The 222,925-nt window shown below is 62.1% G+C and carries 208 protein-coding genes, 9 tRNA genes, 2 rRNA genes, 1 other RNA gene, 1 pseudogene and 1 riboswitch (2 of these 222 only partly in view); of the genes and pseudogenes, 99 read left to right on the top strand and 122 right to left on the bottom strand.

The window, feature by feature from the left end; genetic code table 11:
* Positions 1-594 carry the 5' portion of an acetylglutamate kinase gene (gene argB / locus Aeroheme_RS03095; RefSeq protein WP_106885778.1) on the bottom strand. The gene continues 186 nt to the left of window position 1, outside the view, so only the first 594 of its 780 coding nucleotides appear in the window; the start codon lies at positions 592-594; its stop codon lies off the left edge, out of view.
* Between the two features lie 23 nt (positions 595-617).
* Positions 618-1,625 (bottom strand): N-acetyl-gamma-glutamyl-phosphate reductase, encoded by a 1,008-nt coding sequence (gene argC / locus Aeroheme_RS03090; protein ID WP_205642482.1) that lies wholly within the window; start codon positions 1,623-1,625, stop codon positions 618-620.
* Positions 1,626-1,886: 261 nt separating this feature from the next.
* Here argC and argE point away from each other — a divergent pair, with 261 nt between their 5' ends.
* A complete protein-coding gene (gene argE / locus Aeroheme_RS03085; RefSeq protein ID WP_411166666.1) occupies positions 1,887-3,032 on the top strand; it encodes an acetylornithine deacetylase in 1,146 nt (381 codons plus the stop codon).
* 216 nt (positions 3,033-3,248) lie between these two features.
* Entirely contained in the window at positions 3,249-5,882 is a 2,634-nt protein-coding gene (gene ppc, locus Aeroheme_RS03080) for a phosphoenolpyruvate carboxylase (protein ID WP_111910512.1), read from the top strand.
* 71 nt (positions 5,883-5,953) lie between these two features.
* Here ppc and Aeroheme_RS03075 read toward each other — a convergent pair whose 3' ends face one another.
* Positions 5,954-7,435: a diguanylate cyclase gene (locus Aeroheme_RS03075; protein ID WP_411166665.1), complete on the bottom strand. Its 1,482-nt coding sequence runs from the start codon at positions 7,433-7,435 to the stop codon at positions 5,954-5,956.
* A gap of 200 nt (positions 7,436-7,635) precedes the next feature.
* On the opposite strand from Aeroheme_RS03075, the gene ybaK reads away from it, so the two are divergent.
* Positions 7,636-8,100 (top strand): Cys-tRNA(Pro) deacylase, encoded by a 465-nt coding sequence (gene ybaK / locus Aeroheme_RS03070; RefSeq protein WP_106885775.1) that lies wholly within the window; start codon positions 7,636-7,638, stop codon positions 8,098-8,100.
* Between the two features lie 109 nt (positions 8,101-8,209).
* Here ybaK and Aeroheme_RS03065 read toward each other — a convergent pair whose 3' ends face one another.
* The 3 genes from Aeroheme_RS03065 to Aeroheme_RS03055 are packed head-to-tail and all read right to left on the bottom strand — an operon-like array spanning position 8,210 to position 9,859.
* On the bottom strand, positions 8,210-8,935 hold the full coding sequence (locus tag Aeroheme_RS03065; protein ID WP_411166664.1) for a GNAT family N-acetyltransferase: 726 nt from the start codon (positions 8,933-8,935) through the stop codon (positions 8,210-8,212).
* Positions 8,925-9,374: a rhodanese-like domain-containing protein gene (locus Aeroheme_RS03060; protein WP_408818007.1), complete on the bottom strand. Its 450-nt coding sequence runs from the start codon at positions 9,372-9,374 to the stop codon at positions 8,925-8,927. The genes Aeroheme_RS03065 and Aeroheme_RS03060 overlap by 11 nt, the downstream gene beginning before the upstream one ends.
* Positions 9,375-9,391: 17 nt before the next feature.
* A complete protein-coding gene (locus tag Aeroheme_RS03055; RefSeq protein ID WP_411166663.1) occupies positions 9,392-9,859 on the bottom strand; it encodes an OsmC family protein in 468 nt (155 codons plus the stop codon).
* Between the two features lie 276 nt (positions 9,860-10,135).
* Between Aeroheme_RS03055 and Aeroheme_RS03050 the strand changes: the two genes are divergently transcribed.
* The 3 genes from Aeroheme_RS03050 (at position 10,136) to Aeroheme_RS03040 (ending at position 12,711) form a co-directional block, all read left to right on the top strand.
* Entirely contained in the window at positions 10,136-10,273 is a 138-nt protein-coding gene (locus Aeroheme_RS03050; RefSeq protein ID WP_395949443.1) for a hypothetical protein, read from the top strand.
* Positions 10,270-11,697, top strand: a complete 1,428-nt coding sequence (locus tag Aeroheme_RS03045; RefSeq protein ID WP_411166662.1) for a PLP-dependent aminotransferase family protein — start codon at positions 10,270-10,272, stop codon at positions 11,695-11,697. Before Aeroheme_RS03050 ends, Aeroheme_RS03045 begins: the two co-directional genes overlap by 4 nt.
* A gap of 102 nt (positions 11,698-11,799) precedes the next feature.
* A complete protein-coding gene (locus tag Aeroheme_RS03040) occupies positions 11,800-12,711 on the top strand; it encodes a hypothetical protein (RefSeq protein ID WP_411166661.1) in 912 nt (303 codons plus the stop codon).
* A 3-nt stretch (positions 12,712-12,714) separates the two neighbouring features.
* Here Aeroheme_RS03040 and Aeroheme_RS03035 read toward each other — a convergent pair whose 3' ends face one another.
* Complete coding sequence (locus tag Aeroheme_RS03035) at positions 12,715-13,599, bottom strand: LysR family transcriptional regulator (protein WP_394293951.1); 885 nt, start codon at positions 13,597-13,599, stop codon at positions 12,715-12,717.
* 125 nt (positions 13,600-13,724) lie between these two features.
* On the opposite strand from Aeroheme_RS03035, the gene Aeroheme_RS03030 reads away from it, so the two are divergent.
* A complete protein-coding gene (locus tag Aeroheme_RS03030; RefSeq protein WP_262111920.1) occupies positions 13,725-14,126 on the top strand; it encodes a CidA/LrgA family protein in 402 nt (133 codons plus the stop codon).
* Positions 14,119-14,808, top strand: coding sequence for an LrgB family protein (locus Aeroheme_RS03025; protein WP_394293952.1), 690 nt, complete (start codon positions 14,119-14,121; stop codon positions 14,806-14,808). The genes Aeroheme_RS03030 and Aeroheme_RS03025 overlap by 8 nt, the downstream gene beginning before the upstream one ends.
* 67 nt (positions 14,809-14,875) lie before the next feature.
* Here Aeroheme_RS03025 and Aeroheme_RS03020 read toward each other — a convergent pair whose 3' ends face one another.
* Positions 14,876-17,344 (bottom strand): bifunctional aspartate kinase/homoserine dehydrogenase II, encoded by a 2,469-nt coding sequence (locus tag Aeroheme_RS03020; protein ID WP_163137615.1) that lies wholly within the window; start codon positions 17,342-17,344, stop codon positions 14,876-14,878.
* Positions 17,344-18,522: a cystathionine gamma-synthase gene (metB, locus tag Aeroheme_RS03015; RefSeq protein ID WP_411166660.1), complete on the bottom strand. Its 1,179-nt coding sequence runs from the start codon at positions 18,520-18,522 to the stop codon at positions 17,344-17,346. The genes Aeroheme_RS03020 and metB overlap by 1 nt, the downstream gene beginning before the upstream one ends.
* A 294-nt stretch (positions 18,523-18,816) precedes the next feature.
* On the opposite strand from metB, the gene metJ reads away from it, so the two are divergent.
* The 3 genes from metJ (at position 18,817) to Aeroheme_RS03000 (ending at position 20,345) form a co-directional block, all read left to right on the top strand.
* Entirely contained in the window at positions 18,817-19,140 is a 324-nt protein-coding gene (gene metJ, locus Aeroheme_RS03010) for a met regulon transcriptional regulator MetJ (protein WP_005327165.1), read from the top strand.
* 35 nt (positions 19,141-19,175) lie between these two features.
* Entirely contained in the window at positions 19,176-19,922 is a 747-nt protein-coding gene (locus tag Aeroheme_RS03005) for a helix-turn-helix domain-containing protein (RefSeq protein WP_411167213.1), read from the top strand.
* An 84-nt stretch (positions 19,923-20,006) separates the two neighbouring features.
* Positions 20,007-20,345, top strand: a complete 339-nt coding sequence (locus Aeroheme_RS03000) for a tRNA-binding protein (protein WP_234676754.1) — start codon at positions 20,007-20,009, stop codon at positions 20,343-20,345.
* 73 nt (positions 20,346-20,418) lie between these two features.
* Here the strand turns inward: Aeroheme_RS03000 and Aeroheme_RS02995 are convergent, their stop codons facing one another.
* From Aeroheme_RS02995 to nudE, 3 genes are all read right to left on the bottom strand, one after another.
* A complete protein-coding gene (locus Aeroheme_RS02995) occupies positions 20,419-21,687 on the bottom strand; it encodes an aromatic amino acid transport family protein (RefSeq protein ID WP_411166659.1) in 1,269 nt (422 codons plus the stop codon).
* Between the two features lie 412 nt (positions 21,688-22,099).
* A complete protein-coding gene (gene cysQ, locus Aeroheme_RS02990) occupies positions 22,100-22,912 on the bottom strand; it encodes a 3'(2'),5'-bisphosphate nucleotidase CysQ (protein ID WP_106885762.1) in 813 nt (270 codons plus the stop codon).
* A gap of 41 nt (positions 22,913-22,953) precedes the next feature.
* A complete protein-coding gene (nudE, locus tag Aeroheme_RS02985) occupies positions 22,954-23,562 on the bottom strand; it encodes an ADP compounds hydrolase NudE (protein ID WP_162520147.1) in 609 nt (202 codons plus the stop codon).
* A gap of 146 nt (positions 23,563-23,708) precedes the next feature.
* Here nudE and yrfG point away from each other — a divergent pair, with 146 nt between their 5' ends.
* The gene (yrfG, locus tag Aeroheme_RS02980) at positions 23,709-24,377 is read left to right on the top strand and encodes a GMP/IMP nucleotidase (RefSeq protein WP_411166658.1); all 669 of its coding nucleotides are present in this window, start codon (positions 23,709-23,711) and stop codon (positions 24,375-24,377) included.
* Between the two features lie 216 nt (positions 24,378-24,593).
* Here the strand turns inward: yrfG and tyrS are convergent, their stop codons facing one another.
* Complete coding sequence (tyrS, locus tag Aeroheme_RS02975; RefSeq protein WP_411166657.1) at positions 24,594-25,862, bottom strand: tyrosine--tRNA ligase; 1,269 nt, start codon at positions 25,860-25,862, stop codon at positions 24,594-24,596.
* 145 nt (positions 25,863-26,007) lie between these two features.
* On the opposite strand from tyrS, the gene Aeroheme_RS02970 reads away from it, so the two are divergent.
* Positions 26,008-26,913: a helix-turn-helix transcriptional regulator gene (locus tag Aeroheme_RS02970; protein WP_411166656.1), complete on the top strand. Its 906-nt coding sequence runs from the start codon at positions 26,008-26,010 to the stop codon at positions 26,911-26,913.
* 48 nt (positions 26,914-26,961) lie between these two features.
* Here Aeroheme_RS02970 and exeN read toward each other — a convergent pair whose 3' ends face one another.
* The 12 genes from exeN to exeC all read right to left on the bottom strand — a co-directional run bounded on the left by exeN (position 26,962) and on the right by exeC (position 38,856).
* A complete protein-coding gene (gene exeN / locus Aeroheme_RS02965; protein ID WP_168235852.1) occupies positions 26,962-27,720 on the bottom strand; it encodes a GspN family type II secretion system protein ExeN in 759 nt (252 codons plus the stop codon).
* A 97-nt stretch (positions 27,721-27,817) separates the two neighbouring features.
* The gene (exeM, locus tag Aeroheme_RS02960; protein ID WP_106885752.1) at positions 27,818-28,309 is read right to left on the bottom strand and encodes a GspM family type II secretion system protein ExeM; all 492 of its coding nucleotides are present in this window, start codon (positions 28,307-28,309) and stop codon (positions 27,818-27,820) included.
* Positions 28,306-29,490: a GspL family type II secretion system protein ExeL gene (gene exeL / locus Aeroheme_RS02955; protein WP_411166655.1), complete on the bottom strand. Its 1,185-nt coding sequence runs from the start codon at positions 29,488-29,490 to the stop codon at positions 28,306-28,308. Before exeL ends, exeM begins: the two co-directional genes overlap by 4 nt.
* Before the next feature lie 118 nt (positions 29,491-29,608).
* Entirely contained in the window at positions 29,609-30,619 is a 1,011-nt protein-coding gene (gene exeK, locus Aeroheme_RS02950) for a GspK family T2SS minor pseudopilin variant ExeK (protein ID WP_106885750.1), read from the bottom strand.
* Between the two features lie 189 nt (positions 30,620-30,808).
* A complete protein-coding gene (gene exeJ, locus Aeroheme_RS02945; protein ID WP_393938092.1) occupies positions 30,809-31,453 on the bottom strand; it encodes a GspJ family T2SS minor pseudopilin variant ExeJ in 645 nt (214 codons plus the stop codon).
* Between the two features lie 71 nt (positions 31,454-31,524).
* Positions 31,525-31,905 carry a GspI family T2SS minor pseudopilin variant ExeI gene (exeI, locus tag Aeroheme_RS02940; protein ID WP_276309246.1) on the bottom strand — a complete coding sequence of 127 codons (381 nt, stop codon included), beginning with the start codon at positions 31,903-31,905 and terminating at the stop codon, positions 31,525-31,527.
* A 35-nt stretch (positions 31,906-31,940) separates the two neighbouring features.
* Positions 31,941-32,492 carry a GspH family T2SS minor pseudopilin variant ExeH gene (gene exeH / locus Aeroheme_RS02935; RefSeq protein ID WP_393937944.1) on the bottom strand — a complete coding sequence of 184 codons (552 nt, stop codon included), beginning with the start codon at positions 32,490-32,492 and terminating at the stop codon, positions 31,941-31,943.
* Between the two features lie 35 nt (positions 32,493-32,527).
* Positions 32,528-32,959 (bottom strand): GspG family T2SS major pseudopilin variant ExeG, encoded by a 432-nt coding sequence (gene exeG / locus Aeroheme_RS02930; protein ID WP_106885747.1) that lies wholly within the window; start codon positions 32,957-32,959, stop codon positions 32,528-32,530.
* Between the two features lie 239 nt (positions 32,960-33,198).
* Entirely contained in the window at positions 33,199-34,419 is a 1,221-nt protein-coding gene (gene exeF, locus Aeroheme_RS02925; protein WP_106885746.1) for a GspF family T2SS innner membrane protein variant ExeF, read from the bottom strand.
* 1 nt (position 34,420) lies between these two features.
* Entirely contained in the window at positions 34,421-35,926 is a 1,506-nt protein-coding gene (gene exeE / locus Aeroheme_RS02920) for a GspE family T2SS ATPase variant ExeE (RefSeq protein WP_025328344.1), read from the bottom strand.
* Positions 35,926-37,983, bottom strand: coding sequence for a GspD family T2SS secretin variant ExeD (gene exeD, locus Aeroheme_RS02915; RefSeq protein WP_168235855.1), 2,058 nt, complete (start codon positions 37,981-37,983; stop codon positions 35,926-35,928). Before exeD ends, exeE begins: the two co-directional genes overlap by 1 nt.
* 21 nt (positions 37,984-38,004) lie before the next feature.
* Positions 38,005-38,856: a GspC family type II secretion system variant ExeC gene (gene exeC, locus Aeroheme_RS02910; protein ID WP_326490439.1), complete on the bottom strand. Its 852-nt coding sequence runs from the start codon at positions 38,854-38,856 to the stop codon at positions 38,005-38,007.
* Between the two features lie 217 nt (positions 38,857-39,073).
* On the opposite strand from exeC, the gene hslR reads away from it, so the two are divergent.
* From hslR to Aeroheme_RS02875, 7 genes are all read left to right on the top strand, one after another.
* Positions 39,074-39,472, top strand: coding sequence for a ribosome-associated heat shock protein Hsp15 (gene hslR / locus Aeroheme_RS02905; RefSeq protein ID WP_106885742.1), 399 nt, complete (start codon positions 39,074-39,076; stop codon positions 39,470-39,472).
* A 105-nt stretch (positions 39,473-39,577) separates the two neighbouring features.
* Positions 39,578-40,462, top strand: coding sequence for an Hsp33 family molecular chaperone HslO (gene hslO / locus Aeroheme_RS02900; protein ID WP_162520149.1), 885 nt, complete (start codon positions 39,578-39,580; stop codon positions 40,460-40,462).
* Positions 40,463-40,611: 149 nt separating this feature from the next.
* A complete protein-coding gene (pckA, locus tag Aeroheme_RS02895) occupies positions 40,612-42,237 on the top strand; it encodes a phosphoenolpyruvate carboxykinase (ATP) (protein WP_163147135.1) in 1,626 nt (541 codons plus the stop codon).
* Positions 42,238-42,410: 173 nt separating this feature from the next.
* A complete protein-coding gene (locus tag Aeroheme_RS02890) occupies positions 42,411-43,076 on the top strand; it encodes a GntR family transcriptional regulator (protein WP_411166654.1) in 666 nt (221 codons plus the stop codon).
* A 33-nt stretch (positions 43,077-43,109) separates the two neighbouring features.
* The gene (locus Aeroheme_RS02885; RefSeq protein ID WP_411166653.1) at positions 43,110-44,912 is read left to right on the top strand and encodes an aminopeptidase P family protein; all 1,803 of its coding nucleotides are present in this window, start codon (positions 43,110-43,112) and stop codon (positions 44,910-44,912) included.
* Between the two features lie 210 nt (positions 44,913-45,122).
* The gene (locus tag Aeroheme_RS02880; protein WP_289985470.1) at positions 45,123-45,575 is read left to right on the top strand and encodes a GNAT family N-acetyltransferase; all 453 of its coding nucleotides are present in this window, start codon (positions 45,123-45,125) and stop codon (positions 45,573-45,575) included.
* 131 nt (positions 45,576-45,706) lie between these two features.
* Positions 45,707-46,177, top strand: a complete 471-nt coding sequence (locus Aeroheme_RS02875; protein WP_106885736.1) for a glycine zipper 2TM domain-containing protein — start codon at positions 45,707-45,709, stop codon at positions 46,175-46,177.
* Between the two features lie 80 nt (positions 46,178-46,257).
* Here Aeroheme_RS02875 and Aeroheme_RS02870 read toward each other — a convergent pair whose 3' ends face one another.
* A complete protein-coding gene (locus tag Aeroheme_RS02870) occupies positions 46,258-47,202 on the bottom strand; it encodes an inorganic triphosphatase (RefSeq protein WP_411166652.1) in 945 nt (314 codons plus the stop codon).
* 169 nt (positions 47,203-47,371) lie between these two features.
* Here Aeroheme_RS02870 and Aeroheme_RS02865 point away from each other — a divergent pair, with 169 nt between their 5' ends.
* Both Aeroheme_RS02865 and Aeroheme_RS02860 read left to right on the top strand, forming a co-directional pair.
* Positions 47,372-48,052 (top strand): TIGR00153 family protein, encoded by a 681-nt coding sequence (locus Aeroheme_RS02865; protein ID WP_025328355.1) that lies wholly within the window; start codon positions 47,372-47,374, stop codon positions 48,050-48,052.
* Between the two features lie 25 nt (positions 48,053-48,077).
* Positions 48,078-49,343 (top strand): inorganic phosphate transporter, encoded by a 1,266-nt coding sequence (locus Aeroheme_RS02860; RefSeq protein WP_106885734.1) that lies wholly within the window; start codon positions 48,078-48,080, stop codon positions 49,341-49,343.
* 101 nt (positions 49,344-49,444) lie between these two features.
* Here the strand turns inward: Aeroheme_RS02860 and Aeroheme_RS02855 are convergent, their stop codons facing one another.
* On the bottom strand, positions 49,445-50,683 hold the full coding sequence (locus Aeroheme_RS02855; protein ID WP_411166651.1) for a multifunctional CCA addition/repair protein: 1,239 nt from the start codon (positions 50,681-50,683) through the stop codon (positions 49,445-49,447).
* Positions 50,684-50,933: 250 nt separating this feature from the next.
* On the opposite strand from Aeroheme_RS02855, the gene Aeroheme_RS02850 reads away from it, so the two are divergent.
* The 5 genes from Aeroheme_RS02850 to mltC all read left to right on the top strand — a co-directional run bounded on the left by Aeroheme_RS02850 (position 50,934) and on the right by mltC (position 55,979).
* Entirely contained in the window at positions 50,934-52,577 is a 1,644-nt protein-coding gene (locus tag Aeroheme_RS02850; RefSeq protein WP_411166650.1) for an ExeA family protein, read from the top strand.
* On the top strand, positions 52,577-53,263 hold the full coding sequence (exeB, locus tag Aeroheme_RS02845) for a GspB family T2SS assembly factor variant ExeB (RefSeq protein WP_411166649.1): 687 nt from the start codon (positions 52,577-52,579) through the stop codon (positions 53,261-53,263). The genes Aeroheme_RS02850 and exeB overlap by 1 nt, the downstream gene beginning before the upstream one ends.
* A gap of 94 nt (positions 53,264-53,357) precedes the next feature.
* Complete coding sequence (mutY, locus tag Aeroheme_RS02840; protein WP_411166648.1) at positions 53,358-54,431, top strand: A/G-specific adenine glycosylase; 1,074 nt, start codon at positions 53,358-53,360, stop codon at positions 54,429-54,431.
* The gene (locus Aeroheme_RS02835) at positions 54,428-54,700 is read left to right on the top strand and encodes an oxidative damage protection protein (RefSeq protein ID WP_025328361.1); all 273 of its coding nucleotides are present in this window, start codon (positions 54,428-54,430) and stop codon (positions 54,698-54,700) included. Before mutY ends, Aeroheme_RS02835 begins: the two co-directional genes overlap by 4 nt.
* Before the next feature lie 178 nt (positions 54,701-54,878).
* The gene (gene mltC / locus Aeroheme_RS02830; protein WP_106885730.1) at positions 54,879-55,979 is read left to right on the top strand and encodes a membrane-bound lytic murein transglycosylase MltC; all 1,101 of its coding nucleotides are present in this window, start codon (positions 54,879-54,881) and stop codon (positions 55,977-55,979) included.
* A gap of 64 nt (positions 55,980-56,043) precedes the next feature.
* Here the strand turns inward: mltC and Aeroheme_RS02825 are convergent, their stop codons facing one another.
* Positions 56,044-56,424: a YgiW/YdeI family stress tolerance OB fold protein gene (locus Aeroheme_RS02825; RefSeq protein WP_106885729.1), complete on the bottom strand. Its 381-nt coding sequence runs from the start codon at positions 56,422-56,424 to the stop codon at positions 56,044-56,046.
* Between the two features lie 237 nt (positions 56,425-56,661).
* On the opposite strand from Aeroheme_RS02825, the gene Aeroheme_RS02820 reads away from it, so the two are divergent.
* A complete protein-coding gene (locus tag Aeroheme_RS02820) occupies positions 56,662-57,669 on the top strand; it encodes an SGNH/GDSL hydrolase family protein (RefSeq protein ID WP_368170517.1) in 1,008 nt (335 codons plus the stop codon).
* A gap of 299 nt (positions 57,670-57,968) precedes the next feature.
* The gene (ompA, locus tag Aeroheme_RS02815) at positions 57,969-59,000 is read left to right on the top strand and encodes a porin OmpA (protein WP_368170516.1); all 1,032 of its coding nucleotides are present in this window, start codon (positions 57,969-57,971) and stop codon (positions 58,998-59,000) included.
* Between the two features lie 57 nt (positions 59,001-59,057).
* On the opposite strand, the gene Aeroheme_RS02810 is transcribed toward ompA, so the two are convergent.
* The 3 genes from Aeroheme_RS02810 to Aeroheme_RS02800 form a co-directional block, all read right to left on the bottom strand.
* The gene (locus tag Aeroheme_RS02810; protein ID WP_411166647.1) at positions 59,058-59,627 is read right to left on the bottom strand and encodes a membrane integrity-associated transporter subunit PqiC; all 570 of its coding nucleotides are present in this window, start codon (positions 59,625-59,627) and stop codon (positions 59,058-59,060) included.
* Positions 59,628-59,727: 100 nt separating this feature from the next.
* Positions 59,728-61,374 (bottom strand): intermembrane transport protein PqiB, encoded by a 1,647-nt coding sequence (pqiB, locus tag Aeroheme_RS02805; RefSeq protein WP_106885725.1) that lies wholly within the window; start codon positions 61,372-61,374, stop codon positions 59,728-59,730.
* Positions 61,367-62,638: a PqiA/YebS family transporter subunit gene (locus Aeroheme_RS02800; protein WP_395949421.1), complete on the bottom strand. Its 1,272-nt coding sequence runs from the start codon at positions 62,636-62,638 to the stop codon at positions 61,367-61,369. Before Aeroheme_RS02800 ends, pqiB begins: the two co-directional genes overlap by 8 nt.
* A gap of 323 nt (positions 62,639-62,961) precedes the next feature.
* On the opposite strand from Aeroheme_RS02800, the gene hfq reads away from it, so the two are divergent.
* On the top strand, positions 62,962-63,321 hold the full coding sequence (gene hfq / locus Aeroheme_RS02795) for an RNA chaperone Hfq (RefSeq protein ID WP_106885723.1): 360 nt from the start codon (positions 62,962-62,964) through the stop codon (positions 63,319-63,321).
* Between the two features lie 135 nt (positions 63,322-63,456).
* Here the strand turns inward: hfq and Aeroheme_RS02790 are convergent, their stop codons facing one another.
* The 3 genes from Aeroheme_RS02790 to dapA form a co-directional block, all read right to left on the bottom strand.
* On the bottom strand, positions 63,457-64,047 hold the full coding sequence (locus Aeroheme_RS02790; protein WP_106885722.1) for an HAD family hydrolase: 591 nt from the start codon (positions 64,045-64,047) through the stop codon (positions 63,457-63,459).
* A gap of 153 nt (positions 64,048-64,200) precedes the next feature.
* On the bottom strand, positions 64,201-65,841 hold the full coding sequence (locus Aeroheme_RS02785; RefSeq protein WP_289976400.1) for a GGDEF domain-containing protein: 1,641 nt from the start codon (positions 65,839-65,841) through the stop codon (positions 64,201-64,203).
* A 95-nt stretch (positions 65,842-65,936) separates the two neighbouring features.
* On the bottom strand, positions 65,937-66,809 hold the full coding sequence (gene dapA / locus Aeroheme_RS02780) for a 4-hydroxy-tetrahydrodipicolinate synthase (RefSeq protein WP_042648184.1): 873 nt from the start codon (positions 66,807-66,809) through the stop codon (positions 65,937-65,939).
* 278 nt (positions 66,810-67,087) lie between these two features.
* On the opposite strand from dapA, the gene rsmC reads away from it, so the two are divergent.
* From rsmC to Aeroheme_RS02735, 9 genes are all read left to right on the top strand, one after another.
* Entirely contained in the window at positions 67,088-68,116 is a 1,029-nt protein-coding gene (gene rsmC, locus Aeroheme_RS02775) for a 16S rRNA (guanine(1207)-N(2))-methyltransferase RsmC (RefSeq protein ID WP_290070041.1), read from the top strand.
* Positions 68,117-68,264: 148 nt separating this feature from the next.
* Positions 68,265-69,482, top strand: a complete 1,218-nt coding sequence (gene glgC, locus Aeroheme_RS02770) for a glucose-1-phosphate adenylyltransferase (protein ID WP_411166646.1) — start codon at positions 68,265-68,267, stop codon at positions 69,480-69,482.
* Entirely contained in the window at positions 69,472-70,932 is a 1,461-nt protein-coding gene (gene glgA / locus Aeroheme_RS02765) for a glycogen synthase GlgA (protein ID WP_411166645.1), read from the top strand. The genes glgC and glgA overlap by 11 nt, the downstream gene beginning before the upstream one ends.
* Positions 70,933-71,048: 116 nt before the next feature.
* Positions 71,049-71,134, top strand: a tRNA-Leu gene (locus Aeroheme_RS02760).
* Positions 71,135-71,185: 51 nt separating this feature from the next.
* Positions 71,186-71,271 (top strand) — tRNA-Leu (locus Aeroheme_RS02755).
* Between the two features lie 46 nt (positions 71,272-71,317).
* Positions 71,318-71,403 (top strand) — tRNA-Leu (locus Aeroheme_RS02750).
* A gap of 46 nt (positions 71,404-71,449) precedes the next feature.
* Positions 71,450-71,535, top strand: a tRNA-Leu gene (locus Aeroheme_RS02745).
* 70 nt (positions 71,536-71,605) lie between these two features.
* A tRNA-Leu gene (locus tag Aeroheme_RS02740) sits at positions 71,606-71,691 on the top strand.
* Between the two features lie 102 nt (positions 71,692-71,793).
* The gene (locus Aeroheme_RS02735) at positions 71,794-72,060 is read left to right on the top strand and encodes a late competence development ComFB family protein (RefSeq protein ID WP_106885716.1); all 267 of its coding nucleotides are present in this window, start codon (positions 71,794-71,796) and stop codon (positions 72,058-72,060) included.
* Between the two features lie 7 nt (positions 72,061-72,067).
* Here the strand turns inward: Aeroheme_RS02735 and Aeroheme_RS02730 are convergent, their stop codons facing one another.
* Positions 72,068-72,277, bottom strand: a complete 210-nt coding sequence (locus Aeroheme_RS02730) for a hypothetical protein (protein WP_041206801.1) — start codon at positions 72,275-72,277, stop codon at positions 72,068-72,070.
* A 304-nt stretch (positions 72,278-72,581) separates the two neighbouring features.
* Here Aeroheme_RS02730 and nhaC point away from each other — a divergent pair, with 304 nt between their 5' ends.
* The 7 genes from nhaC to Aeroheme_RS02695 all read left to right on the top strand — a co-directional run bounded on the left by nhaC (position 72,582) and on the right by Aeroheme_RS02695 (position 80,691).
* Complete coding sequence (nhaC, locus tag Aeroheme_RS02725) at positions 72,582-73,991, top strand: Na+/H+ antiporter NhaC (RefSeq protein ID WP_411166644.1); 1,410 nt, start codon at positions 72,582-72,584, stop codon at positions 73,989-73,991.
* A gap of 105 nt (positions 73,992-74,096) precedes the next feature.
* Positions 74,097-75,020 carry a LysR family transcriptional regulator gene (locus Aeroheme_RS02720; protein ID WP_106885714.1) on the top strand — a complete coding sequence of 308 codons (924 nt, stop codon included), beginning with the start codon at positions 74,097-74,099 and terminating at the stop codon, positions 75,018-75,020.
* A 198-nt stretch (positions 75,021-75,218) separates the two neighbouring features.
* Positions 75,219-76,364 carry an ABC transporter substrate-binding protein gene (locus Aeroheme_RS02715; protein WP_139433915.1) on the top strand — a complete coding sequence of 382 codons (1,146 nt, stop codon included), beginning with the start codon at positions 75,219-75,221 and terminating at the stop codon, positions 76,362-76,364.
* An 80-nt stretch (positions 76,365-76,444) separates the two neighbouring features.
* The gene (locus Aeroheme_RS02710; protein ID WP_408837128.1) at positions 76,445-77,458 is read left to right on the top strand and encodes an ABC transporter ATP-binding protein; all 1,014 of its coding nucleotides are present in this window, start codon (positions 76,445-76,447) and stop codon (positions 77,456-77,458) included.
* On the top strand, positions 77,455-78,423 hold the full coding sequence (locus tag Aeroheme_RS02705; protein ID WP_368169005.1) for an ABC transporter permease: 969 nt from the start codon (positions 77,455-77,457) through the stop codon (positions 78,421-78,423). Before Aeroheme_RS02710 ends, Aeroheme_RS02705 begins: the two co-directional genes overlap by 4 nt.
* Positions 78,413-79,231 carry an ABC transporter permease gene (locus tag Aeroheme_RS02700; RefSeq protein WP_106885710.1) on the top strand — a complete coding sequence of 273 codons (819 nt, stop codon included), beginning with the start codon at positions 78,413-78,415 and terminating at the stop codon, positions 79,229-79,231. The genes Aeroheme_RS02705 and Aeroheme_RS02700 overlap by 11 nt, the downstream gene beginning before the upstream one ends.
* A gap of 29 nt (positions 79,232-79,260) precedes the next feature.
* On the top strand, positions 79,261-80,691 hold the full coding sequence (locus Aeroheme_RS02695) for a gamma-aminobutyraldehyde dehydrogenase (protein ID WP_168235873.1): 1,431 nt from the start codon (positions 79,261-79,263) through the stop codon (positions 80,689-80,691).
* Positions 80,692-80,766: 75 nt separating this feature from the next.
* Here Aeroheme_RS02695 and cyoE read toward each other — a convergent pair whose 3' ends face one another.
* The 4 genes from cyoE to Aeroheme_RS02675 all read right to left on the bottom strand — a co-directional run bounded on the left by cyoE (position 80,767) and on the right by Aeroheme_RS02675 (position 83,903).
* Positions 80,767-81,672 (bottom strand): heme o synthase, encoded by a 906-nt coding sequence (cyoE, locus tag Aeroheme_RS02690; RefSeq protein WP_411166643.1) that lies wholly within the window; start codon positions 81,670-81,672, stop codon positions 80,767-80,769.
* Positions 81,669-82,685: a heme A synthase gene (locus tag Aeroheme_RS02685; RefSeq protein ID WP_368169002.1), complete on the bottom strand. Its 1,017-nt coding sequence runs from the start codon at positions 82,683-82,685 to the stop codon at positions 81,669-81,671. Before Aeroheme_RS02685 ends, cyoE begins: the two co-directional genes overlap by 4 nt.
* 70 nt (positions 82,686-82,755) lie before the next feature.
* Positions 82,756-83,244: a hypothetical protein gene (locus Aeroheme_RS02680; RefSeq protein WP_368169001.1), complete on the bottom strand. Its 489-nt coding sequence runs from the start codon at positions 83,242-83,244 to the stop codon at positions 82,756-82,758.
* A complete protein-coding gene (locus Aeroheme_RS02675; protein WP_411166642.1) occupies positions 83,241-83,903 on the bottom strand; it encodes an SURF1 family protein in 663 nt (220 codons plus the stop codon). Before Aeroheme_RS02675 ends, Aeroheme_RS02680 begins: the two co-directional genes overlap by 4 nt.
* 81 nt (positions 83,904-83,984) lie before the next feature.
* Between Aeroheme_RS02675 and Aeroheme_RS02670 the strand changes: the two genes are divergently transcribed.
* A complete protein-coding gene (locus Aeroheme_RS02670) occupies positions 83,985-84,191 on the top strand; it encodes a DUF2909 family protein (RefSeq protein ID WP_111911044.1) in 207 nt (68 codons plus the stop codon).
* Positions 84,192-84,199: 8 nt separating this feature from the next.
* Here Aeroheme_RS02670 and Aeroheme_RS02665 read toward each other — a convergent pair whose 3' ends face one another.
* The 6 genes from Aeroheme_RS02665 to Aeroheme_RS02640 all read right to left on the bottom strand — a co-directional run bounded on the left by Aeroheme_RS02665 (position 84,200) and on the right by Aeroheme_RS02640 (position 91,156).
* Positions 84,200-85,081 carry a cytochrome c oxidase subunit 3 gene (locus Aeroheme_RS02665; RefSeq protein WP_408793160.1) on the bottom strand — a complete coding sequence of 294 codons (882 nt, stop codon included), beginning with the start codon at positions 85,079-85,081 and terminating at the stop codon, positions 84,200-84,202.
* 2 nt (positions 85,082-85,083) lie between these two features.
* A complete protein-coding gene (locus Aeroheme_RS02660) occupies positions 85,084-85,638 on the bottom strand; it encodes a cytochrome c oxidase assembly protein (protein WP_025328389.1) in 555 nt (184 codons plus the stop codon).
* Positions 85,639-85,647: 9 nt separating this feature from the next.
* Positions 85,648-87,234, bottom strand: a complete 1,587-nt coding sequence (ctaD, locus tag Aeroheme_RS02655) for a cytochrome c oxidase subunit I (protein WP_139745644.1) — start codon at positions 87,232-87,234, stop codon at positions 85,648-85,650.
* A 9-nt stretch (positions 87,235-87,243) separates the two neighbouring features.
* The gene (coxB, locus tag Aeroheme_RS02650; RefSeq protein ID WP_411167212.1) at positions 87,244-88,371 is read right to left on the bottom strand and encodes a cytochrome c oxidase subunit II; all 1,128 of its coding nucleotides are present in this window, start codon (positions 88,369-88,371) and stop codon (positions 87,244-87,246) included.
* 401 nt (positions 88,372-88,772) lie between these two features.
* Positions 88,773-90,845: a tRNA(Met) cytidine acetyltransferase TmcA gene (locus Aeroheme_RS02645; RefSeq protein WP_411166641.1), complete on the bottom strand. Its 2,073-nt coding sequence runs from the start codon at positions 90,843-90,845 to the stop codon at positions 88,773-88,775.
* On the bottom strand, positions 90,842-91,156 hold the full coding sequence (locus tag Aeroheme_RS02640) for an HlyU family transcriptional regulator (RefSeq protein WP_408837118.1): 315 nt from the start codon (positions 91,154-91,156) through the stop codon (positions 90,842-90,844). The genes Aeroheme_RS02645 and Aeroheme_RS02640 overlap by 4 nt, the downstream gene beginning before the upstream one ends.
* Before the next feature lie 139 nt (positions 91,157-91,295).
* Between Aeroheme_RS02640 and Aeroheme_RS02635 the strand changes: the two genes are divergently transcribed.
* From Aeroheme_RS02635 to Aeroheme_RS02625, 3 genes are all read left to right on the top strand, one after another.
* On the top strand, positions 91,296-91,502 hold the full coding sequence (locus Aeroheme_RS02635) for a bacterioferritin-associated ferredoxin (protein ID WP_411166640.1): 207 nt from the start codon (positions 91,296-91,298) through the stop codon (positions 91,500-91,502).
* Between the two features lie 140 nt (positions 91,503-91,642).
* The gene (bfr, locus tag Aeroheme_RS02630) at positions 91,643-92,122 is read left to right on the top strand and encodes a bacterioferritin (protein WP_411166639.1); all 480 of its coding nucleotides are present in this window, start codon (positions 91,643-91,645) and stop codon (positions 92,120-92,122) included.
* A 315-nt stretch (positions 92,123-92,437) separates the two neighbouring features.
* Entirely contained in the window at positions 92,438-92,896 is a 459-nt protein-coding gene (locus Aeroheme_RS02625; RefSeq protein WP_162520173.1) for a methylglyoxal synthase, read from the top strand.
* Between the two features lie 64 nt (positions 92,897-92,960).
* On the opposite strand, the gene Aeroheme_RS02620 is transcribed toward Aeroheme_RS02625, so the two are convergent.
* A complete protein-coding gene (locus Aeroheme_RS02620; protein WP_025328396.1) occupies positions 92,961-93,548 on the bottom strand; it encodes a superinfection exclusion B family protein in 588 nt (195 codons plus the stop codon).
* A gap of 204 nt (positions 93,549-93,752) precedes the next feature.
* Positions 93,753-93,859: riboswitch (yybP-ykoY riboswitch) on the top strand.
* Positions 93,860-93,948: 89 nt separating this feature from the next.
* Here Aeroheme_RS02620 and Aeroheme_RS02615 point away from each other — a divergent pair.
* The gene (locus Aeroheme_RS02615) at positions 93,949-94,935 is read left to right on the top strand and encodes a sodium:calcium antiporter (RefSeq protein ID WP_411166638.1); all 987 of its coding nucleotides are present in this window, start codon (positions 93,949-93,951) and stop codon (positions 94,933-94,935) included.
* Positions 94,936-95,036: 101 nt separating this feature from the next.
* Here Aeroheme_RS02615 and ansB read toward each other — a convergent pair whose 3' ends face one another.
* From ansB to Aeroheme_RS02570, 9 genes are all read right to left on the bottom strand, one after another.
* Positions 95,037-96,095 carry an L-asparaginase 2 gene (gene ansB, locus Aeroheme_RS02610; protein ID WP_163137572.1) on the bottom strand — a complete coding sequence of 353 codons (1,059 nt, stop codon included), beginning with the start codon at positions 96,093-96,095 and terminating at the stop codon, positions 95,037-95,039.
* Positions 96,096-96,224: 129 nt separating this feature from the next.
* Entirely contained in the window at positions 96,225-96,419 is a 195-nt protein-coding gene (locus Aeroheme_RS02605; protein ID WP_234690662.1) for a heavy-metal-associated domain-containing protein, read from the bottom strand.
* 62 nt (positions 96,420-96,481) lie between these two features.
* Positions 96,482-97,444, bottom strand: coding sequence for a LacI family DNA-binding transcriptional regulator (locus Aeroheme_RS02600; RefSeq protein WP_106885695.1), 963 nt, complete (start codon positions 97,442-97,444; stop codon positions 96,482-96,484).
* A gap of 128 nt (positions 97,445-97,572) precedes the next feature.
* On the bottom strand, positions 97,573-98,712 hold the full coding sequence (locus Aeroheme_RS02595; protein WP_168235880.1) for a carbohydrate porin: 1,140 nt from the start codon (positions 98,710-98,712) through the stop codon (positions 97,573-97,575).
* A 226-nt stretch (positions 98,713-98,938) separates the two neighbouring features.
* Positions 98,939-99,868, bottom strand: coding sequence for an ROK family protein (locus tag Aeroheme_RS02590; protein ID WP_411166637.1), 930 nt, complete (start codon positions 99,866-99,868; stop codon positions 98,939-98,941).
* An 11-nt stretch (positions 99,869-99,879) separates the two neighbouring features.
* Positions 99,880-100,191 (bottom strand): PTS N,N'-diacetylchitobiose transporter subunit IIA, encoded by a 312-nt coding sequence (gene chbA, locus Aeroheme_RS02585; RefSeq protein ID WP_106885692.1) that lies wholly within the window; start codon positions 100,189-100,191, stop codon positions 99,880-99,882.
* Between the two features lie 69 nt (positions 100,192-100,260).
* Complete coding sequence (locus Aeroheme_RS02580) at positions 100,261-101,646, bottom strand: glycoside hydrolase family 1 protein (protein ID WP_411166636.1); 1,386 nt, start codon at positions 101,644-101,646, stop codon at positions 100,261-100,263.
* A 54-nt stretch (positions 101,647-101,700) separates the two neighbouring features.
* The gene (locus Aeroheme_RS02575) at positions 101,701-103,026 is read right to left on the bottom strand and encodes a PTS sugar transporter subunit IIC (RefSeq protein ID WP_163137568.1); all 1,326 of its coding nucleotides are present in this window, start codon (positions 103,024-103,026) and stop codon (positions 101,701-101,703) included.
* A 40-nt stretch (positions 103,027-103,066) separates the two neighbouring features.
* Positions 103,067-103,372, bottom strand: coding sequence for a PTS sugar transporter subunit IIB (locus tag Aeroheme_RS02570; protein WP_041204936.1), 306 nt, complete (start codon positions 103,370-103,372; stop codon positions 103,067-103,069).
* Positions 103,373-103,635: 263 nt separating this feature from the next.
* Between Aeroheme_RS02570 and Aeroheme_RS02565 the strand changes: the two genes are divergently transcribed.
* Positions 103,636-104,928: a PTS sugar transporter subunit IIC gene (locus Aeroheme_RS02565; protein ID WP_163148444.1), complete on the top strand. Its 1,293-nt coding sequence runs from the start codon at positions 103,636-103,638 to the stop codon at positions 104,926-104,928.
* 132 nt (positions 104,929-105,060) lie between these two features.
* Here Aeroheme_RS02565 and Aeroheme_RS02560 read toward each other — a convergent pair whose 3' ends face one another.
* Positions 105,061-106,011: an AEC family transporter gene (locus Aeroheme_RS02560; protein ID WP_408837117.1), complete on the bottom strand. Its 951-nt coding sequence runs from the start codon at positions 106,009-106,011 to the stop codon at positions 105,061-105,063.
* Between the two features lie 135 nt (positions 106,012-106,146).
* Between Aeroheme_RS02560 and treR the strand changes: the two genes are divergently transcribed.
* The 4 genes from treR (at position 106,147) to Aeroheme_RS02540 (ending at position 111,071) form a co-directional block, all read left to right on the top strand.
* Positions 106,147-107,094: a trehalose operon repressor TreR gene (gene treR, locus Aeroheme_RS02555; RefSeq protein WP_289976351.1), complete on the top strand. Its 948-nt coding sequence runs from the start codon at positions 106,147-106,149 to the stop codon at positions 107,092-107,094.
* A 187-nt stretch (positions 107,095-107,281) separates the two neighbouring features.
* The gene (treB, locus tag Aeroheme_RS02550; RefSeq protein ID WP_005323487.1) at positions 107,282-108,712 is read left to right on the top strand and encodes a PTS trehalose transporter subunit IIBC; all 1,431 of its coding nucleotides are present in this window, start codon (positions 107,282-107,284) and stop codon (positions 108,710-108,712) included.
* Positions 108,713-108,795: 83 nt separating this feature from the next.
* A complete protein-coding gene (treC, locus tag Aeroheme_RS02545; protein ID WP_411166635.1) occupies positions 108,796-110,460 on the top strand; it encodes an alpha,alpha-phosphotrehalase in 1,665 nt (554 codons plus the stop codon).
* Positions 110,460-111,071, top strand: a complete 612-nt coding sequence (locus Aeroheme_RS02540; RefSeq protein ID WP_408863630.1) for a sugar O-acetyltransferase — start codon at positions 110,460-110,462, stop codon at positions 111,069-111,071. The genes treC and Aeroheme_RS02540 overlap by 1 nt, the downstream gene beginning before the upstream one ends.
* A gap of 126 nt (positions 111,072-111,197) precedes the next feature.
* Here the strand turns inward: Aeroheme_RS02540 and Aeroheme_RS02535 are convergent, their stop codons facing one another.
* Positions 111,198-111,656, bottom strand: a complete 459-nt coding sequence (locus Aeroheme_RS02535) for an Lrp/AsnC family transcriptional regulator (RefSeq protein WP_411166634.1) — start codon at positions 111,654-111,656, stop codon at positions 111,198-111,200.
* 106 nt (positions 111,657-111,762) lie between these two features.
* On the opposite strand from Aeroheme_RS02535, the gene Aeroheme_RS02530 reads away from it, so the two are divergent.
* The gene (locus tag Aeroheme_RS02530; RefSeq protein ID WP_163137561.1) at positions 111,763-112,629 is read left to right on the top strand and encodes an EamA family transporter; all 867 of its coding nucleotides are present in this window, start codon (positions 111,763-111,765) and stop codon (positions 112,627-112,629) included.
* A 284-nt stretch (positions 112,630-112,913) separates the two neighbouring features.
* Positions 112,914-113,246, top strand: a complete 333-nt coding sequence (locus Aeroheme_RS02525; protein WP_411166633.1) for a hypothetical protein — start codon at positions 112,914-112,916, stop codon at positions 113,244-113,246.
* Positions 113,247-113,371: 125 nt separating this feature from the next.
* Here Aeroheme_RS02525 and Aeroheme_RS02520 read toward each other — a convergent pair whose 3' ends face one another.
* The 8 genes from Aeroheme_RS02520 to plsY all read right to left on the bottom strand — a co-directional run bounded on the left by Aeroheme_RS02520 (position 113,372) and on the right by plsY (position 118,246).
* Complete coding sequence (locus Aeroheme_RS02520; RefSeq protein WP_106885681.1) at positions 113,372-113,971, bottom strand: Yip1 family protein; 600 nt, start codon at positions 113,969-113,971, stop codon at positions 113,372-113,374.
* Positions 113,972-114,209: 238 nt separating this feature from the next.
* A complete protein-coding gene (locus Aeroheme_RS02515) occupies positions 114,210-115,553 on the bottom strand; it encodes a potassium channel family protein (protein WP_234677363.1) in 1,344 nt (447 codons plus the stop codon).
* 326 nt (positions 115,554-115,879) lie between these two features.
* Positions 115,880-116,899 (bottom strand): OmpA family protein, encoded by a 1,020-nt coding sequence (locus tag Aeroheme_RS02510; protein WP_106885679.1) that lies wholly within the window; start codon positions 116,897-116,899, stop codon positions 115,880-115,882.
* Positions 116,900-117,171: 272 nt separating this feature from the next.
* Positions 117,172-117,247: transfer RNA gene (locus tag Aeroheme_RS02505), tRNA-Asn, on the bottom strand.
* A gap of 8 nt (positions 117,248-117,255) precedes the next feature.
* Positions 117,256-117,331: transfer RNA gene (locus Aeroheme_RS02500), tRNA-Phe, on the bottom strand.
* Between the two features lie 3 nt (positions 117,332-117,334).
* Positions 117,335-117,410: transfer RNA gene (locus Aeroheme_RS02495), tRNA-Thr, on the bottom strand.
* Positions 117,411-117,460: 50 nt separating this feature from the next.
* Positions 117,461-117,536: transfer RNA gene (locus Aeroheme_RS02490), tRNA-Phe, on the bottom strand.
* A 47-nt stretch (positions 117,537-117,583) separates the two neighbouring features.
* Entirely contained in the window at positions 117,584-118,246 is a 663-nt protein-coding gene (gene plsY, locus Aeroheme_RS02485) for a glycerol-3-phosphate 1-O-acyltransferase PlsY (protein ID WP_159392282.1), read from the bottom strand.
* A gap of 171 nt (positions 118,247-118,417) precedes the next feature.
* On the opposite strand from plsY, the gene folB reads away from it, so the two are divergent.
* From folB to Aeroheme_RS02470, 3 genes are all read left to right on the top strand, one after another.
* Positions 118,418-118,789, top strand: a complete 372-nt coding sequence (folB, locus tag Aeroheme_RS02480) for a dihydroneopterin aldolase (RefSeq protein ID WP_106885677.1) — start codon at positions 118,418-118,420, stop codon at positions 118,787-118,789.
* A gap of 52 nt (positions 118,790-118,841) precedes the next feature.
* Positions 118,842-119,360 carry a 2-amino-4-hydroxy-6-hydroxymethyldihydropteridine diphosphokinase gene (gene folK, locus Aeroheme_RS02475; RefSeq protein WP_111911080.1) on the top strand — a complete coding sequence of 173 codons (519 nt, stop codon included), beginning with the start codon at positions 118,842-118,844 and terminating at the stop codon, positions 119,358-119,360.
* A gap of 297 nt (positions 119,361-119,657) precedes the next feature.
* On the top strand, positions 119,658-121,430 hold the full coding sequence (locus Aeroheme_RS02470) for a methyl-accepting chemotaxis protein (protein ID WP_411167211.1): 1,773 nt from the start codon (positions 119,658-119,660) through the stop codon (positions 121,428-121,430).
* 223 nt (positions 121,431-121,653) lie between these two features.
* Here the strand turns inward: Aeroheme_RS02470 and mdtD are convergent, their stop codons facing one another.
* The 4 genes from mdtD to Aeroheme_RS02450 form a co-directional block, all read right to left on the bottom strand.
* Positions 121,654-123,072, bottom strand: coding sequence for a multidrug transporter subunit MdtD (mdtD, locus tag Aeroheme_RS02465; protein ID WP_163154554.1), 1,419 nt, complete (start codon positions 123,070-123,072; stop codon positions 121,654-121,656).
* 61 nt (positions 123,073-123,133) lie between these two features.
* A complete protein-coding gene (locus Aeroheme_RS02460) occupies positions 123,134-124,261 on the bottom strand; it encodes a CobW family GTP-binding protein (protein WP_408848194.1) in 1,128 nt (375 codons plus the stop codon).
* Between the two features lie 123 nt (positions 124,262-124,384).
* Positions 124,385-125,791 carry a D-arabinono-1,4-lactone oxidase gene (locus Aeroheme_RS02455; RefSeq protein ID WP_411166632.1) on the bottom strand — a complete coding sequence of 469 codons (1,407 nt, stop codon included), beginning with the start codon at positions 125,789-125,791 and terminating at the stop codon, positions 124,385-124,387.
* 116 nt (positions 125,792-125,907) lie between these two features.
* Positions 125,908-126,525, bottom strand: a complete 618-nt coding sequence (locus Aeroheme_RS02450; protein WP_408777434.1) for a LysE family transporter — start codon at positions 126,523-126,525, stop codon at positions 125,908-125,910.
* Between the two features lie 76 nt (positions 126,526-126,601).
* Here Aeroheme_RS02450 and Aeroheme_RS02445 point away from each other — a divergent pair, with 76 nt between their 5' ends.
* Positions 126,602-127,510 (top strand): LysR family transcriptional regulator, encoded by a 909-nt coding sequence (locus tag Aeroheme_RS02445; RefSeq protein WP_411166631.1) that lies wholly within the window; start codon positions 126,602-126,604, stop codon positions 127,508-127,510.
* Positions 127,511-127,579: 69 nt separating this feature from the next.
* On the opposite strand, the gene Aeroheme_RS02440 is transcribed toward Aeroheme_RS02445, so the two are convergent.
* Complete coding sequence (locus Aeroheme_RS02440) at positions 127,580-128,503, bottom strand: LysR family transcriptional regulator (RefSeq protein WP_163148431.1); 924 nt, start codon at positions 128,501-128,503, stop codon at positions 127,580-127,582.
* Positions 128,504-128,679: 176 nt separating this feature from the next.
* Between Aeroheme_RS02440 and Aeroheme_RS02435 the strand changes: the two genes are divergently transcribed.
* Positions 128,680-129,429 (top strand): 3-oxoacyl-ACP reductase family protein, encoded by a 750-nt coding sequence (locus tag Aeroheme_RS02435; RefSeq protein WP_411166630.1) that lies wholly within the window; start codon positions 128,680-128,682, stop codon positions 129,427-129,429.
* Positions 129,430-129,536: 107 nt separating this feature from the next.
* Here Aeroheme_RS02435 and Aeroheme_RS02430 read toward each other — a convergent pair whose 3' ends face one another.
* From Aeroheme_RS02430 to Aeroheme_RS02415, 4 genes are all read right to left on the bottom strand, one after another.
* Positions 129,537-131,120, bottom strand: coding sequence for an EAL domain-containing protein (locus tag Aeroheme_RS02430; RefSeq protein ID WP_411166629.1), 1,584 nt, complete (start codon positions 131,118-131,120; stop codon positions 129,537-129,539).
* A 92-nt stretch (positions 131,121-131,212) separates the two neighbouring features.
* Positions 131,213-132,790, bottom strand: coding sequence for an EAL domain-containing protein (locus Aeroheme_RS02425; protein ID WP_411167210.1), 1,578 nt, complete (start codon positions 132,788-132,790; stop codon positions 131,213-131,215).
* 238 nt (positions 132,791-133,028) lie between these two features.
* A complete protein-coding gene (gene acnB, locus Aeroheme_RS02420) occupies positions 133,029-135,626 on the bottom strand; it encodes a bifunctional aconitate hydratase 2/2-methylisocitrate dehydratase (RefSeq protein WP_139745619.1) in 2,598 nt (865 codons plus the stop codon).
* A gap of 229 nt (positions 135,627-135,855) precedes the next feature.
* Positions 135,856-138,162: a patatin-like phospholipase family protein gene (locus tag Aeroheme_RS02415; protein WP_171276934.1), complete on the bottom strand. Its 2,307-nt coding sequence runs from the start codon at positions 138,160-138,162 to the stop codon at positions 135,856-135,858.
* A gap of 275 nt (positions 138,163-138,437) precedes the next feature.
* Here Aeroheme_RS02415 and Aeroheme_RS02410 point away from each other — a divergent pair, with 275 nt between their 5' ends.
* Positions 138,438-140,348, top strand: coding sequence for a methyl-accepting chemotaxis protein (locus tag Aeroheme_RS02410; protein WP_411166628.1), 1,911 nt, complete (start codon positions 138,438-138,440; stop codon positions 140,346-140,348).
* A 124-nt stretch (positions 140,349-140,472) separates the two neighbouring features.
* Positions 140,473-142,119 carry a methyl-accepting chemotaxis protein gene (locus tag Aeroheme_RS02405; protein WP_411166627.1) on the top strand — a complete coding sequence of 549 codons (1,647 nt, stop codon included), beginning with the start codon at positions 140,473-140,475 and terminating at the stop codon, positions 142,117-142,119.
* 221 nt (positions 142,120-142,340) lie between these two features.
* On the opposite strand, the gene lpdA is transcribed toward Aeroheme_RS02405, so the two are convergent.
* The 5 genes from lpdA to ampD all read right to left on the bottom strand — a co-directional run bounded on the left by lpdA (position 142,341) and on the right by ampD (position 150,329).
* Positions 142,341-143,768: a dihydrolipoyl dehydrogenase gene (gene lpdA, locus Aeroheme_RS02400; protein ID WP_106885664.1), complete on the bottom strand. Its 1,428-nt coding sequence runs from the start codon at positions 143,766-143,768 to the stop codon at positions 142,341-142,343.
* A gap of 153 nt (positions 143,769-143,921) precedes the next feature.
* Complete coding sequence (gene aceF / locus Aeroheme_RS02395; protein WP_411166626.1) at positions 143,922-145,811, bottom strand: pyruvate dehydrogenase complex dihydrolipoyllysine-residue acetyltransferase; 1,890 nt, start codon at positions 145,809-145,811, stop codon at positions 143,922-143,924.
* A 165-nt stretch (positions 145,812-145,976) separates the two neighbouring features.
* Positions 145,977-148,637, bottom strand: coding sequence for a pyruvate dehydrogenase (acetyl-transferring), homodimeric type (gene aceE, locus Aeroheme_RS02390; RefSeq protein ID WP_163138001.1), 2,661 nt, complete (start codon positions 148,635-148,637; stop codon positions 145,977-145,979).
* 79 nt (positions 148,638-148,716) lie between these two features.
* On the bottom strand, positions 148,717-149,481 hold the full coding sequence (gene pdhR / locus Aeroheme_RS02385; protein WP_106885661.1) for a pyruvate dehydrogenase complex transcriptional repressor PdhR: 765 nt from the start codon (positions 149,479-149,481) through the stop codon (positions 148,717-148,719).
* Positions 149,482-149,756: 275 nt separating this feature from the next.
* Positions 149,757-150,329: a 1,6-anhydro-N-acetylmuramyl-L-alanine amidase AmpD gene (gene ampD, locus Aeroheme_RS02380; protein ID WP_111911110.1), complete on the bottom strand. Its 573-nt coding sequence runs from the start codon at positions 150,327-150,329 to the stop codon at positions 149,757-149,759.
* Positions 150,330-150,465: 136 nt separating this feature from the next.
* Between ampD and Aeroheme_RS02375 the strand changes: the two genes are divergently transcribed.
* From Aeroheme_RS02375 to yacG, 9 genes are all read left to right on the top strand, one after another.
* Entirely contained in the window at positions 150,466-150,936 is a 471-nt protein-coding gene (locus Aeroheme_RS02375) for a TIGR02281 family clan AA aspartic protease (RefSeq protein WP_171276940.1), read from the top strand.
* Positions 150,937-150,939: 3 nt separating this feature from the next.
* Positions 150,940-151,803 carry a carboxylating nicotinate-nucleotide diphosphorylase gene (gene nadC, locus Aeroheme_RS02370; RefSeq protein ID WP_411166625.1) on the top strand — a complete coding sequence of 288 codons (864 nt, stop codon included), beginning with the start codon at positions 150,940-150,942 and terminating at the stop codon, positions 151,801-151,803.
* Positions 151,804-152,115: 312 nt separating this feature from the next.
* On the top strand, positions 152,116-152,550 hold the full coding sequence (locus Aeroheme_RS02365) for a prepilin-type N-terminal cleavage/methylation domain-containing protein (RefSeq protein ID WP_395949385.1): 435 nt from the start codon (positions 152,116-152,118) through the stop codon (positions 152,548-152,550).
* 3 nt (positions 152,551-152,553) lie between these two features.
* Positions 152,554-154,260, top strand: a complete 1,707-nt coding sequence (tapB, locus tag Aeroheme_RS02360; RefSeq protein ID WP_411166624.1) for a PilB family type IVa pilus assembly ATPase TapB — start codon at positions 152,554-152,556, stop codon at positions 154,258-154,260.
* Positions 154,261-154,390: 130 nt separating this feature from the next.
* Positions 154,391-155,632 (top strand): type II secretion system F family protein, encoded by a 1,242-nt coding sequence (locus tag Aeroheme_RS02355; protein ID WP_106885656.1) that lies wholly within the window; start codon positions 154,391-154,393, stop codon positions 155,630-155,632.
* An 80-nt stretch (positions 155,633-155,712) separates the two neighbouring features.
* Positions 155,713-156,585: a prepilin peptidase gene (locus Aeroheme_RS02350; protein ID WP_411166623.1), complete on the top strand. Its 873-nt coding sequence runs from the start codon at positions 155,713-155,715 to the stop codon at positions 156,583-156,585.
* An 18-nt stretch (positions 156,586-156,603) separates the two neighbouring features.
* Positions 156,604-157,218 carry a dephospho-CoA kinase gene (gene coaE, locus Aeroheme_RS02345; RefSeq protein ID WP_411166622.1) on the top strand — a complete coding sequence of 205 codons (615 nt, stop codon included), beginning with the start codon at positions 156,604-156,606 and terminating at the stop codon, positions 157,216-157,218.
* A 37-nt stretch (positions 157,219-157,255) separates the two neighbouring features.
* Entirely contained in the window at positions 157,256-157,978 is a 723-nt protein-coding gene (gene zapD / locus Aeroheme_RS02340; RefSeq protein WP_168235912.1) for a cell division protein ZapD, read from the top strand.
* Positions 157,979-157,987: 9 nt separating this feature from the next.
* On the top strand, positions 157,988-158,182 hold the full coding sequence (gene yacG, locus Aeroheme_RS02335; protein WP_025328449.1) for a DNA gyrase inhibitor YacG: 195 nt from the start codon (positions 157,988-157,990) through the stop codon (positions 158,180-158,182).
* 74 nt (positions 158,183-158,256) lie between these two features.
* Here yacG and mutT read toward each other — a convergent pair whose 3' ends face one another.
* From mutT to rsmI, 20 genes are all read right to left on the bottom strand, one after another.
* Positions 158,257-158,661 (bottom strand): 8-oxo-dGTP diphosphatase MutT, encoded by a 405-nt coding sequence (gene mutT / locus Aeroheme_RS02330; RefSeq protein ID WP_111911126.1) that lies wholly within the window; start codon positions 158,659-158,661, stop codon positions 158,257-158,259.
* Positions 158,662-158,816: 155 nt separating this feature from the next.
* Positions 158,817-161,537, bottom strand: a complete 2,721-nt coding sequence (gene secA, locus Aeroheme_RS02325) for a preprotein translocase subunit SecA (RefSeq protein WP_111911128.1) — start codon at positions 161,535-161,537, stop codon at positions 158,817-158,819.
* 57 nt (positions 161,538-161,594) lie between these two features.
* Complete coding sequence (locus Aeroheme_RS02320) at positions 161,595-162,500, bottom strand: M23 family metallopeptidase (RefSeq protein ID WP_025328452.1); 906 nt, start codon at positions 162,498-162,500, stop codon at positions 161,595-161,597.
* 140 nt (positions 162,501-162,640) lie between these two features.
* Entirely contained in the window at positions 162,641-163,564 is a 924-nt protein-coding gene (gene lpxC, locus Aeroheme_RS02315) for a UDP-3-O-acyl-N-acetylglucosamine deacetylase (protein ID WP_042649033.1), read from the bottom strand.
* A gap of 101 nt (positions 163,565-163,665) precedes the next feature.
* On the bottom strand, positions 163,666-164,817 hold the full coding sequence (gene ftsZ / locus Aeroheme_RS02310) for a cell division protein FtsZ (RefSeq protein WP_005305686.1): 1,152 nt from the start codon (positions 164,815-164,817) through the stop codon (positions 163,666-163,668).
* Positions 164,818-164,856: 39 nt separating this feature from the next.
* Positions 164,857-166,116 carry a cell division protein FtsA gene (gene ftsA / locus Aeroheme_RS02305; protein WP_025328454.1) on the bottom strand — a complete coding sequence of 420 codons (1,260 nt, stop codon included), beginning with the start codon at positions 166,114-166,116 and terminating at the stop codon, positions 164,857-164,859.
* On the bottom strand, positions 166,097-166,849 hold the full coding sequence (locus Aeroheme_RS02300) for a cell division protein FtsQ/DivIB (RefSeq protein WP_025328455.1): 753 nt from the start codon (positions 166,847-166,849) through the stop codon (positions 166,097-166,099). The genes ftsA and Aeroheme_RS02300 overlap by 20 nt, the downstream gene beginning before the upstream one ends.
* Before the next feature lie 97 nt (positions 166,850-166,946).
* Positions 166,947-168,401, bottom strand: a complete 1,455-nt coding sequence (gene murC, locus Aeroheme_RS02295) for a UDP-N-acetylmuramate--L-alanine ligase (protein WP_171276948.1) — start codon at positions 168,399-168,401, stop codon at positions 166,947-166,949.
* A 94-nt stretch (positions 168,402-168,495) separates the two neighbouring features.
* Positions 168,496-169,581 (bottom strand): undecaprenyldiphospho-muramoylpentapeptide beta-N-acetylglucosaminyltransferase, encoded by a 1,086-nt coding sequence (murG, locus tag Aeroheme_RS02290; RefSeq protein WP_411166621.1) that lies wholly within the window; start codon positions 169,579-169,581, stop codon positions 168,496-168,498.
* A complete protein-coding gene (ftsW, locus tag Aeroheme_RS02285) occupies positions 169,578-170,762 on the bottom strand; it encodes a cell division protein FtsW (protein ID WP_162627267.1) in 1,185 nt (394 codons plus the stop codon). The genes murG and ftsW overlap by 4 nt, the downstream gene beginning before the upstream one ends.
* 79 nt (positions 170,763-170,841) lie before the next feature.
* Positions 170,842-172,125 (bottom strand): UDP-N-acetylmuramoyl-L-alanine--D-glutamate ligase, encoded by a 1,284-nt coding sequence (murD, locus tag Aeroheme_RS02280; protein ID WP_408753166.1) that lies wholly within the window; start codon positions 172,123-172,125, stop codon positions 170,842-170,844.
* A 3-nt stretch (positions 172,126-172,128) separates the two neighbouring features.
* Positions 172,129-173,211, bottom strand: coding sequence for a phospho-N-acetylmuramoyl-pentapeptide-transferase (mraY, locus tag Aeroheme_RS02275; RefSeq protein ID WP_005332102.1), 1,083 nt, complete (start codon positions 173,209-173,211; stop codon positions 172,129-172,131).
* Positions 173,205-174,560, bottom strand: a complete 1,356-nt coding sequence (gene murF, locus Aeroheme_RS02270) for a UDP-N-acetylmuramoyl-tripeptide--D-alanyl-D-alanine ligase (RefSeq protein ID WP_411166620.1) — start codon at positions 174,558-174,560, stop codon at positions 173,205-173,207. Before murF ends, mraY begins: the two co-directional genes overlap by 7 nt.
* A complete protein-coding gene (murE, locus tag Aeroheme_RS02265; protein WP_411166619.1) occupies positions 174,557-176,044 on the bottom strand; it encodes a UDP-N-acetylmuramoyl-L-alanyl-D-glutamate--2,6-diaminopimelate ligase in 1,488 nt (495 codons plus the stop codon). Before murE ends, murF begins: the two co-directional genes overlap by 4 nt.
* Before the next feature lie 101 nt (positions 176,045-176,145).
* A complete protein-coding gene (locus tag Aeroheme_RS02260) occupies positions 176,146-177,912 on the bottom strand; it encodes a penicillin-binding transpeptidase domain-containing protein (protein ID WP_106885645.1) in 1,767 nt (588 codons plus the stop codon).
* On the bottom strand, positions 177,909-178,223 hold the full coding sequence (gene ftsL, locus Aeroheme_RS02255; protein WP_025328463.1) for a cell division protein FtsL: 315 nt from the start codon (positions 178,221-178,223) through the stop codon (positions 177,909-177,911). Before ftsL ends, Aeroheme_RS02260 begins: the two co-directional genes overlap by 4 nt.
* 3 nt (positions 178,224-178,226) lie before the next feature.
* Positions 178,227-179,165 (bottom strand): 16S rRNA (cytosine(1402)-N(4))-methyltransferase RsmH, encoded by a 939-nt coding sequence (gene rsmH, locus Aeroheme_RS02250; RefSeq protein ID WP_163148909.1) that lies wholly within the window; start codon positions 179,163-179,165, stop codon positions 178,227-178,229.
* Entirely contained in the window at positions 179,166-179,624 is a 459-nt protein-coding gene (gene mraZ, locus Aeroheme_RS02245) for a division/cell wall cluster transcriptional repressor MraZ (RefSeq protein ID WP_411166618.1), read from the bottom strand.
* Between the two features lie 440 nt (positions 179,625-180,064).
* Positions 180,065-180,451: RNase P RNA component class A (gene rnpB / locus Aeroheme_RS02240), an RNA gene on the bottom strand.
* Between the two features lie 187 nt (positions 180,452-180,638).
* Entirely contained in the window at positions 180,639-181,472 is an 834-nt protein-coding gene (gene rsmI / locus Aeroheme_RS02235) for a 16S rRNA (cytidine(1402)-2'-O)-methyltransferase (protein WP_139745541.1), read from the bottom strand.
* A 199-nt stretch (positions 181,473-181,671) separates the two neighbouring features.
* Between rsmI and Aeroheme_RS02230 the strand changes: the two genes are divergently transcribed.
* The 4 genes from Aeroheme_RS02230 to dolP are packed head-to-tail and all read left to right on the top strand — an operon-like array spanning position 181,672 to position 184,961.
* The gene (locus tag Aeroheme_RS02230) at positions 181,672-183,465 is read left to right on the top strand and encodes a penicillin-binding protein activator (RefSeq protein ID WP_411166617.1); all 1,794 of its coding nucleotides are present in this window, start codon (positions 181,672-181,674) and stop codon (positions 183,463-183,465) included.
* Positions 183,383-183,778, top strand: coding sequence for a YraN family protein (locus Aeroheme_RS02225; RefSeq protein WP_411166616.1), 396 nt, complete (start codon positions 183,383-183,385; stop codon positions 183,776-183,778). Before Aeroheme_RS02230 ends, Aeroheme_RS02225 begins: the two co-directional genes overlap by 83 nt.
* A 9-nt stretch (positions 183,779-183,787) precedes the next feature.
* The gene (locus Aeroheme_RS02220; protein WP_005331389.1) at positions 183,788-184,378 is read left to right on the top strand and encodes an SIS domain-containing protein; all 591 of its coding nucleotides are present in this window, start codon (positions 183,788-183,790) and stop codon (positions 184,376-184,378) included.
* Between the two features lie 4 nt (positions 184,379-184,382).
* Positions 184,383-184,961 (top strand): division/outer membrane stress-associated lipid-binding lipoprotein, encoded by a 579-nt coding sequence (gene dolP / locus Aeroheme_RS02215; RefSeq protein ID WP_290029276.1) that lies wholly within the window; start codon positions 184,383-184,385, stop codon positions 184,959-184,961.
* A gap of 46 nt (positions 184,962-185,007) precedes the next feature.
* Here dolP and Aeroheme_RS02210 read toward each other — a convergent pair whose 3' ends face one another.
* The 8 genes from Aeroheme_RS02210 to zapE form a co-directional block, all read right to left on the bottom strand.
* Entirely contained in the window at positions 185,008-185,415 is a 408-nt protein-coding gene (locus Aeroheme_RS02210) for a ClpXP protease specificity-enhancing factor (protein ID WP_025328512.1), read from the bottom strand.
* A 17-nt stretch (positions 185,416-185,432) separates the two neighbouring features.
* Positions 185,433-186,062, bottom strand: coding sequence for a stringent starvation protein SspA (sspA, locus tag Aeroheme_RS02205; RefSeq protein WP_025328513.1), 630 nt, complete (start codon positions 186,060-186,062; stop codon positions 185,433-185,435).
* Positions 186,063-186,149: 87 nt separating this feature from the next.
* Positions 186,150-186,884 (bottom strand): cytochrome c1, encoded by a 735-nt coding sequence (locus Aeroheme_RS02200; protein ID WP_025328514.1) that lies wholly within the window; start codon positions 186,882-186,884, stop codon positions 186,150-186,152.
* Positions 186,881-188,098, bottom strand: a complete 1,218-nt coding sequence (locus tag Aeroheme_RS02195) for a cytochrome bc complex cytochrome b subunit (protein ID WP_408793096.1) — start codon at positions 188,096-188,098, stop codon at positions 186,881-186,883. The genes Aeroheme_RS02200 and Aeroheme_RS02195 overlap by 4 nt, the downstream gene beginning before the upstream one ends.
* Before the next feature lie 2 nt (positions 188,099-188,100).
* On the bottom strand, positions 188,101-188,691 hold the full coding sequence (petA, locus tag Aeroheme_RS02190) for a ubiquinol-cytochrome c reductase iron-sulfur subunit (protein WP_025328515.1): 591 nt from the start codon (positions 188,689-188,691) through the stop codon (positions 188,101-188,103).
* 300 nt (positions 188,692-188,991) lie between these two features.
* Positions 188,992-189,384: a 30S ribosomal protein S9 gene (gene rpsI / locus Aeroheme_RS02185; protein WP_005891084.1), complete on the bottom strand. Its 393-nt coding sequence runs from the start codon at positions 189,382-189,384 to the stop codon at positions 188,992-188,994.
* 14 nt (positions 189,385-189,398) lie between these two features.
* Complete coding sequence (gene rplM, locus Aeroheme_RS02180; RefSeq protein ID WP_033132308.1) at positions 189,399-189,827, bottom strand: 50S ribosomal protein L13; 429 nt, start codon at positions 189,825-189,827, stop codon at positions 189,399-189,401.
* 266 nt (positions 189,828-190,093) lie between these two features.
* Positions 190,094-191,188: a cell division protein ZapE gene (gene zapE / locus Aeroheme_RS02175; RefSeq protein ID WP_408846676.1), complete on the bottom strand. Its 1,095-nt coding sequence runs from the start codon at positions 191,186-191,188 to the stop codon at positions 190,094-190,096.
* 139 nt (positions 191,189-191,327) lie between these two features.
* Here zapE and Aeroheme_RS02170 point away from each other — a divergent pair, with 139 nt between their 5' ends.
* The 12 genes from Aeroheme_RS02170 to Aeroheme_RS02115 all read left to right on the top strand — a co-directional run bounded on the left by Aeroheme_RS02170 (position 191,328) and on the right by Aeroheme_RS02115 (position 202,193).
* Positions 191,328-191,708, top strand: a complete 381-nt coding sequence (locus tag Aeroheme_RS02170; protein ID WP_163148904.1) for a YhcB family protein — start codon at positions 191,328-191,330, stop codon at positions 191,706-191,708.
* Between the two features lie 81 nt (positions 191,709-191,789).
* On the top strand, positions 191,790-193,148 hold the full coding sequence (locus Aeroheme_RS02165; protein ID WP_106885637.1) for a Do family serine endopeptidase: 1,359 nt from the start codon (positions 191,790-191,792) through the stop codon (positions 193,146-193,148).
* 89 nt (positions 193,149-193,237) lie between these two features.
* Positions 193,238-194,359 carry an outer membrane-stress sensor serine endopeptidase DegS gene (degS, locus tag Aeroheme_RS02160; protein ID WP_106885636.1) on the top strand — a complete coding sequence of 374 codons (1,122 nt, stop codon included), beginning with the start codon at positions 193,238-193,240 and terminating at the stop codon, positions 194,357-194,359.
* A gap of 313 nt (positions 194,360-194,672) precedes the next feature.
* Positions 194,673-195,035, top strand: coding sequence for a transcriptional regulator (locus Aeroheme_RS02155; RefSeq protein WP_234566765.1), 363 nt, complete (start codon positions 194,673-194,675; stop codon positions 195,033-195,035).
* Entirely contained in the window at positions 195,036-195,401 is a 366-nt protein-coding gene (locus Aeroheme_RS02150; protein WP_289980665.1) for an SFCGS family glycine-rich protein, read from the top strand. It begins immediately after the preceding gene.
* Positions 195,401-195,697, top strand: a complete 297-nt coding sequence (locus Aeroheme_RS02145; protein ID WP_106885633.1) for a DUF4312 family protein — start codon at positions 195,401-195,403, stop codon at positions 195,695-195,697. Before Aeroheme_RS02150 ends, Aeroheme_RS02145 begins: the two co-directional genes overlap by 1 nt.
* 25 nt (positions 195,698-195,722) lie before the next feature.
* Positions 195,723-196,499, top strand: coding sequence for a DUF4311 domain-containing protein (locus Aeroheme_RS02140; RefSeq protein WP_106885632.1), 777 nt, complete (start codon positions 195,723-195,725; stop codon positions 196,497-196,499).
* An 11-nt stretch (positions 196,500-196,510) separates the two neighbouring features.
* Positions 196,511-197,161: a DUF4310 family protein gene (locus Aeroheme_RS02135; RefSeq protein WP_025328524.1), complete on the top strand. Its 651-nt coding sequence runs from the start codon at positions 196,511-196,513 to the stop codon at positions 197,159-197,161.
* A 42-nt stretch (positions 197,162-197,203) separates the two neighbouring features.
* On the top strand, positions 197,204-198,343 hold the full coding sequence (locus Aeroheme_RS02130) for an amidohydrolase/deacetylase family metallohydrolase (RefSeq protein ID WP_411166615.1): 1,140 nt from the start codon (positions 197,204-197,206) through the stop codon (positions 198,341-198,343).
* Positions 198,327-199,442 carry a DgaE family pyridoxal phosphate-dependent ammonia lyase gene (locus tag Aeroheme_RS02125; RefSeq protein WP_411166614.1) on the top strand — a complete coding sequence of 372 codons (1,116 nt, stop codon included), beginning with the start codon at positions 198,327-198,329 and terminating at the stop codon, positions 199,440-199,442. Before Aeroheme_RS02130 ends, Aeroheme_RS02125 begins: the two co-directional genes overlap by 17 nt.
* Positions 199,442-200,182 (top strand): 2-dehydro-3-deoxy-phosphogluconate aldolase, encoded by a 741-nt coding sequence (gene dagF / locus Aeroheme_RS02120; RefSeq protein WP_411166613.1) that lies wholly within the window; start codon positions 199,442-199,444, stop codon positions 200,180-200,182. The genes Aeroheme_RS02125 and dagF overlap by 1 nt, the downstream gene beginning before the upstream one ends.
* A gap of 106 nt (positions 200,183-200,288) precedes the next feature.
* Positions 200,289-202,193, top strand: coding sequence for a BglG family transcription antiterminator (locus tag Aeroheme_RS02115; RefSeq protein WP_289980654.1), 1,905 nt, complete (start codon positions 200,289-200,291; stop codon positions 202,191-202,193).
* 18 nt (positions 202,194-202,211) lie between these two features.
* Here Aeroheme_RS02115 and npr read toward each other — a convergent pair whose 3' ends face one another.
* The 10 genes from npr to Aeroheme_RS02065 all read right to left on the bottom strand — a co-directional run bounded on the left by npr (position 202,212) and on the right by Aeroheme_RS02065 (position 209,023).
* Positions 202,212-202,484 (bottom strand): PTS phosphocarrier protein NPr, encoded by a 273-nt coding sequence (gene npr / locus Aeroheme_RS02110; protein ID WP_005331359.1) that lies wholly within the window; start codon positions 202,482-202,484, stop codon positions 202,212-202,214.
* A gap of 20 nt (positions 202,485-202,504) precedes the next feature.
* Positions 202,505-203,371: an RNase adapter RapZ gene (gene rapZ / locus Aeroheme_RS02105; protein WP_139438909.1), complete on the bottom strand. Its 867-nt coding sequence runs from the start codon at positions 203,369-203,371 to the stop codon at positions 202,505-202,507.
* A 40-nt stretch (positions 203,372-203,411) separates the two neighbouring features.
* The gene (ptsN, locus tag Aeroheme_RS02100; RefSeq protein WP_010675870.1) at positions 203,412-203,858 is read right to left on the bottom strand and encodes a PTS IIA-like nitrogen regulatory protein PtsN; all 447 of its coding nucleotides are present in this window, start codon (positions 203,856-203,858) and stop codon (positions 203,412-203,414) included.
* Positions 203,859-203,860: 2 nt separating this feature from the next.
* The gene (gene hpf, locus Aeroheme_RS02095; protein WP_005305957.1) at positions 203,861-204,148 is read right to left on the bottom strand and encodes a ribosome hibernation promoting factor; all 288 of its coding nucleotides are present in this window, start codon (positions 204,146-204,148) and stop codon (positions 203,861-203,863) included.
* A 20-nt stretch (positions 204,149-204,168) separates the two neighbouring features.
* The gene (locus Aeroheme_RS02090) at positions 204,169-205,608 is read right to left on the bottom strand and encodes an RNA polymerase factor sigma-54 (RefSeq protein ID WP_106885626.1); all 1,440 of its coding nucleotides are present in this window, start codon (positions 205,606-205,608) and stop codon (positions 204,169-204,171) included.
* 65 nt (positions 205,609-205,673) lie between these two features.
* On the bottom strand, positions 205,674-206,399 hold the full coding sequence (gene lptB / locus Aeroheme_RS02085) for an LPS export ABC transporter ATP-binding protein (protein WP_010675872.1): 726 nt from the start codon (positions 206,397-206,399) through the stop codon (positions 205,674-205,676).
* Between the two features lie 12 nt (positions 206,400-206,411).
* The gene (gene lptA / locus Aeroheme_RS02080) at positions 206,412-206,930 is read right to left on the bottom strand and encodes a lipopolysaccharide transport periplasmic protein LptA (RefSeq protein ID WP_042649049.1); all 519 of its coding nucleotides are present in this window, start codon (positions 206,928-206,930) and stop codon (positions 206,412-206,414) included.
* Complete coding sequence (gene lptC, locus Aeroheme_RS02075) at positions 206,917-207,477, bottom strand: LPS export ABC transporter periplasmic protein LptC (protein WP_042649050.1); 561 nt, start codon at positions 207,475-207,477, stop codon at positions 206,917-206,919. The genes lptA and lptC overlap by 14 nt, the downstream gene beginning before the upstream one ends.
* Positions 207,474-208,028 carry a 3-deoxy-manno-octulosonate-8-phosphatase KdsC gene (kdsC, locus tag Aeroheme_RS02070; protein ID WP_205642598.1) on the bottom strand — a complete coding sequence of 185 codons (555 nt, stop codon included), beginning with the start codon at positions 208,026-208,028 and terminating at the stop codon, positions 207,474-207,476. Before kdsC ends, lptC begins: the two co-directional genes overlap by 4 nt.
* On the bottom strand, positions 208,028-209,023 hold the full coding sequence (locus Aeroheme_RS02065) for a KpsF/GutQ family sugar-phosphate isomerase (RefSeq protein ID WP_025328534.1): 996 nt from the start codon (positions 209,021-209,023) through the stop codon (positions 208,028-208,030). Before Aeroheme_RS02065 ends, kdsC begins: the two co-directional genes overlap by 1 nt.
* 206 nt (positions 209,024-209,229) lie before the next feature.
* Between Aeroheme_RS02065 and mlaF the strand changes: the two genes are divergently transcribed.
* From mlaF to Aeroheme_RS02025, 8 genes and pseudogenes are all read left to right on the top strand, one after another.
* Complete coding sequence (mlaF, locus tag Aeroheme_RS02060; protein WP_025328535.1) at positions 209,230-210,030, top strand: phospholipid ABC transporter ATP-binding protein MlaF; 801 nt, start codon at positions 209,230-209,232, stop codon at positions 210,028-210,030.
* Entirely contained in the window at positions 210,030-210,809 is a 780-nt protein-coding gene (mlaE, locus tag Aeroheme_RS02055) for a lipid asymmetry maintenance ABC transporter permease subunit MlaE (RefSeq protein ID WP_025328536.1), read from the top strand. The genes mlaF and mlaE overlap by 1 nt, the downstream gene beginning before the upstream one ends.
* Positions 210,810-210,816: 7 nt before the next feature.
* Positions 210,817-211,317 (top strand): outer membrane lipid asymmetry maintenance protein MlaD, encoded by a 501-nt coding sequence (gene mlaD, locus Aeroheme_RS02050; RefSeq protein ID WP_106885624.1) that lies wholly within the window; start codon positions 210,817-210,819, stop codon positions 211,315-211,317.
* Positions 211,318-211,319: 2 nt separating this feature from the next.
* Positions 211,320-211,955 (top strand): phospholipid-binding protein MlaC, encoded by a 636-nt coding sequence (mlaC, locus tag Aeroheme_RS02045; RefSeq protein WP_042649053.1) that lies wholly within the window; start codon positions 211,320-211,322, stop codon positions 211,953-211,955.
* Entirely contained in the window at positions 211,952-212,224 is a 273-nt protein-coding gene (locus tag Aeroheme_RS02040) for a lipid asymmetry maintenance protein MlaB (RefSeq protein ID WP_042649054.1), read from the top strand. The genes mlaC and Aeroheme_RS02040 overlap by 4 nt, the downstream gene beginning before the upstream one ends.
* Positions 212,224-212,481 (top strand): BolA family iron metabolism protein IbaG, encoded by a 258-nt coding sequence (gene ibaG, locus Aeroheme_RS02035; protein WP_033115468.1) that lies wholly within the window; start codon positions 212,224-212,226, stop codon positions 212,479-212,481. Before Aeroheme_RS02040 ends, ibaG begins: the two co-directional genes overlap by 1 nt.
* A gap of 16 nt (positions 212,482-212,497) precedes the next feature.
* Entirely contained in the window at positions 212,498-213,754 is a 1,257-nt protein-coding gene (murA, locus tag Aeroheme_RS02030; protein WP_025328540.1) for a UDP-N-acetylglucosamine 1-carboxyvinyltransferase, read from the top strand.
* 121 nt (positions 213,755-213,875) lie between these two features.
* Positions 213,876-215,117 (top strand): annotated as a pseudogene (locus tag Aeroheme_RS02025) (IS3 family transposase).
* 18 nt (positions 215,118-215,135) lie between these two features.
* Here Aeroheme_RS02025 and pmbA read toward each other — a convergent pair.
* Entirely contained in the window at positions 215,136-216,479 is a 1,344-nt protein-coding gene (gene pmbA, locus Aeroheme_RS02020) for a metalloprotease PmbA (protein WP_234690677.1), read from the bottom strand.
* A gap of 111 nt (positions 216,480-216,590) precedes the next feature.
* Between pmbA and yjgA the strand changes: the two genes are divergently transcribed.
* Positions 216,591-217,115, top strand: a complete 525-nt coding sequence (gene yjgA, locus Aeroheme_RS02015) for a ribosome biogenesis factor YjgA (protein WP_106885621.1) — start codon at positions 216,591-216,593, stop codon at positions 217,113-217,115.
* A gap of 78 nt (positions 217,116-217,193) precedes the next feature.
* Here yjgA and Aeroheme_RS02010 read toward each other — a convergent pair whose 3' ends face one another.
* The 4 genes from Aeroheme_RS02010 to Aeroheme_RS01995 form a co-directional block, all read right to left on the bottom strand.
* Positions 217,194-220,277 carry a transglycosylase domain-containing protein gene (locus Aeroheme_RS02010; protein ID WP_289985698.1) on the bottom strand — a complete coding sequence of 1,028 codons (3,084 nt, stop codon included), beginning with the start codon at positions 220,275-220,277 and terminating at the stop codon, positions 217,194-217,196.
* Between the two features lie 214 nt (positions 220,278-220,491).
* The gene (gene tmaR, locus Aeroheme_RS02005) at positions 220,492-220,809 is read right to left on the bottom strand and encodes a PTS system regulator TmaR (RefSeq protein WP_025328544.1); all 318 of its coding nucleotides are present in this window, start codon (positions 220,807-220,809) and stop codon (positions 220,492-220,494) included.
* A gap of 383 nt (positions 220,810-221,192) precedes the next feature.
* A 5S ribosomal RNA gene (rrf, locus tag Aeroheme_RS02000) occupies positions 221,193-221,307 on the bottom strand.
* Positions 221,308-221,432: 125 nt separating this feature from the next.
* A 23S ribosomal RNA gene (locus tag Aeroheme_RS01995) occupies positions 221,433-222,925 on the bottom strand; it runs 1,397 nt beyond the window's last position.

Below are 222,925 nucleotides of genomic sequence, written 5' to 3'. Positions count from 1 at the left end.
GTCCAGCTTGGCAACCAGCTTGCCCTTGCCATCCAGGATGCCACTCACATCCGACAGCATCACCAGATCGGCACCGAGCGCCTCGGCAATGGCGGTGGCCGCCTGATCCGCGTTGACGTTCATCAGCTGACCGTCAGCGGTGATGCCGATGGAGCTCACCACCGGCAGGAAGCCCTGCCCCAGGATGCCGGCCACCAGCGCCGGGTTGCCCGGCTGGCAGTCACCTACGGCGCCGAGATCCGGGTCGAGCTGGGTCACCTGGCAGAGGCCGCCGTCGGCGAGGCAGAGCCCCACCGCCGGGATGCCGGTGGCGATGGCCTTGGCCATCATCATCTTGTTCGCCGTGCCCGCCAGGGCCCCGGCGATGAAGGGGATCTGCTCGAACGGGGTGACCCGCAGGCCGTTCTTCTTGGTGGAGGTCATCCCCAGCCCCTTGAGCAGGTCATCCACCAGGCAGCCACCACCGTGTACCAGCACCAGGGGACGGTGCTGATCGTCCAGGAAGGTTTTCAGGGTAGCGAACAGGGCGGTCAGGGCCTCGTCGTTCTCGATCAGGGCACCACCCAACTTGATTACCAGCGTCTGCTTGTCCATCTTCTCGATCCTTCCTTAAAGCGTTAAATCAGGCCGGTGGCCGGTTCAAAACCAAACTTGATATTTATGCACTGCATCGCCTGGGAGGCGGCGCCCTTGAGCAGGTTGTCGATGGCGGACACCACCACCAGCATGTTGCCCTGCTGCTGCCAGGCGAGGTCGCAGTAAGGGGTATTGGCCACGCCACGGATGGAGGGCATCTGGCCGGTGAGGCGCACCAGGGGCTTGCCTTCATAGGCCTTGAGATAGGCTTGATCCACCTGGGTCTGCGTCACGCCATCCGCCAGTTGCACATAGATGGTGGCCAGTATGCCCCGCACATAGTTGCCGAGGTGGGGCTGGAACAGCACCCCCTTGCCGAGGTGGTGGCTGATCTCTGGCTGGTGTCTGTGATTGAAGGTGCCGTAGGGGCTCAGGCTCACTTCGCAGAAGCTGGTGTTGATGGCGGCCTTGCGACCAGCCCCGGAGACGCCGGAGACGGCGTTGATGATGGGCTGCCATCCCTCGGCAATCAGACCGGCCTGCTGCAGCGGCTTGAGGGCGCAGAGCGACGCGGTCGGGTAGCAGCCGGGCACCGCAATCAGCTGGGCGGCGGCAATGGCATCGGCATTCCACTCCGCCAGACCGTAGACGGCCTGTTCCAGCCACTGCTCGCTGTCGTGGGTGAAGCCGTAGAAGGAGGCGTAGAACCCCTGATCCTTGACCCGGAAGGCACCGGAGAGATCGAACACCGGCAGTCCCTTGGCCAGGAACTTGGGGGCAAGCTCGGCGCTCACCTCGTGGGCGGTGGCCAGCAGCACCAGATCGGCCTGGGTCAGGATCCGGGTCATGCCGTCCTCGTCCAGCGGCAGCAGCGGCTGATCCAGCTCACCGACCCACTGGGGATGCAGAGAAGAGAAACGCTTGTGGGCGTCCTGGCTGCCGGCCGACACATAGAGGCCGAACAGCTTGAGCTCTGGATGGTTCTGGACCAGTGCGGCCAGTTCGGCCCCCGCGTAGCCACTGGCACCGACGATAACGGTATTGAGCATGTTTGAGTATTCCAAGTCTGGGTTCGAAATTCACAGCGTGGTGCTGCGGTGCAAGGGGTCGGCTATCGCCCCTTAGATGCAACGAGTGCGGAGGGGCAATTCAGGCGGATATGCGTCGTCGGTTACAGATCAGGTGACAGAACATTAACTTTCCCTTACAACTAGAAGCCTTGTTGATGAGCGCTCGAACAGAATATTCATGCACTCACTTTGCATTTGTATTTTCTAACAGAAACACTCCGGGGACGCAAGGAGCAGCTGATGGCCAATCTGGATTTTTTTTCACTTTATAAGAATATTATTGCGATTCCCTCTATCAGCAGCACGGATCCCCGCTGGGATCAGAGCAATGAGGCGGTGATCCGGCTGCTGGCCGACTGGTTCGGCCAGCTGGGTTTCCAGTGCGAGGTGACGGCGCTGCCCGACCTGCCGGGCAAATTCAACCTGGTGGCGACCTATGGCCAGGGGGAAGGGGGCCTGCTGCTGGCGGGCCATACCGATACTGTGCCCTTCGACGAGGGAGGCTGGAGCAAGGATCCCTTCAAGGTAACCGAGGAGGGCAACCGCCTGTACGGGCTCGGCACCATCGACATGAAGGGCTTCTTCGCCTTCATCGTGGAGGCGCTCAAGGAGGTCGATCTCAGCAAGCTCCGCAAGCCGCTGCGCATCCTGGCCACCGCCGACGAAGAGACCACAATGGCGGGCGCCCGTGCCATCGCCGCGGCCGCCGAGATCAAACCCGACTATGCGGTGATAGGCGAGCCCACCGGCCTGGTGCCCGTGGTGGCCCACAAGGGCCACATGTCGGAAGCCATTCGCATCACGGGCAAGAGCGGCCACAGCTCGGATCCCGCCAACGGGGTCAACGCCATGGAGATCATGCACAAAGCCATGGGCCAGGTGCTCAAACTGCAGCGGGATCTCAAGGAACGCTACGCCGACCACAGGTTCGCAGTGCCGCAACCCACCCTGAACCTGGGCTACATCCAGGGGGGCGACAGCCCGAACCGCATCTGCGGCTGCTGCGAGCTGCACATCGATATGCGCCCCACCCCGCAAGTTGGGCCGGATGAGCTGATGGGCATGCTCAAAGAGGCGCTCTCCCCCATCGAAATCCACCAGCCGGGTTGCCTGCACCTGCAGCACCTGCACGAACCCATCCCGGCCTATGCCTGCGAGGATGGCTCAGATCTGGTACGTGAAGCCGAGAAGGCGAGTGGCCGCGCCGCCGAATCCGTGAACTATTGCACCGAGGCCCCCTTTATCCAGCAGTTGGGATGCCAGACAATAGTGATGGGCCCGGGCCATATCACCCAGGCCCATCAGCCGGACGAGTACCTGGACCTGTCGTTCGTCAAACCGACCACGGCGGTGCTGCAGCACCTGATCCGGCGTTTCTGCGTCTAGCTCGACGGGAATGTAAGTAAGTTACATGACATGCCACCCAGGGACAGGTGAGGGAAATACATGTTCTGAATCGGCTTGTTATTTGACCTTGCGCAGACAATCTGGGTAGATTGTCCCCCTAAGATGACGGAGCATATGTTGTAATCGCACAACAATAAGTGAGGCTGCCTCTCCCCCCGGAAGGTCAAGGGGCACCAACAAAAATAAGGATGTGGAATGAACGAAAAGTACGCCGCACTACGGGCCAACGTAGGCATGTTGGGCCAACTGCTGGGTAAATCCATCAAGGACCATCAGGGTCAAGCCTTCCTCGACAAGATTGAGACCATTCGTCAACTGGCCAAGTCCTCCCGCAAGGGCAACGAGACAGACCGGGAACGCCTGCTCGAGACCCTGCGTACCCTCTCCGATGACGAGCTGCTGCCGGTGGCCCGCGCCTTCAGCCAGTTCCTCAATCTGGCCAACGTGGCGGAGCAGTTCCACACCATCTCCCGCCGCTGCGAAGAGCAGGAGTGCACGCCGGACCCGCTTGAGCAGATGTTCGCCAAGCTGAAAGCATCCAACCTCTCCCAGGAGGCCATCATCCAGGCGGTGCGCGAGCTGGACATCGATCTGGTGCTGACCGCCCACCCCACAGAGGTGACCCGTCGCACCCTGATCCACAAGCACGTCCAGCTCAACGACTGCCTGGAAGCGCTGGAGCTCTCCGATCTGCTGCCCCGCGAGCGGGACAAGATCCTCAATCGCATCGAACAGCTGGTCAATCAGGCCTGGCACACCAACGAGATCCGCGAACAGCGCCCGACCCCGGTAGACGAAGCCAAGTGGGGCTTCGCCGTGGTGGAGAACAGCCTGTGGCCGGCCATTCCCGAATTCATGCGCAACCTGGACGAGCGTCTGCAACACCACCTGGGTGTGCGCCTGCCGCTGGATGCCGCGCCGGTCAAGTTCACCTCCTGGATGGGCGGTGACCGCGACGGCAACCCCTTCGTCACCGCCAAGGTGACCGCCGAGGTACTGGAGCTGGGCCGCTGGATGGCGGTCAACCTCTTCTACAAGGACATCAAGGAGCTCACCTCTGAGCTCTCCATGGCCGACTGTACCGAGGCCCTGCGCGCCCGGGTCGGTGACAATCCCGAGCCCTATCGCGCCCTGGTGCGCGAGCTGCGCGAAGCGCTGCGCGAGACCCAGGAATTTCTCACCGCCAAGGTGCAGGGTCAGGCGAGCGAGAGCCGCGATCTCATCAAGACCACGGCCCAGCTGCGCGAGCCGCTGGAGCTCTGCTATCACTCCCTGCACGCCTGCGGCATGGGCAACATAGCCGACGGCATGCTGCTGGACGTGCTGCGCAAGCTGGCCTGCTTCGGCATCCATCTGGTCAAGCTGGACATCCGCCAGGACGGCGAGCGTCACGGTCAGGTCTTCTCCGAGCTGACCCGCTACCTCGGCATGGGGGACTACGCCGAGTGGAGCGAGGACGACAAGCAGGCCTTCCTGCTCAACGAACTGAACTCCCGCCGCCCGCTGATCCCCACCGACTGGGCGCCGAGCGACGAGACCCGCGAGACCATAGATACCTGCCGGGTGATCGCCGGTCACGACCCGGATGCGTTCGGCATCTACATCATCTCCATGGCGGGCGCCCCCTCGGACGTACTGGCGGTGCAGCTGTTGCTGAAGGAAGCCGGCTGCAAGTTCCGCATGCCGGTCGCACCGCTGTTCGAGACCCAGGAAGACCTGATGGCGGGCACCGCCGTGATGGATCGCCTGCTGTCGGTGGACTGGTATCGCGGTTACATCCAGGGTCGCCAGTACGTGATGATCGGCTACTCGGATTCCGCCAAGGATGCGGGCATGATGGCCGCAGGCTGGGCCCAGTACGCCGCCATGGAATCCCTGGTGGGGCTGGCTGAGGCCAACAACATCCGCCTCACCCTGTTCCATGGCCGTGGTGGCACCGTCGGTCGTGGCGGCGCCCCCGCCCATCAGGCGATCCTGTCCCAACCGCCGGGCTCCCTGCGCGGTGGCCTGCGGGTCACCGAACAGGGGGAGATGATCCGCTTCAAGTTCGGTCTGCCCAAGGTCGCCATCCACAGCCTGAACCTCTACACCAGCGCCGTGCTGGAGGGGAACCTGCTGCCGCCGCCCAAGCCCAAGGAGTGCTGGCGCGCCGTGATGGAGCAGCTGGCCACCGTCTCCTGCGATCACTACCGCAGCATAGTGCGCGGCCACCCGGACTTCGTGCCCTACTTCCGCGCCGCCACCCCGGAGATGGAGCTCGGCAAGCTGCCGCTAGGTTCCCGTCCCGCCAAGCGCAAGCCCAACGGCGGCGTCGAGAGCCTGCGCGCCATCCCCTGGATCTTCGCCTGGACCCAGAACCGGCTGATGCTGCCGGCCTGGCTCGGTGCCCACAAGGGGCTGCAGCAGGCCATAGATGACGGCCAGAAGAGCGTGCTGGACGAGATGAGCCGCCAGTGGCCCTTCTTCCGCACCCGCCTCGAGATGCTGGAGATGGTGTTCCTCAAGGCCGACCTCTGGCTGGCGGAGTACTACGACACCCGCCTGGTGCCGCAAGAGCTGTGGGCCCTCGGCAAGCAGCTGCGTCAGGAGCTTGCCGACTCCATCCAGGTGGTGCTGGAGCTGCGCCCGCAGGGTGACCTGCTGGACGACCAGCCCTGGATCAAGGAGTCCATCAAGCTGCGCAACCCCTACACAGACCCGCTCAACGTGCTGCAGGTCGAGCTGCTTGGTCGCTCGCGCAAGAACCCGGAGACCCTGCACCCCGAGCTGGATCAGGCGCTGATGGTCACCATAGCCGGCATAGCCGCAGGCATGCGCAACACGGGTTGATGGCCGGGCTATCCATCTGACGTAAAAGGGCGCCTATATGGCGCCCTTTCTATTTTGGCTATCCAACCCCCCTAGGCAATACGGTTGCGTCCCTGGCGCTTGGCCTCGTAGAGGCGCTGATCCACGCACAGCAGCCAGTCATCCATGCAGCGGTAGCCCATCTGATAGGGGGTGAGGCCCACGCTGATGGTGACGGCTATTGGCTGGTGCTGATGCAAGAAGGGGTGCTGCTCTATCTGCTGGCGGGTGCGATCCATGATGGCGCGGGCCTCCTCCTGGGTGGTACCACGCAGCAGCATGATGAACTCCTCCCCGCCGAACCTCGCCACCAGATCCTGGCTGCGCACCGCCTGCATCAGCAGACGGGCCAGCTCCTCGAGCACGGCATCACCGGCAAGGTGGCCATGCTCATCGTTGATCTGCTTGAAGAAATCGATGTCGATCAGGGCCAGGCAACAGGCTTCCCCCTCGGCCGGATAGCGCTGGATGTGCTCGAGCAGCACATTGGCCTGACTGAAGAAGCTGCTGCGGTTGGGCAGTTTGGTGAGAAAGTCGTGTTCGGCGTTGAAGCGCAGCACCCGCTCCATGTGGCTGCGTTCGTCCTCCAGATTGCGGGCGTGGATCAGGGTGCCCAGGGCAGTGGTGAGCGGCTCCAGCAAGCTCACCAGGGTTTCGTCGAAGCCGCCCGGGCGGTTGGCCAGGGCTATCATGCCGATGGCTTCCCCCTTGTGGCGTATGGGAATGCCGAGAAAGCTGTCCAGATGGGGATGACCCCGGGGAGAGACGCCGCGACTCGCCGGATGACTCGGCAGATCGTTGCAGCACACCAGGGTGTTGTGAGTGACCACGTGGCCGAACAGGTTGTCGAGCTTGTTGAAGATGAGCCCCCCTCTGCTCTGGCGTTGCTGCTCGTACCAGGCGTGGGTGGCCTGATCCCAGGAGATGTTGGAGATGGAGGGGATGTAGAGGCTGGGACGCTCCTCTTCGTACTGGATGATGCCGATGAAGCCATAGGCGCTCTGGCTCACGCTCAGCAGCCGCTCGAAGACGGTGTCGCAGGCGGAGCCGAGATTGCGATCGAGCAGAAAGCTCTGGTGGGCGGCCACCACTATGTCGAACAACTGGCTCTGCTGCTCGACGCGCTGCTCCGCCAGCACTTCGGGGGTGATGTCGTGGGCCAGCTTGATCACCCCGAGCAGGGTCCCCGCCTCGTTGGTGATGGGCATGTAGGTGGCGTGGATCCAGACACTGCCGCCCCCGCGCATGATGCGGCGAAAGGACCCCGAGCGGATCTCGCCGCTGAGCACCCCCTGCCAGAAGCTATCGTGCTCCTCCTGCTGCTCGGGGGGAAGCAGCAACAGGTGGGACTGGCCTATCAGCTCCTCGGAGGCATAGCCGATGAGGTCGCAGAACAGTCCATTGACCGACACCATGCGGCCATCGAGATCGAACTCGGCTATGCCATAGGCTCGGTCCAGGGCGGTCAGCCGGGCAAGGGCGTCATAACGCCCCAGGGTGCCCATGTCGATGAAGCTGTTTACCGGGGTATTCATGGCCAGGATTCCTTTCGATCGCCAACACCTGCTCACAGCCAGTATAGGCAGGGGGAGAGACAGCCCCAGATCATAGGTGTGAGGCGGCCGTTTCGCGAATATGGGTCACCCCCAAGATGAGCGCCATCGAGGACGGCCACTTGCCATGCCCGCCGCCCGGGCGCAGACTGTCTGACCTTGTTTAGGCCCGAGGAGACCCCATGACACCCGCCATCAACCTGCTGAAGAAGCTCAAGATCCCTCACAAGCTCTACCCCTACGAGTGCGAGGCCCACGACGATTTCGGCAAGCATGCCGCGACCCAGCTCGGCCTGCCCCAGGCTCAGGTGTTCAAGACCCTGCTGGCCCACCACGACAAGCAGGCGGTGGTCGCCATAGTCCCCTCCTCCGGCATGTGCAGCCTCAAGCAGCTCGCCAAGGCCACCGGGCTCAAGAAGGTGGAGATGATGAAACCGGCCGAGGCCGAGAAGCTGACCGGCTACAAGGTGGGGGGCATAAGCCCGCTGGCCCAGAAGAAGCTGCTGCCGACCGTGCTGGACGACTCCGCCATGGCGTTTGACGAGATACTGGTGAGCGGCGGCAAACGCGGCCTCTCGGTCGGGGTGGCGCCGCAGGACATGCTGACCCTGCTGAAGTGGATCGCCGCCCCCATCGGTGAACACTAAGGGACGAGCACCATGAATAAGGCCACTCGTTAAGCAAGATCCAGCATGAGAGAGGCCCCGCAATCGGGGCCTCTCTCGTTTTGCCAGTCAGGCCCAAGGGAGCACAGGCTTATGGCGTCATCCGGCAGGCGGCGGTCAGCTCGGAGAGCCGCAGCCGCTGGCGCCCCTGTTCGTCGAAGTTGGCATCCGCCAGCCAGCGCTCGAAACAGCCCTTCAGGGCGGGCCACTCGCCGTTTATCACAGAGAACCAGGCGGTATCCCGGCTGTGCCCCTTGTCCACCCGGGCCTGGCGGAAAGTCCCCTCATAACAAAAGCCAAGGCGCAGCGCCGCCTGCCAGGAGGGCCGATTCAGGGCATTGCACTTCCACTCGTAGCGGCGATAGCCCAGGGCGAAGGCATTGGCCATCATCAGCGCCATGGCCGCCGTCGCCAGCCGCGACTGCTGCAGGGCTGGCGAGAAGTGCAGCCAGCCCACCTCCACGCAGCCCGCGGTGGGATCGATGCGCAGGTAGCTGGCAAGCCCCAGCGCCCGGCCACTCCCCTCATCGACAATGGCATAGAACTGGGGATCGACCCTGGCGGCGACTCCTCGCAGCCAGCCCAGCATGGCCGCCTCATCCTCGAAGGGGCCGCTGGTGAGATAGGTCCACATGGCCCCACTGTCGGCACTGAAGGCCTGCCACAGGCTGCCGCCGTGGTGCTCGGGATCGAGCGGTTCCAGACGACAGCCCCAGCCCCTCAGCACCCGATGGGGGGGAAACTCGGCGCCACGCCAGTCGGGCAGAGACTCGCCCAGGGGCTGGCCATGGCCGTTGAAGACGGGGTCAGCAGGCACAGGCGATCCCCCCTTCCAGCAGCACGCCGGCCTCACTGCCGGTGGCGACGGCGAAGCCGTCCTGGCGCCACCAGTGCAGACCGCCCATCAGCTCCTTGACCCTGAAGCCCAGGGCCGCCAGCTTGTAGGCCCCCTGGGTCGAGCCGTTGCAGCCGATGCCATCGCAGTAGCAGACATAGACCTTGTCCCGCGACAGCCCCTGCGTGGTCGTCGGGCTCATGGTGCTATGGGGGAAGGAGATGGCACCGGGAATATGACCCTCGGCGTAGTGCGCGGGGGAGCGGGTGTCGATGACCACTATGCTGCCCCCCTCAGCCGCCTCCCCGGCCAGCAGATCGGCGGCGAGATCCGCCGGATCGGTACGAAACTTCAACTGGGCCTCGAAGAAGGCGCTGGCCTCCAGCGGGCTCGCGACCCCGGTACTCAATACATGACTCATCCTGAACCTCCTTGTGATTACAGCGTTATTTCTGTGGTGACGACTGTGTTGACCGAGTTGGCGATGAAGCACTCCTCGTGGGCCTGGTGGTGCAGCCGCTCCAGCGCGGCGAGATCGGGCTGGCGCTCGCCGCCAAACCGCACCCTGGGGCGCAGGGTGACCCGGGTGATGGACTGGCGGCCCCGCTCATTCTTCTCCATGATGCCGACGGCCTCATCCCGGTAGCTCTCCACCAGATAACCCGCCCTGGCGACCAGCCAGAGGAAGGTCAGCATGTGGCAGCTGGAGAGGGCCGCGACGAAAGCCTCCTCCGGATCGACATTCTCCGCCACCGAAAAGGGCAAGGGCACCACATGGTGGGAGGAGGAGGCGGGCACCCTGACTCCGCCGTCAAACGCCCACTCATGGGCCCGGCTATAGCGCTGATCGACAAAGGGCTCGCTGACCCCTCGCTGCCAACTGATGGTGGCGCTGTATTCCGACATGCAGACTCCTTCTGTGACCAATGTGTGTTGCCAATGGGATTGCTTCACTTCCTTGTCCACCAATGTAGCGACAAAATGGCCTTGCCACGCCGACCAATTTTGCCAATATGGGCAGACCAATTTATCCGCAACGGGAAGTGCCATGACAGTCCTGCCAACCCTCTTTGCCGACCAGCAGCAAAACGATCTTCCCCTGCACGAACAGCTGGTGCACACCCTGCGGGAGGCGATACCCGGATGGGGGGGCCACCTGCCCCCACCCAGCGGAGGCCAATCATGACTGTCCTGCCAACCCTCTTTGCCGACCAGCAACAAAACGATCTTCCCCTGCACGAACAGCTGGTGCGCACCCTGCGGGAGGCCATGTCCGGATGGGGGGGCCACCTGCCCCGGCCCCGCGGAGGCCAGTCATGACAGTCCTGCCGACCCTCTTTGCCGACCAGCAACAAAACGATCTTCCCCTGCACGAACAGCTGGTGCGCACCCTGCGTGAAGCCATACTGGCGGGCCATCTGCCGCTGCACGGCAGGCTGCCGGCCAGCCGCATGCTGGCCCGGGATCTCGCCGTCTCCCGCAGCACGGTGGAGCTGGCCTATGGCCGGCTGGAGGCGGAGGGGTATCTGGTGCGCAAGGTGGGGGCCGGCAGCTTCGTCGCCCTGGCGGCGGTGCGCCCCGCGCCTCGCCCGCCCCAGTCGGCGGCGGGGCTCTCTCTCCGTGGTCAGGAGATGGCGCAAGGGGGGGCCTGCCACGAGGTGCCCGAGGTGGGCAGCTCCTTTGCCTCCAGCCAGCCGGATCCCCGCCTCTTTCCCCAGGCGCTCTGGGGTCGCCTGATGCAGCAGCAGTGGCGCCAGGGTGCCAGCGACTGGATGAATTACGGGGATCCCCAGGGGTTGGGGGAGCTTCGCGCCGCCATCAGCAGCTACCTGGTGCAGTCGCGGGGCGTGGTGTGCGAACCGGAGCAGATCCTGATCCTCACCAGCTCCCAGCAGGGCATATTGCTGGCGACCCAGCTGCTCATCGATGCCGGTGACACCGTCTGGGTGGAGGATCCGGGTTATCCCGGCGCCCGTACCGCCATGGAGAGCGCCGGCGCCCGCATCCATCCGGTGCCGGTGGACGAGGAGGGGCTCAACCCTGCCGGTGAACACCCCAGCCCAAGGCTCATCTACTGCACCCCGGCCCACCAGTACCCCCTGGGCGTGCCCATGAGCCTGCCGCGCCGCATGGCACTGCTGGCCGAGGCCGAGCGGCGCGGGGCCTGGATCCTGGAGGACGACTACGACGGGGAGTACCAGTACGATCAGCGGCCGCTCCCCGCCCTGCAGGGGCTGGATGGCCAGGGGCGCGTCCTCTATGTGGGGACCTTCAGCAAGGTGCTGTTTGGTTCCTTGCGCCTCGCCTACCTGGTCTTGCCACGCCCCCTGATGGAGGCCTTCAGCCGGGCCCGCGCCGCCGTCGATGGCCACAGCAACCAGTTGCAGCAGGCGGTCACCGCGGACTTCATCCGCGCCGGGCACTTCGCCACCCACCTGCGCCAGAGCCGCCTCGTCTACCAGAGCCGGCGGGATCTGCTGCTGGCCGAGCTGGCCGAGCACTGCCCCAGGCTCACCCCCATCCACAGCGGCGCCGGGCTGCAGTGCGCCGTGCTGCTTCCCGCCGGGGGCGAGGCCCGCTGGACCGAGGCGGCCAACGCCCGGGGGTTGGGGCTGCGCCCCCTGCACCAGTATCACCTCACCCCTCCTACCCGGGAGGGCTGGCTGCTCGGCTTCGGCTGCCTCGACAACCAGACCCTGCGCCAGCTGTGTCGCCAGCTGGGCGCGCTGATGGAAACCGTCTGAGACCAGGCCCAGAGGTCAGAGGAGCCGGGGGCCATTAGCGCTGTGTCGCCGGTGAGGCACCGAACTATAATGGGCACAATCCCGTTGTAGAACCCGGCCAAGATGTATCGACTCCTGCTCCTGCTACTCACGCTCTCCCTCTCATCCTGCCCGATGGCGGCCACCCGATTTACCCTGCTCAGCCCGGAAAACGAACAGGATGCCCGCATGGACTACTACCGGGAGGCGATGCGGCTGGCGCTGGAGAAGACCCGCCAGCTATATGGCGACTACGAGCTGCGTGACTCCCTCAAGATGAACAAGGCGCGGATGCGGCTCGAGGTGCAAAAACCGGGCAAGAGTGCCCTCTTCATCGTCGACAGCTGGCCCCAGAAGACGCCTCACCCCGAGGTCAGTCTGATCCCCTTCCCCATCGATCTCGGCATTCTCGGTTACCGGGTCTGCTTCGTCGGTACCGACCGTGCGGATGCCCTGGCCGGAGTCCGTACCCTGGCCCAGCTTCAGGCGTTCAGTCAGGGGACAGGCAAGGAGTGGCAGGATGCCGACATCCTGCGCCACAACGGCTTCCAGGTGCAGGAGGTGGACAACTACGAGTCGCTGTTTCGCATGGTGGCCCGTGGCAGGGTCGATCTATTCTGTCGCGGCGCCAACGAGATACTGGCGGAGTGGGAGACCCACCACCCCAGGCTGCCGACCCTCACCGTCGATCCCCATGTGGCCCTCTTCTACCCGCTGATCCACGCCTTCTACAGCCATGCCACCTACCACAAGGAGCGCGAGCGCATCCAGCTCGGCCTGCGGCTGGCCTGGCAGGACGGTTCCCTCAAGCGGCTCTGGCGCCAGCACTTCCAACCCTCCCTGGCGTTCACCCAACTGGCCTCGCGCCAGCTGTTCAGGCTGAGCAACCCCCAGCTGCCCGGCGAGGGAAGCGACTACAGCTCCTATCTCTATGATCCGGCCCGGGATGCCTTCGGCATGCCTCCCCACGACAAGGCGGACAGGGTCGGCAAGTAGCGCCTAGCCCCGCGCCCCCTGCTCGCGACACAGGGCGAGCCAGGCCTCGGCGGTGCGGGAGAGGTAGCGCCGACTCGGCCAGATCACTCCGAGACGCCAGCTCAGCTCCGGCAGCAGGGGGCGCAGCACCAGGCCGTCCGGGGTCAGCCGCCGGCAGATGGGCTCGGGCAGGAAGGCGACCCCCATGCCGCTGCGCACCATGGCGGTGAGAAAGTCCCACTGGCTGCTGCGCGCCGCCACCTGGGGGGTGAAGCCCGCCTGCTGGCAGGCCTGCTCCAGCCGCTCGCTCAGGGTGAAGGCCTGGGTGTAGAGCAGGAAGGGCTCCTCCTGCAGCTCCGCCAGCCGGATCTCGGCGCGCTCGCGCCAGCGCGGCAGGTCCGGCAGCACCACCTGGATCGGGTAGCAATCCAGCTCCAGCGCACTCAGCGCGCCCCCCTCCCTGGTCGGCAACATGGTGATGGCGAGATCCAGCTCCCCCTCCAGCACCGCCTGCTCGATGCGGCGCCCGCCGTACTCCACTATGGAGAGCTCCACCTTGGGGTAGCGGCTGCGGTAGGCGCGGATGAGATCCGCATAGACGTGACCCACCATGGGGGGGATGCCGAGCGCCAGGCGCCCGTGCTGCAGGCTCTGCAGATCCGCGAGCTCAGCCTCCAGCTGCTGCATCTGGGCCAGGATCAGCTGGCCACGGGCAAACAGCACCTGGCCGCTGTCGGTCAGGGTGAAGCTGTGCCCCTCCCGATTGAGCAGGGGCTGGCCCAACTCCTCCTCCATGCTGCGGATCATCTTGCTGATGGTGGGCTGGGTAACGAACAGCTTCTCGGAGGCGCGGGTGAAGCTCTTCTCCCGCACCAGTTCGACAAAGTAACGCAGGGCTCGGATATCCATGGGACGCTCGTCTGGGGTGATCGCCAAATAATGCCAATTTGGCATATTTTTCATAATTTAAATTCATTTTTTGCAGGTTTAGCCCCCGCTTATACTGTGACCAGGTTCACAGAAAGACGCCCATCATGAAAGCCTTCTGCCTTCGCTGGTTGCAAACCCCCTTCCAAATCGCCCTGCTGGCCGCCATCTGGCTGCTGGCCGACACAGCGGTACGCACCTTCCACCTGCCCCTGCCCGCCAACCTCACCGGCATGTTGCTGCTGCTCATCTGCATCCTGCTCGGGGTGGTCAAGGCCCAGTGGTTCAGCGCCGGGGCACGCTGGCTGTTGGCGGAGATGCTGCTGTTCTTCGTGCCCGCCGTGGTGGCCGTGGTCAACTATCAGGAGCTGCTGTTGCAGGAGGGGTGGCGCATCATGGTGGTGCTGGTGACAAGCACTGTGCTGGTGCTCGGCACCACGGCCCTGGTGGTGGACAGGGTCTATCGCCTGGAGCTGAAGCTGGCCCGCCGGAGTCGCCGCCATGTCTGACACCCTGCTCGGCCTGCTCTGCTTCGCCCTCACCCTGCTGTTCTACTACGCCAGCAAGTGGCTCTATGGCAAGAAGCGCATCCTGCCCCTGATGCCGCTGCTGCTGGCCCCCGCCCTGCTGGTGGCCGTGGTGGTGCTGTTCCACATCCCCTATCAGGACTACATGGCCGAATCCCACTGGCTGCTCTGGCTGCTGGGCCCGGCCACCGTCGCCTTCGCGGTGCCCGTCTACGAGAACCGCGCGCTGATGCGCCGCCACTGGCTCTCCCTGTCGGTGGGGGTGGTTGCCTCAGTGCTCATGGCGGTGGGCAGCACTGTGCTGCTGGCGCGCTGGCTGAACCTCTCAGAGCTGCTGCAGCGCAGCATGGCCATGAGATCCATCACCACACCCTTCGCGGTGGAGGCGACCCGCTCTGTGGGCGGCAACGCCGATCTCACCGCCCTGTTCGTGGTGCTGACCGGAGTGATCGGCATGGCGGTCGGGGAGAGCGTGCTGACGGTGCTCGCCATCCGCAGCCGCCTCGGCAAGGGGGCGGGTTTTGGCGCCTCGGCCCACGGGGCGGGCACGGCCCGGGCCTATCAGATGGGCAACGAGGAGGGGGTGGTCTCCAGCATGGTGATGATGATTGCCGGCATGGCCACAGTGCTGCTCGCCCCCCTGCTGGGCAAGCTGTTCTGGTAAGGCATTGTGAACACCAACGAGAAGAGGCGCCCAAGGGCGCCTCTTCTTTGTGTCATCCACCAGGCTCTTAGAGGCTGGCGCAGATCTGCCAGAGATCGTACTGAATGGCGGCTGCGGTCACTTCCCGGCCAGCCCCCGGCCCCTGAATGACCAGGGGATTGGTGCGATAGCTGTCACTCTCGATGGCGAACACGTTGTCACAGGGCAGCAAGTTGGCGAACGGGTGGTGAGGCTCCAGGGTCTCCAGTCCGACACGCGCCTTGCCATCGTGCTCGAAGCGGGCGACGTAGCGCAGCACCTTGCCGACCCGACGTGCCCCCTCGAAGGCGGTCTGGATGGGATCATCCAGATCTTTCAGCCTGTCCATGAACTGATCCGTGCTCACCTTGCGCAGGGAGACGGGCACCAGGTTCTCCAGCTCGATGTCGGCGGAGTCGAGCTCGAAACCCGCCTCCCGCGCCAGAATGAGCAGCTTGCGACGCACGTCCTGGCCGGAGAGATCCTCGCGGGGATCCGGCTCGGTCAGGCCGTGCTGCCAGGCCTCGTCCACCAGCTCGGAGAAGGGGCGCGTGCCGTCATACTGCTGGAACAGCCAGGAGAGGGTGCCGGAGAAGATGCCGGAGACTCCCTGGATGCGATCCCCGCTCTGGCGCAGCATCTGGATGCTGGACTGGATGGGCAGCCCGGCCCCCACGGTGGCGTTGTAGCGCCACTGCACCTGGTGATCGCGGCAGCTCTGCTTGATGCGCTGGTAGAACTCGCTGTCGGCGGCACCGGCAAACTTGTTGGCCGCTATGATGTGGATGCCGAGCTGGGCAAAGTCCGGGTAGTAGCGGCTCACCGTCTCGCTGGCGGTCATGTCCAGCGCAATCAGGGCATCGAAGCCGTGCTGCTCCAGCTGACCCAGCAGCTCCGGCCAGATCAGCGGCCTGGGATTGAAGTTGTCGCGCACCTTGAGGGGATCCAGCCCCTCCTCGTCCAGCAGGCCCCCTTCCGAGCTGAACACCCCGTAGAGGGTGAGCGCCATATTGAGCTCGTGCTCGAGCCGCGCCTTCTCGCGGGCGTAGAGCGCCAGCCAGTGACCGCCGATATTGCCCTTGCCGAACACCACCAGACCGACCCGGGTCGGGCGGCTGAACAGGGCGCTGTGCAGGGCGATGAGCAGGGGCTCCAGCACCACCTGGCGCACCACGGCCACCAGACTCAGGCCGTCTCTGGCCACCTGGACGAACTCCAGGGGCTGATCCGCCAACAGCTGATAGAAGCGGTGACACTGCTCGGCGTTGTCGGTCACGCCGGCCCCCACCAGGGCCACCAGACTGAATCCCTCTTTCTGGATGAGACCGGTGAAGCTGCCCTGCAGCTGGAAGTCGCGCAGTATCTCGAAGGCCCCTTCTGCCACTTCCAGGGTGTAGGCCAGGCGCAGTACCCGCCGATCCGGCTGACGCTGCAGGGTGAGCGGGTTGAGGCGATGACGGGCCAGATGGGCCTCGATGGCGGCCACCGTCTGCTCATAACCTGTCTGGGGCAGCACCTTGAGTTCGATGAGGGCTATCTGATCCACCGAGGAGACGATGCGCGCCCCGCCGGAGCGCGGTGCCCGGCGCAGTATGTGGGTGCAGCCCTCGTCCGGGTTGTAGCTGCAGCGCAGGGTGAGGCGCTGGCGGCTGTCGGCCACGGGTTGCAGGGTACGGGAATGGAGCACGGAGGAGCCGAGACGGGCCAGCTCGTTAGCCTCTGCCAGACTCAGGCGCTCCAGCAGGCGCGCCTCCTTCACCCGGCGAGGATCGGCGCTGTAGACACCGGCCACGTCGCTCCAGATGGTGGTGGACTCCCCATCCGCCAAGGCGGCCAAGAGGCTGGCGCTGTAGTCGGAGCCGTTGCGACCGAGCAGCAGGGATCTTCCTTCCATGTCGGCGGCGATGAAGCCGGTCACCACTATGCGGCCAGGGTGCTCCGCCAGACGCGCCTTGAGCAGCTCGCCGGAGATGGCGGCATCCACCTTGACCAGGGCGCCATCCTCGGCGCGCAGGAAGCTGCGGGCGTCGAGCCAGATGGCCTTGTCGCCACGGCTGGTGAGCAGGGCGGCCAGCAGGCGCGCCGACCACACCTCGCCAAAGGCCAGCAGGCCATTGCGCTCGAAGCGATCAAACTGCCCTTCCAGGGTCTTGGCGATCTGCTGCATGTCGTCGGTCAGCTGCTGGCTCAAGTCGAGCAGCAGCTCCCCCTCCAGCAGGCCGTCGATCAGGCTCTGCTGGTAGGCGTGCAGGGCAGTGATGGCTTCGCCCGCGGCCTCGTCACCCGCCTCGGCCAGCTCCACCAGCTGGATCAGCCGGTTGGTGGTCTTGCCGGCGGCGGAGACCACCACCAGCTCTCTGCCCCCGCCCTGCTGCTCGGCCTGCTGTTCGAGAATGCTGGCGACCCGGCGATAGCAGACAGGATCCGCCAGACTGCTGCCGCCAAACTTGTGCACATGACGCCGCTTCAAGGCTCTCTCTGCCGCCACCGCACTCTCTCCTTGTTGTTGCTGTTCCATTACTTCACCTGTTCTGCCTGTTGTGCCAACTGCGCCTGTTCAAAGCCTTGAGCCAGATCGGCCACCAGGTCTTCACCGTGTTCTATGCCCACAGAGAGGCGCAGCAACTGGGCGCTGATGCCCGCCGCCTGCTGTGCCGCCGGAGTCATGGCCCTGTGGGTCATGCTGGCCGGATGGGCCACCAGGCTCTCTACCCCGCCGAGGGACTCCGCCACCGAGAACAGCCGCAGCGCCGCGAGGAAGGCGCGCAGCCCCGTCTCGTTGCAATCGAGTTCAAAACTTAGCATGGCGCCGAAGCCGGACTGTTGACGGCGCGCAATCTCGTGGCCCGGGTGGCTTGGCAGGCTGGGGTGATAGATTTTTTTGACCAGCGGCTGTTGCTGCAGGAAGGCCAGGATCCTGTCAGTGTTCTCCTGATGGGCACGCAGGCGCGGCGCCAGGGTGCGCAGGCCACGCAGGGTGAGGTAGGAATCGAAGGCGCCGGAGGTGAGCCCCAGACAGTTGGCCCACCACACCAGGGACTCGGCCAGTGCCAGGTCCTTGGCGATCGCTACCCCGCCCACCACGTCGGAGTGGCCGTTGATGTACTTGGTGGTGGAGTGGACCACCACATCCGCGCCCAGCGAGAGCGGCTGTTGCAGCAGCGGGGAGAGGAAGGTGTTGTCCACCACCACCTTGGCACCCACCTCATGGGAGGCGGCGGCGATGGCGGCCACGTCCACCACCCGCAGCAGGGGGTTGGAGGGGGTCTCTACCCACACCAGGGCCGGTTGCTGCGCCAGGGCCTCGGCGAGCGCGGCTTCGTCCCCCTGATCGACGAACTGCACCCTGTAGTGGCCCTTGGCCGCCAGATACTCGAACAGGCGCCAGGTACCGCCGTAGCAGTCGTGGGGGGCGATCAGCAGATCCCCCGCCTTGAGCAGGGCCGTGGTCACCAGATGGACGGCGCCCATGCCGGTGCCGGTCACCACGGCGCCGGCGCCCCCTTCCAGGGCCGCCAGCGCGTCCGCCAGATTGGTGCGGGTCGGGTTGCCGGAGCGGGCATAATCGTATTGACGGGGCTCGCCAAAGTCGGCAAAGGTGTAGTTGCTGGAGAGGTAGATGGGGGGCACCACGGCACCGTGCTGTGTGTCTGTCTCAATCCCGGTGCGTACCGCCAGGGTGGCCTTATGACTCATGATGCTCTCCTTGGCGCTGTGACTGTGCAGTTGATCTGTCTCTATGTCCGATACAACGTACCGCCAGGGTGGCCTTGTGGGTCATTTCCGCTCTCCTTGAAGTGTCTCTGGACGATGGCCGCTGTGCCTCTGCCACGGCTATCCTGCCATTGCTGGCCTATGGTGAACCACCTTACGCCACCTCAAAAAAGCCGTCAACACTTCTAGACGTCTAAATGGCTTTGCTGTTGGATTGCCATTGAATTCCTTAAGGGTTAAAATCCGCGCTCACGGCCAAACGAGAACAGGTGGAACATGGGTACAGAGTGGAACGGCGACTACGTCAGCCCCTATGCGGAGCACGGCAAGAAGAGCGAACAGGTCAAGAAGATTACCGTCTCGATCCCGCTCAAGGTGCTGAAGGTGTTGACCGATGAGCGCACCCGTCGCCAGGTGAACAACCTGCGTCATGCGACCAACAGCGAGCTGCTCTGTGAGGCCTTCCTGCACGCATTCACCGGTCAACCGCTGCCCTGTGACGACGATCTGCGCAAGGATCATCCGGACAGCGTCCCCGCCGAGGCGCGCGCCATCATGGAGGCGCTCGGCAAAGAGATCGAAGATTTCGACGCCGAGTAATACGGCGGCCCATGGCACATAATCCCCCCTCTTCGATGACGCGGCCCGGTGCCGCGTCATCCCTATCCGCCCCCTGCCCGTTCAGCCTGCGCCGCTACCAGAGCGACATCAGCAGCCACAGCCACGACTTCGCCCAGCTGGTGATCCCCCTGGACGGCCCCCTCGAGATCGAGGTGCAGGGCCAGGGGCGCCGCCTCGCCCCCGGCTTTGTCTGCGTCATAGCCCCGGGTGAACGTCACGACTACGCCGCCGACCCGGCGCTCTCCTTCCTGGTGCAGGAGAGCCACTGGCTGCCCGAGGCGCTGGGCGAGCGCCCCTTCATCCCCCTGGACGAGCCCCAGCGCCACTATCTCGCCTTCCTGCATCAGATGGTGCGCCAGGGTCGCCATGTGGTCGGCATGGAGCAGATCTGGCTGAACCTCCTGGCCCAGGGTCAGGGTATGGGCCCCGCCCTGGCTCCGCGCATGACAAGAGTGCAGTGCCACATCGAGGCACACCTCGCCAAGCCCCTTGGCAACGAGCGGCTCGCCGCTGTTGCCTGCCTCGGCCAGAGCCAGTTCAAGCACGCCTTTCGCCAGCAGTTCGGCATGAGCGCCTCCCACTACATCCGCGGGCGGCGCATGGCGCTGGCACGCACCCTGCTGGCCCACAGTGCCCTGCCCATAGGGGAAGTGGCCAGCCGCTGTGGCTACCAAGATCAGGGCGCCTTCGCCGAGCGCTTCCTGGCCGAGACGGGGCTGACCCCGTCGCGCTGGCGCCAGCAAAACGGCCGGCAGCCATAACAGTCCGGCCCCTTGCCGAAGACAGGGGCTGCCGTTTCGAGGCATGCTGGGGCCAATGCAAGGTGTGTGAAAGGAGGAGCCAAGATGCAGACCATAAGCTGGCAAGAGTTCGAGATGGTGGAGCTTCGGGTGGGCACCCTGGTACGGGTCGAACCCTTCCCCGAGGCGCGCAAGCCTGCCTACAAGGTGTGGGCGGATTTCGGCCCCGAGCTCGGGGTGCGCAAGAGCAGCGCCCAGATAACGGATCTCTATCAGCCGGAAGAGCTGGTGGGGCGCCAAATCGTCGCCGTGGTGAACTTCCCGGCCAAGCAGATAGGCCCCATACAGTCGGAGTTTCTGCTGACCGGCTTCTACCGGGCCGATGGCGCCGTGGTGATGGCCATCCCGGAGCAGGCGGTGGAGAACGGCGCCAAGCTGGGCTGAGGCCCTGTGCCCCATGAAATGAGAAGAGGCGACCCCGGGGTCGCCTCTTCTTTTTCTGGCCGCAGCGCCGCTGTTACTTCAGCAGGCTGAAGACCAGGGCCGAGACCGCCAGCGAGCCGGTCAGCAGGATAAAGCCGTTCACCCAGCCCTGGCGGAAGCGGGCCAGCGCCTCCACCTTGTAGATCGCAATCACCGGCATGATGAAGAGGATCATGGCGATGACGGGGCCGGAGAGGGTCTCCATCAGACCCAGGATGCCGGGGTTGATGACAGCAGCCCCCCAGATGGCGAAGAACATCAGGGCTATGCCGAGCTTGTCCGCCTTGGCCAGCGACAGCCCTGTGGGCTTGGCGATCAGGCTTTTCAGGCTCTCCCGGGCACCGAGGAAGTGGCCGAGGAAGGAGGAGCTGATGGCGATGAAGGCGATGAGCGGCCCCAGCGTCACTATCACAGGGTTGTCGGTGATGTTGGCGAGATAGGAGAGCACCGAGACGTTCTGGGCCTTGGCCTCGGCCAGCTGGGCCGGGGAGAGGCTCAGCACGCAGGAGAAGACGAAGAAGAGCACGAAGCCCACCAGCATGACGGTGGTGTTGCGCAGGATCAGGCCGCTCTTTGCTTCGGCCTGCTCGCCATATTCCCGGCGCTGCACGTTGGCAAAGCCGGAGATGGCGGCGGCGTGGCTGAAGGCGAACACTGTCACCGGCAGTGCCAGCCAGACGGTGTTGAGGAAGCTGCCACCCTCGAAGGCGGTCGCCTCCGGCCACTGCCACTGGGGGATCAAATAGCAGGAGAGCGCCGCCAGAATGGCCGCCAGGGGGTAGACCATGAAGGCAAAAGCCCGCAGCATCGCCTTCTCCCCCGCCATCATCACGGCGATCATGGCGAACACCAGCAGGCCGGAGAGCATCACCCGATTCGGGGCATCCATGCCGAGCTGGTTGATCATGAAGCTCTCCACAGTGTTGGTCAGCCCGACGCCGTAGATGAGCAGGATAGGGAAGATGGAGAGGAAGTAGAGCGCCGAGATGAGGCGACCGGCCATCTTGCCGAAGTGCTCCTCCGCTACCTCGGTGAAGTCGGCGTGGGGGCGGGAGGAAGAGAGCACGAAGCGCGCCAGCCCGCGGTGGGCCAGGAAGGTCATGGGGCCGGCCAGCACGGCGACGATAACCAGGGGCCAGATGCCCCCCAGACCCAGGTTGATGGGCAGGAAGAGGATGCCGGCGCCAACCGCGGTGCCAAACAGGCTGATGACCCAGTGGGTATCGTGACGACGCCAGCCGGTGCTGGCAGTGGTGGAGTGGGAACCGGATAACTCCCGGGAGACCTCTGCAGATGAACTCATTGATAAACCACTTATATATAGTATTAAAATCTAAGAATATTGTGCTCCTTTAGCATTTAATTCTCAAAAATCGGCATTGGCAGATCTCACTGGCAAAACTCGGCTCAGCCAGTGAGATTGGGCGGAATTTCCAGCCCACCTCGTTCAGTTAAACCTTTAGACAGGCAACTTTACGAAATATAAAACCAAAATATCACTATTGGTCGATTTTTTATTTCGGCCAATTCTAAGTTTTCAGAATTACCTGAAAATAGATGCCAGCGCTTTTGGTTTAGCTGTGATGATCCACTACAGCAATCCATTAAAGTAGCGAATACACCTGAATATGCCGTTGCAAGCCAGCGGATCACACCAGGCAATCAGGCGGCCACGAGGCCGCCTGATTGGATGATTCGGCTACATTTCAACCGGCTCAGTGAGTCAGGATCTTGCCCCAGGCGAGATCCGGGTCCCCCATGACGATGAAGTCAGGGTTCTCCAGCGACTCGGTTTCGTTGTAGCTGAGCGGCTGCAACGCCAGGCTGAGGATGCGCCCCCCCGCCGCCTCGACGATGCACTGGGCGGCGGCGGTGTCCCACTCGCCGGTGGGGCCGAGCCGCACATAACAGTCTGCCGCCCCTTCCGCCACCAGGCAGGACTTGAGGGAGCTGGAGCCAAGCGGGATCAGCTCGTAGTTGATGGCCGGGTTGAGGCGGCGGGTCAGGTTTTCCAGCTTCTGGCGGCGGCTGATGGCCACTACCAGGGAGTCGGGCTGGTCGTGCTCATGGTGCATGGCGCTGATGGGATGCACCTCGCCGTTCACCTCCTTGAAGGCGCCGTGGCCGCGCACCGCCCAGTAGAGCACGTCGGCCTCGGGGGCATAGATGACACCAAGCACGGGGACATTGTCCCGCACCAGGGCGATCAGGGTGGCGAAGTCACCGCTGCCGGCGATGAACTCGCCGGTGCCGTCCAGGGGGTCCACCAGCCAGTATTGCCGCCAGTTGGCACGCTGGCTGAAGGGCACATCGGCCGCCTCTTCGGTCAGCACGGGCACATGGGGGGTGAGCGCCGACAGCGCCTGCTTGAGGTAGGCATCGGCAGCAAGATCGGCACTGGTGACCGGGGTCGCATCCTCCTTCAGCTGACGCTCGAACTGACCGCCGTGATAGATTTCGTGAAGGATACGCCCCGCTTCGCGGGCTATCTCCTTGACCCCAGGTATCCAGGCCAACAACTCCTGCATCTTGTTATCCTCTGTTTTTATTACCTTTGCCCAGGCTTGGGCTAGCTTTCCTGCTCCGCCAGCCATTTGCTGGCCAGCAGCAGGGCACTGATGCTGCGCGACTCGGTGAAGTCGGGTCGCGCCAGCAATTCGTCGATGCGATTGAGGGGCCAGGGGATCACCTCGAGGGGCTCGGGCTCATCGCCGATCCGCTGCTCGGGGTAGAGATCCCGCGCCAGCAGTATGTCCATCCTGCTGGAAAAATAGCCGGGAGCCAGGGAGACCTGCTTGAGGGGAATAAGGTCACGGGCCCCGAAGCCCGCCTCCTCCATCAGCTCCCGGTTGCCCGCCTCGAAGGCATCTTCGCCGGGATCGATCAGCCCCTTGGGAAAGCCCAGCTCGTAGGAGTGAGTGCCCGCCGCGTATTCGCGCACCAGCAGCAGGGTGTGGGCATCGAACAGGGGCACCACCATGACGGCGCCTCTGTTGCCGCCGCGCATCCGCTCGTAGACCCGCTCCTCCCCATTGCTGAATTTCAGATGCAGGGATTCCACCTTGAACAGCCGACTCTCGGCCACCAGCTCGGCCTTGATGATCTCCGGCTTGCGCTTGTCATGGGCCATGGCCTCGACGCGGACGTGTTCGGGTTTGCACTTGTGGGGGTCACTCATCGGGGCTGACTGCTCGTTAAAAAAGAGTACTTCAAGAGTAAACGACTCCCTGAGGGAACACCACGGGGCAAGGGCCGGAAAGGTGCCTGAAAAATCCGTTATAATGCGCCCCGTTTTCCCCACCCAGTCCGACACAAAGAGGCCCCATGCCCACCCCACTGCCCTGGCACCAGATAGACACAGTTCTGCTCGACATGGATGGCACCCTGATCGACCTTCATTTTGACAGCCACCTCTGGCAGCAGCTGGTGCCGGAGCGCTACGCCGCGCGCCTCGGCCTGCCGCTGGCCGACGCCAAGGCGCAGATCGAGGCCCACTATCAGGCCGTCAGCGGCACCCTAGACTGGTACTGCGTCGATTACTGGAGCAAGACCCTCGGGCTCGACATTCGCGCCCTCAAGCAGGAGATCCTGGACAAGATCCAGTGGCGGCCCCATGTCATCCCCTTCCTGGCCGCCCTGCGGGCGGCGGGCAAGCAGCTGGTGCTCTTCACCAATGCCCACCCCGCCAGCCTGTCGGTGAAGGATGCCCGGCTCGGCCTCGCCGAGCATCTGGATCTTATGGTGAGCACCCACGAGCTCGGCTGGTCGAAGGAGAGCCAGAACTGCTGGCAGGCGCTGGCCGAGCGACTGGCGTTCGATCCGGCCCGCACCCTGTTTGTCGATGACAGCGAGCGGATCCTGCGCGCCGCCGCCGACTACGGCATCGGCTATCAGCTCGCCATCCAGAACCCGGACAGCCGCCAGCCGGAGCAGCAGATTACCGCCTTCCCGGCGATCCGCGACTACGCCGAGTTGCTGCCGCTGACTACTTGATACCGATACGGGGACAGGATTCACCGCCCTCCCCGATGTATTCCGTGACTACGCCGAGTTATTGCCGCTGGCCGTGTGAGCCGAAGGAGATACAGGCAACCTGGCACAGCTTCCATTCCTTCCACGATGATGCCGGGTGGCTGCCCGCTGACCCACCGGGCAGCGGACAAACAAAAGGGCTGCCTGGGCAGCCCTTTCTCATTGATGTCGGGCGAGCTAGTCCACCCACTCCACCAGCCGGTACTGTTTCTTGCCCCGGCGCAGCAGCAGGTAGCGGCCAAACAGCCGATCCTCTGCACTTAGCTGCTCATCCTGCCTTGTCTCGCCGTTGAGGCTGATGGCGCCTGCCGCCAGCAGCTCGCGGGCCACCCGCTTCGAGCTCGCCAGGCCGCTCTCGACCAGCAGGGTCACCAGATCTGTGGCTCCCTCGATGCGACTGCAAGGCAGGCCATCCTGGGCCAACTGGGCGAGATCGCTCTCGCCGAGGCGGGCCACGTCGCCGCTAAACAGCAGCTCACTGATACGCTGCACCGCCGCCAGCGCCGCCTTGCCATGCACCAGTTCGGTCAGCTCGTTCGCCAACACCTGCTGGGCCTGCTTGCGCCCCTGCCGCTGGGCATCTTCCGCCTCCAGCGCGGCAATCTCGGTCAGCGACATCAAGCTGTAGTAGCGCAGGAAGCGGTAGACATCCTCATCCGCGGTACCGAGCCAGAACTGGTAGAAGGCGTAAGGGGAGGTGAGCGCAGGATCCAGCCAGACCGCGCCCCCCTCTGTCTTGCCGAACTTGGTGCCGTCCGCCTTGGTGATGAGCGGCAACGTCATGCCGTGGACCTGGGCCTGATGGAGGCGGCGGGTGAGATCCATGCCACTGGTGATATTGCCCCACTGGTCGTTGCCGCCAATCTGCAGGGTGCAGCCGAGCCGCTGGTGCAGCACCGCAAAATCGTGGGATTGCAGCAGGGCGTAGGAGAACTCGGTGAACGAGATGCCCTGATCCGGGCGGGCCAGTCGCTGGCGCACCGATTCCCGCGCCAGCATGGCGTTGACCGAGAAGTGCTTGCCGATATCCCGCAGAAAATCGAGGGCGGACATCTGCCCCATCCAGTCGGCGTTGTTGACCAGCACAGGTGCCGCCAGCCCCTCGCTCGCGGGCAGCAGCGCCCGGATCTGGGCCGACAGGCTGGCCACCCAGCCCTGCACGGTTTCGGCGCTGTTGAGGCTGCGCTCGGTCGCCTTGAAGCTGGGATCGCCGATGAGGCCGGTGGCGCCGCCCACCAGGGCCACCGGGGTGTGACCCGCCAGCTGGAAGCGGCGCAACATCAGGAGCGGCACCAGGTGGCCTATGTGCAGGCTGCCGGCGGTGGGATCGAAGCCGCAGTAGAGGGTGCGCGCCGTGGCGAGGTGGGAGGCCAGGGCCGCCGGGTCGGACATCTGGGCCACCAGGCCACGCTCAGTCAGGTCGGTGAGCAAATGGAGGTCGATCATGGGGTCTCCAACAGCAGGGGAAAGTCGCCATACTCGCCGTTCTGGCCCGTGGCAGATATGTCCCCCAGGGGACTGTTTTGCCACTCTCATGCTAGCATCCCGCCCATATCGGGGAGCCTGTCCCCGCCACCCGGAGCCCGTCGCCATGAGCCAGCCCCTCGCCACAGATTCGCTGACCCCGAGCCTGACCGCCGTCGTCGATGCCCTGCACAGCCCGGCCTTTGCGGCAGCCCTGGTGCGCCTCATCCAGCAGCAGGTAGCGTTCGACTGCGCCCTGCTGCTCGGGGTGGGGCAGCGGCCCGTCTACCTCTACGACAACCTCAACCATCAGCGAGCCCTGCTGTTTGACAGCTACCTCACCAGTCACTTCAGTCAGGATCCCTTTATGCAGGCGCTCAAGGACGGCCTCCCCGCCGGAGTCTGGACCCTGGCGCAGGTGTCAAAGGGGCGTCTGGATCCCGAATACCGCCACCACTTCTATCAGGCCACCGGCTGGCAGGAGGAGGTGGGGCTGATCCTGCCGGTGCGCGGCGGTCTCACCCTGATGCTGTTTCTGGGCCGCCTCGACAAGCGCCAGAGCCTTCGCCGGGAGGAGCGCGCCAGGCTGGAAGCCTTGTTCCCTCTGGTGCATTCCCTGTGCCGCCAGCAGTGGCGGGAGGCGGTACCGCTGCTGGCCCAGAGCGCGGCGACGAGGGCCACTGATAGTACGGCGAAAAGTGCTGCGAAGAGTACGGCCAAAGATAGGGTGCAAGGCGTAGCGGCCAGCCTGGACGGCGCCAGCCTCAAGGCCGCGGTGGAGCAGGCGATGACCAGCGTGGGTGGGGACAGGCTCACCCGCCGGGAGCGGCAGGTGGCGAGCCTGCTGCTGCAGGGGCTGGATACCGAGGCCATTGCCGCCAAACTCGGCATCGGCAGCGGCACCGTTAAGAATCACCGCAAGCACCTCTACGGCAAGCTGCGCCTCGGCTCCCGGGCCGAGCTGTTCAGCCTCTTTCTCAACCACCTCATCACCAGGCCCCTGAGCGGCGCACCAGAGACGCCCGCCCCATAACGACCACACCCCGCCGAAGCGGGGTGTGGTCTGCCAAGAACAGCGCCCTCAGATCCGGCCCTGATAGCGCAGCGGGAAGCGACCCTGACCATCGGGCTGGCCGAGGAAGGGCAGCCCCTGCTTCATCTGGTCTGGCAGTGCCGGGCCCGGCTTGAGAGTGCCCTGGAACAGATATTGGCGATTGGCCTGCAACTCCAGCTTGCCCTGCACCTGCACCGCCTCCGAGCCCTGCTTGAGCTCGGCCACCAGACGGGAATCGAGACAGGTCAGTTTGAGCTCGGGATCCCCCAGCAGCAGCTTGCCCGCCGGGGTGTCGGCCTCGGCGCCGTACCAGTTGAGGTTGCCGTAGAGCTCCTCACACCAGGGCTTGCCCTGGGCGAACTGATCGACCTTGAGTTGCAGCTGACCCGCCGCAGTCAGGGGGAAGGGCAGGCGCGTGGGCACCCGCGCCAGCAGCCAGGGAGCGGGGGCGTTGAGGGTGATGTCACGACCGAAGGCGGCGCCATTCCAGCCGATCACCCCCTGACCGTTGAGGCCGGCGCGATCGCCAAAACGCACCGACACCTCGGGAGCCAGCCGCAGCAGCGACCAGCCGTCGAGCTCCCAGCGCAGTTGGGTCAGGGACTCGCTGGCATATTGCAGCCGGGCAATCTGGCCACTCCAGAGGGTACCGCTCACCCCCTCCAGCTGCACCAGGTTGGGGGGCAGTGGCAGATGGCGAACCACCAGGGTGGCTGGCAACGTCACCAGCAGGAAACCGAGATAGGCCACCAGAAACAGGGCGGCGATCAGGACTTTTTGTTTCATAGAACAGGACTCGACTGCAAGGATCCGGCCCGGGCCAAGCCTGGAGCCAACACGGAACGCCATGCCAAAAACCGGACGGCGCTCAGTACGTTTGGTGTCATTGGGGACGGCTCAGTTGCAAACGCCTGACCTTGACCAGGCCGGGCGCCAGCCCCTCCCGGGCCACCTCTATGATCTGCACCTGGACTCCGTACTGATCAGAGAGGGTTGCGAGCCAAAGCAGCAGATCCTCGAACGGGACTGTGTCTATCCACACCTGCAGCTCCTGCCCCTGGGGTTGCAGCCGGGCTATCTTGATCTTCTGGTTGAAGGCGGTACGGTTCACCACCCCGTCCAGGGTGCCGCTGGTGTCGATCTGGCGGCCTTGGCCCCCCTGCATCGCCAGCACCTCCTGCCCCTTCTCTTTCAACCAGGCGAGCGTCTGCTGCTGGTTGGCCACCTGCCGCTGCCGCTCGTCGATGCGATTGGCGACGGGCTGCCAGATGACCCAGTAGCAGAGCCCGATCAGCAGGGCGCAACCCCCCACCGCCACCAGCCGCTGTTCGCGGGGACTGATGCCACGCCACCAGCCTTGCAGTTTGTCCATCATGATGATTTCCCCTTCAGCACCAGCGCCCCTTCCACCTTGCCCTCATGGCTTCGCACCTCACCCTGCTGCACCTCGAAGCGCTTGCCCGCCAGCTCGCGAAAACGCTCTATCTCGGTGAAACCGGGGGCCGTGACCTGCAACCTGAGCTCGCCCCTGGCCGCGTCGAAACGCATCACTTCGGGCTTGAGACCGGGCACCTCGGCAAACACAGGCGCCAGCTCGGTCAGCAGCAGCAGGACCCCACCCTGCGGGGACTGCCCCAGGGACTTGAGGTGCTGGTTCATCTGGCTGCGAACGTTGACGATCCGGGTCTCCCCCGGGAAGATCCGGGTATAGACCTGCCGGATCTCGGCCTTGAGGGCCTTGTCCTGCTCCGCCAGTTGATAGAGCTGCACCCCGCGCTGGGCCAGGGCCACCAGCAGCAGTATCCCCGCCAGCACCGCCACCTTGCGCCACTGCAACCAGTAACGGCCGTATTCGGTCTGGGGTCGATAGGGCCCCTGCAACAGGTTCGCCTGGCAAGCGATCGCCCCTTTCGCCAGCAGCAGCATGGGCAGTTCGGGATCCGCCGCCTGCCAGTTGGCGGCCGCGATGGCGGGAGCCGGGGTATGGCTATGGATGGTGACGGGTTCGGCCTGGGCCGCCAGCAGCATGGCCAGCAGCGGCTCGTCGGCGACTATCCCCTGGACGGGGCCCTGGCGGATCAGCCACTCGGCGCCGAGTTGCAGGGCAGACCACCCCTCGGCGGCGGGCGGCAGGGCCAGCACGTCCGGCAGCAGTTGCAGGGTCTTGAGCCCCGCCTGCTGCAGCCACGCCAGCCACTCCTGCATCTTCGCCTTGTCCACCGCCATCAGATCCACGTCCTGCCCCTGATGACCCAGCACCACCAGATGCAGCTCATCCACGTCGGAGGCGATCTGCTCCTCGAGCAGATAGGGCAACGCCGCCGCGGCCTGACGACTGTACTTGCCCGGCAGGCTGACCCGCCGGAAGATGAGATCGCTGCCGGGCACCAGGGTCACCACGTGGCGACCACCGGCACGCTCCTGCAGCTCACCCAGGGCATGGGCCGAGGCCAGGGTGCCGGAGGCGATGATCTCCTGCTCCTGCGTCGACCACACCAGCCAGTGCACCGGCTGCTGCGCATTGGTCCCCAGACGGATGACCAGACTCTCGCTCACAAATAATTCTCCTGCCATGCCCGCCAGCATCCTCGTCGATGGGCGGGGCCGCAGCCGTCGGCTGCAGTCCAGATATAAGGGGCGGGACAGAGGGGGCCAGAGGCCTGCCATCTCCCTGTTATTCGGCACCGTCGTTCAGACGGCGCAGCATCACCAGCTTGTTGTCCTTGCCGCGCTGGAAGACAGTCTCCAGCCGGGCCCGCACATCACCCACCTCGGCCAGCAAACGAGCCTCGAAGAAGCTGCTCTTGATGTCCAGCGCACCGTCCAGCCCAGTGATGCTGCCCGGTTGTATCGACAGCTCATCCGTCATCTCCTTCTTCTCCTTCCACCCCTTCTTGGGGCGGTTGGTCAGCACCCGCTTGGCGTCGTCCAGCCCTATCTTGCCCTGGTAGAGCCCCACCAGCAGGGCCGCCTGCTCCGGCTTGATGGTGTTGATGTTCACCACCAGCTTGTCGTTTGGCAGGGTGCACACATAGGGGGCGAGACGGGCGTAGAGCTCGCTGCTCACCCCGCGCACGGCCCGCAATTCGTCCGTGCCCAGCAACCACTGGTTCGCCACCAGATAGGGGGGATTGAGCCCCTCGTAATAGGCATCCTCGGCCCCGTTGCTCGAGACCAGCTGGGTATTCTTGTCGGTCCAGTCGCGGATGGCGTCGGTGAGCTGCACCGCCTCGTACTCATCCACCTCCAGCGCCTCGAGCAGCGCCCGGAACGCCTTGAACTGATAGGGCTGGGCATCGAGGTCATCGCCGCTCTCCCCTTCTTTCAGGGCCAGGCTCAGGCTGTTGAGGTTGAAACAGGATTGCAGATCCCGCACCCGCCCGGACAGGGTGCCGTCATCCACCGGGAAGACCGCATCCTGCCGTGCCCAGTTCTGACCCAGGTTGACCACATCGGGGTCATCCTTGAAGTCCTGGTTGAGCACCTTGATCACCAGCGCCTCCGCCGACATGGCATACCACCAGGCCTGCTTGCCAGCCGTGAGGTTGCTGGTCCGGCGCAGCTCCAGCTGCAACCGGCCGCTCATGTTGCTGGCGATGATCACCATCACCGACAGAATGAGCAGCACCACCAGCAGGGCCATGCCCCCTTGCCGGCCGGGGCGGGAGCGACGCCTAGCTGCCATTGTCAGCTCGCTGGCCGCCGGCCTCGATCAGGAACTGGCGACGACCAAGGGTACCGTTATCCGTTGTGACGAATAGAGGGAAACACTGATCAGTTTTCATTTGTCGCCCTCTGACCGCCGGCCCCGATCAGGAACTGACGACGACTAAGGGTACCGTTATCCCCCATGATGGCCGGAGAAAAATGACGCTTAATTGCCATTGTCCGCCCTCTGGCCGCCGGCTCCGATCAGGAACTGACGACGAATGGTGCCGTAATCCGCCAGATCCAGCTCCACCGCCAGCCCATAGGGCAGCAGGTCGCGCTGGGTCCACTCCTCCTTCCACATGCCCTTGTCGTAGAAATAGAGCCGCAAGGCCGTCACCCCGGTCAGCACGGGCTGAATACGCGGCTCTGTGCCGATCGCGGGATCCGGATAGAGGTAGCTGAGCCGCTCCAGGGTCTGCTCCTTGAGTCGCCAGCCCACCCGCTGCAAGCCGGAGCGCGGCAGCATGCCGTCCGGATTGAGCCAGCCGCCACGGATGAAGGCCATGCCCCAGTCATCGCTCTGCTGGCCGAAGCGGGAGGCCGCCAGCAGCACCTTGTTGTTCTCGCCGTCGATACGGCCGCTGCGCGGCACCATCTGGGTGATGTCCCGCTCCAGCAGGCTGAAGGCGAGCTGCAGCTCGGAGAGGCGAACCTCCTTGCGCTTGGCCACCTCGTCGCTGGTGAGCACCCCCTGCAGCACCTGATAGGCCCCCATGCTGAGGCTGGCGAAGATGGCAATGGCCACCAGCATCTCAAGCAGGGTAAAGCCGGCCTGGCGGACAGAGCGTCGGCCTGAGGTCACCGACATGGGCGATGGCCGCAGCAACATCTCAAGCAGGGTAAAGCCACTATGGCGGGAAAGGCGAGTGTTGCTCGGGATCATCGGCTGATATAGGTCCGCATCATGGCCACAGGGCTCTCTGCCTTGGGCGCGGTGCGCACCTCCACGTCCAGGGCCTTGAAGTTGTTGTCGCTGGTGGCGACGCCACGATAGCGCCAGTACCAGGTCTGCCCGGCCATCTCCTCATCCCCTTCCACCCAGCTGTCTCCCGGCCACTTGCCCTCGAGCTTCTGCTGCACCAGCTGGTTTTCCACCACCCAGGTCGCCAGAGTCTTCTGCTCCAGGTAGTTGAGGCCGGAGAGGTGCTCGCTGGCGGTCTTCATCACCGCAAGGCCGGCGATGGCAAATACCGCCAGCGCCACCATGACCTCCAGCAGCGTCATGCCGCGCGCCCTGGCGGGCCCGCCCGCCGGGGCGATGCTGCGAACTCCCTCGCCGCCTGCGCTGGTGCCCGTCACTCTTCTTCCTCTTCGTCTTGCAACAGGGAGAGGCGACCGAACTCGTCCCCCTTGAGGGTGCGCAGGTAGCTCAGATCCTCGTCCTGCTGGCTCAGGGTCAGCACGAAGGGGGTGAGCTCGCCCCCCGGAAAGATGAAGATCTGGGGCGTGCGCTCCTTCTCGTCGCGGCCCTGTTCGCTCTTCTCGTCCGATTCGGTGCGCCAGCTGAACCCCTCCAGCTCGACGGCCAGGGTGATCCCCTCCGGCAGTTGCACCGGCCCCAGCAGCTTGTCGCCGGTCAGTGCCTGCCACTTGCGATCCTTGGGGTTGCGGGACATAAACTGCCAGCCGCTCTCCTCGACTCTCAATCCCAGCAGCCGGCCATCCATCACCGAATACTCCTGCGCCTGTTGCAGGGTCGCCATGAGACGACGCGCCTGCTTGTCCAGCTCCCTGTCCCCCCTGGCGCCCCCCATGCTGAGGACGACGGCGGTGGCCACCAGCCCCATCAACATGGCGACCAGCAAGACCTCCAGCAGGGTGAAGCCCGCCTGACGATGGCGCCTCATGGGCACAGGATCCGGTTCAGCGGGCGCTCAGACACTTATTGGAAATCCTTCAGGTTCCAGTTGCCTATGTCGTCATCCGTCCCGGCTTCGCCGTCCAGCCCCATGCTGAAGATGTCGAGCTTGCCGAACTGGCCCGGGCTCAGCAGCTGGTACTGGTTGCCCCAGGGATCCTGCGGCAGGCGCTTGATGTAGCCCCCTTCCCGGTAGCTGCGCGGCTCAGGCGACGCGGTCGGCTTGTTGACCAGGGCATCCAGCCCCTGCTCTGTGGTCGGGTAGCGGTTGTTGTCCAGCTTGTACATGTCGAGGGCGTTTTCCAGCGCCACTATGTCGGAGACGGCTTTCTGCTGATCCGCCTTCTCCTTGTTGCCCATCAGATTGGGCACCACCAGACTGGCCAGGATCCCCAGGATCACGATGACCACCATGACTTCCAGCAGGGTGAAACCGGATTGACGACGCTTTTGCATGACTTACTCCCTAACGAAATGAGATGGCGCAGGCCATCAGAGATTGACCATATTGTTGGACCGCGATCGTCCGATTACGCCGCCACTGGGCTAATCGAACCTACGAGGTCGATTGAATTTGCAGGTTCGAATAACGAAGCGTATTCGGACGTCCGAACCTCACTCACAAATTGACCATGTTGTTCAGTTCGAGTGAGTTGACTGCAGGATCGACCGGCTCACGGCACCTGCGGCCAGCATCATAGATTCACCATATTGTTGAGTTCGAGGATCGGCTGCAGGATCGACATTACGATAAAGAGCACCACCCCGGCCATGGAGACCACCAGCATGGGCTCGAACACCCCGAGGGCGATATTCACCTGGGTTTCGAACTCCCTGTCCTGGTTGTCCGCCGCCCGCTCCAGCATGCTGTCGAGCTCGCCGCTCTGCTCGCCGGAGGCGATCATGTGCAGCATCATGGGCGGGAAAATCTTGGTTTCATCCAGCGCCTTGCGCAGGCTGGTCCCCTCCCGCACCCGCTCGGTCGCCTCGCCGATGCGGTGGCGGGCAAAGTCGTTGGAGAGCACCTCCCCCGAGATCTTCATCCCCTCCAGCAGCGGCACCGCGCTGGCGTTGAGGATGCTTAAGGTGCGGGCGAAGCGGGCGGTGTTGAGGCCGCGGCTGACCCGGCCGATGACCGGCAGGCGCAGCACCACCTGATGCCAGTGGCGGCGCCGTCCGGCGTCCGTGAGCCACCAGCGCCAGACCAGGCCACCGATGCCGAGCAGCACCAGGAACCAGAGGCCGTAGTGCTGCATCAGCTCGCTGGTACCGATGAGGAAGCGGGTGGTGGCGGGCAGTTGCTGGCCCATGTGTTCGAACTGGGCAACCACCTTGGGCACCACTGCGGTGAGCAGTATGGAGATGACGCCCACGGCCACCAGGGTGAGGACTATGGGGTAGATCATCGCCTGCAGCAGCTTGGTGCGCATGTGCTGGCGCTGTTCGGTGTAGTCGGCGAGGCGGTTGAGCACTTTCTCCAGGTGACCGGACTTCTCACCGGCCGCCACCATGGAGCGAAACAGCTGATCGAACACATGGGGGAAGGCCCCCAGCGAATCGGCCAGTGAGTAACCTTCCACCACCTTGCTGCGTACCGTGGCCACCAGGCTGCGCAGGTGGGCCTTCTCGCACTGCTCGGCCACTGCCCGCAGCGCCTCTTCTATGGTCAGCCCTGCGCCCACCAGGGTCGCCAGCTGACGGGTGATGAGGGCCAGCTCCGAGGTGGAGGCGCCACGGCGAAACAGCACGAAGCGATTGGCCTCCCGCTTCGCCTTCTCGGTGGTCTCGTTCACCTCGAGGGGGGTCAGCCCCTGCTCGCGCAGCAGCTGGCGCACCTGACGGGCGGAGTCCCCCTCCATCACCCCGGACTTCTGTCTGCCTCTGGGGTCGAGGGCCTTGTATTCGAACGCAGCCATCTTAGTCTTCCCGGGTCACGCGCAGCACCTCTTCGAGGCTGGTCTGCCCCTGGAGCACCTTGTCGATGCCGTCGCGGCGTATGCTGGGGGTATGGCCCCGGATCAGGCGCTCTATGGCCAGCTCGCCGCTGGCACTGTGAATCGCCTCGCGCACCGCCTCGTCGATCACCACCAGCTCGTGGATGCCGGTCCGGCCGCGATAGCCGGTGTGGTTGCACTGCTCGCAGCCCACCGGGCGCCACATCTGTTGATCCGGCGCCAGCTCTATGCCCATGGCGATCCGCTCCTGCTCCGAGATGGGATGCGGGGCACGGCAATCCGGGCAGAGGGTGCGCACCAGCCGTTGGGCCAGCACCGCCAGCAAGGATGAGGAGAGCAGGAAGGGCTCTATCCCCATGTCCCGCATCCGGGTGATGGCGCCGATGGCGGTGTTGGTGTGCAGGGTCGACATCACCAGGTGGCCGGTGAGCGATGCCTGCACCGCGATCTGGGCGGTTTCGAGGTCACGGATTTCCCCCACCATCACCACATCCGGATCCTGGCGCAGTATGGCGCGCAGGCCCCGGGCGAAGGTCATGTCCACCTTGGTGTTGACCTGGGTCTGGCCGACCCCTTCCAGGTCATATTCGATGGGATCTTCCACCGTGAGAATGTTGCGATCCCGGGAGTTGATCTCGGAGAGCGCCGCATAGAGGGTGGTGGACTTGCCCGAACCGGTCGGGCCCGTCACCAATATGATGCCGTGGGGCTTGCGGATGAGCTCGCTGATGATGTTGCGATTGGCCAGCGTCATGCCGAGCTGCTTGAGCTCGAGGCGCACGTTGTTCTTGTCCAGCAGTCGCAGCACCACCCGCTCGCCGTAGCTGGACGGCATGGTGGAGACCCGCACGTCGACGGCGCGGCCGCCGATGCGCAGTGAGATGCGGCCATCCTGGGGCACCCGCTTCTCGGCTATGTCCATGCGGGACATGACCTTGATGCGCGACACCAGCAAAGAGGCGAGCTTGCGATGGGGGCGCAGTATCTCCCGCAGCACACCATCGATACGGAAGCGAATGACCAGGGCCCGCTCGAAGGTCTCGATGTGGATGTCGGACGCCTCTTCCTTGATCGCCTCGCTCAGCATGGCGTTGATGAGGCGGATGATGGGGGCGTCGTCGTCGGCGTCCAGCAGATCCTCGCTCTGGGGCAGCTCTTCGGCCAGGGCGAAGAAATCCATCTCGTTGCCGAGATCCTCCATCAGCTGGCGCGCCTCGGAGGAGTCGCGCTGATAGTGGGCCATCAAGAGCGTCTCGAACTCGTCATGACCCAACTGCTCCACCGCGAAGGCGCAGCCCGCTACCCGGCGCACCTCCAGCAGGGTCTGCGGTGTCACCCCCTGACGGCAGAGCAGCACGGGGGCGCCCTGGCGTTCGGTCAGGATCACCCCGAAGTTACGGGCGAAGGCAAACGGCAGCTCGGGCAGTGCCGCCGGTTGCGCGACCCCGTCCAGTGAGTAGCTCGCCATCAGGGTTGACCCTGCACGAAGGGTTGCCCCTGCACCTGGGTTTTGGCCCCGGTGGCGGTGGACTGCTGCTGGGCCCTCATCAGGTCAATCTGCTTTTGCACCTCGGGGGAGAGCATCACATCCTGACCATAAGCCGGCAGCACCTGGCGGGGGGGCGAGGTGGCATAGCCCTCCTCGGCCGCCAGGTTCAACTGTTCGGCCCTGAACAGGGTGTACTTGTTGCTGGAGACCCCGGAATAGACGTTGGCATCGCGCAATATGGTTGGCCGGATAAAGACCATCAGGTTGCGCTTGGCCGTAGTGTTGGAGGTGGAGCGGAACAGGTAGCCCAGCACGGGGATATCCCCCAATATTGGCACCTTGGAGATCTGCTCCTTGGTCTGCTCGTCCATCAGGCCGCCCAGCACCACGGTTTCGCCGCTCTTGACCAGCACGGCGTTCTTGACGGTACGGGTATCGAAGGTGGGGCCCAGGTTGGCGGTACCCGTCGCCTGGGTCTGGGCCACGCTGGAGACTTCCTGCTCTATGTTGAGCAGCACAGAATCCCCTTCGTTGATCTGGGGCGTCACCACCAGCTTGGTGCCCACCGTCTTGCGCTCTATGGTGTTGAACACCTGGTCGCTGGTGGTGGAGCTCTGGGAGCCGCTCTGCACCGGCACTTCCTGGCCGACGTTGAAGGAGGCTTCCTTGTTGTCCATGGTGACTATGCTCGGGGTCGAGAGGATGTCGTTCTTGGTGTTGGTGGAGAGCGCCGTCACCAGCATGGCCCAATCCCCCTTGTAGAAACCGGCCGCCATGCCGCTGAAATCACCGAGCAGGTTCTCGAGCCCGTCGGTGTTGCCGTTGTCCTTGTAATCCTTGCCCGCGATGATGGCCGGCCCTATGGGCAGACCGGTATTGGTAAACTGGGTGCCGCCGCCGTTGGCGTTGCCCCACTGCACCCCGAGGTTGAGGCCATCGCCATCCTGGATTTCGACGATGATCGCCTCCACCAGCACCTGGGCGCGGCGAATGTCGAGCTTGGCGATGACCTGCTCCAGCTCGGCCATGACGTCCGGCTGGGCGGTGATCACCAGGGCATTGGTGGTCTCGTCGGCGGAGATGGCGAGCTGGCCGCCGCCTATGCTGGCGCCACCACCGGTGGCTGTGGTGGCCGCGCCGCCCTTCTTGTCGGCCGCTATGCTGGAGCTGACCCCCTTGAGCACGTCCACCAGATCCTTGGCCTTGCCATATTTGAGGTAGAAGACCCGGGTGTTACCCTGGCTCTGCAGATCCCGGTCGAGCTGGCGCACCATCTGGATGATGCGGGCACGGGCCTTGGGTTCACCGCTGATCACCACTGAGTTGGTACGCTCGTCGGCCACCACCTTGGGGGAGAGCAGCAGGGAGGCGTTGGTCCCCTGATTGCTGCCATCCTTGTTGAGGTTGGTCACCAGTCGCACCATCTCGCCGGCGGAGGCGAATTTCAGCTTGATGACGTCCATATCCTGATCACCCGCCTTGTCGACTCGGCGCACCACCTCGACCAGACGATTCACCACGGCCGCGCGGCCTGTGATGAGCAGCACGTTGGAGGGCTCGTAATGCACCACGTTGCCGCCACCGGCGTTGTCGTTGAGCTGGCGCAGCAGGGGCGCCAGTTCCCGTACCGAGACGTTGCGCACCGGCACCACCCGGGTCACCATCTCGTCACCCACGCCGGGGTTGCTGTCATCCACCACAGGGATGGCCGAGGTCTTGGCATCCTTGGAGCGCACCACCTTGAGCACGCCGTTGTTCATGGGCACCACGGCAAAGCCATAGACGTCGAGCACGCTCAGGAAGAACTGGTAGTACTGATCCTCATTGAGCAGATCGTAACTGCGGACGTTGATCTTGCCGCGCACCGAGGGCTCTATGATGATGGTCTTGTTCAGGTTCTTGCCGACCGTGTTGATGAACTCTTCGATGTCGGCATTCTTGAAACTGGCGGAATACTCGGTGGCCCAGGCAGAGCCAGCCATCATCAAGGCTGCCGCCACAGTGGCCAGACGCCAGCCCTTCCCTTTATTTATCATTCTTGGTGCTACTCCAATTCATTATTCTGACAAGCCGACATAGACGTCGTAGAGCTGTCCTTGCCGCTCGACGGTGACGGTCATTTCCGTGGCGCCCGCCACTTGCTGCATCGCCTGCATGGCCTGTGCGTTGTCCCGCAGATCCAGACCATTGATGCTGACCGCCAGATCGTTGGCGACCAGTCCGAGTTGATTGAACACTTCAGGATTGCTGCCCGGATTGAGGCGATAGCCGACCATGCGACCATCCACCCGGACCGGAGAAATATTGAGATAATCGGTGATCTTGCCAGGATTGCTCATCAATTCGCTGCGAACGGAAGAGAGCTCGGCCCCCTGTCGCGTCACCTTGGGCAGCGGCTTGCCGTACTCTTCCCCATCCAGCATCAGGGTCTCGTCACGGCCGTCCCGGGCTATGATGACCCTGTCGGCAAACACCTGACGGATCCTGGCCTGGGTGCCGTCGATGTAATCCCCTATGCCATAGGAGTTCTGCAGGCCGTTGTGGGCGATGATGGCGATGGACTTGCTGGGTTCTGTACTGGCCAGCACCCCGTTGAGCTGGGCATTGAGCTGGGTCTTGGGGGCATCGGCTGCGACGGCATCTGCCACCTTGTCGCCCTTGGGCTGCGGCGCCTTGCCAAACAGGGAGAGACGGCTGAGGTTGCCAAGATCGAGGCGGGCAGGTCCGGTGCCCTGGCCCGGAGTGACCGCAGGCTGCCAGGGCAGCGGCCGGGGGGATTGGGTGAGATCGAACAGACGCCAGGTGAGCACGGCGCACTGCTGGGCCAGCAACAGCAGCAGCAGCCAGAACAGAGGCTGGCTGAAACGGGAGAGTGGCACTGACTTGCAACGAGCCAGAAGGGAGCTCAACAAGTCATCCCTGAACGGTAGCGTCATCTTTATCAAAATATTCTGGCATCCAAATCGGTTGGCTATTGTGTACGGCAATGGACCCAGAGACAACCGACCGGATGGGATCAAGCTGTGAAAATTCAGATTCCGTCACACCCCGCCTCCCCCTGTTTCTATCCCGGGCCCTGCCTCTGGTATAATCAGGCTCCCTTTTCAGCCATCCCGGAGCCGATCCATGTCGAATCCAGCACAAAACAGCACTCAGGTCCGCCTCGACAAGTGGCTGTGGGCGGCACGCTTCTACAAGACCCGCAGCCTGGCGCGGGATCAGATCGACGGCGGCAAGGTGCACTACAACGGCCAGCGCAGCAAACCGGGCAAGGCCGTCGAGGTCGGCGCCCTCGTCCGTTTCTGGCAGGGCCAGGACGAACGGGAGGTGCGGGTGCTCGAGGTGAGCGAGCAGCGCAAGGCCGCCCCCCTGGCCCAGCAGCTCTATGAAGAGACCGAGGAGAGCCTGAAGAAACGGGCCCAGAACAGCGAGGCGAGGCGCTTCAACAGCCAGTTCGCCCCAAGCCCGGAGCGCCGCCCCGACAAGCAGGAGCGACGCCAGCTGATCAAGGTCAAGCAATACTGACTCGCCCTTGTGGCCCCTTTATGACGACAGGAGCGGGAATTAGTTCCTAACCACCTGTTTAACAATGTATTTATCTTTTCCCCCAGAAAACCCTAGGAAAGCATGATGAGTAACCAAGATCTCCTGTATCGCTATCTGTTCGAAGAGTACGAAGTCCGGGGGGAGCTGGTCCAACTGGATAGTACCTATCGTCACATCGTCGATGCCCAGAACTACCCGGTCCAGGTACAGAAACTGCTGGGTGAACTGCTGGTCGCCACCAGCCTGCTGACCGCCACCCTCAAGTTCGAAGGCTCCATCACTGTGCAGCTGCAAGGGGACGGTCCGGTGCGTCTGGCGGTGATCAACGGCGATCACAACCAGCAACTGCGCGGCGTGGCCCGCTATGAAGGGGAGCTGCCGACCGACGACAAGCTGCAGAGCCTGGTAGGCAACGGCCAGCTGGTGATCACCATCACCCCTGAAGAGGGCGAGCGCTATCAGGGCATCATAGCCCTCGAGGCCGACACCCTGGCGACCTGCCTCGAGCAGTACTTCGCCCAGTCCGAGCAACTCGCCACCCGGCTCTGGATCCGTACCGGCCATCACCAGGGCCAGCCCCGCGCTGCCGGCATACTGCTGCAGGAGCTGCCCGCCCGGAGCGAGGATCACGGCGCCGACTTCGACCACCTGATCCAGCTCACCAGCACCATCAAGGATGAAGAGTTGTTCGGTCTGGAGGCCGAAGAGATCCTCTACCGCCTCTACCATCAAGACAAGGTACGGGTGTTCGATCCCCAGGCGATCGAGTTCCGCTGCACCTGCTCCCGCGCTCGCTGCGAAGGGGCTCTGCTGCAGATAGAGAAAGAGGAAGCTGTGGCCATGGTGCAGGAGCTCGGCAAGATCGACATGCACTGCGATTACTGCGGCGCTCACTACCAATTTGATGGAATAGACATCGAAACCCTGTTCAGCGGGGCTCCCGGTAATGATGCAAACAAGTTACACTAAATAAAGGCGGGCAAAACCCGCCTTTAACTTAAATAACAAAAAAATACCCTATTTTATAAAGTTTGATGGCGATCGCTAAAAACTACCACCTAGGTAGTAGTATGGACGCCAGATAGAACCCTACACACCTCTGAACCCAGGAGAACATAATGACTATCGTGGTAGAACCCGCCCTGGCACAACAACTGAAACTGGACCAGTACGGTATCAAAAACAGCCAGGAAATCGTTCGCAACCCCTCCTATGAGCAGCTTTTCGCAGAAGAGACCCGCCCAGACCTGGAAGGATTCGAACGTGGCGTCGTTACCGAACTCGGCGCCGTCAATGTCAACACCGGCATCTTCACCGGTCGTTCCCCGAAAGATAAATATATCGTCAAGGACGGCACCACCCAGGATACTGTGTGGTGGTCTGACCAGGGCAAGAACGATAACAAGGCAATCACCCCGGAAGTGTGGTCAGATCTGAAATCCCTGGTGACCAAACAGCTCTCCGGCAAGCGCCTGTTCGTGGTGGATGGTTACTGCGGCGCCAACCCGGACACCCGCCTGGCGGTGCGCATCATCACAGAAGTGGCCTGGCAGGCGCACTTCGTGAAGAACATGTTCATCCGCCCGAGCGAGGAAGAGCTCAAGACCTTCAAGCCGGACTTCGTGGTGATGAACGGTGCCAAGTGCACCAACCCGAACTGGAAGGAGCAGGGTCTCAACTCCGAGAACTTCGTCGCCTTCAACATGACAGAGAAGATGCAGCTCATCGGTGGCACCTGGTACGGTGGCGAGATGAAGAAGGGCATGTTCTCCATGATGAACTACTTCCTGCCCCTGCGCGGCATCGCCTCCATGCACTGCTCCGCCAACGTGGGCAAGGATGGGGACGTGGCCATCTTCTTCGGCCTCTCCGGTACCGGCAAGACTACCCTCTCCACCGATCCCAAGCGCCAGCTCATCGGTGACGACGAGCACGGCTGGGACGACCACGGCGTGTTCAACTTCGAAGGGGGCTGCTACGCCAAGACCATCAAGCTCTCCAAAGAGGCCGAGCCGGATATCTACAACGCCATCCGTCGCGACGCCCTGCTGGAGAACGTGACGGTCGCCGCCGACGGCACCATAGACTTCGATGATGGCTCCAAGACCGAGAACACCCGCGTCTCCTACCCCATCTATCACATCGAGAACATCGTCAAGCCGGTCTCCAAGGCGGGTCACGCCAACAAGGTGATCTTCCTGACCGCCGACGCCTTCGGGGTGCTGCCTCCGGTCGCCAAGCTGACCAAGGAGCAGACCAAGTACCACTTCCTGTCCGGCTTCACCGCCAAGCTAGCCGGTACCGAGCGCGGCATCACAGAGCCGACGCCGACCTTCTCCTCCTGCTTCGGCGCCGCCTTCCTCAGCCTGCACCCGACCAAGTACGGTCAGGAGCTGGTGAAGCGGATGGAAGCCTCAGGGGCCGAAGCCTACCTGGTCAACACCGGCTGGAACGGCACCGGCAAGCGCATCTCCATCAAGGACACCCGCGCCATCATAGATGCCATCCTGGATGGTTCCATCGAGCAGGCGCCGACCAAGGTGCTGCCTATCTTCAACCTGGAAGTGCCGACCGAGCTGCACGATGTGAACCCGGCCATTCTCGACCCGCGCGACACCTATGCCAACCAGGCCGAGTGGGACGCCAAGGCCCAGGATCTGGCCCAGCGCTTCATCAAGAACTTCGAGCGCTTCACCGACAACGACGAAGGCAAACGCCTGGTCGCTGCGGGCCCGCAGCTGTAAGCTGCGCCCCGTCCAGGTGACAACCCCATACCGGTCAGCCCTGCTGGCCGGTATTTTTTTGACCAATACCCGACCTTTGGCCCCTGCCATGCCTTGCCTTGCCGACGGTTGCGCGTTAGATTCAGCCAAACTTTATACAATATACAATTTTGCAACCTGCCCGTGACTCAAGCATGACCCTACCCTACAAGACCCGAACCCAGATGGTGATGGAGAACCTCCGCGGCCGGATATTGCGTGGGGAGTTTCCCGCCGGCGCCCCCTTGCGCCAGGACGCCATCGCCAAGGAGCTGGCGGTGAGCCGCATTCCGGTGCGGGAGGCGCTGATGCAGCTGGAGGCGCAGGGGCTGGTGAAGTTCGAGGCCCATCGCGGCGCCGTGGTCACCATGCTGGACGCCTCGGCCATCGAGGAGCTCTTTTATTTGCGGGCGCTGCTGGAAGCCGATACCCTGTTCCACGCCGTCGACCTGATGACGGAGGAGACCTTCGCCAAGGCGCAAGCCATCCTGGCCCAGTTTGATCTGGCGCTGGAGTCCGGCACCCAGATCGAGCACTGGGCCGAGTTGAACCACCGTTTTCACGCCACCCTCTATCAGGCCGCCAATCGTCCCCAGGCACTGGATCTCATCGCCCAGATCAATCTGAGCTGCGATCGCTACGTGCGCTTCGAACTGCTGTTCGCCCAGGGCGGCGTGGACAAGGCCGAGCGCGAACACGCCCACCTGCTGGAGCTGTGCCGCGCCCGCCGCAAGCACGAGGCCGTGGTCCTGCTCAAGCAACATATCGAGGCGGCAGGCCAGTCGATCCGACAGATCCTGGCAAGCGGCCACAATCAGTGAACACTCACATCATCACAATCTGGCAATAACGACATGAATCATTTCGAGATTATTGAAACCCGCGTCGCCCAGGTCAGGGCCACTCTGGCCACGTTGGAACTGGACGCCTTCATCGTTCCCCACGACGACGAGCACCTGGGGGAGTACATTCCCGCCTATGCCGAACGTCTGGACTGGATCACGGGTTTCAACGGCTCCGCCGGCCTCGCCATCATACTGGCGCAGCGGGCGGCCCTGTTCGTCGACGGTCGTTATACGGTGCAGGCCCGCATGCAGGCACCGGCCGAGCTGTTTGAGTTTCTTCACCTGAACGAAGATCCCCACGTCCAGTGGCTGGCAGAGCAGCTACCGTCCGGCGCCCGGGTCGGCTTCGATCCCCGCCTGCACAGCCTCGCCTGGTACCAGAGTGCCAAGGCGCTACTGAGCGAACGTGGCATAGCGCTGGTTCGGGTCGAAGAGAACCCCATCGATCTGCACTGGAGCGATCGCCCCGCCCCGACCAAGACCCCTGTCATCCTCTACAGCGAGGAGCTGGCGGGCCAGTCCAGCCAGGCCAAGCGCGAGCTGCTGGCGGCAGATCTGCGCAAGCGCGGGCTGGATGCCGTGCTGCTGACCCAGGCAGAGCCCATCAACTGGCTGCTCAACCTGCGCGGCCGCGACGTGGAGCGGCTGCCGGTGGTGCTGGGCTTTGCGGTGCTCTACGCCAACACCAGCATGGATTTCTTCGTCGACACCGACAAGATCGACTGCATCGCCTTCACCCGTCACGTGGGGCAGGATGTCTCCGTCTACCCCATCGACAAGCTGGGTGACGTGCTGCAGCGCATCGGCGAGGATCAGCAGAAGGTGCTGGCCGACCCCAACACCGCCAACGCCTGGACCCAGCTCACCATGGAAGAGGCGGGCGCCATCCTGGTGGCAGGGCAGGATCCGACCATGCTGCCCAAGGCGTGCAAGAACGCCGTGGAGCTGGCCGGCATGCAGCGCGCCCATCTGCGCGACGGCGTCGCCGTTACCCGTTTCCTGGCCTGGCTGGATCGCCTTATCGCCTCCGGTGACTATCAGGATATGGATGAGGGCACCCTGGCCGATCGCCTGGAAGCCTTCCGCCGCGAGCAGGATCACTACGTCGAGCCGAGCTTTGACACCATATCGGCGCTGGGCCCCAACGCCGCCATGTGCCACTACCGTCACACCAACGGCACCCCGCGCCCCTTCGGTCAGGACAGCATCTACCTGGTGGACTCCGGCGCCCAGTATCTGGACGGCACCACCGACATCACCCGTACCGTCAAGGTCGGTGAAGTCACCGACGAGCACAAGGCCATGTTCACCCGGGTGCTGCAGGGCCATATCGCGCTGGATCAGGCCCGCTTCCCCCGTGGCACCGCCGGCATCCAGCTCGACGTGCTGGCCCGCATGCCCCTGTGGCAGGCCGGTTACAACTACGACCATGGCACAGGCCACGGGGTCGGCCACTTCCTCAGCGTGCACGAAGGCCCGCAGCGCATCGCCCCCAAAGGCAGCCTGGTGGCCCTGCAACCGGGCATGGTGCTCTCCAACGAGCCGGGGTACTACCGGGAAAACGGCTTCGGCATCCGCTGCGAGAACCTGGTGGTGGTGACCGAGCTGGAGCAGGTGGGCGAGCTGGCGATGCTGGGCTTCGAACGGCTGACCTATGTTCCGTTCGATACCCGCCTCATCGATCGCAGCCTGCTGAGCCAGGCCGAGTTCCGCTGGATCAACGACTACCATGCCGAGGTCTACCGCCGCCTGAGCCCGCTGCTGGACGGCGAGGATCTCGCCTGGCTGGAGCAGGCGACCCGCCTCATCTGATCGCAGACAACCGAGGTTGTCCGGTGAAACAGGGCCTGCGGGCCCTGTTTTTTTGCCCTCAGAGCAGCCGATATCCCTTACCGGGCGCCGCGATCTGTTCATCTCCCCTGCCCGCCCTCCGAACCAGACCCGCTTGCATCAGCCTGACGGGCCCACTACCCTGTGCCCTCTTTTGACTGCCCCCCGGCAGCCGCCACCACAGGAGCCCAGATGCAGCCGTCCCCCGTTTTGCGCATTGCCACCCACGCCGACATGCACGCCATCTGGCAGATAGACGCCGACGTCTTCGGGGAGGATGTCTACCCCGCCTTCTTCTTCCGTCAGGCCATGGATCTGTGGCCCGCCCTGCTGGTCGTGGCGGAGCTGGAGGGCAGGCTGCTGGGTTATGCCCTGGGGGGCCTGGGTCAGGATCGGTCGCAGGGCTGGCTGCTCTCTCTGGCGGTGCGGCCCGAGGCCCGCGGCTTTGGCCTGGCCGAGCGCATGATGCTGCGAGTGGAGCAGGCACTGGCGGAGCTGCAGGTGGCGCGAGTCAGGCTGACCGTGGATCCGGCCAATCCGGCCCAGCGCCTCTACTTGCGCCTCGGCTACGCCCTGCTGGCCGAGGAGTCCGGCTATTTCGGCCCCGGGGAGGATCGCCTGCTGCTGGAAAAGGCCCTGACCTGACCCGTTTCGTGGGCTGACCGCCGTTCAGGTCACATAATTGGTTACACTTTGCGGGTTTAATGCACAATCCGGTTGGCGTAGAGTGGATTGCATCAAACCGATTAACCCGATGCCCGCCCAGGAGGCCCATCATGTTGAAACGTATCGCTCTCGTCACCCTGCTGGCCGCCACCACCGCCATCACCGGCTGTGCCAACAGCGATGTCTACTCCGGCGATGTCTACACCAAGGATCGCGCCAAGCAGGTCCAGACCGTCAGCTACGGCACCATCATCTCCACCCGTCCGGTGAAGATCCAGGCCGATGAGAACTCCCTGATCGGCACCATAGGCGGCGCCGTGGTCGGTGGCCTGCTCGGCAGTACCATAGGCGGCGGTCGCGGCAGCGACATCGCCGCCGCCGGGGGTGCCATAGCAGGTGCCGCCGCAGGCAAGGCTGCCGGTGACAAGCTCAACCAGGTCGATGGCGTCGAGCTCGAGATCAAGAAAGAGAGCGGTGAATCCATCGTCGTGGTGCAAAAGGCCAGCCCCACCTTCGTGCCCGGCGCCCGGGTCCGCATGACCCAGGGCAATGGCAGCATCAACGTGGCCGTGGTGAACTGAGCCCGACGGGCACTTTCCATCAGCAAACAAAAAGGTGAGCCTGGGCTCACCTTTTTTGCATTCAGTGCAAACCTGAACCCTCAAGAATCCAGGTGCAACCAGGCCGCTATGGCCAGTTGCAGGCCCACGAGATCGGCGCCGTGCAGCAGGGCCGAAAGCCGTTCTTCCCCCGCCCCTGCCAGCAAGCGCTGCTGCACCCTAAGTGCGGGCAACCAGGCAGGGGTCTGCGCCAGGTTCTCGGCGGCCTCGGCCACCAGCTCACAACCCTGCAGCATCCCTTGCAGTGCCAGCGGCCGCTCCTCGTCCCCGCACTCCAGCCAGAGCTGCTCGTGATGCTGCCAGAGCTGCAGGCCGAGCGTGATGCAAGCCTTGCCATCTAGCCCGCCGACATCCGGCAAGGGTTGCGCCGTCAGGGGCTTGCCGAGCCCCGCCAGCCGATAGCCCCGCTGCGCCTTGGATTGGGCCCCCAACCGGACGCCCCCCAGCTCCGCCAACCGCGCGGCCAGCCCGAACAGGGCGCGGGCGTCGCCTGACTTGAGCTCCAGCTCAAGCTCGTCGATCTCGGTGCGCCCCAGGGTGCCAACAATCTCCCCCCGATCCCAGGCCAGCTCTATCTGGGCCCCCTCGAAGGCGATGAGCCAGTGACGGCGCAGGAAGTCGGTGCTGAACTGGGCCACCAGACTGGACTGGATCTCGTCGCGCACGGCCAGACTCGGCCAGATGCCATCAGGGAAGGCGGACAGGGTCGGCAGATCCCCGCTCACCGGGGCATTGTATTCGGGTCTGGCGTGCAGCCCGCCAACCACCTGGCCACGGCATTTAATCGTCTGCTCGGAAAAATGATCGCTGCGGCGGATCCGCAATCCCATGTCGAGCCAGCGTAAATCCAGCTTGGGCGTATCGAAATAGACATTGCCGAGCCTGACCTGCTCAGAGGAGATAATTTCAAGTGAATTCAGAAAGTTGGAGAGAGATTCTTGAATATTGCTGGTGACGAAAAACTTTATCTCGATCTCAGTTTGCATAGTCATTCCGGGCAGGCAGGCAACTTTGGGGGGCATGATCCGGGTCGCGAGGATATAATGCCAGCGATAGATAAGGATTAATTCACGGTTTTATTGATGGCACAGTTCGGTTATCCTGCGCCCCTCATAAAATCGTATCGAGTGTTTTTTCACCGACACAGGTTTGGCCATGCCAGTAAATACTATTTTGGGTCTTTTTGCCAAGTCCCCCATCAAGCCGCTGCAGAAGCATATCGTCAAGGTTCACCAGTGCTCCCAGCAATTGGTTCCCTTCTTTGATGCCGTTGCCGAAGACCGTTGGGAAGATGCCGAGAAAATCCGGCAACAGATAGCCCAGCTGGAAAAAGAAGCGGACATTCTCAAACGCGAAATTCGCCTCAAACTGCCTCGCGGTCTGTTTCTGCCGGTCGCCCGTACCGATCTGCTGGAACTGCTGACGCAACAGGACAAGATTGCCAACCGTGCCAAGGATATTTCCGGCCGCATGCTTGGCCGCAAAATGGAATTCCCCACCGAGATGCGTGCCGATTTCATGGCCTATCTCAAACGTTGTATCGATGCGACCGCCCAAGCCGAAAAAGCCATCGGAGAACTCGATGAGCTGCTCGAAACCGGCTTTAAAGGACGTGAAGTTGAAATGGTTGCCGAGATGATCCATCAGCTGGATCTCATCGAGGACGATACTGACACCATGCAGATCGGGCTGCGCCAACAGCTGCAAGCCGTTGAGCACAAGTACAATCCGATCGACGTTATGTTCCTCTACAAGATCCTCGAATGGGTAGGTGACCTGGCTGATCAGGCCGAGCGCGTTGGCGCCCGTCTGGAACTGATGCTGGCTCGTTCGTAATCGACTGACTGGGTAAACACTACTAATGGACATTATCGCAAATTACGGCACCACCCTGGTGCTCGTGGCGGCCTTGTTCGGCTTTTTGATGGCCTGGGGCATAGGTGCGAACGACGTCGCCAACGCCATGGGCACATCGGTCGGCACCAAGTCTCTGACCATACGTCAGGCGATCATCATCGCCATGATCTTCGAGTTCGCCGGTGCCTATCTGGCCGGTGGCGAAGTCACGGCGACCATCCGCAACGGCATCATAGATACCAATGCCTTCACCGATACCCCGGATCTGCTGGTGCTTGGCATGATCGCCTCCCTGCTGGCGGCCGGCCTCTGGCTGATCCTGGCCTCCTACTTCGGCTGGCCCGTCTCCACCACGCACTCCATCATAGGGGCCATCGTCGGCTTCGCCGTGGTGAGCGTCGGCCCGGAAGCGGTGCAGTGGAGCAAGTTTGGCGGCATAGTCGGCTCCTGGGTGGTCACACCGGCCATCTCGGGCATCATCGCCTACTTCATGTTCATCAGCGTGCAGAAGCTCATCTTCAACACCGACAACCCGCTGGCCAACGCCAAGCGCTATGTCCCCTTCTACATGTTCCTGACCGCGCTGGTCATCTGTCTGGTGACCATCAAGAAGGGGCTGACCCACGTCGGTCTGCACCTGAGCGACGGCGAGGGGATACTGCTCTCAATCGCCATCTCGGTGACCCTCTCCATCGGTGGCTGGTTCTACATTCGCGGTCAGCAGTACAACCCGCAGGATGACAACAAGATGCACTTCGCCAACGTGGAGAAGGTGTTCGGCATCCTGATGGTGATCACCGCCTGTGCCATGGCCTTCGCCCACGGCTCCAACGACGTGGCCAACGCCATAGGTCCGCTCTCCGCCGTGGTATCCACAGTCGAGAGTGCCGGCCAGATCACCGGCAATTCCCACATCGCCTGGTGGATCCTGCCCCTTGGCGGCATAGGTATCGTCATCGGTCTGGCCACCATGGGTGAGAAGGTGATGGCCACCGTCGGCACCGGCATCACCCACCTGACCCCGAGCCGTGGCTTCGCCGCCCAGCTGGCCACCGCCGCCACTGTGGTGATCGCCTCGGGTACAGGTCTGCCCATCTCCACCACCCAGACCCTGGTGGGTGCCGTGATGGGGGTGGGTCTGGCCCGTGGCATAGCCGCCCTGAACCTGGGGGTGCTGCGCAACATCGTGGTCTCCTGGGTCATCACCCTGCCCGCAGGTGCCATCCTGGCCATCGCCATCTTCTACGTGCTGCAGGCCTGCTTCTCTTAAGCAACCTCACAGCAAAAAGCCCGGGTCAGTGACCCGGGCTTTTTTATGCCTCTGACCTCAAACGGTCGCTGACGCTTAGTTCATCGACCCTGCAGAGGCGCTTATTCCTCGATAAAGGTCCACTCGTCGCGCACCCGGCTGATGGCATCGAGCCGGCGCTTGGCGAGTTGCTCGCGGATCCCCTCCCCCTTGAAGCCCGCCGCCACTATCTCCTTGACCGGCACAGCCTGGGCCGCAGCCAGGGCCTGGGCCACATAGTCCGGCTGGCTGTAGACCTTCTCTTCGAAACCGGTGCGGCCGTGGAAGTCGGCGCGGCAGGCATCCAGCAGCTGGGCGAAGCGCTCCGGCCTGCGCCAGGCATCCGCCTTGTCGAACACCTTCAGCAGGGTCGGCGGCTTGAGATCGAAGGCGATGTGGATGTGGGTGTGCAGATCGCTCACCAGCAGGGCCAGATCGCGACAGTCGTTCGGCACCCTGAACCGCTCGCAGAAATCCCGGATGAGCGGCAACCCTTTCTGGCCGTGGCCGTGGTGGCTCGGCCAGAACGCGGGCGGGGTCAGGCCCTTGCCAAAGTCGTGGCAGAGGGCGGCGAAGCGGACCGGCAGATCCGGGGAGCGCTGGCAGGCCTGATCCAGCACCATCAGGGTGTGAATGCCGGTGTCTATCTCAGGGTGCCACTTGGCGGGGGCCGGCACCCCGAACAGGGCATCCAGCTCGGGAAAGAGCGCCTTGAGGGCGCCACAGTCGCGCAATACCTCGAAGAAGACCCTGGGAGTCTGCCCCAGCAGCACCTTCTCCAGCTCCTTCCAGACCCGCTCCGGGGTCAGGTGGGCGAGCTCGCCGGCGTCGGTCATCTCCCGCATCAGGGCCTGGGTCTCGGGGGCCACCACGAAACCCTGCTCATGGAAACGGGCGGCGAAGCGCGCCACCCGCAGGATGCGCAGGGGATCCTCGGCGAAGGCCGGGGAGACGTGGCGCAGCAGCCGCGCCTCCAGATCCCGGAGCCCGCCATAGGGATCGTGCAGTTGCCCGCTCTCGTCTTCGGCAATGGCGTTGATGGTGAGATCCCGGCGCAGCAGATCTTGTTCGAGCGTCACCTCGGGGGCGGCGTGACAGACGAAGCCGGTATAGCCCTGCCCCTGCTTGCGCTCGGTGCGCGCCAGGGCGTACTCCTGCTGGGTGCTGGGGTGGAGAAACACCGGAAAGTCGCGGCCGACCTGGGTGAACCCCAGGTTCAGCATCTGTTCCACTGTGGCACCGACCACCAGATGGTCCCTGTCCCCCTGGGGCAATCCCAACAGGCGATCACGGACCGCCCCCCCAACCAGATAAATCTGCACGCGCACTCTCCCTCGATAAACCTGCCTCGATGATACCGCTTTTGGCCGCCATAGACGATGCGCCCGCAAGAGGCCCGCCCGCTGCCCCGGGAGAAAGCACCGGAAGATGGCCGCTTATTGCCATAATCCGGGCGCGATCACCTCAGGCATTTGGGGCACCGGCTATGATGCCCCTCTTATGGCGTCCGGGTCTTTGACATCCCTCTGGGGAGGCTTTAACCTGCCGCCCATAACAATGGAATGGATCCTTATGTACACACAGTTCTTCGGTCTGTCGGAGCCCCCGTTCTCCATCTCGCCCAACCCCAAATACCTCTATATGAGCGAACGTCACGGGGAGGCCCTCGCCCACCTCAACTACGGGTTGCAGGACGGTGGCGGCTTCGTGCTGCTGACGGGGGAAGTGGGCACGGGCAAGACCACAGTCTCCCGCTGCCTGCTCCAGCAGTTGCCCGCCCAGACCGAGATCGCCTACATCCTCAATCCTTCCCTGACCGAGCGGGATCTGCTGGCGGCCATCTGTGACGAGTTCCAGTTGCCCTATGCCCAGGAGGCCAGCCTCAAGCAGCTGTTCGATCTCATTCGCGATCACCTGCTGGCCAATCTGGCGGCAGGCAAGCGCAGCGTGGTGCTGGTGGATGAAGCCCAGCATCTGCTCCCCGGCGTGCTGGAGCAGTTGCGACTGCTCACCAATCTGGAGACAGACGAGAAGAAGCTGCTGCAGGTGGTGCTCATCGGCCAGCCGGAGCTGCAACAGATGTTGCGCCAGCCCCTGTTGCGCCAGCTGGCCCAGCGCATCACGGCCCGCTATCACCTGCTGCCGCTCTCCCGCCAGGACGTAGATGCCTATGTGCGCTTCCGGCTGCAGGTGGCTGGCTGCGTCCAGCCCATCTTCACCCCCAAGGCGATCCAGACCCTGCATCGCCTCTCCGGCGGCATCCCGCGCCTCATCAACCTCATCTGCGATCGCGCCCTGATCGCCGCCTTCGCCCGCGGCAGCCACAAGATAGTGCACGGTGACATCAGTCAGTCTGCCTATGAGGTGAGCGGCATTCGCGACGAGGGCACCTGGCAGTCAGGTCTGCTGGTCGCGCTGGCCGGCGCCCTGCTGGTCGCCACCGGCTGGTGGGGCTGGCAGTGGTTCGGGGTCTTCCCGACCCGCCCCCTGGTCAAGGTGGAAGTGCCGGTCAAGGTGGATGACACCCCTGAGCAGCAGGAGCAGCTGACCCGCGCCATCAATCAGGCACTGGATCCCGGTGTGGCCATGCAGAATCTCTACAGGGTGTGGGGCTACCAGACCGAGCTGGAGGAGTCGACCTGTGACGACGCCCCCCGCGCCGGGCTGCGCTGCCAGGAGGGGGAAGCCAGCCTGGCACAACTGCAGGCCCTGCAACACCCGGCCCTCATCAGCCTGACCGACGAGACCGGCGGCCTCTACTATGCCACCCTGGTCAGCCTGGGGCCGGACAAGGCCTCCTTGCTCATCGGCAATCAGAGCTGGCAGGTGGACAGGCAGTGGCTGTCCGACGCCTGGGGGGGCAGTTATACCCTGCTGTGGCGCATGCCCAAGGGCGGGGTGACCCTGATCGGCAGCAATGCCGGTGCAACCCAGGTGCAGTGGCTGGACAATGCGCTGAGCCGCGCCATGCAGCAACCGGATCGCAAGGTGAGCCGCTTCGATGCCACCCTCAAGAACAAGCTGCAGCAGTTCCAGCGCGAGCAGGGACTGACCCCGGACGGCATCGCCGGCAGCAATACCCTGCTGCGCCTGAATGTGGTGGCCGGTGAACCCATGCCGAGGCTGGAGGATGAATCCCTGCGTGCCAGCACCCCTGTCGATCTGGATGCCGTGGTGGATGACGCCATGGATCCCCTGGTGGAGGAGGCCTCCTGATGTCTACCCTGCTCAAGGCCTTGCGCCGCGCCGATCAGCCCCAGTTTACCCCCCACATGCCCCTCATGGGCCTGCCCGTGAGCCAGGAGGAGGAGCCTGACCGTCGCTGGATCTGGTGGCTGCTGGCGCCCCTTGCCCTGATCATGGGGGCGGCCGCCAACTACGGCTGGCACCTCTATCATCTCAAGCCCATAGAACAGCAGATCGAGGTGAAGGAGGTGGTGACGCCCCCCTTCGTGCGGGTCGAGCCCAGACCCATGATCACCCGCCCGCTGCCTCCGCCCCTGCCAGAACCCGTGGTGCAGCCCAAAGCCGCTGCCGCACCCACCGCGACGGCGACCGCCAGCAACGGCACCCAGAGTCTGGCAGAGCGCATCATGATGGCCCTCAACAACACCCCCCTGGTGGAAGAGACGGCGCCCCAGGCCCAGCCCCAGTCCGGCGCCATGCCGATCAGCGCCCTGGATCCTGCGCTGAAGCAGCAGGTACCTCCCCTGACCTATGGCGCCCACAACTTCTCCTCCGACCCGGCCAAACGCGCCGTGGTGCTCAACGGGCGGGAGTTGCACGAGGGCAGCGAAGTCGCCCCCGGGGTGCTGCTGGTCGCCATCGCCCAGGATTACATCATCCTGCAGGTCGGCGGTCAGCATGTCAGCCTCAAGGCGCTGCAGGACTGGCGCGGCTGAGCGAGCCACAATGGCAAGCCGGGCCTGCGGGCCTGGCCGGCATTTCAAGAGGGAGCCCGAGAGCTCCCCTTTTTAATCAAAACATGAGAACCCCGTGAGCCATTCAGATAACAGCACTTTCGCGACCCGGATCCTGGATTGGTACCAGATCCACGGCCGCAAGACCCTGCCCTGGCAGGAGGACAAGACCCCCTACCGGGTCTGGGTCTCCGAGATCATGCTGCAGCAGACCCAGGTCGCTACGGTGATCCCCTATTACGAACGCTTTATGGCCCGCTTCCCCAATGTGCTGGCGCTGGCCGACGCCCCCATCGACGAGGTGCTGCACCACTGGACCGGGCTCGGTTACTACGCCCGTGCCCGCAACCTGCACAAGGCGGCCCAGCAGATCCGCGATCTGCACGGCGGCCTGTTTCCGGAGCGGCTGGACGAGGTGATGGCCCTGCCCGGGATAGGCCGTTCCACCGCCGGGGCCGTGCTCTCCCTGTCGCTGGGTCAGCCCCACGCCATTCTGGACGGCAACGTCAAGCGGGTGCTCACCCGCTGGCTGGCGCTGCCGGGCTGGCCAGGCCAGAAGCAGGTGGAAAACGATCTCTGGGAGCTGGCGACCCGCCTCACCCCGCGGCTCGGGGTGGCCCACTACAACCAGGCCATGATGGACATGGGCGCCACCGTCTGCACCCGCAGCAAGCCCGCCTGTGAACGCTGCCCGGTGCAGGCCGATTGCCAGGGGCTGTCGCAGGGCAACCCCACCGCCTACCCCAACAGCAAACCGAAGAAGAGCATTCCGGCCCGCAACGGCATCATGCTGATCATTCGCCACGGCGACCAGCTGTTGCTGGAGAAACGGCCCCCCCAGGGGATCTGGGGCGGCCTCTACTGCTTCCCCCAGGTGGAGTCCCTGGCCGAGATCGAAGGGCGCCTGCAGGGGCTGGGACTCGATGAGACCGGCTACCGGGAGCTCGCTGGATTTCGCCACACTTTCAGTCACTTCCACCTCGATATTCGGCCCTTGCTGATCGAAATGGCTGCCCCGCCGCCGCCCTTGCTCATGGAAGCGGATTCCCGACTCTGGTATAACTTACGCCATCCTGCCGAGGTGGGATTGGCGGCCGCCACGGCCCGCCTGCTCGCCTACCCGGACTTACAACCACAGAGGTCAACATGAGCCGTACCGTATTTTGCCAGCGTCTGAAAAAAGAGGGTCCTGGCCTGGATTTCCAACTCTATCCCGGCGAACTCGGCAAGCGGATCTTCGACAACATCAGCAAGGAAGCCTGGACCGAATGGCAGAAGAAACAGGTGATGCTGATCAACGAGAAGAAGCTGAACATGATGAATCTCGAGCATCGCCAACTGCTGGAAAAAGAGATGGTGAACTACCTGTTTGAAGCGGGTGAAGTGGCCATCGACGGTTACACCCCTCCCAGCCAGTAAACCGAGTCGGCGAGCAGGGCGCAGAGTGCCGAAGCCCGGCATCTGCGGCCATGGGGCTCCCGGCACTGTGCCAATGTGTTGTCCCCGTGATCCAGGTTGAGTGCCCATCGACGGCTGGCCTCTTCTGGTTCAAGGCAAATGAGTGACGGGCGGCCCCACCGCCCAGTTTGAGGATCTTATGGGTCGAATTTTTTGGCTGCTGTGCGCCCTGCTGTTTCTCTCTGCCTGCTCCTCTTCTCCCAAACCCGGGGCAGAAGACGAGGATCTGGTCAACGGCAAGGACATCCGCGGCTTCGAACACATGATCAGTGCGCTCTCCCATAACGTGAACGAGATATGGGGACGCGAGGCACTGTTTGCGGGCAAGTTTGACTACGTCAAATACACGGATCAATACAAGAGCCGGGCCCACGTCGACTTCTCCAGCGGCCACATCATGGTGGAGACTGTCTCGGGCATAGATCCCCGCGCCCACCTGCGCCGCGCCATCATAGAGACGCTGCTGACCCCGGACGATCCCGCGGAAGTGGATCTCTATTCGGATAGAGAGATCATGCCGGGTGGCGAACCCTTCCTCTATGGCCAGGTGCTGGACACCCAGGGTCAGGCCATCCGTTCCGGCTGGCGCGCGGAGCGCTATGCCGACTACCTGCTGGCCAGCGCGATGAAGAAACGCACCCTCGGCATCCGCACCATCTTCTTCGTCGATATCCCCATGGTGGCCAACCATGAGGACAAGCGCGGCTACAAGTACGCCAGCATCATCCGCGAGGCCTCCCGCAAATACGGCGTCGCCGAGAGCCTGATCTATGCGGTGATCAAGACAGAGAGCAGCTTCAACCCCTATGCGGTCAGCCATGCCAATGCCTATGGCCTGATGCAGGTGATCCCGGCCACCGCCGGACGGGACGTCTATGTGCGGGTCAAGGGCAAGAACGGCCAGCCGACCCGGGAGGATCTGTTCAATCCGGCCTACAACATAGACGTGGGGACTGCCTATCTGCACCTGCTGCAGACCGTCTATCTGGCGGATATCCAGGATCCCCAATCCCGTCGCTATGCGGTGATCTCCGCCTACAACGGCGGCGCGGGCGGGGTGCTCAACACCTTCTCCAGCAACCGCAAGGCGGCCCCTGACATGATTAACCGCCTCTCTCCCGAGGCTGTCTATCAGGTGCTGACCGAGCAGCACCCCAAGGCGGAGGCCCGTCGCTACCTCTACAAGGTCAATCAGGCCGAGAAGGGGTTCAAGCGTACCGTCGCCGTCCGGGCGGGCTGACGGCAGACACAAAAACAGCAAGGGCGCTTATGTAGCGCCCTTGCTGTCAGCATGGTCTGCGAACTTACTTGGCGATGAAGCCGCCCTTGCTCTGGGGAGCGGCACCTACCTTCTCCAGGTGCTCGACCTCTACCTCTGTCTTGTTCCAGCTGTGGTCAACCTCGCCGCGGATGCGGATCAGATCGTTCGGGCCCACTTCGACGCCGCGCCACACGTCCCCGTCCACTTCCACTTCCACTTCGCCGCTCTCATCGCGGAAAGTGTAGTTCTCGCCGCCAAGGTGCTTGACCAGCTTGCCTTCCAGGGTCACCCACTGATCATCTGCCACGTCTTTCAACTGCGCGACCGAAACCTTGTTCTGCTCCTGGGGACCGGTATAGGCCGCCATGGCGAAAGAAGAGACGGACATCAGGGCCACCAGGCCGATTACCTTTGCTTTGTTCATTTTCACGCTCCTGTCATTGGGGTATGCAGGCATCTTGCCCGGGCTGGCGTGAAACAAACGTGAAGCCTCCCCCATCCAGGGGAGACCAGTGTGACCGCAATCGATTTAATGCCCATGGCTTGCTGCAAGATTGTATTCGAGTGGATACCGTGCAGCCTGGCAAAGGGGTCCCCAGCCCCTTGCCTTCGAGGAACAGCCCGCAGGCAGCGCCTGCATCCACTCCATGAGAACAGCAAGATGAACAAATGGCTTCTGTGTTTACTGGGGCTCTTAGCCCTGACGGCCCATGCCACCGAGACGCGTCCCCCCTTCTCCCGCATAGTGATGTTCGGCGACAGCCTCTCCGACACCGGCAAGATGTACGGCAAGATGCGCGGTTATCTTCCCTCCAGCCCGCCCTACTACCAGGGCCGCTTCTCCAACGGCCCCGTCTGGCTGGAGCGGCTGACCCAGCCGTTCCCGGGGCTGAAAATAGTCAATGAAGCGGAGGGGGGCGCCACCGCCGTGGCCTACAACAAGATCTCCTGGAACCCCAAGTATCAGGTCATCAACAATCTGGACTATGAGATCACCCAGTTCCTGGAGAAGGACAGCTTCAAGGAGGACGATCTGGTGATCCTCTGGGTCGGCGCCAACGACTATCTGGCCTATGGCTGGAATACCGAACTGGACGCCAGGCGGGTGCGCGACGTCATCAGCGACTCGGCCAACCGCATGGTGCTTCATGGGGCAAAACAGATCCTGCTGTTCAACCTGCCGGATCTGGGCCAGAACCCCTCGGCCCGCAGCCAGAAGGTGGTGGAGGCAGCCAGCCATGTCTCCCGCTATCACAACGAGCTGCTGCTGAACCTGGCACGCCAGCTGGCCCCTACCGGCATGGTGAAGCTGTTCGAGATCGACAAGCAATTCGCCGAGATGCTGCGGGATCCGCAGAATTTCGGCCTGAGTGACACAGAGAACGCCTGCTACGGCGGGGGCTATGTGTGGAAGCCGTTCTCGTCCCGCAGCGCCGCCACCGACAGCCAGCTTGCCCCCTTCAATGCGCAGGAGCGCCTCGCCATCGCCGGCAACCCCTTGCTGGCTCAGGCCGTTGCCAGTCCGATGGCTCGCCGCAGCGCCAGCGAGCTCAACTGTGAAGGCAAGATGTTCTGGGATCAGGTCCACCCGACCACGGCCGTGCACGCCGCCCTGAGCGAGCGCGCCGCCACCTTCATCGAACGGGAGTACGAGTTCATCCCCCAGTGATGGGCAAGCAGATGCAAAAGGCCGACTTCACGTCGGCCTCTTTATTGGAGCCAGTTGTTTCCCACAGCGAACCAACAAAACTCGTATGACACTCATCACAGAATCGGGTCATACCCCCACGGTCATCAGCCGACTCCTCTATGATGCAGATGGTTATCACAATATGTTTTATATCAGTTGCTTGTGGATTTTAAAAAGCGAGCTACGTTTAAACATGTTGTGGCTGGACACAAGCCCAACCCATGAGGCGAGGCGACACAAATTCGATCTCTCCCACAGACAAATTGCAGAGGCTTCATATGAACAAAACACTGATTACCTTGCTGGTTTCAGGCTTGCTTGCGGCCAACGCTCAGGCAGCCGGACAAGACAATACCTGGTATGGCGGTGCCAAACTGGGTTGGTCCAACTTCTACGGCGTCGACGAGAGCAACAGTATCTCCACCGAAGACAAGGATGATGACGAAGTGGGGGCCGGTGTCTTCGCCGGTTACCAGATCAACCAGAACCTGGGGATCGAGCTCGGTTACGACTACCTTGGCAAGCTCAAATACAACGGCACCCGGAATGCGGCCGCCTTCAACGACGATGTCGAGGCGCAGCTGGCGCAGCTGACCCTGAAGCTTGGCTTCCCGGTAGCTGAAAACCTGGATCTCTATGGTCGCGTCGGCGGTGGTTACGGCTGGACCAGCAGTGACAAGCTGGACAACGACAACGACTTCACCTTCGTCGGTGCGCTTGGCGCCGAGTACGCCTTCAACCTGGACTGGGCAGCTCGTCTCGAGTACCAATACAGCACCCCTTACGGCAGTCGTGAAGACACAGGCCTGCGCATGGACAACGGCCTGCTCTCCCTGGCCGCCGTCTATCGCTTCGGCCAGGTCCCGCCGGCCATGCCGGTTGCAGCCCCGGCCCCGGCACCCGAGCCCGTGGTGGTCGACAAGCAGTTCACCCTGAGTTCGGATGTGCTGTTTGACTTCAACAAGGCCACCCTCAAGCCGGAAGCCGGCCAGGCACTGGATACCCTTTACACCCAGATTGAGGAAGCCAGACCCAAGGATGGCTCTGCCACCGTCATCGGCTATACCGACCGTCTCGGCTCCGATGCCTATAACCAGAAGCTGTCCGAGCAGCGCGCACAGACAGTCGCCGACTATCTGGTTGGCAAGGGGCTGCCTGCCGGCAAGGTCAACGTGGAAGGGCACGGCGAGAGCTCTCCTGTCACTGGCGAGAGCTGCACCAACCAGTCCAGACGTGACCTGATCGTCTGCCTGGCCCCGGATCGCCGGGTAGAGGTCAAGGTACAAGGGGTATCGGAAGTTCAGCAATAACCCCAGCGTCAGATAACAAAACGGGAGGCCTAGGCCTCCCGTTTTTCACTGTCCCATTCAGCTGCGGGTGCGCACATCCGCCGCTATCTGATCGAGCAGTTGCTGCCAGCCCTGCCCAAGCTCGTCGACCAGGGCACCATACCCATCGGCCGGCAAGACCCGCTCCTGCTGGAAGGGTACGTCCCGCAGTACCACTCCCTCCTCCGTCAGCAAGCGCCAGCGGCCGCTCAGCAGGGCGCGGCCATCGTGCCGTCCCTGGAAGCGTTCAACCGAGATGGTCAGCACGGGTCCCTTGCGGGCCCCATCCTGCCGTATCACCCAGCTCGGCAGCCTGCTGGAGAGGCCATTGAGGGTAAGCTGGTTCAGCTGGGCATCCAGCGAACCCGCCCAGCGATGGTACTCGGCAAAGTGCAGCTCCTTGCCCTCCAGCTGATAGACCAGACTCATCCGATCCAGCTGGCCAGAGAGGGCGACAGGACGCAGCACCAGTTGGTGCTGGGGCTGCGCCGTGACGCCATTCGACTGCGGGATCTCCGCGTCCAGCGAGTAGTAGTGCAGTGCCGTAGGGGCGGAGCTGCATCCCGCCAGCAGGCCCAGCAAGGCCAGGGTCATCATCCGTTTTTTCATCATTTTCCTCGCTTGGGCTCAGGATCCTGGGGGAATGGATGCGGTCGAAGATCTACGAATTTGGCCTCTCGATTAGGGGTTGGCAAAATCAGGGACATCATCATTTTCCTCGCTTGGGCTCAGGGTCCTGGGGACGGGAGCGGTCGAAGATCAGCGAACTGGGCTGCTCGTTCAGTGAATGGACCAGGGGTTGCAACTCCCCCATCAGCTGATTGAGAGACTGCACCGACTGACGCAGCTCCTGGTTGGTCTGGGAACCGGCATCATAGGTCTGCAGGGTCTCCTGCAACTGCTTGAGACTCTGGTTGAGCGACTCGGGCAACTGCTGGGTCGAACGCTGACCGGTGAACTGCTCCAGATTGGCACTCACGGCCTTGATGTGCTTGAGGGTCTTGTCCAGGGTCGCCAGGGTGGTATTCACCTGCGTCAGGGTGGTGGCCATGTCCATGTCGACAAACTTGTCGAGGATGAGGTTCACCTTGCGCTCTATCTGATCCAGCCCGGCCTGCACCGTCGGGAACACCTGATAGCCTGCCAGCTTGATGGGCTCATAGGCAGGGGCATCCGGATAGAAGTTGAGATCCACCACCTTGCCGCCGGTCAACAGACTGGACGTCTTGAGGCTGGCCCGCAATCCCTCCTTGAACTGCTTGCTGAACAGGGCCCGCCACTGCTCCCGCTCCGCGTTGGCGTAGCGATGGGAGAGGCGTTGTACCTCGATGCGGGCCAGCACGGGGATCTGCCGGCTCTTGAAGATCTGCACTCCCTTGTCGTCGATGAGGTAGGGGGCAGAGATGACGGTGCCGACCCGGATGCCGCGGTACTGCACCGCCGCCCCGGGGTGCAGGCCACCCACGTTGTCCTCGAACAGGAAGACGTAGTCGATGAACTGATCCAGGCTACCGGCCAGCACGCTCGCCTCGTCCTGGAACAGGGTGAAGCTGTCCATCTGCTTGACCGGCTCACCGGGTGTCCAGCCTGGCGGCAGCCCCATGGTGATGCCGCCGTCCAGCAGGCTCTCCAGCGAGTCCATCTTCACCTTCATCCCCTCACTGCTCATGGAGACCTCGAAGCCCGGCGTCAGCCAGAAGCGAGAGTTGCTGCTCACCAGGATGTCGTAGGGGGCATTGATGAAGAGCTGATACTGCATCTCGCTCTTCTCGGGCAGGAACTTGGCCTCCTCTATCTGGCCTATGGTAAAGCCCTGATAGCTGATGGGGGAGCCAATCCCCAGGGCACGCGCATCGCGGCTGCTGAGGGAGAGCCTCAGCCCCTTGGCGTCCACTGAGGCGAGCGGGGGCTTGTCCAGCATGGCGTATTCACCGCGCGCCTTGCCCTTCTTGCCCGGGGCGAGTTCGATGTAGGCCCCGGAGAGCAGGGTGCCAAGACCCGACACCCCTTCCCGCCCGACCCTGGGTTTGACCACCCAGAACTGGCTGTCCTTCTTGAGCATGCCGGCGGCGGCATTGGTCAGACGAGCCTTGAGCACCGCATGGCTGTAGTCATCGCTAAGCTCCACCGCCTCGATGCGACCCACTTCCACCTCGCGGGAGCGGATCACCGTCTTGCCCGCCACTATGCCCTCGGCGGTGGCGACCGTCAGGGTGAAACTGGGGCCCTGTGAATACCAGTGCTGGAACAGCATCCAGGCTCCGATGAACAGCGCCAGCAGTGGCACCATCCAGATAGCGGCGGCCGAGCTCATAAAGTCAGAGCCCGGTTTCCACCTCGTCTTACGCTCACTCACGTTCGCGCTCTCCTTGTTGTAAATCCCAGATCAGGCGGGAATCGAAACTCATGGCGGCCACCATGGTGATCAAAACGACCCCGGCAAAAGCAATGGCCGCGGGGCCCGGGTAGATGGTCATCAGATTATCGAGCCGGATGAGGCCAGCCAATATGGCCACCACGAAGACGTCGATCATCGACCAACGTCCCACAAATTCGGTCATGCGATAGAGCTTGAGCTTGCCAAGGGGAGAACCGACCCGGCCACGCTGCACCATGTAGCAGAGCCACAGCAGTGCCAGTATCTTCACCAGGGGCACCACCACGCTGGCGAAGAAGATCACCGCGGCTATGGGGTAGGAGCCCATGGCCCAGAGCAACACCACACCACCCATGATGGTGGAGGGAGTGTCGTCCCCCAGAAAGACGGTGTCCATGATGGGATAAAGGTTGGCAGGGATATAGAGGATCACTGAGGTGATGAGCAGTGCCCAGGTGCGGTTCAGACCGCCCGGCTTGCGGTGATGGAGATGATCGCCGCAACGGGAACAGCTATGGGCAGCGCCGTCATTGAGCGCGCCGCAGATGTGGCAACCCACCAGCCCGCACGCCAGGGCACTGGCTTCGGGATCCAGTTCCCTCACCTCGGTCGGGCCGAACAGCCGCTGCCACAGCCACATCCGGTCCAGGGACGAGATCATCTTGATCAGCAGCACGGTGTAGCCTACGAAGGCCCAGAACGAGAGCCCCATCTTGACGTCCGCCATGCCCATCAGCTTGACCAGGGAGATGAGCACCCCGATGAGGAAGACATCCACCATCAGCCAGGGCTTGATCCGGCACAGCAGTCGGCCGAGGGAGCGCAGGGCATTGCTGTGCAGATCCTTGTCGAGCCGCCAGAGCACCAGCATGATGGAGCCGATATAGACCAGTGGCAGGCCGATCAGGGTCAGGCTCAGCACGGCCCCCAGAAACAGATAGCCCTGATCCACCAGGGTGGTGATGCACTGCAGGAAGGTCATCTCCTGCCCCACTCCCTTGGCCGAGAAGGACATGAAGGTGAAGGCATTGGAGAGCACGAACATGATCAGCGCCGCAAAGCCGTAGGCGATGGGCCTGCGCTCCTGCTGCGGCAGGTGTGCACTCAGGGTGTGACCGCAACGGGGACAGCTGCTCGTCTCCCCCACGGCCAGCGCGGTGGCCGGCACCAGCAGGTCACACTCTTCGCACGCGGTCGCGTCATGGGTATAGGTAATTGGGTGTTGGTGTGAAACCGGATGCAAGATAAGACCCCAGCATGAGGCCGCGAACGGCCAGAGGCGCCAATTATTGCAGCCACCGCCGCTAACCACCAGCCCTGTTCATGTACAGGGCCTTAAGGGACGCGAGATACATAGGCATAGGCGCGGCCTGGAATGGGGGTCTTGTTGCATCGATCGACTCTGCATCCAGGGAAGAGGGGCATATTTATCTGCAGATTTGCTCAAGCCCCCGCACATCAGCCCCTGTTCACCGATGCTTTGGCGGCGGGGTGAGAATGACTTTGACAAGCCTGTGACCATTTAGCACAATCAAACGCCACTTTTTTTCCGCGGGACAATAATTTATGACAACTGAATCCCCAAGCTACTCCACCATCGAGCAGGCCTTCTCTCTTGGGAACGGGCAAGATTCTGCCCTCAACTGGTTGCGCAAGAACCGCAGTCAGGTCGCCATCTTCCTGGTGAGCGGCATCAAGCTGGAGGGGACCATCAGCGGCTTCGACCAGTACAGCGTGCTGTTGACCGATGCCCATGGCAATCAGCAACTGGTCTACAAGGCCAAGATCTCCACCATCGCCATGCACTCAGGTCGCCCGGCGGTCAGCATCCAGCGCGCCCGCAAGCCACGGGTCTCCATGGCCCCGCGCCCCCACGGCGGCCCGAGCCGTTATGACGACAATCAGGGCGGTAGCAGCGAGCAGTGATGCTCGCCTCCTCCTCGCTCTGAGCTTGCCGCTGCGTCAATCGGTGACGACGCGCATCCCCACTCTCATGTCATGCCTGTCCCGTATGAGAGTGGGTCTTCTCCCCCAGGCGGCCTCGATGGCCAACCCGTTTGCTCAGTAGGTCAATCCGACCGGCTTCCCTTCCTTGACCATGCACACCTGCATGCCCGCGGCCTCACCGGCCTGCGCCCCTATGCCAGTGTCCTCGAACACCAGACAGCCCTCAGGCTCGACTCCGAGTCGCTGTGCCACCAGCAGGAAGGTATCCGGGTGGGGTTTGTGCAGCTCCACATCGTCGGCGGTCACCACCACGGGGAAGTAGCGATCCAGCCCGGTATTGCGCAGCACGGCCTCGGCATTGATGCGGGGTGAACCCGTGCCTATGCCCATGGGGATGAGACCGTGATAGCGCCTGACCAGATCCAGCATGGCCGGGAAGGGGGTCGCCTTGTGCAGGTTGGCAACGTAGTGCTCCGTCTTGCAACGCGTCACCACCAGCGGATCCAGCGCTATCTGCTGCACCTCGGCCACCAGCAAGGCTATCTTGCGACTGGGCATGCCACCCAGCTCATAAAACCAGTCGGCATCGAACTGAAAGCCAAACTCGCGGGCGGTATGCTCCCAGGCGGCCAGGTGCAGGGGCATGGAGTCCACCAGGGTGCCGTCGAGGTCGAAGACCAGGCCTTGAAATCCGGAGAGGGTCATGGTGCAGGATCTGTCTGTGGAAAATGGGCCCCCATTCTAGCCAGACCCGGGAATCATCGCCACGCATCAAGGGGCGAGAAACGCTTGCGACCACATTTATGCCGAGGAAGAGGGCCGCCCCCTGATGCCGCGACAAAGGAGAGAGGGCCGGCGTCAGCGATAGGCCAGGGTACAGGCCCGCCCCTGGGACTTGGCGTGATAGAGCGCCTGATCCGCCTGCTCGGTCAGGGTCTGCCACCCCTTGTCCGAGGAGGGGATCAGATAGCTGAAGCCGATGCTGACGGTGAGCGTCGCCGCCACCCGGGAGGCCGGATGGGGGATCTGCAGGGCTTCCAGTCCCTGGTGGATCTGTTCCGCCAGTCGCTCCGCCTCCCCGTGTTGCGGGGCGCACAGCAGGATCACGAACTCCTCGCCGCCATAGCGGGCCACCAGATTGGTGCGCCGCCGCTCCGTCTCCTGCAGCAGGGCCGCGACCCGTTGCAGGCACTGATCCCCCTTGCCGTGGCCGAAGTGGTCGTTGTAGGACTTGAACTCATCCACGTCTATCATCAGCACCGCCAATACCCCCTGATGGCGACGGGCCCGCTCCCACTCCCGCTCCATGGTGATATCCCATTGACGGCGGTTGGCGATCCCGGTCAGGGGATCCTCCAGCGACAATAAGGAAAGACGCCGGTTGGCCTCCTCCAGCGCCCGGTTGGTGTCGGCCAGCTGCCGGGTCCGCTCCTGCACCCGCAGCTCCAGGTCACGGTTGAAACGCTCGAGCGCCGCCTGGGTGCGCTGGCGGATCAGCAACTGGGAGAGCACGGCGGCATACTGCTTGAAGATCTCGCTCTGATACGCCTTGAGCGGGCGGCGCCAGAGCAGGTTGTCGGCGGCGATCCAGCCGATGGGGGTACCCCCGTCCCAGAGCGACACCATGGCATTCCAGCCGCGCCCCACCTCCTGCTTCTCGTAATAGAGCGGGGTGTCTTCCAGCACCAGCACATAGTCCTTGCGGCGCAGTGCCTCCTGCACCGTGGGGTGCTCCGGAATGGGGCTGATGAAATGGCGCTCGTCGATGAGCTCACCCGCCTCGTTGGTGCCCCAGGTCCCGTGCATGGTCTTGAATTCGCTGTCCGTCAGGAAGATGGCGATGCGATCGAACTGCAACTCCTGGCGCGCCAGCACCACGGCATCGTGCAGCAGGCGATCCTCGCTGTCACAGCGCGACAGCTTGACCCCCACCTGGTGCAGCGCCTGCAGCATGCTGAGGAAGGAGTCCTGCAGGGCCTGGCTGCGGACGAGGTCGGCCTGGGTATGGATCCGCTGATCCCGCTCCAAATCGACCTGACCGGCGAGCCGCCGGCTCTCCAGCTCGGCGGCGAGGTAGTGCATCAGCAGTTGTATGCTCTGCTGCTGGCGCCTTGGCAAGCGATCGAGGCGGCGCCGGGTTTCCAGATAGACCACGGCCTCCAGCCCCTTGTGGCGTTTGAGCGGGAAGCAGGCACGCAGGCGCGGGGCCTCAGGCTCGACGCTCTCCCAGATGGCGCTGGACGGCGCGATTGGCTCTACCAGCAACTGGCCGAGATCGAGGGAGCGCTCTATGAAGAGGAGGGGCAGGTCGAGGGAGCCGAGCAGATCGGCGCTCAGGCAGAGCAAGCCCTGCTCGGGCCTGTAGTGATAGAGCTGGGGCGTCGGTGCCCGCAGCCACAGATAGATCTGCTCGGCCTCGGTCTTTTCTCTGACCGCGGCCAAGGTCACTTCACAGAGATGTTCAAAACTGGTGAAGTGCTCCGGATCCCATTCTTGCATGCCAATTCATCCTTGGTTGTATCCAAGCGAGTATATCGGCAAAGCCTGGCCATTAATTGACCTGGCAGTCAAAAGCGAGATCCAGAGCCCAGTTTTTACAACAGATTCAACGCCTGCATGGCGGCGCGGATCCGCTCGCGGGTAGCGTCAGACAGCGGCATCACCGGCAGACGGCACTCCTCGCTGCACAGACCCAGCAGGGAGACCGCGTATTTGGCACCGGCCGGGCTCGGCTCGGCGAACATGGCCTGATGCAGCGGGATCAGCTTGTCCTGCAGCTCGCGGGCGGCTTGCCACTCGCCGGCCAGGGTCAGGTTCTGGACCTCGGCCACCAGCTTGGGGGCCACGTTGGCCGTCACCGAGATACAACCCTGGCCACCACCGATGTTGTAGGCGACGGCGGTGGCGTCTTCACCGGAGAGCCAGGCAAAGGGCTTCTTGATGAGCTGACGCTCGGTCCAGGGGCGGGCCAGATCACCGGTGGCGTCCTTCACGCCGGCGATGCGCGGCAACTCGGCCAGGCGGGCCAGGGTCGCCGGCTGCACATCGACGATGGCGCGGGGCGGAATGTTGTAGACAATGATGGGCTTGGTGGTGGCGTCATGGACCGCCTTGAAGTGGTGGAACAAGCCTTCCTGATTCGGGCGGTTGTAGTAACCGGCCACATGCAGGGTGGCATCCGCCCCCATCTGCTCGGCGAAACGGGTGTATTCGATGGCTTCGACCGGGTTGTTGGACCCCGCACCGGCGATGACAGGGATCCGTCCCGCCACCTGCTTGACCACCAGCTCCACCACCCGGCAATGCTCGTCGTGGGTCAGGGTCGGGCTCTCCCCCGTGGTACCGACCGGCACTATGCCATGGGTCCCCTGCTCTATGTGCCACTCCACCAGGCGAGCCAGTGCGGCCTCGTCCAGCTGGCCCTGTCGAAATGGAGTGATCAGGGCAACTATCGAACCTTGAAACATGGGATTTCCTTCTCCTAAACAGATGGATTGGTCAATAAAAAGCCCCGGTACGGGGGTCGCTACCGGGGCTTGAATCGTCTCAGGGATGAGAGGTTACGCGCGCACGCCAGCAGGCCCGAATGTCAGGCTGTGTTTATGCTTTCGTTTCGATACGCATGACCGCATTGCATCATCTCTGGATAAATAAGGTGTCTGGGCATATTTCGGGAACACAGCATAAATGTCAAGGCGAAAGCGGCCATGTATAATGGCCGCCCAAAAAAGCGTGGAGAGTCCCAATGAGCCGTCCTGTCAGTGCCGTCAGCCAGATGCTGGAACGTAATCAAGCCCTCTTTGTCGGCAAACGGCTGTTGGTGTGTGGCGCCATGGAAGATGATTACCCTCGTCAGCTTGCCGAGCTGGCCGACACCCTGACGGTCTTCACCACAGACTACTGCTATTTCCTCAGCCAGCAGGCGGCCCTGGGTGAGCGCATCCTGTTCGATCACCAGCTCGGCGGCGCCCCTCGTTTCGATGCCCTGCTGCTGCTGATGCCCAAGGCCAAGGCCGAGGCGCAATATCTGCTGGCCATGATGGCGCCGCTGCTCGAAAGCGGTGCAGACCTGTTCCTCGCCGGCGAGAACCGGGGCGGCATCAACGGGGCCGACAAGCTGCTGGCCCCCTATGGCGAGAAGCCGATAAAACGCGACTCCGCCCGCCGCTGTTCCCTCTATCACGGCGAGCTCGGCAAGCCGGTCGCCCCCTTCGAGCTGGATGCCTGGTTCAGCCGCTATGAGTGCAAGGCCGGGGATACCGAGCTGACCGTCATGGCACTGCCGGGGGTCTTCAGCGCCGACGGGCTGGATCTCGGCAGCCAGATGCTGCTGGCGAGCCTCCCTCCCATGACGGGCAAGCTGCTCGACTTTGGCTGTGGCGCCGGCGTCATCGGCTCCATCTTGGCCAAACGCAACCCGGCACTGACGGTGAACATGGTGGACATCAGCGCCCTGGCGCTCGAGTCCAGCCGCCGCACCCTGGCGGTCAACGGCTTGCAGGGACGAGTCTATGCCTCTGATGTCTATTCCGATATTGCCGAAAGATTCCAACATATCGTCTCGAATCCCCCCTTCCATGCCGGGCTCAAGACCTTCTATGCCGCCACCGAAACTTTCCTGGCAAGGGCCCCCGAGTTTTTGACCGCCGATGGCGCCCTGACCATAGTCGCCAATGCCTTCCTGCGTTACCAACCTATACTGGATACGCACTTCAAACGGACCGAAGTGATAGCCGGCGATGGCAAATTCAAGGTGTATCTGAGCAAAGCCTAAATAAGTGCAACGGTTGTAATAAAACAAGTAGAGAGTGCCAGACGGGATCTGCTAAGGTACCAAGAAAACGTTTACCACCCCTTTAGGGGTGTTTTTTCGCGGCAACATGAAAACCTTTTCAAGGTATGAATTCAGGGAGAGAAATACGATGGCAGGCATACTCACCATGATATTGGCTGGTGGCGAAGGAACCCGACTCCAGCCACTGACCACCACCCGCAGCAAGCCCTCTGTCCCCTTTGGCGGCAGCTACCGCTTGATCGACTTCGTGCTCAACAACTTCGTCAACGCCGACTTCCTGCGCATCTATGTGCTCACCCAGTTCAAGTCCCAGTCCCTCTACCTGCATATGAAGAAGGGCTGGAACATAGTCGGCATCACGGATCGCTTCATCGATCCCATTCCGGCCCAGATGCGGATGGGCAAACGCTGGTATGACGGCACCGCCGACGCCATCTACCAGAACCTGCGCTTCATCGAGATCTCCGACCCCGAGCACGTCTGCATCTTCGGCTCCGACCACATCTACAAGATGGACGTGAGCCAGATGGTGAGCTTCCACAAGCAGAAGGCCGCCGCCCTGACCGTGGCGGCCCTGCGCATGCCCATAGAGGAGGCGAGCGCCTTCGGGGTGATCGAAGTGGATCAGGAGGGGCGCATGATAGGTTTTGAAGAGAAACCCAGGCATCCGAAGCCCATCCCCGGGGATCCCACCCAGGCCCTGGTCTCCATGGGCAACTACATCTTCGAGACAGAGGCGCTCTACCGCGAGCTCAAGCGCGATGCCGCCGAGGAAAACTCCAGCCACGATTTCGGCAAGGACATCATCCCCAGCCTGTTCCCCCGCGCCCCCGTCTATGTCTACGACTACAGCACCAACGTCATCCCCGGTGAGAAGCCCAACGTCTACTGGCGCGATGTGGGAACCCTGGATTCGTATTGGCAGGCGCACATGGACCTGGTGGCCGATGATGCCCCCTTCTCCCTCTACAATCGCAAATGGCCGCTGCACACCCACTACCCGCCCCTGCCCCCCGCCACCTTCATCGACACCGATGAGTGCAAGGTCAAGATTGCCAACTCCTTGATCTCCGGCGGTTGCTTCATCCAGGGCAGCCAGATCCAGCGCTCCATCCTGGGTTTCCGCTGCAACATAGGCCCCTGCAGCCACATCAGCGAATCCGTGCTGCTCGGGGATGTGAAGATAGGTGAAGGCTGCTCAATTCGACGCGCCATCATCGACAAAAACGTTGAAATTGCACCCGGCACCGTGATCGGTGAGAATCTGGACCATGACAGAGAGCGATTTACCGTATCCGAAGGCGGAATCGTCGTGGTACCTAAGGGAGCAAGAGTTGGCTATTAACCCACTGAAAGTCCTGTTTGTAGCCTCTGAGGTTGAGGGGTTGGTGAAGACCGGGGGCCTGGCGGATGTGGCCAAGGCCCTGCCGCAGCATCTCGCCCGGGGGGGTCACGACGTTCGCATCATCCTGCCCTTCTACAAGACGCTCAAGCGCCGGGACGAGGCCGTTCTTCTCGCCTCGCGCTGGTTGCCCACCCCTCAGGGGCGGGACGACATCAGCTATCGCATCTATCAGCTGGAACTGGACGGGATCTGCGTCTATCTGCTCGATTGCCCGCCCTATTTCGAACGGCCCCAGCTCTATGCCGAGAACAATCAGGCCTACCCCGACAACGGCGAGCGTTTCGCCTTCCTGGCGGCGGCGGCCCTGCACGCCTGCGAGCAGCTGAACTTCGCCCCTGACATAGTTCACTGCAACGACTGGCACACCGGCCTGCTGCCGCTGCTGCTCAAGACGCGCCACGCTCACAATCCCTTCTTCCAACGCACCCGGTCGGTCATCAGCATCCACAATGCGGCCTTCCAGGGGGTGTTCGATCGCCAGCAGTTCTGGGCCGTGCCGGAGATCCAGGACTACGAGCAGCGCATCAACTACGACTACGGTCACATCAACCTGCTCAAGTGCGGTGTGCTCTATGCGGACAAGATCAATGCGGTCAGCCCCAACTACGCCAGCGAGCTGCTGACCCACCTGGGTGCTCACGGCATGGCCAGCGTGTTCCAGCAACGGGCGAGCGACCTGCGCGGCATCCTCAATGGCTGCGACTACCAGGATTGGGATCCCGCCTTCGATCCCCTGCTGCCCGCCACCTATGACGCCGACCACCTGGCCGGCAAGCACGCCTGCAAACGGGCCCTGCAGCAGGAAACGGGGCTGCCCGTCGGCAACCTGCCCATCTATGGCATGGTGTGCCGACTGACCGAGCAGAAAGGGGTGCACCTGCTGATCCCGGCCTTGGACAAGTTTTTGCAACATCAAGTGCAGGTGGTGATCGTAGGTTCCGGCGATCCCTCCCTCGCCGCCCAGTTGCAGACCATAGCCCAGCAACATCCCGACAGGTTCGCCTTCATCAATGCCTATGACGACCGTCTGGCCCACCTGGTGGAAGCGGGCGCCGATTTCTTCCTGATGCCCTCCCTGTTCGAGCCCTGCGGCCTCAACCAGATGTACAGCCTGGCCTATGGCACCCTGCCACTGGTAAGAGCCGTCGGCGGACTGAAAGATACAGTGGTGGACTGGGATGCCGAACCGGAGCACGCGACCGGGTTCTGCTTCAACGATCCCACCGCCAGCACCTTGCTCGATGCCATGCGCCGCAGCCTGCTCCACTACCTGCAGGAACCGGAGCGGTTTGCCCGCGTGCAGCAAAATGCCATGCACACCCGCTTCGACTGGGCCGACTCTGTTCCCCTGTACGAGCAGATGTATCAGGATGCACTGGCCCCGGCGTGACCCAGATTGCTGAAGTTTTGTGCCCTTGATACGGCTTTATCCGTCAACAGCGAAAAAAGTCCCCTTTGGCTGTTGACGGCCCCCCAAAACTCTATAGAATCCCCCACCGCAGTGATGCGAAGGTGGCGGAATTGGTAGACGCGCTAGCTTCAGGTGTTAGTGTCCCACGGATGTGAGGGTTCGAGTCCCTCTCTTCGCACCATACTGCAACATGCTCCATCGATGGCATGTAAAACAAGATTGATGACAATGTGCGAAGGTGGCGGAATTGGTAGACGCGCTAGCTTCAGGTGTTAGTGTCCCACGGATGTGAGGGTTCGAGTCCCTCTCTTCGCACCATGCTTTTATCAGACAGCATGTAAATCCAGACTGATAACCCGAATGTGCGAAGGTGGCGGAATTGGTAGACGCGCTAGCTTCAGGTGTTAGTGCCCCCCGGGTGTGAGGGTTCGAGTCCCTCTCTTCGCACCATGCTTTTATCAGACAGCATGTAAATCCAGACTGATAACCCGAATGTGCGAAGGTGGCGGAATTGGTAGACGCGCTAGCTTCAGGTGTTAGTGCCCCCCGGGTGTGAGGGTTCGAGTCCCTCTCTTCGCACCATGATTCTGACATGTAAACACAGAGCAATGCGCTCCAACCGCATTTAAAACCAGCTGGAGAAAATCAGTGTGCGAAGGTGGCGGAATTGGTAGACGCGCTAGCTTCAGGTGTTAGTGTCCCACGGATGTGAGGGTTCGAGTCCCTCTCTTCGCACCATTCATTCTGCAAAAGGCCCATCACGAAAGTGACGGGCCTTTTGTTTTTGCACCTGCCATGGCTATGCTGTTGAGGATGCCATGCCACCACAGGGGTTTTCCCATGATCCTGGATACCGACATTCACAACTTCTATGAGCATCTGGTGCTCAAAGAGATAGAAAAACAGGGACTTAACCAGAGACTGACCCCCTACCAGCTGGCCGATCTCTGCTGCCTTACCCTCAATCAGCTCCCCTCTCACTACATACGTCACAACGTCGACATGATCTACTTCACCACGGATGCCGAACGCACCGAGATGGAGCAGAAGGTCATGACCTCACTGCGCCTGGCCTATGACAAGATCCAGGCCGTTCCTTCCCGCTGAACGGCTCCTATAGCCAGCTTTGCTGCCAGAGCAGGGTGACGACCCCCGTCATGCCCGCGACCGGCAGCAGGATCAGCGCCGGCCTCAGCCTGGGTTCCAGCATGACCCAGGCTGCCAGCAAGAAGCCCAGACTCCACAGGCCGTACGCCTTGTCCTGACCCCAACCCAACACCGCCAGCAAGGCTGCCAGCAAGAGACACCGCACTATCCAGATCATGATGATGCTACCCACAGAATCAAACGATAACGATTATCGTTTGTGATTATGGGGAGTGCAATCGGACTTCTCTATGGGTTTTGGCTATTTGCCCTGCATCCGCCTGATATTCAAAAAAAGCGCCGATGAGATCAACTAATGAGTAGATTTATCAAACATTAATGCATTTTTGCTAAATAAGTTGGGATTTTGCGCCCCGGGTTTGTGGTAGATTGCGGCCTCTTTTTGGGCCGGCCCCTCGGGATACGTGTATCCACAGGACGAGAGGGACCGACCTTGGCGAGCAAGAGTTTAGGAAGTATCTATGCAAAACCAACAAAACCACATCCGATTGCCTGGCATGGCGCAGGTGTTTGCCTGCCTGGCCATTTTTCTGGCCCTGGCCTTTTCGTTCACCAGCGTGCTCGATCTGCCGATCCAGCTGGCGCTGTTCATCGCCTGGTTCGTCATCATGGGGCTCGGCATCCGGCTAGGCCATGATTACAAGTCCCTGGAGCAGGCCGCCGTCGACGGCGTCGCCAAGGGGATGGGCGCCATATTGATACTGGTCTCCGTCGGCGCCCTGGTCGGCACCTGGATCGCCGGGGGCATAGTCCCCAGCATCATCTACTTCGGCCTCAAGGTGATACACCCCTCCATCTTCCTGCTGGCGACCCTGATCATCTGCTCCCTCACCTCCCTGGCCACCGGTACCTCCTGGGGCTCGGCCGCCACGGCGGGGATCGCCATGATGGGCATAGGCCACAGCCTGGGGGTGCCTGCGCCTCTGGTGGCCGGTGCCGTGCTCTCCGGCGTCTACTTCGGTGACAAGCTCTCCCCCCTCTCCGACTCAGTGGTGCTGGCGTCGACCATGTCCAACGTCGACGTGGTGGAGCACATCAAGGGGATGCTGCCCATCAGCCTCTTCTCCTACGTCATCACGGCGGCCCTGTTCACCGTGGTCGGCATGCAATACTCCGGCAACGTCAGCCTGGAGCAGGTCAATCTGGTGATGGAGGCCCTCGACAAGCAGTTCAACATCACCCCGCTGGCCATAGTGCCGGTGATCCTCGTGCTGGGCCTGCTGGCAAACCGCAAACCCGCCTTCCCGGTGATCAGCTTCGGCGCCCTGCTGGGTCTGGTGTGGGCCATCCTGTTCCAGGACATGGACCCGGTCAAGGCGATGCACTCCGCCTACAGCCCCTTCCCCATCACCTCAGGGGTCGGCTTCATCGACAACATCCTGGGTCGCGGCGGCATGGAGTCCATGCTGGGCTCGGTGGCCGTCATCATCTTCGGTTTGGGCTTTGGCGGCCTGCTGGAGAAGGTCGGCATACTGGCGGTGATCGCCAGCGCCTTCGAGAAGCGCATCAACAGCGTCGGCAGCCTGACCAGCCACACCATAGGCACCGCCTTCCTGGCCAACGTGTTCGGCTCCGCCATGTATGTGTCGCTGATCCTGACCCCCAAGATCATGGCCAAGAACTACGACCGGCTGGGGCTGGCGCGCAAGAACCTCTCCCGCAATGCCGAGTTCGGCGGCACCCTCACCTGCGGCATGGTGCCCTGGAGCGACAACGGCATCTTCATGGCCGGGGTGCTGGGGGTGGCCACCCTCGACTACCTGCCCTACATGTGGCTCAGTTTCACCTGCATCATAGTGACCATCACCCTCGCCTACCTGGGCAAGGCGGTGAACCGGGTGCCGGTGATCGAGGCGGCCAGCTCCCGCTAGCAACAGGAAAAATAATGATAAAGGCGCCATCACGGCGCCTTTTGCTTGGAGGAAGTTCGGGGTTAAGCTGGCAGCCAACCTCGTCGCCCGTGGCAGGATGCCCAGATGAATTTTACCTTTCGCCAGATCCGTTACTTCGTGGCCGTGGCCGACAGCTTCTCCGTGAGCCGCGCCGCCGCCGAACTGCACATCTCCCAGTCGGCGGTCACCAGCGCCATCCGCGAGCTGGAGACAGAGCTCGGCGCCGCCCTGTTCGAGCGCAACCCGCGCGGCGTCACCCTGACGGCCCAGGGCCACCAGTTCCTGCTCCATGCCAGGCGCATTCTCGGCGCCATGACCGAAGCCGGCCAGTCCCTCAAGGCGGTAGCCCAGCAGGATCAGGGGCAGCTCACCATAGGGGTGACGACGCTGGTGGCCGGCTACTACCTGTCGGAGGCGATCGGCCGCTTTCGCCGTGCCTTTCCGGCGGTGCGCATCGAGGTGAAGGAGGATGAGCAGCCGTTTCTGGAGCATCAGATTGTCAACGGCGAGGTGGACGTGGGGATACTGATGACCAACCGCACCATACGCCAGGAGGCGTTCGATACCGAGCTGCTGACCCGCTCCCCCCTGCGGCTCTGGCTCGCCGCCAACCACCCCCTCTGCGCGGAATCGACCCTCTCCCTCAAGGCCCTGGGGGACGAGCCCATGATCTCGCTCACCGCCGATCAGCTGGATCAGATCATAGGGGCCGGCCTGCGCCGCTACGGCATTTCCCCTCGCACTGTGCTGCGCACCGCCTCGGTGGAAGCGGTACGCAGCCTGGTGGCGAGCCAGCTCGGGGTCGCCCTGCTGCCGGACTTTGCCTATCGCCCCTGGTCTCTGGAGCAGGAGCGGGTGGAGGCCCGCCCCATCAAGGAGCCCATCCCCGCCATCGACATCGGTCTGGTGTGGCGCCGCGGCTCGCGGCTCGACTGGACCGCCCGCGAGTTCATCGACATAGCGCGGGATCAGAGCCGGCTGCGGGCACGTCAGCCGGTCTCCCGCTAGCCAGCACCCTCAGGGTGATCGCCACACTGCCATCAAAAACAAGATTCATCTGCACTCGATATCGATTTGGCAGATACCTCTGGCGTTAAAAATTGAAATTCTCATTACCACTGCCTTCTCCTACGCTCATGACTGGTTAACAGGATGTTAATTGCTATTGCGGCATCGCATGGCTCCAGATCATGCAAGGAGAGCAAGATGAAACTGACCCCCCTGACCCTGGCCCTGATCCCCGCCCTGCTGGCAGGCCAGACCCAGGCCGCCCCGACCGAGCTCGGCAAAGGTGAAGGCCAGCTCAATATCGTGGCCTGGGCAGGCTACGTGGAGCGTGGCGAGACCGACAAGAACTACGACTGGGTGACCGGCTTCGAGAAGGAGACCGGCTGCAAGGTCAGCGTGAAGACGGCCGCGACCTCGGACGAGATGGTGGCCCTGATGAACGAGGGGGGCTTCGATCTGGTGACCGCCTCCGGCGACGCCAGCCTGCGCCTCATCGCGGGGGGCAAGGTGCAGCCGCTCAACCTGGCGCTCATCCCGAGTTACAGCAAGATAGACCCCCGGCTGCAGAATGCCCCCTGGCACACAGTGGAGGGCAAGCACTACGGCGTCCCCTACCAGTGGGGCGGCAACATACTGATGTACAACACCAAGGTATTCCCCAAGGCGCCGGACTCCTGGTCCGTGGTGTTCGAGGAGCAGACCCTGCCGGACGGCAAGTCCAACAAGGGGCGGGTCCAGGCGTTCGACGGCCCCATCCACATCGCCGATGCCGCCCTCTATCTGATGACCCACCAGCCGGCACTCGGCATCAAGGACCCTTACGAGCTGAACGAGGAGCAGTACAAGGCCTCCCTCGATCTGCTGCGCAAGCAGCGCCAGCTGGTGGGGCGCTACTGGCACGACGCCTTCGTCCAGATAGATGACTTCAAGAACGAGGGGGTGGTGGCCTCCGGCTCCTGGCCCTTCCAGGCCAATGCCCTGATCGCCGACAAGCAACCCATCGCCACCACAGTGCCCAAGGAAGGGGTCACCGGCTGGGCCGACACCAGCATGGTGCACAGCGAGGCCAAGCACCTGACCTGTGCCTACCAGTGGCTGGAGCACTCCCTCAACAACAAGCTGCAGGGGGATCTCGCCTCCTGGTTCGGCTCTGTGCCCGTGGTGCCCGCCGCCTGCGAGGGCAATGCCCTGCTGGGCAAAGAGGGCTGCAAGACCAATGGCATAGACAACTTCGACAAGGTGCACTTCTGGCGTACCCCTGTCTCCCAGTGCAAGAGCCAGGGTACCTGCGTCCCCTACTATCGCTGGGTTTCCGACTATATCGCCATCCTGGGTGGCCGCTGAGTCCAGACAGTCCACACCAGCAAGTCGCCCCACCACGGGCCGGGGGGAGACCCGGCCCTGTTCGATGACAAGGACGTACCATGACAGCCGTACAATTTGACCGGGTCAGCCGCCACTATGGCGAGGTGAAGGCGGTCGACGACATCTCCTTCCAGATCCCCTCCGGAGAATTCTTCACCCTGCTGGGCCCAAGCGGTTCCGGCAAGACCACCTGCCTGCGGATGATCGCGGGCTTCGAGTACCCGAGCGAGGGGGAAATCCGCCTGTTTGGCGAGCCCTGCTCCCGGGTGCCGCCCTATGATCGCAACCTCAACACCGTGTTTCAGGACTACGCCCTCTTCCCCAACATGGATGTGCGGGACAACATCGGCTACGGCCTGATGATCAGGGGAGTGCCCAAGGCGGAGCGCCACCGCAAGGTGGAGGAGATGCTGGAGCTGGTGCGCCTGCCCGGCGTCGGCAGCCGCAAGCCGGGGCAGCTCTCCGGCGGCCAGCGCCAGCGCATCGCCATCGCCCGGGCCCTCATCAACCAGCCGCGTATCCTGCTGCTGGACGAACCCCTGGGGGCGCTGGATCTCAAGCTGCGCGAGCAGATGCAGCTTGAGCTGAAAGCCTTGCAGCGCCAGCTCGGCATCACCTTCATCTTCGTCACCCACGATCAGCAGGAGGCGCTCTCCATGAGCGACCGCATCTGCATCTTCAATCAGGGCAAGATCGAGCAGATAGCCGCGCCCGATACCATCTACGACGCCCCGGCGACGCCGTTTGTGGCCCGTTTCGTTGGCACAGTCAACCTGTTCGAGGGGGAGCAGGCCCGGCGGCTGTGCGGTGACGAGCGCCAGATGATGGTGCGCCCGGAGCGGATCCGGCTCGGCGAGGCCGGCATGCCCGGCTGGTCCGGCGAGATCCGCGAGGTGGAGTATCTGGGCCCCTTCGTGCGCTACCGGGTCAGCCTGGGAGAGCAGCTCGAGATCATCGTCAACCACCCCAACGAGGGACAGGCCCGTCTGGCCCGTGGCGCCCGGGTCAGCCTCAGCTGGCCTGAGCAGGCCATCCACCGCCTGAGTGCCTCAGGATCGGGGGCTCAGCCATGAGCCTCCCCCACTGTGCGAGTCTAGCCATGAGCCACGCCACCGAACCTGCACGCTTGCGGCCGCTGCGGCGCCTCTCCACCCTGCTCTACGGCCGTCCCGGCCTGCTGCTGGGGATACTGCTGGGGCCGCCCCTGCTCTGGCTCGGCATCATCTATGTCGGCTCCCTGCTGATGCTGCTCTCCAACGCCTTCTTCGGGCTGGACGAGTTCAGCGGTCAGGTGCGTCACGAGTTGGGGCTGCAAAATTTCATCGCCCTGCTGCGGCCGGAAAACCTGGACGTCATCGGCCGCACCGTCGGCATGTCGCTGCTGGTGACCCTGGCCTGCGCCCTGCTCGGCTTCCCCATCGCCTACTACATGGCGCGCTACACCAGCGGCAAGACCCGGGCGCTGTTCTACGTGGGCATCATGCTGCCGCTCTGGTCCAGCTATCTGGTGCGGGTCTATGCCTGGAAGCTGATCCTGGCCAAGGAGGGGGTGATCAGCTGGCTGGCGGACAGCCTGGGGCTGGAGTGGCTGCTGGATGGCATCCTCTCCCTGCCGATGATTGGCGGCCCCTCCCTGTCGTTTTCGCGGCTCGGCACCTTCATCGTCTTCGTCTACGTCTGGCTGCCCTTCATGATCCTGCCCATTCAGGCGGCGGTGGAGCGTATTCCGCGCTCCCTGCTGGAGGCGAGCAGCGATCTGGGGGCGACTCCGGCCCAGACCTTCCGCACCCTGATACTGCCGCTGGCACTGCCCGGCGTGGTGGCGGGCTCCATCTTCACTTTTTCCCTGACCCTTGGTGACTACATCATTCCCGGCATCATAGGCAACTCGACCATGTATATAGGCCAGGTGGTCTACATGCAGCAGGGCACGGCGGGCAACCTGCCCTTCGCCGCCGCCTTCTCCCTGGTGCCCATCCTCATCATCGCCATCTACCTGACCATTGCCAAACGTCTGGGGGCCTTCGATGCGCTCTAATCCACCCATGAACCAGGCCTCCGGCCTGCTCAAGTACGCGGCCATCGGCGGTCTGCTGTTCCTGCACTTCCCGATCCTGTTCATCTTCCTCTACGCCTTCACCAGCGAGAGCAAGAGCTACCAGTTCCCGCCCCCCGGGCTCACCCTCAAGTGGTTCGAGGTGACCCTGAACCGCCCCGACGTGTGGCGCGCCATCCAGCTGTCGCTGGAGGTGGCCGGGCTCGCCACCCTGGCAGCCATGGTGCTCGGCACCCTGGCGGCGGGAGCCATAGCCCGCAGCCGCTTCTTCGGCCAGGAGGTGGTCTCGCTCTTGCTGGTGCTGCCCATCGCCCTGCCCGGCATAGTCACAGGCATAGCGCTGCGCTCCGCCTACGGCCTGATGGAGATCCCGTTCAGCTTCTGGACCATAGTCATAGGCCACGCCACCTTCTGCGTGGTGGTGGTCTACAACAATGCCCTGGCCCGTTTTCGCCGCACCAACCAGTCCCTCATAGAGGCGTCCATGGATCTCGGGGCCGACGGCTTCCAGACCCTGCGCTATGTCATCCTGCCCAACCTCGCCACGGCGCTGCTGGCGGGGGGCATGCTGGCCTTTGCCCTGAGCTTTGACGAGGTGATAGTCACCACCTTCACCGCGGGCCAGCAGACCACGCTGCCCATCTGGATGTATCAGGAGCTGATCCGTCCCCGTGACAGACCCGTCACCAACGTGGTGGCCCTCATCATAGTGGCCGTGACCACCATTCCCATTCTGCTTGCCTACTACCTCACCCGCGACGGCCAGGACGTCGCCGGCAGTGGCAAATAATGACTCAACGCCTGCGCAAGGATGCAACCATGAAATTCTCTACCCAACTATTGATCGACGGCCAGTTCGTGACCGGTGACGGCCAGGCCGAGCCCATCCTCAATCCCGCCACCGGGGAGCTGATCGCCTCTGTGCCAGAGGCGTCGTTCGAGCAGGTGAACCGGGCGGTGAACGGCGCCCAGCGCGCCTTCGCCCAGTGGAGCCGCACCACCCCGGCAAGCCGCAGTATCCTTCTGCTGCGCCTGGCGGATGCCATAGAGCGCCATGCCGAGGAGTTCGCGGCGCTCGAATCCCTCAACTGCGGCAAGCCCTATCTGGCGGTGCTCAATGACGAGCTGCCGGCGGTGGTGGACTGCTTTCGCTTCTTCGCCGGGGCGGCCCGCTGCCTGCAGGGACCGTTGGCGGGGGAATACATAGAGGGACACACCAGCATGATCCGCCGCGATCCCATCGGGGTGGTGGGCAGCATAGCCCCCTGGAACTACCCGCTGATGATGGCGGCCTGGAAGATGGCCCCCGTGCTCGCCGCCGGCAATACGGTGGTGCTCAAACCCTCGGAGCAGACCCCGCTCACCGCCCTGCGCCTTGCCGAGCTCGCCAGCGAGCTCTTCCCCCGCGGCGTCATCAACATCGTCTGCGGCCGGGGTGAGAGCGTGGGAGCGCCGCTGGTGGAACACCCGCTGGTGCGCATGGTGTCGCTGACCGGTGACATCGCCACCGGCCAGAAGATACTGCAGAGCGCCGCCCGCACCATGAAGCGCACCCACCTTGAGCTGGGGGGCAAGGCGCCCGTCATCATCTTCGACGATGCGGATCTGGAGGCGGTGGTGGCCGGCATTCGCACCTTCGGCTTCTACAACGCAGGACAAGACTGCACCGCCGCCTGCCGCATCTATGCCCAGGGCAAGATCTATGACAAGTTCGTCGCCGCCATGACGGAGGCCGTGGCCTCCATCAAGGTGGGGGGCCAGCGTGAGGAGGGGGTGGAGATGGGGCCGCTCATCTCTGACCGCCAGCGCAACAGAGTCGCCAGCTTCGTGGAGCGGGCCCAGAGCAGCGGCCACGTGGAGGTGACGACTGGCGGCAAGATCCGCCCCGGCAACGGCTTCTTCTTCGAGCCGACCCTGATAGCCCACGCCCGCCAGGAGGATGAAATAGTGCGCCGGGAGGTGTTCGGCCCCGTGGTGTCGGTGACCCGCTTTGGCGACGCCGAACAGGTGGTGCAGTGGGCCAACGATTCGGACTACGGCCTCGCCTCCTCGGTCTGGACCCGGGATCTGAGTCTGGCCAGCAAGGTAGCCAGCCACCTGCAATATGGCTGCACCTGGATCAACACCCACTTCATGCTCACCTCGGAGATGCCCCACGGCGGCATGAAGATGTCCGGCTATGGCAAGGATCTCTCCCTCTACGCCCTGGAAGATTACACTGTACCGCGCCACATCATGGTCAAGCTCTGAACATGATTCAGGCTGGCCCCGGGGCCAGCCTGAATGCGTAAACAACGACCCAAATCCCCTGCCAGATACTTCCTCCTACGACAGCCGCCACAGCCAGTGGTGATCCAGAATAAGCAGACCAAACAGCAACATCAGGTGATAGATGGAGAAGCGGAAGGTGCGCATCGCCTGACCGGGGCGCTCCGAATACTTCAGCAACCAGCCATGCCAGCAGAACCCGAGGTTCAGCGCCAGACTGCCGATCAGATAGAGCAGCCCGGACATGCCGATCAGGTAGGGCAGCAGGCAGACCAGGGTCAGGATCAGCAGATAAAGCAGTATGGCCGTCTTGGTGAATGCTATGCCGTGGGTGACGGGCAGCATGGGAATGTTCGCACCGGCATACTCGTCACGCCGGTGGATGGCCAGGGACCAGAAGTGGGGCGGCGTCCAGGTAAAGATGATCATCACCAGCAGCCAGGGTTCGGCCGAGAGCCCTCCTGTGATGCTGGTCCAGCCCAGCAACGGTGGCATGGCTCCCGCCAGCCCGCCGATGACTATGTTCTGTGGCGTGGCTCGTTTAAGCAGCAGGGTATAAACGACCGCATAGCCAAACAGGCTGGCCAGGGTCAGCCAGGCGGTCAGGGGATTCACGCCCCAATAGAGCAAGGCGAAGCCCATCAACGCCAGCCAGAGTGCAAACGCCATCGCAGACTTGGGCCCGATCCGCCCCATGGCGACCGGTCGCCAGCGCGTTCTGCGCATCTGGGCATCGATGCCGTGATCCAGAGAGTGGTTCATGGCCGCGGCCGCGGCCGCCAGCAGCCCTATCCCCGCCAGCCCCAGCACCATCTCGTCAAGGGAGGACTGGGACGGCTCGGCCAGCAGCATGCCGACCCAGGCGGTCAGCAACAGCAAGGCCACCACCTTGGGTTTGGTCAGCTGGTAATAATCCCGCAGCAGCCGGAGGTCGATGAGGCCTGTCAAGGGCTTGCTGTTCATGTCTGACTCCTGATCGCCTCGGGCGACAGCAAGGGGGAAATCCGGGGGCGAGAGAGCCGCCCACGGGCCAGCACACAACACACCAGCAGGTGCGCCGCCACCAGGTTGTGCGCGAGTGCATTTGCCAACGGCAGGGCCAGGTGGACATTCGCCAGCCCCAAGGCAATTTGCACCAGCAGCAGGGTCAGCAAGAGCCCCCCCAGTAAACGCAGCGGGGCCCCCTGACGGATCAGGGCGAGGGCAAAGCCCCCCACCAGCAGGGCGGTGGCAAGGGCCCCCAGACGATGGGCAATATGGATGGTCTGGCGCGCCTCCTTGCTCAGCACCCCAAACTCATAGCTGGCGTGGCCAAGTGGCAGATGAAAGGCCTCCTCCCAGTTCAATTGCGCCTGCCAGCTCCCCTGGCAGAGAGGCAACTCGACGCAGGCCATGGCCGCATAGTTCGCCGACGTCCAGCCACCCAGCGCTATCTGCAGCAGCAGCACGCCACAGGCCGCATTGCCGAGCCAGGGCAAGCCCTGATCGCGGCAGACGGGCGCGTTCGCGGGGAAGCGCGCAAGCTCGGCCCGGTAGAGCCAGAGCAGAGTCAGGATGGCGAACCCGCCCAGCAGGTGGGTGGTCACCACCAGAGGGTGCAGCGCCAGCGTCACCGTCCACATGCCCAGGGCAGCCTGCCCAACCACCAGCACCAGCAAGGCCCCCGAGAGGCGACGCAGACGACCGCCAGCACGCCAGCTCAGCACGAACAGCAGCGCAATCACACCGCCCAGCACACCGGCAAAGTAGCGATGCACCATCTCGCTGCGCGCCTTGTGGGGCTCCAGCGGCGTGTCCGGGTAGAGATGGGCCGCCCGCTCTACATGCGCGGACTGGGGGACGGCCAGAGAGCCGTAACAGCCAGGCCAATCGGGGCAGGCCAGCCCGGCATCCGTCAGTCGGGTATAGGCCCCAAGCAGGATCACCAGTACCGCCAGCACGATTGCGATCGATGCCAGCCGCTTCTGTATCTTCATACGGCACCTCGCTGACGCTTGTCTCCGGATAATGGCGACAGAACACACGACACAGTCCTCAGGTGCGCTTTCATTGCACGCCTCGCTGATACTTGAGCAGTTGCTGCAGATCCGACAGCACTGCCTTGCCAAGCTGCGGCCACGCCGCCGTGCTGGCCGGGACCTCGTAGCGCAGGATGGCAAGCCCTTGCGAGTCCACCAGCATCATATCGCCCGCCCGTACAGCTCCGTTCACCCCGCGCGGCGGCGTATCGGTGAGTTGCACCAGATCCAGCTTGTCCAGGTTGCGGCCAAGGGCGCTTTGGATCCGCGACATCAACTCTGGCACCTGCTGGCATTGCGCCTCACAGCGCCGGGCGGCCAGATAGACCAACCGCCATTTGCTCTGATGGGGCGGGAGTGGTTGCAACAGATAGACCTCCTGATCCAACCAGGCCCCCTTGTTGCGGGTGCCGGGTTCATACCAGCCCTGCCTCAGGGTCAGTGCAGCCAGAACCACAGGCAGCAGTATCACCAGCGCAAAGAGGACAGGTACCTTCCATCTTGACCATGAGTTCATGGGGACAACCTCCTTGTCAGCACCAGGCCCCCCACCAGCATCACCAGCGCCAGCCCAAGCCATTGCACTGCATATGCCCTGTGCTTCTCGGGCGGCATGACATTCGGCTGGTAGTGATGGAGGAAGGGTGTGTGCCTTTGATAAAACACGGCATCGGCGAGGGGTGAACCAAGGATCTCGCTCAGGGCATCCACCCTGATGGACTGCAGCCGGTTAGGATAGGGGCCGGATTCGATGTTCTGACCCAGCAGGATGCCGCCGGGGGCCGTGCGCAGCAAGCCATCGAGTGCCAGAGTTGCCGGGATGACGGGCCTTGGCAGTTGCTGCCGGCTGGCTGGCGCAGGCACCCAGCCCAGATTGACCAGCAGCAAGGGACGGGCATCACCGGCGCGTACCGGTATGATGATGTCATAGCCGATCTCGCCCGCCACCGCCTGGTTGTCCAGCAGCCAGACATGAGGGGACACCCATTCGACCTCCCCTCCCAGTGACAAGCCATCCAGTGATTGAAGATTGCGCCAGTCGATCCGGGCAAGCGTCAGTGGCGCCACCTGCTGCGCCACCGCCATCCGTCCCAGCCAGGCCTCTTTCTCCATCCCGCGCTGCCACTGCCAGAGCGACAGCTTGCACAAACCGGCCGTAACAACCAGAGTGAACATCAGTACGATCCAGCGCCTGTGATGCCATGGTCTCTGCTTATCCCATGTTGCCATGTCACGCATATAACGGAGGGCTCCAACATGTTGATCAAGATAGTGCTGGTACTGATGCTGCTGCTCATCATAGGACAGCTGTTTCATGCCCTCTGGTTGATGATGACCACGGGTCACCCCCAGAAGATGTCGGCCCCGCTGGGGCGCCGGGTGCTCTTTTCACTGCTGGTGGTCGTCATCCTGCTGCTCTCCTTGATGATGGGCTGGCTGGAGCCCAACCCGCGCCCTTACTGATCCCGACTTCAGAGCAGGTAGACGAACACGAAGAGGCAGAGCCAGACCACATCGACGAAGTGCCAGTACCAGGCCGCGGCCTGGAAGGCGAAGTGGCGCTCGGCGGAGAAGTGATCCTTCAGCACTATCCGCAGCCATATGATCAGCAGGAATACAGTCCCCAGGGTGACATGCAAGCCATGGAATCCGGTCAGGATGAAGAAGGTATTGCCGTAGATGCCGGAGTCCAGTCGCAGCCCCAGATCCCGGTACGCATGCAGGTATTCATAGCCTTGCAGCCAGAGGAACGCCAACCCGAGCACTACGGTCACAAGCAGCATTCCCTTGAGACGACTGCGTTTTCCATTTTCCAGGCCGGTATGTGCAAACAGCAGGGTGACGGAGGATGCGAGCAGGATCAGGGTATTGATGAGGGGGATACCGTGCCAGGGCATGGCCTGGGTCGTGGTGCCTCCCGGGGTCTTGACCATGGGCCAGTGCGCCGAGAAATCCGGCCACAGCAACTGGGCCGTCATCGCCTTGTTGCCCGCGCCATCCAGCCAGGGCATGGCAAGCTGGCGGGCATAGAACAGCACCCCGAAGAAGGCCAGGAAGAACATCACTTCGGAGAAGATGAACCAGACCATGCCTTGCCGGAAGGAGCGATCCATCTGGGCGCTGTAGAGCCCGGTCATGGACTCCTGGATGATGTGGCGAAACCAGCCAAACAGCATGAAGACCAGCAAGGCAACGCCAGCCATCATCAAATACCGGCCGACCCCGGCCTGCTCGCTCGCCACCTCATTGACCAGATGCCCCGCCCCGAAGGCCAGGAAAAACAAGGCCACCGCCCCTATGATGGGCCAGCGGCTCTGGTCCGGGACATAATACGTCTGGTTCACTTTGGCCATGATTATTTCCTCTGCGCCAACGTCGGGGCTGGGGTGGACTGAGTGATGTCATAGAGTGAATAGGAGAGCGTGATGGTGTTTATGTTGTCGGGCAAATCGGGGTCGACATAAAACTTGAGCGGCATCAGCTTGCTCTCCCCCGCCTGCAACTCCTGACGGTTGAAGCAAAAGCACTCCACTTTCTTCAAGTAGGCGGCGGCGGGACCGGGGGAGACCGACGGCACCGCCTGACCAATCATGGTGCGATCGGTGGGATTGAACACCCGATAATTGACCAGCTTCATCTCACCCGGCCGCACCGACAACCGCGCCGTTTCGCCGCTGAACTGCCACGGCATCTGGGTGTCCGCATGGGCAAGAAACTCGATCTGGATGGTCCGTTTGCTGTCGATCACCGCCCGCTCAGCCGTAGCCGGCTGCACTGCAGTCTTGCCGTTGAGGCCGGTGATCCTGCAGAAGACGTCATACAGCGGCACCAGTGCAAAGGCGAACCCGAACATGACAAGCACCACCAGGGCCAGCTTTCTGAGCAGGGGACCGTGATTGACCTGAGCCATATGATCTCCTTACCGCACCTCTGGCGGAGTCTTGAAGCTGTGGTAGGGCGGGGGGGATGAGAGCGTCCACTCCAGCCCCTCCGCCCCTTCCCACACCTGATTGCTCGCCTGCCGTCCTCCCCTGATGCACTTGATCACCCCCCAGACGAACAGCAACTGCGACAGCCCGAAGGCGAAGCCGCCGAGACTGATCAGCATGTTGAAGTCGGCAAATTGCAGCGCGTAATCCGGAATGCGACGGGGCATGCCTGCCAGACCGACGAAATGCATGGGGAAGAAGAGCACATTGACCGAAATGAGCGAGCACCAGAAATGCCACTGCCCGAGTCGCTCGTCATACATGTGCCCCGTCCATTTGGGCAACCAGTAATAAGCGGCGGCCAGGATCGAGAAGACTGCGCCGGTGACCAGCACATAATGGAAATGGGCCACGACAAAATAGGTATCGTGATATTGGAAATCGGCCGGGATCATGGCCAGCATCAACCCCGAGAAGCCGCCTATGGTGAACAGGGTGATGAAGGCGATGGCAAACAACATGGGGGTCTCGAACGTCAGTGATCCCCGCCACATGGTGGCAACCCAGTTGAATACCTTCACCCCGGTCGGCACCGCTATCAGCATGGTGGCGTACATGAAGAACAGCTCGGCGACCACGGGCAGCCCAGTCGTAAACATGTGGTGAGCCCAGACCATGAATGACAGCAAGGCGATGCTGCTGGTGGCATAGACCATGGAGCGATAGCCAAACAGCTGCTTGCGAGAGAAGGTGGGAATGATGCTGGAGACGATGCCAAAGGCCGGCAGTATCATGATGTACACCTCCGGATGGCCAAAGAACCAGAAGATGTGCTGGAACAGCACAGGATCCCCGCCCCCGGCCGCATCGAAGAAGCTGGTCCCGAAATACTTGTCCGTCAGCACCATGGTTACCGCTGCCGCCAGGACCGGCATGACAGCGATGAGCAGGAAAGCCGTGATAAGCCAGGTCCAGACAAACAGCGGCATCTTCATCCAGCCCATGCCCGGTGCCCGCAGGTTGAAGATGGTGACGATGACGTTGATGGCCCCCATGATGGAGGAGATACCCATGATGTGGATGGCGAAGACGAACAGCGCCGTGCTGTTGCCGCTGTATTTGGTGGACAGGGGGGCATAGAAGGTCCAACCCGAGCTGGGGCCACCGCCCTCCATGAACAGGCTCGACAGCAGGATAAGAAACGCAAACGGCAGGATCCAGAAGCTCCAGTTGTTCATCCGGGGCAGCGCCATGTCCGGGGCCCCGATCATGATGGGGATCAGCCAGTTGGCGAGGCCGGTGAAGGCGGGCATCACGGCGCCAAAGACCATGATGAGACCATGCACTGTGGTCATCTGGTTGAAGAACAGGGGCTCGACCAGTTGCAGCCCGGGTTGGAACAGTTCGGCCCGAATGACCATGGCCATGGCGCCACCGGTGAAGAACATGGTCAGGGCGAACAGCAGATAGAGGGTGCCGATATCTTTGTGATTCGTGGTGTATAGCCAGCGCCTCAGGCCCGATGCAGGTTGGTGGGCGTGCTCGCTGTGCAGGGTATCCGTGATTCCATCACTCATGCTGGCGCCTCACTTATCCTTGTTTGGATCGACTGGGTTCAGAAGGGACTGCACCTCTGCAGCCTGAATGAGATCACCGGTCTTGTTGTCCCAGGCATTGCGCTCGTATGTCACGACGGCGGCGAGTTCCTGGGCCGTCAGCTGCTTGCCGAAGGGCTGCATCGCCGTTCCGCTCTTGCCATGCAGGACTATGTCCAGGTGCTGGGCCCTATGCTCTGGCAGCGTCGCCACCTTGCTGCCCTTGAGGGCCGGGAAGATGCCGGGCAAGCCCGTACCCGCGGGTTGATGGCAGGCGGCGCAATAGCCCAGATAGACCTTCTCCCCCAGCTCCATGGCCTGCGGCAGCGTCATGGTCTGACTGGCCAGGTCTTGCTGCTGGGCCTTGGCTGCCGCCTGATCTGCCGCTGTCTTGGCGATCCAGCCATCAAACTCCCCGGCCGGCTTGGCCACCACCACTATGGGCATGAAGCCGTGGTCTTTGCCGCACAGCTCGGCACACTGCCCCCGGTAGGTGCCAGCCTTGTCGATCCGGGTCCAGGATTCGTTGATGTAACCGGGATTGGCATCTTTCTTCACCGCGAAGGCTGGAACCCACCAGGAGTGGATGACGTCATCCGAGGTCATCAGGAATCGGATCTTCTTGCCGATGGGCAACACCAGAGGCTGATCCACCTCCAGTAAATAGGTGCCACTCTTGGGTTCGTCCCCCGAGATCTGCTTCTTGCTGGTCGCCAGCAAGGAGTAGAACTCCACCGGATGCTCGAGGTATTTGTAATGCCATTTCCATTGCGAGCCCGTGATGAGCACGGTCAGGTCGGCTTTGGAGGTGTCCTCCATCTTCAGCAGCGTCGAGGTCGCCGGGGCCGCCATGGCGACCAGGATCAGCACCGGGATGGCGGTCCATAACAGCTCGATGCGGGTGCTCTCGTGGAATTGGGCGGCCTTGGCGCCGCGAGACTTTCTGTGGTGGACTATGGACCAGAGCATGGCCCCGAAGACGATCAGGCCAATGGCGCAGCAAATATAGAAAATCGTCATATGCAGGTCATACACCTGCTGGCTGATGGCGGTCGCCCCGCGCGTCATGTTGAATGTGATGTCGTTGGCGGAAACACTGCTGCTGGCGAGCCACACCATCCATGCGCCATGGTTGATTGCATTTTTTCCCACATTGCACTCCCTGTGCACGTTAGAAAAGATGGCAAGCATTGACAGTTCAAACGCTAACCATCTGAAAATAATGCATTTATTAAACGTTCAGTCACACTCAAGTATTAGTCCATATTCTGAAAAAACCAAAGTGATGCCAGCCGACGAGGGACTCGTCAGAGCAGTTGGCATCCTATCCGGGGTAAACGAGGGGTGTGCTGGCGGCAGCCATTGCCCCATGGCATAACCCAGAACGGCTCAATCACAGGATCCCTCCGGTAGCGAGCAGCCAAAGCGTTCGACAAAAGAGAAGGGGCCACCCGGGCCCCTTGTTCATCTGTGGTGACCAGCGGTGCCTTCTCGCGCCGCCGCGGCCATGTCGTTCGTCGTCAGGCCATGGGCGCCGGTTTGTCAAACAGCCGGGCCAGCAGGCTGCGCAGCTGCTTGATCAGCGCAGGCTTGCCAGCAACACCCAACGTCTTTGCCAACTCGGCCCAGGGCACATACTGCCAGATGGAGGCGATCAGCAGCCGACGCTCGTCGGGAAGCAGTTCATCCAGCACAGTCAACCGACTGGCCAGCCAGCGTTGCAGGCAGGCTTGGCACAGCTCGAACGGTTTGTGATGATGGGCAAAGCACATCAGCTCCTGATACTGGAACTCATCCAGATCGGGCGCTTCTGCGGCCGCGTTTCCTCTCAGGCATAGCCAGACCAGTTCGGGATCCAGCCCCTTGAGCTCTCCTGCCAGCAGGGTCGGCAGCTGGCTCACGAAGCGCCGTCGCCATTGCGTCAGCTCCGAATCGAGCTCCGCTTTCAGCGGTTTGAGCAACAAGGCCGCATGGCTGCCGCTGGCCGCATCCCGCTGCAGACCGATGCGCAATACCGTCAAGCCCCCCTTGAGCCAGAATGGCAGCAGATCGGGACTCGCAGAAAAGGCTGACCCCAGATAGTCGTATCCCTGCGTGCGGTAGTGTGTTTCCAGCTGCGCCAGCAACAGAGAACCCAGTCCCAGGCGATGCAAAGCGGGATGAATGGCGATGCGCATCACCCTGGCATAGGTGCGCTCCCCTGCCGTGATGAAGCCCGCGTGTGCCAGCAGCGACTGGGGCAAGAGATGACCACGGGGGCGTCTTCGCCCAGCCCAGATGTCGTGAGCCAGCGCCGGCGCTATGTTTCCTTCCCGGGCCACCAGGGCAACACCGAGCAACTCTTTATCCTGCTCCAGCAGGTGGATGTCGAGATCCGGGCTCTCCAGCAAATACCGCAAGTCACTCGGACTGGTCTGATAATGGGCCAGGACGAGCAGACCGAACACCCGATTGAGCAGAGCCTCATCACCGGCCAGCGCCTCCTGTTCCAGCCGTCGCCAGCTTGATGCTTTCGGGGGAGCCGGTGCCACTATGTCGGCATTGAGGCCGAGCAGCCGGAAGATCAGCGGCTCCAGCGGATCATGCCGGCTCCAGCGGATGGGTTCCGCCAGATGCAGCTCCTGCCAATCCGGGGTCTGCCTATCGAGCACCCGCTTGAAGCGCAGATGAAAACCACGCCCCGTCCCCTCATAGCCGTGCTCAGTGGTGGCGAATACGATGCGGCTGTGATGGGCCAGGATGGCTTCCAGCAGCGGGGTCGGAATGGCGGCGGCCTCATCCACCAACAGCAGATCCGCTTGCACATCCCCTTGAGCCGCTCGGTCTGGCGACACATAGGTCAGGCCCGCCAGCCGCTCTGGCGTGTCTGCAAGCGCGGCCGAGGCATGGGCAAAGAGCGTGGCCACAGTCGCCTGGGAAGGAGCCGTCACCACTATCTGCAGGCCGGGATCCTGGCGCAGCAGATCGGCGCTGGCCAGACCCAGCAGCGCACTCTTGCCACGGCCACGATCCGCACTCAGCACCAGCGGACGACGACGATGACCATGCAACACCTTGTGAATGGCTGGCAGCGCACGGGCTTGATCGGTGCTGAGTGGCCGGCTTGCGTCAAGAGGACACCAGGGTTCGCCGCCGACGGGAGGGTTCAAGGAGAGGGCTGGATCCCCTGCCAGCAACCGCACCAAGCGGGCGATAAAACCATGACCCGCCAGCTTGGCATCCTCAGGCTGGGCGACCAGTCGCAGCCTGTCCGGATCCGGGTAGGCTGGCCACGTCTCTCTGGGGGGCGTCAGCAGCAGCAGCAGACCACCGGCGCGCAACGTGCCCGCCAAGGCGCCGAAAGCATCGGGATGAAAGCCGCTGAAGGCGTTGAACACCAGGGTATCGCACTCCTGACCCAGCCGTTGCAGCGCCTTGGCGGCGGGCAGCGGGCCATGGCATGCGGGGCCGTCCCCCAGCCAGAAGACCGCCTCCCCCAGCAAGGGTTCGGCGCGGGTGATGCAATCGGCTTCGAGCCCTTCCAGCCAGATCAGGCGACGCTCACCGGTGCGAGCGAGGGCCTGGCGCAGGAGATCCACCTCGGCTGGGCTCATGAGGCTGAACTGTCGTCCGGCTTCACCCGCGGCTCAAACATGCGCTCCCCCATCTGATCGATGAAGGTATGGGCTTTTTGCACCATGAAACGCTCGGCGTCGGCCGGGTTGGCGAACAGATCGGAGCGGATGAAGCGGTGAGTCTGCAGCACACCATCCACATCCTTGGTGATGCGCCCTGCAAGCCGGAACTGCCCCCCTTCCGCCATGGGTTCGGGATAAATGAGATAGCCGGCGTATTCGGTGGGCGTGACATCGGCTATCTGGGCAGCTTGCCCCTTGAACAGGGCACTGAATAGTTTCTTGAGCATGTTCGTCTCCTCTCTGATGGTTGCATTCTCCTCAAGGGGGGAATCACTGGCAAGCAGGGGATCTTATTACCATTCGTTCTTTGCACTACGAACCATTCTCATTTAGATTTCATCTCATTCCAGCATGAGGTCCACTATTATGTACGTGTGTTTGTGCCGCGGCATCACAGATAACCAGATCCGCAAGGCGGTACAGGTAGGCAAGACCGAGTTCAGACAGCTGAAACAGTCGCTGGAAGTCGGTGCCCAATGTGGCAAGTGCGTGCGCATGGCGATGGAGATCATCGCCACCGAGATCGACAAGATGGAGTCGGAGCAGGTGCCCCTTTATTACGAAGTGGCCTGAAGCACCTCTTCCCGACCCTCACCTCATCGAGCGGATGCTCCCCCTGTCAGGGGAGCCGATTCGCCTTCTTCTTATGGTCATTTTTCTCGACTACGCTCTAGTGATCGGTGCCCTAGGCTCGAACACGAGGAGTAATGTCGATGAAAGGAGATCCCAAAATCATTGCCCACCTCAACAAGGTGCTGGCCAATGAGCTGGTTGCCATCAACCAATATGTCCTGCATGCCCGCATCTACGATGACTGGGGCCTCAAGGGGCTCGGGCACAAGGAATATCATGAGTCCATCGATGAGATGAAGCATGCCGACGAGCTGGTCAAGCGAGTGCTGTTTCTGGAAGGACTGCCCAACTTGCAGGATCTGGGCAAGCTGCGTATCGGTGAGACAGTCGAAGAGATGCTGCGCTGCGATCTGTCACTGGAAATGGATGCCATTCCCGACCTGAAAGTGGCCATCACCTATGCCGAGTCCGTCCATGATTATGTCAGCCGTGACCTGTTCCAGGATATCCTGGAAGACGAGGAGGAACATGTCGACTGGCTGGAAACCCAGCTGGACCTCATCGCTCGCATCGGCCTGGAAAACTATCAGCAATCCCAGCTTCATACCGCATCATCCTGAGTGCGGATGCCATTAAGATCTGTCCCCAACCCGCCAAGGCGGGTTTTTTCTGGGCCACCACCTTGAAGTCCAGGCATGCAATTGAAACATACGGGCATTACTCTCTGCCAGGCAGCTGGCCAACCTGGGTGTTTCCCGAAGTCAGCCAACCCCCTTCACGATACTGGGCGCACCGCCGGATCCGGCGAACGAGGCACAGCCCAAGCCGGATTGAACCATTGCAGTGATCACAGTTACGATGCAGGGCAAAGCAGCGCACGCCGCTTTCGATTAGGATACGGCCCTATTCCCATCACTTTGCTACGGATGATTTCCATGGAACTGATTGCACGTGAGATGGCCCCCCACAAGCGGGTGGCCCTGGTGGCTCACGACAACATGAAGACCCCATTGCTGAACTGGGTGCTGCGCCGCAAGGAGGAGCTCAAGCTCCACCACCTCTATGCGACCGGCACCACGGGCACCCTGCTCGGCAAGAAGGCGCAGCTGCCCATCACCTGCCTCTTCTCTGGCCCCATGGGCGGCGATCAGCAGCTCGGCGCCCTGATTGCCGAGGGCAGGATCGACGTGATGATCTTCTTCTGGGATCCTCTCAATGCCGCGGCGCACGATCCTGACGTGAAGGCGCTGCTGCGCCTCGCGGCGGTCTGGAATATCCCGGTCGCCACCAACGAAGCGACGGCGGACTTCATCATGGACAGCCCGCACATGCAGCAGGCATTCAGCGTACAGGTGCCCGACTACGCCGGTTATCTCAAGGCAAGAACCGAGTAGCTATCAACCAGATAGCAAAGAGCCGGACACAGTCCGGCTATTTTGTCTGAAGGATGGTGACGGCTCAGCGCTGGAAACTCTTCTGGGCGAACTTGGGTCTGGCGTTCATGATCTGCTCCACCTGCTCGTCGCTCATCTTGCCGCGCGACAGCCCCAGCACCTTGTAGGTCAGCAGCGGCCGTGCCGGCAGCGCAATCATCAGGGCGCGGATCTGGTTTTCGTCCTCCTTCTCTCGCACCGGCTTGCCATAGGCATAGGTCAGCACCCCGGCATCCATCAGGTTTTTGACGGCAGGCTCGGTGATCGGCAGGTTTATGACGCTTTTACGTTGCAGCACGAACTCGCGCAGCACCGCCTTCTCGTTGAAGTCGAGGAAGCCTATCATCTGGGCCAACTGATCCTGTTGACGACGGGATTGCCACTCGTCACAGGCCCATTCCCAGGCGATCAGGAAACCCTGGCTGCAGAAGTAGGAGATGGCAATCAGCATGCCGACCCCCAGCCAGGCGGCGTGAGCCGTGGCCCACTGACTGACGGCGCCTTTCATCAGCCCGGCCGGGAACAGCAATATGATGCTGCAGCAGAGCAGCAGCCAGACCATCAGCCAGTTGAGGCGATTCAGCTGGTAAAAATGTTGGATCCACCGTTTCATCGTTCACCCTTCCCAAGTCAATGTGGACAGTAGCCAACTCATAGCAATACCTGTGCCAAGGCGAGGATCCTGTGGGCGGGATCTGGATCCTGGCGGGCAGAACTGATGGGATGAGTCTGTGGCCAGGTTACATCCCCTTACAAGTTGCCGGGGGGACGAGCCGCCATTTTCCTTGTGGGGCGGCCCATCTCTTGGTAAAAAGCCCACACTGTCATTGGGGAGTAGCAACCCGCCCGTGATCCGGGCAGGGCTCATGTCAACATTCTTGGATCATCAGATCCATGGCATGGGCGGCGATAGCATCTATCGCTCTGCAAGACCTTTGGCCTCGATACGCAAGCCAGCCGGGCGAGCCGTATCGGGTCCATCGGTTGTTCTGCTCGCCTGGCGGTTGCCTATTATGTTGATCACCCTGCTGTTATTTCTGCTCTCTGCCGTCACCATCTACCTGGCCTGCGAATATTTCGTCAACGGTATCGAATGGACCGGCCATCACCTCAAGTTCTCCCAGAGCGCCACCGGCTCCCTGCTGGCGGCCCTCGGCACTGCCTTGCCCGAATGCATAGTTACCCTGACCGCCCTGCTGATGGGGGATGCCCCTGCCCAGCAGCAGATTGGGATAGGCGCCGCCCTCGGTGGCCCCCTGGTGCTCTCCACCATAGGTTACGCCGCCGTCGGCCTGACCCTGCTGCTGTGCATGAGCCCTGAACACAGAGTCATAGATGGCGAGGTGCAGCGAGAGACTGGTCGGGATCAGGCCTGGTTTGTCGCTATCTTCCTGGTGGCGGTGGCCCTCGGCATGGTGGCCTTCACCGGCAAAACCTGGCTGGCCCCGCTGTTCGTGCTGGTGTATCTGGTCTATGTGCGGCGCGAGCTGAAACAGACCGACAGCCACGAGACCCCGTTGCCAGAGCCCCTCAAGCTGGATCCCAAGGCCGGGATCCCGGCCCTTCGCAAGGTGCTGCTGCAGACCCTGGGAGCCCTGGTGGTGGTGGCGCTGGCGGCGCAGCTGTTCGTTCATCAACTGGAGAGCATGGGCGAGCTGTTCGGCCTCTCTCCCGTGCTGGCGGCCCTGCTGCTGAGCCCGGTGGCGACCGAAATGCCGGAGCTGATGAATGTGCTGATCTGGGTACGTCAGGGCAAGAACCGGCTGGCACTGGCCAATATCTCCGGCGCCATGATGATCCAGGGCACCATTCCCAAGGCATTCTGCCTGCTGTTCACCCCCTGGTTGCTCGACAGCACCATGATGGCCTCCTCCCTGGTGACCCTGCTGGCGGTGGCACTGCTATGGTGGGGCTTCAGCCGGGAGCGGATGACGGCGGGCAGGCTGGCCTGCGTAGGTGTGGTGTACCTGGGCTTCTGCGGCTGGCTGATGGTGAGCTGAGGGCGCGCTCTATGTGAAGATGGCGCCATAAGAAAGGGCAGGATGAGATCCTGCCCTTGTTTATTTTCATGGGGTTATGTCAGCCGGGTTGAGCCCCGGGATCAGAACTGCTGGAACCAGCGCTGGATCTGGGCCGGATCCTTGCTCTGGGTCAGGGAGAGCATCAAGAGGATGCGCGCCTTCTGCGGGTTCAGGGTGCCGGCGGCCACGAAGCCGTACTTGGCGTCGTCGATCTCGGCATCCAGGGTGGTGGCGCCGGTCGGCACACGGGCGGAGCGCACTACCCGAATGCCGTCCTTGCTCGCCTTGGCCAAGGTGTCGAACAGTGTGTGGTAGAGGTTGCCGTTGCCTACCCCGGCGCTGACGATGCCGTCAAACTTGGCATCCACCATGGCCTTGGCCGGCAGATCGGTGGCATTGGCATAGTTGTAGACGATGCCCACCTGCGGCAGCTTGTCGAGCTTGCTCACGTCGAACGGCGTCTTGCTGGTGTGCAGGCGGGCCGGGCTGCGCTGGTAGTCGATCTTGCCGTTGTGGATGTAGCCGAGCGGGCCGAAGTTGGGGGCGGCGAAGGTCTGCACCCCTGTGGTGTTGGTCTTGGTGACGTCCCGGGCATCCAGCACTGTGTCGTTCATGGCGACCATGACGCCGCGACCCTTGGAGCTGGGGTCGGAGGCGGTGACCACGGCGTTGTAGAGGTTGAGCGGGCCATCGGCACTCATGGCGGTGGAGGGACGCATGGCACCCACCAGCACCACCGGCTTGTCGCTCTTGACGGTGAGGTTGAGGAAGTAGGCGGTCTCTTCCATGGTGTCGGTGCCGTGGGTGATGACGATGCCATCCACGTCATCCTTGGCCAGCAGCTCGTTGACCCGCTTGGCCAGCTTGAGCCACACCTCGTCGTTCATGTCCTGGGAGCCGATCTTGACCACCTGCTCCCCCTGCACCTCGGCCACGTTCTTCATCTCGGGCACGGCGGCGATCAGGGTCTCGATGGCCACCTTGCCTGCCTCATAGTTGGATTGGGTGGCGGACTGCCCCGCACCGGCTATGGTGCCACCGGTCGCCAGAATATGAACCTGCGGCAGGGCCATGGCCAGGGGGGATAGGGTCATGCCGAGGACGACGGCGAGCAGGGTCTTGCGGATAGGGTGAGTCATGCTGCAATCCTTTTGGGTTAGTTGACTGCAGCATTTTCATCCAATTTAGAACGTTTTTAAGTGATCACTCTCAACAATAAAAACAAGTAAACAGAATATTGGTCTGATTTTTACCCATATAGGGATAAATCACTCCGCACTAAACCCCTTGGCTTCGATCAGCGCGATCAACTCGCCCTTGCTCAGCTCGCTCTCGATGACGGCCTTGCGGCTGCCAAAATCGACCCGAGCCTGGCTGACGGTGCTCTGGGCCAGCAGCGCCTTCTGCAGGCTGGCGGCGCAGCCACCGCAGGACATGCCGGAGACGGTGAGTTCTATGGTCATGGGATCTCTCCTCTGTGGATGTGCTCCCAGCCTAAAGCTGACGCCCGCGGCAAGGTCAAGCCCTAGCGGGCCACCACAGATTCACGCACCACCAGGCGTCCCTGGAATTTCTGCTGCTCATCGGCCGGTCGCAGACTCTGCGCCAGCTGTGCCTGCAACACCCGCACGCTCTCCTGGGCCAGCCGCTCACTCGGGTATTCGATGCAGGTCAACGGCGGGGTCAGCTGGCTCGCCAGGGAGGAGCCTTCCAGGCTGATGACGGAGACATCTTGAGGGATATGGAGGTTGAACTCGCGCAACAGCCGCATGGCGTCGGCAGCCTGGGCATCTTGCTGCACCACCAGCGCCGTGAAGGGCAGGTAGCGATTGAGCAAGCCGAGCAGCGCCTGCTGGTTGTCGGTACCGTCGATCACCAGCTGGCTGTTATAGGGCAGGGATTGCTGCTGAAGTGCCTGCTGATAACCCTGGATGGCGCTCTTTCCGGCTGGGGATAGTTTGTCATCCAGCATCAGCACCAGCTGGCGATGACCCTTGCCGAGCAGGAAGCGACAGGCGCTCTCGGTGGCAAAGGTCAGGTCATAGCTGAGATTGAGGTTGCCGGTGTCGCTCACCCCATCGAGCTGAATGAGGCGCGGGTCCGGATTCAGAGGTTGTTTGGTACCGAGGACCAGGACGCCATCACAACGCCCTCCCAGCAGTTCATCGACCGCCAGCTGCTGTTGCTGCGCCTCGTCGGCAAAGCGCACCAGCATGCTCTTGCCCGTCTTGGCCAGCGCCCCTTCCAGCAGCGGCAGCATGCTGGCCAGACGATTGCCAAGCTGGGGGGAGAGGATGATGCCCACACAATCCGTCGCCTGGGTCGCCAGGGAGCGGGCCGTGGCATTGGGTCGGAAATTCAGCTGCTCGGCGGCTTGTAGCACGGCCAACCGACTCTCTTCACGCACGCCGCGCGAGCCGCTCAGGACGCGGGAAACGGTGGCTTTAGACACATTCGCGAGGCGCGACACATCGGTAATATTGGCCATGGCTTCATCAACGGTAACCGGTTAACAGGCCTCCATCCTAGCACAGGCCAGCGACCTCCGGTAAGGGCCGGCAGCCTGACCAATGGAAAAGGGGGGGCCTTGCCCCCCCTCTGCCAACCTGGCTTCCATCAGAAGAAATATTTGAAACGCACCCGGCCACCGTAGCGATCCATGTTGTCCACCTCGCCGCTGTCGACATTCAGCTGGGACCAGTAGGCTCCCAGATAGATATCGAAGTTGCTGAGATCCAGCACGCTCGGGATCTTGTAGGAGGCGTAGACGGTGTTGATGCTGTGCTTGCCGATCATCTTGCTGAAGTCGGCGCTGGTGTTGTTCAGATTGGCGCTGCTGATGTCGTTGATGGCGTAGACGTAACCCAGGCCGGCATTGTGCCAGAGCAGGTTGGCGCCCAGGGTGGTATCGGTTTCAGCCTCGGCATCCATGCGGGCCAGGTTGGCATTGATGACCAGGGCATCCTGGGTCCAGCTGGTGGTGAGGCCATAACCCATGCGATCGGACACCGAGACGTCGTCGCTGGTGACGATGGCGTCGCTGATCACGTTGCCCTCGGCCCCCAGGGCGACCTTGAGGTTCTCCCCCTTCCAGGCGATGACGGGACGCACGATGATGGAGTCCTTGGCCTTGGTCAGCGCATAGCCATGGTATTGCTGGCCTGCAAACAGATTGGTGCGATCTCCGATCAGGGTGGAGAGCTCCAGATACCAGTTGCCCGCCTCCTTATTGAGCAGCAGCTGACCCCCCTTGCCTGCCCGGCCACGACCCTCCTTGAGCATGTAAACATAGCCATTGCCATCGGAGTAGAGGTCGTTGGCGCTATCCCCCGAGTGTTCGACAAAGATGTCCTGACCCAGCGGGAACATGTCGTAGGCCTCGAAACGGCCGACCTTCATCCCCCAGTTGCTGCGCTGGCCGAACCCCAGATACGCATCGTCGGCACCGGCACCACCATTGGTGCCTATGGTGGGCTGGATCTGGATCTGGCCATAGCGACCATCTTCCAGCTCCCGTACCCCGAGGAAGTTCAGCAGCAGGCGACCATCCTCGTCCCAGCGATCGGTGCGGGTCTCGCTGGTTTGACCCAGCACGTTGCCACGGGTGGTATTGGACGCGTTCAGGTTGATCTCCGCATCGCCCCCTAGGCTCAGGCGCCCGAAGTCAGTGTTGGTCTCCACCACGGCGCTGGCCATGAAAGGGGTGCTCAGGGCCAGGATGGCAAGGAGCTGGGCGGACAGGTTTGTCAGTTTCATTATTATCATTCCTTGAGTTTTATGTTTTTGATAAACAAGTACTTATTTATCTGTCTCCCCGGAGGGAGGACAAATTCGGGCATGCCTTTCCCCCATCGCGACGCAATGTGGGGCAAAGGGCATGGATCAAATCGGGTGGAGGACTAGGGCCCGAGGCAGTGTCTCAGCCTCTGACAGGCATAGCCCGCCGGGGTAGGCGAGTCGGCGCTCTCTCCTCGGCCAAGGCTCAGATGGTCCATGTGGTGGCTCCTTCGACGCAGCTCGGCAGCCAGGCGGCGCCGCGTACCCCGCTGCTGTCCCCGTAGCGTGCAGGCACTATGGGGGTGAGGCACTGCGCCGAGAACAGGTAGGGAATCACTGCCGCGGGCAGATCACGATAGAGGGAGGCGATGTTGGAGAGGCCGCCCCCCAGTACGATGACATCCGGGTCCAGCACATTGATCAGGCTGGCGACGCTGCGGGCCAGGGCCTGGATGAAGTGGTCATAGTGGACCTCGGCCTCCACATCCCCCTCGGCGGCGGCCGTGATGATCCCGAGCGGGGACAGCCCGCGGCCATGACGCTCCACGAAACGACCGGCAAACCCTGTCCCGGAGACGAACCGCTCGATGCAGTTGCTGCGCCCGCAGTAACAGGGCTGGGTTGGGCCATCAAGCGCCGGATCGTAGCCGGGCAAGGGGTTGTGTCCCCACTCCCCGGTGATGGCGTTGGGACCGACGATGAGCTGGCGATTGACCACCAAGCCGCCACCACAGCCGGTGCCGAGGATGATGCCAAACACCACCCTGCCCGTCTCTCCCGCCCCGTCGACGGCCTCCGAGAGGGCGAAACAGTCGGCGTCATTGGCGAGCCAGACCGGCTGGCCCAGGGCCTGGGTCAAGTCTTGCTTGAGGTCCTGTCCGTTGAGAAACAGACAGTTGGCATTCTTGATGCGACCCGTCTGTGGGTCGATTGCCCCGGGCAGCCCGATGCCGATGGTGAAGGCGCTGTCCATCGCCTGCCGTATCTCCCTCACCAGATCTGTGATGGCCGCCAGGAAATCGCCGTACCCCGTGGTCGGGGTCGCGATCCGCCTGCGCAGCAGGCTGACACCCTGGCCATCGAGCAGTTGAGCCTCGATCTTGGTTCCCCCGATGTCGAGTCCGAGTCGCAACATGATCGTCTTCCTCAGGCAGCCAGCTTGCGATGCAGCTCGATGAGCTCGGTGACCAGCTCCCGGGCCAACATGGCGGTCATCAGGTGATCCTGGGCGTGGACCAGGATCAGCGTGACCGGGATCTTGCCCTCCCCTTCATCCGCCTCGATCAGCCTGGTCTGCACCCCGTGGGCCGCATTGGCTGCCTCGGCGGCCTGACGAAGCAGATCGTCAGCTTCCGCAAACTGGCCGGCCCTGGCCTGGCGCAGCGCCTCGAAACAGAGGCTGCGGCTCATGCCGGCATTGATGATAAGACCCATGACGGTCTCTTCCAGATCGAACATACACACTCCTTGGTGATGGGCGCCGGCCCTGGGGCTGGCGCTCTTTATAGGGGCCAAGTGACGGAATAATCAGTCGAAGCCATTCTCACGGGCGGCGGTGGCAAACCACTGGCCGCTCTTCTTGATGCGCCGGGTCTGGCTCTCCAGCTCCAGCTCGATGAAGCCGTAACGGTTCTTGTAGGCATTGCTCCACGACCAGTTGTCGATGAAGGTCCAGAGGTGATAGCCCCGGCACTGACAGCCCTCCGACAGCCCCTTGTGCAGCCAGATGAGGTGATCCCGGATGAAGCCGATGCGGTAGTCATCCTGGATCTGGCCATCCTCTCCCTTGAACCTGGCCTCCCCCTCCACCCCCATGCCGTTCTCGGAGATGTAGCTCGGGATGTTGCCGTAGTGGTCGCGCAGGTTGACCAGGATGTCGTAGATCCCCTGTTCGTAGATCTCCCAGCCCCGGTGCGGGTTCATCTTGCGCCCCGGCATCTCGTAGTAGTCGAAGAACCACTCCGGCATGAAGGGGCTGGCAGGATTGACCGCGTGGCTGCGCACCTTGACCCGGCGCGGCTGGTAGTAGTTGACCCCCAGCAGGTCGATCTTGCCGGCCGCCAGCAGGGCAGCATCGCCCGGCTCGCAGGCCGGCAGTTGATCGTATTCCCGCAGCAGCTCGACCAGCTCGGCGGGGTATTCCCCCTTGACCGCCGGATCCAGGAAGCTGCGGTTGAACATCAGATCCGCAATGTTGGCCGCCTTCAGATCCGCCGGGTGTTGCGAGCGCGGATAGGAAGGGGTCAGATTCAGGATGATGCCGATCTGACCATCCTGACCGAGCTCCCGGTAGCGCTGCACCGCCCTGGCGTGGGCCAGCATGGTGTGATAGGCCACGGTGGCGGCGCGGCGAAAGTCCACCACGTTCGGATAGTGGAAGTCGTAGAGGTAACCCCCCTCCACCGGCACTATGGGTTCGTTGAAGGTGAACCAGTGCTTCACCTGGCTCCCGAACAGCCTGAAGCAGGTCTCGGCAAACTCGGCGTAAGCCTCGATCACTTCCCGGCTTTCCCAGCCCCCCAGCGCCTGCATGCTCATGGGCATGTCGAAGTGGAACAGGCAGATGAAGGGCTCTATCCCCTCTGCCTTGAGCTCGTCCAGCATGGCGTCGTAGAAGGCGACGGCCTCCGGGTTTGGCTCCCCCCGGCCAGCCGGGATCAGCCTGGACCAGGCGATGGAGGTGCGGAAGCTGTTGTGACCAAGCTGCTTCAGCAGACGGATGTCATCGCGAAAATGCTCATAAAAACCTGAGGTCTGCGCCGGCCCTATCTGCTGATGGAAACGGTTGGGGGACTGCTCGAACCAGTGATCCCAGATGGTTGGGGCCTTGCCGCCCTGGAGGCTGGCGCCTTCCGCCTGGGCGGCGGAGGAGGCGCTGCCCCACCAGAACTGTTCAGGAAAACGGTATTGCATCTCGTGTTACTCCAAGCTTGAAAAAAGAGGCCGCCAGGCGGCCCCGGCAGGCAATCAACGGGTGGCGGCGGCCAGCTCCGGCGTTTTCGGACTCTCTTCCTGCTCTTCCTGTTTGAGCAGGGTGCGCTCATAGGCTTTCAGGAAGGGGTAATACATGGCAGCGGCGGAGCACATGCAGAGCAGGCTCAGCACCATGGGGCTGATGGCCCAGTTGGCCGCCCAGGAGGCGCCGATGGGGCCAGGGGTGGTCCAGGGAGTGAGAGAGACAACCCGCTCCACCAGACCTATATCCAGGGCAAACCAGGCCAGAGTGGCGTTGATCATGGGTACCAGGATGAAAGGCAGGAAGAACACCGGATTCATCACTATGGGCGCACCGAACAGGATGGGTTCGTTGATGTTGAACAGGCCAGGCACCACGCCCATCTTGCCGATGGATCTCAGGTGGGCTGCCTTGCTGCGCAGCAGCAGGAAGGCCAGCGGCAGGGTGGAGCCGACGCCACCGATCAACAGGTAGTGATCCCAGAAGCCCTGCAGGAAGATGTGGGGCAGCGCCTCACCGGCCGCCATGGCGGCCTGGTTGTTGGCCAGATTGGCCATCCAGAACGGGTTCATGATGCCGGTGACAATCAGGGCACCGTGGATCCCCGCGAACCAGAGCACCTGGCACACCAGCACCGCCAGCAGCATGGCAGGCAGGGAATCGGAGGCCGCCACCAGCGGCTTGACCAGCGACATGATGGCCTCCGGCAAAATCATGCCGGTGGTGCTCTCCAGGATCAGGTTGAGGGGGTGCAGGGTCAGGATGATCACCAGCACCGGGACCAGCACCTCGAAGGAGCGGGCGACCCCCGTCGGGACCTGGGGCGGCAACTTGATGGTGATGTTGTTGCGCTTGAGGAAGGCATAGACCTCGGCCGCATAGATGGCGGTGATCAGGGCCGTGAAGATCCCCTGACCGGAGAAGTACTGCATGGAGATGGCACCATCCTTGACGGGGGCCGCCACCAGCATGAAGGACATCAGGCAGAGCAGGCCTGTGGTGACGGGGTCCAGACCGTTCTGCCGCGCCAGGCTGGCGCCAATTCCCACCGAGATGAACAGGGTCATCAGCCCCATGCTCAACTGGAAGGGCAGCAGCAACTGGGACTGATAGGTCGACGAGAAGTCGAGCCAGGCACGGGCAAATCCCCATTGGGTCTGGGGTGAGAAGGGGGGGAAGATGAACACCAGCATGAAGCTGCCGACGATCATGAAGGGCAAGGCGGCGATGAAGCCGTCACGGATTGCCTGCACGTATTTCTGCTGTCCAATCCGGCCGGCCAGCGGGCTGACCCGGTTCTCTATGGTACTGACAAAGCGCTCGTAAAGGGTGTTCATGAAGGTTTCCTTGTGACATTCACTGGTTGGGGTCTGCGCATCAGCCGATCAGGGTGAGGGCGTGGTCGAGGACCTTGTCACCCCGTTGCATGCCGTAATCCATCATGTTGATGGTGTCGACAGGCACGCCATGAGCCGCCGCTCGCTGCTGCAGTTCGGCCTGCATGTATTTGACCTGGGGCCCCAGCAGCACCACCTGGTAGTGGGGCATCTGCAGATCGAACTCTGCCGCACCGAAGGCCTGTATCTCGGCGTCCAATCCCCGCTTGTCCGCCTCCTCTTTCATCTTCTTGACCAGCAGGCTGGTGGACATGCCGGAAGAGCAGCACAACATGATTTTTTTCATTTCCCGATTCTCCAGACGTTCATAACGGATGGCGCATTCTGGATCGAATGGATTTACTTTGGAAACCGGTTTCCAAAGTAAATCCATTGATGTGTGAGCGGGATCGGCATTTTCCGGTTCAAGGGGTCGGGAAGTGTGAGCGAGGTAATGAAATGGCAAAATGGTCGAGGATATTACGGAAACAAAACCACAAAGCCGTCAAAATGGCGTCCAAGCCCCGTGATGACAAGGGGTATCAGGATGACAAGGAACCGAATAACGTGATGAATCTGCAATGGATGGCAATGCTGGTCGGCATGATAGAGCAGCGCATGGTACCGTTTGCCAACTGGCTGACCCGCAGTCGCCATGTGCTCTCCTTGCGCGATGGTTTTCAGCTGGCCATGCCCTTCGTCATCGTCGGCAGCCTGCTGGTCCCCATCCTCTATCCTCCCATCGCCCCCGACACGCCGCACGCCTTCGGACAGTGGCTGCACTGGCTGGCGCGGGCGCTGCATCCTTTCCTGTTTCCCGTCTACTCCCACACCCTGGGGTTGGTGGCGCTGATCATCGCCTTCGGTGCGGCGTCCAGCCTCGCCAAGGCATACGAAATGCCGGAGCGCCTGTGCGGCCTGGGGGGCTGCATGGCCTTCCTGATGCTGATCGACTTTCGCTCGCTGCAACCCGGGGTGTTTGGCTATCTGGGGGGAGCCGGGATCTTCACGGCCTTGCTGATGGCGTTCTACTCGGTGGAGGTGACCCGGTTCTTCTATCGCCGGGGCTGGTACATCCAGATGCCGGACGAGGTGCCGGTGATGACGAGGCGGGGCTTTCAGCTGATAGTGCCGCTGCTGTTCATCATGCTGTCGCTGAGCCTGTTGCGGCTCTGGTTGAAGCAGCAGTTCGGGATCAGTCTGCCGGACTTCATGGCCGCCCTGTTCCGGCCCCTGATCGTGGGGGCCGACACCCTGCCCGCCCTGCTGATCACCCTGCTGATCGCCCATCTGCTCTGGTTCATGGGGATCCACGGCGCCCTGATAGTGACCGGATTGATGTCACCCTTCTGGATGGCCGGGGTGAGCGCCAACCAGGCCGCGCTGATGGCGGGAGAGCCCCTGCCCCATATCTTCCTGCAAGGGTTCTGGGACTACTACCTGCTGATCGGGGGGATTGGGACTACCTTGCCACTGGTGTTTATGGCCATGCGCAGTCGCTCTCACTCGATTCAGTCGGTGGGCAAGCTGGGTTTCATACCCTCGATGTTCAACATCAATGAGCCGCTGCTGTTCGGTTTCCCCATCATCATGAATCCGCTGTTCTTCCTGCCCTTCATCGGCGTCCCCCTGATCAACGCCGTGCTCGCCTGGCAGCTGACCCAGTGGGGGTTTCTCGACAAGTTCATCGCCCTGCTGCCCTGGTCAATGCCCTCTCCTCTCGGTGCCGCCTGGGCGGCCAACGGCAGTTGGAGCAATGGCCTGATGAGCCTGGTCTGCATCCTCAACAGCTATGTGCTCTACCGCCCCTTCTTCCTGGCCCATGAAAAAATGGTGCTGGAGCAGGAGCGTGAACGCAGCTGAGAGCCGGGGCTGGAACGATATGCTATCCAACCCCCTGGCCAGTGGTGGCGAGCGAACCCAGGGGGATGGCGGCCATGATGTTCACCGCCAATGTGCACCCCATGGCCGGGGCCGTCACATGGCGACAGTGCCTTACCCCATCAACCCCAGATAGTTCATCAGGGCCGCTCCCAGGCTGGTGGTCACCAGCGAACCCAGGGTGGTGGTGGCGATGATGTTCGCCGCCAGGGCGCTGTCGCCCCCCATGGCGCGGGTCATCACATAGCTGGCGGCGGCGGTGGGGGTGGAGCTGATGAGGAAGAGGATGCCGAGGGCCTGGGGACTGAAACCGAGCGTCCAGGCCCCCAGCACCAGCAGCACCGGAATGCAGAACAGCCGGTTGGCGGTGGCCCAGCCGGTCAGCATGGCGCCACCGCGCAGGGCCTTGAGGTTGAGGCTGGCGCCGGTACAGAGCAGCGCCAGCGGCAGCGTCATGCTGGCGAAGTAGTTGCCCGTGGTGATCACCAGCTGGGGCAGCTCTATGCCGAGTAGGCCGAACGGCAGGGCCGCCAGTATGGCGATGATGAGAGGGTTTCTGACGATCCCCTTGAGGATGGGCTTGAGCCCTTTTCCGCCCCCCAGGCTGCGGGTCAGGGTGATCACCGCGAGGATGTTGTAGAGCACTGTGATGGAGCCCACCAGCAGGGCGGCGGCGCCTATGCCCTCGGGGCCGTAGGCGTTCTGCACATAGGCCAGCCCCATGATCCCCATGTTGCCGCGAAAGCTGCCCTGCACGAATATGCCGCGCAGACGCCGCTCGGGGATAAAGCGGGCCGCCAGCAGCTCGAGCACCAAGAAACCGGCCAAAGTGCCTAGCAGGCCGTAGAGGATGAGCCAGGGGCTCGGCATGGTGGAAAAGTCGGTGCGCACCATGCTGAGGAACAGCAAGGCCGGCAAGGTGACCTGAAACACCAGCCGGGAGGCGGACTCGACGAAACTGTCGGGCAAGAGACCGAGCCGCTTGAGCCAGATCCCGAGCACCAGCACCAGGCAGATGGGGCCAGTGATGGAGAGGGAGAAGTGCAGACTTGCCAACAGATCCATGATGCGCGTCCTGTGCAATGGCGGGGGAGTCGCCTGGGCAAATTGGCATTCTAACGCCATGGGCTTGTATTCACAGGACTTAATCACAACAATGTCTGCATCCCGGTTGTCGCCCTCCCCTGTCACGGATCCCCCATGGAAAAGAAACTGACCATCCTCGATATCGCCCGCCTGAGCGGGGTCGGCAAGTCGACCGTCTCCCGGGTGCTCAATCAGGATCCCAAGGTCAACGCCCAGACCCGAGCCAGGGTCGAGGCGGTGATCGCCCAGCACGACTTCGTGCCGAGCAAGTCGGCCCGGGCCATGCGCAGCCAGAGCCAGCAGGTGATAGGCATAGTGGTGTCACGCCTCGACTCCAGCTCGGAAAACCAGGCGGTGCGCGGCATGCTGGAGACCCTCTACGCCCGCGGCTACGACGCCGTGCTGATGGAGAGCAAGTTCTCCCCCGCCAAGGTGAGCGAACACCTGGCCGTGCTGGAGCGGCGCGGGGTGGACGGCATCATTCTGTTTGCCTTCAACGATCTGGACTACGCCGCCATGGCGCCGCTCAAGGAGAAGCTGGTGCTGATGGTGCGCGAGCACCCCGGGTTCTCCTCCGTTTGTTACGATGACGAGGGGGCGGTGCGGGCGGTGCTCGAGCACCTCAGGGGGCTGGGTATAGACCAGGTGGCCTATCTGGGGGTCGAGCGCAGCGATCTCACCACTGGGCTGCGCCGTCACCAGGCTTATCTCGACTACTGCGAGGCGCTGGGTCGCACGCCCCGCAGCGCCCTTGGGGATCTCAGCCTGCACAGCGGCTACCGGCTGGCGGCCGAGCTGGTCACCCCCAGCACCCAGGCGCTGGTCTGTGCCAGCGACACCCTGGCCATAGGCGCCGCCAAATACCTGCAGGAGCAGGGGCGCACCGACATCCTGGTGAGTGGCCTCGGCAGCAACCCCATGCTCACCTTCCTGTTTGCCAACGCCCTCAACCTGGATTTCGGCTACAAGGATGCCGGCATTCTGGCCGCCAGACAGCTGCTCGACCAGATTGAAGAGGGCCAGGCCCCCAGAGCCACCATAGCCCCCTGTCAGCCCCTGTAGTCTATCTTTTCCTCTCATTACCGGCGTTTTGCACTTTTTGTGACCACCGCCACGAATTGGGAACGTTCCCATTGCTGATGTCGGGCACTGGCTTCATGCTGATTGGGAACGATACCAATAAGCGGGCTGTCATTGGCCAGCCGGCAAAGAAACGACCATTATTCATCGAGTCACAGAGGGAAGGCTCATGTCAAAAGTCAACACACAGCATCTGGCACAGCTGATCGAACGGATCGGCGGCAAGGACAACATCACCACAGTCAGCCACTGCCTGACCCGGCTCAGGTTCGTGCTGGCCGATCCGGCCAAGGCCGATCCCAAGGCCATCGAGACCATACCGGCGGTGAAGGGCAGCTTCACCCAAGGCGGTCAGTTCCAGGTGGTGATCGGCAACGAGGTGGATCAGTGGTACAAGGCGCTCACCGAGGAGATAGGGGTGAGCGGCGCCAGCAAGGATGCCGCCAAGCAGGCGGCCCGCCACAACATGAATCCGCTAGAGCGCGGCATCTCCCACCTGGCGGAGATCTTCGTGCCCCTGCTGCCCGCCATCATCACCGGCGGCCTGATCCTGGGCTTTCGCAACGTCATCGGCGACATCAAGATGTTCGACGACGGGACCCATACCCTGGTGGAGATCAGCCAGTTCTGGGCCCAGGTGCACGCTTTCCTCTGGCTGCTGGGTGAGGCCATCTTCCACTTCCTGCCGGTGGGCGTCTGCTGGTCTGCGGTGAAGAAGATGGGGGGATCCGAGATCCTCGGCATAGTGCTGGGTATCACCCTGGTTTCGCCGCAGCTGATGAACGCCTACGGCATAGGTCAGCAAACCCCGGAAGTGTGGGACTTCGGCCTCTTCGTCATCCAGAAGGTGGGCTATCAGGCCCAGGTCATTCCGGCCCTGCTGGCGGGTGTCTTCCTCGCCTGGGTGGAAACCAGCCTCAAGCGCATCATTCCGGCCTACCTCTATCTGGTGATAGTGCCCTTCATCTCCCTGCTGCTGGCGGTGATAGTGGCCCATGCCTTCATCGGCCCCTTCGGTCGCTGGATTGGTGAGGGGGTCGGCTTCGCCGCCAAGGCCGCCATGACAGGGTCCTTTGCCCCCATAGGTGCCGCCCTGTTCGGCTTCCTCTATGCGCCCCTGGTCATCACCGGCATCCACCACACCACCAACGCTGTGGATCTGCAGCTGATGCAGAGCATGGGAGGCACCCCCATCTGGCCGCTGATCGCGCTCTCCAATATCGCCCAGGCCTCGGCGGTCGTCGGTATCATCCTTATCAGCCGCAAGGAGAACGAACGGGAGATCTCGGTCCCGGCCGCCATCTCCGCCTACCTGGGGGTGACCGAGCCGGCCATGTACGGCATCAACCTCAAGTACAAGTTCCCCATGCTGTGCGCCATGGTGGGCTCCAGCCTCGCGGCCCTCATCTGCGGTTTCAGCGGCGTGATGGCCAACGGCATCGGAGTGGGCGGCTTGCCGGGTATCCTCTCCATCCAGCCCCAGTACTGGGCCATCTATGCCGTCGCCATGCTGGTGGCCATAGTGGTGCCCGTGGTGCTGACCCTGCTGGTCTACAAGCGCCAGCAGGCGGCCGGCAAGCTGGATCTGGCCACCGCCTGATCGACAACCCCCTCGGCGGAGCCCAGGCTCCGCCCTTTTTATTGGCCTGTTCAACCCAGTTTCAACCAATGAGCGATCCAACCATGACACAGATACCCTGGTGGCAAAGCGCCGTGATTTACCAGATCTACCCCAAGAGCTTTCAGGATTCCGCCGCCCGCGGCACCGGCGATCTCAAGGGGATCATGGCCCGCCTCGACTACCTCAAGACCCTAGGTGTCGATGCCCTCTGGCTGACCCCGGTCTACGTCTCCCCCCAGGTGGACAACGGCTACGACATCGCCGACTACCTGGCCATAGACCCGGCCTACGGCACCATGAGCGATTTCGAGGCGCTGCTGGCTGCCGCCCACGAGCGCGACATCCGCATAGTGATGGACATAGTGGTCAACCACACCTCCACCGAGCACGCCTGGTTCAAGTCGGCGCTGGGGGACAAGAACAGCCCCTACCGCGACTACTACATCTGGAAAGATCCGGTGGAAGGCGGCGTGCCCAACAACTGGCAGTCCAAGTTTGGCGGCAGCGCCTGGGAGCTGGACCCGGCCACCGGCCAGTACTATCTACACCTGTTCGCCCGCGAGCAGGCGGATCTCAACTGGGAAAACCCGGCGGTTCGCGCCGAGGTCAAAAAGATCATCCACTTCTGGGCGAAGAAGGGGGTCGACGGTTTCCGGCTCGACGTCATCAACCTCATCTCCAAGGATCAGCGCTTCCCGAGCGACGAGGTGGGGGATGGCCGCCGCTTTTACACCGACGGGCCGCGCATCCACGAATTCCTGCAGGATGTGAGCCGCGACGTCTTCGCCCCGGTGGGGGCCATGACGGTGGGGGAGATGTCCTCCACCAGTCTCGAGCACTGCCAGCGCTATGGTGCGCTGGACGGGTCGGAACTCTCCATGGTGTTCAACTTCCACCACCTCAAGGTGGATTACCCCAACGGCGACAAGTGGAGCAAGGCGCCATTCGATTTCCTCGAGCTCAAGCGCATCTTCAACCACTGGCAGAGCGGTATGCACGGCAAGGGGTGGTCGGCGCTGTTCTGGTGCAACCACGACCAGCCGCGCATCGTCTCCCGCTTCGGCGACGAGGGCGAACATAGGGTGGTGGCCGCCAAGATGCTGGCCAGCACCTTGCACGGCTTGCAGGGCACCCCCTACATCTATCAGGGGGAGGAGATCGGCATGACCAACCCGGGTTATCAGAGCATCGATGACTATCAGGATGTGGAGAGCCGCAACATCTTCGCCATCAAGCAAGCCGAAGGGATGGCGGAGGCCGAGATCCTCGCCATTCTGGGGGCCAAGTCCCGGGACAACTCCCGCACCCCCATGCAGTGGAGCGCCGCCCCCAACGCCGGTTTCACCCAAGGGACGCCCTGGCTCAGGCCCGCTGCCAATTACACCGAGATCAACGCCGAGGCGGCACTGGCCGACCAGCACTCGGTGTTCTGGCACTACCGGGATCTGATCCGGCTGCGCAAGGATCATCCCATCTTCACGCAAGGGGATTATCAGGAGCTGCTGGCAGGGCACGCCCGGATCTGGGCTTATGCCCGCCGCGCCAATGGCCAGACTCTGGTGGTGGTGAGCAACTTCTACGGCAGGTCTGTGACTTTCGAGCTGCCCGCCGAGCTGGCCAGCGGCGAGGGTCGCCTGCTGCTGGGCAACTACCCCGACAGCCCGGCCCGGCCGCAATCCTGCGAGCTGCGTCCTTATGAATCCCTGATCTGGCTGATGGAGCAATGATGACTGAGACAATCACAGCGCCGCGGGCAGCCGAGCGCTGCCCCGAATGGCAGAAGATGGTGGCGGGAGAGCCCTATGATGCGGGCCACCCCGAGCTCAAAGCGGCCCGCGAGCGCTGCCGCAGCCTATATCACAGCTTCAACACCTGCTGGCAGGAGAAGCCGGAGCGGGATGCCCTGCTCCATGATCTGCTCGGTGGCCGAGGCGATCTGTGCGCCATCAACCCGCCCTTCTTCTGCGACTATGGCGCCAACATCTTTGTGGGCGAGAACTTCTACGCCAACGTCAACTGCACCATCCTCGATGTGTGCGAGGTGCACATTGGTGACAACGTGCTGCTGGCACCCGGGGTGCAGATCTACACCGCCGCCCACCCGGTGGCGGTGGCGCCTCGGGTGGCGGGGGTCGAGTTCGGCAAGCCGGTGCGCATCGGCAACAACGTCTGGATAGGAGGCAGCACCATCATCTGCCCGGGTGTCACCATAGGGGACAACAGCGTGATAGGGGCGGGATCCGTGGTCACCAGGGATATTCCGGCGGGGGTGGTCGCGGTCGGCAACCCTTGTCGGGTGTTGCGCCCCATGACGGCGCAGGAGCTGGCGGAGATCTGACACAACCGGGGCAGCTAATGCTGCCCCTGCTTGTACTCGGCCCTGTGGCCAAGACCTGCAAACCCCTCTTGTTCACGACAGCAAACCAATGGCTTGCAGGCACGACCCCGCAGCGAATTCCCCACCTCAGGCTGGCAACAAGGGCCCGCAGCGCTTGTGCTGCCCCATGACCACCAGGGTCTTGAAGCTGCGCACCTGCTCCCTGGCATGCAGCACCCGCCGGGTGAACTGCTCGTAGCTCTGCATGTCCCGCGCGGCCACCTGCAGCACGAAGTCCTGCTCACCCGTGACATACCAGAGGTCCATGACCTCAGGCTCCCCCTTCAGGCAGGCAATCATCTCATCGACGATACGGCCATGATCCCGCTCCAGGGTGACGAGCACCAGCATGGTGATGGGCCAGCCCATGGTCGCCGGTGCCACCAGCGCCACCTCCCGCTCTATAAGTCCCGCCTCCCGCAGCGCCCGGACACGGCGGTAACAGGCGGGAGTGGAGAGGCCGACCCTGTGGGCCAGCTCTGGAATGGGTAGACGGGCATCCTGCTGCAGCTCGGCCAGGATGAGCAGATCGAACTTGTCGGTCATGGGGGATAAAGAGATAAAAATTATCGAGTGGGGCCAGTTTTAGACCGAAATTACGGCTATCGCCAGATATATTTTACTTCCCCTTCCCTGCTCAGGTTTGAACAAGATGCCGCCGACCACCACAGCCCTCTCCTCCCTGCTGGCGGTCATGCTCGCCATGCTGTCGATCACCCTGGGCGCCTCCCTGGCCAAGTCGCTGTTTCCCTTGATCGGGGCCGCCGGCACCACCTTGTTCCGGCTGGGGTGTGCCGCCCTGCTCCTCTCCCTGGTATTCAGAGTCTGGCGAGCGCCACTTGACAGACGCACCCTGCTGGGGGCCATCCCTTATGGACTCTCGCTGGGAGCCATGAACCTGCTCTTCTATCTGGCCATAGAGCGCATTCCCCTCGGCGTGGCGCTGGCCATCGAGTTCATAGGCCCGCTGACGGTGGCGCTGCTCAGTTCCCGCCACCGGGAAGACTTCATCTGGCTGGCGCTGGCCATCGTCGGTCTGCTGTTGCTGCTGCCGCTGCGGGCCGCCGAGCAGGCCATAGATCCCCTGGGGGCCGCATTGGCCCTCGGCGCCGGCGTGTTCTGGGGGCTCTATATGCTGACCGGCAAGCGGGCCGGTGCCTTGCTGGGGGCCCAGGCCCCGGCCCTTGGCATGTGGGTGGGAACCCTGCTGGTACTGCCCTTCGGCCTCGGCGGGGCGAGCGAGGCCAGCTTCACCCTCCCCCTGGTGCTGACCATAGCGGGGGTGGGGCTGCTTTCGAGTGCCATCCCCTACTCCCTCGAGATGTTTGCCCTGCGCCGGTTGCCGCTCAAGAGCTACGGCATACTGACCAGCGGTGAACCCGCCATGGGCGCCCTGATGGGGTTGCTGTTGCTGGGAGAGCAACTGCCCCCGTCCCAGTGGCTGGGAATAGCCGCCATCATAACCGCTTCGATGGGCACCACCTGGCATGGGGGACGACGGCGCGCCGACCCGGCGTGATCCCCTCAACTGAGACGGCGGCCCCCTCATATCTTGTTCATTTTTTTTGAATATCTAGACCAGTTTATCTCGCTAACAACCAAGCGATGACCTGTTTACCATGCATTCATCGCTTAGGCAGGATCGCCAAGCGGCCAAATAACAAGTTGTTCCAGGCTGGGATACCCAAAACAGGGTGTCTGATGTCAGTAAAAGAACTACATAGTATTTGAATAACCTCTTGCAAGGATGCATTGATGCGGGCCTCTCCGGCCTTGCCAATGACATAAAAATCAAGAGAGTGAATGAACATGAAAAACCTAATCAAGATACTGGCCGTCGCAGGCCTGATGACTGCCGGTGTTGCCCAGGCTTCGGTTCCTGCCGATTTCAATGCCGCCCCTGGCGTATTGTTCGTGAACTGGCACGCCAGCTCGACCATGGCTGGCAAGGCCAACCCCATGCTGGAGGTACGCGACGAGTCTGGTGATCTGGTGGCCTCAGTCCACGCCAACCTGATGGGCACCCAGCAGGTGCAGATCCCGAGCCGCACCCAGGGCAACCTGACAGTGAGCCTGGGGGACCAGAGCAGCGACTACCGCATCCCCTTTGGCATCGGCAGCGGCAACCCGCGCTGATCCCGGCCTCGCGACCAACGCTTTCACTCCGTCCGGTTGCCACAACCCGGCCAGAAAGCGTGAATGAGCCCCATGACAAAGGCGCCATAGAGGCGCCCTTGTCGTTTTTGCCGGCTCGTCAGCGGCTAATGGGTAAACACGGGGCCAAAGCCGGATCCCCACAGAATGGCCGTGGCTGCCAGCACGCAGACCAGCAGCACCAGACCGACGGTGACCACAGAGCTGGCATAGATGAACCCCTGCTCCTTGGGGATGTGCATCAGAATAGGCACCCCCACATAGAGCAGGTACACCGAGTAGCTGAGCCCGATGAGACCGATGATCATCATGAACCAGAGGTGCGGGAAGAACGCGGAGAAACCAACCATGAACAGCGGCGTGGAGGTGTAGGCCGCGAGCTCTAGCGACGTCGTGTAGCTGGGATCCGAACCGAAGGTATGGCCCATCCAGTGCACCAGATAGGAGAGCGCGAGAACGCCGATGATGAGCGTCACGTACATGGCGATCGACAGCATGAGGGCGCTGTTCGCGGTCAGGGTGATGGGCTCACCGACGCCAATGCTCCAACCTATGTGCACGGCGGAATAATAGGCACAGATGGGCGGGATAAGGGCCACGATCAGGATATGAGTCAGACTGTTTCGGAAACTGTCATGTCTCTCGTCTATGGTATGCCATTCGGTGTGAGGATGCGCATACAATCCCCATAAGTGATTCAATATCATAGCGTTATTCCTTCTCTGCTTCGATTGTGGACTGGTCGATACCGCTCTCGCTCCCTTGTTTTTTTCTCGTGCAACATTCGGTGCGCCATCCATCGCAAGCGCGACCCATGACTCTAAATAAAGTCGCTCCACTGCCGGTGCGTCAAGGAAGAGCACCATCCCCGCCGTGCTGGCGGGTTCTGGCGGTTGGCCAGTCCCTGGCGGCGGGGCAAGTGGTGCACCGCCGCCAGCGCTATCGTCAATACTGCTTGGTCTTTGAAGCAAAGCCGGCGAGGAAGAGGCCGGTCAGAAACATGCCGCAGAACGCCTCTATGGCCGACAACAACTGGAGGGGAGAGGAGGTCTGGGAGATATCGCCGTAACCCAGGGTCACGAAGGTCACTATGCTGAAGTAGAGGGAACGCCCCAGGTGGCCATGGGTCACGGACTCAGGCGCCAGGAAGTAGGTCAGGGTCGCCAGCAATATGACCCCCATCGACATCAGCAGGCTTCTTATGGGCCGCTCGCCAAATCCCCAGGTAATGAAGCTGACAAACTTGCTGGCGCACTTGAGGTAGCACAGCAGGGAGAGCCACCCCTTCGTCATCAGGCCGCTGCGTAGCCAGCGCTCCCTGAACAGCTCCCTCGGGCTTGCCAGGGATTTCATCTCGTGCAGCTTCTCCTTGTAATAGCATTCACCGGCATCGACGGTGTCACCCACACTGGAGAAGATGCGCTTGGCATTGCGGTACAGCTTGCTGGCCTCGTTGTGATCTATCCGGCCATTCTCGTTGTAGACCACCTGCACCTTGTCCAGATTGGTGTGCTCCATGGTGGCGTCGAAGTTCTTGGCACTGACGTTGAAGTTTTTCAGCACGGCCCGGGAGGAGTGAAAGCGGATCTCCTCGCACTCTATGGTGAAGTCCTGAAACACCCCGTCCTCCAGCGCCAGCTCCCGCTTCTTGGCCCAGGCCCTGTGATCCCACAGCAGGGAGTCGAACAGATCGAGCCCGATCACCCCGCCATTGACCCGAACCCCCTTGGCCGAGCAGTGCCACAGATAGACCTTGGAGTTGTTGACGGCGCCATCCAGCGAGAGCTCGTCGAGGCAGGTGAAGTCCAGCAGACGGCCGGAGATGATGGGGCTCTTGAGCTCGACGCCGCCGATGTTGAGCAGCCGATGCTTGCCCAGCACCTGGGCCTCCCCCTTGTTGTTCTCGGAGACGGAGAGCAAGCTCTGCACCCGCTTCACCTCTGCTTTGCCGTGCCTGGCGGCCAGCCACATGGCATAGGGCTCGAAGCGCGTCTCTGAACGGATAAGGCCGCTCTTGCGCAGGGACTCCAGCGCGCTCGAGGCGGTCTCATAGAGCCTTATCTTGTCGTCGCTCATGTAAACGCAGAGGCTGAGCACGGATCGCGAGCTGATGAAGCGGGCTATGCCGATCTGGAAGATGACGCTTTTCTCTATTTTCTGCTCTGTCATCCAGTCGTCGAAATGGGGCAGCGAGGCCACCAGCAACGCCCAGATCAATGGATAGTCATTCTCCCGTCGCCACTCGTTGAATTGTTCGGGAGAAAGCTGCCACAGCTCGGTCGCATTCATAGATTACCTCGATCATGGATTTGTCCCTCCCAGGCGTGCCGAGGGAGAGGATCAGGAGCCTGCACGCCCAAAGAGAGCGCCCAGTTCGCAGGAAAACGGGGGCACAGGCCGGTCACGCCATCATACTAGCCGAGAGGATGGCTGTAACTCACTGACAGGGAAGGTATAAGGGGCGGGGTGCGACAAGCTGCCGCGGGGCTGAAGAGGGAACAGGCACCAGGATCGCCCTGCCAGGCGGCTTCGCCCATCCGGGAAGCGAGAGGCTTGGACAAGCAAAAGGGGATGCCATGGCATCCCCTCTTCACATCAGCTGAGCTGACGTCAGCTTATTGCTGTACTTCCTGCACGCCGGAGACGCGGACTTCGACACGGCGATCCGGTGCCAGGCAGGAGATCAGCTCGTTCTTGCCCTTGACGCCGTCACACTGGGTGCCGGTGACAGGGTCGGCTTCACCGCGGCCCTCGATGGCGATCTTGCTGGTGGCCAGACCCTGGCTCACCAGGAAGTCGGCCACGGTACGGGCACGGGCTTCGGAGAGCTGCTGGTTCTGGGCATCGGAACCTATACGGTCGGTGTAACCAACGACGATGGCGCTGCCATCCTTCGGCTGGAATTCAACGATCTGCTGGTACAGACCGCTCAGGGCTTCCACCCCTTCCGGCTTCAGATCTGCCTTGCCAAAGGCAAACAGCACGTCGGAGTTCAGGGAAAAGTTCTTCTCGACAACCACAGGGGCCGCTTCTGCCACCACAGGAGCAGCTACAGGCTCAACGTAGGAGGTGCGGAACGGGTGATATACGGCTTCCAGCGTCGCTACGCTCTGGTTGGACTTGTATTGCTCACCGGTGTAGGTGGTCAGATCGGCCACATCCCACATGTAGCGGTAGCGCGCCTGCAGATCCAGGGCATCGTTCAGCTTGTAGGTCAGACCGACGCCGGTCATCGGCGAAACACGGGAATCAGTCACGCCAAAGCCGTGCGTATGGGACCAATAGGCCCCCGCTTCACCGAACAGGGAGAAATCTTCGCCAAGGGGCAGGCGGGCGATACCGGACAGGGTGGCTCCCTGGTTTTCGTAGGCGTTGTTGTTGATACCGCTATTGGTATTGCCACGGCCAGCGTACTGGTAACCCAGTTCGGCACCGAAGGTCTCGTTGAAGTTGTAACCCATGAAGAGGTTACCAGTGAACGCGTCTTCGGTACCACTCTCAACGCCTTCGACCTTGTTCAGGCCGTTGAAGTGAGCGGCACCGACACCGGCACCAAAGTAGATGTCGTCGGTAGCGTGAGCTGCTGTGGTTGCCAATGCCAGTGCAATCCAGACAGGGGTCAGTCTTAAGTTCATTTATAGCCTCATCAATACTAAATGGCGGGCGTTAGGCCCTTGTTATATGTGGTCTCCATTTTATAGGTGAAATCATGTACAGGACCTTAAGCGCAGGCTATTTACCGCCCATTTTACTGCTTGTTTTTCATGCACTTCTCGGCTTTCAGCAGAAAAACGTTTTCACTCGATAGCGGGTTTTCCATGCCCTGAAATACGTGAGTCTGAGGAGCCATGGGGTTATCGAGCACATAAAAAAAGACCCTTGTCTTGCGACAAGGGTCTTTTTGAAATGGCTCCTCCTACTGGACTTGAACCAGTGACATACGGATTAACAGTCCGCCGTTCTACCGACTGAACTAAGGAGGAATTGTAAGTGGTGCCCAGAGACGGAATCGAACCGCCGACACGGGGATTTTCAATCCCCTGCTCTACCGACTGAGCTATCTGGGCAAATGGTGCCGGCTACCGGAATCGAACTGGTGACCTACTGATTACAAGTCAGTTGCTCTACCTACTGAGCTAAGCCGGCACACTTAAACTATTGTGCATGAACAAATTTTTCTTTCATGGCACCAAAATTGGTGCCCAGAGACGGAATCGAACCGCCGACACGGGGATTTTCAATCCCCTGCTCTACCGACTGAGCTATCTGGGCGTGGGCGCTATTAAACGGATTTTAAGGCGGGTGGTCAACGGGAAATTTCACTTTTCGTCTCGTTCGTCTCTTTTTTGCGCAGCGTCACTCGTTTTAATCACTTCTGTGGGAGAAGCCGCGCCTCGGCGGCCCCAGAGTCGGGATTCCTCGCCCCTGAGCAGGCGGGTGATGTTCTCGTGATGGCGCACCAGGATGAGGCAGGAGAGCAGGGAGACCGGCAGGGTATATTCCGGTTTGAGCAGGTAGGTAAAGAGCGGAGTCAGCAGCACTGTAATGATGGAGGCCAACGACGAGTAGCCGCTCACCAGCAGCACCAGCAGCCAGGTGGCGATCGCGGCGCCCCCCATGGCAAAGCCGATGGGCAGCATGGTGCCGAGCGCAGTGGCGACTCCCTTGCCCCCCCGGAAGTGGAAGAAGATGGGGTACATGTGGCCCAGACAGGCAGCGACGCCGATGAACCCCAGGTAGACGGGCTTGATCTGCAGATACCAGGCGAGGTAGACGGGAGCCATGCCCTTGAGCACGTCGAGCAACAGGACGATGAGCGCCGCCATCCGGCCACCGAGGCGCAGCACATTGGTCGCCCCCGGGTTGTGGGAACCATGGTCGCGGGGATCCGGCAGACCCGTGAGGCGGGAAACCAGCACGGCGCTGGACAGCGAGCCGCCCAGATAGGCCAGAATAATCATCAAAATCGTCAGGGCCGTCATCTTGGTCGTTTTTACCACGATATGAATGGGGTATGATGCGGGCCACATTCTCTGGTCTGGGCTTGCCCGAAAGCCTGTCGCCCAAACCGGCCGCCAGCGGCAATCGGCTTGCCAGGCCTGCATCCCTGCGCTGTTTTCACAGCCCATCAAGAGTAAAGAAGAAGTACTGTCATGGACAAGGTGTTTATTCGCGGACTCGAGGTTTTGACCACCATAGGGGTATATGAGTGGGAGAAAGGCATTCGCCAGAAGCTCTGTTTCGATCTCGAGATGGGATTCGACAACCGACCCGCCGCCGCAACCGACGATATCAATCTGGCACTGGATTACGCCACCCTCTCCCGCAAGATCTGTGATCACGCCCAGAGCAAGGTCGTCGAGCTGGTCGAAACCATGGCCGAGCAGGTGGCCGCCCTGGTGCTGGCCGACGAGCGGGTGCAGTGGGTCAAGGTCACCCTGACCAAGCCGGGTGCCGTGCCCAATGCCGCCGGCGTCGGGGTCGAGATCCTGCGCCACCGGACCCCGGCCGCGAGCGCCTGCTGATGACCCGCATCTATATCAGCCTGGGATCGAACCAGATAACAGGGAGCGCTGCATGACCCGCATCTACATCAGCCTGGGTTCCAATATCGAGCGGGAGCACCACATCCGGGCCGGCCTCGATGCCCTGCATGCCGAGTTTGGCGAGTTGCAGGTTTCCCGGGTGTTCGAGAGCGAGGCGGTAGGCTTCAACGGCCGCCCCTTCTATAACCTGGTAGTCGGCGCCGACACCGACTTGCCCCTCGCAACCCTGTGCCAGCGGCTGCGGGCCATGGAGTTCGCCCACGGCCGCGAGCCGGATGCCAAGAAGTTTGCCCCCCGCACCCTGGATCTCGATCTGCTGCTCTATGGGGACCTGGTCTGCGACGAGCCTCTGGTACTGCCCCGTGGCGAGATCCTCACCAACGCCTTCGTGCTCTGGCCGCTGGCGGAGCTGGCCCCCGGCCTGCGCCATCCCACCGATGGCCGCCCCCTGGGCGAGCTGTGGCAAGGCTATGACAAGGCCTCCCAGCGCCTCGACCCCATCCCCTTCCACTGGACGCCGAGCGGCATCCTGGCCGATATCCAGGCCTGATCCACGCCAACATGGGCGCCCGGGCGGTTTCCTCCGGCCGGGCGCCCTCGCCCTCCCTCACTCGCTCCGCCTCAGGTCAGGGGCGACGCCAGACTATTTCGCTACATGACAGTGGGATGACAGAAGCCATCGAATCCCAAACGCGAAACCGGCGGAATAAAATGCTAAAGCCACCTTCAGAATATATCTTCAGCGCCGATACGCTAGCCAACTCCTTTGCCCCTTGAGGTCGTCGTGAACGTCAAACAGAAACTTGTGTTATCCGCCATCCTGGTGGCCGGGATCCAGGCCGTCGTCATGGGGGTCATGTTTTACTTCTCCGGGCAGGAGTCGCGCAGCAACGCCGAGATGCTGCAGGCCAAGCAGGTGGAGGCCGACCTCGTCGCCCTCACCCTGCAGGAGAGAGAGTTTCTGTTGAGCCGGGACCCCGCCGCCGCCACCGCCTTCACCACCCAGAGTGACCAGGCCAGCCGCCTGCTCGCCGAGATGGCAAGAGACCATGGGGGCACGCAGCAGGCCGACATTCTGGGCTTTGCCAGCCAGCTCAAGGAGTACAGTCGCCAGTTCGAGACCCTGCGCGCCCAACAGGAGAAGATAGGGCTCACCCCGACCAGCGGCCATTACGGCGCCCTGCGTCAGGCCATCCACGCACTGGAGCAGGAGCTCAAGGCCCGGGGCCAGCAGCAGGAGAGCCTGCTGATGCTGCAACTGCGCCGGGACGAGAAGGACTTCATGCTGCGCCGCGACATCAGCTATCGTGCCAAGTTCGAACAGAACCTGGCCCCCCTGGCCGAGGCGCTCGCCGGTGAACCGGCCCTCGCCGCCCTGCTGGAACGCTACCGCCAGAACTTCCTCGCCCTGGTCACTGAGGAGCAACGCCTGGGTCTGAGTGCCAGCGAGGGGCTGAGGGGCGAGCTCAATCGCAGCGCCGAGCAGATGCGCCAGGCGGGCATGACCCTGACCCAGGCCCTGACCCGGGAAGCCGATGCCACCCATGAACGCACCCTCAGGGTCATGGTACTGCTCTGCCTCCTCGGCATATTGGCCGCCCTCGGCCTCAACCTGCTGATCGGCCGCGACGTCATGACGGGCCTGCAACGGCTGGCGGACACCATGCGTCGGGTCACCGCCAGCAGCGATCTCACCCTGCGCGCCCGCATCGGCTCCAGGGACGAATTTGGCGCCATGGGCCACGACTTCGACACCATGCTGGAGCACTTCAACCAGGTCATAGGCCAGGTCGTCTCCTCGGTCACGGATCTGGAGCGCCTCACAGCCCAGTTACAGCGCAACGCCAACGCCGCTCAGGAGGGTACCCAGCAGCAGTTGCAGGAGAGCGATCTGGTTGCCACCGCCGCCACTGAGATGGAGAGCACTGTGCAGGAGATCGCCAGCAACACGGAGAGCGCCGCCGAGAGCGCCCGTACCACCAACCTGAGCGCCCAGCAGGGCCGGGAGAGGGTGGAGACCACGATGGCGGTGATCCATTCCCTCTCCGCCAAGCTGGAGGCCTCGGGCAAGGAGGTGATCGCCCTGGCCGAGGAGAGCCGTCAGGTGGGCAATGTGCTGGAAGTGATCCAGGCCATCGCCGAGCAGACCAACCTGCTGGCCCTCAACGCGGCCATCGAGGCCGCCAGAGCCGGCGAGCAGGGGCGAGGTTTCGCCGTGGTCGCCGACGAGGTGCGCAACCTGGCCATGCGTACCCAGCAGAGCACCAGCGAGATTGCCGCCATAGTCTCCGGCTTGCAGGCCCGAACCCAGAGCGTGGTCACCCTGATCGGCGAGTGTCGCACCCAGGGGGAACGCAGCGTCGAGGCCGCCGGAGAGGCAAGCACCCAGCTCGCCAACATCACCCGTCAGATGGATCAGATGATGGACATGAGCACCCAGATAGCCACGGCGGTCGAAGAGCAGAGCTCGGTGGCGAGCGAGATCAATCGCAATGCCGTGGTGATCCGCGACATCGCCAACGACGCCCTGACCCAGGCCGAACAGAACAGCCGCGCCAGCCAGAACGTGGCCGAGCAGGCGAGCCTGCTCCACCGGGCTGTCGATCAGTTCAGGGTCTGATCCCCCAATGAGAGAGGGCGGCCAGGGCCGCCCTCTTTTTTTGCCGTGCCACCCGCGTGGCCATCAGACCGGACCTTGGCGCCGACCCTCCTTCACATTATCTCTGGCAAGCTGGGCGAAGGCCTGCTCCACCCGCGTGGCCATCAGACCGGACCTTGGCGCCGTCCTTCCTTCACATTATCTCTGGCAAGCTGGGCGAAGACCTGCTCCACCCGCGTGGCCATCAGACCGGATCTTGGCGCCGCCCCTCCTTCACATTATCTCTGGCAAGCTGGGCGAAGATCAGCGCAGCCAGCATGGACATCAGACCGAGGCACAGATAAGTGAGGTGGAAGCCACCTAGCCAGCGTTCGCTCGCCTGGGCCGGCTGGCCGGCGGAGAAGAGCCCGAGCAGGCTGGCGGCGATGGCCACCCCCAGGCTCATGGAGAGTTGCATCACCACCGACAGCAGGCCGTTGCCGCTGCTGGCGTGCTCGGCACTCAAATCTTGCAGGGTCAGCGTATTCATGGCGGAGAACTGCAGGGAGTTGATGGCACCGAAGACCGCCAGCCAGACCAGCAGTACCCAGTGCGGCACCTGGTTGTCGATGAAGTAGAAGCTGGCGATCATCACCCCCAGCGCCAGGGTATTGCCGATCAGGATGCGACGATAGCCGATGCGCGGGATCAGCTTGTTCACTAGCGTCTTGGTCAGCATGGCGCCGATCACAGTGGGGATCATGGTCATGCCCGCCTTGCTCGGCGAGAAGCCCAGCCCCAGTTGCAGGAAGAGCGGCGTGAGGAAGGGCATGGCGCCGCTGCCGAGGCGGGCGAACAGGTTGCCCCAGATGCCGATGGCGAAAGTGGTGGTCTTGAACAGCGCCAGGCTGAAGAGCGGCTGCGCCACTGTGGCGGCATAGAGCCAGTAGCTCGCCATGGCGGCCAGACCGAACAGCAACGCAAACAGGGCCCAGCCGGTGGAGATGCTGTGCTCCCCCAGCCCCTGCAGGCCCACCGACACCAGCACCATGCCGACGCTGAACAGCACGAACCCCTGCCAGTCAAACCTGGCGGTGTGCTGACGCAGATCGGGCATGAAGTACCAGCTGGCGATGAAGCCGAGCACGCCCACCGGCAGGTTGATGAGGAAGACCCAGTGCCAGCTCGCCACCTCCACCAGCCAGCCCCCGAGCGCCGGGCCCATGAGGGGGCCCAGCAGACCAGGGATGGTGACGAAGGACATCACCCGCAACAGCTCGTGCTTGCTGTAGACCCGCAGCACAGCCAGGCGCCCTATGGGCATCAGCAGGGCTCCGCCCACCCCTTGCAGCACCCGGGCGGCGACCAGCATGGGCAGGGTATTGGCGGCCGCACAGGCCAGGGAGCCCAGGGTAAACAGCAGTATGGCGGCCAGGTAGACGCGGCGGGTGCCGAACCTGTCCGCCAGCCAGCCGGAGGCGGGAATGAGCAGGGCCACCGTCAGCATGTAGGCGATGATCACCGACTGCATCTGCAGCGGGCTCTCCCCCAGGGCCTCTGCCATGCTGGGCAGGGCGGTGTTGAGTATGGTGCCATCCAGCGTCTGCATGAAGAAGCCGACCGCGGTCAGCCAGGGTAGCCACTTGCGTTGGGCGGGGGTCACCAGGTGAGTGCTGTCAGGCATGAGTCTTTGTCTCCTCAACAGATAAGAAAAGACCCGCACGGGCGCGGGTCATATCAGCATATCAGGCATCCGGCTGGCCGAGCATGGCTCTGAGCTGCTCTTCCAGACTGGGCTCCGGGGCCTTGAGCGTATCAAGGAACAACCGCTCTATCCCCGCCTTGTCCTGGCTCTTCACGATGAAGACCAGCCGGGACTGGGCCTTGCCCTCGGGCCACTCCCCCAGGGCCTGCAACGGGTAGAGCTGGCCGTGCACCCCGTGGATCACCACGGGCTGGCTCTCGCCCTCCAGCTGCAAGATCCCCTTGAGCCGCAGCAGGGCGTCGCCATACTGGGCCTGCACCGCATCGATGGCGGCCAGCAGGCGGGACGGCTTGAGCGGCTCGCCGATGCGCAGGGAGAAGCTCTCTATGTTGCCATGCTCGAAATGGGTCGGCGCGGCCGTGCCTACCTTGGCGGCGAACGGCTGCATCTTCGGCTGCATGGGAGATGCCAGCCCCTGTCGGGGTGACTCGGTGCGCAGCCAGGCCAGCAGTTGGCGCAGGTCGCGCCCCGCCGCCTCGTTGTAGGCGCCAAGCTTCTCCAGCACAACGGGTGAGAGCACGCCATTGCTGACCCGCTCGATGGGGGCCGCCGGGTTGAGTGAGGCCAGCTGGCTTTCGACCCGCACCAGGGTCTCTTCCTCCACCAGGTCCCCCTTGCTCACCACCAGCAGATCCGCCAGCGCCACCTGTTTCACCGCTTCATACTGAGCCGCCAGCTGCTGCTCTATATGACCGGCATCCACCACTGTTACTGTGCCATCGAAGCGGTAGCGCTGGGCGATGAAGCCCTCTTCCTTCAGGGTAAAGAGCACGGGAGCGGGATCCGCCAGGCCAGTGGTTTCGATAATCAGCCGCTTGAAGGGCTTTATCTTGCGCTGAATCGCCTTCATAAAGAGCCCCTGCAACGCCTCCACCAGGGAGCCCTGCACCGAGCAGCAGATGCAGCCGGAATCGAGCAGCACCACCTGCTCGTCCACCTGCTGCACCAGATGATGATCCAGCCCCACAGAGCCGAACTCGTTGATGAGCACGGCGCACTCGCCGAGCTCCGGCTGCTTGACCCAGTGGTTGAGCAAGGTGGTCTTGCCGCTGCCGAGGAAGCCGGTCAGCAGGGTCACGGGAATTCTGGTGTCTTGTGGGTCTGTCATGTCACATCCTTAGCGCCTGTCGTCATGGGGCTTGAAGAGGCTGTCTCTTCCCCTCCTCCCCAACCCTTCTACCACCAGGGGAGAAGGGAGCAAAAAATATCGCCCCTTTCCAAGAGGCCATCCTCACCGGTTGGCGAACAGCTCGCCGAGCCAGCGGTTTTCGAAGCGGCCATGGGGGTCGAGTTCGCGCTTCAAGGCCAGGAAGTCGTGCCAGCGCGGCAGCAGGGCCGGGAAGTCGTAGAGATCCATCGCCAGGTGCTTGCCAAAATGCGGCGTACCGCCGAGCGGCACCAGCAGTTGCTGCAGCTCGCGCATCTGCTCCATGGAGCCGCCCACGAAGGTGCCGTCTGCCGCCAGATAGACCAGGAACCCTATCCAGCACACCGACTTGCCATAGGCGGCGCTGAGCCAGGCCTCGGAGGGGCCGGTGCAGCGCAATATGAAGGGGTAATGCAGCGCTCCCGGGTTGCGCTCCTGCCAGTGCTGCAGGATCTCGAGCGCCTCCTGCATCCGCTCGAGGGGCACAGCCACCTCGCAGTTGATCTGGGGCGCCGGTATCCCCTTGCAGAGGATCTGGTAGACGTTGCCCACCAGGTCAGAGGCATCCTTGAAGCGGCGCACCGTCTCGAAATGCTCCCCGGCCCGCGCCTCGTCCTTGGTGTCCCGCGCCATCTTCTGCAGGGTGGCATCTATGGTGTCATTGAGTGCGGCGTTCATGGCGCTGCCAACGTCCTCCTCCAGCAGCAGTGGCTCGCTACCCCCGGCGCGGTAGCGGGCCACCTCCTCCTCGGAGGCGGGATCCACCAGCCAGATGTGGCTCTCGCCGGTCCAGGCGAACCACCAGCTTTTCACGAAGCCGTGTTCACGGTTGAGCCGCTCGTTGTGCTCCAGCAGGAAGGGGTAGTCGGTGGTGAACTTGGTGCAGCGCATGATGCGGTTGGGCACTGTGCGAAGGCGCACGTCGAGCAGCACACCTAGCATGCCCATGCCCATCACGAAGGCGCCGAAGCGCGGATCGGTGCGATCCACTCGCAGGATGTCCCCATTGGCCAGCATCACCGTCAGGGCTTCCACCGCATCGCACAGGGAGGACTGGTGCAGCCCCTGGCCGTGGGTGCCTGTGCTGAGCGCGCCCCCCAGGGTCTGGATGCCGATGACGCCGGGGGACGCGGGCAGCATCCGATCCATGGCGATAAGATCCCCATAGACGGTATCGAGGGGCGTGCCCGCCTGGTAGGTGACGGTATCGGCGGTTTTCGCCAGCTGGCCGCGCAGATGGTGCAAATCCACCAGCAGCGCCTGACTGCCCTCGGCATAGACGCTGTGAATGGGTTCGAAGGAGAGGCCGGAGCCGATCAGCCGCAGCTTGCGCGCCGGGTACTCCCGCAGCAGCGCCTTCAGCTCGTCGCGATTCTTCGGGCGCCACACCTGATCCAGGGCGCCGAGGGGGTTGGTCCTGGACCAGTTGAACAGCACCTCCCGATTGCCAATCGCCTTGATGCTGTGAAATGCCTGGAACCTGACCGTCATACCGCGCCTCATCTGACTTCAAAATGAGCGGCAATTCTACCGAAAAGCGAGCGCCAAGGCATGAAAAACAAGCCCCTACAGTCGAGGGTGGATAAGGGGGACCAGCCCCCTTCCCCTCAGCGTGATTGCTGGGTCAATGCCAGCAGCATGCCGAATCCCACCAGCAGACCGCCAAAGATCCGATCGATCCAGTGGCGCACCGCCAGCAGACGAGCCCGCACCGACGCGCTGGAGAAGAAGAGCGCCACGGCGCTGAACCAGAGGGCATGGGCCAGCACTATGAAGGCGCCGTAGCCGAGCTGGACCGCCAGCGGCGTCTGTGGCTGCACCACCTGCATGAAGAGGCTGACGATGAAGATGGTGGTCTTGGGGTTGAGCACATTGGTCAGAAACCCGGTGCGCAGTGCCCCCAGGCTGGAGAGGGCTGGTTGACTGGCCATCTCTTCACCGGTCGCGGGTTGGGCCCGCAGCATCTTGATGCCGAGGAAGATGAGGTAGGCCGCCCCCGCCAGCTTGATGAGGTTGAACAGCCAGAGGGACTGCTGGATCAGCAGGCCCACCCCCAGCAGGGTGTAGCTCACGTGGACGCAGACCCCGGCCGCTATGCCGAGCGCCGTCAGCACGCCGGTGCGACGGGAGAGCAGCAGGCTGTTGCGCGACACCATGGCAAAATCGGGGCCCGGGCTGATGACGGCAAAGAAGGTAATGGCGACTACGGCTAACAGTTCGGTCATGAAAATAGTCCTGATCACATGGGATATCGGCTATTTTATTTCGCATTAACCCCAATGACGAACGATAACTTCTGACATGAACGGTGAGAAAAATTCACAGAAAAGCCTGTCGCTACCCTCCCTGACGGCCCTGCGCTGCTTCGAGGTGGCGGCCCGCACCGAGCACTTCGGTCGCGCCGCCGACGAGCTGCACCTCACCCATGGCGCCATCAGCCGGGCGGTGCGCCTGCTGGAGGAAGATCTGGGAGTCAGGCTGTTCGAGCGGCGCCAGCGCCGGGTCTTCCTGACCGAGGCGGGCGACCGGCTCTATCAGGCGGTCAGGGAGGGGCTGGGCCAGATCCGGGAGACGGCCCAGGCGCTGCGCCAGCAGAGCCGCCCCCAGTCGCTGGTGCTCTCCTGCGAGCCCACCCTGCTGATGCGCTGGCTGATCCCGCGCTGGCCCGCCTTTCAGGCCCTGCACCCCGAGCTGGACGTCCACCTGATGGCAGGGGGCGGCGCCCTCAGCTTTGGCAGCGGCATCGATCTCGCCATCCGGCGCAATGACTTCGACTGGCCCGAGGATCTGCACAGCCAGCTGCTGTTCGAGGAGCTGACCGGGCCTGTCTGCCAGCCGGGCAAGGTGGCGCAGTTTTTCGAGCCGAGAGGGGAAGAATCCGCCCTGCATCCCTCGGCCCCCCGCCTGCACACCAAGACGCGCCCGGATGCCTGGTCACGCTGGCAGGAGAATGCAGGGCAACCCCTGAATGACGAGGCGCCGACCCAGACCTTCGAACACTTCTACTTCAGCCTGCAGGCGGCCGTGGCGGGCCTTGGCGTCGCCATAGGCCCCTGCCGGCTGGTGTGTGACGACCTGGAGGCAGGGCTCTTGGCAGCCCCGCTCGGCTTCGTTCCGGATGGCACCGGCTATCACCTGCTCGCCCCCGCCAGACCCGAGCCCGGCAGCGCCCACGAGAAACTGGCAAACTGGTTGCACAGCCTGAGCTGAGCGCTCACTGCACCTCCCCGCACGGCGGTGTTGACCTCGGGGACTCACGGCAGCCAGCCGTGACCTGGCTCAAGTGGCCCGAAAGGCACTGCCACTCTGTTGCGCCGCCAACAGCAAGGCATCCACCAGGACGCGCACCTTGAGCGGCATGTGCTGGCTCCTGGCCCAGAGGAGATTGATCGGCATCTCGCCGCCGGAGTGATCATCGAGCACCGAGACGAGGGCGCCCGATCCCAACTGCTCGTTTACCAGCCAGGTCGGCACCTGCACCAGCCCAAGGCCGGCCAGTGCCGCTGCCCGCACGGCTTCCCCATCCCCCATCTCGTAGCGTACCGGGATGTCACGGGCTTCCGTTTTGCCCGCCCCATTGCTGAGCAGCCAGCCATGACGATGGCCGGCTCGCCAGTCGATGATGCAGTCGTGCCGTGACAGCTCATCCGGGGTCAAGGGCACCCCGCGCCTGGCCAGATAGGAGGGCGCCCCGCAGATGACGAGCCTCTGCTCCCCCAGACGGCGCGCAACGAGATCCGCCTGGTCCTCCAGCGCCCCTATGCGTACCACCAGATCGATGTTGGCCTCGATGAGATCGACCTTGCGCTCGTTGAAGGTCACCGACAGATCCAGCTGTGGATGCTGGCCAGCCAGTTCCAGCAGGATAGGCAGCACGTGCCTGCGGCCAAACGCAGCGGGAAGATCGATGCGCACGCGACCCGACGGGCTCTGCTTTCCCGATGCAAGGCTCTGCTCCGCCTCCTCCAGCACCCGGATAGCCTGAAGACAACTGGCCAGATACGCCTCTCCCTCCGGGGTCAGGCTCACCCGACGGGTTGTTCTGTGCAGCAGCTTGACCCCCAGCCTCGCCTCCAGACGCACTATGCTCTTGCTCAACGCCGAGCCGGTCAGCCCCAGCCCCAGCGCCGCTGCGGTAAAACTGCCCGTCCGAGCCACGGCGACAAAGTGTCTGACGCTCAGAAAGGGGTCCTGTACTGTCATTGACTCGGTCTCTGTAGGAATTAGAGATTGGAATGATAGCCACTTAATCAACCTCAAGGAATCAATCACACTGTAAACAGGTTCATTCAACACCACTCCTCGCTTGGGGTGGCCTGGAGAGCCTTGAGTTCCCAACTCGCTCAGACCTTGCTTTATCACCAGACAGGAGAGATCAGATGTTGACCGTCAAACCCCTCAGTGGACAAGTTGCCTTCGTACAAGGTGGTTCCCGCGGCATAGGTGCCGCCATTGTGAAGCGCCTCGCTCGCGACGGTGCCGCCGTGGCCTTTACCTATGTCTCTTCCGCCAGCAAGGCAGAAGAGCTTGTCGCGACCATCACGGCGGCGGGCGGCAAGGCCCTGGCCATCCGTGCCGACAGCGCGGATGCCGTGGCCGTACAGCACGCCATACGCCAGAGCGTCACCCGCTTCGGGCGGCTGGACATTCTCGTCAACAATGCCGGGGTACTGGTATGGGGCCACCTTGAGGAGCTGACTCTGGATGACCTGGATCGCACCCTGGCGGTCAACATCCGCAGCGTCTTCGTGGCCTGTCAGGAGGCGGCTCATCACATGGGCAAGGGGGGGCGCATCATCAACATCGGCAGCACCAATGCCGATCGCATCCCCATGGCGGGCGGCTCCGTCTACGCCATGAGCAAATCGGCCCTGGTCGGCCTGACCAAAGGCATGGCACGGGATCTGGGCCCCCGGGGCATCACGGTCAACAACGTGCAGCCAGGCCCGGTCGATACCGACATGAACCCGGCTGACGGGGAATCGGCGGAGCAGCTCAAGGAGATGATGGCGCTGGCCCGCTACGGCAAGGATGACGAAATCGCCAGCTTCGTCGCCTACCTGGCGGGACCTGAGGCAGGCTATGTCACAGGCGCCAGCCTGACCATAGATGGCGGCTTCTCCGCCTGACTTTCCCTTTGACCTCAGATACAAAAGCCCCGGCACTCGCCGGGGCTCGCTCATCAGGGGGCACCACTGCCGCACACTCGTGATGCGGCTTGCGTGGCAGGTCCGCTTCAGGCTGGTTCAAGCTGTTCCTCTTTGGCCTCAATCGCTGGCGAGGCCGCCTGCACCAACTGCTCGTCGCAGAATTGCCGGACGGGCACGGGGCGGCCGAACAGGTAGCCCTGCAGATAGGTCACCTTGCCCTTGAGATACTCCGCCTGCTCGCGGGTCTCGACCCCTTCGGCCACCAGCGCCAGGCCGAGCCGGTGGCCCAGATCGATCACGTTGTCGACTATGTGCTCGGAGAGGGACTCGGTACCGATACGACGAATGAAGGACTGATCGATCTTGAGGTAGTCCACATGGAACTGCTGCAGATAGACCAGGCTGGAGTGGCCGGTGCCGAAATCATCCATGGCCAGCTTGACCCCCATCTCGTTCAACGCCTGGAACAGCGAGAGGGTATGGGGATCCGCCACCAAGAGCTCCCGCTCGGTCAGCTCCAGCACCAGCGTCACCTTGCCCGGTGCGAAGCGGGCGAGGAAGCTGCGGCACTCCTCCAGCAAGCTGTCGTCCCGGCAATGGGCCGCGCTGATGTTGAAGCTGATGTGGAAGCCATCGGGCAACTGCGCCTGGCTTGCGACCAGCTGCTGCCCCACCCTCCCCATGATGAGGCTGGTCATGGGCACGATCAGGCCGCAGGCCTCCGCCTGGGGAATGAAGAGATCCGGCCGGATCAGCCCCACGTCAGGATGCTGCCAGCGCATCAGCACCTCGACCCCCATGATGCGTTCGCTGCCGCTCTCCACCAGGGGTTGCAGGTAGGGGACGAACTCTTTGGCCCGCAGGGCCCGGGCCAGCTCGCTGGTCGGGGAGCGGGGGCGCCCCAGCAGCCACCACATGAGCACGGCAACACCGGCACTGAAGGCAAACAGCAGCCAGATCCCGAAGCCATGATGCCGCCACAGCCCCATCAGGGTGGGAGCAGAGGAGTAGCCTGCATAGATGGAGAGCGGATAGCCAGCAGCCTGGAGCTCGACATGATCCTGACTCGCCAGGGAAGGCGTGGCGGCGAAGAAGTGGCCCTCCTCGTCGAGCCAGCCATCGCCCACCCTGAGCATCAGGGGCATGGCTCCCTGGTTGAGGCTCAGCATGAAGTTGAGGTAATCCCCATCGATCAGGGTCATCACGGCCCCTTGCACAGTGCCGGTGCGCACCGAGAGGACGGGATGATGCCGCCGCACCTCGTTCCCTTCCATCAGGCGCAGCTGGCCCTGGCTGTACTGCTCGGCGGTATAGGGGATCCGGCGCCGGCCAAACTGGGAGGTACAGTAGACGCTGTCCCCCCGGCTCAGGTTGACCGAACGCACGAAGGGCACCATGGCGACCAGGGATCTGAGGGTCGGCAGCGCAGTGGCGCAAGGCTTGCCCAGAAATGGCAAGGCCTGGCGATTGGCCGCCTGGGCATGAGACAGCATGGTCTCCATCAGCGCCAGGGTATGGCTCGCCGCCTGATGGGACTCCCACTGCAGATCGACCCGATAGCGAACGAGCATGGCCCAGTTGCCGAGCAGCATGGGCAGCGCGAACATCAGCAAGGTGATCAGCAGTCTTGGCCTGGGTCTGGCCGTGTCGGCCGCGGAGCAATAACGCATGGCGGATCCCGTTCGTAAAGGGTCGCCATCTTAGCAACCCAAGCTGAACCCAGGCCTAACCGGTCAAATAACGAGCAGCCACACTGCGGGACTCAGGCGGAGGCGGCGCGACCGGCAACCGGCTGGCTATCCGCCTCCCCTGCCGTCAACCCCTGGCAGAACTGACGTAGCGGCTGGGGGCGCGCGAACAGGAATCCCTGCAGATAATGCACCCCCTTGCCCCTGAGGTAGGCGGCCTGATGCTCGGTCTCGACCCCTTCGGCGACCAGGGCCAGGCCCAGCCTGCGACCGAGATCGATCACGTTGTCGACTATGTGTTCGGAGAGGGACTCGGTGCCGATCCGCCCGATGAAGGAGCGGTCGATCTTGAGATAGTCCACATGGAACTGCTGCAGGTAGATCAGGCTGGAGTGGCCGGTGCCAAAGTCATCGATGGCGAGCTTGACCCCCATCTCGTCCAGCTGTGCGAACAGGGAGAGGGTATGGGAGTTGGCCACCAGCAGCTCCCGCTCGGTCAGCTCCAGCACCAGCGCCACCCGCCCCGGCTGGAAGTGGGCGAGGAAGGCGCGGCACTCCGCCAGCAGGGAGAGATCCCGGCAGTGGGCGGCGCTGATGTTGAAGCTGATGTGAAATCCCTCGGGCAGCTGGCTCTGCACCTGCTTCAGGCGATGGGCCACCACCTTCATGAGATGGGTGGTCATGGGCACTATCAGCCCGGACTCTTCCGCCTGGGGGATGAAGAGATCCGGGCGGATCAGCCCTGAGCTCGGGTGCTGCCAGCGCATCAGCACCTCGGCCCCCACCATGCGGTCGTCCTTGCTGGCCATCAGGGGTTGCAGGTAGGGAACGAATTCCCCCGCCCGCAACCCGCGCCTCAGCTCGTCGGTCGGGGAGCCCGGGCGACCGAGCACCCACCACACCAGCAGCGCGAGCAGCACAGAGGTGCCGGCCAGCCACAGCAGGGCCAGATGGCGAGCCTCCCAGAGTGAGTGCCAGTAGAGCGGCATGGCATAGCCCGCATGGATGGCGAAGGGGTAGCGGTGGGAGGAGAGTTCAAGACGAGTCTTGCTGTGCAGCCTGGGGGGCTGGCTCTGATGATGGCCGGACTCGTCGATCCAGGCCGACCCGACCTGCAGATAGAGCTCGCTGGCGTCGCTGCTCATGGTGAGCATGAAGCTGAGCTGGGTGCTGTCGATGGCGCTCAGCACCGCATCGCGCCCGCGATCATGGCGCACCACCAGCAGCGGATGATTCTGACGCACCTTGTTGCCGCGCATCAGCAGCAACTTGTCCTGCGTGTAGACAGACCTGTCATCCACCTCATGGACAGGTCCAAACAGCGAGGTGCAGTTGATCACCCCGTCTCTCACCAGATTGACCGAGCGCAGGAAAGGCTCGAGGGCCACTCTCTTGCGCAGCTGCAGCAGATTGCCGGTACAGGGCCGGCTCACCAGCGGCAATGCCTCCAGGTTGGCCTGCTCGGCCTGATCCAGCATGCGCTCAAGCAAGGTTCTCGCCTTGTAGGCGGAGGCGCTGGCGTCGCTCTTCAACTCCTGCTCATAGCTGCGGTGCACCATCCAGCCTCCCGCCAGCAGTGGCAAGGTCAAGACCAGCAGGGCACAGCCAAGGCGCCATCTCGTACGGGCAAGATCAATCCGGAACAGGAACATAGCAACCACGCCGCAATTCGCAGGCTTGCCCTGGCAAGCGCCGCAGTGAAATAACGCCCATCTCGCACAGAAGACAATGGGACCATTCAGGCCAGACAACCTAACGCAGCGCGCTGGTAAAAGAAATCGACGACGCAGTGGCGGGAGATTGGCGGCCCATTATCGCGCAACCCCCATAAATGGAAAATGCCGCGTCAGGACGCGGCATTGTTATTTCCAGTGGTCAGACCGGCCAGGCTTAGACCGCCTGTTGCAAAATCACCGCATCGGCCTTCTTGGTGTAGGAGGCGATTTCGTTGAAGTTGAGGTAGCGGTAAGTGTCGGCCGCAGTGGCGTCCAGGGTCTTGGCGTACTGCAGGTACTCCGCCACTGTCGGGATCTTGCCGATGATGGCGGCAACCGCGGCCAGTTCGGCAGAGGCCAGGTAGACGTTGGCACCCTTGCCCAGACGGTTCGGGAAGTTGCGGGTGGAGGTGGAGACCACCGAGGCCCCTTCCGCCACGCGCGCCTGGTTGCCCATGCACAGGGAACAGCCCGGGATCTCGATGCGGGCACCGACGCGACCAAAGATGCCGTAATAGCCCTCTTCGGTCAGCTGATCCTTGTCCATCTTGGTGGGCGGGGCAATCCACATGCGGGTTGGCAGCTCACCCTGGTACTTCTCGAGCAGTTTGCCGGCGGCACGGAAGTGGCCGATGTTGGTCATGCAGGAACCGATGAACACCTCGTCGATCTGGCTGCCAGCCACGTCGCTCAGCAGACGGGCGTCGTCCGGATCGTTCGGCGCACAGAGGATGGGCTCCTTGATGGTGGCCAGATCGATCTCGATGATCTCGGCGTACTCGGCGTCCTTGTCCGCTTCCATCAGCACCGGATTGGCCAGCCACTCTTCCATCCCCTTGATGCGGCGGGTGATGGTGCGCACGTCGCCGTAGCCTTCGGACAGCATCCACTTGAGCATGACGATGTTGGACTTCAGGTACTCGATGATCGGGGCCTGATCCAGCTTGATGGTGCAACCGGCGGCGGAGCGCTCGGCACTGGCGTCTGCCAGCTCGAAGGCTTGCTCTACCTTCAGGGTCGGCAGACCTTCGATCTCGAGGATGCGGCCGGAGAAGATGTTCTTCTTGCCCGCTTTCTCGACGGTCAGCAGCCCCTTCTGGATGGCGGCGTAGGGGATGGCATGAACCAGATCACGCAAGGTGATGCCAGGTTGCAGCTCGCCCTTGAAGCGCACCAGCACGGATTCCGGCATGTCCAGCGGCATCACACCGGTGGCGGCGGCGAACGCCACCAGGCCAGAGCCCGCCGGGAAGGAGATGCCGATGGGGAAACGGGTGTGGGAGTCACCGCCGGTACCCACGGTGTCCGGCAGCAGCATGCGGTTCAGCCAGGAGTGGATGACGCCGTCACCCGGACGCAAGCTTACACCGCCGCGGTTCATGATGAAGTCCGGCAGGGTGTGGTGGGTCTGCACGTCTATGGGCTTGGGATAGGCCGCGGTGTGGCAGAAGGACTGCATGGTCAGATCGGCGGAGAAGCCGAGGCAGGCCAAGTCTTTCAGCTCGTCACGGGTCATGGGGCCAGTGGTATCCTGGGAGCCGACCGTGGTCATGCGCGGCTCGCAGTAGGTGCCCGGGCGTATGCCCTGCACGCCGCACGCCTTGCCCACCATCTTCTGGGCCAGGGTGTAACCCTTGCCGGTGTCGGCCACAGGCTGCGGGCGACGGAACACGGTGGAGAACGGCAACCCTAAGGCCTCGCGGGCCTTGTCGGTCAGGCCGCGGCCGATGATCAGCGGAATACGGCCACCGGCGCGCACTTCGTCGATCAGCACGTCGGTTTTCAGTTCAAAGCGGGCCAGCACCTCGTCGGTGCCGTGACGGGTGATCTTGCCCTCATAGGGGAAGATGTCGATCACGTCGCCCATTTCCAGCTTGGAGACATCCACTTCGATGGGCAGGGCACCGGCATCTTCCATGGTGTTGAAGAAGATGGGGGCAATCTTGCCGCCGAGGCAAACGCCACCGGCGCGCTTGTTCGGCACGAAGGGAATGTCGTCGCCCATGAACCAGAGCACCGAGTTGGTGGCGGACTTGCGGGAGGAGCCGGTACCGACCACGTCACCGACGTAGGCCAGCGGGAAGCCGGTCTGCTTGAGCTCTTCGATGGCCTTGACCGGGCCTATGACGCCGTCCTTGTCCGGGGTGATGCCGGGGCGGGCGTTCTTCAGCATGGCCAGGGCATGAAGCGGGATGTCCGGACGGGACCAGGCATCCGGTGCCGGGGACAGGTCGTCGGTGTTGGTTTCGCCGGTCACCTTGAACACGGTGACGGTGATCTTCTCGGCCAGGGCGGGGCGGCTTTGGAACCACTCGGCATCGGCCCAGGATTGCAGCACCCGCTGGGCGTGGGCATTGCCCGCCTTCGCCTTCTCTTCCACGTCGTGGAAGGAGTCGAACATCAGCAGGGTGTGGGACAGCCCCTTGGCGGCAAGAGGAGCCAGGGAGGCGTCGTCCAGCAGATCGATCAGCGGCTGGATGTTGTAGCCACCCTGCATGGTGCCGAGCAGCTCGACCGCTTCGGCCGCGGTCAGGATCGGGGAGTGGGCCTCGCCCTTGGCGACGGCGGTGAGGAAGCCGGCTTTGACATAGGCCGCTTCATCAACACCCGGGGGAACGCGGGAGGACAACAGTTCTTTCAGAAAATCATGTTCACCGGCGGGCGGGTTCTTGAGCAGTTCAACCAGGGCGGCGACCTGCTCTGCATCCAGAGGTTTGGCAACCACGCCCTCGGCGGCACGTTCTGCGACGTGTTTACGGTATGTTTCAAGCACGACTAATTCCTCTTTGGTCTTTTTTTTGGGGTTCGCCCAAGCTCGCGGCGATCGTCCTTGCGGGACACCCGTAGGGTGCCCCCCACTATATAAGTTTTAACGAGTAATTAAAATCCAAACCCTGTGCAGTTATTCGCCAAACCAGCATAACCATATAAGCCGGTTAGGTTTTTTTAAACTGACAAGAGACACAGCACAAACAAGTTAACAAAAAGTCAGCATTTCACCCTTATTGGAACGTAGTGCCCAATTGCAGATAGAACATGTCGTGTCCCCCCTCCGCCATGCCATAGCCGAGGAAGATGGGGCCGAGGAAGCTCTCCACCCCCACATAGACGGAGCCCGAGGTATAGGAAGATTCCAGGCTGATGTCGGCCCCCTTGTTCCAGACCCCGCCCTGCTCGAGGGAGCCCCCGAGGAACAGGGGTGCCTTGATTGCCCCGAAGTCGTTGTCCGCCACCCGATAGATGTAGCGCAGACCGCTGAACAGGCTGTAGCGGCCGCTCAACTGGTAGTGCTGGAAGCCGGAGAGCCGGAACAGGCCGCCGAGATCCTGCACGAACAGCGGCACCTCCTCCTCCGAGGAGGAACCGCCCCCTTCCAGCATCAGGTTGAGGCTGTGCCGCCCCCATGACCAGGGCTTGATCATCGCCAGGTGGTAGTTGAGCCCCTCGGTGTTCTCCGTCGGCTCGCCGGTCGGCTCTATCTTGATGTGGGAGTAGCCCCCCTTGATGTCCCAGTAGACCCCCGCGTAGGGGAAGTAGCGACTGTCGAGGGTGTCGTGTTCGAAGCGAATGTAGGGCCCCCAGGCGGTGGCATCTGCGTTCGCGTCGGACAGGTTCTGGACATCGACGCCGCCCACCTGGCCTTCCAGCCCCAGGGATAATCTGCTCCAGGGCTGGCGGTTCCAGCCGACGGCGAGATCCATGCTGGTGAAGCTGTACTCGGAGTCCAGATAACGGACCCCGGACGATTTGACATCCTCCTCCGGGAAGAAGACCCGGCGCTGGGTCTTGTCATAGGCCAGACTAGCCTCCCCATAGAAGGTCTGGGAAGGCTCGAGCGGCGTGTAGAAGTCGGTCTTGAGGTGCTTGGCCGTGCCGAGCGACGCCTCGGTCAGCCACTCGGCGCCCCAGTCGTTGACGTTGGTCAGGGTATAGGACATGCCGACGTTGTAGTTGGAGCTGCTCTCGAAGTCATCGGAGAAGCCGAGCTGGAAGTTGAGATAGCCCGGGCCCCAGTTCTTCTCGCTGGCATCCACCACCAGCACGTTCTCGCCGTCCCGCTCCTCCACCTCGTAGGTGATGCGGTCGAACGACTCCAGGGCGTAGAGGCGGCGGATCCCGGCCTCCAGGCTCTCATAGGTCTGCACCTTGTCCGGGCGCACCTTGAGCATGGCCCGCACCGTCTCGTCGGAGAGGCGCGACTTGTTGAGGATCTCCACCTTGTCGATGTAGTAGGCCGGCTGCCCGCTGCGCTCGGCGCGGCGGCTCAGCTTCTTGTTGCGGTAATCCGCATAAGCGTCGGGGGAGAGCGACAGGGCATCGAGCTGGGCAGAGGCGCGGTCGGCCACCGCCTCCCCCTGCTTGATCCCCTCCGGCATGCGGGCAAAGTCGGCGATCCCCATGTCACCGAACTCAGGACTGAGCAGCACGTCCTTTGGCCCCAGCAGCGCCTTCTGCTTCTCGGTGCCGACCTGGGTCATGTAGGTGGTGAGCTGGTCTATCATGGCCAACCCGGATTTGAGCGACTCCCGGGTGCGCAGCTTGGCGCCTATGTCCACCGCTATCACCACGTCGGCCCCCATGGCTTTGGCCACGTCCACCGGCATGTTGTTGACTGTGCCACCGTCGGCCAGGATGTGCCCCTCCCACTCCACGGGCTTGAGGGCGCCTGGGATGGACATGGAGGCCTGCATCGCCTTGGCCAGGCTGCCACTGTCCAGCACGAAGGGGGTCACCGTCTCCATGTCGGTGGCCACGGCGCGGTAGGGAATGGGCAAATCGTCGAAGCTCTTCTGCGCCGGCAGGTTGGAGGTGGCATGGCGCAGCAGGCTGGCCATGGATTGGCCCTGGAAGAAGCCGTCAGGCAACTGGGTGGAGTCCCCGTTGACCCCTATGTCGGTGCGCAGCTGGTACTTCTCGCTCTGCTGCTTCTTGCGCAGGGAGAGCTCGTCACGACCGACCTTGTCCTGATAACCCTTGTTCCAGTCGATGGCGAGGGTCATGCGCTCCACCTCCTCGGCACTGAGCCCCATGGCGTACATGCCCGCCACATAGGATCCCATGCTGGTGCCGACGACGATGTCGACCGGGATCCGCTTCTCTTCCAGCACCTTGAGCACCCCTATGTGGGCCGCCCCCTTGGCACCGCCGCCGCTCAGCACCAGGGCTATCCTGGGTCTCTCCGCCTTGCCTTCGCCGCCGTGCACCCTGGCCTTGGGCCCGGTGTCACTGGCCTGGGCTATCCCCGCCAATGGCAGGGTTGCCAGCAGAAGCATTAGCAGATGGGTCCATCCCCGATGAAAGATGCGCATATGAGTGTCCATTGATCCGTGCGAGTCGAGCGAGCAGCCCGTCGACATGAGTGCTGCCAACTATAAGTTCCAGAACTTTAACTGCAAGCGACCCTGCTGGCGAGATGTCATCACCCCCCGGGGCCCCAGAGCCAGGGATAATAAGCGCCAATCCAGTCCCGGCCTGATGTGAGCGCAAACGTTAATCGGCAATAATCGCCGCCACCACCTCAAGAGCGCGCCAGATCAGCCGTTAATATGTACTCAACCTTAGGCCCACACCCCGAGTCACCCTTATGTTCGCAAGCCTGACACTCAAACAGAAAATTCTGGCCACCGTCATCCTCGCCGTGGCTCTCTCCTGCCTGCTGGTGGGCTACTTCAGCCAGCGCTCGGCCCAGCAGCTGATCGAGACCCGCATGTTCGAGCAGGAGCTGCCCAACCTGACCCAGCGCATCGGCAAGGAGATCGAGAAGGATCTCACCTCGGTCGCGAGCGCCGCCAGACAGCTGGCCAATGACCGCTTCGTGCTGGACTGGGTGGCCCGCGGCATGCCCAAGGAGCAGGAATCCATCCTCATCGACCAGCTCAAGGACATGACGAGCCAGTATGGCCTGGTCACCGCCTCCTTCGCCGATCGCCAGAGCGCCGCCTACTACAACCAGGAGGGCTTCCTGCGCATCCTGAATCATGAACAGGACAACTGGTTCTACGACTACACCAAGAGCGGCCAGGACCTGATGCTCAGCATCTTTCGCGAGAGCAATGGCGAGGTGAAGCTGTTCGTCAACTTCCAGCAGCTCGACGGGCGCGGCCTGGCCGGGCTTGCCAAGTCTCTCGACAGCATGGTCAGCATGCTCGCCAACTTCCGTATCGGCGACAGCGGCTTCGTCTTCATGACAGATGGCAGCGGCAAGGTGAAGCTGCACCCGGACGCCGCCCGCATCGACAGAGACAGCCTGAGTCAGCTGGCAGGCCCGGGCGCCGGCGCGCTGATGACCAGGCAGCCCTTTGCCGCCACCCACGCCGAAATAGATGGCCAGCCCGTGGTGCTCGCCACCAGCTATATCCCCCTGCTCGACTGGTATCTGGTGGCCCAGGTGCCGGAAGCCGAGATCTATGCCGAGCTGGACAAGGCGCGGCTGCACATAGTGTTGGTGAGCCTGCTCATCGCCGTCGGCATGGGGCTGCTTGGCGTCCTGCTGGCCGGCTCCGTCAGTCGCCCCCTCAACGAACTGGCTCGCCTGTTCCGCGAACTCGGCAGTGGTGACGGGGATCTGACCCAGCGCCTCAAGGTGGAAGGACGGGACGAACTGAGCCAGGTCGCCACCGGCTTCAACAACTTCGTCGCCAAGATCCACGGCTCCATCGAGCAGGTGGCGAGCAACTCCCGCCAGCTCGCCGCCACCGCCAACGAGGTGGCCGCCAAGGCCCAGCTGACCCAGCACAACTGCACCGCCCAGCGGGATCGCACCGTCCAGGTCGCCACCGCCATCCACGAGATGGGCGCCACCGTCAGCGAGATCGCCGGCAATGCGTCGCTGGCCGCCGATGTGGCCAAACAGGCCAACGATCAGGCCGATGCGGGAGCGGTCGTGGTGGCGCAGGCCCGCCACGGCATAGTCGGTCTCTCCGGTGAAATCGAGCAGGTGGCCGGAGTCATCGAATCCCTGGCGAGCCAGACCGACTCCATCGGCAGCATACTCGACACCATTCGCAGCATCTCGGAGCAGACCAACCTGCTGGCGCTGAACGCCGCCATCGAGGCCGCCCGCGCCGGTGAACAAGGTCGCGGCTTCGCGGTGGTGGCCGACGAGGTGCGCAACCTCGCCAGCCGCTCCGCCGCCTCCACCGCCGAGATCCAGGGCATGATCAACCGCCTCCAGGAGCAGAGCGCCCGCGCCGTCAGCGCCATGGCCCAGGGCCGCAACCAGAGTCTGGAGGTGGTGACCCAGGCCGACGCCGCCAACGGAGCGCTCGGCCAGATCACCGCCCACATCACCCAGATCAGCGACATGAACATCCAGGTCGCCACCGCCACCGAGGAGCAGTCCAGCGTGGTGGGGGAGATCAACCGCAACGTGGAGGACATCAACCAGCTCACCATGGAGACAGCCGACATAGCCCACCAGCTGACGGAGTCCAGCCGCAGTCTGCAGCAGCTCTCCGGTGAGCTCGACAAGCTGGTCGGCAACTTCCGGCTATGAGATGAAAGAGCGCTTCGGCGCTCTTTTTCGTCCGGGTCGGCAGGGAGTGTCGGCCCGGGCATGACGGCAAACCGTCATGACAAGCCGCTACATTAGCGACATAGCAACACACCAAGGAGCCATCATGCTGGCAGGCAAGATCACGATCAAAACCCAACTCATCCTGGCCGTTACCGTGCCCTGTCTCGCCCTGTTGCTGGTCGGCGCCGCCAGCCTGCGCAGCATGGGCCACATCAAGCAGCAGGCCGATGAGCTGTTCCAGAATACCGCCACCCCCATGAGGGCCATGGCGGAAGTGGCCTCCCGCATCCCGCGCATGCGCGTCGGCATCGACATGATGCTGCTGCAAGACAGCTCGCTGCGCGACGAGAAGGGGGTGCTGACCCGGGTCAAGGAGACCCGCGAGGAAGATATTCCCGAGATGCGTCAGGCCATGCAGCAGGCGGTGACGGCCCAGGTCGATCCCGCCGCTCGGGCCGAGGCCGAACGGCTGCTCGGCCAGTTCGAGAAGATGGAGCGTGAGGAGCTGATCCCCATGCTGCAGGCGTTGGAGAAGGATGAGATGGAGGTGGCCCGCACCATTTATCGGGACAGCTACAGCCAGACCTATGGGGAGATGCGCAAGGGGGCCAACGCCCTGCTCGACGGCCTCATCGGCCAGGCCCAGCAGCGCAACGAGCTGAGCCAGAGCAGCTATGACAGCGGTCGCAACCAGATGATCGCCATCATAGTCATCGCCATTGCCATCTCGCTGCTGGTCTCGACCCTCATCCTGATCGGGTTGCGCCGCCGGGTCTCCTTCCTGCAACTGCACATCGGGGATGCCGCCCGCCATCTCGCCCTCGACAGCAGTGCCAGCCTCACCGGCAAGGACGAGCTGGCCGAGATAGCCAGCAGCTTCAACCAGTTCGTGGCCCGCATCCACGGCGCCATAGAGCAGGTGGCGAGCAACTCCCGCCAGCTCGCCACCACCGCCAACGAGGTGGCCGCCAAGGCCCAGCTGACCCAGCACAACTGTACCGCCCAGCGGGATCGCACCGTCCAGGTCGCCACCGCCATCCACGAGATGGGCGCCACAGTGAGCGAGATCGCCGGCAATGCGTCCCTGGCCGCCGACGTGGCCAAACAGGCCAACGATCAAGCCGATGCGGGAGCGGTCGTGGTGGCGCAGGCCCGCCACGGCATAGTCGGTCTCTCGGGGGAAATCGAGCAGGTGGCCGGAGTCATCGAATCCCTGGCGAGCCAGACCGACTCCATCGGCAGCATACTCGACACCATCCGCAGCATCTCGGAGCAGACCAACCTGCTGGCGCTCAACGCCGCCATCGAGGCCGCCCGCGCCGGTGAGCAGGGCCGCGGCTTCGCCGTGGTGGCCGACGAGGTGCGCAACCTCGCCAGCCGCTCCGCCGCCTCCACCGCCGAGATCCAGGGCATGATCAACCGCCTCCAGGAGCAGAGCGCCCGCGCCGTCAGCGCCATGGCTCAGGGCCGCAACCAGAGTCTGGAGGTGGTTACCCAGGCCGACGCCGCCAACGGGGCGCTCGGTCAGATCACCGCCCACATCACCCAGATCAGCGACATGAACATCCAGGTCGCCACCGCCACCGAGGAGCAATCCAGCGTGGTGGGCGAGATCAACCGCAACGTGGAGGACATCAACCAGCTCACCACAGAGACAGCCGACATAGCCCACCAGCTGACCGCGTCCAGCCGCAGTCTGCAGCAGCTCTCCGGCGAGCTCGACAAGCTGGTTGGCAACTTCCGGCTCTAGTCTTCCCCTTCCCCTCAGACCAACCACAGGGAGCATCACGACGCGCCCTGTGGTTTCAACGGCGACCCGCCTGCCTGTCCCATCTCCTGGCAAACAAGCACAAGGTCGGAGGCACTGTGGTGCCATGGTACTCCCCGTCGAATCCGGGAAGACCCCGCGCAACAGCCACAAAAAAGCCGCTCCGAAGAGCGGCTTTCTTTTATGCAAGCGGGGGAAGAAAATTACTTCTTCTTCTTGGCCTTGGCGTTCGGCAGGTCGGTGATGGAACCTTCGAATACTTCGGCTGCCAGTCCCACGGACTCGTGCAGAGTCGGGTGAGCGTGGATGGTCAGCGCCAGATCTTCGGCGTCGGCACCCATCTCTATGGCCAGACCGATCTCGCCCAGCAACTCACCACCGTTGGTACCCACAATGGCACCACCGATGACGCGGTTGCTGTCCTTGTCGAAGATCAGCTTGGTCATGCCGTCGGCGCAATCGGAGGCGATGGCGCGGCCGGAGGCAGCCCAGGGGAAGGTGGCGACTTCGAAGTTCAGGCCCTGTTGCTTGGCTTCCTTCTCGGTCAGACCGACCCAGGCCATCTCTGGCTCTGTGTAGGCGATGGACGGGATCACTTTCGGGTCGAAGTAGTGCTTCTTGCCGGCGATGACTTCGGCCGCCACGTGGCCTTCGTGCACACCCTTGTGAGCCAGCATCGGCTGACCGACGATGTCACCGATAGCGTGGATGTGAGCCACGTTGGTACGCAGCTGCTTGTCCACTTCGATGAAACCGCGCTCGTTGACGGCAACACCGGCTTTCTCGGCGTCCATCAGCTTGCCGTTCGGCACACGACCGACCGCGACCAGCACGTTGTCGTAGCGAACCGGCTCGGCCGGGGCGTGCTTGCCTTCGTAGGAGACGTACAGGCCGTCTTCACGGGCTTCAACTGCGGTGACCTTGGTCTCCAGCATGATGTTGAATTTCTTGGCAACGCGCTTGGTGTAGATCTTGACGATGTCTTTGTCCGCAGCCGGTACCAGCTGATCGGCAAATTCCACCACGTCGATCTCGGAACCCAGGGAGGAGTAAACGGTACCCATCTCCAGACCGATGATGCCGCCGCCGATAACCAGCAGCTTGCCCGGTACTGTGGTCAGTTCCAGCGCATCGGTTGAATCCCAGACGCGGGGGTCATCGTGGGGGATGAAGGGCAGCTTCACCGGACGGGAACCGGCCGCGATGATGGCGTTATCGAAGGTGACTGTGGTCTTGCCGTCGGCGCCTTCCACTTCGAGGGTGTTCGGGCCGGTGAACTTGCCGAAGCCGTTCACAACCTGGACTTTACGCATCTTGGCCATGCCGGCCAGACCGCCGGTCAGCTGATTGATGACCTTCTCTTTCCACAGACGCACCTTGTCGATGTCGGTCTGCGGAGCACCGAAGACGATGCCGTGCTCGGCCAGCGCCTTGGCTTCTTCGATCACTTTGGCAACGTGCAGCAGCGCCTTGGAGGGGATGCAGCCCACGTTCAGGCAGACGCCACCCAGGGTGGAGTAGCGCTCGACGATAACGGTATCCAGACCCAGATCGGCGGCACGGAAAGCAGCGGAATAACCGGCAGGGCCAGCACCCAGTACTACGACCTGAGTTTTGATTTCTTTACTCATCATGACCTCTTTGTCGTTCTATATCCCCGGACAGCACAGTCTTATGCCAAAGAAGGCGGCTGCAGCCGTGAAAAAAACGGGGCAAGTTTATAATTTTGTTAATGAAATGAGAAGTGAAAAGGGCGAGCTCTGTGCTCGCCCTCTCATTTACATTTACAGAACCAGTCGACGAATGTCGGACAGCACACCACTCAGGGTGGTGACGAAGCGAGCACCGTCGGCACCGTCGATGACGCGGTGGTCATAGCTCAGTGCCAGCGGCAGCATCAGACGCGGCACGAACTCCTTGCCGTTCCACTTCGGCTTCATCTCGGACTTGGAAACGCCCAGGATGGCCACTTCCGGCGCGTTGACGATCGGGGTAAAGCTGGTACCGCCGATGCCACCCAGGCTGGAGATGGTGAAGCAACCGCCCTGCATGTCGGCAGCGGTCAGCTTGCCGGCACGGGCCTTCTTGGAGATCTCGGCCAGATCGCGGGACAGCTCATAGATGCCCTTCTTGTTGACGTCGCGAACGACCGGTACGACCAGGCCCCCCGGAGTGTCAACCGCCACACCGATGTGGATGTACTTCTTCATGATCAGCTTGCTGCCGTCTTCGGACAGGGCGCTGCAGAAGCGCGGGTGCGCTTCCAGGGCCTTGGCGGCGGCTTTCAGGATGAACACCAGCGGGGTGATCTTCACATCCAGCTTCTGCTTCTCGGCCAGCATGTTCTGCTCTTTGCGGAAGGCTTCCAGATCCGTGGTATCGGCTTCGTCGAACTGGGTGACATGAGGGATCATGGCCCAGTTGCGGTGCAGGGCAGGACCGGAGATCTTCTGGATCCGGGTCAGTTCCAGCTCTTCGACCGGACCGAACTTGCTGAAGTCTACCTTCGGCCATGGCAGCACGTTCATGCCGTTGCCATTGCCTTGACCTGCAGCTGGGGCGGACTCGGCGCGCTTGACCGCATCCTTCACGTAAGCCTGCACGTCTTCTTTGACGATGCGCCCCTTGCGACCGGAGGCCTTCACCTTGGCCAGGTTGACGCCGAACTCGCGAGCCAGACGACGAACCGCCGGGGAGGCGTGAACATAGGCATCGTTGGCGACGAAGTCGGAGGAGGCGGCAGCCGGGGCAGCAGCCTGAGCAACCGGCGCAGCGGCAGCAACAGGTGCGGCAACGGGGGCAGCAGCCTGGGCAACCGGGGCGGCGGCAGGGGCAGCACCAGCCACTTCGAACACCATGATCAGGGAACCGGTGGAGACCTTGTCACCGGCCTTCACCTTGATCTCCTTGACCACGCCGGCGAACGGTGCAGGCACTTCCATGGAGGCCTTGTCACCTTCCACGGCGATCAGGGACTGGTCGGCTTCGACCTTGTCACCCACGGCGACCATGATCTCGGTGACTTCCACTTCGTCACCGCCGATGTCAGGTACGTTGACCTCTTTGGCAGCGGCGGCAACCGGGGCAGCAGCCACGGGAGCGGCGGCTTGAGCCGGAGCAGCAACGGCAGCAGGCGCGGCGCCAGCCACTTCGAATACCATCACCAGGGAACCGGTAGAGACCTTGGCGCCGGCGGCGACCTTGATCTCGACCACGCGGCCCGCGAACGGCGCCGGCACTTCCATGGAGGCCTTGTCACCTTCCACGGCGATGATGGACTGGTCGGCTTCAACCATGTCGCCCACGGCAACCATGATCTCGGTCACTTCGACTTCGTCGTCACCTATGTCAGGTACGTGCACGTCTTTGGCAGCGGCAGCAACAGGGGCAGCCGGTGCGGCGGCAACCGGGGCGGCAGCCTGAGCCGGAGCGGCGGCTGCGCCTTCCGCTTCGAAGATCATGATCTGGGAACCGGTGGCAACCTTGTCGCCCACCTTGATCAGGATCTCTTTGACGATACCCCCGGCCGGAGCCGGGACTTCCATGGAGGCCTTGTCACCTTCCACGGCAATCAGGGACTGGTCGAGCTCGACCTTGTCACCCACGGCGACCATGATCTCGGTCACTTCAACTTCATCGGCACCGATATCCGGCACCATAATCTGTTTGGACATTGTGCTTTATCCTCTTACGCGTACGTTTATCGCGTTAACCTTGGCAAGAGCAGGTTCCGGCTCGTTGTTGCCGTCCGGACCCTGTATGTCCTCTTACCCTTATGTCGCATTAACCTGGGCAAGGCACTGTCCGGCACGCAAGTCCGGACAGGGCGCTCAATCCTCTTACGCGTACAGCGGGTTAACCTTGTCGGCATCGATGCCGTACTTGGCGATGGCGTCGGCCACAACCTGCTTGTCGATCTCACCGCGCTTGGCCAGTTCGGTCAGGGCAGCAACGACGACATAGAACTCGTTCACTTCGAAGTGACGACGCAGGTTGGCACGGCTGTCGGAACGGCCATAACCATCGGTACCCAGTACACGGTAGTTCTCGGTCGGCACGAAGGCACGCACCTGCTCGGCGAAGGACTTCATGTAGTCGGTCGCGGCGATGGTGGCTTCGGAACCCAGTACCGAGGTGATGTAGGGCACACGGGCGGCCGCAGTCGGGTGCAGCATGTTCCAGCGATCGGCGTCCTGACCATCACGAGCCAGCTCGTTGAAGGAGGTCACGCTGAACACGTCGGAACCTACACCGTATTCGCTGGCCAGGATCTGGGCGGCGGTACGGACGTGACCCAGGATGGAGCCACAACCCAGCAGCTGTACCTTGGCCTTGCTACCGGCCACGGATTCCAGCTTGTAGATACCCTTGCGGATACCTTCCTCGGCGCCTTCCGGCATGGCCGGCATGGCATAGTTCTCGTTCAGAGTGGTGATGTAGTAGAAGACGTTCTCCGGCTTCTCACCGTACATGCGGCGCAGGCCGTCCTGCACGATCACCGCCACTTCATAGGCGTAGGACGGATCGTAGGAGATGCAGTTCGGGATGGTGCCGGCCAGGATGTGGCTGTGACCATCTTCGTGCTGCAGACCTTCACCGTTGAGGGTGGTACGACCGGAGGTCGCGCCCAGCAAGAAGCCACGGGCTTGCTGGTCACCTGCTGCCCACGCCATGTCGCCGATCCGCTGGAAGCCGAACATGGAGTAGTAGATGTAGAACGGGATCATCGGGCAATCGTTGGTGCTGTAAGAGGTCGCAGCAGCCAGCCAGGAGGACATGGCGCCCAGCTCGTTGATGCCGTCTTGCAGAACCTGACCCTGCTTGTCTTCCTTGTAGTAGGAGACGATGTCACGGTCTTGCGGGGTGTATTGCTGACCGTGCGGGCTGTAGATGCCGATCTGACGGAACAGACCTTCCATACCAAAGGTACGGGCTTCGTCGGCCAGGATCGGAACGATGCGCTTGCCGATGGACTTGTCTTTCAGCAGCACGTTCAGGGAACGCACGAACGCCATTGTGGTGGAGATCTCGCGCGCCTGCTCACCCAGCAGCGGGCCGAAGGCATCCAGTGCCGGGATTTCCAGCTTGGTGGTGCTCTCGCGCAGACGGGTCGGTACATAGCCCTTCAGCGCGGCACGGCGAGCGTGCAGGTACTTGTGCTCTTCGGTACCTTCTTCGATCTTCAGGTACGGCAACTCTTCCAGCTGCTCGTCGGTGACCGGCAGGCTGAAACGATCGCGCAGGTGACGAACAGAGCCCAGATCCATCTTCTTGACCTGGTGAGCGATGTTCTTGCCTTCGGCCGCTTCGCCCATACCATAACCCTTGATGGTCTTGGCCAGGATGACGGTCGGCTTGCCCTTGGTCGCTGCGGCCTTGGAGAAGGCGGCGAACAGTTTACGGGGGTCGTGACCACCGCGGTTCAGGGCGAAGATCTCCTCGTCGGTCATGTCTTTGACCAGGGCGGCAGTTTCCGGATAACGGTTGAAGAACTGCTCACGGACGTAAGCGCCGTCACGGGACTTCATGGTCTGATAGTCACCATCCACGGTTTCGTTCATCAACTGGATCAGCTTGCCGGAAGTGTCTTTCTTCAGCAGCTCATCCCACTTGCGACCCCAGATAACCTTGGTGACATCCCAGCCGGCGCCTGCGAACAGACCTTCCAGCTCGTTGATGACCTTGCCGTTGCCGACAACAGGACCGTCCAGACGCTGCAGGTTGCAGTTGACCACGAACACCAGGTTGTCGAGCTTTTCACGCACGGCAACGGTCAGGGCGCCCTTGGCTTCCGGCTCGTCCATCTCGCCGTCACCCAGGAAGGCGTACACGGTCTGCTCGGAGCAATCCTTGATACCACGGTCGGTCAGGTACTTCAGGAAGCGAGCCTGATAGATGGCGGCGATGGGGCCCAGACCCATGGAAACGGTCGGGAACTGCCAGAAGTCCGGCATCAGTTTCGGGTGCGGGTAGGAAGGAATGCCCTTGCCGTCCACTTCCTGACGGAAGTTGTCCAGCTGCTCTTCGGTCAGACGACCTTCGGCGAATGCACGGGCGTAGATGCCCGGGGAGATATGACCCTGGAAGTAGACCAGATCACCACCGTCCTTCTCGCTGCGAGCGCGGAAGAAGTGGTTGTAGCAGACTTCGTAGATGGTCGCGGAAGAGGCGAAGGAAGACATGTGACCACCGAGGTCCAGGTCTTTCTTGGAGGCGCGCAGCACTATCATCATGGCATTCCAGCGGATGATGGCGCGGATGCGACGTTCCATCTCCAGGTCGCCCGGGTAAGCCGGTTCGTCGCTGGCAGGAATGGTGTTGATGTAGTCGCGATTCGCCTTCTCAGCCACGTCAACACCGCTAACGCGTGCCTTCTCAGTAAGCTGTTCAAGGATGAACTGAGCGCGTTGCGGACCCTCTTCACGCAGCAGGGATTCCAGAGAGGCAAGCCACTCCAGCGTTTCTATCGGGTCCACATCGTTCTTCAGGATATCAGACATGGCTGGTTCCTATTTTGTTGTGATTGCACGGCATTGCACGGCGAAGGGCGCAAGCATTCGACAATAGAGCCTTGTGGGATTAGTTATCCTGCTGACGGATCCGACGCATGGATCGCTGGATCCGGCTGTCTTCCCTCTGCATATCCAACAAGGTGTCCTCGATAAAGGCCAGGTGCTCATGACAAGCAGCCCTGGCCCGCTCCGGAGCCCCCGACAGGATAGCCTCGATCAGGCTCGCACGATGGCGACGGATCTTGGCTACCACTCCCGGACGGCGATTCAAAATCTCGTTATTGCGTAAAATGTTCTGTTCGAGCATGGGGCCCATGGCCCGTAGCAGGTGCAGCAGCACCACGTTGTGGGACGCCTCCGCCACCGCCAGATAGAATTGGGTGACGGCGGTCGACTCGACCACCAGCGACCCCTGCTGACCCGCCTCTTCGATGGCGGACTGCGCCAGGCGGATCCGCTCGAAGTCGGCCTCAGTCCCCCGCAGCGCGGCATAGTAGGCACAGATGCCTTCCAGCGCGTGACGAAACTCCAGCAGGTCATACTGGGCTTCCGGGTGGGTACTGAGCAGTTCGAACAGGGGATCGGCGATCCCCTTGCTCAAGGCATTCTGCACATAGGTGCCGCCGCCCTGACGGCGATACAAGAGTCCCCTCGCTTCCAGGCGCTGGATGGCTTCGCGCAGGGAAGGCCGCGACACCTGAAACTGGATGGCAAGTTCCCGCTCGGGGGGCAGCTTCTGCCCCGGCTGCAAGCTGCCTTCCAGAATCATGCTTTCCAGCTCGGCGACTATGGCGTCGGCCAGCTTGGGCTGAGTTATCTTGATATAGGGCATGAGGCTACTTTGTTAAATTGGTATTACCAATTCTATGATTGGGGCGAAAATTAGCAGAGGGCTTGGAAAAAGTCCACCCAAAATATGATCTGCATCAAGAACGATGCTTGCCACTTTAGGGGTAAAAAAGCGAAATCATGATATAGCTCATAGAAAATGGTCTGACCAATATTTATGAGCTTGCTCACAGATAACATTTGGCCAACAGCATGAAAAATGGCTCACCCAAAAGGCAAGCCATTGATTTTAAAAACACAAACTAATGTTTGGATTTTTTACTCAAAGTTGAGCATCCCACGATAGCGCTGCCATTCGAAACTGGTGCCAGGATCCGTCTTGCGACCCGGCGCTATGTCACAATGGCCGACGATGCGTGATGCCGTCACCTCGGGATACTGAACAGAGATGGCCCGACTGAGGCCTGCCAGCACCTCATACTGTGCATCGCTGTACGGCAGCTCGTCGGTACCTTCCAGCTCGATGCCGATGGAGAAGTCGTTGCACGCCTCCCGCCCCTCCCAGCTCGATACTCCCGCATGCCAGGCTCGCGCAGTGAACGGCACATACTGCACCAATTCGCCATCGCGACGGATCAGGCAGTGGGCCGAGACCCTTAGCTGATGAATGCCGGCAAAGTAAGGGTGAGCATCGGGATCGAGGCGACCGAGAAACAGCTCGTCGATCCAGGGGCCGCCAAATTCTCCCGGTGGCAGGCTGATGCCGTGTATCACCAACAGGGAGATATCGTTGGGGCCGATCCGTTCATTGTGATGGGGCGAAGGCACCCTGCGGGCCTGTTCACACCACCCAGCTGGATCGATGGAAAAAATGGTTGTGGGTTCAGTCATCGTCTACTCGACTCACAATGGGGAGAGGGACGCCATGGACTGTGCCCGCCGCCGCAAGAAACCGGAAACAAGCCTCTGAATCCATGGGTAAAGCTGTGTTAGGCTGAGCCATCACTTGCAAGGCACTGGACCCCATATGCACCCGATGGCACGCCGTCTCTGGCTGCTGGCCTGGCTCTCACTGCTGGGTCTGCTGACCCTTTACTTCTACTCCAGCGCCAAACCTAGCGTGACCGCCAGCGGGGAGCTGCTGCTCAAGGCCGACGCCAGTGGTCACTATCGTCTGGAGGGTGCCATCAACGACCAGCCGGTGCAACTGCTGCTGGACACGGGGGCCACCCGGGTGACCATACCGAGCCAGGTGGCGTCGCGCCTCGGCCTCGTCGCCACCGGTCGCAGCCGGGTCAATACGGCGGCGGGCCAGATCCTGGTCGAGACAGGCCGGATCGAAAGCCTGGCGATGGGCCCACTGACCCTGTACGATTTGTCCGTCTTTATCAATCCGGCTGCCGACGGGGAGGAGATCCTGGTGGGCATGAATGCCCTGGGCCGGCTGGAATTACGTCAGAAAGACAGGCAGTTGCTTCTCAGACCCTTGCAGGAATAAGGCATGTTACAACAGGACATCAGCCGCGCCGTGCGCGCCGCACTACTCGAAGACTTGGGCGATGCCCTCACCGCACTGGATCAACCGGATGCCAGCGCCGATATCACAGCCCAGTTGATCCCGGCCGATCGCATCTCGACGGCGCGCGTCATCACCCGCGAGGCTGGCGTATTCTGCGGTCAGCCCTGGGTCGACGAGGTGTTTGCCCAGCTCGGCGGCGAGGTCAAGGTGGAATGGAAGGTTCAGGATGGCGAGCGCCTCTCCCCCAATCAGGAGCTGTTCCGCCTCCACGGCCCGGCCCGGGCGCTGCTGACCGGCGAGCGCAATGCCCTGAACTTCGTGCAGACCCTCTCCGGGGTCGCCACTCTGACCGCCCGCTACGTGGCCGAGCTTGAAGGGACAGAGTGTCGCCTGCTCGACACCCGCAAGACCCTGCCCGGCCTGCGTAGCTCCCAGAAATATGCCGTCACCTGCGGCGGCGGCAAAAACCACCGTATCGGGCTCTACGACGCCTACCTCATCAAGGAGAACCACATCCTCGCCTGCGGTGGCATCCGGGAAGCCATTGCCGAGGCGCGCCGCCTCAACCCGGGCAAACCGGTGGAAGTGGAGGTGGAATCCCTGGCCGAGCTGGAGCAGGCGCTGACTGCCCAGGCTGACATCGTGATGCTGGACAACTTTGACGTGCCCATGATGAAAGAGGCCGTCCGACTGAACCAGGGGCGCGCCAGGCTGGAGGTCTCCGGCAACGTCACTCTGGAAACGCTGGCCGACTATGCCGCCACCGGCGTCGACTTTATCTCGGTGGGTGCCCTGACCAAACACGTGCGGGCACTGGACCTCTCGATGCGCTTCATCGAAAGCTGAGCGAGCAGAACGAGTCCGCCTGGCCCCAAAATATTACAGGGCTCGAAACTTGCAAAAGGCGCCATCGGCGCCTTTTCTATATGCAGGATCCCACGACATAAGGAGTGTGAAGATGGGCCCTCCCCAATTTTGATAAGCGTCATTAGAGGCCATTTAATCTTTGATTTTGCTATCATTTTCACTAAATGACAGAAAAGTGGTTAACAAGGGCCCTGCCTCTGTTGCCAACCCGAAGCGCTCGGATAAGATGCTGGAGTGTGGATAGATTTCCACCAGCACTTTTCAGGAACCATGGACAAAAGGATATTTGACATGAAAAGACAGTCAGGGTTTACGCTAATCGAATTGATGATAGTCGTTGCGATCGTCGCCATTCTGGCCGCCATCGCCTTGCCGGCGTATCAGAGCTACACCAAACGCGCCAAGTTTTCGGAGGTTATTGCCGCCGTTGGGCCGGCCAAAACCGCCGTCGAGGTTTGTGTGCAGGGGTGGGCTGGTGTCTCTACCGCAGTTGGTAGCAACTGTGCAACCGCTGGCCAGAATGCTCTTTCAGGCGCTAGTGCTGTCACACAGAATTTTGCCAGCGCTGCAGTTACTAATGCTGCCGGAGTTATCACAATTACAGGTACTGCCGCCGCAGCCTTGGATGGCTCGACTTATGCACTCGTCACTTCTGGAGCAGTCCAAGCCGGACGGCAAGTTTTGTGGACAATTTCTGGCTCTTGCGTCACCGACGGCAAATGCTAACGCATGACCTCTAGCCTCAATAGCGGCCTGGCGACCAGCCTGGCCGCCTCTTCTCTTCTCAGCGAGCCGGACTCAGAGCGATATCTGAGCCAGGCCAGGGCGCAGCGCAAGCCCTTTGTCACCTTCCTGATCGAGAACGACATCCTCGACAGCAAGGCGCTGGCGGATTTCTGCGAGCTGGAATATGGGGTACCTCTGCTGGATCTTGCCGCCTTCGACCTGGCCGAGATCCCGCAGAAGTACCTCAATCAGAAGCTTATCGAGAAACATCATGTGCTGCCCATCTACACCCAGGGCCACACCCTCTATATCGCCATGTCGGACCCGACCAATGTGTCGGCCCTGGAGGATTTCGGCTTCAGCTTCGGCCTGCACACTGAAGCCTTGCTGGTCGAGGAGAGCAAGCTCACCGCCGCCCTCGGCAAGCTGATGGACACCGAGCAGGACACCCTGGGCATGGATCACATCGACGAGGCCGAGATCTCGGAGCTCGAGGTGTCCGATGAGGGTTCGCGCCTCGACGAGAGCGTCAATACTGCCGACGACGATGCCCCCATAGTCAAATACATCCATAAAATCATGATGGATGCTATCAAGCGTGGCGCATCCGACCTGCATTTCGAACCCTATGAGACCAAGTACAGGATCCGCTTCCGGATCGACGGCATACTGCACGAAATCGCCACCCCGCCGGTCAATCTGGCCAACCGTTTCGCGGCCCGTCTCAAGGTGATGGCGAGACTCGATATCGCCGAGCGACGCCTGCCCCAGGATGGGCGGATCAAGCTGAAGATCTCACGCAGCCGATCCATGGACATGCGGGTCAACACCCTGCCCACCATGTGGGGAGAGAAGATCGTCATCCGCTTGCTGGACTCGTCGGCCGCCCGCCTCAACCTCGATCAGCTCGGCTTCGACGACCGCCAGAAGGCGCAATACCTGCATGCGCTCTCCAAGCCACAGGGCATGATACTGGTCACGGGGCCCACGGGGTCGGGCAAGACGGTGTCGCTCTATACAGGTCTCAACATCCTCAATACCAGCGAGGTCAACATCTCCACCGCCGAGGATCCGGTGGAGATCAACCTGCCCGGCGTCAATCAGGTGCAGATCAATCCCAAGGCGGGGCTCACCTTCGCCAGCGCCCTGCGCTCCTTCCTGCGCCAGGATCCCGACATCGTCATGGTGGGGGAGATCCGGGATCTGGAAACCGCCGAGATTGCCATCAAGGCCGCCCAGACAGGTCACCTGGTACTATCAACCCTGCACACCAATTCGGCGGCCGAGACCCTGACCCGGATGATGAACATGGGGGTCCCCGCCTTCAACATCGCCTCCTCGGTGACCCTTATCATGGCCCAGCGTCTCGCCCGCAAGCTGTGCGATCACTGCAAGGCGCCCGAGGTGGTGCCCGACGCCGAACTGCAGGAGCTGGGCTTTACCCAGCAGCAGCTGGCCGCCGGACTGCGACTGTTCAAGCCGGTCGGCTGCAAGGAGTGTTCGGGAGGCTACAGAGGACGGGTCGGCATCTATGAAATCATGCTGATGTCGGACAACATCGCCAAGCTGATCATGCAGGGGGCTAATTCGCTACAAATCGCCGCCATAGCCCAGAAGGAGGGCATGCGCACCCTGCGCATCTCCGGCCTTGAGAAGGCCCGCCTGGGGGTCACCAGCCTGGCCGAGATCAACAGGATCACCACGAACTGAATACGCAGTGTTCGAGTCATCAAGCCGGGTGAGGCCCATGCAGTCACCCTTTTGATGTTCTTCAAGCCAAGATGAGCCGGACAGGCAACACCCTCATCCGGCCACCGTCGCCCAATTGCAGGATGCAGTGATGGCAACATTAGCTCAAAAACAGAATGCACCAAAAAAGGTCTTCTCCTTCCGCTGGCACGGCGTCAATCGCAAGGGACAAAAGGTTTCCGGTGAGTTGCAGGCCGACAGCATCACGACCGTCAAGGCGGAGCTGCGCAAGCAGGGCGTCAATGTCACCAGGGTCAGCAAGCAGGGCCAGGGGATGTTTTCCAAGGGCGGCGCCAGGATCAAGCCGATGGACATCGCCGTCATCTCCCGCCAGATCACCACCATGCTCTCCGCCGGTGTGCCGCTAGTGCAGAGCCTGCAGATCATCGCCCGCGGCCACGAAAAAGCAGCGGTGCGCGAGCTGATCGGCCAGATCGCCGCCGATGTGGAGACAGGCACCCCACTGTCGGATGCGCTGCGCCGCCATCCCCGCCACTTCGATGCCCTCTACTGTGACCTGGTGGAAGCGGGGGAACAGTCAGGCGCGCTGGAAACCATCTACGACCGGATTGCCATCTATCGCGAAAAGAGCGAGGCGCTCAAATCCAAAATAAAGAAGGCCATGTTCTATCCCGCCATGGTCATCCTGGTCGCCATCATAGTGACCTCCATACTGTTGCTGTTCGTCATCCCCCAGTTCGAAGAGATCTTCAAGAGCTTCGGGGCCGAGCTGCCTGCCTTCACCCGATTCATCATTGCCATCTCCCGCTTCATGCAGGATTGGTGGTACGCCATCTTCGGCGGCATAGCCCTGACAGTGTTCCTCTATGTGCGCGCCTGGCGCAGCTCCCAGAAGGTACGTGACAACACCGACAAGTTCATCCTCTCCATTCCGGTCGTTGGCAACATACTGCACAAGGCGGCCATGGCCCGTTTCGCCCGCACCCTCTCCACCACCTTCTCCGCCGGTATTCCCCTGGTGGATGCCCTGGTCTCCGCTGCCGGGGCCTCGGGCAACTATGTCTATCGCACGGCTACCCTGGCCATACGCAACGAGGTCGTGGCTGGCATGCAGATCAACGTCGCCATGCGCACCGTGGATCTGTTCCCCGACATGGTGATCCAGATGGTGATGATAGGTGAAGAGTCCGGCGCCATCGACGACATGCTCTCCAAGGTAGCCGCCATCTTCGAGCAGGAGGTGGACGACATGGTCGATGGTCTCACCAGCCTGCTCGAGCCCATCATAATGGTGGTGCTGGGGGTGCTGGTCGGCGGCATGGTCGTCGCCATGTACCTCCCCATCTTCAAGCTGGGCTCTGTGATACACTGAGCCCCTTCGGCAGAGCGACCAGCGGGTATGGCTCGTTCTGGTCCTCTGCCATCCTGATTCTCAACGCAAGCGGTTGATTTATGGTGCCTCTGATCGAACTGGCCCAGGGCCTGCCCTGGCTCTATCTCTCCCTGGTTTTTCTCTTTTCCCTGATGGTTGGCAGCTTCCTCAACGTGGTGATCCATCGCCTGCCCATCATGCTGGAGCGGGAGTGGCAGGCCGAATACAGTGACTACTTCGGCAGCGATGTGGCCGCCTCCCCCGCCGAGCCCTACAACCTGATGGTGCCGCGCTCCCGCTGCCCGCACTGCGATCACCCCATAGGCGCGCTGGAGAACATCCCCCTGTTGAGCTGGCTCTGGCTCAAGGGGCGCTGCCGGCAATGCCAGGCGCCTATCTCGACCCGCTATCCCCTGGTCGAGCTGCTGACCGCCCTGTTGTCGGTCGCCGTCGCCGCGACCCTGGCTCCGGGATGGGGCACCCTGGCCGCGCTCCTGCTGACCTGGGTACTGGTGGCCCTCACCTTCATCGATCTGGACAAGATGTTGCTGCCGGACCAACTCACCCTGCCGCTGCTGTGGGGCGGTCTGCTGTTCAATCTGGCGGGGGGCTTTGTGCCACTGGCCGATGCGGTGATCGGTGCCATGGCCGGCTATCTGGTGCTCTGGAGCCTCTACTGGGCGTTCAAGCTGCTGACCGGCAAGGAGGGGATGGGCTATGGAGACTTCAAACTGCTGGCGGCGCTCGGTGCCTGGCTGGGCTGGCAGGCGCTGCCCATAGTGCTGCTGCTCTCGTCACTGGTCGGCGCCATCATCGGCATAGGGCTCATACTGCTGCGCAACCATCATCAGGGCAAACCCATCCCCTTTGGCCCCTATCTCGCCATCGCGGGCTGGATAGCGCTGCTGTGGGGGGATAACATCACCCGCTGGTATCTGGACATCGTTCTCTAGCAAGGGGATCACAAATCTATGTATGTGGTAGCCATCACTGGCGGTATCGGCAGCGGCAAGACGACCGTCGCCAACCAGTTTGCGGCCCTGGGGATAGAGGTGGTCGATGCCGACCTGATTGCCCGCGAAGTGGTGGAGCCCGGCACTCCGGCCCTGGCCGCCATCGCCAGCCATTTTGGTCCCGGCATCCTGGATGAACAGGGGCGACTGGACAGGCGAGCCCTGCGCGAGCGGATCTTCAGCGATCCGGCGGCCAAGTCCTGGCTCAATGCCCTGCTCCACCCGATCATCCGCAGCGAAATGCTGCGCCAATGCGCGGCTACCAGCTCCCCCTACTGCCTGCTGGTGGTGCCCTTGCTGGTCGAGAACCGGCTCACCGAGCTGGCCGATAGAGTGCTGGTCATCGACGTGGATGAGGCGACCCAGATCGAGCGAACCTGTCGCCGGGACGGGGTCAACCGGGAGCAGGCCCAGGCCATACTGGCATCCCAGGCGAGCCGCAGCGAGCGTCTGGCGATGGCCGATGACGTGCTGGACAACCAGAGTGGCACGACTGAGACCATATGGGAGCGAATTTTAGCGCTGCACGAGACATATCTGGCATTTGCCTCTCAACAAGCCCCCCAAGTGTGAGTACACTAGGCCGGTTTATGGCTGGCCAGGATTAGGCATGATTTACGATTTTCCCCTCAACGAAAAAAGCCGGACCTATCTTCGTCTGGAGTCCCTGTTTTCCCAGATCCGCGACAATCTGGAGAGTGACCAGTCCTGGGCACACATCGCCTTCTTCAAGGGGTTGTTCGATTTGCAGGAGTTGCTGGAGCGCGGTGATCTGCGCGCCGATCTGATCAAGGATCTGGAGCGTCTCGGCCAGCGTCTGAGCCATTGGGCCAGCCTGCCGGACGTTGACCTCGAGCAGATCCAGCGGATGCAGCAGGAGAGCGCCCAGCTTTCCCGCAACCTGCTCAACTCCCCTCGCCCCGGTGCTCGCCTGAAAGAGGATCGCCTGCTCGGATCCATCCGCCAGCGCTTCTCCATTCCCGGTGGCCTGTGCGCCTTCGACGTGCCGCAACTGCACCACTGGCTGGTGACGCCGGCCGTGGCTCGCCATCAACAGATGCAGCAATGGCTCAGCGACATCAACCTGCTGATGAACGCCATCTCCCTGCTGCTGCGACTGTGGCGTGAATCGGGGCACTTCAGCGATCAGGTTGCCACCAACGGCTTCTTCCAGGATACCGCCGAGGGGGCCGAGTTGATCCGCATCCGTCTGATCGGCTCCCAGTCCTGCTACCCGACCCTGAGCGGCCACAAGAACCGCTTCGCCCTGCGTTTTCTGCCCACCGCAGAACAACCGATTGGCGATGTGCCTTTCCAGCTCGCCTGCTGCTAAGGAGCGCCCATGGTAACCAAGGTAAAATGTCCGACCTGCCAGACTGAACTGGAATGGGGTCCCCAGAGCCCGTTTCGTCCCTTCTGCAGCAAGCGCTGCCAGCTGATCGATCTCGGCGAGTGGGCCGATGAAGAGAAGCGGATCCCGGGGGAGATCAATCCGGATCTGCTGCCGGATCCGGAAGAGGGCGACCAGTGGCTATAAGCCCTGATGGTTTCTCCTCTGCAAAATGAAAAAAGGGCCGATTGGCCCTTTTTTCATTGTCTCTTGCGACCGGCTCACGCCAGCGCGGCCTGCAGCCGCGCCACTATGGGGCCATTGGCATCGGGGAACTGGTAGTTATGCAGCTCTGCCAGCGGCACCCAGCGGCACTCCTGCCCTTCCTTGCCAAAGGGCTCGCCCAGGAAGCGGGTCACCTTCCAGATATCCAGCAACACCTGCTTGTCCGGATAGTCGTGGTGCAGCTCCATGAAGGGGGCGCAATCCTGCACCCGGATGCCTATCTCCTCCCACAGCTCCCTGTCGAGCGCGGTGAGCAGGTCTTCCCCCGACTCCACCTTGCCCCCGGGAAACTCCCAGCGATCACCCTGATGGCGATCGGAGGAGCGCTTGGCGATGAAGATATCGCCCCGTTCATTCTCGATGACGCCGACCGCCACCCAGATCCGCTTTTTCTGTTCCATCTTGTTACCTTTGCACTCAATGCCTGATCGGGTTGCTCTATGACCCCAACACCCGGCTGGGTGAGCTGCCGATGATGCCTAACATCCGATTTCGCGTCGCCATCTGACAAAAACAAGGCGGGCACCGGGCCCGCCTTGTCATGGCATCACGTCAATCAGGTCAACTGACCGTGACAATGCTTGTACTTCTTGCCTGATCCGCAGGGGCAGGGATCGTTGCGACCGACCTTCTGCTCGTCGCGCACGAAGGTCACCGGCGCCGCGTCGGCCTGGGTCTCTTCGTCGGCCAGCTGGTTCTCGGCGGCGGCATGGGTATAGGTGCGGGGAGCCGCTTCCGCCTGCTGGCGCTGCTGCTCTTCCATCGCCTCCACGTCGCGCTCCTGCACCTGAACCCGGCTCAGGATGCTGACCACGTCGCGCTTGAGGGTTTCCAGCATCTGGGTGAACAGATCGAAGGACTCGCGCTTGTACTCCTGCTTGGGGTTCTTCTGGGCGTAGCCGCGCAGATGAATGCCCTGACGCAGATGATCCATGGCCGCCAGATGCTCCTTCCAGAGGCCATCCAGGGTCTGCAGCATCACCGCCTTCTCGAAGTTGCGCAGCACATCGACGCCGACCAGCTCCTGCTTGTGGGCATAGAGCTTGGTGGCCTCTTCCAGGATGCGCTCGCGCAGCTTCTCTTCATACAGCTTGTCATCTTCCGCCAGCCACTGCTGCAGCGGCAGATCCAGCGCGAAATCGGACTTCAGGCGCGCTTCCAGACCCGGCACATCCCACATCTCTTCCAGGGACTGGGGCGGAATGTACTCGTCGATCACGCTGCCATAGACGTCATCGCGGATGACGTGGATGGTGTCGGAGATGTCGTTGGTGTCCAGCAGCTCGTTGCGCTGCTCGTAGACCACCTTGCGCTGGTCGTTCGCCACGTCATCGAATTCGAGCAGGTTTTTACGGATGTCGAAGTTGCGACCTTCCACCTTGCGCTGAGCATTCTCGATGGCCTTGGTCACCCAGGGATGCTCTATGGCCTCGCCCTCTTCCATGCCCAACTTCTTCATCATGCCGGTCACGCGATCGGAGGCGAAGATCCGCATCAGGGTATCTTCCATGGAGAGATAGAAGCGGGAGGAGCCCGGGTCACCCTGACGACCGGAGCGGCCGCGCAGCTGGTTGTCGATACGGCGGGATTCGTGACGCTCGGTACCGATAATGTGCAGACCGCCAGAGGCCAGCACGGCGTCGTGACGCACCTGCCAGGCCGCTTTCAGCTCGGCAATCTGCTCGCTGGTCGGGTTCTCCAGCGCGGCGATCTCGGCCTGCCAGTTGCCCCCCAGCACTATGTCGGTACCACGACCGGCCATGTTGGTGGCTATGGTGACGGCGCCGGTCTGGCCGGCCTGAGCGACGATTTCCGCTTCCATGGCGTGGAACTTGGCGTTCAGCACCTTGTGCGGGATGTTTTCCTTGGTCAGGATGCCGGACAGCAGTTCGGAGTTCTCGATGGAGACGGTACCGACCAGCACCGGCTGACCACGCTCGACACAACCACGGATGTCTTCGACGATGGCGGCGTATTTTTCTTGGGCGGTCAGGTAGACCAGATCGCCCATGTCCTTGCGCACCATCGGCTTGTTGGTCGGAATGACCACGGTATCCAGACCATAAATCTGCTGGAATTCAAAGGCTTCGGTATCCGCAGTCCCTGTCATCCCCGCCAGCTTGTCATAGAGACGGAAGTAGTTCTGGAAGGTGATGGAGGCCAGGGTCTGGTTCTCGTTCTGGATCTTGACCCCTTCCTTCGCCTCGACTGCCTGGTGCAGGCCGTCGGACCAGCGACGACCCGGCATGGTACGGCCGGTGTGCTCATCGACGATGACGATCTCGTCCTTCTGGACTATGTAGTCGACGTTGCGTTCAAACAGGGTATGGGCACGCAGGCCGGCGTTGACGTGGTGCAGCAGGCTGATGTTGGTGGCGGAGAACAGGGAGTCCTCTTCCGCCAGCAGCCCCTCTTTCTTGAGCAGCTCTTCCACGAAGATCTGGCCGTTTTCGGTCAGCAGAGCCTGGCGGTTCTTCTCGTCCACAGTGTAGTGGCCGTCGCCGGTATACTCTTCCGAGTCTTCCTTGTCCTGCTTGACCAACAGCGGGATCAGCTTGTTGATCTGGGTATACATGGCGGAGCTGTCTTCCGCCGGACCCGAGATGATGAGCGGGGTACGGGCTTCATCGATGAGCACCGAATCCACCTCATCCACCAGCGCGTAGTTGAGCGGACGCTGCACGCGCTGCTCCGGCGAGAACGCCATGTTGTCGCGCAGGTAGTCGAAACCGAATTCGTTGTTGGTACCGTAAGTGATGTCGGCGGCGTAGGCGTCGCGCTTCTGGGACGCATCCATGCCGGGCACGTTACAGTCGACCGTCATGCCGAGGAAGGTGAACAGCGGGCGGTTCGCCTCCGCATCACGCTTGGCCAGATAGTCGTTCACCGTCACCACGTGCACACCGCGACCGGTCAACGCGTTCAGATAGGCAGGCAGCGTCGCGGTGAGGGTCTTGCCTTCACCCGTCTTCATCTCGGCGATGCGGTTGGAGTTCAGCACCATGCCGCCGATCAGCTGCACGTCGAAGTGACGCATGCCGAACACCCGGCGGGACGCCTCGCGCACTGTGGCGAACGCTTCCGGCAACAGCTGCTCCAGGGTCTCACCCTGCTCCAGGCGCTGACGGTACTCGGCGGTCTTCGCCTGCAGCTCGCCATCGGACAAGGCCTCGAACTGAGGCTCCATCGCATTGATCTGTTTAACAATTTTACGCAAAGCCTTGAGCGTTCTGTCGTTCCGGCTGCCGATAATCTTGGTGAGCAGTGTGCTAATCATGTGTACCAACTGTTTTGGTTATATAAGCGTTCCGTCACTGGAACCTGAAGAAAAAACCTAACCCCGTCTGGCATTCAGAAAGCGTGCGGGGTTGACCTGACGACCATCTTTCAACACTTCGTAATGCAGATGGACCCCGGTCGCACGACCGGTACGCCCCATCAAGGCAATCTTCTGGCCCTCATCGACCAGGGTGCCCACATCCACCAACAACTTGGAGTTGTGGGCATAACGGGTCACCAGACCATTGCCATGGTCTATCTCCACCATGTTGCCAAATTGCGGGTGGCGGCCTGCCCAGCTGATGATCCCCTTGCCGGTTGCCAGGATGGGAGTGCCGGGCTTGCCACGAAAATCCACCCCCTTGTGCATCTTGGCGCGACCGTTGAACGGGTCAACCCGTCCACCGAACCCGGAGGAGATCCAGACTCGCTCCTGCTTCACCGGTGAACCCGAGATGAAACCGGCATCGGTGATATGGTGATTCATGATGAAAGATTCAAGTACCGACAGCTGTTCTTCACGGCTGCTGAGCTGCTGGCTGAGGTGTTTCATGGAGGCTTGCAGCTCGCCCAGGTTCACTTCCAGCTCTTCGTCATAGGAAGGGCCACCCATGGGGGGCAGCTCCTTAAAATTGAACTCGTCGGGATCGAGGTCTGCCTTCTCGGTCAGACGCTCGCCGAGCGCGTTGAGGCGACCGAGCTGCCCCTGCATGGTGCCCACCTGGGCGGCCAGCATGGCAAGCTGTTCACGGGCTTCATCGGCCCCTTGCGTGGATTTTTGCTGTTCGGCCATGGCCAGCGCGACTTCCAGCGCCTCCATTTTCTGGTGCCAGCTCTGCCAGAGCCAACCACCACTCAGTGCCAATACAGTGAAGAGGATACCGCCGACCCAGGCCAGACGTTGTTTGGGTAAATGCAACTTGCGGCGCTGCTTACCGTTGAGGATCAGGGTAATGCTCATAGAAATCTGTCTTCTCGGTCAGGTGAGGCCAGGAGCCAGCACGGGCAATAAAACCGGGAGATAATCGGTATTAAAGGATGGAATAAACAAATGACAGGACGTCGGTGCGGAGAGATGACCGACGTCCTGTTGCACAGCTATCAGGCCAGAACCAGACCGTTATCGTAGTAAGCGATGGGCGCTTTGTCGCCCTCCGCCTCGAAGGTAACCAGTTCCCAGGCCTCCTGCTTGGCCAGCAAGGCACGCAGCAGTTTGTTGTTCAGGGCATGGCCCGTCTTGTAGGCACGGAATTCGCCGATGATGCTGCGGTTGCACATATAAAGGTCACCGATGGCATCCAGCATCTTGTGCTTGACGAACTCGTCCTCGTAACGCAGACCATCTTCGTTCAGCACCCGGTAGTCATCCAGTACCACGGCGTTTTCCAGGCTTCCGCCCAGGGCCAGGTTCTGGGAACGCAGGTACTCGATGTCACGCATGAAGCCGAAGGTACGGGCACGGCTGATCTCTTTCACGAAAGAGGCACCGGAGAAGTCCAGCACGCAACGCTGGTTGCGGCCTTCAAATACCGGATGCTGGAAATCGATCTCGAGATCCATCTTGAAGCCGTTGCGATAGGGGTGGAATTCCGCCCACTTGTCGCCGTCTTCAACCCGCACGCTCTGCTTGATCCGCACGAACTGCTTGGGCGCATTCTGCTCACGTATACCCACTTCTTGCAGCAGGTAGATGAACGGGTGCGCACTGCCATCCATCACCGGGATCTCGGGGGCATCAACCTCGACATAGAGGTTGTCGATCCCCATCCCGGCCAGGGCGGCAGAGAGGTGTTCGATGGTTGACACGCGGACACCGGCTTCGTTTACCAGAGCGGTACAAAGCACGGTATCACGCACCTGATCGGCGTTGGCTGGCAGCGCGACCACAGGATTCAGATCGGTACGCAAGTAAACGATCCCTGTGTTCACAGGCGCCGGACGGAACGTCATTGTGACTTTCCGGCCCGAATGCAGGCCCACACCGGTGGCCTGGACACTCGTTTTCAAGGTTCTTTGTCTAATCATGGGCGTATCCGCTTAACAGCTCAAATTCCTGACCAGATGGTCGTTGCCGGGCCATCTTAGCACAATCCTTAAGCAACAAACAAACCAGGTCCATGCGAGACTTAGTCAGCTTGCTTGCGCAGGAACGCAGGAATATCGAGATAATCCGGTTCGCGACGAGCTTGCGGCTCGGCGTTCACCACCTTGGCCGGGGCCTCTTCCATCACGCGAGACTGCAGGGCTTCGCTGATCAGGGGCTGACGGGCCGGGCGCTCTTGTACCATGTTGTTCTTGACCAGGGTGATGTCGGGCTTGCGCTCGGCACCGATGCCGGTGGCCACCACGGTCACCCGCAGTTCGTCGTGCATTTCCGGGTCGATTACGGTACCCACCACCACGGTGGCGTTCTCGGAGGCGAAGGCCTTGACCGCGTTACCCACGGTTTCGAACTCTTCGATGGTCATGTCCATGCCGGCAGTGATGTTGACCAGGATGCCACGGGCACCGGCCAGATCCACGTCTTCCAGCAGCGGGCTGGAGATGGCCTTCTCGGCCGCTTCTTCGGCACGGTCATCACCGGAGGCGGAACCTGTACCCATCATGGCGGTACCCATCTCGCGCATCACGGTACGCACGTCCGCGAAGTCGACGTTGATCAGGCCCGGACGGGTGATCAGCTCGGCAATGCCCTGTACCGCACCCAGCAGTACATCGTTGGCCGCCTTGAAGGCGTCCAGCAGGGAGATGCCACGACCCAGCACTTTCAGCAACTTGTCGTTGGGGATGGTGATCAGGGAGTCGACGTTCTTGGACAGCTCCTCGATACCGTGAGCGGCGAAGCCCATCCGCTTCTTCCCTTCGAAGGAGAACGGCTTGGTCACGACGGCGACGGTCAGGATACCCATCTCGCGGGCCACTTCGGCCACGATAGGTGCGGCACCCGTACCTGTACCACCACCCATGCCGGCGGCGATGAACACCATGTCTGAACCGGTCAGCAGCTCACGCAGCGCTTCCCTGTCTTCCATGGCGGCATCACGGCCCACTTCCGGATTGGCTCCGGCTCCCAGACCCTTGGTGATGCCACCGCCGATCTGCAGAGTCGTGTTGGCACTGGAGTTGCGCAGTGCCTGGGCGTCGGTGTTGACGGTAATGAACTCAACACCCTCGATGTTTTGACGAACCATGTGCTCGACTGCGTTGCCGCCGCCGCCACCCACACCTATCACCTTGATGACGGCTTCGTCAGTGTGGCTATCCATAAATTCAAACATGTTGTCTCTCCGCTTTATTTGCTGACTGACGCAAAATCTTTAGAACTCGCCACGCAACCAGTTGCTGACCCGTTTAACCAGCCCACCTACGCTTGCCTTGGCGGCATATTCCTTGCTACTGCCGGTGGATTGATTGGTACGGCCGTACTGCAGCAGCCCGACCGCGGTCGAGTACACAGGTGCCTGCACGTAATCGCTCAATCCCCGAATGTTCATGGGTTCGCCCACCCGGACCTGGCTCTGGAAGATCTGCTCTGCACACTCCACAATGCCTTCGATCTGGGCCGCGCCACCGGTCAATACCACACCGGCCGCCAGCTGATGCTTGACCCCCTGTGCCTTCAATTCGCTCTGCACCCGTACCAGCTCGTCATTCACCATGGAGAGCAATTCCGTGTAACGGGGTTCAATCACTTCAGCCAGTGTCTGCCGTTGCAGGCTACGCGCCGGGCGACCGCCGACACTGGGGACTTCAATATTGTCTTCTTTGCTGACCAGGCGGCCGAGGGCGCAACCGTAGCGCACCTTGATCGCTTCGGCGTCCAGCGGCGGTGTGCCGAAGGCGTAGGCGATGTCGCTGGTCACAGTGCTGCCGGCGTACGGGATCACCTTGGTGTGACGCAGGGCACCGCCGGTAAACAGCGACATGTCCATGGTACCGCCACCTATGTCCACCACGCAGACACCCAGCTCCTTCTCGTCTTCGGTCAGCACGGCATAGCTGGAAGCCAGGGCCGAAAAGATCAGCTGATCCACTCGCAGACCCACCTTCTCCACACATTTCTCGATGTTGCGAGCCATGTCGTTGTGGCAGGTGATCAGGTGCACCTTGGCCGCCATCCGCACGCCGGAGAGACCGACCGGATTCTTGATGCCTTCCTGATAGTCGATGGCAAACTCCTGGGGCAGCACGTGCAGCACCCGCAGTTCGTCCGACAGTCGCACCGACTTGGCGGTGTGGATGACGTTGTCCACGTCCTCCTGGGTCACCTCTTCATCGGAGATGGGCACCATGCCGGTTTCGTTGCGGCAATCGATGTGCTTGCCGGACAGCCCCAGATAGACGGAGCTTATCTGGCAGTCGGCCATCATCTCAGCCTCTTCCACCGCGCGGCGCAGGGACTTGACCACGGAGTCGAGGTCATTGACCCCGCCCTTCTCCATCCCGCGAGAAGCGTGGCTGCCCATGCCGATGACATTGAGCTCGCCATCGGGCAATACTTCGCCAACCAGTACCGCCACCTTGGTCGTGCCGATATCCAGTCCGACAATCAAATTTCTATCTGCGGTGTTGGTCATTCACTTTCTCTTCGCTTTTCTTCCAGCCAACTGCCATTCCGGTGTCGTATCGAAGATCCACGTAAGCAACCCGCTCACGGGGTTCGATGACCGGAAAGGCATCGATAAACCGCTGCAGGCGAAGCGCGATATCCGAGCGCCCCACGAACAGCTGAATGTTGCCATCCAGGGTCAGTTCCCAGGCATGGCGGGGGGTCAGATTCACCCCCAACAACTTGTATCCCTTGGCCGCCAGCAGCGTCTCGTACTGATGGCTGGCTTCCAGCACCTTGGCGGCCTGATCATCGGGCCCGGACAACTGCATCAGGGGTTTCTTCACCCTGTCCGGTGCACTGAACACCTCACCCTTGGTGTTGACGAAGCGGTTGCCGTTCCAGCGTGCCGCCACCGCCTGTTCGGTGAGGTAGACCTTGATCTTGTTCGGCCACTTCTTGCGTACCGAGACCTGGGCCACCCAGGGCAGGGCGTTCAACCGCCCCTGCAATTCGTTCACGTCCAACTCGAAGAAGTTGCGCAACTCGGCGCCATCCAGCACGGCGGCGCGCAACTCATCGGCTTTCAAATATTCGTGTTGCCCCTGCAGCAACAGCTCGCTCATGGGCAACCGACTGGCATCTGTCAGCCAGTCTTTAACATCCAGCGCAGTCTGGTAGAGCCCCCACATGACCAGGATGAAAAATGCCACCCCGGCGATGAAGCCCCCCTTGGTGCGCCCTTGTGCCCTTGCCTCCACCCGATCTATCCCCGTATAACGCGCCATGCCGGCCACTTGCAGACCGGTTCGCCATTATATAGGCCTCGGCTTGGCGGTCAAAATACTCATTGGGCCCTCAGGCACCGGATTTCATGCTATCCACGCTCAATTTCATCTCACCGAGACGGCGGGCCAGTGCCCCGACGTTACCGGCGCCCTGAGTCAGCACCAGATCCCCCTCGCCGATCAGGTCGGCCAGCACGGCCGGCACATCGTCAGGGGTTGCGACAAAGATGGGTTCCAGGGTGCCGCGAGAGCGGATGGAGCGGCACAGGGCACGGCCATCGGCCCCCGGGATCGGCTCTTCACCGGCGGCATAGACCTCCAGCATCACCAGCACATCCACCTTGGAGAGCACGTCGGCGAAATCTTCATAGAGATCCCGGGTCCGGCTGTAACGGTGCGGCTGGAACACCATGACCAGTCGCTTCTCGGGCCAGCCGGCGCGGGCGGCATTGATGGTCACCTTGACTTCGCTCGGGTGGTGGCCGTAGTCGTCCACCAGCATGGCCTTGCCACGACCGGTCTCGAACTCGCCATATTGCTGGAAGCGGCGACCCACACCTTCAAACTTGGCGAGCGCCTGGATGATGGCCTCATCGCCAATGCCGTCTTCGGTCGCGACCGCGATGGCGGCGGCGGCGTTGAGGGCGTTGTGAATGCCCGGCAGATTCAGGGTGACGGTCAGCTCGCCGGCATCCTTGCGGCGCACCCGGAAGCGGCTGCGGTTGCTGGTCTGCACGAAGTCCAGCACCTGCACATCGGCATCCTCGGCAAGGCCGTAGGTCAGGGTCGGACGGGCGATCTCCGGCAGCATGCCGCGGATCACGGGATCATCCACGCACACCACGGCCAGACCGTAGAACGGCAGGTTGTGCAGGAAGTCGATGAAGGTGGCCTTCAGCTTGGAGAAGTCGCCGCCATAGGTGTCCATGTGATCCGCTTCGATGTTGGTCACGATGGAGACCATGGGTTGCAGATGCAGGAAGGAGGCGTCGCTCTCGTCCGCCTCGGCGATCAGGTAGCGGCTGCTGCCCAGGCGGGCGTTGGTGCCGGCGCTGTTGAGCAGACCGCCGATGACGAAGGTCGGGTCACGGTCGGCTTCGGCATAGATGCTCGCCACCAGGCTGGTGGTGGTGGTCTTGCCGTGGGTGCCGGCGACGGCGACCCCGTGGCGGAAGCGCATCAGCTCGGCCAGCATCTCGGCACGGCGCACCACGGGAATGCGCAGCTCACGGGCAGCCAGCAGCTCGGGGTTGTCCTGCTTGATGGCGGTGGAGACCACCACCACGCTCGCCTCGTTCACGTGCTCGGCACTGTGCCCCACGAAGATATGGGCCCCCAGGGACGCGAGCCGCTCTGTCACCGCATTGCGGGACAGATCGGAGCCGGAAATCTGGTAGCCCTCGTTGGCAAGCACCTCGGCGATCCCGCCCATACCGGCACCACCTATGCCGATGAAGTGGATGCGACGCACGCGGCGCATTTCGGGGATCACGGTACGCAGTTTTGCCAGTTCAACCTTGGTCATAGCTCTCTCTTCAAGTCTGCCGTCAGCGGTTTGCGCTCGGCGGCATCAATAAATACAGGGACAAGACTGCACGGCCTGGCCTGTGCAATCTTGCTCAACATGCTTTCTCGCTCCGCCCGCTGGCGAGCCGCTTGCACTCATCGGCAACCCGCTCGGCGGCATCTATGATGGCCACGCGACGGGCGGCCTGGGCCATGTTCAACAGTGTCTCCCTGCGCCCGGCGAGCCAGGAGAGACGCGCGGCCAATGAGGCCGGGGTCAGCTCGGACTGGGGCAGGAACTCGGCCGCCCCGCCGTCGACCAGGGTCAGGGCGTTGCGGGTCTGGTGATCATCCACCGCATGGGGCAGTGGCACGAAGATGGCGGCCACACCGGCGGCAGCCACCTCGGAGACCGTCAGGGCCCCGGCGCGGCACACCACCAGATCGGCCCAGGCGTAGGCATCGGCCATGTCCTTGATAAACTCGCTCACCTCGGCCTCGACACCCTGCTTGGCGTAGGCTTCAGCCACGACATCGCGATTGCCCTTGCCACACTGGTGACGCACCTCGATGGGCACGCCAGCCGCCGCCACCGCTGGCGGCACCTGCTCGTTGAGCACCCGGGCACCCAGGCTGCCACCGACGATCAGCAGGCGCAGCGGCTCGCTGCTGCTGCGCAGCTGGGGATCCGGCAGGGCCACCACCTCGGGGCGCACCGGATTGCCCACCACTGCGGTGCGGGCACTCGGCGCAAAGGCGCCGGGGAAGGCCATCAGCACCCGCTTGGCGAGGCGTGCCAGCAGCTTGTTGGTGAGGCCGGCCGCCGCGTTCTGCTCGTGCAGCAGCAAGGGAATACCGGACAGCCAGGCCGCCACGCCGCCCGGGCCTGAGGCGAAGCCCCCCATGCCGAGCACCACATCAGGACGAATGTTTTTCAGCACGCGGCGCGCCTGCAACACGGATTTGACGATGCGATAGGGGGCGACCAGCAGTCGCTTGATGCCGTTGCCACGCACCCCCTGAATGTCGATGAAGGAGATGGGGTAACCGTGGGCGGGCACCAGCTCGGCCTCCATCCGGTCGGCGGTACCGAGCCAGTGAATGGTCCAGCCCTGGGCCTTGAGGCGATCGGCCACGGCCAGCCCGGGGAACACATGGCCCCCGGTACCGCCCGCCATCACCAGTAACGTCTTGCTCACGAAACCTCCCGCACACGCGCCTGGGCACTGGCCTGGCGCAACTCGAAATCGATACGAATCAACATGCTCACCGCCACCATCATGATGATGAGACTGGAGCCGCCGTAGCTGACCAGCGGCAGGGTCAGCCCCTTGGTCGGCATCATGCCGCTGGCGGCGCCGACGTTGACGAAGGTCTGGAAACTGAACCAGATGCCGATGCCGATGGCCAGATAGCCTTCATACAGCCGTTCGGACACCAGCGCCTGGTGACCGAGCTTGAGCGCCTTCACCGCCAGCGCAAAGATGAGGAAAAGCGCACCCAGCACCCCCACGTAGCCCAGCTCCTCGCCGAGGATCGCAAACACGAAGTCGGTGTGGGCCTCCGGCAGGTACTCCATCTTCTGGATGGAGTTGCCTAGCCCCTCGCCAAACCAGCTGCCACGGCCGAACGCCATCAGGGACTGGGTCAGCTGATAGCCGCTGCCGAAGGGATCGGCCCAGGGATCCAGGAAGGAGGTGACCCGCCGCATCCGGTAGGGCTCTGCGATGATCAGGGTCACCACAGCGCTCACCCCCACCAGGATGAGACCGATGAACTGCACCATGCGGGCCCCCGCCAGGAACAGCATCCCGAGGGAGGTGACGAACATCACCACCACGGATCCCAGGTCGGGCTGGGCCAGCAGCAAGGTGGCCACCACGAACAGCACCGCCATGGGTTTCATGAAGCCGATGAAGCGCTCGCGCACCTCGCTCTGGCGGCGTACCAGGTAGCCCGCCAGATAGACGAACAGCGCCAGCTTGCCGAATTCCGCCGGCTGCAGGTTGAAGGGGCCGAGCGGCAACCAGCGCACCGAGCCGTTGACGCTGCGCCCCACCAGCAGCACCAGCACCAGCATCACTATGGCGAGCAGCAGCATGGGGCCGTTGTACTGCTGCCAGCGCGCCATGGGCACCTGCAGCACGAACCAGGAGATGCCGAGCGCCATCACCAGGAAGAGGCCGTGCCGCTTCACGAACATGAAGGGGTCATCGCCCAGGGCAATCCCTTCGGGAATGGAGGCAGAGGCCACTATCACCAGGCCCACCGACATCAGCGCCAGCGCCAGCACAACCAGTTGCCTGTCGTAGAGACCGGCGGGACGCGCCGGCAACAACCAGCGCTGCAAGAAGCCTGCAACGGCGCGAAGGGCGTTCATAGAGTCATCACCAGTTCGGTGAAGCGATCGCCGCAGGCTTCGAAGGAATTAAACCGATCCAGGCCGGTGCACGGAACTTTCATAGTTTCTGTACCAGTTCGGTGAAGCGATCGCCGCGAGCCTCGAAGGACTTGAATTGATCCAGGCTGGCGCAGGCCGGCGCCAGCAGCACCCAGTCACCGGGTCTGGCGTCGGCGGCAGCCTTGGCGACGGCGTCGTCGAGGGAGGCGACCTTCTCGGTCTGTTCACCCAGGGCGAGCAGTATGTCCGCGTCCTGGCCGAAGCAGTACATGTGATCTATCTGGTTGCCGAGCAGTGCCTGCACAGGGCCGAAGTCCTGCCCCTTGCCCTGACCACCGGCCAGCAGCAGCAGGCGTCCCCTGACCGACTCGCGCACCCCGGCCACGGCGGCCAGGGTGGCCCCCACGTTGGTGGCCTTGGAGTCGTTGATCCAGCGCACTCCGTTCACCTCCCGCACGAAGCGGGCACGGTGGGGCAGGCCTTCGAAGCGGCGCAGCACGGCGAGTTGCGGCTCGCGGGGAATGCCGACCGCATCGCACAGGGCCATGGCCGCCAGGGCGTTGGCCTGATTGTGGGCGCCGACTATCTTCATCTCGTCCACCGCCAGCAGCGGCTCCCCGTGCAGGGTCAGCCAGTGGCGACCCGCCAGCTCGCAGCGGCCGTAGCCGTTGCAATCCAGCCCGAAGCTCTGCCACACCTGACCCACGTCGGGCAGGGTCTGGGGATCGTCCCGGTTGACCAGGATGTGCTGGGAGTGCTGATGGATCTCCTGCTTGGCGGCGCGGTAATCCGCCATGCCCTGATAGCGATCCATATGATCTTCGGAGAGGTTCAGCACCACGGAGGCAGCGGCACGCAGGCTGTAAGTGGTCTCCAGCTGGAAGCTGGAGAGCTCCAGCACGCAGAGATCCATGGGCTGCTTGAGCAGCTCCAGCGCCGGGGTGCCGATGTTGCCACCTACGCCAACCTTGAGCCCCGCCTCGGCGATCATCTCGCCGACCAGGGTGGTGACTGTGCTCTTGCCGTTGGAGCCTGTGATGGCAATGACGGGGGTCTGGGTCTCGCGCACGAACAGCTCTATGTCGCCGACGATGCGCACCCCGAACTCGGCCGCGGCCTTCAGCTCGGGGGTCGCCAGGGCAATACCCGGGCTCGCCACTATCATGTGCGCCTGCTTGAGCAGATCGCCGTCCAGCCCGTGGATCAGCTCCACCTCGGGGGGCAGTTGCTCCTTGCCCGGGGGATTGGCGCGGGTATCCATCACCAGGGGCGTGACACCACGACCGAGGAAGTAGTCGACGCAGGAGAGTCCGGTTTTGCCGAGTCCTATGATGATGACCATGGCTTACCTCACCTTCAGGGTGGCGAGGCCGAGCAGCACCAGCATGAGGGTGATGATCCAGAAGCGCACTATGACGCGCGGCTCCGGCCAGCCCTTCTTCTCATAGTGGTGATGGATCGGGGCCATGCGGAAGATCCGCACGCCGCGCAGCTTGTATGACCCCACCTGCAGGATCACGGAGACTGTCTCCATCACGAAGACGCCCCCCATGATCACCAGCAGGAACTCCTGACGCACCAGCACGGCTATGGTGCCGAGCGCCCCGCCGAGGGCCAGGGAACCGACGTCCCCCATAAAGACCTGGGCCGGATAGGTGTTGAACCAGAGGAAGCCAAGCCCCGCGCCGACGATGGCGGTACAGACGATCACCAGCTCGGAGGTATAGGGCACGTAGGGAATGTGCAGGTAGTTGGCGAAGTTCACGTTGCCGGTGGCCCAGGCGACAAAGGCGAAGCCCCCCGCCACCATCACGGTCGGCATGATGGCAAGGCCATCCAGGCCGTCGGTCAGGTTGACCGCGTTGGAGGTACCGACGATGACGAAGTAGGTCAGCACTATGAACATCAGGCCGAGCTGCGGCATCACATCCTTGAGGAAGGGTACCACCAGCTGGGTCTGGCCGTCATGGGTCGCGGTGGCATAGAGGAATACCGCCACGGCCAGGGCGACTGCCGACTGCCAGAAGTACTTCCAGCGGGCGATCAGGCCGTCGGTATTCTTGCGCACCACCTTGAGGTAGTCGTCGGCAAAGCCGATGGCGCCGTAGGCACCGAGCACGAACAGCACCAGCCAGACATAGGGGTTGTCGAGGCGGCTCCAGAGCAGCACAGAGATGAAGATGGCCGCAATGATCATCAGGCCCCCCATGGTCGGGGTGCCCTTCTTGCTGAGGTGTGACTCTGGGCCGTCGTTGCGGATCACCTGACCGAATTTCAGGATCTGCAGGCGACGGATTAGACGCGGCCCCATCCAGAGCGCCACCACCAGACCCGTGATGATCGACAGGATGGCGCGGAACGTCAGGTAGGAGAAGACGTTGAAGAAGGTGAAGTGCGGGGTGAGCAGTTCCGCCAGCCAGACTAGCATGTGGCTGACTCCTGACGGTCAACGACCATCTTGACGATATCTTCCATGCGGGAACCGCGGGCACCCTTGACCAGGATCGAGATTTCTTGATGTGTATTTATCATTTGCGCAAGCACTTCAAACAACGACGCCTTGTTATCGAAATGTCGACCCGCCGCGGCATCTGCGGTGTGACGACTCTGTTCCCCTACCGTCAGCACGGCGTCGAGGCCCTGCTCGCGGGCGTGGTGTCCGACCCGGGCGTGCTGGGCCGCGGACTCCTCACCCAACTCCTTCATGTCACCGAACACCAGCACCTTGTAGCCGCCCATGGCGGTCAGGGCATCGATGCCCGCCAGCACGGACTCCACGCTGGCGTTGTAGGTGTCATCCACCAGGGTGAGACCACCCCAGCGTTGCACGCAGAAGCGGCCCTTGACCGGCGACATCTGCTCCAGCCCCGCCTTGACGGAAGCGAGGGAGGCGCCCAGCGCCAGACAGCCGGCGGCGGCAGCCAGGGCATTGGCCACGTTGTGGCGGCCCGGAATGGCTAGGGTCAGGGTCAACTCTCCCTGCGGGGTCACCATCACGAATTCGGCGCAGCCCTGCCCGTTGAGCGCTATGTCACGGGCATGGAAGGGCTGGCTCTGATCTTCGAGGGAGAAGGCGCACCGAATGCCCCGCTCCCGCCACTTGGGCCAGAACTCGTTGTCGGCATTGACGATGGCGGTGCCACCCTCGCCCAGGCCCTCAAAAATTTCGCTCTTTGCGTGGAAGACCCCTTCCAGGGAGCCGAAGCCTTCCAGATGGGCGGCGGCCACGTTGTTGATGAGGGCGGCATCGGGCCGGGCCAGGGAGGTGGTCCAGGCGATCTCCCCCGGGTGGTTGGCACCCAGCTCCATCACCGCAAACTGGTGCTGCGCCTCGAGGCGCAGCAGGGTGAGCGGCACCCCCACTTCATTGTTGAAGTTGCCGGCGGTGGCCAGCACCTCCCCCTCACCGCGCAGGATGGCGGTCGCCATCTCCTTGACCGTGGTCTTGCCACAGCTGCCGGTGATGGCCAGTACTTTCGGGTTGATGCGCTCGCGCACCAGCTTGCCGAGGCGGCCCAGTCCCTTGAGGGTATCGGCCACCACCAGTTGCGGTATGGCAAGGGGCAGCTCGCGCTCCACCAGCAGGGCAGAGGCCCCGGCGGCCAGGGCCTGGTCGCAGAAATCGTGGGCATCGAAACGCTCGCCACGCAGCGCGACGAACAGCGCCCCCTTGCCCAGGGTGCGGGTGTCGGTACTGACTGCCGTGATCTCGAGATCGCCGCCGATCAGACGGGCATCGAGCACCTGCGCCAGGTCGGCAAGCCTGAGGGTCATCATCTGAATGACTCCATTAATGTGTGCAAGGCGGCCGCGACGGTTTCCCGGTCGCTGTAGTGCCGCTTGTCGGTTCCAATGATCTGATAATCCTCGTGGCCCTTACCGGCCACCAGGATGATGTCCTGCTTGCTCGCCTGACTGAGGGCCAGCCGGATCGCCTTGACCCTGTCGTGCTCGATCTGCACGGCAGCAGGATCGCGAAGGCCCGCCACCATGTCCGCCATGATCTGTTCCGGCGCCTCGGTACGGGGATTGTCGTCGGTCAGGATCACGCGATCCGCATGTTGCTCCGCCATGGCGGCCATCATGGGCCGCTTGCCGCGATCCCGGTCGCCACCACAGCCCACCAGGCACCAGAGCCGACCTTCGCAGTGCACCCGCAGGGCCTGCAATGCCTTCTCCAGCGCATCCGGGGTATGGGCATAGTCGACCACCGCCAGCGGCGCCTTGCCACCGCCGAAGCACTCCATGCGACCGGTCACGGGTTGCAGTTTCGGGGCGCTGGCCAGCAGTGCATCGAAGTCATAACCCAGTACCAGCATGGCGCCCATGGCGGCCAGCACATTGCTGACGTTGAAGCGGCCGAGCAAGGGGGCGGATAATACACCATTCCCCCAGCTGGAGTTAATGCGCGTGTCAAATCCTTGTTGGTGGAAATGGGGATCCTGCGCCGTCAACTGTCGCCCGACATGGTTTTCAATCGGGCCATGAACACTGAAGGCCACCGCAGCGGGGTAGGCTGCCAGCCACTGGCGCCCCAGACGGTCGTCGGCATTGATGACGGCGCAGGGCTCATCCACCAGTTTCAGCAACTCTTCCTTGGCGGCGCCATAGGCCTCCATGGTGCCGTGATAGTCGAGGTGATCCCGGCTCAGGTTGGTGAACACAGCCGCAGAAAACGGCAAGGCCGCCACCCTGTGCTGCACCAGACCGTGGCTGGAGACCTCCATCGCCACCAGATCGGCCCCCTGCTGTTGCAGGGCGGCAAGATTGGCCTGCACCTGCACGGCGCTGCCTGTGGTGTTTTCCGCTTCCACCAGTTCACCGAACAGGCCATTGCCTATGGTGCCCATCACCCCGGCCTTGCCTCCCAGCAGGGTGCGCCAGTTGGCGACCAGCAGGGCAGTGGTGCTCTTGCCGTTGGTGCCGGTGATGCCCACCAGTTGCAGCTTCTGCGCCGGATAGTCATAGAAATGGCCCGCCAGTTCGGAGAGGCGAGCGGGCAGATCCTTGAGCCCGAAACAGGGGATCGAGGTGGCGGGGGCCACGAATTCCCCATCCTCCTCAAACAGGACGGCGGTCGCTCCCTGAGCCACCGCCTGTTCGATGAAACGCCTGCCATCCATCTGGTGGCCCCGGATTGCCACGAAGAGAGAACCGGGCCCGACTCGCCGGCTGTCGAGCTGGATGTCGGTGAGCGCGAGCGCCGGAGCATGGATGCCAAAATGGCTCATGAGTTGATCAAGTGCGCGGGGCGGCAACATGGGAAGCCTCCGAATGGGCAGGAATGCAGGCGCTCAGGGAATGCGGCGCCATGGAAAACACCCCGACAGTCGCGGGGTCGACAGAGAGAAACGGATGCCAATCAGGTACGAGGTGCGCCATGGGCGGCCTCCGTACGGGCAAGCTTCGCCGGCACCTCGGGGGGGATGGCGTCGGGACGAATGTTGAAGAGCTGCAGCACGCCCCCCATGGCCTCGGCGAACGGCGGGGTCGCCACGGCACCGCCGTAATAGGCATCGCCCTTGGGCTCGTTGATCACCACCACCATGACGAAGCGGGGGTTGCTGGCCGGGGCGAAACCGGCAAACCAGGCCATGTAATCCTTGCCGTAGCCACCGGCGACGGCGACCTTGGCGGTACCACTCTTGCCGCCGACCCGATAACCCGGGATCTGCGCCTTGGGAATGGCATTGCTCACCACGTACTCCAGCGCCTGCAGCATGGCGGTGGCGTTGTTGTGGTCGATGACCTGCTCACCCTTGGGCGGCGTGGTCACCTTGATGATAGAGAGCGGCACCCGCTTGCCCTTGTTGGCCAGGGTCGCGTAGGCGGAAGCCAGCTGCAGCGGGGTGACCCGCAGGCCATAGCCGAATGACAGGGTCGCCCGCTCGATGTCGGACCAGCGGCGGCGCTGGGGCAACATGCCGCCGCTCTCTCCCATCAGACCACTGCCGGTGTCCATACCGAAGCCGACCATGCTGAGGGTGTTGATCATCTCCTGGGCCGGCATCCGCAGCGCGATACGCGACATGCCGATGTTGGAGGAGTAGCGCAGTATGTCGTACAGGTTGGTCGCCTTGTGAATGCTCACATCGCGGATCTGCTTGGCCCCGATGAACAGGGGACCACCGGGGATGGTGTCCTTCCAGCTGGTGACGCCCGCCTGCAGGGCGCTCAACAGGATCAGCGGCTTGACGGTCGAACCCGGCTCATAGGTGTCCGTCACCACCCGGTTGCGCACCCGGAAGCTCTGGTACTGGCCACGGTTGTTCGGGTTGTAGGAGGGGGTATTGACCATGGCGAGCACTTCGCCGGTCTTCACGTCCAGCATCACCATGGAGCCGGAGGTCGCCTTGTTCTCGTCGGTGGCGCGCTTGAGGGCACGGTAGGCCAGCGCCTGTACCCGTTGATCTATGCTCAGTTGCAGATCGTTGGCGTGCTTGCCCTCCTTGACCAGCCCGAGTCGCTCGATGACCCTGCCCTGCCTGTCCTTGCGCACCCGCATCTCGCCCGGAGTCGCGGTCAGCCATTCGTTGTAGCTGCGCTCTATCCCCTCGATGCCGCTGCCGTCTATGTTGGTCACCCCCACCAGGTGGGCGCTGATCTCGCCGGTCGGGTAGAAACGGCGCGCCTCGGGGCGCAGGTAGATGCCCCCCAGCTTCAAGCCCTTGATGTATTCCGCCACGGCAGGGGTTACCTGACGCTGCAGATAGACGAAGCGCTTACTGGGGTTGGAGATGCGGTGCTTGAGGGTGTTGATGTCGAGCTTGAGCACGGCGGAGAGCGCCAGCCAGGCGCGCTCGTTGTGGATGGCGCCGGACTCGTGCACCGTCTTGGGATCGGCCCAGACTGCCTCGACCGGCACGGACACTGCCAGCTGCTCGCCGTTGCGATCGGTGATCATGCCGCGCACCGCTTGGGTGGAGGTGGTTCGCAGGGAGCGCATGTCCCCCTCCTGGCGCAGCCTGTCCGGATCTATCACCTGGATCCAGGCCAGCCGCAGGATCAGGCCGGCAAACGCAATCCCGATGAAAAACACCAGGGTGCGAAAGCGCCACGGGTAGAGTGACGGAGCTTTAGCCTTGGCTTTGTCCTTTGCCGGAGCCTTGGTGGCGGCCTTGCGTGTCATGGTTGGGTTATTACCTTCTCGGTGGTCACCAGCGGGCGAGCCATCTGCAATTTATCCATGGCCAGACTCGCGACACGGGAGTGTTCGGCCAGTGTGCCCTGCTCCAGCAGCAGGTGCCGCCACTCGATGTTGAGCCTGTCCTCTTCCGCCATCAGGTCATTCTGCTTGGCCGTCAGCCCCCGGGTCATGTTGGTCACCAGGATCACCGCAAAGGCGGTGATCAGCACGGCCAGGGTCAGCACGACCTGCAACTTGTGGCGCCAGAGATCACCGATGATCTCCCTGGACAGATGAATGCGTACCTCGCTCATGACTCAATCCGCCAGACGCTGGGCGACTCGCAGCACAGAGCTGCGGGATCGGCTGTTTTCGGTGACTTCATGTTCGGAAGGTTTGAGCGCCTTGCCGACCGACTTCAACTTGCGGCCACCGGCCAGTTGCGCCTCGGTCAACGGGATGCCATGGGGCACTTCCGGCCCCTTCTCATGCTTGCGAATGAAGTGTTTGACCAGACGGTCTTCCAGGGAGTGGAAGCTGATGACGGAGAGGCGACCCTCGGGCGCCAGCGCCTGCAGGGCACCGTTCAGCGCGGTTTCGATCTCGTCCAGCTCGCTGTTGATATAGATGCGGATGGCCTGGAAGCTGCGGGTTGCCGCATGCTTGCCCTTCTCCTTGCTCGGGTTGACCCGGGCAATCATCTCCGCCAACTGGCGGGTGCGCACATAGGGTTCGGTGACGCGGTCATGGACGATGGCGCGAGCAATCTTCTTGGCAAAACGCTCCTCGCCGAAGGTCTTCAGCACCCAGGCGATGTCATCCACATCGGCCTTGGCCAGCCACTGCGCAGCGCTCTGGCCCGTGGTCGGGTCCATCCGCATGTCGAGGGGGCCGTCTTTCATGAAGCTGAAACCGCGCTCGGCGTCATCGAGCTGTGGAGAAGAGACCCCCAGATCCAGCAGGAAGCCGTCGACCTTGCCGAGCAGGCCGCGATCGCTCAGGTAAGTGGTGATGCCGGAGAAGGGACCGTGCACTATCTCGAAGCGGGGATCCTGGATCTTGGCCGCCTCGGCAATGGCCTGGGGATCCCTGTCTATGGCGATCAGTCGCCCCTGCGGACCGAGATGCTGGAGAATGAGACGAGAGTGACCACCCCGGCCAAAGGTACCGTCGACGTAGATACCGTCCGGCTTGATGGCCAGCCCTTCGACGGCTTCGTGCAACAGCACTGTGATGTGTTCAGCGGCTTGGGTCATTTATAAAGAAAAATCCTGTAGTCGTGGTGAACTTGCCCAGTCGTCCTCGGGCAGGCCCAGGATGTCGTCATTGATCTGTTGTTGCCAGCGGGCTTCATCCCACAACTCAAACTTGTTGAGCTGGCCCACCAGCATGATCTTCTTGTCCAGCCCGGCGTGGCTACGCAGTGGCTGGCTCAGCAGCAGACGGCCATTGCCGTCCAGTTCGCACTCGGTTGCATGTCCGAGCAGCATGCGCTGCAGGCGGCGTTCCGTCGGATTGGTACTGGAAAGGGTCTTGAGCTTGCGCTCTATCTCTTCCCATTCACTCAGGGGGTAAAGCAGCAGACAGGGATGGGCTATGTCGATGGTGCAGACCAGCTGGCCGTCGCGCTCGGAGCGCAGCCAATCTCGATATTTGGTCGGAATCGCCAGTCGCCCTTTGCTGTCCAGGCTGATGGCGTGAGCGCCACGCAACAAATTGCAGTCCCCGAAGGTGAGTTATGGAGGCAAATTGCCCAATAAAACCACTTTGATCCACTTTTCTCCACCATGAAGTTTAAGGACGAGCAGGGGGCTTTTCAAGCAAGGATCTCGGGCATGGGGAACATATTGACGCAGCGCGGGGAGGCTACAGATTAACTGAGTTGATTTTCCACAAGTTATTTGTGTTAACAGCCATAGGATTAATTGCGAACATTTTTAAAATGAACAATGTGAAAGAAGTAAATCATGCTGGAGTCTCCCCTCTTTTTACACACTAGTGTATGACAAAAGCATGCAAACAAAAAAACAACAACTTGATTTATAAGGTATTTTTATAAGCCCCTCATGTCGGCCAGTATCGCCGTTCAATTTTTTACTATTTCTACCGCTATAAAAAAGAGCCTCGCGATAAATCGCAAGGCTCTTCAGGAATAGGTCGGAGTCGGCCTGTAAGCCGGGTTCTGTACCGGGTTGCCCCGGGTAGCAATCATTCCTCTAGGCCAGCAATCGCTCACTGGCTCAAGCAACCTACCCGCCCCCAACGCGGGCCGCGCCAATAGGGGCCTATTTGGTCTTGCTTCGGGTGGAGTTTACCGTGCCACGAACTGTTGCCAGTCGCGCGGTGCGCTCTTACCGCACCCTTTCACCCTTACCTGATCCCTTGCGGGCCATCGGCGGTTTGCTCTCTGTTGCACTGGTCGTAGGCTCGCGCCTCCCAGGCGTTACCTGGCACCCTGCCCTATGAAGCCCGGACTTTCCTCCCCTCCGCCCGTCTGTCCCGAGGGACACAACGACGAAGCAGCGATTGCCCAGCCGACTCCGAGGCGCGGATTATAGCCTCGTGACACAGTGGGGTAAACCGGCAATTCCCGTTTGCAGCAATTAATCGTGCGCCAACCCCTGCCGGCCGGGCCCACTCTTGCGGGCCCCCTGGCCTGCGCCAGTCAGAACGCTCTCATTTTGCCTATTTTTACGCCTTGGCGGTGCTCATTGGCCTGCTTGCACGGCTCAGTGGTGCTCGAGACCATATTTGTAGAGGGCATTCTTCTTCACGCCGTGGATCTCGGCGGTCAAGGCCGCCGCTTTTTTTAGCGGCAGCTCCGCCACCAGCAGCCCCAGGGTGCGGATCGCCTCAGCGGGCAGCTCTTCATCCACCTTGCTGGCACCGGCGACCACCAGCACGATTTCGCCGCGGCAGCGATTATCGTCTTCCCCAAGCCAGGTCAGCATCTCGGAGGCAGGCAGACCGTGGATGGATTCGAAAGTCTTGGTCAGCTCGCGGCACACCACCACCTGACGTTCACCGAGGATGCGAGCGATGGCCTCCACCGTATCCTGCACCCGGCGCGGCGACTCGTAGAACACCAGGGAACGGGTGTCTTCGATGACGGCTTGCAGCCTGTCGTCGCGGCCCTTGGCTTTCGCCGGCAGAAACCCTTCGAAGGCGAAGCGATCTGTGGGCAGACCGGCGGCAGAGAGTGCAGTGATGGCGGCGCAAGGGCCCGGCAGCGGCACCACCTTGACCCCGGCCTCGCGACAGCGGGTGACCAGGTGATAGCCGGGGTCGCTGATGAGCGGCGTGCCCGCATCCGAGACCAGGGCGACGCTCTTGCCTTCCTTGATCCGGCCGATCAGCACATCCGCCTTCTGCTGCTCGTTGTGATCGTGCAGGGCGAAGGTCGGCACCGATATTTGGTAGTGGCTGAGCAGGATGCCGGAGTGCCGGGTATCTTCGGCGGCCACCAGATCGACGCTGCGTAAAATGTCCAATGCACGCTGGGTGATATCCGCCAGATTACCGATGGGAGTGGGGACTATATACAGGGTTGGGGTGTCACTCATGGGATCTCCGAGTGTCCCGACAATTGTGTCGCCATATTGGCCCGTTTACACTATGGAGAACTTCAACACTGGTCGGGGAATGAACTTGAACCGGGTTACAAAGCAGCTAAGTGTATCACGACTCTTCGGCATCATACTCGCGGCAGTACTGCTCGCCGCCTGTGCGTCGGAGCCCAACCCATCTTCCGCGGAGCCCGGCATGCCGTCGGCGTTCTCGGATCTGACCAAGAATGCCCAGTGGTATCTGGAGCAGGTGGATCCCGCCAAACCGGCCGAGGCCTTCACCTGGCAGGTGATGGCGGCGCGCAGTTATCTGGCGCTTGGTCAGGCCAAACCGGCCGCCGCCCTGTATCAACAGTTGCAGAAGCAGGCCGGCAACCCGGTGCAGCAGGCACAACTGCAACTGCTGCAGGCGCACCTCTTGCTGGCCCAGGGCAACGCCAACCAGGCGTTGATCCTGCTGGAAGGCAAGCCGGATGTGGCCCTCGATGCCGATACCCAGAAGGATTGGTATCGCCAGCGGGTGGTGCTGCAACTGGACATCAACAACAAGTTTGGCGCGGCCAAGTCGCTGATCCTGCTGGAGCCTTACCTGGCCAAGAATGAGCTGGCCACCAACCACCAGCAGATCTGGTCCCTGCTGAAAAGCATGACCCCCTCCACCCTGCAGGCGCTGGAAGAGGCGCCGGCCCCCGACGTGACCACCGGCTGGCTGCGACTGGCGGCACTGGTGAACGAGTTTGGCGCCCAGCCAAGTCAACTCGCGCGCCAGCTCGCAGGCTGGAAGCAGAGCTTCCCGAACCACCCGGCCCAGACTGACATGCCGGCCGGCCTCGGGGATCTCGCCACCACGGATACAGGAGCACTGCAGCAGGTCGCGGTCTTCCTGCCCCTCTCCGGCAACCTGGAGGCGCAGGGCGCCGCCATCCGCAACGGCATGCTGATGTCCTACAAGGATAATCAGGGGCAATTCACCCTGAACTTCTATGACACTCAGGGCAAGGCGATGGGGGATCTCTACAAGCAGGCGATCCAGGAGGGGGCCAACATGATCATTGGCCCGCTGCTGAAAGATCAGGTCGAGGAGCTGCTCAAGTCCAACCCGGCCGTGCCGGTGCTGGCGCTCAACGAGCTGGACAAGCCGATCATCAACGACAACACCTTCTATTTCTCCCTCTCCGCCGCCGCTGATGCGAGCCAGGCAGCCCAGTACCTCTATGGTCAGGGTTACCGCAAGCCGCTGCTGATCGCGGCGCAAGGCCGGATTGGCTACAGCAGCATCAAGGCATTCGAGCAGGCCTGGGCTGGCGTCAGCCAGGAGAAGCCCGTGGTCGCCACCTTCGGGGCACGCAACGAGGTGCAGGGCATGGTCAAGAATGCCCTGAGCGGTCGTTCCACCGCCCGGGCCGGGGAGATAGTGCAGCTCTCTGATGCGGCACCGCGCAGCATAGACGCCGTCTATGTGGTAGCCAACAGCCTGGAGACCAGGATGATCAAGCCCTATGTGGACATCTCGGTCAATCCCATGGGCAGCCTGCCCATCTACAGCAGCTCGCGAGGCTATGACAGCGGGGCGACCGAGGTGGCTTCCGAACTTAACGGCATGCACATCTCCGACATGCCGCTGCTGCTGGGAGGCTATGAGCAGCAACGGGAACAGATAGCCCTGCTCTGGCCACAGACCCAGGGTGACCTGCTGCGCCTGTTTGCCCTCGGCTACGATGCGGTCAGCCTGGCCGGCAACCTGCCGCAGATGCGCAAGCTCAATGCCATGCAGCAACCGGGCATGAGCGGGCAGCTGAGCGTGGATCCCCAGGGCAACATAGTGCGCATGCTGGACTGGGCCACCTACCAGAATGGCAAGCTGGTCAGCGACAGCGCCGTGCCCCAGCTGGAGGACACCCCCCCCCATGAAGAGGCTACTGGCACAACTGCACCAGCAGTGGTTGAACCTGTTGCCGTCGGCAGCGACGAGCAAGGGACAGCACTTTGAGCAAGTAGCGGAATGCTGGTTGCAGGCCCGCGGCCTGCAACCCGTGACCCGCAACTACCGCTGCCGTGGTGGTGAAATAGATCTCGTCATGCGCCAGGGGGATACCCTGGTGTTTGTCGAGGTCAGATATCGCGCTCGGGCCAGCCATGGCGGAGCCGCCAGCTCGGTCACCCGGCGCAAACAGCACAAGATCGTGCTGGCCGCGCGCCACTATTTCAAGCAACATGCCATCAACGAGGCCAGCCAGGCCTGCCGATTCGATGTGATCGCGTTCGAGGGCGACCAGCCAGACTGGATCCAGAACGCTTTTTAAGAGGACCCCATGACTGATCCCATCAAAGAGAATTACACCGAAAGCATCCAGACCAAGATAGCCGCCGCCGAGGCGCTGCCGGACGCCATCCACACTGCGGCCCAGATGCTGACCATCTGCCTGCTCAATGGCCACAAGGTCATGGCATGCGGCAATGGCCCCTCCTCGGCCCTGGCACAGCTGTTCATCTCCGAGCTAGTCAACTGCTACGAAACGCCACGCCCCTCCCTGCCTGGCCTGGCCCTGACCCCCGACATGGCCACCATCAGCGCCATCGCCACCGATCACGGCTTCGAAGAGGTCTATGCCAAGCAGATCAGGGCTCTGGGTCAACCCGGCGACATCCTGGTGGTGCTCACCACCACGGGTAACAGCCGCAGCCTGATCAAGGCCGCTGAAGCGGCACTCTCCCGCGACATGACCATCATAGTGCTCGGTGGGGGCGACGGTGGTGAGATAGCCGGCCTGCTCGGGCCCAATGACGTGGAGATCCGCGTGCCATCCGCCCGCCGTCCTCGCATTCTGGAAGTGAATCTGTTGACCCTGCACTGCCTCTGTGATCTCATCGACCAGACACTTTTCCCGCAACAGGAAGATTGAAACCATGAAGAAGCCTATTCTCGCACTCGCCCTGCTGACCGGCGCCCTGCTGCTGCAAGGCTGTGCCGCCGTGGTAGTGGGTGGCGCAGCCGGTACCGCCAAGGCGACCGGGGATCGTCGCACCCTGGGTGCCCAGTGGGACGATCAGACCATAGAGCTGAAAGCGGCCAATCTGCTGGCCGACAACAAGTCGCTGAGCGCCTCCAGCAAGATCAGCGTCTACAGCAACAACGGCCGTGTCTTGCTGGTCGGTCAGACACCGTCTGACGCTTACAAGCAGGAAGCGGGCAAGATTGTGAGCCGGATCGAAGGGGTTCGTCATGTCTACAATGAGCTGCGTCTCGGCAAGCCGGTGAGCATAGGGGTACGCAGCAACGATACCTGGATCACCTCCAAGGTACGGGCCGACATGCTGGGCACCAAGAACTTCGACAGCACCAAGGTCAAGGTGGTCACCGAGAACAGCGAGGTGTTTCTCATCGGCCTGGTGACCCGTCAGGAAGGGGATCAGGCAGTGGAGATCGCCCGCCACGTCAGCGGGGTCAAGCAGGTTATCAAGGCCTTCGAATTTGCCCAGAACTAAGCGGGCAATGATGAGATAAAAAAACGCAGCCAGTTGGCTGCGTTTTTTATTTGATGACTTTCAGGGTCGGACGACCCGTCGGGCGCGGTGGCTCCGGCTCGGGTTCTACCGGCGCCTCGGCCTGCTCCAGCCAGAGATCGTAGCCCGGCTCAGGCGGGAACAGGGTTCCCACGCCGTTTTCCCTGGCATGAATGGCCAATATGGCCGCCATGGGAATGTAGACCTGCTGTGACACGCCGCCGAAGCGGGCGCTGAAGCTGACGGCATCATTATCCATGTGGAACTGGCCCACGGCCCGAGGCGCTATGTTCAGGACGATCTGCCCATCCTGCACGAACTGCATCGGCACCATCACATGGGGGATATTGGCATTGACCACCAGATGCGGGGTCAAGTCGTTATCCAGCAACCAGTCAAAAAACGCCCGCAACAGATAGGGGCGACTGGGTGTCATGGTCGGTTCCATACTACTCATACGCTGGCACGGATCTCGCGTTCAGCCTCGGTCAGGGAGGCCTGGAAGGATTCACGTTCGAACAGACGGACCATGTAAGCCTTCAGCTCTTTGGCACCACGGCCGGTAAAGTCGATGCCCAGGCTCGGCAGACGCCACAGCAGCGGAGCCATGTAGCAGTCAACCAGACCGAACTCTTCGCTCATGAAGTAGGGCATCTCGCCAAAGATAGGGGCTATGGCCAGCAGGTTGTCACGCAGCTCGGCACGGGCGGCTTCGGTATCGGTGCCCGCCATGATCTTGTCGGCCAGCGAGTACCAGTCCAGCTCGATGCGATGCATCATCAGACGGCTGTTGCCGCGAGCCACCGGATAGACAGGCATCAGGGGCGGGTGCGGGAAGCGCTCGTCCAGATATTCCATGATGATGCGCGAGGTGTACAACGCCAGCTCGCGATCCACCAGAGTCGGTACAGTGTTGTACGGGTTCAGCTCGGCCAGCTCGTCCGGCAGGTTGCTCGGGTCAACCTGGCAGATATCCACGCTAACACCCTTCTCCGCCAGGACAATACGCACCTGATGGCTGAACATATCGTTGGCACCGGAAAACAGCGTCATTACCGAACGCTTATTGGCAGCTACAGCCATTGAACCCTCCCGTCATTAAAAAGCAGAAACGGCAATGAAGCATCTTGATCTCCATTGCCGTGCGTCATATTACTCCGATCTGGTCGCTTAGTGAACGTCGCGCCAGAATTCCTTCTTCAACAGCACAGTGAAGATGAAGAAGATTGCGATGAAACCGAGCACCCAGAAGCCCATGCGTTCGCGCTCCTGCTGCACCGGCTCAGCCGAGTAGACCAAGAAGTTTACCAGATCCAGTACCGTCTGATCATATTCTTCGTTGTTCATTTCACCATTGCCGTCAGATTTGATGCTGACGACTTGTTGCATCTCCACTCCATCCAGGGTGTGGGTCTCGAACTCGGCACGGGGAGTCCCCTGCAACGGCTCCAATACGTGGGGCATGCCCACGGACGGGAAGACCGCATTGTTCACACCAAATGGCCGGGTTTCGTCCACATAGAAAGAACGCAGATAGGTGTAAATCCAGTCGGCGCCCCGCACCCTGGCCACCAGGGTCAGATCCGGTGGCGGCGCCCCGAACCAGCGCGCCGCATCCTTCTCGGACATGGCGCTCTTCATCAGATCGCCAATCTTGGCGCCGGTGAAGACCAGGTTCTCCCTCATCAGCTCTTCCGGAATGCCGATGTCCGCGGCCACCCGGTTATAACGCTGGTATTGGGTGGAGTGACAACCGGCACAGTAGTTCATGAAGGTCGCAGCCCCCCGTTGCAGGGATGCCTTGTCACTCAGATCGTACTCTGCCTTGTCGAGGGGGAAGCCACCGCCAGCGGCCAACACCAGACCGGGCAGCAGGGCCAGCACTGCAAAAATTATTCTTTTCATTTGAATGTCACCCTCTCCGGCAGCGGCTTGGTGCTCTCATTCTTGCTGTAGAAGAACAGCAGGACGAAGAACCCGAAATAACCCAGAGTGCAGAGCTGCGCGATCAGCGTCAGCATGGGCGTAGATGGCAGAACGCCCAACACACCCAGGATGACGAAGCAGACCACGAACTGGGCGATGTTCAGCTTGTGCAGGGTGCTGCGGTAGCGCACCGAACGCACCTTGCAGCGATCCAGCCAGGGCAGCAGGAAGAGCACGACGATGGAGAGCCCCATCATGATGACCCCCAGCAGCTTGTCCGGCACTGCGCGCAAGATGGCGTAGAAGGGGGTGAAGTACCAGACAGGGGCTATGTGCGCCGGCGTCTTCAGCCCGTTCGCCACTTCAAAGTTCGGTTTCTCGAGGAAGTAGCCCCACATATCCGGCTTGAAGAAGATGATGGCGCAGAACAGGAACAGGAAGCCCGCCACCCCTATCATGTCCTTCACAGTGAAGTAGGGATGGAATGCCACCGCATCCAGCGGCCAGCCTTTCTCATCCTTGTGCTTCTTGATATCGATGCCGTCCGGGTTGTTGGAGCCCACTTCGTGCAACGCCAGTATGTGCATGGCAACCAGCATCACCAGCACCAGCGGCAGGGCGATCACGTGCAGCGCGAAGAAGCGGTTCAGGGTAGCCCCCGAGATGACGTAGTCACCCCGGATCCACAGGGTCAGATCGTCACCTATGACCGGGATGGCGCCAAACAGCGAGATGATGACCTGGGCCCCCCAGAACGACATCTGTCCCCAGGGCAGCAGGTAACCCATGAAGGCTTCGGCCATCAGCACCAGGAAGATCAGCATGCCGAAGATCCACAGCAGCTCGCGCGGCTTCTGATAGGAGCCGTAGATCATGCCGCGAAACATGTGCAGATAGACCACAACGAAGAAGGCGGAGGCGCCGGTGGAGTGCATGTAGCGCAGCAGCCAGCCGTAGTCCACGTCCCGCATTATGTATTCCACGGAGGCAAAGGCCCCCTCCGCCGACGGGTTGTAGTTCATGGTGAGCCAGATGCCGGTGATGATCTGGTTGACCAGCACCAACATGGCAAGGGAACCGAAGAAGTACCAGAAGTTCAGGTTCTTGGGAGCCGGATACTTGGCCATGTGGTCGTTGTACATGGCCGTGAGCGGGAAACGATCGTCAATCCAGCCCATGATTTTGGCAAACATGGTCAGGCCTCCTTGCCATCGGCACCGACCAGAATGGTGGTGTCGCTAAGAAATTGGTATGGCGGAATGACCAGGTTCAGCGGTGCGGGCACGCCCTGGAACACTCGACCGGCCATGTCGAACTTGGAACCATGGCATGGGCAGAAGAAGCCGGAGGTCACCCCTTGCACCTGCTCGCCGAAGCTGTCCGGCAGGTAGGAGGGGGAGCAGCCCAGATGGGTACAGATACCGACCGCCACGAAGATCTCCGGCTTGATGGATCTGTAGCCGTTGTGGGCATAGTCCGGCTGCTGTGGCTCATCGGAGGCGGGATCGCGCAGTTTGTCATCGTGCGTGGCCAGGGCATCCAGGGTCTGCTTGGTGCGCTTCACCACCCAGACCGGCTTGCCGCGCCACTCGACGCGGATCAGCTGACCCGGCTCCAACTTGCTGATATCCACCTCTACCGGTGCCCCGGCCGCTTTGGCTTTGGCACTCGGATTCCATGACTTTATAAACGGCACTGCGGTAAAAGCAGCTCCTACACCGCCAACGGCAACCGTTGACCAGGTAAGAAATCTGCGGCGACCGGTATCAACTGGCGCATTGCTCATCCAAAAACTCTCCCATGTGGACTCCGCTCATTCTTATAGTGTCCCCGTTTCCTATCTCCTCTCCCTCTGACAACTGCGGCGGAAGCGGAGTGGCAATTGACACAGAAAGACCATGGAAATTTTAAAGAAAAGATAACAATTTGACAAGAAAGAGAAGCGATGGGCAAAAACAATAAACACACAAATTTTTGTCTTTTGTGACGTATGGTTAGCATTGGCCTATGTAATATTACCAATAAAAAAAGCCTGGCACATGGCCAGGCTTTTTTGACACTCGTGAGAGTGCGTACCAAAAGCGAATTAACGCTTGGAGTACTGCGGACGCTTACGCGCTTTGTGCAGACCGACTTTCTTACGCTCAACCTTACGGGCATCGCGAGTAACAAAGCCAGCTTTACGCAGTTCGCCACGCAGGGTCTCGTCGTACTGCATCAGAGCACGAGTGATACCGTGACGGATCGCACCAGCTTGACCGGAGATGCCACCACCGTTAACGGTGATGTACAGATCCAGTTTCTCGGTCATCTCAACCAGTTCCAGCGGCTGACGAACTACCATACGAGCAGTCGGACGGCCGAAGTATTGCTCCAGGGAGCGCTGGTTGATTACGATTTTACCGCTACCCGCTTTGATAAAGACGCGAGCAGTGGAGCTTTTGCGACGGCCGGTACCGTAGTATTGATTTTCTGCCATGTTGCCAGTTCCCGTTAGATATCCAGTACTTGAGGTTGCTGAGCAGCATGAGCGTGCTCTGCGCCTGCGTAAACTTTCAGCTTACGGAACATGGCACGGCCCAGCGGACCCTTCGGCAGCATGCCCTTGACGGCAGCTTCGATTACCATTTCCGGCTTGCGCTGAATCAGCTTGTCAAAGCTGATGGACTTGATACCACCCGGGAAACCGGAGTGAGAATGGTACATTTTGTCGGTAAATTTCTTACCGGTTACGTGTACCTTCTCAGCGTTTACAACGATGATGTAATCACCGGTGTCAACGTGCGGAGTGTATTCAGCTTTGTGCTTACCACGCAGACGAGCAGCGATCTCGGTTGCGATACGACCCAGAGTTTTACCTTCTGCGTCCACAATGTACCAGTCACGTTTTACGGTTTCTGGCTTGGCAACGAAAGTTTTCATTAAGTTAAACCCAATTACCTGTTACAGACCCAATTGCTTATGGGGGCTCTCCCACAAACAACAAACGATGGCCTACCTGTACCCCTTCGAATACAAGTAAAGCTTAAAGTGTTGCTGTCTTATCGACAGCTGTAACGTGGGCCGGGCGATTATAAGTGAAGTTGCCTTAAATATCACCTGCTAATTTCACTGCCATGAAGCTAGCAAATGTCGCCCGGCCCTACCTGCCGCAGATGCCCATCCGACTGGCAGGCGCGGTATTGTGACTAAGGAAGGTGCACTCTTGCAAGGTATTCGTGCGATTGCATTTCCTGAAGCCGCGAAAGACAGCGCTTGAATTCGAAATTCAGCAGGCCATCTCCGTAGAGCGCGGCCATGGGCACCGCCGCCGACAGAATGAGTTTGACGTGCCGCTCATAGAACTCGTCCACCATGGCGATGAAACGGCGCGCCGCATCGTCCGTGCCTGTGCCCATGGGCTGCACGTTGGCCAGCAGGACGGTGTGAAACTCCCGGGCCAGCTCTATGTAGTCCCCCTGGGATCGCGGAGTACAGCAGAGCTGTTCGAACTCCATATAAAGCACCCCCTCCCCCACGCCCAGCGCGCTTAGCTGACGATGGTTGATCTCCAGCGTGGCGGCCGCGATCTGCCCCAGCCCGGTCAGTTGCCCAAAATAGCGGTCCAGATTGGACCTGGCCTGCTGATCCAGCGGGAAGTGATAGATTTCCGCCTGCTCCAGGGTGCGCAGCCGGTAGTCGACGCCACCATCCACATTGAGTACCTCGCAGTGGTGCTCTATGAGGGCGATGGCAGGCAGGAAGCGGGCTCGCTGCAGCCCATTGCGATAAAGGTCCCGGGGCGGGATGTTGGAGGTGGCCACCAGCACAACGCCATGACCGAACAGCTCCTGGAACAGGGTGCCCAGCAGCATGGCATCCGTGATGTCGGAGACGAAAAACTCGTCAAAGCAGATGATGTCTGTCTCGCCGGCCAGCTTGCTGGCGATGAGCTTGAGCGGATCGGCCTGACCGGTCAGGCCCTTGAGTTCATCGTGCACCCGATGCATGAAACGGTGGAAGTGGACGCGCAGTTTGCGCTCCCCCGGCAGGCTGTCGAAAAAAGTATCCATCAGCCAGGTCTTGCCTCTGCCCACTCCGCCCCACATATAGAGACCCAGGATGGGCTCGCGGGCTTTCGGCTTTTGCAGCCAGCCGAGCAGGCCACGGGATCTGGTCGGAGTCGGGCTGGCGCACAAATCCTGATAGAGTCGCTCCAGGCGGGTCACGGCCATCGCCTGGGCCGGGTCGGCCAAAAAGCCGGGACGCTGCAAATCCTGCTGGTATTTTTGCTGCGGGGTCATCCTGTAAACCGCCTCCAAGTCCCTGAATGAGGGACAAAATGGTATCACGCTCTCGGGGTGCACGGTATAGTGCCAACGAGGCATCGCGGTCAATCCGGCCGCCTCAAACTCATCGATTTAGCTGTAACAAGGAGCTTCTATGACTCTGTTAAACGGGATCCTGCTGGCGGTAGCCGCCCTGATCATCGGCGTGTTGATCGGCCGTTTCACTGTCCGCAGCCGGGATGCCGGGCGCCTGGAACAGGAGCTGAAAAAGGCTCACAAGGAGCTGGAAAGCTACCAGGGCCAGATCACCACCCACTTCGCCGACAGCGCCGCCCTGATGGAGCAGTTGGCCGATCAATACCAGACCCTCTATCGCCACATGGCCGAACAGAGTAAGTTCCTCGCCAAGGCGCAGGAACCCTTGTTCCGCGAACCTCAGGTGGAAGAAGGCAACGCTGACTCCGCCAGCGAGGAGCCGGGCCAGCCGCCCCGTGACTACGCCGGTGCCTCCGGCCTGCTCAAGCAGCCCGGTTAGCCTCTGGTGGAACTAATTACGCCTTATCGTGGTCAGACCTTGACGATTGCATTGCAACTTTTTCTGGGAGCTGTTTCTCATATGCGTAAATCTCTTTCTGTATTCAGTGTGTTAGCCCTCAGTGTCGGTATCGCCCTGTCAGCAGCGCCGGCACAAGCCGCCCTGCCCCTGATGGGCAACAGCCAGGAGATGCCGAGCCTGGCCCCCGTGCTCGAGCAGGTAACCCCTGCCGTGGTCAACATCTCCGTCTCTGGCAAGAAGATCACCCGCCAGCGCCTGCCGGAACAATTCCGCTTCTTCTTCGGCCCCAACATGCCCGATGAGCAGGTGAGCGAGCAGCCTTTCCAGGCCCTTGGATCCGGCGTCATCATAGATGCCAAGAAGGGCTACGTGATCACCAACGCCCACGTGGTCCACGAAGCGGACGAGATCAAGGTCAACCTGAAAGACGGTCGCGAATACGCGGCCAAGAAGATAGGTGAAGACAAGCAGTCCGACATCGCCCTGCTGCAAATCAAGGCGGAGGACCTGGTGCAGATCAAGTTCGCCGACTCGGACGAGCTGCGGGTCGGTGACTATGCCCTGGCCATCGGCAACCCCTTCGGCCTGGGTCAGACCGTCACCTCGGGTATCGTCAGCGCCCTGGGTCGCAGCGGCCTCAACATCGAGAACCTGGAGAACTTCATCCAGACCGATGCGGCCATCAACTCGGGCAACTCGGGTGGCGCCCTGCTCAACCTGCGTGGGGAGCTTATCGGCATCAACACCGCCATCCTGGGCCCGAACGGCGGCAACATAGGTATCGGCTTCGCCATCCCCTCCAACATGGTGCGCGACCTGTCCGAGCAGATCGTGAAATACGGTGAAGTGCGCCGTGGCCAGCTGGGGATCACCGGCACAGAGCTGACCACGGATATCGCCAAGTCCTTCGGCTACAACAAGAAGGATGGTGCCTTCGTCAACCAGGTCATGCCTGACTCCGCCGCCGCCAAGGCGGGCATCAAGGCCGGCGACATCATCATCAGCATAGATGGCAAGCCCATCCGCTCGTTCGGTGAACTGCGAGCCAAGATCGCCACCATGGGCGCCGACAAGCAGGTTGCACTCGGCCTCATCCGTGATGGCAAGGAGCAGACCGTCAAGGTCACCCTGAAGAAGGCAGATGACAGCGAGATCCTCGCCAGCGCCCTGCACCCGGCACTGGAAGGGGCCAAGCTCAGCACCACCTCGGATCCGGTGACCGGCGTGGCTGTGGCCGACATAGATCCGCGCTCCCCTGCCGCCGCTGCCGGCCTGCAGAAGGGCGACATCATCATCGGGGTCAATCGTCTGCGCATCAACTCCATGGATGAGCTGACCAAGGCCTTGAAGAACAAGCCGGAAGTCCTGGCGCTGAACATACAGCGCGGCGACTCCTCGCTCTATTTGGTGATCCGTTAAGTCCCTCACACCCGCGGCAACCGCCGCGGGTGATTTTTATCCACCGATAATGTTATTCTCTGCGCGCAGCATGTACGGACGAGAATGACATGAAAATCCCACCTTTGATCAGTTACTTGGGCAAGTCTGTCGGCTTTGGCCTCACCGTGGCTGCGCTCCTGCTGCTGCTGTTCCCCAGTTTTCGGGGCGGCGCCCCCCTGCCGGGTCTCATCACCAATGCCCGCGAGCTGAGTTTCTCCTATGCCGCCCACCGCGCCGGCCCTGCCGTCGTCAACATCTACACCCGCAGTTTCGCCGGCAATCGCGGCGAGAAGGCGGAGCTGAGGCCACAGGGGCTGGGCTCCGGGGTCATCATGAACCAGCGTGGTCATGTGCTGACCAACTACCACGTCATCGCCGATGCGGACCAGATCATAGTCGCGCTGCAGGATGGCCGGGTATTCAGCGCCGAGCTGGTCGGCACCGACAAGCTGACCGATCTCGCCGTGCTCTACATAGAGTCGGACAACCTGCCGGTGATACCGCAGGATCCGGAGCGGCTGCCGGACGTGGGCGATGTGGTGCTCGCCATCGGCAACCCCTACAACGTCGGCCAGACCATCACCCAGGGCATCATCAGCGCCACCGGCCGCATAGGTCTCTCCAGCATGGGGCCGGACAGCAACGGCCGGCAGGATCTGCTGCAGACCGATGCCGCCATCAACGAGGGCAACTCGGGTGGCGCCCTGGTCAATGGCCGTGGCGACCTGGTGGGCATCAACACCGCCGCCTACCACCTCAACGGCAATCAGGAGAGCTACGGCATCAGCTTCGCCATCCCCTACAAGCTGGCCAAGCGGATCATGGACGAGCTGATCGCCAATGGCCGTGTCATCCGCGGCTACCTCGGCATCTCCAGCGTCGAGATCAACCCCATAGTCGCGCGCATGATGAATCTCGGGGATCTGCAGGGTCTGGTGGTGGAGAGTCTGGATCCCGACGGCCCGGCCACCAAGGCAGGCCTCAGGCGCGGGGATGTGCTGCTCAAGATCAACGGCGAGGCCATCAGCGGCGTGCGCCCCGTGATGGACAAGATCGTCGAGAGCCGCCCCGGCACCAAGCTGACCATCTCGGTGATCCGCAATGGCAAGCCTCTGGACGTCGACGTCATCATAGAGGAAGACGTGCGCTACCAGAATCTGCCCACCAGCAGCGCATCACCCGCCAGCTGACGGCAGGGAGCCAACAGAGGGGCCATCAGGGCCCCTTTTTCGTGCCTCCTTCTCAGGCCCCCCTTTCCTGGCGTGAGATGACTCACAGTTTCCACCGGCACCCGACCGGGCGGCTGCGGGGTGAAACTGTGGTCCCGCTCACACGACACCGGGGTCAATCCCCTCCCTTTCCCCCTTGCCGCCACAAATCCGGCCTCTTTCGGGGCTTTTTGCCCGGAATTTCCATTTCGAATCGGAAAAACCGTGCCTCCTCCTGCTCTCTTCCCCGTCTTAAGGTAATCCCATCCTTTCTGCCAGCCTTGGAGAGCAGACCTTGACTACCGACACTCATGACACAGCCCTGACCCCTAACAGCCCGGCGTTGCTGCGCAAGACAGATCTCATTCTGGCGCGCATCCACGGCCTGCTGGCGGATCAGGGCATCATCCCCAACGAGGTGCAGAAACAGATGCTCGCCTCCCACGTCAAGGCCATGGTGTGGCGCTCCCACAGCGGTGAAGCCCTGCCCGAGGTCGACCTCAGCCTGTTCGAGGAGATCTCCCCCCTCTCCCTGCGCCTCGCCGAACAAGTGGTCGGCTGGCTGGACAGGCTGGCCTATGAAGAGGCCCACCTCTTGTCCGTCCATTTCGAAGTTGCCAAAGAAAATGAACTCAGCTCAGTCAAAGGAGAAATCTAAATGTCAGCCATCAAACTCGTGATTGGAGATCGTCTCGGCAAGGGCCAGAAGGTAGGAGCAGGGGCAGAGGCCGCCGGCGCCACAGTGACCGTCATCCCCGGCATGGCAGCCGACATGAAGCTCGGTGATGTGATGAACAAGGAGCAGGCGGATCTCGGCATCTCCTTCTGCGGCAGCGGCGGCGCTGGCGCCATCACGGCCCAGACCAAGTACGGCTACAAGTGCCGCTACGGCATGCGCTCCGTCGAGGAGGGTGTGACCGCCATCAACGAAGGCTGCGTGGTGCTGGGCTTCGGCTTCATGGACAAGGAAGAGCTGGGTCAGAAGTTGATCGAAGCCTTCGCCAAGAAACACGGGCGCGCCTGATGAAAGAGGACTTCACCACCCAGGTCATGGTCAACGGCAAGGGGGCGACCCGCCAGCAGGCGTTTGCCGCCGCCCTCGGCCAGGTGCAATCCAGCCTGCTCAAGGACAACCCCAGGGTGATGCTGCGCATCGAGCCGCTCGAGGTCCGGGTGCTCAAGGCCGAGGAGTCGGTGCGGGTGGAGAAGTTCCTGTTCTTCTTCCTGCCGCGCCAGCGCCGCGAGTTCAGGGTCCAGCTGGAGATCACTGTCAAGGTCAGCAGCCTGGATGTCGACAAGGTGGATTTCACCAGGGCCTAACCCCACAACCAAAAGGACATGTTGGATGTTTCTAATCATTTTGATGAAGTCACTCATCATCGGCGGCCTGGTGGGCGTCGGCGTGGGAGCCGGCGCGGCGCGGATGTTCCACGCCCCGACAGTACAGGGCATGGGTGCCTTCCGCACCCTGGGTGAGCTCAACTCCTGCGAAGGGGATCCCGCCTCCCACTTCTCGTTCGGGCTTGGCTTCTTCTTCAACGCCTGGGCCTCCACGGTCGCGGCTGGAGCCTTCACCCAGGACGTGGACCACCGCATCATCCCGCACTGGGCCACGGCCGCGCTGCTGTTCAAGAACCGGGATCTCGCCACTACCCTGCACGACCCCAAGAAGATGGCCATCGCCGGCGGCATCATAGGTGCCATCGTCGTCGCCTTCCTCAACAGCACGGCGGCGGCCGTGCCCGAGGCCCTGCAGGTCACTGCGGTCAAGGTGCTGGTGCCAGCCGCCAACCTGCTGGTCAACACCGTCATGCCGGTGATCTTCTGGCTGGCCGCCATAGAGGCGGGCAAGAAGTCCGGCTTTTGGGCCACCATCTTCGGCGGTCTGGCGCAGCTCATCATGGGCAACGCCGTGCCGGGCCTGGTGCTCGGCATCCTGATCGGCAAGGGGGTCGAAGAGAGCGGCTGGAACCACGTCACCAAGGTGATGATGAGCGCCATAGTGCTGCTGTTCGTGCTGAGCGGCTTCTTCCGCGGCTTCGATATGAAACTGATTGAGTCCTTCCACCTGGGCATTCCCCTGTGGCTGGAAAACGTCCATCACCTGCTTGGCAGTAAATAAGGGACCACACCATGGATGAGAAACTGAGAAACAACTTCTGGTACGCCGACTGGTCCTTCCCCATCTTCGTCGGTCTGCTGTCGGCCGGGGTCTTTGCCGGGACCCACATGTTCTACCTGTACGGTGTCGGCGCCTTCAACGAGGTGGCCTTCGTCGCCATGCTGAAAGCCGGGATGGACACAGGTGCCTACGGCGCGGTCGCAGCCTTCGGTGCCAGCTTCCTGTTTGCCCGCATCATAGAGGGCTCCCTGGTGGGGATCCTGGACATAGGCGGCGCCATCCAGACCGGCGTCGGCCTGGGGGTTCCCGCACTGCTGCTGGGTGCCGGCATCGTCTACCCGGTGGAGAACTTCGGCGCCTCCCTGGTCACCGGCATGGCCATAGGCCTGGCCATCGGCTACGTGATCATCCTGGCGCGCAAGTTCACCATCAACCAGAGCAACTCCACCTACGGGGCGGACGTGATGATGGGGGCTGGCAACAGCTCGGGCCGCTTCCTCGGCCCCCTGATCATCCTCTCCGCCATGGGGGCCTCCATCCCCATAGGCCTGGGTTCCCTGGCAGGAGCGCTGCTGTTCTACATCTGGGAGAAGCCCATCACAGGCGGCGCCATCCTGGGTGCCATGCTGCTCGGTACCTTCTTCCCGGTTGCCCTGGCCTAAGCCCCCGCCGCCCTTCGGGGCGGCATTTCAGAGGTCATCACCATGTATGACATGATCATCAGAGCGGGACGCCAGGGAAATGGCCAGCTCATCGACATCGCCATCCAGGACGGCAAGATAGCGGCGCTGGGGGCACTACCAGAGTCGGCCGAGGCGAAGCGAACCCTCACACTAGCCGGACAGGTTCATGTGAGCGCTGGCTGGATTGACGGTCACACCCACTGCTACCCCGCCTCCCCCATCTATCAGGATGAGCCGGACAAGGTGGGCGTCGAGTCCGGTGTCACCACAGTCATAGACGCGGGCAGCACCGGGGCCGACGACGTGGACGACTTCCAGCGCCTCGCCGCTGGCTGCAAGACCCGGGTCCATGCCCTGCTCAACATCTCCCGCATCGGCCTGCTGCGCCAGAACGAACTGGCCAACCCCGCCGACATAGACCCTGAGCTGGCCAAGGCGGCCATTCGGCGTCACCCCTCCTTCATCGTCGGCATCAAGGCGCGGATGAGCGGCAGCGTGGTGGGCGAGAACGGCCTGCAGCCCCTGCGCATGGCTAAACAAATCCAGCGGGACAACGGCCAGCTGCCGCTCATGGTGCACGTGGGCAACACGCCGCCGGATCTCGACGAGATAGTCGCCCTGCTGGGAGACGGGGATCTGCTGACCCACTGCTTCAACGGTAAGCCCAACCGCATCCTGACCCCGGCGGGTGAGCTGCGGGTCGCGGTGCGCGAGGCGATGCAGCGGGGTCTGCGCCTCGACATCGGCCACGGCGGCGCCAGCTTCAGCTTCGAGGTGGCAGAGACCGCCATCCGGCAAGGGATACTGCCTCACACCATCAGCTCGGACATCTACTGCAAGAACCGCATCAAGGGCCCCGTCTACAGTCTGGCTCACGTGATGTCGAAGTTTCTCGCCATCGGCATGACCCTGGAGCAGGTGATCGCCTGTGTCACCAGCCAGGCCGCCGATGCCCTGCGTCTGCCCGGCAAGGGACGACTCGAGGTGGGCACCGATGCCGATCTGACCCTGTTCGAGGTCATGAGTGGCCCGACGCTCTTTACCGATACCGAAGCCGAGTCCCGCCACGGCGACCGGCAACTGCGCCCCCTCGCCGCCCTGGTCGGCGGTGACCTGGTTCTCACTCAATATGGACAATCTCACCATGCCTTCCGTGTATGAGAAATATCAGCTCAAACCCGTGATCAACGCCTCCGGGCGCATGACCATCCTCGGCGTCTCCACCCCGGAGCAGGAGGTAGTCGACGCGGTCAACTTCGGCCTGGGCCACTACTTCGAAGTCAAAGACCTGGTCAACAAGACAGGTGCCTACCTGGCCGGCCTGCTCGGCGTGGAAGACGCCGTGGTGGTCTCCTGCGCCAGTGCCGGCATAGCCCAGTCGGTGGCCGCCGTCATAGTGCGCGGCGATCCCTACCGGCTGGAGCAGTTGCATGCCCATGCCCACGGGGTGCCAAGCGAGATAGTGCTGCCCAAGGGTCACAACGTGAACTTCGGCGCGCCGGTCGGCACCATGGTCAACCTGGGGGGCGGCAAGGTGGTGGAGGCCGGCTATGCCAACGAGTGCTCCCCCGCCCAGCTGGCTGCCGCCATCAACCCCAATACCGCCGCCATCCTCTACATCAAGTCCCACCACTGTGTGCAGAAGAGCATTTTGTCAGTCTCTGAGGCGGCCGAGGTGGCCAGGGCCCACGGGCTGCCGCTCATCGTCGATGCGGCGGCGGAAGAGGATCTGCGTCTCTATTACCAGCAAGGGGCGGATCTCGTCATCTACAGCGGCGCCAAGGCCATCGAAGGGCCCACCAGCGGCCTGGTGCTCGGCAAGCGTCAGTATGTGGAGTGGGTCAAGCAGCAGGCCAACGGCATAGGGCGCGCCATGAAGGTGGGCAAGGAGGGGATCCTCGGCCTGACCTACGCCATAGAGCGCTACCTGGAGAAAGAGCAGGAGAGCGGCGCCGCCATGGTTGCCAAGATGACTCCCTTCATGGAGCGCCTCAACCTGCTGCCCGGCGTCACCGCCCGGGTGGTGTGGGACAGTGCGGGGCGCGACATAGCCCGCACCGACATCGCCTTCGACCATGCTCAGATCGGCATGACGACGGTGCAACTGGTGGCCCGCCTGCAACAGGGCAATCCGGCCATCTACTGCCGCGGCTACAAGGCCAACGAGGGGCACATCGAGATCGACGTGCGCAGCGTCAGCACGGCCCAACTAGACCAGATCCATTCCGCCATTGCCAACCTCGTTCAGGAGAACCGCTGATGTCCCTTGTTCCCAACTACTACCGTGATCGTGTCTGTCTCAACGTGCTGGCAGGGTCCAGACAGAATGCCGTCGACATCTATGAGGCGGCCGAGGGCCATGTACTGGTCGGCGTGCTCTCCAAGAACTACCCGGATGTGCCCTCCGCCGTCGCCGACATGGGGGAGTACGCCAGGCTTATCGACAACGCCCTCTCCATCGGTCTGGGAGCGGGGGATCCCCGCCAGTCCGCCATGGTGGCCGAGCTGGCTCGCCAGCTGCAGCCCCAGCACGTCAACCAGGTATTCACCGGAGTGGGCCCCAGTCGGGCGCTGCTGGGTCAGCCTCACAGCCTGGTCAATGGCCTTGTCTCCCCCACCGGCACCCCCGGCATGGTGAAGATCTCCACCGGCCCCCTCAGTGCCCAGCAGCCGGACGGGATTGTGCCCATCGACACCGCCATTGCCCTGCTCAAGGACATGGGCGGCAGCTCGGTCAAATTCTTCCCCATGGGAGGCCTGGCCTGCCGCGACGAGTATCAGGCGGTGGCCGAGGCCTGTGCCCGTCACGGCTTCTGGCTGGAACCCACCGGCGGCATCGATCTCGACAACTTCGAGGAGATAGTCCGCATCGCGCTGGAGGCCGGGGTCGAGAAGGTGATCCCCCACGTCTACAGCTCCATCATCGACAGCGAGAGCGGCCAGACCCGCCCCGAGGATGTGCGCACCCTGCTCGCCACGGTGAAAACGCTGCTGGCATAACGACCCCAGCAGGCACCGGTCCGATCACAGGCCGGTGTCTGGCTTGTTGATGATCCCCTTGTTAACATCGACCCTTTATTTCGCAACAGGAGTCTTGCCTCACCCCATGATCAAGCTGCCCCACCCCAGGCTCCATCAACTGCTGACCCAGCTCCATGCCGAGCCGCTGCCCCAGGAGGAGCTGGCCCGTCGCCTCAATGTCTCCACCCGCACGGTGCGCACCGACGTGGCGACCCTCAACGAGCTGATCGCCACCCAGGGTGCCCACCTGATCCACCAGCGCGGCACCGGCTATCAGCTCAAGATTTACAATCAGGGACTGTTTGATGCGCTGCTGGCGGCACAGGAGCAGGAGAGCAGCCTGCCGCGCACCAGTCGCGAGCGGGTGCTGCATCTGCAGATCCTGCTGCTGACGGCGGAGCAGGGGATCAAGCTCGACGAGCTGGCGGATACCTGGTATCTGAGCCGGGCGGCCCTGCAGGGAGACATGGCACAGGTGAGGGAGCGGCTCGCCCACTTCGGGCTCACCATAGAGAGCAAGCCACGGCTGGGTATGCGTATCCAGGGGAGCGAGACGGCGATCCGCGCCTGCCTGACCCAGCTGCTCTGCCAGGAGCTGCTGCACAACCATCCGCTGCAAGGCTTGCTGCCGAACCTCTGCCCCAGCAAGACCCTGGAGGTCGTGGGCAACCACATTCACGATCAGCTCGGCCGCCATCAGTTGCGCCTCGCCGACGAGAGCCTGCAACAGCTCGCCATTTACTGCGCCGTCGCCCTGCTGCGTCAGGCGGCAGGCCACGAGCTGCGACAGTTTGCCAGCGACGATATCACCCAGACCCTGGCCGCGGTGGCCCGCGACATCTATGCCGAGCTGCCGACCCTGACCCCGCCGGGGGAGGAGGAGATCGCCTGCCTCGCCATCCAGATCCAGGCCCGGCTCACTGCCGATACCCCCCAGCTCAGCCCGGCCATGGCCGCCGAGAGCGAGCAACTGGTGGAGCATCTGCTGGACTACATCCACCAGCACTACCCCTATGATCTGCGCGCCGACCCGCAGTTGCGGGCCGACCTGCAGACCCACATAGGCGCCATGCTGCTGCGGGTCAAATACCAGATAGGCAGCCACAACCCGCTGGCGGACCACATCAAGCAGTACTATCCCCTCGCCTACGACATCACCCTGGCCGCCATCTCGGAGTGGATAAGACAGACCCCCTACCGGCTGACCCATCACGAGATCGGCTATCTGGTGATCCATATCGGGGTCGGCCTGGAGCGCCACTATGACATCGGCTACACCCGTCGCCCCCAGGCCATGCTCCTGTGCGATGCGGGCAACGCCACCTTCCGGGTACTGGAGGCGCGCATCCGGCGGGAGTACCCCCAGCTGCAGCTGACCAGCCTGGAGTCGGTACGGGATTACGAGGGACTGGCACAGATCGAGCAGGACTTTGTCATCAGCACCCTCAAGGTGAGCGAGAAGAACGCCCCCGTGGTACAGGTCGCCCCCTTCCCGACCCAGTACCAGCTGGAGCAGCTCGGCAAGCTGGTGCTGATCGATCGCACCCGCCCCTACCTGCTGGACAAGTATTTCGATGCCGACCACTTCATGGTGCTTGATGACCCCCTCAGCCAGGCGGCGCTGTTTGATCGCATCTGCAGCCAGCTTGAGGCGGAAGAACTGGTGGAAAGCGGCTTCAGAGCCTCACTGCAGGAGCGGGAGCGCATCGTCTCCACCCTGCTGGGAGAAGGCATAGCCCTGCCCCACTCCCTCGGCCTGCTGGCCCGCCGCACCCTGGTCTATACAGTGCTGGCCCCTCAGGGGATCGACTGGGGCAATGGCGAGACCGCCACCCTCATCTTCGTGCTCGCCATCAGCAAGGCGGACTACGAGGAGGCCATGGGGCTCTACGATCTGTTTCTGGCGCTGATGAACGAAAAAGCCAGCAGGGCTCTGCTGGCTTGTCGGGATTTTTGCGACTTCAAGGCGCTGGCGCGCGCCGGATCATGACGGCAAGGGAGGCGCAGCTCACTCCTCGTTGAAGCCCGAGGTGAACAGCGCCACCACGGCGGCCAGGGCCTCCACCTCTTCGGGGCCCTCGACCTGCACCTCCACCTGCTTGCCCTGGGCAGAGTCCAGCATCAGCAGGCCGATCACGCTGTCCGCATCGGCCTCGATGCCGTCCTCGTTGCGCAGCAGCACATGGGCATCGAACCCCTGCACCAGCTCGAACAGCATCATGGCCGGTCTGGCATGGATTCCCAGCTTGTTTTTGACTTCTACCGAGGCGGAAACTGTCATCTAAACATCCTGTGGGTCTGTCAGGCTTGGGTGGAGCGCTTGTCCAGCGTGCGGTGACGGATCTGCACGTTCTTGCCAAGCAGTCGGAAGGTGCTGGCCAGCCGCTCGGCGATGAACACCGAACGATGTTGTCCGCCGGTACAACCTATGCCGACGGTCACATAGCTGCGATTGTTGCGCTCCAGGTGGGGCAGCCAGGTCACCAGCATGTTCTCTATCTGCTGGATGAACAGCATCACATCCGCCTGGGCCGAGAGGTAGTTGGCCACGGGCTCATCCTGACCGGTGAACGGCTTGAGCTCCGGGATCCAGTGGGGGTTGGGCAGGAAACGGGCATCGAACACGAAGTCCGCATCCTTGGGGATGCCGTATTTGAAGCCGAACGACTCGAACACCAGCACCAGCTCGTTCTCTTTCTTGCCGAGCACCCGGGTCTTGATGAGCTCGCTGAGGTCGTGGATGCTGAGGTTGGTGGTATCGATGCGCAGATCGGCGGTCGAGGAGAGGGGCGCCAGCAGGTGGGTCTCTTCCCGAATCGCCTCATCCAGCGACAGCTGCTTGCGAGACAGGGGGTGCAGCCGGCGGCTCTCGCCATAGCGCTTGAGCAGGGTCCCGTTGTCCGCATCGAAGAAGAAGCTGGAGAACTCCACCCGCCCTTCGTTGCGCACCTGGGTCAGCAGATTGTCCAGCTTGTCGGGCTGGGTCGGCAGGTTGCGCACGTCTATGCTGACCGCCAGCTTGTCATACTGGCTCTCCACCGAGACGATCAGCTGGGGCAGCAGGTTGACCGGCAGATTATCCACGCAGTAGTAACCCAGATCCTCCAGCACCCTCAGGGCCACCGTCTTACCGGAGCCCGAACGACCGCTTACCACTATTAACTGCATCTTGTCCCCTCACGCCAACGTGGCTGCGTCAGACCCGGCATCAGGCCGAGGTCATGATCTGATAGAGTTCTTCGTCGCTGGTCGCCTGGCGCAACTGGCGGCAGACGGCCTTGTCACCCAGCTTGGATGCCATCAGGGAAAGGGTCTTGAGATGCTGCTTGCACTCGCTTTCCGGCACCAGCAATGCAAAGAGCAGGTCAACCGGTTGATTGTCGATAGAATCGAAAGGGATGGGTTCGGAGAAGGTCATCAGCACGGCCGTCGGCGCAAAGGCGTCGTCGATCCGGCCATGGGGAATGGCGATACCGGCACCGATCCCGGTACTGCCCATCTTTTCCCGCGCCAGCAGGCTTTCAAACAGCACCTGGCGGGAGGCGCCGAGGCGCTCTGCGGCCAGCTCACTGATGATCTCGAGGGCGCGTTTCTTGCTGGTACAAGGGACCGCACTCTTGGTGCAGTCCCGACTCAGTATGTGTTCAAGTTGCATAGTTATTTTTGATTTAACTTATCTTTGTGCTTGATGATCTGCCGATCCAGTTTATCCAGCAGGGTATCAATCGCCGCATACATGTCGGCATGCTGCGAATTGGCGAACACCTCACCACCGCTGACATGCAGCTTGGCTTCGGCGATCTGGTTCAGTTTTTCGACGCTCAACACCACATGTACGTTGTTGATATGGTCAAAGTGACGCTCGAGTTTGGCAAATTTGTTATTCACATAATCACGCAGAGCTTCGGTAATCTCGACATGGTGTCCGGTCAGGTTAATTTGCATAACGTCTTCCTTTTGTTTGCCTAAACCAGGCGTTTGCGCTGATTGGATGGCGGGATCAACAAGGATTCACGGTACTTTGCGATCGTGCGTCTCGCCACCATAATACCCTGTTCGGCCAGCAAATCCGCGATCTTGCTATCACTAAGCGGTTTGGCCGGGTTTTCGGCCGTCACCAGCTTCTTGATCAGGGCACGAATTGCGGTCGATGAGCACTCTCCTCCTCCCTCCGTGTTGACATGACTGGAGAAAAAAAACTTCAGTTCAAAGATGCCACGGGGCGTATGCATGTACTTCTGGGTCGTCACCCGTGAAATCGTCGACTCGTGCATCTCCACCGCCTCGGCGATGTCGTTGAGTACCATGGGTTTCATGGCCTCTTCACCGTATTCGAAGAAGCCCTGCTGCTGCTCGACTATGCAGCTGGCCACCTTGAGCAGGGTGTCGTTGCGACTCTCCAGGCTCTTGATGAACCACTTGGCTTCCTGCAGATGGGAGCGGATGAACTGGGTATCCGTGCTGCTGCGGGCATTGCGTGCCATGGCCGCATAGGCCTCGTTGACACGAATGCGCGGCGCCGAATCCGGGTTGAGCTCAACCACCCACTTGCTGCCCTTCTTGACCACGGATACATCCGGGATCACGTATTGCGATTCACTCTGGATGATGCCATTGCCGGGTCTGGGCTCCAGCTGCTGGATGAGATCCAGCACCTCCTTGAGGTCGCTCTCCTTGAGCCGGGTCTTACGTGCCAGGGTGCGGTAGTCGCGGTTGCCGAGCAGATCCATGTGCTCGCGGATCACCTCCCTTGCCTCATTGAGCCAGGGCAGATCCGGCGAGTACTGGCCAAGCTGGATCAGCAGACACTCCTGCACCGAGCGCGCGGCTATGCCAACCGGATCGAAATGCTGCACTCGCTTGAGCACGGCTTCCACTTCATCCAGTTCAACTTCTACCTCTTCACTGCTGACTGCAGCCTGAATATCTTCGAGAGAGACGGTCAGGTAGCCGGACTCATCGATGGCATCGATGATGGCGAGGGCGATGGCGGCATCCAGATCGCTGAACGGCGTCAAGCGCATCTGCCACAGCAGATAGTCCTGCAGGTTCTCGGTGGTTTCCCCCTGATAGACGCTGTCTTCCCCATCATGGATGGGGCCGGCGCTCTGGGCCGTACCGGCGGAGTAGACCTCATCCCAGGTGGTGTCCACCGGCAGTTCATCCGGCATCTTGTCCTGCGCCATGGCGTCGCTGGAGTCGAGTTGACTGGCGTCCTGGGGCTCTATCGGGCTGGTTTCCTGCGCCTCATTCTCCTCCTGCTCCAGCAAGGGGTTATTATCGAGCGCTTGCTGAATTTCCTGCTGGAGTTCCAGGGTGGAGAGCTGGAGCAGACGAATCGCTTGTTGTAATTGTGGCGTCATGGTCAGTGACTGACCGAGGCGCAACTGTAATGTCGGCTTCATCTACGTCGGGATATCCTTATGTTCAGCGAGGCAATCACCTAACAAAAATGAGGGGTGCCCCCTTACTATAGACTGAATTGATCGCCCAAATAGACGCGCTTGACCTGCTCATCGGCGAGGATATCGGCCGGTGCCCCCTCGGCAATCATCTTGCCGTGGCTGACGATGTAGGCCTTCTCGCACACATCCAGCGTCTCTCTGACGTTGTGATCCGTGATCAGCACACCCAGCCCTCTTTCCTTCAGATGCTGGATGATCTTCTTGATGTCTATGACCGAAATAGGATCAACACCTGCAAAGGGTTCATCCAACAGGATGAATCGCGGCTCTGCCGCCAGCGCCCGGGCAATCTCGACCCGGCGTCGCTCCCCGCCAGACAGGCTCTGACCCAGGCTGTCGCGAATATGGGTGATGTTGAACTCTTCCAGTAACTGCTCGACCTTATCCTCACGCTCCTCGCGGCTCAACCCCTTGCGGGTCTGCATGACACCCATCAGGTTGTCGAACACCGAAAGGCGCCGGAAGATGGAGGCCTCCTGGGGCAGATAGCCGATGCCATTGCGGGCGCGGATATGCATGGGCTGCAGGCTGATGTCCTGCTCATCTATGGTGATGAGGCCCGCATCCCGCTGCACCAGGCCCACGATCATGTAGAAGGAGGTGGTCTTGCCGGCACCATTCGGGCCGAGCAGCCCCACTATCTGGCCGGTGCCCACTTCCAGACTCACGTCGCTGACCACCATGCGGCGCTTGTAGCTCTTCTGCAAACCCGTTGCTTTTAACACTGCCATGGCTTCTGTTTCCTACTTCTTCTGATCGGCGGGTTTGTCGAAGTTTTCTACCTGATCCGGCAGGAACACCGTCTTGACTCGCTGGGTGGGTCCCTTGCTCTCGGCGATCATCTTCTGTTTGACGATGTCGTAGCGGATGAGGTCGCCGGTGACCTGGCTGTCTTCCTGCTTGAGCTGGCCGTTGCCCGTGATGGTGACCAGGCGGTTCTTCAGCTCATAGCGAATGCTGTTGCCGTGGGCATTGACCGGCTTGCCGTTGTCCAGGATCTGGAAGAAGGTGGCGGGATTGCCATAGGCGGTCATCACCTCGGCCCCTTTATCGCCGGAGCGGATCACCACCACCTTGTCGGCCTTAATCTTGATGGTGCCCTGGGTGATGATCACGTCTTCGCTGAAGGTGATGCGGTTGTCCTGCATCTCGGCCACTTGCTTGACCGCATCCACATAGACCTTCTCGGCAAAGTCGGACTCTTTGGCGCTCACTGTACTGCACAGAAGCAGGGCCGCGAGGACCAGATTAACGTTTTTCATTGAAATAAGTGGCATGGCCTTTATCCAGTAATTCGAAATATTTACGTTCCAGATGGCCCTTCAGGCCAACGCCCTCGGTCTGGAATTCCTGACCCACTATGCTGATGTGCTGGTTGCTTCTCACGTCCTGAGTCACCAGATCCAGCTCCAGATAAGGGGTATCCAGCGTGGAGATGAAAGACGCCGGCAGCAGGCCGTCCAGATGTACCTTGTCACGCAGTATCACGTTGTCATCTGTGTTGAGCACCCCGGTTTCGGCCGTGACTTTCCATTCGGCCTCCCCCTGCTCATCGAACATGTAGACCACCGGCTTGTCGAAGGTGGCCTGCTCGAGGATCTGGTAATACTCCGCATATTCGGACTCCAACCGCTCGGTCCGTTTGCCCTGCTCGTTGAAGCGGGTCGTGACCAGGTTCTTGGCGGTGAAGTCCGGTTGATAGTTCTCTACCTTGGCAGCCGGTTCGGGCGCCAGCTCGATCTCGCCGAGCTGCCAGGCGGCAAGCGCCGCCAGAAACAGCAGGGCAAACAGAAACGTCTGCTTGTTCATACCGAGGCCTCGGGTTGGTAGTCGCCCAAGCCCTGCGCCTGCAGGATGAGATCGCACACCTCGCGCACCGCGCCCACTCCGCCCCCCAGACGGGTCACCAGATCGGCACGAGCCAGCACCAGCGGATGGGCATCCGCCACCGCTATGCCGAGACCGCAGGCCTGCATCACCGGCAGATCTATGGTGTCGTCCCCCATGTAGGCGGCCTGTTCCGGCATCAGGCCCAGCTTGGCCAGCAGCGCCTCGAAGTGGGGCAGCTTCTGATCCGCCCCCTGCACCAGGTGCTGCACCCCCAGGCCCCTCATCCGATCGCTGACGATACGGGAGTTGCGCCCTGTGATGATGGCAATCTCGATGCCGGCGTTGAGCAGGGCACGCATGCCTGCACCGTCGCGGGTGCAGAAGGTCTTCAGCTCTTCGCCGTTATTGCCCATATAGATGAAGCCATTGGAGAGCACCCCATCCACATCGCACACCAGCAGGCGGATCTGCGCCGCCTTCTCGTACTGGCTGCGCGTCACCGGACCATAGAGGGTCGGTACGTCTTGCATCAAATCACCCCGGCTCTCAGCAGGTCGTGCATGTTAAAGGCGCCAAGTGGCCGCCGCTCTTCATCCACCACCAGCAATCCGTTTATCTTTCTGGTTTCCATCAGTTTGACGGCCTCGGCCGCCATCATCTCAGGCCCTACGGTAACACAGTTGGCCGTCATTACGCGGCTGATCGGGGTGTGGTGAATGTCCACCTGCAGATCCAGGATCCGGCGCAAGTCACCGTCGGTGAACAGACCGGCCAGCAGCCCCTGCTCATCCACCACAGCCGTCATGCCGAGGCCCTTGCGGCTCACTTCCAGCAGCGCCTGGCTGATGGTGGCATCTATCCCCACCCGGGGCAACAGCTCGCCGCTGTGCATCAGATCGCCGACCCGCAGCAACAGCCGCTTGCCCAGCGACCCGCCCGGGTGCGAGAGCGCGAAGTCATCGGCGGTAAAGCCACGCGCTTCCAGCAGGGCCACGGCCAGGGCGTCCCCCATCACCAGGGTCGCCGTGGTGCTGGAGGTCGGGGCCAGACCCAGCGGGCAGGCCTCTTTCTCCACCTTGATGCACAGGTGCACGTTGGCCTCCTTGGCCATGGTGGAGGCCGGATTGCCGGTCATGCAGATGAGCGGAATGCCGCGACGCTTGAGCACCGGCAGCAGGGCGAGGATCTCGTCACTCTCGCCTGAGTTGGAGATGGCGATGATGAGGTCCCCGGCGGAGATCATCCCCAGATCCCCGTGGCTGGCTTCGCCAGGGTGGAGGAAGAAGGCTGGCGTGCCGGTGCTGGCCAGGGTCGCGGCAATCTTGTTGCCGACATGACCCGACTTGCCCATGCCGGTGACCACTATCTTGCCGGCGCAGCGCAGCACCATCTCGCAGGCGCGCTCGAAGGTCTCGTCGAGGTACTGGTAGAGCCCATCGATGGCTTGTTTTTCTATGTCCAGCACCGCACGGGCACTGCGACGGAAATCGAACAATTCAGACACTTTTTCAGGCTTTACAGACATAAAGGCACAGCTCCGGGCCGAAATTTGCTGCGGGATTATAAAAAAGTCTGCCGAGATAAGCGAATCGGATGCGGGACGCTCTGCCGCTGATGCAAGTTGTTACATAAAACTGTCGCGTATTTGGGGGGCAAAGCCGCTCAATAGTTGTTCCTTGCTGTTGCTTAGACCTAGACTAGCCCATAAAATTCGCTCTTCATTTATACCGGATGGACAATTGTTTGAACGATGACCTGATCACCATCTCCGACCTGACCTTCAGTCACGGAGATAGGTTGCTGTACGACAGGATCAACCTGACCATTCCCCGTGGCAAGGTCACCGCCGTCATGGGCCCCAGCGGCATCGGCAAGACCACCTTGCTGCGCCTGATCGGTGGCCAGCTGAAGCCTGAGTCCGGTCATATTCTGTTTGACGGGGAAGACATCCCCACCCTATCCCGCAGCCGTCTGTATGAAGTGCGCAAGCGGATGAGCATGCTGTTCCAGAGCGGCGCCCTGTTCACCGGCATGACGGTGTTCGACAACGTGGCCTTCCCGCTGCGCGAACACTCGGGTCTGCCGGAAGAGCTGATCCACACCATCGTCATGATGAAGTTGCAGGCGGTGGGTCTGCGTGGTGCCGCCCGCCTGATGCCCTCCGAGCTCTCCGGCGGCATGGCCCGTCGTGCGGCCCTGGCCAGATCCATAGCACTGGATCCGGATCTCATCATGTATGACGAGCCCTTCGTCGGCCAGGATCCCATTACCATGGCGGTGCTGGTCAAGCTCATCAAGGAACTCAACGATGCCCTCGGCATCACCTCCGTCATCGTCACCCACGATGTGAAGGAGGTGCTCAGCATCGCCGACTACGCCTACATCATCGCCAACCGCAGGGTGGTGGCACAGGGCACGCCGGAGCAACTTCGCGAGGAGCACAATCCCGAGGTCGAGCAGTTCCTCAAGGGATTGCCCGACGGTCCTGTTCCGTTTCATTTTCCGGCAGGCGACCTGCTACAGGATCTGTGATGTTCATAAGTCAGATAAGCAAGCTGGGGCGGAGCGGGGTGCGCTTCATCAGCGCCGTCGGCCGCGCCACCATAATGCTGTTTCACGCGTTGGCGGGCAAACCCGAGCCCCGCAAGCACTTCCCCCTGCTGGTACAGCAGCTCTATGTGGTGGGGGTACAATCGGTCGCCATCATACTGGTGTCGGGTCTCTTCATCGGCATGGTGCTCTCCTTGCAGGGTTACAACGTACTGAAGGACTTCGGCGCCGAGCAGAGTCTGGGGCCTCTGGTCTCCCTCTCCCTGCTGCGGGAGCTGGGCCCTGTGGTCACCGCCCTGCTGTTTGCCGGTCGTGCGGGTTCGGCCCTCACCGCCGAGATCGGCCTGATGAAGGCCACCGAGCAGCTCTCCAGCCTGGAGATGATGGCGGTGGACCCGCTGCGCCGGGTAGTAGCCCCCCGTTTCTGGGCTGGCGTCATCAGCATGCCGCTGCTGGCCTTCATGTTCAGCCTGATCGGCATCTTCGGCGGCAAACTGGTCGGGGTCGACTGGCTGGGGGTGGATGAGGGCAGTTTCTGGTCTGCCATGCAGGCCTCCGTCGACTGGCAGGACGACATCATGCAAGGGGCCATCAAGAGTGTGATATTCGCTCTGGTGGTGACCTGGATCGCGCTCTTCAATGGCTATGATGCCAAGCCGACCTCGGCCGGGATCAGTCAGGCGACGACCCGTACCGTGGTCCACTCATCCCTGGCCGTGCTCGGTCTGGATTTTATACTCACCGCAGTCATGTTTGGATAAGGGAAAGATGAAGTTCAGCAAAGTAGAATTCCTGGTCGGTGCCTTCATGCTGGCTGGCATCGCAGCCATTCTGGCGTTGGCACTGCAAGTGGCGGGATTGAGTTTCAAACCGGAAGGAGAAACCTATACCCTGCGCGCCCATTTCGATAATATCGGCGGCCTGAAAGTGCGCTCGCCGGTCAAGGTCGGCGGCGTCGTCGTCGGTCGAGTCAGCGACATCACGCTGGATGCCAAGAGCCAGGTACCCATCGTCTCCCTGCAGATGCAAAAGAGTGCCGGCGAGTTCTCCGAAACCAGCACCCTCTCCATCCTGACCTCGGGTCTGCTGGGCGAGCAGTATGTCGGCCTGGCACCGGGCTTCACCGATGAAGAGATGGGCACCAGCATGCTCAAGGATGGCGATATGATCGAAGACACCAAGTCTGCCATAGTGCTGGAAGACCTGATTGGCAAGTTCCTCTACAGCCAGTCTTCCCCGGCCACCGATACGCCAGCAACCAAGGAGTAACCATGTTCAAGAAGATCGCCCTGCTGCTGGGCCTGATGACCAGCATGCTGTTTTCCGTCTCCGCCCTGGCGGCGGTCAATGCCGCCGATCCCTATGCCCTGGTGGATCAGGCTGCCCAGCAGACCTTCGCCCGCCTGAAGGCGGACAAGTCCCAGGTCAAGAGCAACCCGGATCACCTGCGGGTGATCATCCGCGAAGAGCTGCTGCCCTATGTGGACAACCGCTTCGCCGCCTACAAGGTGCTTGGCAACCAGATCAAGGAAACCACCCCGGCCCAGCGCGATGCCTTCGTCCAGGTGTTCACCGAGTACATGGTGAGCTCCTACGCCGATGCCCTGGCCCATTTCGACAAGCAGACCGTCAAGGTCCAGCCGGGCAAGGCGCCCGGTGACAGCAACATCACCGCCGTCAACGTCAGCGTGAAAGAGGCCGGCAAACCGGACATCTTCCTCGAGTTCAAGCTGCGCAAGAACAACAAGACAGGTGAATGGAAGGCCTTCGACATGGTTGCCGAAGGGATCAGCCTGCTCTCCGCCAAGCAGAGCGAGCTCGGTGGCCTCATTCGCCAGAACGGCATAGATGCGGTGATCGCCCAGTTGCGCGAGCACAATGCCAAGCCGCTGGTGCTCAAGTCATGACACTCCAGGGGGAGCTGCAGGCACCGCAGGTCAACGCCCTGTGGCAACGGCGATCCGAGTGGTGGCAAGATGATGCGCTCGATATGAGCGGGGTCACCACCCTGGATTCCGCCGGCCTGGCCCTGCTGGTCAAGTGGGCCAAAGCCACCCTGACACGGGGGGCCACGCCGCAACTGGTGGGCGCCTCCACTGATTTTTATACCCTGGCCAAGCTGTACGGTGTGGCCAGTCTGTTTCAACCCACCCCGCCCAACACCGAGGACGCATAATGCAAGTCTCTGAAATTGAAGCGATACTCCTTGAGGCCTTGCCATTGTCCGAAGTCCATGTCAAAGGCGACGGCAGTCACTATCAGGTGATTGCGGTCGGCGACATGTTTGACGGCATGAGCCGGGTCAAGAAGCAGCAGGCCATCTATGCCCCGCTGATGGACAAGATCGCCAGCAACGCCATCCACGCCCTCTCCATCAAGGCCTTTACCGATGCCGAATGGAAGCGCGAACGTAAATTCCTAATGCCCTCCTGATTTGGTATCTAAGTAAATGGACAAATTCAAGATCACCGGCCCCTGCACCCTCTCCGGTGAAGTGACCATCTCCGGCGCCAAAAACGCCGCCCTGCCGATCCTGTTCGCCACCCTGCTGTGCGACGAGGAGATCCAGCTCTCGAACGTGCCGCGCCTCAAAGACGTAGGCACTACCCTCAAGCTGCTGGAGATGCTGGGTGCCAGCACCAAGGTCAACGGCAACGTGACCGTGCTGACCGGCGCCGTGAACAACCACGTCGCCCCCTACGAGCTGGTGAAGACCATGCGCGCCTCCATACTGGCGCTGGGCCCACTGGCCGCCCGTTTCGGCGCGGCTGACGTCTCCCTGCCCGGTGGCTGCGCCATCGGTGCCCGCCCGGTCAACCTGCACGTTCACGGCCTCGAGCTGATGGGCGCCAAGATCGCCATCGAAGATGGCTACATCAAGGCCCGTGTCGACGGTCGCCTCAAGGGTGCCCACATCCTGATGGACATGATCTCTGTCACCGGTACCGAGAACCTGATGATGGCCGCCACCCTGGCGGACGGTCGCACCGTGATCGAAAACGCCGCCCGCGAGCCGGAAGTGGTCGATCTCGCCAACTTCCTCAACACCCTGGGCGCCAAGATCCAGGGTGCGGGCACCGACACCCTGACCATCGATGGCGTCGAGCGTCTGCACGGCGGCAGCTACAGCGTGCAGCCAGACCGTATCGAAACCGGTACCTTCCTGGTCGGTGCCGCCGTCACCGGGGGCAAGATCACCTGCCGCAAGACCGACCCTTCCCTGCTGGAAGCCGTCCTCGTCAAGCTGGAAGAGGCCGGTGCGCTCATCGAGAAGGGGGAAGACTGGATCTCCCTCGACATGACGGGTCGCACCCTCAAGCCGGTCACCATCAAGACGGCCCCCTACCCGGCCTTCCCGACCGACATGCAGGCGCAGTTCACCGTACTGAACGCCGTGGCCAAGGGCACCGGCATGGTCACCGAGACCATCTTCGAGAACCGCTTCATGCACGTGCCCGAGCTGGTACGTATGGGTGCTGACATCGAACTGCAGGGTAACGTGGCAATCTGCCGCGACACCGAACAACTCAAGGGTGCCCAGGTGATGGCAACCGATCTGCGCGCCTCCGCCAGCCTGGTCCTCGCCGGCTTCGTGGCCGAGGGCACCACCATGGTCGAGCGCATCTATCACATCGACCGTGGCTATGAAGACATAGAGCACAAGCTGCAAGGCCTGGGCGGCTGCATAGAGCGCATCAAGGAGTGATCATCACCCCTTGCCGATGAGCACTAAAAAGGCCCCCTCGCCAGGCGAGGGGGCCTTTTTCATTTCCGTGTCCCGTCCTGAATATGGTTTACACCTTTCCCCCACATAAATGGAGAATCCGATGGGACAAGGTGTGAAAAGGACACAGCGCGATTACTCGCTGACTTTTAAACTGGCGCTGGTCGAGCAGATTGAAAAAGGCGAGCTCACCTACAAACAGGCTCAGGCCCGTTATGGCATTCAGGGCCGCTCCACCGTTCTGGTATGGTTGCGTAAACATGGTCGGCAAGATTGGAGCCAGGGGGCTTCTGTGCGCGCCGGCAGGAGCATCACCATGCTTGACCCCGACAACCAGACGCCCGAACAGCGAATCAAGGAACTCGAGCAGCAGCTGGCGCTGATGAGCCAGAAGGCCCAGTTCTTTGAGGCCGTGGTCGATGTGCTGAAGAATGATTACGGCGTCTCCATCGTAAAAAAGCGACCCGGCAAGTCCTCTCGCTGCGGCAAGTCGAGAGGCTGAGCATCGTCAGGGCTTGCCTGTTTCTGGGAATAAGCCGTCAGGCTTACTACAAGCGCAATCGAGTTGCCGACCTGCGCCATGCACAGGGGTTGCAGGTGGTGCGCTTAGTGCGTCAGATACGGCTGCGGCAACCGCGGGTGGGCACCCGCAAGCTGCATTATCTGCTTCAGGGTCAGGATGATGGCGGGCTGAAGGTCGGGCGGGACAGGCTGTTTCAGATATTGGCCGAGCACCGCCTGCTGGTGCAGTCCAGGCGGGCGTATCACAAGACCACCCACAGCTTTCACCGTTTCTACCGTCATCCCAACTTGCTCAAGGCGGGGCCGGAGCAGGTCTGGGTCGCCGACATCACCTATCTGCCAGCCAGGAGCGGGCCGCTGTACCTGAGCCTGGTGACGGATGCTTACTCACGCAAGATAGTGGGCCATCACGTGCACGAAGGGATGCACGCCGAGTCGGTGGCGATGGCGTTCAAGAAAGCACTGAAGCAACGGCGTGGCGGCGGGGAGCTTATCCATCACTCGGACCGCGGCGTGCAGTATTGCTCGGGCTTCTATCAGGCGCTGCATGCCCGGCACGGGGTGAAATGCTCGATGACGGATGGTTATGACTGTTACCAGAATGCGTTGGCGGAGCGGGTGAACGGGATTTTGAAAGGGGAGTTGTTGTTGCAAAGCCCGCAGGACCTGGCGCAAGCGCGGGAGATGGTGAGTGAGGCGGTGGATATTTACAACCTGGAGCGACCGCATCATGCGTTGAAATACAGAACCCCCGATGCGGTGCATCGGGGGCTCTGAGTCACGTGAAGCTAGACGAAAATGTGTAAACCTATTTCAGGACTAGACACCGGAGTCTGGCGGCTTAGTGCCCCGCCAGCTTCATCTGCTCGACCAGCACAGAGCCCGTCTTGAGGCTGGAGCGCTCGTCCTCGTCGTTCCCCACCGCCACCAGGGTACTGAACATATCGGCCAGGTTGCCGGCTATGGTGATCTCCTCAACCGGATAGAGGATCTCGCCATTTTCCACCCAGAAACCGGCGGCGCCGCGGGAGTAGTCACCATTGACGATGTTGACCCCCTGCCCCATCAGCTCGGTCACCAGCAGGCCGGTACCCATCTCTTTGAGCATGCCCTGGAAATCCTGGCCGGTATTGGAAACCTGCCAGTTATGGATGCCACCGGCGTGGCCCGTGGTGGTCAACCCCAGTTTGCGGGCCGAGTAGGAGGTGAGCAGCCAACTCATCAGCTCGCCGTTGCGGACTATGTCCATGTCGCGGGTGCGTACCCCTTCACCGTCGAAGGGGGTACTGGCAAGCCCCCCCAGCAGGTGTGGAAACTCCCGAATGCTGAGCCACTCAGGCAGTATCTGCTTGCCCAGTTTATCCAGCAGGAAGCTCGACTTGCGATAGAGGTTGCCGCCGCTGATGGCCATCACCAGATGGCCCCACAGGCCGGCGGCGGTGTCGGGATGAAACAGCACGGGGGCGTGGCGGGTGCTGATCTTGCGGGCCCCCAGACGGGAGACGGTACGCTCCACCGCCTCGTCAGCGATACGCTGCGGGGTCCAGAGGCCGGAGAGGGCGCGGCTGGAGGAGTAGCCATAGTCCCGCTGCATGTCCCCATCCTGCTCGCCGATCAGCACGCAGCTCAGGGAGTTGCGCGACGCCGCATAGCCTTTGACGAAGCCATGGCTGTTGCCATAGACCTTGACCCCCAGATGGCTTGAAAAGCTGGCGCCATCGGAGTGCTTGATGCGGGCATCACGCCCCAGGGCCAGCCGCTCGCACTCGATGGCCAGCTCGATGCCACGCTGGGGATCCAGCTCGATTGAGTGACAGAGTTGCAGATCCGGGGCATCCCAGGCCAGCAGTTCGGCATCCGCCAGGCCGGCATATTCATCGGGGGAGGTATGGCGGGCAATCTCCATGGCCGCTTCGACGGCGGCGCGGATGGCAGGCTTGCCGAGATCCGTGGTCGAAGAAGATCCCTTGCAGCCATTGCGATAGACGGCGATGCCGAGCGCTCCATCCTTGTTGAACTCGATGCTTTCCAGCTCACAGCCCCGGGTATTCACCGACAGCCCTGTCTGCTTGCTGATGGAGACTTCCGCAAGCCCGGCACCCAGCCCCTTGGCTATCTCCAGGGCCTCGGCGACCACCGCCTCGAGATGGGCTTGATCCTGGCGGATTTGATCTTGCTGGTCCATAACTCACATCTGTATGAAGGAAGGAAAGGGGCTAAGCATATCAGACCCCTGCGCCCAGCGGGAGAAGCTGGTAACATATCCCCCAACGCGAATGACAGGAATCAGAGACCGATGAGTCAGTATCAAGACGACAACGAATTGGACGATTGGGGTCCAAGCAAGAGCCAGCTCAAGCGCGACGCCGAGGCACTGCAGAAACTGGGGGCCGAGATCGTCTCCCTGAGCCACAGCGAGCTGGAACGGATCCCGCTGGATGAAGAGTTGGCCGAAGCCGTCGAGCTGGGCCGCAAGCTCAAACCCAAAAAGGACGAGTCCTTCCGCCGCCACCTGCAGTTCATCGGCCGCCTGATGCGCAGCCGGGATATAGAGCAGATCGAGGAAGCCCTCTCCATCATCAAGATGCGTCACTCCACCGTGAATGCCCGCCTGCACCGGCTGGAGCAGTGGCGTGAGCGCCTGATCACCGAGGGTGACAGCGCTCTCAACGAACTGATGTCCCAGTTCCACGAGCTGGATCGCCAGAAGCTGCGTCAGCTGATCCGCACCGCCAACAAGGAGCGGGAGCTGAACAAGCCGCCGGTAGCCTATCGCGAGATGTACCAGTACCTGCGCGGCGAGATAGAACATCTGCTGTAAGTCATGATGCCGGCGCGGGACACCTGTCGCCGACAGAAACAAAAACGGGGCCAAGCTGGCCCCGTTTTTTATGCGCCGTCAGCTGCCCGGCAAACACTGGGTGTGAGTGCCCGGTTGCAGATAGGGCACCAGCAAGGGCGCCATCCCCTTGAGGACCTGTACCGGCAGTGCCGAGGTGAAGCGAAACTTGTCGGACTGGCTGCCAGGCACATAGGCCGTCAGGGTGCCGAAGTGATCATCCCCTATATAGAAGACAAAGGTCGCTGTCCGGTTGCGCGCCAGCGAGCTGGTGACATTGCCGTAGCGACCGACAGTCTCGATCCTGTTGTCCCCCGTCCCCGTCTTGCCCCCCAACGACAGCACAGTGCCATCCTGCAAGGCAAAGGCACCGGCGATGCGCCGTGCCGTGCCGCCTTCCACCACCTTGGACAGGGCATTGCGCAGGGCGGTGGCCACCTCGGCGGGCATCACCCGCACACCCTGGGTGTTGGCCGGTTCGAACGCGGTAGCGAAGGGCGTGTCCTTGGCAAAAGAGAGATGCTCAATCCGCAGGGTCGGTGCCCGCATCCCGCCGTTCTGGATGATCCCCATCAACTCAGCCAAAGCGGCGGGTCTGTCACCCGAGCTGCCCAGGGCGGTCGCCAGGGAGGGAACCAGGTGATCAAACGGATAACCCAGGCGTGCCCAGCGCTGATGGATGTCGAGGAAGGCCTCGACCTCCAGCATGGTGCGGATCCGGCTATCCCGGGCGCTGCGATGGCGGGTCTTGAACAGCCAGCTGTAGACCTCCTGACGCTCATCCCGGCTGGCCGCAACCGCATCGGCGAAGGTAGCCTTGTCAAACTCCCTGAGATAGGAAAGCAGCCACAGCTCCAGCGGGTGGACGCGGGCGATATAGCCTTGATCCGGCAGTGAATACTTACCAGGACCATAGCTGGTATAGAGCTGCTCGACTCGCTTGTCGCTCAGCTTGTCCCGCGGCAGGCGCTTCGCCAGGAAGGCGGCAAAGTCGGCCTGTGACGCTTCCGGCATCAGATAGCGATGCACGGCCGCGAGGCGCACCGCGCTCGGCTTGAGGCCGTCGAGGAAGGTATCGAGCTGCTCATCCGTGGTCTTGCCGCGATATTTGCGCCAGAAGCGCAGCAGATAGGTCTGGCCCTCCTTGTCGGCAAACTTGGCCAGATACTCGGTACGACGGGGATCCTTGTCATCCTTGAGCAATTGGGCGCGGTTGCCTTCCTTGTAGAGGCTGTAGCGCACTATGTCCCGCATCAGCCGCACGAAGGGCAGGTTGATGGATTCACGCAAGGCGTCACGGATAGGCGGAATGCGGCCATTGTCTTCCTTGCGGAAGTTGTTGAAGGTGTGCATGCCGCCGCCGGTGAAGAAGCCCTCGTAGGGGCTGGCGGAGTATTTGCGATCCAGCGCCGCCTCCAGCATCACGGGCAGGCTCTTGTCCTTGGCACTCATCAGGTAGGCAATGGCCCAACGGCTAATGTTGTCCTGATCGGAGACCTCTATCTTGCGCAGGCTCTCGGCCGGCATGTTCCCGTAGCTGTCATGCAGCTCGGTCACTATCTCAAGATAGGTGGTCAGCACCCGCAGCTTGGCGGTAGAGCCCAGCTCCAGCTTGCTGCCCTCGTTGATGTCGAACGGCTGATCCGTGTTGTCGGTCTGCACCCGCACCTTGACCCCTTCCGGCGTCTTCTCGAACAGGGTGAAGCTGTATCTCACGTCCCCCGTCTTCTCCGGCGAGAGCAGGCGCTCACCAAACAGCCCCACCTGGGCGGCGAATGTGGGGTCCGCCAACTGCTGCAGATAACGGGAGACGTCATTTTGCAGCGGCATGTTGAGGGTCGTATCCGCCGTCAGATCCATGCGGTCCAGATCATAGAGCTGAACCCCGAGCTGGCGACTGAGGCGGGTGCGCGCGACCTGCAACCCCTTGTTGTTATTGACCCGGGTGATCGCCGGCGCCTGCAGGAAGTCACGGAACGCAAGCTTGGCCTTGAGTGCCGACTCCATCAGGGGCGGCGTGATCATGCCCTCCTGCACGAACAGACGCAGGTAGCTGTCAGTCAGGGTCGAGAGCGCCTCCCGTCCCTGGGCCAGATAGTAGGAGGGGCGACGGTGGGCAATCATCAGGGAGACGACCTGGCGCAGCGCCAGCCCCTGCTCGGCCAGGGTGGCATCCTGATTGCGAGCGGGATCCAGCAGGCGATTCACCTCATCCACATCGGCACCAAACCAGACCCAGAGACCATCCCCCAGGCCGTGCACCTCGCCATAGCCCGGGGCAGCGGAGAGCGGTACCGAGTTGAGATAGGCCCAGGCCACCAGTTTGCGTGCTTCCAGGGTTTCTGGCCCCAATCGATAGGCCCGCACGCTGGCCGAGGCCATCTGGCGGATCTTCTCGGTGGGGGACAGGGTCAAACCATCAGGGGAGTGACGATACTTCTCCACCTGGGTCGCCAGCGTACTGCCGCCGGCGGATTGATCCTGCATGTCCAGCGCCTTGCCCACCTGGGACAGTGCAGCCTTGGCAAAACGGGGCCAGTCTACCGCCGGGTTGGCCAGTGGCTGCTCGTTGCTCAGCAGCTCCCGGTTCTCGATAAACAGCAGCGACTGTATGACCAGAGGAGGGATGGAGTTGAAATCAGGATAGTAATGGGTCGGGTACTTGTATTGATAGAAAGGCTCGGCACGGCAGTCGTGCAGAGTCAGCCCCGCCTGCACCTTCTCGGTATAGGGGACGAAGAAACCATGGCTGGCGTAGTTGTAGAGCGCATCGGAAAAACGCACCTGCTCGCTCACCTGATAGCCACGCTGGATGAGGCGCTCCTGGATCATGGGCATCAGCACATAACCGAGTCGCTTGTCGAAGGGGCCATCATCCGGGAAGGTGATCTGCTTGCTGGGACCGGGTTCCAGCTCATAAGTCAGCTTGGCGGCATAACGGGAGATCTCCTGCGACTGCAATCGGGAGGTCTTCATTTCATAACCGACCAGGGCGATCACGGCAGCCAGGCAAAGCAAAAAGATGAAACAGAACAACCAGCGCCACCAGGGGCGACGCTTGCGCTGATATTGCCCGTCCGCATGCGGTACGGATGAATCCTGAGATGCCACTTTGTTCGAATCCGTCTGTTTTGATGCGCCCATATCAGCCCCACCATGGTTGCGCAATTTATTGTCTTTCAATCAAGCTTAGTCGTTTCAAGTCAAGGGCTTGAAAACTATTGACCGCTTTGCAGCGATGTTAACAGGGCGCTTGTAAAAATGGGAGCCGATTGTTGCAGTACGGCGAGAGATCCGAGCTGCGGAGTGGAAATGAAACACCGGCTGGAAGCCGGTGTTCGAGAATGGCGATGTGGGCTTACTTGCTGGTACTCATGCCCTTGAGCTTGGTGCTCAGCTCTTTGCGCTCCTTGGAAAGCTCGGCATTCTTGATGATGTGATCATCAACACGCTCTTCGTAATCGGTGCGCATGTTGGCGATGATGGCCTGCACCTCATCGATGCTCATGCCGGGCTTGATATAGTCACTCAGGTTGTCGAGCAACAGCACCCGCTTCTGGTTGTCACGGATCTTCTTCTCGTTGTCCGCGATTTCACGCTTGAGCTTGTTCTGACGACGGGACATACGCACATATTCCAACACATCGCTGAAAGTAGACTTGTTTACTTGTTCCATATCGGTACCACTGACTGAAGGTGAATGAAAACGGGTGGGATGCTCTCATACCAGATGGAGAAGCAAAGGCACGGTATGGGCAAACCCGGAATGCCCTTTACTCTACCGAGTTATGATGCAGATACAACCCCAATTGCAGGCCCGACGCCGGCTTTCAGCAGGATAGCGCCGCGTGAGGAATCAAATGGAAAACCGGTGAGAGTGCAGATCCAGGCGTGGCGGCATACGAAGCCTCGGAAGCCGGAGGTCATGAGCACCAACAGGTGACGAAACTGGTGAACTCAAGGAATAATCAGACGAGATCTCGACGAGCAGTGGCAGGTTTGGTGGAACTTCAGACAATAAAAAACCCCGCTCGATGAGCGGGGTTTCTTGTATTGGGTGCCTGGCAGTGTCCTACTCTCGCATGGCGAATGCCACACTACCATCGGCGCTACCGCGTTTCACTTCTGAGTTCGGCATGGGATCAGGTGGTTCCACGGCGCTATGGCCGCCAGGCAAAATCTTCAATCTCGGAAAGCTGACGTGAATAACGACTTAGCTAGTTTGCTTTGTCATTATCACTGAATTAGGTAGTAGTTCGTTCACTTGCTACAAGGCCAGAAACACTTCTTGGGTGTTGTATGGTTAAGCCTCACGGGTAATTAGTATGGGTTAGCTCAACACGTCGCCGCGCTTACACACCCCACCTATCAACGTTGTGGTCTCCAACGGCCCTTTAGGACCCTCAAGGGGTCAGGGATGACTCATCTCAGGGCTCGCTTCCCGCTTAGATGCTTTCAGCGGTTATCGATTCCGAACTTAGCTACCGGGCAGTGCCACTGGCGTGACAACCCGAACACCAGAGGTTCGTTCACTCCGGTCCTCTCGTACTAGGAGCAACTCCCTTCAATCATCCAACGCCCACGGCAGATAGGGACCGAACTGTCTCACGACGTTCTGAACCCAGCTCGCGTACCACTTTAAATGGCGAACAGCCATACCCTTGGGACCGACTTCAGCCCCAGGATGTGATGAGCCGACATCGAGGTGCCAAACACCGCCGTCGATATGAACTCTTGGGCGGTATCAGCCTGTTATCCCCGGAGTACCTTTTATCCGTTGAGCGATGGCCCTTCCATTCAGAACCACCGGATCACTATGACCTACTTTCGTACCTGCTCGACCTGTCCGTCTCGCAGTTAAGCTGGCTTATGCCATTGCACTAACCTCCTGATGTCCGACCAGGATTAGCCAACCTTCGTGCTCCTCCGTTACTCTTTGGGAGGAGACCGCCCCAGTCAAACTACCCACCAGGCACTGTCCGCGAGCCCGATTCAGGGCCCTGCGTTAGAACATCAAACATACAAGGGTGGTATTTCAAGGACGGCTCCAGCGCAACTGGCGTCACGCCTTCAAAGCCTCCCACCTATCCTACACATGTAGGTTCAATGTTCAGTGCCAAGCTGTAGTAAAGGTTCACGGGGTCTTTCCGTCTAGCCGCGGGTACACCGCATCTTCACGGCGAATTCGATTTCACTGAGTCTCGGGTGGAGACAGCATGGCCATGGTTACACCATTCGTGCAGGTCGGAACTTACCCGACAAGGAATTTCGCTACCTTAGGACCGTTATAGTTACGGCCGCCGTTTACCGGGGCTTCGATCAAGAGCTTCGCTTGCGCTAACCCCATCAATTAACCTTCCGGCACCGGGCAGGTGTCACACCCTATACGTCCACTTTCGTGTTTGCAGAGTGCTGTGTTTTTGATAAACAGTCCCAGCCATCTGGTCACTGCGACTCCCAACTGCTCCATCCGCAAGGGACTTCACTGTCAAGAGCGAACCTTCTCCCGAAGTTACGGTTCTATTTTGCCTAGTTCCTTCACCCGAGTTCTCTCAAGCGCCTTGGTATTCTCTACCCGACCACCTGTGTCGGTTTGGGGTACGATGACTTGTAATCTGAAGCTTAGAGGCTTTTCCTGGAAGCAGGGCATCAATGGCTTCACCACCGTAGTGGCTTCGTCTCGTGTCTCAGTGTTGTGTCTCCGGATTTGCCTAGAAACACCACCTACGCACTTTCACCAGGACAACCGTCGCCTGGCCCACCTAGCCTTCTCCGTCCCCCCATCGCAATTA

Origin of the sequence: Aeromonas sp. DSM 116730, assembly GCF_046581335.1 — a bacterium.
GTDB classification, from domain to species: domain Bacteria; phylum Pseudomonadota; class Gammaproteobacteria; order Enterobacterales; family Aeromonadaceae; genus Aeromonas; species Aeromonas rivipollensis.
This window is presented reverse-complemented; position numbering and strand designations above follow the sequence as displayed.

What these genes read in the sequence shown, in the direction of transcription:
- argC (WP_205642482.1), bottom strand. Translation starts at nt 1,625, where the DNA reads ATGCTCAATACCGTTATCGTCGGTGCCAGTGGCTACGCGGGGGCCGAA.
- argE (WP_411166666.1), top strand. Translation starts at nt 1,887, where the DNA reads ATGGCCAATCTGGATTTTTTTTCACTTTATAAGAATATTATTGCGATT.
- ppc (WP_111910512.1), top strand. Translation starts at nt 3,249, where the DNA reads ATGAACGAAAAGTACGCCGCACTACGGGCCAACGTAGGCATGTTGGGC.
- Aeroheme_RS03075 (WP_411166665.1), bottom strand. Translation starts at nt 7,435, where the DNA reads ATGAATACCCCGGTAAACAGCTTCATCGACATGGGCACCCTGGGGCGT.
- ybaK (WP_106885775.1), top strand. Translation starts at nt 7,636, where the DNA reads ATGACACCCGCCATCAACCTGCTGAAGAAGCTCAAGATCCCTCACAAG.
- Aeroheme_RS03060 (WP_408818007.1), bottom strand. Translation starts at nt 9,374, where the DNA reads ATGAGTCATGTATTGAGTACCGGGGTCGCGAGCCCGCTGGAGGCCAGC.
- Aeroheme_RS03055 (WP_411166663.1), bottom strand. Translation starts at nt 9,859, where the DNA reads ATGTCGGAATACAGCGCCACCATCAGTTGGCAGCGAGGGGTCAGCGAG.
- Aeroheme_RS03050 (WP_395949443.1), top strand. Translation starts at nt 10,136, where the DNA reads ATGACTGTCCTGCCAACCCTCTTTGCCGACCAGCAACAAAACGATCTT.
- Aeroheme_RS03045 (WP_411166662.1), top strand. Translation starts at nt 10,270, where the DNA reads ATGACAGTCCTGCCGACCCTCTTTGCCGACCAGCAACAAAACGATCTT.
- Aeroheme_RS03040 (WP_411166661.1), top strand. Translation starts at nt 11,800, where the DNA reads ATGTATCGACTCCTGCTCCTGCTACTCACGCTCTCCCTCTCATCCTGC.
- Aeroheme_RS03035 (WP_394293951.1), bottom strand. Translation starts at nt 13,599, where the DNA reads ATGGATATCCGAGCCCTGCGTTACTTTGTCGAACTGGTGCGGGAGAAG.
- Aeroheme_RS03030 (WP_262111920.1), top strand. Translation starts at nt 13,725, where the DNA reads ATGAAAGCCTTCTGCCTTCGCTGGTTGCAAACCCCCTTCCAAATCGCC.
- Aeroheme_RS03025 (WP_394293952.1), top strand. Translation starts at nt 14,119, where the DNA reads ATGTCTGACACCCTGCTCGGCCTGCTCTGCTTCGCCCTCACCCTGCTG.
- Aeroheme_RS03020 (WP_163137615.1), bottom strand. Translation starts at nt 17,344, where the DNA reads ATGGAACAGCAACAACAAGGAGAGAGTGCGGTGGCGGCAGAGAGAGCC.
- metB (WP_411166660.1), bottom strand. Translation starts at nt 18,522, where the DNA reads ATGAGTCATAAGGCCACCCTGGCGGTACGCACCGGGATTGAGACAGAC.
- metJ (WP_005327165.1), top strand. Translation starts at nt 18,817, where the DNA reads ATGGGTACAGAGTGGAACGGCGACTACGTCAGCCCCTATGCGGAGCAC.
- Aeroheme_RS03005 (WP_411167213.1), top strand. Translation starts at nt 19,176, where the DNA reads ATGACGCGGCCCGGTGCCGCGTCATCCCTATCCGCCCCCTGCCCGTTC.
- Aeroheme_RS03000 (WP_234676754.1), top strand. Translation starts at nt 20,007, where the DNA reads ATGCAGACCATAAGCTGGCAAGAGTTCGAGATGGTGGAGCTTCGGGTG.
- Aeroheme_RS02995 (WP_411166659.1), bottom strand. Translation starts at nt 21,687, where the DNA reads ATGAGTTCATCTGCAGAGGTCTCCCGGGAGTTATCCGGTTCCCACTCC.
- cysQ (WP_106885762.1), bottom strand. Translation starts at nt 22,912, where the DNA reads ATGCAGGAGTTGTTGGCCTGGATACCTGGGGTCAAGGAGATAGCCCGC.
- nudE (WP_162520147.1), bottom strand. Translation starts at nt 23,562, where the DNA reads ATGAGTGACCCCCACAAGTGCAAACCCGAACACGTCCGCGTCGAGGCC.
- yrfG (WP_411166658.1), top strand. Translation starts at nt 23,709, where the DNA reads ATGCCCACCCCACTGCCCTGGCACCAGATAGACACAGTTCTGCTCGAC.
- tyrS (WP_411166657.1), bottom strand. Translation starts at nt 25,862, where the DNA reads ATGATCGACCTCCATTTGCTCACCGACCTGACTGAGCGTGGCCTGGTG.
- Aeroheme_RS02970 (WP_411166656.1), top strand. Translation starts at nt 26,008, where the DNA reads ATGAGCCAGCCCCTCGCCACAGATTCGCTGACCCCGAGCCTGACCGCC.
- exeN (WP_168235852.1), bottom strand. Translation starts at nt 27,720, where the DNA reads ATGAAACAAAAAGTCCTGATCGCCGCCCTGTTTCTGGTGGCCTATCTC.
- exeM (WP_106885752.1), bottom strand. Translation starts at nt 28,309, where the DNA reads ATGATGGACAAACTGCAAGGCTGGTGGCGTGGCATCAGTCCCCGCGAA.
- exeK (WP_106885750.1), bottom strand. Translation starts at nt 30,619, where the DNA reads ATGGCAGCTAGGCGTCGCTCCCGCCCCGGCCGGCAAGGGGGCATGGCC.
- exeJ (WP_393938092.1), bottom strand. Translation starts at nt 31,453, where the DNA reads ATGTCGGTGACCTCAGGCCGACGCTCTGTCCGCCAGGCCGGCTTTACC.
- exeH (WP_393937944.1), bottom strand. Translation starts at nt 32,492, where the DNA reads ATGAGGCGCCATCGTCAGGCGGGCTTCACCCTGCTGGAGGTCTTGCTG.
- exeG (WP_106885747.1), bottom strand. Translation starts at nt 32,959, where the DNA reads ATGCAAAAGCGTCGTCAATCCGGTTTCACCCTGCTGGAAGTCATGGTG.
- exeF (WP_106885746.1), bottom strand. Translation starts at nt 34,419, where the DNA reads ATGGCTGCGTTCGAATACAAGGCCCTCGACCCCAGAGGCAGACAGAAG.
- exeE (WP_025328344.1), bottom strand. Translation starts at nt 35,926, where the DNA reads ATGGCGAGCTACTCACTGGACGGGGTCGCGCAACCGGCGGCACTGCCC.
- exeD (WP_168235855.1), bottom strand. Translation starts at nt 37,983, where the DNA reads ATGATAAATAAAGGGAAGGGCTGGCGTCTGGCCACTGTGGCGGCAGCC.
- hslR (WP_106885742.1), top strand. Translation starts at nt 39,074, where the DNA reads ATGTCGAATCCAGCACAAAACAGCACTCAGGTCCGCCTCGACAAGTGG.
- hslO (WP_162520149.1), top strand. Translation starts at nt 39,578, where the DNA reads ATGAGTAACCAAGATCTCCTGTATCGCTATCTGTTCGAAGAGTACGAA.
- pckA (WP_163147135.1), top strand. Translation starts at nt 40,612, where the DNA reads ATGACTATCGTGGTAGAACCCGCCCTGGCACAACAACTGAAACTGGAC.
- Aeroheme_RS02890 (WP_411166654.1), top strand. Translation starts at nt 42,411, where the DNA reads ATGACCCTACCCTACAAGACCCGAACCCAGATGGTGATGGAGAACCTC.
- Aeroheme_RS02885 (WP_411166653.1), top strand. Translation starts at nt 43,110, where the DNA reads ATGAATCATTTCGAGATTATTGAAACCCGCGTCGCCCAGGTCAGGGCC.
- Aeroheme_RS02880 (WP_289985470.1), top strand. Translation starts at nt 45,123, where the DNA reads ATGCAGCCGTCCCCCGTTTTGCGCATTGCCACCCACGCCGACATGCAC.
- Aeroheme_RS02875 (WP_106885736.1), top strand. Translation starts at nt 45,707, where the DNA reads ATGTTGAAACGTATCGCTCTCGTCACCCTGCTGGCCGCCACCACCGCC.
- Aeroheme_RS02870 (WP_411166652.1), bottom strand. Translation starts at nt 47,202, where the DNA reads ATGCAAACTGAGATCGAGATAAAGTTTTTCGTCACCAGCAATATTCAA.
- Aeroheme_RS02865 (WP_025328355.1), top strand. Translation starts at nt 47,372, where the DNA reads ATGCCAGTAAATACTATTTTGGGTCTTTTTGCCAAGTCCCCCATCAAG.
- Aeroheme_RS02860 (WP_106885734.1), top strand. Translation starts at nt 48,078, where the DNA reads ATGGACATTATCGCAAATTACGGCACCACCCTGGTGCTCGTGGCGGCC.
- Aeroheme_RS02850 (WP_411166650.1), top strand. Translation starts at nt 50,934, where the DNA reads ATGTACACACAGTTCTTCGGTCTGTCGGAGCCCCCGTTCTCCATCTCG.
- exeB (WP_411166649.1), top strand. Translation starts at nt 52,577, where the DNA reads ATGTCTACCCTGCTCAAGGCCTTGCGCCGCGCCGATCAGCCCCAGTTT.
- Aeroheme_RS02835 (WP_025328361.1), top strand. Translation starts at nt 54,428, where the DNA reads ATGAGCCGTACCGTATTTTGCCAGCGTCTGAAAAAAGAGGGTCCTGGC.
- mltC (WP_106885730.1), top strand. Translation starts at nt 54,879, where the DNA reads ATGGGTCGAATTTTTTGGCTGCTGTGCGCCCTGCTGTTTCTCTCTGCC.
- Aeroheme_RS02825 (WP_106885729.1), bottom strand. Translation starts at nt 56,424, where the DNA reads ATGAACAAAGCAAAGGTAATCGGCCTGGTGGCCCTGATGTCCGTCTCT.
- Aeroheme_RS02820 (WP_368170517.1), top strand. Translation starts at nt 56,662, where the DNA reads ATGAACAAATGGCTTCTGTGTTTACTGGGGCTCTTAGCCCTGACGGCC.
- ompA (WP_368170516.1), top strand. Translation starts at nt 57,969, where the DNA reads ATGAACAAAACACTGATTACCTTGCTGGTTTCAGGCTTGCTTGCGGCC.
- Aeroheme_RS02810 (WP_411166647.1), bottom strand. Translation starts at nt 59,627, where the DNA reads ATGAAAAAACGGATGATGACCCTGGCCTTGCTGGGCCTGCTGGCGGGA.
- hfq (WP_106885723.1), top strand. Translation starts at nt 62,962, where the DNA reads ATGACAACTGAATCCCCAAGCTACTCCACCATCGAGCAGGCCTTCTCT.
- Aeroheme_RS02790 (WP_106885722.1), bottom strand. Translation starts at nt 64,047, where the DNA reads ATGACCCTCTCCGGATTTCAAGGCCTGGTCTTCGACCTCGACGGCACC.
- Aeroheme_RS02785 (WP_289976400.1), bottom strand. Translation starts at nt 65,841, where the DNA reads ATGCAAGAATGGGATCCGGAGCACTTCACCAGTTTTGAACATCTCTGT.
- dapA (WP_042648184.1), bottom strand. Translation starts at nt 66,809, where the DNA reads ATGTTTCAAGGTTCGATAGTTGCCCTGATCACTCCATTTCGACAGGGC.
- rsmC (WP_290070041.1), top strand. Translation starts at nt 67,088, where the DNA reads ATGAGCCGTCCTGTCAGTGCCGTCAGCCAGATGCTGGAACGTAATCAA.
- glgC (WP_411166646.1), top strand. Translation starts at nt 68,265, where the DNA reads ATGGCAGGCATACTCACCATGATATTGGCTGGTGGCGAAGGAACCCGA.
- Aeroheme_RS02735 (WP_106885716.1), top strand. Translation starts at nt 71,794, where the DNA reads ATGATCCTGGATACCGACATTCACAACTTCTATGAGCATCTGGTGCTC.
- Aeroheme_RS02730 (WP_041206801.1), bottom strand. Translation starts at nt 72,277, where the DNA reads ATGATCTGGATAGTGCGGTGTCTCTTGCTGGCAGCCTTGCTGGCGGTG.
- nhaC (WP_411166644.1), top strand. Translation starts at nt 72,582, where the DNA reads ATGCAAAACCAACAAAACCACATCCGATTGCCTGGCATGGCGCAGGTG.
- Aeroheme_RS02720 (WP_106885714.1), top strand. Translation starts at nt 74,097, where the DNA reads ATGAATTTTACCTTTCGCCAGATCCGTTACTTCGTGGCCGTGGCCGAC.
- Aeroheme_RS02715 (WP_139433915.1), top strand. Translation starts at nt 75,219, where the DNA reads ATGAAACTGACCCCCCTGACCCTGGCCCTGATCCCCGCCCTGCTGGCA.
- Aeroheme_RS02710 (WP_408837128.1), top strand. Translation starts at nt 76,445, where the DNA reads ATGACAGCCGTACAATTTGACCGGGTCAGCCGCCACTATGGCGAGGTG.
- Aeroheme_RS02705 (WP_368169005.1), top strand. Translation starts at nt 77,455, where the DNA reads ATGAGCCTCCCCCACTGTGCGAGTCTAGCCATGAGCCACGCCACCGAA.
- Aeroheme_RS02700 (WP_106885710.1), top strand. Translation starts at nt 78,413, where the DNA reads ATGCGCTCTAATCCACCCATGAACCAGGCCTCCGGCCTGCTCAAGTAC.
- Aeroheme_RS02695 (WP_168235873.1), top strand. Translation starts at nt 79,261, where the DNA reads ATGAAATTCTCTACCCAACTATTGATCGACGGCCAGTTCGTGACCGGT.
- cyoE (WP_411166643.1), bottom strand. Translation starts at nt 81,672, where the DNA reads ATGAACAGCAAGCCCTTGACAGGCCTCATCGACCTCCGGCTGCTGCGG.
- Aeroheme_RS02685 (WP_368169002.1), bottom strand. Translation starts at nt 82,685, where the DNA reads ATGAAGATACAGAAGCGGCTGGCATCGATCGCAATCGTGCTGGCGGTA.
- Aeroheme_RS02680 (WP_368169001.1), bottom strand. Translation starts at nt 83,244, where the DNA reads ATGAACTCATGGTCAAGATGGAAGGTACCTGTCCTCTTTGCGCTGGTG.
- Aeroheme_RS02675 (WP_411166642.1), bottom strand. Translation starts at nt 83,903, where the DNA reads ATGTTCACTCTGGTTGTTACGGCCGGTTTGTGCAAGCTGTCGCTCTGG.
- Aeroheme_RS02670 (WP_111911044.1), top strand. Translation starts at nt 83,985, where the DNA reads ATGTTGATCAAGATAGTGCTGGTACTGATGCTGCTGCTCATCATAGGA.
- Aeroheme_RS02665 (WP_408793160.1), bottom strand. Translation starts at nt 85,081, where the DNA reads ATGGCCAAAGTGAACCAGACGTATTATGTCCCGGACCAGAGCCGCTGG.
- Aeroheme_RS02660 (WP_025328389.1), bottom strand. Translation starts at nt 85,638, where the DNA reads ATGGCTCAGGTCAATCACGGTCCCCTGCTCAGAAAGCTGGCCCTGGTG.
- ctaD (WP_139745644.1), bottom strand. Translation starts at nt 87,234, where the DNA reads ATGAGTGATGGAATCACGGATACCCTGCACAGCGAGCACGCCCACCAA.
- coxB (WP_411167212.1), bottom strand. Translation starts at nt 88,371, where the DNA reads ATGGTGTGGCTCGCCAGCAGCAGTGTTTCCGCCAACGACATCACATTC.
- Aeroheme_RS02645 (WP_411166641.1), bottom strand. Translation starts at nt 90,845, where the DNA reads ATGAGCCCAGCCGAGGTGGATCTCCTGCGCCAGGCCCTCGCTCGCACC.
- Aeroheme_RS02640 (WP_408837118.1), bottom strand. Translation starts at nt 91,156, where the DNA reads ATGCTCAAGAAACTATTCAGTGCCCTGTTCAAGGGGCAAGCTGCCCAG.
- Aeroheme_RS02635 (WP_411166640.1), top strand. Translation starts at nt 91,296, where the DNA reads ATGTACGTGTGTTTGTGCCGCGGCATCACAGATAACCAGATCCGCAAG.
- bfr (WP_411166639.1), top strand. Translation starts at nt 91,643, where the DNA reads ATGAAAGGAGATCCCAAAATCATTGCCCACCTCAACAAGGTGCTGGCC.
- Aeroheme_RS02625 (WP_162520173.1), top strand. Translation starts at nt 92,438, where the DNA reads ATGGAACTGATTGCACGTGAGATGGCCCCCCACAAGCGGGTGGCCCTG.
- Aeroheme_RS02620 (WP_025328396.1), bottom strand. Translation starts at nt 93,548, where the DNA reads ATGAAACGGTGGATCCAACATTTTTACCAGCTGAATCGCCTCAACTGG.
- Aeroheme_RS02615 (WP_411166638.1), top strand. Translation starts at nt 93,949, where the DNA reads ATGTTGATCACCCTGCTGTTATTTCTGCTCTCTGCCGTCACCATCTAC.
- ansB (WP_163137572.1), bottom strand. Translation starts at nt 96,095, where the DNA reads ATGACTCACCCTATCCGCAAGACCCTGCTCGCCGTCGTCCTCGGCATG.
- Aeroheme_RS02605 (WP_234690662.1), bottom strand. Translation starts at nt 96,419, where the DNA reads ATGACCATAGAACTCACCGTCTCCGGCATGTCCTGCGGTGGCTGCGCC.
- Aeroheme_RS02600 (WP_106885695.1), bottom strand. Translation starts at nt 97,444, where the DNA reads ATGGCCAATATTACCGATGTGTCGCGCCTCGCGAATGTGTCTAAAGCC.
- Aeroheme_RS02595 (WP_168235880.1), bottom strand. Translation starts at nt 98,712, where the DNA reads ATGAAACTGACAAACCTGTCCGCCCAGCTCCTTGCCATCCTGGCCCTG.
- Aeroheme_RS02590 (WP_411166637.1), bottom strand. Translation starts at nt 99,868, where the DNA reads ATGTTGCGACTCGGACTCGACATCGGGGGAACCAAGATCGAGGCTCAA.
- chbA (WP_106885692.1), bottom strand. Translation starts at nt 100,191, where the DNA reads ATGTTCGATCTGGAAGAGACCGTCATGGGTCTTATCATCAATGCCGGC.
- Aeroheme_RS02580 (WP_411166636.1), bottom strand. Translation starts at nt 101,646, where the DNA reads ATGCAATACCGTTTTCCTGAACAGTTCTGGTGGGGCAGCGCCTCCTCC.
- Aeroheme_RS02575 (WP_163137568.1), bottom strand. Translation starts at nt 103,026, where the DNA reads ATGAACACCCTTTACGAGCGCTTTGTCAGTACCATAGAGAACCGGGTC.
- Aeroheme_RS02570 (WP_041204936.1), bottom strand. Translation starts at nt 103,372, where the DNA reads ATGAAAAAAATCATGTTGTGCTGCTCTTCCGGCATGTCCACCAGCCTG.
- Aeroheme_RS02565 (WP_163148444.1), top strand. Translation starts at nt 103,636, where the DNA reads ATGAATCTGCAATGGATGGCAATGCTGGTCGGCATGATAGAGCAGCGC.
- Aeroheme_RS02560 (WP_408837117.1), bottom strand. Translation starts at nt 106,011, where the DNA reads ATGGATCTGTTGGCAAGTCTGCACTTCTCCCTCTCCATCACTGGCCCC.
- treR (WP_289976351.1), top strand. Translation starts at nt 106,147, where the DNA reads ATGGAAAAGAAACTGACCATCCTCGATATCGCCCGCCTGAGCGGGGTC.
- treB (WP_005323487.1), top strand. Translation starts at nt 107,282, where the DNA reads ATGTCAAAAGTCAACACACAGCATCTGGCACAGCTGATCGAACGGATC.
- treC (WP_411166635.1), top strand. Translation starts at nt 108,796, where the DNA reads ATGACACAGATACCCTGGTGGCAAAGCGCCGTGATTTACCAGATCTAC.
- Aeroheme_RS02540 (WP_408863630.1), top strand. Translation starts at nt 110,460, where the DNA reads ATGACTGAGACAATCACAGCGCCGCGGGCAGCCGAGCGCTGCCCCGAA.
- Aeroheme_RS02535 (WP_411166634.1), bottom strand. Translation starts at nt 111,656, where the DNA reads ATGACCGACAAGTTCGATCTGCTCATCCTGGCCGAGCTGCAGCAGGAT.
- Aeroheme_RS02530 (WP_163137561.1), top strand. Translation starts at nt 111,763, where the DNA reads ATGCCGCCGACCACCACAGCCCTCTCCTCCCTGCTGGCGGTCATGCTC.
- Aeroheme_RS02525 (WP_411166633.1), top strand. Translation starts at nt 112,914, where the DNA reads ATGAACATGAAAAACCTAATCAAGATACTGGCCGTCGCAGGCCTGATG.
- Aeroheme_RS02520 (WP_106885681.1), bottom strand. Translation starts at nt 113,971, where the DNA reads ATGATATTGAATCACTTATGGGGATTGTATGCGCATCCTCACACCGAA.
- Aeroheme_RS02515 (WP_234677363.1), bottom strand. Translation starts at nt 115,553, where the DNA reads ATGAATGCGACCGAGCTGTGGCAGCTTTCTCCCGAACAATTCAACGAG.
- Aeroheme_RS02510 (WP_106885679.1), bottom strand. Translation starts at nt 116,899, where the DNA reads ATGAACTTAAGACTGACCCCTGTCTGGATTGCACTGGCATTGGCAACC.
- plsY (WP_159392282.1), bottom strand. Translation starts at nt 118,246, where the DNA reads ATGACGGCCCTGACGATTTTGATGATTATTCTGGCCTATCTGGGCGGC.
- folB (WP_106885677.1), top strand. Translation starts at nt 118,418, where the DNA reads ATGGACAAGGTGTTTATTCGCGGACTCGAGGTTTTGACCACCATAGGG.
- folK (WP_111911080.1), top strand. Translation starts at nt 118,842, where the DNA reads ATGACCCGCATCTACATCAGCCTGGGTTCCAATATCGAGCGGGAGCAC.
- Aeroheme_RS02470 (WP_411167211.1), top strand. Translation starts at nt 119,658, where the DNA reads ATGGGGGTCATGTTTTACTTCTCCGGGCAGGAGTCGCGCAGCAACGCC.
- mdtD (WP_163154554.1), bottom strand. Translation starts at nt 123,072, where the DNA reads ATGCCTGACAGCACTCACCTGGTGACCCCCGCCCAACGCAAGTGGCTA.
- Aeroheme_RS02460 (WP_408848194.1), bottom strand. Translation starts at nt 124,261, where the DNA reads ATGACAGACCCACAAGACACCAGAATTCCCGTGACCCTGCTGACCGGC.
- Aeroheme_RS02455 (WP_411166632.1), bottom strand. Translation starts at nt 125,791, where the DNA reads ATGACGGTCAGGTTCCAGGCATTTCACAGCATCAAGGCGATTGGCAAT.
- Aeroheme_RS02450 (WP_408777434.1), bottom strand. Translation starts at nt 126,525, where the DNA reads ATGACCGAACTGTTAGCCGTAGTCGCCATTACCTTCTTTGCCGTCATC.
- Aeroheme_RS02445 (WP_411166631.1), top strand. Translation starts at nt 126,602, where the DNA reads ATGAACGGTGAGAAAAATTCACAGAAAAGCCTGTCGCTACCCTCCCTG.
- Aeroheme_RS02440 (WP_163148431.1), bottom strand. Translation starts at nt 128,503, where the DNA reads ATGACAGTACAGGACCCCTTTCTGAGCGTCAGACACTTTGTCGCCGTG.
- Aeroheme_RS02435 (WP_411166630.1), top strand. Translation starts at nt 128,680, where the DNA reads ATGTTGACCGTCAAACCCCTCAGTGGACAAGTTGCCTTCGTACAAGGT.
- Aeroheme_RS02430 (WP_411166629.1), bottom strand. Translation starts at nt 131,120, where the DNA reads ATGCGTTATTGCTCCGCGGCCGACACGGCCAGACCCAGGCCAAGACTG.
- Aeroheme_RS02425 (WP_411167210.1), bottom strand. Translation starts at nt 132,790, where the DNA reads ATGTTCCTGTTCCGGATTGATCTTGCCCGTACGAGATGGCGCCTTGGC.
- Aeroheme_RS02415 (WP_171276934.1), bottom strand. Translation starts at nt 138,162, where the DNA reads ATGCGCATCTTTCATCGGGGATGGACCCATCTGCTAATGCTTCTGCTG.
- Aeroheme_RS02410 (WP_411166628.1), top strand. Translation starts at nt 138,438, where the DNA reads ATGTTCGCAAGCCTGACACTCAAACAGAAAATTCTGGCCACCGTCATC.
- Aeroheme_RS02405 (WP_411166627.1), top strand. Translation starts at nt 140,473, where the DNA reads ATGCTGGCAGGCAAGATCACGATCAAAACCCAACTCATCCTGGCCGTT.
- lpdA (WP_106885664.1), bottom strand. Translation starts at nt 143,768, where the DNA reads ATGAGTAAAGAAATCAAAACTCAGGTCGTAGTACTGGGTGCTGGCCCT.
- aceF (WP_411166626.1), bottom strand. Translation starts at nt 145,811, where the DNA reads ATGTCCAAACAGATTATGGTGCCGGATATCGGTGCCGATGAAGTTGAA.
- aceE (WP_163138001.1), bottom strand. Translation starts at nt 148,637, where the DNA reads ATGTCTGATATCCTGAAGAACGATGTGGACCCGATAGAAACGCTGGAG.
- pdhR (WP_106885661.1), bottom strand. Translation starts at nt 149,481, where the DNA reads ATGCCCTATATCAAGATAACTCAGCCCAAGCTGGCCGACGCCATAGTC.
- ampD (WP_111911110.1), bottom strand. Translation starts at nt 150,329, where the DNA reads ATGACTGAACCCACAACCATTTTTTCCATCGATCCAGCTGGGTGGTGT.
- Aeroheme_RS02375 (WP_171276940.1), top strand. Translation starts at nt 150,466, where the DNA reads ATGCACCCGATGGCACGCCGTCTCTGGCTGCTGGCCTGGCTCTCACTG.
- nadC (WP_411166625.1), top strand. Translation starts at nt 150,940, where the DNA reads ATGTTACAACAGGACATCAGCCGCGCCGTGCGCGCCGCACTACTCGAA.
- Aeroheme_RS02365 (WP_395949385.1), top strand. Translation starts at nt 152,116, where the DNA reads ATGAAAAGACAGTCAGGGTTTACGCTAATCGAATTGATGATAGTCGTT.
- tapB (WP_411166624.1), top strand. Translation starts at nt 152,554, where the DNA reads ATGACCTCTAGCCTCAATAGCGGCCTGGCGACCAGCCTGGCCGCCTCT.
- Aeroheme_RS02355 (WP_106885656.1), top strand. Translation starts at nt 154,391, where the DNA reads ATGGCAACATTAGCTCAAAAACAGAATGCACCAAAAAAGGTCTTCTCC.
- Aeroheme_RS02350 (WP_411166623.1), top strand. Translation starts at nt 155,713, where the DNA reads ATGGTGCCTCTGATCGAACTGGCCCAGGGCCTGCCCTGGCTCTATCTC.
- coaE (WP_411166622.1), top strand. Translation starts at nt 156,604, where the DNA reads ATGTATGTGGTAGCCATCACTGGCGGTATCGGCAGCGGCAAGACGACC.
- zapD (WP_168235912.1), top strand. Translation starts at nt 157,256, where the DNA reads ATGATTTACGATTTTCCCCTCAACGAAAAAAGCCGGACCTATCTTCGT.
- yacG (WP_025328449.1), top strand. Translation starts at nt 157,988, where the DNA reads ATGGTAACCAAGGTAAAATGTCCGACCTGCCAGACTGAACTGGAATGG.
- mutT (WP_111911126.1), bottom strand. Translation starts at nt 158,661, where the DNA reads ATGGAACAGAAAAAGCGGATCTGGGTGGCGGTCGGCGTCATCGAGAAT.
- secA (WP_111911128.1), bottom strand. Translation starts at nt 161,537, where the DNA reads ATGATTAGCACACTGCTCACCAAGATTATCGGCAGCCGGAACGACAGA.
- Aeroheme_RS02320 (WP_025328452.1), bottom strand. Translation starts at nt 162,500, where the DNA reads ATGAGCATTACCCTGATCCTCAACGGTAAGCAGCGCCGCAAGTTGCAT.
- lpxC (WP_042649033.1), bottom strand. Translation starts at nt 163,564, where the DNA reads ATGATTAGACAAAGAACCTTGAAAACGAGTGTCCAGGCCACCGGTGTG.
- ftsZ (WP_005305686.1), bottom strand. Translation starts at nt 164,817, where the DNA reads ATGTTTGAATTTATGGATAGCCACACTGACGAAGCCGTCATCAAGGTG.
- ftsA (WP_025328454.1), bottom strand. Translation starts at nt 166,116, where the DNA reads ATGACCAACACCGCAGATAGAAATTTGATTGTCGGACTGGATATCGGC.
- murC (WP_171276948.1), bottom strand. Translation starts at nt 168,401, where the DNA reads ATGACCAAGGTTGAACTGGCAAAACTGCGTACCGTGATCCCCGAAATG.
- ftsW (WP_162627267.1), bottom strand. Translation starts at nt 170,762, where the DNA reads ATGAACGCCCTTCGCGCCGTTGCAGGCTTCTTGCAGCGCTGGTTGTTG.
- murD (WP_408753166.1), bottom strand. Translation starts at nt 172,125, where the DNA reads ATGGTCATCATCATAGGACTCGGCAAAACCGGACTCTCCTGCGTCGAC.
- mraY (WP_005332102.1), bottom strand. Translation starts at nt 173,211, where the DNA reads ATGCTAGTCTGGCTGGCGGAACTGCTCACCCCGCACTTCACCTTCTTC.
- murF (WP_411166620.1), bottom strand. Translation starts at nt 174,560, where the DNA reads ATGATGACCCTCAGGCTTGCCGACCTGGCGCAGGTGCTCGATGCCCGT.
- murE (WP_411166619.1), bottom strand. Translation starts at nt 176,044, where the DNA reads ATGTTGCCGCCCCGCGCACTTGATCAACTCATGAGCCATTTTGGCATC.
- Aeroheme_RS02260 (WP_106885645.1), bottom strand. Translation starts at nt 177,912, where the DNA reads ATGACACGCAAGGCCGCCACCAAGGCTCCGGCAAAGGACAAAGCCAAG.
- ftsL (WP_025328463.1), bottom strand. Translation starts at nt 178,223, where the DNA reads ATGAGCGAGGTACGCATTCATCTGTCCAGGGAGATCATCGGTGATCTC.
- rsmH (WP_163148909.1), bottom strand. Translation starts at nt 179,165, where the DNA reads ATGACCCAAGCCGCTGAACACATCACAGTGCTGTTGCACGAAGCCGTC.
- rsmI (WP_139745541.1), bottom strand. Translation starts at nt 181,472, where the DNA reads ATGAGTGACACCCCAACCCTGTATATAGTCCCCACTCCCATCGGTAAT.
- Aeroheme_RS02230 (WP_411166617.1), top strand. Translation starts at nt 181,672, where the DNA reads ATGCCGTCGGCGTTCTCGGATCTGACCAAGAATGCCCAGTGGTATCTG.
- Aeroheme_RS02225 (WP_411166616.1), top strand. Translation starts at nt 183,383, where the DNA reads ATGAAGAGGCTACTGGCACAACTGCACCAGCAGTGGTTGAACCTGTTG.
- Aeroheme_RS02220 (WP_005331389.1), top strand. Translation starts at nt 183,788, where the DNA reads ATGACTGATCCCATCAAAGAGAATTACACCGAAAGCATCCAGACCAAG.
- dolP (WP_290029276.1), top strand. Translation starts at nt 184,383, where the DNA reads ATGAAGAAGCCTATTCTCGCACTCGCCCTGCTGACCGGCGCCCTGCTG.
- Aeroheme_RS02210 (WP_025328512.1), bottom strand. Translation starts at nt 185,415, where the DNA reads ATGACACCCAGTCGCCCCTATCTGTTGCGGGCGTTTTTTGACTGGTTG.
- sspA (WP_025328513.1), bottom strand. Translation starts at nt 186,062, where the DNA reads ATGGCTGTAGCTGCCAATAAGCGTTCGGTAATGACGCTGTTTTCCGGT.
- Aeroheme_RS02200 (WP_025328514.1), bottom strand. Translation starts at nt 186,884, where the DNA reads ATGAAAAGAATAATTTTTGCAGTGCTGGCCCTGCTGCCCGGTCTGGTG.
- Aeroheme_RS02195 (WP_408793096.1), bottom strand. Translation starts at nt 188,098, where the DNA reads ATGTTTGCCAAAATCATGGGCTGGATTGACGATCGTTTCCCGCTCACG.
- petA (WP_025328515.1), bottom strand. Translation starts at nt 188,691, where the DNA reads ATGAGCAATGCGCCAGTTGATACCGGTCGCCGCAGATTTCTTACCTGG.
- rpsI (WP_005891084.1), bottom strand. Translation starts at nt 189,384, where the DNA reads ATGGCAGAAAATCAATACTACGGTACCGGCCGTCGCAAAAGCTCCACT.
- rplM (WP_033132308.1), bottom strand. Translation starts at nt 189,827, where the DNA reads ATGAAAACTTTCGTTGCCAAGCCAGAAACCGTAAAACGTGACTGGTAC.
- zapE (WP_408846676.1), bottom strand. Translation starts at nt 191,188, where the DNA reads ATGACCCCGCAGCAAAAATACCAGCAGGATTTGCAGCGTCCCGGCTTT.
- Aeroheme_RS02170 (WP_163148904.1), top strand. Translation starts at nt 191,328, where the DNA reads ATGACTCTGTTAAACGGGATCCTGCTGGCGGTAGCCGCCCTGATCATC.
- Aeroheme_RS02165 (WP_106885637.1), top strand. Translation starts at nt 191,790, where the DNA reads ATGCGTAAATCTCTTTCTGTATTCAGTGTGTTAGCCCTCAGTGTCGGT.
- degS (WP_106885636.1), top strand. Translation starts at nt 193,238, where the DNA reads ATGAAAATCCCACCTTTGATCAGTTACTTGGGCAAGTCTGTCGGCTTT.
- Aeroheme_RS02150 (WP_289980665.1), top strand. Translation starts at nt 195,036, where the DNA reads ATGTCAGCCATCAAACTCGTGATTGGAGATCGTCTCGGCAAGGGCCAG.
- Aeroheme_RS02145 (WP_106885633.1), top strand. Translation starts at nt 195,401, where the DNA reads ATGAAAGAGGACTTCACCACCCAGGTCATGGTCAACGGCAAGGGGGCG.
- Aeroheme_RS02140 (WP_106885632.1), top strand. Translation starts at nt 195,723, where the DNA reads ATGTTTCTAATCATTTTGATGAAGTCACTCATCATCGGCGGCCTGGTG.
- Aeroheme_RS02135 (WP_025328524.1), top strand. Translation starts at nt 196,511, where the DNA reads ATGGATGAGAAACTGAGAAACAACTTCTGGTACGCCGACTGGTCCTTC.
- Aeroheme_RS02130 (WP_411166615.1), top strand. Translation starts at nt 197,204, where the DNA reads ATGTATGACATGATCATCAGAGCGGGACGCCAGGGAAATGGCCAGCTC.
- Aeroheme_RS02125 (WP_411166614.1), top strand. Translation starts at nt 198,327, where the DNA reads ATGCCTTCCGTGTATGAGAAATATCAGCTCAAACCCGTGATCAACGCC.
- dagF (WP_411166613.1), top strand. Translation starts at nt 199,442, where the DNA reads ATGTCCCTTGTTCCCAACTACTACCGTGATCGTGTCTGTCTCAACGTG.
- Aeroheme_RS02115 (WP_289980654.1), top strand. Translation starts at nt 200,289, where the DNA reads ATGATCAAGCTGCCCCACCCCAGGCTCCATCAACTGCTGACCCAGCTC.
- npr (WP_005331359.1), bottom strand. Translation starts at nt 202,484, where the DNA reads ATGACAGTTTCCGCCTCGGTAGAAGTCAAAAACAAGCTGGGAATCCAT.
- rapZ (WP_139438909.1), bottom strand. Translation starts at nt 203,371, where the DNA reads ATGCAGTTAATAGTGGTAAGCGGTCGTTCGGGCTCCGGTAAGACGGTG.
- ptsN (WP_010675870.1), bottom strand. Translation starts at nt 203,858, where the DNA reads ATGCAACTTGAACACATACTGAGTCGGGACTGCACCAAGAGTGCGGTC.
- hpf (WP_005305957.1), bottom strand. Translation starts at nt 204,148, where the DNA reads ATGCAAATTAACCTGACCGGACACCATGTCGAGATTACCGAAGCTCTG.
- Aeroheme_RS02090 (WP_106885626.1), bottom strand. Translation starts at nt 205,608, where the DNA reads ATGAAGCCGACATTACAGTTGCGCCTCGGTCAGTCACTGACCATGACG.
- lptB (WP_010675872.1), bottom strand. Translation starts at nt 206,399, where the DNA reads ATGGCAGTGTTAAAAGCAACGGGTTTGCAGAAGAGCTACAAGCGCCGC.
- lptA (WP_042649049.1), bottom strand. Translation starts at nt 206,930, where the DNA reads ATGAAAAACGTTAATCTGGTCCTCGCGGCCCTGCTTCTGTGCAGTACA.
- lptC (WP_042649050.1), bottom strand. Translation starts at nt 207,477, where the DNA reads ATGAACAAGCAGACGTTTCTGTTTGCCCTGCTGTTTCTGGCGGCGCTT.
- kdsC (WP_205642598.1), bottom strand. Translation starts at nt 208,028, where the DNA reads ATGCAAGACGTACCGACCCTCTATGGTCCGGTGACGCGCAGCCAGTAC.
- Aeroheme_RS02065 (WP_025328534.1), bottom strand. Translation starts at nt 209,023, where the DNA reads ATGTCTGTAAAGCCTGAAAAAGTGTCTGAATTGTTCGATTTCCGTCGC.
- mlaF (WP_025328535.1), top strand. Translation starts at nt 209,230, where the DNA reads ATGGACAATTGTTTGAACGATGACCTGATCACCATCTCCGACCTGACC.
- mlaE (WP_025328536.1), top strand. Translation starts at nt 210,030, where the DNA reads ATGTTCATAAGTCAGATAAGCAAGCTGGGGCGGAGCGGGGTGCGCTTC.
- mlaD (WP_106885624.1), top strand. Translation starts at nt 210,817, where the DNA reads ATGAAGTTCAGCAAAGTAGAATTCCTGGTCGGTGCCTTCATGCTGGCT.
- mlaC (WP_042649053.1), top strand. Translation starts at nt 211,320, where the DNA reads ATGTTCAAGAAGATCGCCCTGCTGCTGGGCCTGATGACCAGCATGCTG.
- Aeroheme_RS02040 (WP_042649054.1), top strand. Translation starts at nt 211,952, where the DNA reads ATGACACTCCAGGGGGAGCTGCAGGCACCGCAGGTCAACGCCCTGTGG.
- ibaG (WP_033115468.1), top strand. Translation starts at nt 212,224, where the DNA reads ATGCAAGTCTCTGAAATTGAAGCGATACTCCTTGAGGCCTTGCCATTG.
- murA (WP_025328540.1), top strand. Translation starts at nt 212,498, where the DNA reads ATGGACAAATTCAAGATCACCGGCCCCTGCACCCTCTCCGGTGAAGTG.
- pmbA (WP_234690677.1), bottom strand. Translation starts at nt 216,479, where the DNA reads ATGGACCAGCAAGATCAAATCCGCCAGGATCAAGCCCATCTCGAGGCG.
- yjgA (WP_106885621.1), top strand. Translation starts at nt 216,591, where the DNA reads ATGAGTCAGTATCAAGACGACAACGAATTGGACGATTGGGGTCCAAGC.
- Aeroheme_RS02010 (WP_289985698.1), bottom strand. Translation starts at nt 220,277, where the DNA reads ATGGGCGCATCAAAACAGACGGATTCGAACAAAGTGGCATCTCAGGAT.
- tmaR (WP_025328544.1), bottom strand. Translation starts at nt 220,809, where the DNA reads ATGGAACAAGTAAACAAGTCTACTTTCAGCGATGTGTTGGAATATGTG.